General features: G+C 72.4%; 171 protein-coding genes (2 of these 171 running past the window's edge). 89 read left to right on the top strand and 82 right to left on the bottom strand.

Translation table 11 applies throughout. The features are described 5' to 3' along the window. From WME96_RS32285 to WME96_RS32270, 4 genes are all read right to left on the bottom strand, one after another. Positions 1-438 carry the 5' portion of a hypothetical protein gene (locus WME96_RS32285; RefSeq protein ID WP_437285428.1) on the bottom strand. The gene continues 579 nt to the left of window position 1, outside the view, so only the first 438 of its 1017 coding nucleotides appear in the window; the start codon lies at positions 436-438; its stop codon lies off the left edge, out of view. 183 nt (positions 439-621) lie between these two features. Beyond that, positions 622-2133 carry a serine/threonine-protein kinase gene (locus WME96_RS32280; RefSeq protein WP_437285427.1) on the bottom strand — a complete coding sequence of 504 codons (1512 nt, stop codon included), beginning with the start codon at positions 2131-2133 and terminating at the stop codon, positions 622-624. A gap of 120 nt (positions 2134-2253) precedes the next feature. After that, the gene (locus tag WME96_RS32275; protein WP_437285426.1) at positions 2254-2427 is read right to left on the bottom strand and encodes a hypothetical protein; all 174 of its coding nucleotides are present in this window, start codon (positions 2425-2427) and stop codon (positions 2254-2256) included. A 47-nt stretch (positions 2428-2474) separates the two neighbouring features. Continuing rightward, positions 2475-4553 carry a hypothetical protein gene (locus WME96_RS32270; RefSeq protein ID WP_437285425.1) on the bottom strand — a complete coding sequence of 693 codons (2079 nt, stop codon included), beginning with the start codon at positions 4551-4553 and terminating at the stop codon, positions 2475-2477. Positions 4554-4831: 278 nt separating this feature from the next. Here WME96_RS32270 and gndA point away from each other — a divergent pair, with 278 nt between their 5' ends. Beyond that, on the top strand, positions 4832-6364 hold the full coding sequence (gene gndA / locus WME96_RS32265) for an NADP-dependent phosphogluconate dehydrogenase (protein ID WP_437285424.1): 1533 nt from the start codon (positions 4832-4834) through the stop codon (positions 6362-6364). 75 nt (positions 6365-6439) lie between these two features. Here gndA and WME96_RS32260 read toward each other — a convergent pair whose 3' ends face one another. From WME96_RS32260 to WME96_RS32240, 5 genes are all read right to left on the bottom strand, one after another. Next, positions 6440-6928, bottom strand: coding sequence for a hypothetical protein (locus WME96_RS32260; RefSeq protein WP_061617241.1), 489 nt, complete (start codon positions 6926-6928; stop codon positions 6440-6442). Between the two features lie 339 nt (positions 6929-7267). Further along, positions 7268-8410 carry a hexokinase family protein gene (locus WME96_RS32255; protein ID WP_437285423.1) on the bottom strand — a complete coding sequence of 381 codons (1143 nt, stop codon included), beginning with the start codon at positions 8408-8410 and terminating at the stop codon, positions 7268-7270. Between the two features lie 130 nt (positions 8411-8540). Further along, positions 8541-9590: an AgmX/PglI C-terminal domain-containing protein gene (locus WME96_RS32250; protein WP_437285422.1), complete on the bottom strand. Its 1050-nt coding sequence runs from the start codon at positions 9588-9590 to the stop codon at positions 8541-8543. 159 nt (positions 9591-9749) lie between these two features. After that, positions 9750-10184, bottom strand: a complete 435-nt coding sequence (locus WME96_RS32245; protein WP_437285421.1) for a response regulator — start codon at positions 10182-10184, stop codon at positions 9750-9752. 341 nt (positions 10185-10525) lie between these two features. Then, positions 10526-14644 (bottom strand): chemotaxis protein CheB, encoded by a 4119-nt coding sequence (locus WME96_RS32240; RefSeq protein WP_437285420.1) that lies wholly within the window; start codon positions 14642-14644, stop codon positions 10526-10528. Positions 14645-14876: 232 nt separating this feature from the next. Here WME96_RS32240 and WME96_RS32235 point away from each other — a divergent pair, with 232 nt between their 5' ends. Further along, a complete protein-coding gene (locus tag WME96_RS32235; RefSeq protein ID WP_437285419.1) occupies positions 14877-15542 on the top strand; it encodes a hypothetical protein in 666 nt (221 codons plus the stop codon). A 280-nt stretch (positions 15543-15822) separates the two neighbouring features. On the opposite strand, the gene WME96_RS32230 is transcribed toward WME96_RS32235, so the two are convergent. Together WME96_RS32230 and WME96_RS32225 are read right to left on the bottom strand one after the other, a co-directional pair. Further along, positions 15823-16440 (bottom strand): hypothetical protein, encoded by a 618-nt coding sequence (locus tag WME96_RS32230; protein WP_437285418.1) that lies wholly within the window; start codon positions 16438-16440, stop codon positions 15823-15825. 88 nt (positions 16441-16528) lie between these two features. After that, on the bottom strand, positions 16529-19030 hold the full coding sequence (locus WME96_RS32225; protein ID WP_437285417.1) for a M1 family aminopeptidase: 2502 nt from the start codon (positions 19028-19030) through the stop codon (positions 16529-16531). 425 nt (positions 19031-19455) lie between these two features. Here WME96_RS32225 and WME96_RS32220 point away from each other — a divergent pair, with 425 nt between their 5' ends. From WME96_RS32220 to WME96_RS32175, 10 genes are all read left to right on the top strand, one after another. Continuing rightward, entirely contained in the window at positions 19456-20679 is a 1224-nt protein-coding gene (locus tag WME96_RS32220; protein WP_437285416.1) for a hypothetical protein, read from the top strand. 11 nt (positions 20680-20690) lie between these two features. Then, a complete protein-coding gene (locus WME96_RS32215) occupies positions 20691-22148 on the top strand; it encodes an OmpA family protein (protein WP_437285415.1) in 1458 nt (485 codons plus the stop codon). A gap of 376 nt (positions 22149-22524) precedes the next feature. After that, the gene (locus WME96_RS32210) at positions 22525-23529 is read left to right on the top strand and encodes a PAS domain-containing protein (protein ID WP_437285414.1); all 1005 of its coding nucleotides are present in this window, start codon (positions 22525-22527) and stop codon (positions 23527-23529) included. Positions 23530-24098: 569 nt separating this feature from the next. After that, positions 24099-31214, top strand: a complete 7116-nt coding sequence (locus WME96_RS32205) for an acyltransferase domain-containing protein (RefSeq protein WP_437285413.1) — start codon at positions 24099-24101, stop codon at positions 31212-31214. Next, complete coding sequence (locus WME96_RS32200) at positions 31211-36961, top strand: SDR family NAD(P)-dependent oxidoreductase (protein WP_437285412.1); 5751 nt, start codon at positions 31211-31213, stop codon at positions 36959-36961. The genes WME96_RS32205 and WME96_RS32200 overlap by 4 nt, the downstream gene beginning before the upstream one ends. After that, positions 36958-40230 (top strand): type I polyketide synthase, encoded by a 3273-nt coding sequence (locus WME96_RS32195; protein WP_437285411.1) that lies wholly within the window; start codon positions 36958-36960, stop codon positions 40228-40230. The genes WME96_RS32200 and WME96_RS32195 overlap by 4 nt, the downstream gene beginning before the upstream one ends. An 89-nt stretch (positions 40231-40319) precedes the next feature. Further along, positions 40320-40982, top strand: coding sequence for a glutathione S-transferase family protein (locus WME96_RS32190; RefSeq protein WP_437285410.1), 663 nt, complete (start codon positions 40320-40322; stop codon positions 40980-40982). A 101-nt stretch (positions 40983-41083) separates the two neighbouring features. After that, positions 41084-42490, top strand: coding sequence for an amidohydrolase family protein (locus tag WME96_RS32185; protein WP_437285409.1), 1407 nt, complete (start codon positions 41084-41086; stop codon positions 42488-42490). Between the two features lie 51 nt (positions 42491-42541). Next, positions 42542-43201, top strand: coding sequence for a hypothetical protein (locus WME96_RS32180; RefSeq protein WP_437285408.1), 660 nt, complete (start codon positions 42542-42544; stop codon positions 43199-43201). Positions 43202-43610: 409 nt separating this feature from the next. After that, a complete protein-coding gene (locus WME96_RS32175) occupies positions 43611-44756 on the top strand; it encodes a cytochrome P450 (RefSeq protein ID WP_437285407.1) in 1146 nt (381 codons plus the stop codon). Between the two features lie 18 nt (positions 44757-44774). Here WME96_RS32175 and WME96_RS32170 read toward each other — a convergent pair whose 3' ends face one another. From WME96_RS32170 to WME96_RS32150, 5 genes are all read right to left on the bottom strand, one after another. Further along, positions 44775-45824, bottom strand: a complete 1050-nt coding sequence (locus WME96_RS32170) for a hypothetical protein (RefSeq protein WP_437285406.1) — start codon at positions 45822-45824, stop codon at positions 44775-44777. Then, positions 45802-47373, bottom strand: coding sequence for a serine/threonine-protein kinase (locus tag WME96_RS32165; RefSeq protein WP_437285405.1), 1572 nt, complete (start codon positions 47371-47373; stop codon positions 45802-45804). The genes WME96_RS32170 and WME96_RS32165 overlap by 23 nt, the downstream gene beginning before the upstream one ends. A 72-nt stretch (positions 47374-47445) precedes the next feature. After that, on the bottom strand, positions 47446-48492 hold the full coding sequence (locus tag WME96_RS32160; protein ID WP_437285404.1) for a TOMM precursor leader peptide-binding protein: 1047 nt from the start codon (positions 48490-48492) through the stop codon (positions 47446-47448). Positions 48493-48514: 22 nt separating this feature from the next. Next, positions 48515-49297: a SagB/ThcOx family dehydrogenase gene (locus tag WME96_RS32155; protein WP_437285403.1), complete on the bottom strand. Its 783-nt coding sequence runs from the start codon at positions 49295-49297 to the stop codon at positions 48515-48517. 11 nt (positions 49298-49308) lie between these two features. Continuing rightward, positions 49309-51459, bottom strand: coding sequence for a TOMM precursor leader peptide-binding protein (locus tag WME96_RS32150; RefSeq protein WP_437285402.1), 2151 nt, complete (start codon positions 51457-51459; stop codon positions 49309-49311). Between the two features lie 1111 nt (positions 51460-52570). Between WME96_RS32150 and WME96_RS32145 the strand changes: the two genes are divergently transcribed. Then, the gene (locus tag WME96_RS32145; RefSeq protein ID WP_437285401.1) at positions 52571-54316 is read left to right on the top strand and encodes an amidohydrolase family protein; all 1746 of its coding nucleotides are present in this window, start codon (positions 52571-52573) and stop codon (positions 54314-54316) included. A gap of 42 nt (positions 54317-54358) precedes the next feature. On the opposite strand, the gene WME96_RS32140 is transcribed toward WME96_RS32145, so the two are convergent. After that, positions 54359-55447 (bottom strand): serine/threonine-protein kinase, encoded by a 1089-nt coding sequence (locus WME96_RS32140; protein ID WP_437285400.1) that lies wholly within the window; start codon positions 55445-55447, stop codon positions 54359-54361. Between the two features lie 623 nt (positions 55448-56070). Between WME96_RS32140 and WME96_RS32135 the strand changes: the two genes are divergently transcribed. From WME96_RS32135 to WME96_RS32125, 3 genes are all read left to right on the top strand, one after another. Next, positions 56071-57354, top strand: coding sequence for a hypothetical protein (locus WME96_RS32135; protein WP_437285399.1), 1284 nt, complete (start codon positions 56071-56073; stop codon positions 57352-57354). A 51-nt stretch (positions 57355-57405) separates the two neighbouring features. Beyond that, positions 57406-58041: an MBL fold metallo-hydrolase gene (locus WME96_RS32130; RefSeq protein WP_437285398.1), complete on the top strand. Its 636-nt coding sequence runs from the start codon at positions 57406-57408 to the stop codon at positions 58039-58041. 292 nt (positions 58042-58333) lie between these two features. Beyond that, the gene (locus WME96_RS32125) at positions 58334-59455 is read left to right on the top strand and encodes a branched-chain amino acid aminotransferase (protein ID WP_437285397.1); all 1122 of its coding nucleotides are present in this window, start codon (positions 58334-58336) and stop codon (positions 59453-59455) included. A 203-nt stretch (positions 59456-59658) separates the two neighbouring features. On the opposite strand, the gene WME96_RS32120 is transcribed toward WME96_RS32125, so the two are convergent. The 10 genes from WME96_RS32120 to WME96_RS32075 form a co-directional block, all read right to left on the bottom strand. Continuing rightward, the gene (locus tag WME96_RS32120) at positions 59659-61053 is read right to left on the bottom strand and encodes a sigma-54-dependent transcriptional regulator (protein ID WP_437285396.1); all 1395 of its coding nucleotides are present in this window, start codon (positions 61051-61053) and stop codon (positions 59659-59661) included. A gap of 182 nt (positions 61054-61235) precedes the next feature. Continuing rightward, positions 61236-61664: a CBS domain-containing protein gene (locus WME96_RS32115; protein WP_437285395.1), complete on the bottom strand. Its 429-nt coding sequence runs from the start codon at positions 61662-61664 to the stop codon at positions 61236-61238. Between the two features lie 228 nt (positions 61665-61892). Next, positions 61893-62336, bottom strand: coding sequence for a response regulator (locus tag WME96_RS32110; RefSeq protein ID WP_437285394.1), 444 nt, complete (start codon positions 62334-62336; stop codon positions 61893-61895). 74 nt (positions 62337-62410) lie between these two features. Next, entirely contained in the window at positions 62411-64030 is a 1620-nt protein-coding gene (locus WME96_RS32105; protein WP_437285393.1) for a protoglobin domain-containing protein, read from the bottom strand. Next, entirely contained in the window at positions 64024-64557 is a 534-nt protein-coding gene (locus WME96_RS32100; protein ID WP_437285392.1) for an adenylyl-sulfate kinase, read from the bottom strand. The genes WME96_RS32105 and WME96_RS32100 overlap by 7 nt, the downstream gene beginning before the upstream one ends. Further along, positions 64554-65678, bottom strand: a complete 1125-nt coding sequence (locus WME96_RS32095; RefSeq protein ID WP_437285391.1) for a phosphotransferase family protein — start codon at positions 65676-65678, stop codon at positions 64554-64556. The genes WME96_RS32100 and WME96_RS32095 overlap by 4 nt, the downstream gene beginning before the upstream one ends. 223 nt (positions 65679-65901) lie before the next feature. Further along, positions 65902-67860 (bottom strand): multicopper oxidase family protein, encoded by a 1959-nt coding sequence (locus tag WME96_RS32090; RefSeq protein ID WP_437285390.1) that lies wholly within the window; start codon positions 67858-67860, stop codon positions 65902-65904. 227 nt (positions 67861-68087) lie between these two features. After that, positions 68088-69974 (bottom strand): multicopper oxidase family protein, encoded by a 1887-nt coding sequence (locus tag WME96_RS32085; RefSeq protein WP_437285389.1) that lies wholly within the window; start codon positions 69972-69974, stop codon positions 68088-68090. 330 nt (positions 69975-70304) lie between these two features. Then, entirely contained in the window at positions 70305-71393 is a 1089-nt protein-coding gene (gene xylF / locus WME96_RS32080) for a D-xylose ABC transporter substrate-binding protein (protein WP_437292378.1), read from the bottom strand. A gap of 78 nt (positions 71394-71471) precedes the next feature. Further along, positions 71472-73121, bottom strand: coding sequence for a glycoside hydrolase 5 family protein (locus WME96_RS32075; protein ID WP_437285388.1), 1650 nt, complete (start codon positions 73119-73121; stop codon positions 71472-71474). 381 nt (positions 73122-73502) lie between these two features. Between WME96_RS32075 and WME96_RS32070 the strand changes: the two genes are divergently transcribed. After that, the gene (locus tag WME96_RS32070; RefSeq protein ID WP_437285387.1) at positions 73503-74594 is read left to right on the top strand and encodes a sterol desaturase family protein; all 1092 of its coding nucleotides are present in this window, start codon (positions 73503-73505) and stop codon (positions 74592-74594) included. Here the strand turns inward: WME96_RS32070 and WME96_RS32065 are convergent. Then, the gene (locus WME96_RS32065; RefSeq protein WP_437285386.1) at positions 74551-75453 is read right to left on the bottom strand and encodes a LysR family transcriptional regulator; all 903 of its coding nucleotides are present in this window, start codon (positions 75451-75453) and stop codon (positions 74551-74553) included. The two genes, WME96_RS32070 and WME96_RS32065, sit on opposite strands and share 44 nt — an antisense overlap. A gap of 327 nt (positions 75454-75780) precedes the next feature. Between WME96_RS32065 and WME96_RS32060 the strand changes: the two genes are divergently transcribed. From WME96_RS32060 to WME96_RS32050, 3 genes are all read left to right on the top strand, one after another. Next, a complete protein-coding gene (locus tag WME96_RS32060; protein ID WP_437285385.1) occupies positions 75781-76896 on the top strand; it encodes an ADP-ribosylglycohydrolase family protein in 1116 nt (371 codons plus the stop codon). 401 nt (positions 76897-77297) lie between these two features. Further along, entirely contained in the window at positions 77298-78713 is a 1416-nt protein-coding gene (locus WME96_RS32055; protein ID WP_437285384.1) for an AAA family ATPase, read from the top strand. Beyond that, positions 78673-79467: a hypothetical protein gene (locus WME96_RS32050; protein ID WP_437285383.1), complete on the top strand. Its 795-nt coding sequence runs from the start codon at positions 78673-78675 to the stop codon at positions 79465-79467. The genes WME96_RS32055 and WME96_RS32050 overlap by 41 nt, the downstream gene beginning before the upstream one ends. On the opposite strand, the gene WME96_RS32045 is transcribed toward WME96_RS32050, so the two are convergent. Further along, positions 79382-81820, bottom strand: a complete 2439-nt coding sequence (locus tag WME96_RS32045; protein WP_437285382.1) for an NACHT domain-containing protein — start codon at positions 81818-81820, stop codon at positions 79382-79384. The genes WME96_RS32050 and WME96_RS32045 overlap by 86 nt on opposite strands. Positions 81821-81987: 167 nt before the next feature. Here WME96_RS32045 and WME96_RS32040 point away from each other — a divergent pair, with 167 nt between their 5' ends. The 5 genes from WME96_RS32040 (at position 81988) to WME96_RS32020 (ending at position 86343) form a co-directional block, all read left to right on the top strand. Beyond that, the gene (locus tag WME96_RS32040; protein WP_437285381.1) at positions 81988-82872 is read left to right on the top strand and encodes a helix-turn-helix domain-containing protein; all 885 of its coding nucleotides are present in this window, start codon (positions 81988-81990) and stop codon (positions 82870-82872) included. Positions 82873-83009: 137 nt separating this feature from the next. Continuing rightward, the gene (locus WME96_RS32035; RefSeq protein WP_437285380.1) at positions 83010-83504 is read left to right on the top strand and encodes a VOC family protein; all 495 of its coding nucleotides are present in this window, start codon (positions 83010-83012) and stop codon (positions 83502-83504) included. A gap of 252 nt (positions 83505-83756) precedes the next feature. Next, positions 83757-84248 (top strand): DUF1360 domain-containing protein, encoded by a 492-nt coding sequence (locus tag WME96_RS32030; protein WP_437285379.1) that lies wholly within the window; start codon positions 83757-83759, stop codon positions 84246-84248. A 122-nt stretch (positions 84249-84370) separates the two neighbouring features. Next, complete coding sequence (locus WME96_RS32025; RefSeq protein WP_437285378.1) at positions 84371-85594, top strand: hypothetical protein; 1224 nt, start codon at positions 84371-84373, stop codon at positions 85592-85594. After that, positions 85591-86343: a ferritin-like domain-containing protein gene (locus tag WME96_RS32020; protein WP_433928119.1), complete on the top strand. Its 753-nt coding sequence runs from the start codon at positions 85591-85593 to the stop codon at positions 86341-86343. The genes WME96_RS32025 and WME96_RS32020 overlap by 4 nt, the downstream gene beginning before the upstream one ends. Before the next feature lie 157 nt (positions 86344-86500). Here the strand turns inward: WME96_RS32020 and WME96_RS32015 are convergent, their stop codons facing one another. Further along, positions 86501-87253, bottom strand: coding sequence for a dienelactone hydrolase family protein (locus WME96_RS32015; RefSeq protein ID WP_437285377.1), 753 nt, complete (start codon positions 87251-87253; stop codon positions 86501-86503). A gap of 301 nt (positions 87254-87554) precedes the next feature. Here WME96_RS32015 and WME96_RS32010 point away from each other — a divergent pair, with 301 nt between their 5' ends. Beyond that, complete coding sequence (locus tag WME96_RS32010) at positions 87555-90611, top strand: NAD(P)-binding protein (RefSeq protein WP_437285376.1); 3057 nt, start codon at positions 87555-87557, stop codon at positions 90609-90611. Positions 90612-91197: 586 nt separating this feature from the next. Here the strand turns inward: WME96_RS32010 and WME96_RS32005 are convergent. From WME96_RS32005 to WME96_RS31995, 3 genes are all read right to left on the bottom strand, one after another. After that, the gene (locus tag WME96_RS32005) at positions 91198-92574 is read right to left on the bottom strand and encodes a serine/threonine-protein kinase (RefSeq protein WP_437285375.1); all 1377 of its coding nucleotides are present in this window, start codon (positions 92572-92574) and stop codon (positions 91198-91200) included. Further along, a complete protein-coding gene (locus WME96_RS32000) occupies positions 92543-94084 on the bottom strand; it encodes a hypothetical protein (RefSeq protein ID WP_437285374.1) in 1542 nt (513 codons plus the stop codon). Before WME96_RS32000 ends, WME96_RS32005 begins: the two co-directional genes overlap by 32 nt. A gap of 449 nt (positions 94085-94533) precedes the next feature. After that, the gene (locus WME96_RS31995; protein ID WP_437285373.1) at positions 94534-95400 is read right to left on the bottom strand and encodes a hypothetical protein; all 867 of its coding nucleotides are present in this window, start codon (positions 95398-95400) and stop codon (positions 94534-94536) included. An 853-nt stretch (positions 95401-96253) separates the two neighbouring features. Between WME96_RS31995 and WME96_RS31990 the strand changes: the two genes are divergently transcribed. Beyond that, positions 96254-97288 (top strand): hypothetical protein, encoded by a 1035-nt coding sequence (locus WME96_RS31990; RefSeq protein ID WP_437285372.1) that lies wholly within the window; start codon positions 96254-96256, stop codon positions 97286-97288. Positions 97289-97397: 109 nt separating this feature from the next. Here WME96_RS31990 and WME96_RS31985 read toward each other — a convergent pair whose 3' ends face one another. After that, a complete protein-coding gene (locus WME96_RS31985) occupies positions 97398-97943 on the bottom strand; it encodes a hypothetical protein (protein ID WP_437285371.1) in 546 nt (181 codons plus the stop codon). A 1159-nt stretch (positions 97944-99102) separates the two neighbouring features. Here WME96_RS31985 and WME96_RS31980 point away from each other — a divergent pair. The 3 genes from WME96_RS31980 (at position 99103) to WME96_RS31970 (ending at position 102572) form a co-directional block, all read left to right on the top strand. Further along, the gene (locus tag WME96_RS31980) at positions 99103-100554 is read left to right on the top strand and encodes an RNA polymerase sigma factor (RefSeq protein WP_437285370.1); all 1452 of its coding nucleotides are present in this window, start codon (positions 99103-99105) and stop codon (positions 100552-100554) included. A gap of 443 nt (positions 100555-100997) precedes the next feature. Continuing rightward, entirely contained in the window at positions 100998-101570 is a 573-nt protein-coding gene (locus WME96_RS31975; protein ID WP_437285369.1) for an RNA polymerase sigma factor, read from the top strand. An 81-nt stretch (positions 101571-101651) separates the two neighbouring features. Beyond that, the gene (locus tag WME96_RS31970) at positions 101652-102572 is read left to right on the top strand and encodes an undecaprenyl-diphosphate phosphatase (protein WP_437285368.1); all 921 of its coding nucleotides are present in this window, start codon (positions 101652-101654) and stop codon (positions 102570-102572) included. Here the strand turns inward: WME96_RS31970 and WME96_RS31965 are convergent. Then, positions 102554-102838 carry a cupin domain-containing protein gene (locus tag WME96_RS31965; protein ID WP_437285367.1) on the bottom strand — a complete coding sequence of 95 codons (285 nt, stop codon included), beginning with the start codon at positions 102836-102838 and terminating at the stop codon, positions 102554-102556. The genes WME96_RS31970 and WME96_RS31965 overlap by 19 nt on opposite strands. A 397-nt stretch (positions 102839-103235) precedes the next feature. On the opposite strand from WME96_RS31965, the gene WME96_RS31960 reads away from it, so the two are divergent. From WME96_RS31960 to WME96_RS31950, 3 genes are all read left to right on the top strand, one after another. Next, entirely contained in the window at positions 103236-103622 is a 387-nt protein-coding gene (locus tag WME96_RS31960) for an RNA recognition motif domain-containing protein (protein WP_437285366.1), read from the top strand. A 108-nt stretch (positions 103623-103730) separates the two neighbouring features. Next, positions 103731-103913 carry a hypothetical protein gene (locus WME96_RS31955; RefSeq protein ID WP_433928112.1) on the top strand — a complete coding sequence of 61 codons (183 nt, stop codon included), beginning with the start codon at positions 103731-103733 and terminating at the stop codon, positions 103911-103913. Further along, entirely contained in the window at positions 103910-104272 is a 363-nt protein-coding gene (locus WME96_RS31950; RefSeq protein WP_437285365.1) for a hypothetical protein, read from the top strand. Before WME96_RS31955 ends, WME96_RS31950 begins: the two co-directional genes overlap by 4 nt. A gap of 290 nt (positions 104273-104562) precedes the next feature. Here the strand turns inward: WME96_RS31950 and WME96_RS31945 are convergent, their stop codons facing one another. Both WME96_RS31945 and WME96_RS31940 read right to left on the bottom strand, forming a co-directional pair. Further along, positions 104563-104967, bottom strand: a complete 405-nt coding sequence (locus tag WME96_RS31945; protein ID WP_437285364.1) for a hypothetical protein — start codon at positions 104965-104967, stop codon at positions 104563-104565. Between the two features lie 377 nt (positions 104968-105344). Further along, positions 105345-105563 (bottom strand): hypothetical protein, encoded by a 219-nt coding sequence (locus WME96_RS31940; protein WP_437285363.1) that lies wholly within the window; start codon positions 105561-105563, stop codon positions 105345-105347. Between the two features lie 558 nt (positions 105564-106121). Here WME96_RS31940 and WME96_RS31935 point away from each other — a divergent pair. From WME96_RS31935 to WME96_RS31920, 4 genes are all read left to right on the top strand, one after another. Next, the gene (locus WME96_RS31935) at positions 106122-107198 is read left to right on the top strand and encodes a DUF72 domain-containing protein (RefSeq protein WP_437285362.1); all 1077 of its coding nucleotides are present in this window, start codon (positions 106122-106124) and stop codon (positions 107196-107198) included. 128 nt (positions 107199-107326) lie between these two features. Then, the gene (locus WME96_RS31930; protein WP_437285361.1) at positions 107327-110611 is read left to right on the top strand and encodes a hypothetical protein; all 3285 of its coding nucleotides are present in this window, start codon (positions 107327-107329) and stop codon (positions 110609-110611) included. 69 nt (positions 110612-110680) lie between these two features. After that, positions 110681-111784, top strand: coding sequence for a deoxyhypusine synthase family protein (locus WME96_RS31925; RefSeq protein ID WP_433928102.1), 1104 nt, complete (start codon positions 110681-110683; stop codon positions 111782-111784). Further along, positions 111781-112347, top strand: a complete 567-nt coding sequence (locus tag WME96_RS31920) for a hypothetical protein (protein WP_437285360.1) — start codon at positions 111781-111783, stop codon at positions 112345-112347. Before WME96_RS31925 ends, WME96_RS31920 begins: the two co-directional genes overlap by 4 nt. Before the next feature lie 18 nt (positions 112348-112365). Here WME96_RS31920 and WME96_RS31915 read toward each other — a convergent pair whose 3' ends face one another. The 4 genes from WME96_RS31915 to WME96_RS31900 are packed head-to-tail and all read right to left on the bottom strand — an operon-like array spanning position 112366 to position 116365. Then, positions 112366-113526: a homogentisate 1,2-dioxygenase gene (locus tag WME96_RS31915; protein WP_437285359.1), complete on the bottom strand. Its 1161-nt coding sequence runs from the start codon at positions 113524-113526 to the stop codon at positions 112366-112368. After that, a complete protein-coding gene (locus WME96_RS31910; RefSeq protein WP_437285358.1) occupies positions 113526-114677 on the bottom strand; it encodes a 4-hydroxyphenylpyruvate dioxygenase family protein in 1152 nt (383 codons plus the stop codon). Before WME96_RS31910 ends, WME96_RS31915 begins: the two co-directional genes overlap by 1 nt. A gap of 39 nt (positions 114678-114716) precedes the next feature. Further along, positions 114717-115391 carry a maleylacetoacetate isomerase gene (gene maiA, locus WME96_RS31905; protein ID WP_061620132.1) on the bottom strand — a complete coding sequence of 225 codons (675 nt, stop codon included), beginning with the start codon at positions 115389-115391 and terminating at the stop codon, positions 114717-114719. Then, entirely contained in the window at positions 115388-116365 is a 978-nt protein-coding gene (locus WME96_RS31900) for a fumarylacetoacetate hydrolase family protein (protein ID WP_433928093.1), read from the bottom strand. Before WME96_RS31900 ends, maiA begins: the two co-directional genes overlap by 4 nt. A gap of 132 nt (positions 116366-116497) precedes the next feature. On the opposite strand from WME96_RS31900, the gene WME96_RS31895 reads away from it, so the two are divergent. Beyond that, positions 116498-118957: a substrate-binding domain-containing protein gene (locus WME96_RS31895; protein ID WP_437285357.1), complete on the top strand. Its 2460-nt coding sequence runs from the start codon at positions 116498-116500 to the stop codon at positions 118955-118957. Between the two features lie 52 nt (positions 118958-119009). On the opposite strand, the gene WME96_RS31890 is transcribed toward WME96_RS31895, so the two are convergent. Next, on the bottom strand, positions 119010-119363 hold the full coding sequence (locus tag WME96_RS31890; protein ID WP_437285356.1) for a DUF1801 domain-containing protein: 354 nt from the start codon (positions 119361-119363) through the stop codon (positions 119010-119012). 254 nt (positions 119364-119617) lie between these two features. Further along, the gene (locus tag WME96_RS31885; RefSeq protein ID WP_437285355.1) at positions 119618-121024 is read right to left on the bottom strand and encodes an NAD-dependent succinate-semialdehyde dehydrogenase; all 1407 of its coding nucleotides are present in this window, start codon (positions 121022-121024) and stop codon (positions 119618-119620) included. Between the two features lie 212 nt (positions 121025-121236). On the opposite strand from WME96_RS31885, the gene WME96_RS31880 reads away from it, so the two are divergent. From WME96_RS31880 to WME96_RS31870, 3 genes are read left to right on the top strand one after another with little or no spacing between them, the layout of a single operon-like run. After that, positions 121237-122211 carry a hypothetical protein gene (locus WME96_RS31880; protein WP_437285354.1) on the top strand — a complete coding sequence of 325 codons (975 nt, stop codon included), beginning with the start codon at positions 121237-121239 and terminating at the stop codon, positions 122209-122211. Then, entirely contained in the window at positions 122208-122954 is a 747-nt protein-coding gene (locus WME96_RS31875) for a metallophosphoesterase family protein (protein WP_061617733.1), read from the top strand. Before WME96_RS31880 ends, WME96_RS31875 begins: the two co-directional genes overlap by 4 nt. Before the next feature lie 36 nt (positions 122955-122990). Further along, a complete protein-coding gene (locus tag WME96_RS31870; protein WP_437285353.1) occupies positions 122991-123485 on the top strand; it encodes a metallophosphoesterase family protein in 495 nt (164 codons plus the stop codon). A 19-nt stretch (positions 123486-123504) separates the two neighbouring features. Here WME96_RS31870 and WME96_RS31865 read toward each other — a convergent pair whose 3' ends face one another. The 6 genes from WME96_RS31865 to WME96_RS31840 all read right to left on the bottom strand — a co-directional run bounded on the left by WME96_RS31865 (position 123505) and on the right by WME96_RS31840 (position 129205). Continuing rightward, positions 123505-124326 (bottom strand): alpha/beta hydrolase, encoded by an 822-nt coding sequence (locus WME96_RS31865; RefSeq protein WP_437285352.1) that lies wholly within the window; start codon positions 124324-124326, stop codon positions 123505-123507. A 96-nt stretch (positions 124327-124422) separates the two neighbouring features. Next, on the bottom strand, positions 124423-125082 hold the full coding sequence (locus tag WME96_RS31860) for a glutathione S-transferase family protein (RefSeq protein WP_437285351.1): 660 nt from the start codon (positions 125080-125082) through the stop codon (positions 124423-124425). A gap of 142 nt (positions 125083-125224) precedes the next feature. Continuing rightward, positions 125225-125770, bottom strand: coding sequence for a hypothetical protein (locus tag WME96_RS31855; RefSeq protein WP_437285350.1), 546 nt, complete (start codon positions 125768-125770; stop codon positions 125225-125227). A 115-nt stretch (positions 125771-125885) separates the two neighbouring features. Beyond that, the gene (locus WME96_RS31850; protein WP_437285349.1) at positions 125886-126353 is read right to left on the bottom strand and encodes a peroxiredoxin; all 468 of its coding nucleotides are present in this window, start codon (positions 126351-126353) and stop codon (positions 125886-125888) included. A gap of 104 nt (positions 126354-126457) precedes the next feature. Next, the gene (locus WME96_RS31845) at positions 126458-127666 is read right to left on the bottom strand and encodes a serine/threonine protein kinase (RefSeq protein WP_437285348.1); all 1209 of its coding nucleotides are present in this window, start codon (positions 127664-127666) and stop codon (positions 126458-126460) included. A gap of 105 nt (positions 127667-127771) precedes the next feature. After that, positions 127772-129205, bottom strand: coding sequence for a hypothetical protein (locus tag WME96_RS31840; RefSeq protein WP_437285347.1), 1434 nt, complete (start codon positions 129203-129205; stop codon positions 127772-127774). Positions 129206-129350: 145 nt separating this feature from the next. On the opposite strand from WME96_RS31840, the gene WME96_RS31835 reads away from it, so the two are divergent. Continuing rightward, the gene (locus WME96_RS31835; RefSeq protein ID WP_437285346.1) at positions 129351-130085 is read left to right on the top strand and encodes a hypothetical protein; all 735 of its coding nucleotides are present in this window, start codon (positions 129351-129353) and stop codon (positions 130083-130085) included. A 7-nt stretch (positions 130086-130092) separates the two neighbouring features. Here the strand turns inward: WME96_RS31835 and WME96_RS31830 are convergent, their stop codons facing one another. The 4 genes from WME96_RS31830 to recA all read right to left on the bottom strand — a co-directional run bounded on the left by WME96_RS31830 (position 130093) and on the right by recA (position 134082). Continuing rightward, positions 130093-131079 carry an HDIG domain-containing metalloprotein gene (locus WME96_RS31830; RefSeq protein ID WP_437285345.1) on the bottom strand — a complete coding sequence of 329 codons (987 nt, stop codon included), beginning with the start codon at positions 131077-131079 and terminating at the stop codon, positions 130093-130095. A gap of 146 nt (positions 131080-131225) precedes the next feature. Then, the gene (locus WME96_RS31825; protein WP_437285344.1) at positions 131226-131966 is read right to left on the bottom strand and encodes a hypothetical protein; all 741 of its coding nucleotides are present in this window, start codon (positions 131964-131966) and stop codon (positions 131226-131228) included. Positions 131967-132386: 420 nt separating this feature from the next. Continuing rightward, on the bottom strand, positions 132387-132890 hold the full coding sequence (gene sixA, locus WME96_RS31820) for a phosphohistidine phosphatase SixA (RefSeq protein ID WP_437285343.1): 504 nt from the start codon (positions 132888-132890) through the stop codon (positions 132387-132389). Positions 132891-132909: 19 nt separating this feature from the next. Continuing rightward, positions 132910-134082 (bottom strand): recombinase RecA, encoded by a 1173-nt coding sequence (recA, locus tag WME96_RS31815; protein WP_437285342.1) that lies wholly within the window; start codon positions 134080-134082, stop codon positions 132910-132912. 521 nt (positions 134083-134603) lie between these two features. On the opposite strand from recA, the gene WME96_RS31810 reads away from it, so the two are divergent. Next, positions 134604-135869 carry a serine/threonine-protein kinase gene (locus tag WME96_RS31810; RefSeq protein ID WP_437285341.1) on the top strand — a complete coding sequence of 422 codons (1266 nt, stop codon included), beginning with the start codon at positions 134604-134606 and terminating at the stop codon, positions 135867-135869. Here WME96_RS31810 and WME96_RS31805 read toward each other — a convergent pair. The 3 genes from WME96_RS31805 to WME96_RS31795 form a co-directional block, all read right to left on the bottom strand. Continuing rightward, positions 135820-137943, bottom strand: coding sequence for an ATP-binding domain-containing protein (locus WME96_RS31805; RefSeq protein ID WP_437285340.1), 2124 nt, complete (start codon positions 137941-137943; stop codon positions 135820-135822). The two genes, WME96_RS31810 and WME96_RS31805, sit on opposite strands and share 50 nt — an antisense overlap. Before the next feature lie 83 nt (positions 137944-138026). Further along, positions 138027-138641: a TetR/AcrR family transcriptional regulator gene (locus WME96_RS31800; RefSeq protein ID WP_437285339.1), complete on the bottom strand. Its 615-nt coding sequence runs from the start codon at positions 138639-138641 to the stop codon at positions 138027-138029. Positions 138642-138714: 73 nt separating this feature from the next. After that, the gene (locus WME96_RS31795; RefSeq protein ID WP_437285338.1) at positions 138715-139440 is read right to left on the bottom strand and encodes a tyrosine-protein phosphatase; all 726 of its coding nucleotides are present in this window, start codon (positions 139438-139440) and stop codon (positions 138715-138717) included. A gap of 69 nt (positions 139441-139509) precedes the next feature. Between WME96_RS31795 and WME96_RS31790 the strand changes: the two genes are divergently transcribed. Further along, complete coding sequence (locus tag WME96_RS31790) at positions 139510-140067, top strand: hypothetical protein (RefSeq protein ID WP_437285337.1); 558 nt, start codon at positions 139510-139512, stop codon at positions 140065-140067. Positions 140068-140217: 150 nt separating this feature from the next. Then, entirely contained in the window at positions 140218-141444 is a 1227-nt protein-coding gene (locus tag WME96_RS31785; RefSeq protein ID WP_437285336.1) for an ArsA family ATPase, read from the top strand. A gap of 33 nt (positions 141445-141477) precedes the next feature. Here WME96_RS31785 and WME96_RS31780 read toward each other — a convergent pair whose 3' ends face one another. From WME96_RS31780 to era, 3 genes are all read right to left on the bottom strand, one after another. After that, the gene (locus tag WME96_RS31780) at positions 141478-142632 is read right to left on the bottom strand and encodes an alkaline phosphatase PhoX (RefSeq protein ID WP_437285335.1); all 1155 of its coding nucleotides are present in this window, start codon (positions 142630-142632) and stop codon (positions 141478-141480) included. Between the two features lie 172 nt (positions 142633-142804). Continuing rightward, a complete protein-coding gene (gene der, locus WME96_RS31775; RefSeq protein WP_437285334.1) occupies positions 142805-144202 on the bottom strand; it encodes a ribosome biogenesis GTPase Der in 1398 nt (465 codons plus the stop codon). A 422-nt stretch (positions 144203-144624) separates the two neighbouring features. Further along, positions 144625-145578: a GTPase Era gene (era, locus tag WME96_RS31770; protein WP_437285333.1), complete on the bottom strand. Its 954-nt coding sequence runs from the start codon at positions 145576-145578 to the stop codon at positions 144625-144627. Between the two features lie 669 nt (positions 145579-146247). On the opposite strand from era, the gene WME96_RS31765 reads away from it, so the two are divergent. Together WME96_RS31765 and WME96_RS31760 are read left to right on the top strand one after the other, a co-directional pair. Continuing rightward, on the top strand, positions 146248-148971 hold the full coding sequence (locus tag WME96_RS31765) for a glycosyltransferase family 39 protein (RefSeq protein ID WP_437285332.1): 2724 nt from the start codon (positions 146248-146250) through the stop codon (positions 148969-148971). Between the two features lie 157 nt (positions 148972-149128). Then, entirely contained in the window at positions 149129-149629 is a 501-nt protein-coding gene (locus WME96_RS31760; protein WP_433928038.1) for a TIGR02266 family protein, read from the top strand. 27 nt (positions 149630-149656) lie between these two features. Here WME96_RS31760 and WME96_RS31755 read toward each other — a convergent pair whose 3' ends face one another. Further along, positions 149657-150649, bottom strand: coding sequence for a zf-HC2 domain-containing protein (locus WME96_RS31755; protein WP_437285331.1), 993 nt, complete (start codon positions 150647-150649; stop codon positions 149657-149659). Positions 150650-150668: 19 nt separating this feature from the next. Next, positions 150669-151289 carry an RNA polymerase sigma factor gene (locus WME96_RS31750; RefSeq protein ID WP_437285330.1) on the bottom strand — a complete coding sequence of 207 codons (621 nt, stop codon included), beginning with the start codon at positions 151287-151289 and terminating at the stop codon, positions 150669-150671. Between the two features lie 503 nt (positions 151290-151792). Between WME96_RS31750 and WME96_RS31745 the strand changes: the two genes are divergently transcribed. The 10 genes from WME96_RS31745 to WME96_RS31700 all read left to right on the top strand — a co-directional run bounded on the left by WME96_RS31745 (position 151793) and on the right by WME96_RS31700 (position 166276). Next, a complete protein-coding gene (locus tag WME96_RS31745) occupies positions 151793-152704 on the top strand; it encodes a hypothetical protein (protein WP_437285329.1) in 912 nt (303 codons plus the stop codon). Positions 152705-152730: 26 nt separating this feature from the next. Next, positions 152731-155139, top strand: a complete 2409-nt coding sequence (locus tag WME96_RS31740; protein ID WP_437285328.1) for a tetratricopeptide repeat protein — start codon at positions 152731-152733, stop codon at positions 155137-155139. Then, positions 155136-159542 (top strand): tetratricopeptide repeat protein, encoded by a 4407-nt coding sequence (locus WME96_RS31735; RefSeq protein ID WP_437285327.1) that lies wholly within the window; start codon positions 155136-155138, stop codon positions 159540-159542. Before WME96_RS31740 ends, WME96_RS31735 begins: the two co-directional genes overlap by 4 nt. Further along, complete coding sequence (locus WME96_RS31730; RefSeq protein ID WP_437285326.1) at positions 159539-160897, top strand: tetratricopeptide repeat protein; 1359 nt, start codon at positions 159539-159541, stop codon at positions 160895-160897. The genes WME96_RS31735 and WME96_RS31730 overlap by 4 nt, the downstream gene beginning before the upstream one ends. Before the next feature lie 14 nt (positions 160898-160911). Continuing rightward, positions 160912-161160: a hypothetical protein gene (locus WME96_RS31725; RefSeq protein WP_437285325.1), complete on the top strand. Its 249-nt coding sequence runs from the start codon at positions 160912-160914 to the stop codon at positions 161158-161160. Positions 161161-161238: 78 nt separating this feature from the next. Continuing rightward, positions 161239-161820 carry a hypothetical protein gene (locus WME96_RS31720; RefSeq protein WP_437285324.1) on the top strand — a complete coding sequence of 194 codons (582 nt, stop codon included), beginning with the start codon at positions 161239-161241 and terminating at the stop codon, positions 161818-161820. A 191-nt stretch (positions 161821-162011) separates the two neighbouring features. Beyond that, positions 162012-163460, top strand: coding sequence for an AgmX/PglI C-terminal domain-containing protein (locus tag WME96_RS31715; protein ID WP_437285323.1), 1449 nt, complete (start codon positions 162012-162014; stop codon positions 163458-163460). 208 nt (positions 163461-163668) lie between these two features. Continuing rightward, complete coding sequence (locus tag WME96_RS31710; protein ID WP_437285322.1) at positions 163669-164244, top strand: hypothetical protein; 576 nt, start codon at positions 163669-163671, stop codon at positions 164242-164244. 92 nt (positions 164245-164336) lie between these two features. Then, the gene (locus WME96_RS31705) at positions 164337-165683 is read left to right on the top strand and encodes a hypothetical protein (RefSeq protein WP_437285321.1); all 1347 of its coding nucleotides are present in this window, start codon (positions 164337-164339) and stop codon (positions 165681-165683) included. Then, complete coding sequence (locus WME96_RS31700; RefSeq protein WP_437285320.1) at positions 165683-166276, top strand: polysaccharide biosynthesis/export family protein; 594 nt, start codon at positions 165683-165685, stop codon at positions 166274-166276. The genes WME96_RS31705 and WME96_RS31700 overlap by 1 nt, the downstream gene beginning before the upstream one ends. A gap of 48 nt (positions 166277-166324) precedes the next feature. Here WME96_RS31700 and WME96_RS31695 read toward each other — a convergent pair whose 3' ends face one another. Both WME96_RS31695 and WME96_RS31690 read right to left on the bottom strand, forming a co-directional pair. Then, positions 166325-167266, bottom strand: a complete 942-nt coding sequence (locus WME96_RS31695; protein ID WP_437285319.1) for a PPC domain-containing DNA-binding protein — start codon at positions 167264-167266, stop codon at positions 166325-166327. Next, a complete protein-coding gene (locus WME96_RS31690) occupies positions 167263-169284 on the bottom strand; it encodes an OmpA family protein (protein WP_437285318.1) in 2022 nt (673 codons plus the stop codon). The genes WME96_RS31695 and WME96_RS31690 overlap by 4 nt, the downstream gene beginning before the upstream one ends. A 167-nt stretch (positions 169285-169451) precedes the next feature. Between WME96_RS31690 and WME96_RS31685 the strand changes: the two genes are divergently transcribed. The 3 genes from WME96_RS31685 to WME96_RS31675 all read left to right on the top strand — a co-directional run bounded on the left by WME96_RS31685 (position 169452) and on the right by WME96_RS31675 (position 172025). After that, entirely contained in the window at positions 169452-170111 is a 660-nt protein-coding gene (locus tag WME96_RS31685; protein WP_437285317.1) for a Maf family protein, read from the top strand. Then, positions 170108-171673, top strand: a complete 1566-nt coding sequence (locus WME96_RS31680; protein WP_437285316.1) for a hypothetical protein — start codon at positions 170108-170110, stop codon at positions 171671-171673. The genes WME96_RS31685 and WME96_RS31680 overlap by 4 nt, the downstream gene beginning before the upstream one ends. Before the next feature lie 88 nt (positions 171674-171761). Continuing rightward, positions 171762-172025 (top strand): hypothetical protein, encoded by a 264-nt coding sequence (locus tag WME96_RS31675; protein ID WP_012238561.1) that lies wholly within the window; start codon positions 171762-171764, stop codon positions 172023-172025. On the opposite strand, the gene WME96_RS31670 is transcribed toward WME96_RS31675, so the two are convergent. Further along, positions 172006-173028, bottom strand: a complete 1023-nt coding sequence (locus WME96_RS31670) for an RluA family pseudouridine synthase (protein WP_437285315.1) — start codon at positions 173026-173028, stop codon at positions 172006-172008. The genes WME96_RS31675 and WME96_RS31670 overlap by 20 nt on opposite strands. A 64-nt stretch (positions 173029-173092) precedes the next feature. Then, a complete protein-coding gene (locus WME96_RS31665; protein ID WP_437285314.1) occupies positions 173093-173653 on the bottom strand; it encodes an SMI1/KNR4 family protein in 561 nt (186 codons plus the stop codon). Between the two features lie 741 nt (positions 173654-174394). Between WME96_RS31665 and WME96_RS31660 the strand changes: the two genes are divergently transcribed. Together WME96_RS31660 and sixA (WME96_RS31655) are read left to right on the top strand one after the other, a co-directional pair. Then, complete coding sequence (locus WME96_RS31660) at positions 174395-176305, top strand: MopE-related protein (RefSeq protein WP_437285313.1); 1911 nt, start codon at positions 174395-174397, stop codon at positions 176303-176305. A 76-nt stretch (positions 176306-176381) separates the two neighbouring features. Further along, positions 176382-176903 carry a phosphohistidine phosphatase SixA gene (gene sixA, locus WME96_RS31655; RefSeq protein WP_437285312.1) on the top strand — a complete coding sequence of 174 codons (522 nt, stop codon included), beginning with the start codon at positions 176382-176384 and terminating at the stop codon, positions 176901-176903. A gap of 26 nt (positions 176904-176929) precedes the next feature. On the opposite strand, the gene WME96_RS31650 is transcribed toward sixA (WME96_RS31655), so the two are convergent. Continuing rightward, positions 176930-177964, bottom strand: coding sequence for an AAA family ATPase (locus WME96_RS31650; RefSeq protein ID WP_437285311.1), 1035 nt, complete (start codon positions 177962-177964; stop codon positions 176930-176932). Between the two features lie 131 nt (positions 177965-178095). Here WME96_RS31650 and WME96_RS31645 point away from each other — a divergent pair, with 131 nt between their 5' ends. Then, on the top strand, positions 178096-179640 hold the full coding sequence (locus WME96_RS31645) for a flavohemoglobin expression-modulating QEGLA motif protein (RefSeq protein WP_437285310.1): 1545 nt from the start codon (positions 178096-178098) through the stop codon (positions 179638-179640). A gap of 58 nt (positions 179641-179698) precedes the next feature. On the opposite strand, the gene WME96_RS31640 is transcribed toward WME96_RS31645, so the two are convergent. Beyond that, a complete protein-coding gene (locus WME96_RS31640; RefSeq protein WP_437285309.1) occupies positions 179699-180040 on the bottom strand; it encodes a sigma factor-like helix-turn-helix DNA-binding protein in 342 nt (113 codons plus the stop codon). Here WME96_RS31640 and WME96_RS31635 point away from each other — a divergent pair. Continuing rightward, a complete protein-coding gene (locus WME96_RS31635) occupies positions 180035-180475 on the top strand; it encodes a hypothetical protein (protein WP_437285308.1) in 441 nt (146 codons plus the stop codon). The two genes, WME96_RS31640 and WME96_RS31635, sit on opposite strands and share 6 nt — an antisense overlap. A gap of 244 nt (positions 180476-180719) precedes the next feature. On the opposite strand, the gene WME96_RS31630 is transcribed toward WME96_RS31635, so the two are convergent. Further along, a complete protein-coding gene (locus tag WME96_RS31630) occupies positions 180720-181511 on the bottom strand; it encodes an enoyl-CoA hydratase/isomerase family protein (RefSeq protein WP_437285307.1) in 792 nt (263 codons plus the stop codon). Positions 181512-181595: 84 nt separating this feature from the next. On the opposite strand from WME96_RS31630, the gene WME96_RS31625 reads away from it, so the two are divergent. The 5 genes from WME96_RS31625 (at position 181596) to WME96_RS31605 (ending at position 187644) form a co-directional block, all read left to right on the top strand. After that, positions 181596-181862, top strand: a complete 267-nt coding sequence (locus WME96_RS31625; protein ID WP_437285306.1) for a phosphopantetheine-binding protein — start codon at positions 181596-181598, stop codon at positions 181860-181862. Between the two features lie 25 nt (positions 181863-181887). Beyond that, positions 181888-184206, top strand: a complete 2319-nt coding sequence (locus tag WME96_RS31620; protein ID WP_437285305.1) for a beta-ketoacyl synthase N-terminal-like domain-containing protein — start codon at positions 181888-181890, stop codon at positions 184204-184206. Between the two features lie 29 nt (positions 184207-184235). Further along, positions 184236-185123: a hypothetical protein gene (locus WME96_RS31615; RefSeq protein WP_437285304.1), complete on the top strand. Its 888-nt coding sequence runs from the start codon at positions 184236-184238 to the stop codon at positions 185121-185123. Further along, entirely contained in the window at positions 185120-187033 is a 1914-nt protein-coding gene (locus WME96_RS31610) for a beta-ketoacyl synthase N-terminal-like domain-containing protein (protein WP_437285303.1), read from the top strand. Before WME96_RS31615 ends, WME96_RS31610 begins: the two co-directional genes overlap by 4 nt. Positions 187034-187314: 281 nt before the next feature. Further along, positions 187315-187644 carry a hypothetical protein gene (locus tag WME96_RS31605; RefSeq protein ID WP_433927986.1) on the top strand — a complete coding sequence of 110 codons (330 nt, stop codon included), beginning with the start codon at positions 187315-187317 and terminating at the stop codon, positions 187642-187644. Positions 187645-187659: 15 nt separating this feature from the next. On the opposite strand, the gene WME96_RS31600 is transcribed toward WME96_RS31605, so the two are convergent. The 4 genes from WME96_RS31600 to asnS form a co-directional block, all read right to left on the bottom strand. Beyond that, positions 187660-188574, bottom strand: coding sequence for a patatin-like phospholipase family protein (locus WME96_RS31600; RefSeq protein ID WP_437285302.1), 915 nt, complete (start codon positions 188572-188574; stop codon positions 187660-187662). A gap of 41 nt (positions 188575-188615) precedes the next feature. After that, a complete protein-coding gene (locus WME96_RS31595; RefSeq protein WP_437285301.1) occupies positions 188616-189368 on the bottom strand; it encodes a hypothetical protein in 753 nt (250 codons plus the stop codon). Next, positions 189343-190179 (bottom strand): class II glutamine amidotransferase, encoded by an 837-nt coding sequence (locus WME96_RS31590; protein ID WP_061615454.1) that lies wholly within the window; start codon positions 190177-190179, stop codon positions 189343-189345. Before WME96_RS31590 ends, WME96_RS31595 begins: the two co-directional genes overlap by 26 nt. A 454-nt stretch (positions 190180-190633) precedes the next feature. Continuing rightward, the gene (asnS, locus tag WME96_RS31585; protein ID WP_437285300.1) at positions 190634-191974 is read right to left on the bottom strand and encodes an asparagine--tRNA ligase; all 1341 of its coding nucleotides are present in this window, start codon (positions 191972-191974) and stop codon (positions 190634-190636) included. A 64-nt stretch (positions 191975-192038) separates the two neighbouring features. Here asnS and WME96_RS31580 point away from each other — a divergent pair, with 64 nt between their 5' ends. Further along, positions 192039-192878 (top strand): PDZ domain-containing protein, encoded by an 840-nt coding sequence (locus tag WME96_RS31580; protein ID WP_437285299.1) that lies wholly within the window; start codon positions 192039-192041, stop codon positions 192876-192878. 14 nt (positions 192879-192892) lie between these two features. Then, positions 192893-193420 carry a TrmH family RNA methyltransferase gene (locus tag WME96_RS31575; RefSeq protein ID WP_433927974.1) on the top strand — a complete coding sequence of 176 codons (528 nt, stop codon included), beginning with the start codon at positions 192893-192895 and terminating at the stop codon, positions 193418-193420. Between the two features lie 31 nt (positions 193421-193451). Here WME96_RS31575 and WME96_RS31570 read toward each other — a convergent pair whose 3' ends face one another. The 3 genes from WME96_RS31570 to groES form a co-directional block, all read right to left on the bottom strand. Next, positions 193452-193985: a GNAT family N-acetyltransferase gene (locus tag WME96_RS31570; protein WP_437285298.1), complete on the bottom strand. Its 534-nt coding sequence runs from the start codon at positions 193983-193985 to the stop codon at positions 193452-193454. Between the two features lie 121 nt (positions 193986-194106). Continuing rightward, the gene (groL, locus tag WME96_RS31565; protein WP_437285297.1) at positions 194107-195735 is read right to left on the bottom strand and encodes a chaperonin GroEL; all 1629 of its coding nucleotides are present in this window, start codon (positions 195733-195735) and stop codon (positions 194107-194109) included. Positions 195736-195768: 33 nt separating this feature from the next. Then, positions 195769-196059: a co-chaperone GroES gene (gene groES, locus WME96_RS31560; RefSeq protein ID WP_020738934.1), complete on the bottom strand. Its 291-nt coding sequence runs from the start codon at positions 196057-196059 to the stop codon at positions 195769-195771. Between the two features lie 452 nt (positions 196060-196511). On the opposite strand from groES, the gene WME96_RS31555 reads away from it, so the two are divergent. The 11 genes from WME96_RS31555 to WME96_RS31505 all read left to right on the top strand — a co-directional run bounded on the left by WME96_RS31555 (position 196512) and on the right by WME96_RS31505 (position 211820). Further along, positions 196512-197117, top strand: a complete 606-nt coding sequence (locus WME96_RS31555; RefSeq protein ID WP_433927966.1) for a hypothetical protein — start codon at positions 196512-196514, stop codon at positions 197115-197117. After that, on the top strand, positions 197117-197782 hold the full coding sequence (locus WME96_RS31550) for a hypothetical protein (RefSeq protein WP_437285296.1): 666 nt from the start codon (positions 197117-197119) through the stop codon (positions 197780-197782). The genes WME96_RS31555 and WME96_RS31550 overlap by 1 nt, the downstream gene beginning before the upstream one ends. A gap of 143 nt (positions 197783-197925) precedes the next feature. Beyond that, a complete protein-coding gene (locus WME96_RS31545; protein WP_437285295.1) occupies positions 197926-198780 on the top strand; it encodes a response regulator transcription factor in 855 nt (284 codons plus the stop codon). Between the two features lie 339 nt (positions 198781-199119). Further along, the gene (locus WME96_RS31540; protein ID WP_437285294.1) at positions 199120-201057 is read left to right on the top strand and encodes a hypothetical protein; all 1938 of its coding nucleotides are present in this window, start codon (positions 199120-199122) and stop codon (positions 201055-201057) included. 72 nt (positions 201058-201129) lie between these two features. Then, positions 201130-202134: an AAA family ATPase gene (locus WME96_RS31535; RefSeq protein WP_437285293.1), complete on the top strand. Its 1005-nt coding sequence runs from the start codon at positions 201130-201132 to the stop codon at positions 202132-202134. Positions 202135-202152: 18 nt separating this feature from the next. Further along, positions 202153-203115: a DUF58 domain-containing protein gene (locus tag WME96_RS31530; RefSeq protein ID WP_437285292.1), complete on the top strand. Its 963-nt coding sequence runs from the start codon at positions 202153-202155 to the stop codon at positions 203113-203115. A 2-nt stretch (positions 203116-203117) separates the two neighbouring features. Then, entirely contained in the window at positions 203118-205025 is a 1908-nt protein-coding gene (locus tag WME96_RS31525; RefSeq protein ID WP_437285291.1) for a vWA domain-containing protein, read from the top strand. Then, complete coding sequence (locus tag WME96_RS31520) at positions 205022-207844, top strand: VWA domain-containing protein (protein ID WP_437285290.1); 2823 nt, start codon at positions 205022-205024, stop codon at positions 207842-207844. Before WME96_RS31525 ends, WME96_RS31520 begins: the two co-directional genes overlap by 4 nt. 220 nt (positions 207845-208064) lie before the next feature. After that, the gene (locus WME96_RS31515) at positions 208065-209039 is read left to right on the top strand and encodes a homocysteine S-methyltransferase family protein (RefSeq protein WP_437285289.1); all 975 of its coding nucleotides are present in this window, start codon (positions 208065-208067) and stop codon (positions 209037-209039) included. 72 nt (positions 209040-209111) lie between these two features. Continuing rightward, positions 209112-210443 (top strand): glutamate--cysteine ligase, encoded by a 1332-nt coding sequence (locus WME96_RS31510; protein ID WP_437285288.1) that lies wholly within the window; start codon positions 209112-209114, stop codon positions 210441-210443. Positions 210444-210506: 63 nt separating this feature from the next. Continuing rightward, positions 210507-211820 (top strand): hemolysin family protein, encoded by a 1314-nt coding sequence (locus WME96_RS31505; protein ID WP_437285287.1) that lies wholly within the window; start codon positions 210507-210509, stop codon positions 211818-211820. 1697 nt (positions 211821-213517) lie between these two features. Here WME96_RS31505 and WME96_RS31500 read toward each other — a convergent pair. Further along, positions 213518-215440: a HEAT repeat domain-containing protein gene (locus tag WME96_RS31500; RefSeq protein ID WP_437285286.1), complete on the bottom strand. Its 1923-nt coding sequence runs from the start codon at positions 215438-215440 to the stop codon at positions 213518-213520. 185 nt (positions 215441-215625) lie between these two features. Between WME96_RS31500 and WME96_RS31495 the strand changes: the two genes are divergently transcribed. The 5 genes from WME96_RS31495 to WME96_RS31475 all read left to right on the top strand — a co-directional run bounded on the left by WME96_RS31495 (position 215626) and on the right by WME96_RS31475 (position 221046). After that, the gene (locus WME96_RS31495; RefSeq protein ID WP_437285285.1) at positions 215626-216570 is read left to right on the top strand and encodes an XdhC family protein; all 945 of its coding nucleotides are present in this window, start codon (positions 215626-215628) and stop codon (positions 216568-216570) included. Next, positions 216567-217211, top strand: a complete 645-nt coding sequence (locus WME96_RS31490; protein WP_437285284.1) for a nucleotidyltransferase family protein — start codon at positions 216567-216569, stop codon at positions 217209-217211. Before WME96_RS31495 ends, WME96_RS31490 begins: the two co-directional genes overlap by 4 nt. A 90-nt stretch (positions 217212-217301) precedes the next feature. Continuing rightward, on the top strand, positions 217302-219647 hold the full coding sequence (locus WME96_RS31485; RefSeq protein ID WP_437285283.1) for a xanthine dehydrogenase family protein molybdopterin-binding subunit: 2346 nt from the start codon (positions 217302-217304) through the stop codon (positions 219645-219647). Continuing rightward, positions 219644-220126 carry a (2Fe-2S)-binding protein gene (locus tag WME96_RS31480; protein ID WP_433927937.1) on the top strand — a complete coding sequence of 161 codons (483 nt, stop codon included), beginning with the start codon at positions 219644-219646 and terminating at the stop codon, positions 220124-220126. The genes WME96_RS31485 and WME96_RS31480 overlap by 4 nt, the downstream gene beginning before the upstream one ends. Continuing rightward, positions 220123-221046 carry an FAD binding domain-containing protein gene (locus WME96_RS31475; protein WP_437285282.1) on the top strand — a complete coding sequence of 308 codons (924 nt, stop codon included), beginning with the start codon at positions 220123-220125 and terminating at the stop codon, positions 221044-221046. Before WME96_RS31480 ends, WME96_RS31475 begins: the two co-directional genes overlap by 4 nt. On the opposite strand, the gene WME96_RS31470 is transcribed toward WME96_RS31475, so the two are convergent. After that, on the bottom strand, positions 221047-221244 hold the full coding sequence (locus WME96_RS31470) for a hypothetical protein (RefSeq protein ID WP_437285281.1): 198 nt from the start codon (positions 221242-221244) through the stop codon (positions 221047-221049). A 246-nt stretch (positions 221245-221490) separates the two neighbouring features. On the opposite strand from WME96_RS31470, the gene WME96_RS31465 reads away from it, so the two are divergent. Then, on the top strand, positions 221491-223953 hold the full coding sequence (locus WME96_RS31465; protein ID WP_437285280.1) for a TonB-dependent receptor domain-containing protein: 2463 nt from the start codon (positions 221491-221493) through the stop codon (positions 223951-223953). Positions 223954-223981: 28 nt separating this feature from the next. Here the strand turns inward: WME96_RS31465 and WME96_RS31460 are convergent, their stop codons facing one another. The 3 genes from WME96_RS31460 to WME96_RS31450 are packed head-to-tail and all read right to left on the bottom strand — an operon-like array spanning position 223982 to position 228533. After that, positions 223982-225421 (bottom strand): HTTM domain-containing protein, encoded by a 1440-nt coding sequence (locus WME96_RS31460; protein ID WP_437285279.1) that lies wholly within the window; start codon positions 225419-225421, stop codon positions 223982-223984. Then, complete coding sequence (locus WME96_RS31455; RefSeq protein ID WP_437285278.1) at positions 225408-226877, bottom strand: imelysin family protein; 1470 nt, start codon at positions 226875-226877, stop codon at positions 225408-225410. Before WME96_RS31455 ends, WME96_RS31460 begins: the two co-directional genes overlap by 14 nt. A 12-nt stretch (positions 226878-226889) precedes the next feature. After that, positions 226890-228533, bottom strand: a complete 1644-nt coding sequence (locus WME96_RS31450) for a delta-60 repeat domain-containing protein (protein ID WP_437285277.1) — start codon at positions 228531-228533, stop codon at positions 226890-226892. Between the two features lie 201 nt (positions 228534-228734). Here WME96_RS31450 and WME96_RS31445 point away from each other — a divergent pair, with 201 nt between their 5' ends. Continuing rightward, entirely contained in the window at positions 228735-228899 is a 165-nt protein-coding gene (locus WME96_RS31445) for a hypothetical protein (RefSeq protein ID WP_437285276.1), read from the top strand. Positions 228900-228965: 66 nt separating this feature from the next. On the opposite strand, the gene WME96_RS31440 is transcribed toward WME96_RS31445, so the two are convergent. Together WME96_RS31440 and WME96_RS31435 are read right to left on the bottom strand one after the other, a co-directional pair. Continuing rightward, positions 228966-229349 carry a TerB family tellurite resistance protein gene (locus WME96_RS31440; RefSeq protein ID WP_061617668.1) on the bottom strand — a complete coding sequence of 128 codons (384 nt, stop codon included), beginning with the start codon at positions 229347-229349 and terminating at the stop codon, positions 228966-228968. A 33-nt stretch (positions 229350-229382) separates the two neighbouring features. After that, positions 229383-230686: the 3' portion of a hypothetical protein gene (locus WME96_RS31435; protein WP_437285275.1), read on the bottom strand. It continues 1207 nt past the right edge of the window; the window shows 1304 of its 2511 coding nt (coding positions 1208-2511); its start codon lies beyond the right edge, outside the window — the gene reads right to left on this strand; it ends in the stop codon at positions 229383-229385.

Here is a 230686-nt window from a genome sequence, read left to right as displayed (position 1 = left end):
CGGGTTGACGGGGAGCGCGATGCCGAGGGACGGCTCCCCGAGGGTGATTCCGTCGCGCTGCACGACCGTGCCCTGGGGCGCGTCGCGCGGCAGCGACAGCGTGAGTTGGGGCACGAGCGGCGCGAGCGCGTCGCGCTGCTCGACCGCGACGTCGTAGCGCTCGCGCTGCTGCAGCTTCTCGGCCTCCGACATGCGGGAATACAGCGCCAGAAAATCGTTGTAGCGCGCGACCGCGGTGGCGATGCGCCCCCACAGCGCCTCGCACTCGGCGAGCGTGAACAGCCGCCCTGGGCGAGGATCGAGCCGATGACTCTCGCTGAGGGCAGGGCAGCCTGTCGCATACCGGCCCGCCAGCATGTCCGCGAGACCGCGGTTGAACAGCGACTCGGCCACCGCGACGGCGTCGGGTTGCGCGTTGGCGGGAGCGGCGATAGCCATGCTCAGCAAGCCGCCGAATAGGGGCCCAGACCAGACGAGGCGCATCGGTTGACGCATGAGATATCATCCCTGGTATCCCCCCAGGGAAGAAAGTCATCGCGCCGCTGCCGGTGCATCGCGCCGCCGCCGATGCGCCGGCCCGCCGCGCAGGCCGATGCATCGGCCCGCCGCCAGGCCGCGGGATCAGTCCGCCGAGTAGAGCGACTCCCGGGGCCTGGCCGACGAGGAGGCGGACGGCTGCGCGGACGGCGCGGGCCTGGCGCTGGCCGACGGCGCCGCGCTGGCCGACGGCGCCGCGCGGGGCGGCGGCGTCGAGGACCTCGCGCTGGCGGACGCTGCTGCGGGGGCGGGCCTCCGGTCGCCACCCTCGTGCGGCGCGGAGGCGCTCGCCGCAGGCGTCGCGGGCGCCACGAGCTCGAGCGCTCCGGCCGTCTCGGAGGCCGTCGGGAGCGCGGGGACCGGCGCGATGAAGGACGGCGTCGAGGTCGGCGGCGAGGGCGGCGGCGAGAGCGCCGGCCGGGCCGCCTGCGCGCGCTCCGCGCCGCCGGGGGCGGCGGGCGCGCCCCCGCGCAGCGACGCGACAGCGATGGCGCCTCCGCCGATCAGGGCGAGCGCCGCGAACGCGAGCGTGGAGCGGCTCCGCGGCTTCGCGGCCTGGACCCTGGTCTCCACGCCCGTGTTGGAGGACTGGGCGGCCACCGGCACCGAGGAGGACGCCGCCGCCGGCACCGAGGAGGGCGGGGCCCCCTGGCTCCCGCGCGGGAGCGGCGTGTCCACCGCGGAGAGGCGCGACGACCTCATCGGCGGGGACACGATGTCGAAGACATCGGCGAGCGCCTCGACCGCGGCCGATGCGGTCGAGAAGCGCGCCTCGGGGTCGCGCGCCGTGGCCTTCGCGAACCACGGATCGAAGGCCGGGGGCAGCTTCACCCCGTCGGCCTCCGCGCGCGCACACGCGGGCTCCTGCGGGCCGTGCATCGCGATCACCGCGAACGCGAGGCTGTTGCTGAACTCCCGCATATCGTTCAGCCAGTACGCCTTGCCGACCAGGAGCGTGTACGCGATCTGGCCGAACGCGAAGAGATCGACGGCCTTCGTGATCGACTCGCCGCTGAACTGCTCAGGCGCCATGTAGAGCGGCGTCCCGAGGGCCGCGGTCGTCGCCGAGTCGACCGCGGTCTCGGCGACGAGCTTGGCAATGCCGAAATCGAGCACCTTGATGCGGAGCTCGTCGTCGTCGTCGCTCGCCGCGAGGAAGAGGTTCGCCGGCTTGAGATCGCGGTGGACGACCCCGGCGGCGTGCGTCTTGTCGAGGGCGATCGCCGTCTGGCGCAGGTAGGTGACCGTCTCCTCCGGCGACAGGCGGCCGGCGCGGCGGACGCGCTTGCTGAGCTCCTCGCCGCGGAGCAGCTCCATGACGAGGAACGGCATGCCGGTCTCCCCGTCGATGCCGGCGTCGAACACCTCGACGATGTGCTCGGTCGCGATGCGCGCGGCGACGCGCGCCTCGAGCTTGAACCGGGCATGGAACTCGGGGTTCTCGGCGAGGTGCGGGTGCATCACCTTGAGCGCCCGCCGGCGCTCCGTCTCGACGTGGACGACCTCGTAGATCGCGCCCATCGCGCCGGTCGCGACGCTGCGCACGACGCGGTACCTGCCCGCGAACAGCCTCCCTTCGACGAAGCTCAGCGACATGGGTCCACCGCGTCGAACGAGCTTACACCATGAGGTCCCACGCCTGCACTCGGGAACTGGTTGTGGTCCGCCCCCCTACAGCGATCGCCAGGTAGGGCCCAGGGAACGACGGCGTGGTGATCATTTCGTCATGACGGTCTCGTTGACGCTTGCCGGCGGCATCTCGATGCCGCGATCCCGGATCTCGGGCTGACGTTCCCTGACAGGCTCGAGATCGGCGTCATCGAGATGTTCGCCATGCCGTTCAATCACGGTGAGCGGGAAGCGTCCACTATCTGGATCGACCCCGGCCATTCGCGCCGCTGGACGCGGCGCGCGCCGCGTCCAGCGGCGGGCCCTCGTCAGAGCACGAGCACCGCGAGCAGCCGGGGCCCGTGGAACAGGTCGAACCCGCCGATATCGATCTTGCGGCCGATCGTGTAGGTCGTCTCGTCGCCGCGCCTCGTCGCATGGATGCCGGACACGATCCCCTGGCCGACCGCCTCGACGTTGTAGGACAGCTCGGTGAGCAGCCGGAGCCGGCTGAGGTACGAGGTCAGCCGGAGCCGGAGGCCCACGGACAGGTTGCCGGAGAACGCGATCATCGTCGCCTCGTCGACCTCGCGCTCGCCGCCGGGGACCGAGGGGTCCCCCGAGAAGGCGTAGCGCACCGGGCCGGCGCCGCCGTACAGGCCGATGTCGCCGAACGGCGCGAGGCGCGGCCACTCGCCGTTGCCCATCCGCAGGCTGAAGCCGCCCTGGTAGAACCGCGACGTCACGCTCTGGGCTGGGCTCTGCCGCTCGAAGAGGTAGATATCGCCCTTGCCCGGCTCCCGCTCGCGGAGCTCGTAGAAGATGCGCGGGAGCTTGTAATCCATGTACCGGAAGCCGGCGAGCAGCTCCTCGAGATAGAGATCGTCCGCCGCCTCGGGGAAGAGCTTCGTCACGTCGAAGCCGACGTCGATCTGGCGGACGAGGAGCTGAAACGGCGCGCTGGCGACGACGCCGGCGTCGCGCCCGGTCGCCGGGTCGACGGCGATCTCGGCCACGTCGCCCGAGGTGAACCGCGCGACCTTGAGGCTCGTGCGGAGGCCGACGAGGTCGGCGCCGATGTCGAAGACGTCGCTCGCGAGGCCGTTCAGGCCGATCAGCTTGCCGAGCGAGCTGTCGTAGCGGATGTCGCCCCCCGACGAGAACAGCCGGTCGGTCTTGAACCCGGCGTTGAGGCGCGCGGCGTCGCGCACGTGCTCGAAGTCGTACGTGATCATCGCCCGGCCGCCGACCATGAACACGGGGTCGACGTCGTAGGCGAGCCGCCGCGTCCTGCCCCGGTAATCGTTGATGCCGCCGGACGAGTTCGGGCTCGCGATCTGGTGGAAGAAGAGGAGCTCGACGTCGCCCTTCAGCCGGAGGTGGACGGCGTCGAGGCTGATCGCCCTGCCCTGATCGAGCAGGCTCTCCTGCATCTCGAAGCCCGCGGTGTCCTCGAGCGGCGTCCGCGCCGGCACGGAGAGCGCCTCGGCGCAGGCGGAGAGCGCCTCGCGCTGCTCCTCGAGCACCCGGGAGAGCGCCTCGGCGCGCGCCACGGCGGCCGCGTAGCCGGGCTCGCCGCGCGCGACGCGCCGGGCCTGCTTCACCACGTAAGGCGCCACGGCGAGCGCCTCGACGTGCATGCGCAGGAGGAACGACACGGCGCGGAGCGCGTCGCGCGCGATCGTCGCGGCGGGCTCGTGCCCCGCGCTCGCCGCGCGGAGCGCGACCGCGGCCGCCGCGATGTCGCGCTGCGCTCCGGCGAGCGCCCGGCGCCGCGCGGCGGCCCGCGCGCGCGGCGCCGCAATCTCGGGCGTGTCCGGGGCGCCGAGGGGCCTGCCGGCCGAGAGCCGCGCGACGGTCCGCTCCTCGGCCGCGAGCGCCCTCGCGTGCTCCGCGAGCGCCTCCCACGCGGCGGGCAGGCCGCTCGCCGCGCTCGCGCCGGCCGCGCCGGCCGCGCCGCGAGCGTCCGACGCCGACGCCGGCGCCGCGAGCGCGGCGAGCGCGTCGAAGAGCCGCGCGAACGCGGGCGGCGACGGCCGGGGCGCCCTCGCGCGGGCGAGCGCCTCGTCGAGCTTCGCGCGGTAGAGCTTGGCGAGCGGGACCTCGTGCTCGCCGTCGTACGGGGGCGCCTCCTCGAAGCGCTCGCGGAGCCGCTCGCCCTCCTCGTCGTCGAGGCGGAGCGCGGCGATCCACGCGTCGCCCGAGGAGTAAGGGGTGTGCGCGAGGACCTCGTCGGCCAGGGCGGCCGCTCGCTCCAGATCGGCCGCGCGATCGTCGATGATCGCGCGGCGGGCGTCCTCGTTCGCGAAGGCGCGCGCGGCGCGGACGTTGTACGCGGGGGGGACGCAGGCCGAGGACGAGGCCGCGGCGAGGAGCAGGAGGCCTACGAGCGCCGGGCCCGGTCGCACGGGCGAGAGCGTACCATGGCGCCCGAGCGCGGCTCCACAGCGGCCGCGGCGGCGCGGCGGCGGGCGAGAGGCGCGCGGCGGCGGGCGGGACAGGCGCGCCGGCCGGTCGCGACGGCGCTGGACGCCGCGCCGCTGGCCTGCTCAGAATGCGCGGCCGTGGCTGCCAGCCGACCCAAAGATCGACGGCGCGCGGGACGATGCCTTGCTGAGCCGGCCGATCCGCACAACAGAGCGGTCGCTGACGGAGCATGAGCAATGTGTGAAGGAGAAGAACTGGGATGAATGATGCCACATCCAGCTGCGACATCGGCATGATCGGGCTGGCCGTCATGGGCGAGAACGTCGCGCTCAACATGGCCGACCACGGGTTCAAGGTGGCCGTGTTCAACCGCACGGTGCAGGTCGCGAAGGACTTCGTCGCCCGCAACCCGAGCACCCCCGGCGGCCTTGTCTACTGCGAGACGCTGAAGGACTTCGTCCGCGCCCTGAAGAAGCCGCGCAAGGCGGTGATCCTGGTCAAGGCCGGTCCGCCGGTGGACATGGTGGTCAAGCAGCTCCTCGAGGCGGGGATCGAGCCGGACGACATCGTCGTCGATCTGGGCAACTCGCTCTGGACCGACACCATCCGGCGCGAGAAGGAGTACGCGTCGCAGTGCAAGTTCTTCGGCTCCGGCGTCTCCGGCGGCGAGGTCGGGGCCCGCTTCGGCCCCTCGCTGATGCCCGGCGGCGACCCCGAGTCCTGGCAGCACCTGGAGCCGATCTGGCGCGCGATCGCCGCCAAGGTCGACCCCCAGACCGGCAGGCCGCTCGAGGGCGCGACCGCCGGCAAGCCGGTGGAGGGCGGCGTGCCCTGCACGGCGTACATCGGGCCGAACGGCGCGGGCCACTACGTGAAGATGGTCCACAACGGCATCGAGTACATCGACATGCAGCTCATCTGCGAGGCGTACACGCTCCTCGACGGGCTGCTCGGGATGTCGAAGGACGAGATGTCGCGCGTCTTCTCCGAGTGGAACAGCGGCGATCTCGACTCGTACCTCATCCAGATCACCGCCGACATCCTCCAGCAGAAGGACCCTGTCCAGAAGGACAAGCCGTTCGTCGATTTCGTCCTCGACACGGCGGGTCAGAAGGGCACCGGCAAGTGGACGAGCAGCAACGCCCTCGACATGGGCATTCCTGCGAACGCGATCGCCGAGGCGGTGTTCGCGCGCTGCCTGTCGGCGCTGAAGGACGAGCGCGTCGAGGCCTCGAAGCAGCTCACGGGCCCGACCCCGACCCCGGTCCAGGACCGCCAGGGCACGATCACCGCGATCCGCGACGCGCTGTATTGCTCGAAGATCTGCGCTTACGCGCAGGGGTTCCAGCTCATGGCCGCGGCGCAGGCCGAGTACGACTGGAAGCTCGATTTCGGCACGATCGCGAGCATCTGGCGCGGCGGCTGCATCATCCGCGCCCGGTTCCTCCAGAAGATCACCGAGGCGTACACGCGCAATCCCGGGCTGACGAACCTCCTGCTCGATCCGTACTTCAACGAGCAGATCAAGAACGGTCAGTCCAACTGGCGCAAGGTGGTCTCGATCGCCGCGCAGAACGGCGTCTGGGCGCCGGCGTTCATGTCCGCCCTCTCGTACTACGACGGCTACCGCGCCGCCCACCTGCCGGCGAACCTGCTGCAGGCGCAGCGCGACTACTTCGGCGCGCACACCTACGAGCGCACGGACCAGCCGCGCGGCAAGTTCTTCCACCTCGACTGGCCGCACCCCTCCCGTCCCCAGCTCGACATCAAGGGCACCGGCGGCGGGCACTGATCCTCGCCAGACTCCCCTCCTGAGCTCGCAGACCTGAGCAGGGCCACCCGGGCCGCACGGCCCCCGGAGCCCTGCTCAGGTCAGGCTGATCCGCGGCCGCAGGTTGCGCTCCCGCAGGAACGGCTCGAGGTCGTCCACGACGTCGAGCTGCACGCCCGCCAGGCTCATCGCCGCCGCGATCGTCTGGATGCCCATGCGCCCCAGCTTGTTCATCTCCGGGGGCGGCCGGACCACGATGTGCTCGATCCGCTCGCGCACGCTGAGCCCCCACTGGGTCAGGATCACGCGCGCCTCGGTCTCGTACCGCACCATGAGCGCCATGTCGTAGAGGAAGTAAGCCCGCTCCCCGGGGCGCATCACCCCCACGAGCTTCTGGTACGCGTCGACCGAGATGAACCGCGCGATGTCGCCCGTCGCCGCCGTCTCCCGCAGGAGCTGCACGAGCATCCCGGCCGGCTGCGTGATCCACACGCCGACGCTCCCGCTGTCATCGACCAGGTGCGGCTGCCTTCGGAACGCGAGCTTGCGGTTCGACGGGAGCATCTCTCTAACGACAATAGCCATTCTGGCTACCAGGGCCCGCCCGCGACAACCGGCGGCGCACGACCGGATCGGCCAGGCCGCAGCCCGCTGCTGTTTCGCACCTCACCGGCCAGCCCCTCCCATGTCGCCCACGCTGCGCCATCGTGGTCGCAAACGGCGGATACGGCCAGAAATGTGTGATCCCTCCGATCGCGAGGCGCCCGGGTCGTATCCCGGATCGCATCGAGCGGGCCCGAGTGGGCGCGCTGCGCGCCTCGACAGGGGCTCCGGGAGCGCGAGATCTCGGGAAGATCGCTGGGTCCTCGACGGCGCGCCCGCCGGGCGCCCTCCGCGCCGCGCGGGGGGGCGACGCGCCGGCGATCAGGCGAACAGCGCGGCGCAGGCCGAGCCGATCAGGTTGACGTGCTCGAGCCGCGCGATCCGGGGCTCGACGCGCGAGCCGACGAGGGCGCGGAGCGTCTCCTGCACCCGCGGCGCATAGCGCGGGTCGCCCCAGAAGAGGCTCCCCTCCGCGAGGATGCCGACCCCAGGGGGCGTGTCGAGCACGTCCACGACCGCCGCGAGCGCCGCCGCCACGAGGTCGGCGGAGCGCTGGAGGAGCTCGCCGGCGACCCGCCGCGCGTCGCCCGCGCCGTCGTCGCGGAGCCGCACGAGATCCGCAGAGCTCGCGAGGGGGGCGTGGTCCGGGCACAGCCGCGCGAAGAGCCGCGGCAGGTAGGCCCCGGACACCGCCTTCTCGAAGCGCTGGGCCCCGGGGTTCTCGGAGGCCGCGTCGACCTCCGCGTCGAACGGCTGGAGGTGCGGCGGGTTGAAGTTGCCGTTCTCGAGGTTGACCGCCATCGGGGCGACGAAGTGCCCGGTCTTGAGCTTCGGGATCCGGCCGGCAGGGAGGAACGTGGCCATGTTCGTGCCCGTCCCCACGATGAGCCCGATGAACGCCGCGGGCTGCGCCCCGCCGTGCGCGAAGGCACCCCCGAGCAGGCTCGCCACCGTGTCGTTCAGCACCCGGACCGGGCCGGGCCGGAGCTTCCGCGCGGCGAGCGCCCGGCCGAGCCGCTCGCCCACGTTGGTGCCCGCGACCCCCGCGACCTGGACACCCTTGGTCCAGCGGAGCAGCCGCGCGTCGAGCGACGGCAGCGTCTCCGACGGATACGAGAAGCAATAGCCCACCGGCAAGCCGTGCACGGGGCCGAGGCGCTCGACCAGCTCCGCCTGGACATCGAAGAAGGCGTCGCCCGTGATCTCCGGCCCGCCCGGGAACTTCGCCGGCTCGGGCCCGGCCACGAGGCGCGACACGCCGCCCGGCGCGAGCTCCACGATCGCAGCGCGGAGGTTCGTGCCGCCGGCGTCGACCACCACGGCGCGCCCGGTCATCCCGTCCGGCGGGGGCGCGAGGTAGGCAGGGAGCGCGGCGATCTCGGTGCCCGGCGTCGAGAGGCCGAAGACGGTGCGCGCCGCGAGGGTGCGGCGGATGTCCTGGAGCTCGGAGAGCGAGAGCTTCATCGGGGGAATGCTTACCCTCTGGCTTCAGAGAAGGAAATAACTTTGCACGTCGCGTCGCGAGCGTGCTTGATGAAGGCCCCGCTCGGACGGCAGCGCGCCAGCGCCTGGCCGCCGGCGGTTGCGCTCCGCGTCACCTCGAGGAGGTGGCCGAAGAGCGGTTGTCGTCCACACCGAAGACGACAGGATAGACAACGCTGGCGACGCCCTTGTTGTCCGCGGGGGAGGGGAATCGGAGGCCGCGGAAGACGTCGAGCACGCAGTCGACGACCTTGTCGTCGCGGAGCGGCGGGGCGGGCGAGGACGGCGCGGCCGCGCCGGGCGAGGGGAGCGCGATCAGCAGGGGCGCGTCCGCGGGCGGTCGGTCGGCGTCTCCCGCGTACGTCACCTTGCCCTGGCCGTCGACGACGAGGTGCACGGGTATGCGCCCTTCGAGCTTGGGATTCTTGCGAAGGCCCTTTTCGTAGCAGGCGCGCATGGCGCCGAAGTTCTCCTGGACGACGCGCCGCACGACGTGGGGCGGGATGTGGGCTTTGCCCTTGATCGGCTCATACGGGTTGCTCTTGCAACGGCCGACGATGCTCCGCACCACCTTCGCGTCCTTGTCGAGCTCCCGCTCCAGCCCGGCGCGCGCGGAGCCCGCCTTCTTCAGGTTGGGCTTGTTGAGGATGAGCGATGCCCGCAGCTTGCGGATCGCGGTGCTGGTCCGGGCGAAGCTCTCCCGGATGTGCCTGGCCTCGCGGGCGAGGTCGGGGTCGGCGAGGCGGACCGCGGGCGCGCCGGCCCAGAGGTCGAGCCGATCCGCGATCCGCAGCAGCACCTCGGGCGGCGTGCTCAGGTCGGACTCCCGGAGCACCTCGATCATCCGTGAGGCCTTCTGCACCTCGGGCCCGAGCGCCTTGCAATCGGCCTCGGTCGAGCGCCCGCCGCGCTTCTTCTCGGGCGAGGCGGCAGGGGCGCGCTCCTTCGAGGGGGCGGGGACCGGCGCGCGCGCCTTCGAGGGCTCGGGCGCGCCGTCGCGGGCGAGCCGGCTCCCGGGCGAGCGCAGCGCGGCCCGCTCCTTCTCTGCGAGCGACGGGAGGGCGAGCTCGTCGGGCGCGGGCAGCGCGAGCGCCTCGGGCGAGGGCAGGGTGAGCCCCAGCAAGGCATGAACTCCGACGAGGACGAGCAACGCGCTTCGCATCGGTTCCTCCGACGTGGGTCCGACGTACGGTCCGCCGATTTGATACAGTACACCGGTCCGGACAACGGCTGCAGGCGAAACCGGTGGAATCCTTCAGGAAGGTGGGACACCCGGGGCCGGGGGACGGCGACCCTGCGAGGCCGCCCCGGCATGCGCGGCTCAGTACGGCGAGGAGGGCGGCCGGTCCACCTGGTCCGCCTTGTCGGCGTCCGCCGCCGGGGACTTCGACGAGGTGGCGATGAGCTCCCGGATGCTCCGCTCGAGCTGCTCTATCCGGATCGGCTTGCTCAGGAACATCGAGTTCTCCACCTGACGGAGGCTCTCCCGGATGGCCGGATCCCGCGTCCCGGTGAGCAGGATGATCGGGAGGTCGGCGCGGATCTTCCGGACCATGGAGACGAGCGTCAAGCCATTGATGTCCGGCAAGTAATAGTCCGTGACCAGCACGTCGGCCTGCATGATGAGCGCGCGCTCCTCCAGGGCAGATCGGCCATTGAAGAAGCAGGTCACGTGATGCCCGTCGAGCGACAGGATGTCCTGCCACCCCTCGCACAGCTCCTCGCTGTCCTCGACGATGATGATGTTCAGGAGCATGCTGCCACCACCGCGTGAACCTGCGTGTTGACCTGCACGCCGGGCATTCGTGACGGATTAGCAGCTCACGCGACGGGCGTCGAGGGCTCCACTCCCCGCCGCCCGCCGTGCTCAGGCGTCAGCGGACTCCGAGATGCCCGCGCGGGAGGCGCCGCGCAGGGCAGAGCGCGGCTAGACGTGTATTTTGTGTAAAAATGTGGTGAAGATCGCTTCTTGGGCCGAGGGGGCGGGCCGGGGACCACCCCTCGGCGCCCCGAAGACCGATGATCGAGGACCGATGACCGCCGGCCGGATGCGACGACCGCGGCGGCGGGCGCCCGCGATCCGGCGGCCTCACGGCGTCACATGGGCTTCCGGGGCAGCTCCAGCTCGAAGCACGTATTCTTGTGATCCATCACGAGGCGCAGATCGCCGCCGTGGTGCTGCGCGATGTTGCGCGAGAGGCTGAGGCCGAGCCCGGTGCCATGCTCTTCCTTCTTGGTCGTGAAGAACGGCGTCATGATCTTCTCCGCGAGCGCGGGGTCGATCCCCTTGCCGCTGTCGATCACGCGCACGTAGACCAGGTCGTCCGACGCTCGCGCCTCGATCCGGATCCACCGCTCCCGGAGGGACGAGATGGCGTCCACCGCGTTGTTGAGCAGGTTGATGAGGATCTGCACGATCTGGACGGGATAGCAGTCGATGACGAGGTCCTCGCGCGGTAGATCGAAGCTGAGCTGGGCGCTCGCCTGCTGGAGACGGAAGCCGCTGACGCGGACGGCCTCGCGCACGAGCTCCTGGACGTTGTGAGGGCGGAGCTTCTCGGACTCCATCCTGGTGATGGACTTGAGTCCCGAGATCACGTTGGTGATGTTCTCGACCATCCCGTCGACCTCGACCGCGATCCGGGACAGGCGCTCCTTCTCGAGCTGCCCGCGCTCCGCCAGCCGCTTCAGCAGATCGGTCTTCGTCGTGATCACGTTGAGCGGCGTGTTGATCTCGTGGGAGATCCCGGCCGCGATCTCGCCGAGCGAGGCGAGCTTGCTGAACCGCGAGAGCTCCTCCTGCTGGGAGAGGATGAGCCGCTGCGCCTGGACCCGCTGGGTGACGTCGAAGATGAGGAGGATGAGGTAGCTCGGCTCCTCGCCGCCGAAGCTGATGGTCGCGGTCCTGAGCTCGATCCAGAGCTCGCCCCCCGCCTTCTCCGCCAGGTTGATGGTGAACGACGCGAGCGGGCTCTGGCGGGCGGCCTCCGAGAGCTCGCCGATGCGCGTCGACTCCGCGCCGCTCAGCACGACGTCGAGCAGCTCGTCGAGCGGCAGCCCGTGGAGATCGGGCGCGCCCCTGCCGACCTTGTCGGCGAACTCGTTCGAGGCGAAGGTCACCCGGTACTGCCCCTCGGCCGACTCGAGGATCGCGAGGCCCGCGTTCGAGGCGGAGACGACCTTCTTGAAGACCTTGAGGTGCTGCTCCTGGAGCACCCGCTCGGTGATGTCGAGCGCGATCGTGCAGACGGACTGGGCGTTGCGCCGCTCGTCGAGCAGGGGGAACTTCGACGACAGCCAGTACCGGAGCTTCCCGCCCACGTGCAGGCTCTCCTCGAGCCACATGGACGTTCGGGCCTTCAGCACCTCGAAGTCGCGCTCTCGCATGGCGCTGCCGGACTTCGGGCCGAACAGCTCCTCGTCCGTCCTCCCCAGCACCTCTTTCTCGGAGCGCCCGAGGACGTCGCAGAAGCGCTGGTTGACGTAGACGTAGGCGCCGATCGAGTCCTTCATGGTCACGAGCGCCGGCGTGTTGTCGAGGATGGCGGAGAGCCTCTCCTTGCTGACCCTGCTCTGGGTGAGCGCGTGCACGGGCTCGGTGTTGTCGACGAAGCTGAGCACGGCCCCGTCCACCTCGCCCTTCGACCCCTCGATGAGCTGGATGCACGCCTCGAAGTGCCGGTCGAGGACCTCGAGCTGGTGCCGCATCGGCCGCCGCTCCTGGAGGCTCGCGGCGACCATGTCGAGGACGGGCTCGACGCTGAGGTGGGAGAGGGCGGCGCGGATGTGCTGGCCGCGGTCGACCTCCGAGATGCGGAAGAGGTGGCGGGAGGCTGGGTTGTAGTCGGTCAGGCGGAGGTTCTTGTCGACGACGAGGAGGGGATAGGCGATCGCGTTCTGGATCGCGACGAGCCGCTGGTTGAGCGTCATCAGCTCGGACGACTTGACGTTGATCTCCTGGTTCAGCGTCGTGAGCTCCTCGTTCGCCGACTGGAGCTCCTCGTTCGTGGTCTCCAGCTCCTCGTTCGTGGACTGGAGCTCCTCGTTGGACGACTGGAGCTCCTCGTTGAGGGCCTGGAGCTCCTCGCTCGCGGTGTCGTGCTCCTCGATGACGGTCTGGACGTGCTCCCGCGCCGCCGCGAGCTCCTGCTCGAGCCGCCGGACCTGCTCCTCCGGCGCGAGGCGGGAGCTGCCCGCGGGCGTCTTGGGGGGGCGGGGCGGGTCGTACGGCGCGTGGTTGAAGCAGACGATGAACTCGCTCTGGCCGTCGGAGGAGAGCGGGACGACCGTGAGCTGGATCCTCCGCTCCTCGCGATCGACGACGAACGTGTGCCGCTGGTCCCCCCGCGCGGCGTGGCCCGACCGCTGGGCCCGCTGCAGCAGCGCGGTGACCTCGAGCGCCACGTCGGACGGGAGCAGCTTCTGGATCGTGACGGTGGGCTCGCCTTTCGGGAAGTGCAGGTACCGGTTGGCGCTCCCGAAGACGTGCCGCACCCGGTGGTCGTCGCCGATCAGGACCGAGTCCGGGGCGAAGCCGTTCACCATGGAGGTGAAGAGATCCTGGGCCGTGGTGGACTGGCGATCCTTCGTGATGAGCGCGCTCTCGCGGTTGAACTCCTGCCTCGAGTACGAGCGCGGGAGATCGCCCTTCTTCGCGGACCGGACGAAGATCTTCGCGTTCTTGTCCGTGAGCTCGAACAGGTCGCCCACCGTCGTCGCCGACTCGGACTTGCCGAGGAACAGGGCACCCTGGGTGTCCATCGCGAAGTGGAACGTCCTCAGCGTGTGCTCCTGCAGGTGGGAGTTGAAGTAGATGAGGACGTTGCGGCACGAGACGAGATCCAGCTTGAGGAACGGCGGATCCTGGGCGACGTCGTGGCGCGCGAAGACGATCGCGTCGCGGACGTAGTCCTTCACCTTGAACCACTGGTCCTGCTCGTCGAAGTACCTGGACCGGAGCCGCGGGGGGATGTCGGCGACCGACGCCTTCTGATAGAGCCCCTTGCGCGCGACGGACATGGCCTGTTCGTCGATGTCCGTCGCGAAGATCTGGACGTTGAGCTGCTTGTTCGCCTTCGCGAGCGCCTCGAAGATGAGGATGGCGATCGAATAGGCCTCCTCGCCCGTGGCGCAGCCGACGACCCAGGCGCGGAGGCTGTCGCCGGTTCGCTTCTGGTCGATGCGCTCCGCGACGGCGGCCGCCAGGGACTTGAACGACGGCTCATCGCGGAAGAAGGACGTGACCGAGATCAGGATGTCCTGAAAGAGGAGCCTGCCCTCCTCGGGGCGCACGCGGAGGTAGTCGGCGTAGGCCTCGATCGACTCGCAGCGCGTGGCGATGACGCGCCGCTCGATCCGCCGGCGGACGGTGGACTGCTTGTACTGGGCGAAGTTGACCCGGCTCGCCTTCTCCAGGAAGGAGAGGATGCTGTGGTACGGGTCCTGCTGGGTCAAGCTGAGCTGCCGGAGCGAGGCGTCCGGCTGATCGGGGCGTTTGGCGAGCTCGTTGAACTTGCTGAGCTGATTGGCCATCTCGTCGAGGCCGAGCTCGAGGTCGACGGCGCCTGTCTGCTTGGCGGCGCGCGGCATGCCGTCGTACTTGGCCGACTCGGGGGTCTGGCAGATGGTGACGCCGCCCGCGGTCTTGATGGCGCGGACGCCCTGCGCGCCGTCCGACCCCGTGCCAGAGAGGACGACGCCGATGGCGTTCTCGCCGTAGTGCTCGGCGATCGACTTGAAGAACAGGTCGACCGAGGGCTTCGGGCCGACCTTGGTCTCGGGGCGCCGCAGGAGGAGGGCGCGGCCGTCGGCGACCACATTCGCGTTGGGCGGGGTCACATAGACGGTGTTCGCGCAGAGGTCCTCGCCCTCGGAGACCTCTTTGACGTTCAGCGACGTGGAGTGGCTGATGATCTCGACCAGGCGGCTGCGGTGCTGCGGGGCGAGGTGCTGGACGATGACGAGGCTCATCCGGTCGGCGCTCTTGAGGCCGCCAATCAGGATCCGGAGCGCCTCGAGGCCACCCGCGGAGGAGCCGATCCCGACGACGTAGGAAGGGGGCGCCGGGGCGACCGGCGCGCGACGCGCAGGCGCACCGGCGCCCTCGGCGGCGGGGACGAGCGAGCGGGCATCCAGATCCGGTGCGACCTGCGCCGTCGCCGGTTTCTTCTTCCTGCTGGATGGCCGCCTGGCGCGGCTGCTGTTCTTCGTTCTCATGGACAACAGGGCGCGGGCGGAGGGGCCGAGAGAATAACGGACGCGCGCGTAGGGAGCCATCCGATACCACGCTGCGCGCGGCGGTGCAGGGGCTCCGTCGACGTGGGCGCCGCGGTGCGCCCGCCCAGGATCGCGGCGGCGGCGCGCAGGGGCTGCCGCGCGGGCCGGGGATCGTGCAGGATGCAGGGCGCCTTACGCGGAGGGACGCGAGAGGCGGTCGAGAGTGTGCAAGGTGAGCAAGCGCGAAAAGAACGGCCGCAGCGTGGGCGGGAAGGACGATCACGGCAAGGGCGGGGGCGAGCTCGCGGAGGCGGCGCGCGCGCTCGAGCGCGAGCTCCTCCGCTTCGAGGAGCTCGCGGAGTCGGCGCGGAAGATGTCGCTCGACACGCGCAAGGGCATCGAGCGCGCGGCGAAGTCGACGACCGAGGCCGCGGAGGCGCAGCAGCGCGTGAGCGTGGCGCTCGGGTCGCTGATCGCGGCGATCGCGGCGGCGCGGGATCGCCACGAGGCGACGGCGACGGCGCTGGCGGCGCGCGGCGAGGAGATCAAGCGGCGCGCAGAGCAGCTCGGGGGGCTGTTCCAGCGGTTCGCGGCGCTCGCCGAGGAGGGGCGGGGGATCAACCTGCTGGTGCAGGAGACCGCGACGCGCCAGCGCGACGCGACGACGCCGGAGCAGATCGGCGAGGTGGTGACGGCCATGGACGAGGTGGAAGTGCGCATGGGGCGGCTCGCGGACGAGGCGCGCGAGCTGGTTCAGGCGGCCACGGCGGCGGGGATCGCGGATCTGGCAGAGCAGGCGGAGGGGATGCGGCAGCAGGTGACCGCCATGCGGAACAAGGTGGGGCTCCTGCGAAAGGGGATGATCGCGCGGCTGTCCGGGGGGACGGGGGACAACTAGTTCCGCTCGCCAGGATTCCGGCCAGGAATGAGGAGAGATTTCAACGCAAAGGCGCCAAGGCGCAAAGACGCAAAAAGGCATGAAATGATTGATTTTTTGCGTCTTTGCGTCTTTGCGTCTTTGCGTTGAATCTCTCTTCTCGCGAGGCAGATCCCTGGCAGGATTTCTGCCCGGCGGACCTGGGGAGATCGCGGGACGGGACAGCCAGACCCCCGACGAAAGGGCCTACCGTGGTTTCGTGATGGGCCGAGAGGAGCTGTTTGAAGGCTCCCGGAGGGGGCTATCCGCCGGAGGGGGCGCGACAGAGGGTGAAGTAATGATCGAGGGACTTCTCGCCCTTGTACGCGGCGCCGATCGAGACGTGCTGCGAGACGCGGCGCATGAAGTCGCGCGTTCCGTCGTAAACGAAGGATTGGAGGCCCTTGCTGTTCGGGACGACCGGAGGCCAGCCGTCAGGCACGGGGCCGTCCGGGACCTGGAAGTAGTCGATCACGATCGCGCCGCGCTCCTGCCACGCAGGATTGCCGGCGGTCGGGAGCGCGACGAAGAACCCCGGGCCAACCCAGGAACGCGTGACACCCTCGTTGTAACCAAAGAGACGCGCGCTGCCGTCCTCGGGGAGAGCAAAACGCTTCTCGAAGAAACGGAAGGGAGAGGGGAGAGGAAGGCTGTTCCGACCCTTGTGATGGACGCCTACACGAGGCGGAGTGCCGTCCGGGACGAAGAAGTCGAGCGTGAGCGAGGGGGCCTGGCTCGCGGCGACGTAGAGCGCGCGCTGATCGGCGCGGCTCGTGGTCGAAAGGGCCTGGAGGCGCTCGTCGTGCGTCAACCCGTCGAGATGTTCGGCGAGGCGAGCGAGGGGGGCGCCCTGGCGAAGAAGGTGGATGAGCTCCGACATGGGGAGGCGAGCATAGCAGCGCTCGGGTCCGGCGCAGGTGGCCAGACGCGCCGCGAAGGGCCCGGCGAGGTGGGCTGTCGCGAGCGCCTCAGTAGCAGCCGTCGGGAGAGCGCAGCAGCGAGAGGGGGAGCTCGGTCAGGTCGGCGCCCTCGACGGCCGCGGCGAAGCGGTCGAACGCGCCCGCGTCACCGACGGTCAGCGCGAACGCGGCGCAGACGGCGGAGGGGTGGACGGAGCGGGCGGCGCGCGAGCGGAGCACCCGGATCAGGGCCTCGAGCGCCGCCTCGTTGCCAGCGGCCGTGGGCGCCGCAGAGGACAGCACGGCGCGGAGATCGGCGTTGAGGACGTCGGCGACGTCGGTCTCGCCGAGCACGCGGACGAAGAGGGCGCGCCACGCGGGGAGGGCGGCGGGGTCGAGGCCCTCCAGGTAGGCCGCGAGGTGCCGGATCGCGAGCACGCGCGCGCGCACCGAGCTGGCGGCGAGCGCGACCTGCCCCCACGCGCCGAGCGCCCGCTCGGGCGGCAGCCGGAACTTGGACAGGAACTGGAGCCGCGCGTCGGAGACCTCGCCCGACACGAGCCCGGCCTCGAGCGCGGTCCAGTCGTCGGCGAACAGCGCCTCGGGCGAGACGACCGCGCCGCACGCGGCGTAGCTGTCGACGTAGTCGAGCCCGTAACTGTAGGGCGCCGCGGCGAGCACGCCGGTGAGCACGCTCGTCCACGCGTCGCGGTCCTTTTCGTCCAGGCCCGGCGCGCAGGCGGCGTCGCACGCGGCCGCGATCGCCACGGCCCGGGCGGCGTCGGCGTCGAGGGCCTCCACGAAGGGCTCGAACTGCTCGGGGGTGAGCCCCTCGGGCAGGCCCCCCTGCAGCGCGGCGAGCTGGTGCGCGCCGCCGACATCGAGGAAGCGCTCGACACCCCCGGGATCCGACGGGACGCGGAGCGGGGCGATGGCCGCGGCGTAGGCCGCGAGATCGCTCTCGGTGCCGAGGAAAGCCCAGTCGGGGTGGCGATCCTGCGGGTCGACGAGGAGGAGCTCGGACGGGTGGCGGGGCGCCACCTCGACGCGCTGGCCGGGCAGGAGCGCCTGCGCGCGGGTGAGGCCGTCCGGGGCCACCCACGCGAGCTCCAGGGGCGCGACGAGCGCGCCGTCGGGGTCGCGCAGCGTCACGAACGCGCCGCCGGAGGGCGCGGCCTCGACCTCGAGCGACGGGAGCGCCCTGGCCGTGACAGCGCGGCGCGCCCGGGCCGTCGCCTCCGGGCCGAGCGCGGGCGCGAAGGCGTCGAGGAACTCGTCCGTGCCGATGCTGCCGAAGCGGCGCGCCTCGAGGACGCCGCGGAGCGTCGACCAGAAGGCGTCCTCGCCGGTGAGGCTGCGGATCTGGGTGAGCAGCCAGGCCGCGCGGCCATACGGGCCGCTCGTGTACTTCTCGTCGGGCGCGAGCGACGGGTCGCGCACCGCGTCGCCGTACTGGAGGTCGATCACGTCGCCGTTCAGCGTCCCCGCGCCGCTCTCGTCCGTGTAGGCGCGGACGGCTTCCTGTTCGAGCAGCGTCGCCATGCCCTCCTTGATCCAGAGGTCGTCCCACGTCGCCACCGTGACCAGATCGCCGAACCACTGGTGCGCGAGCTCGTGCGTCGTGAGCAGGAGATCGGAGGCGAGCGCGGGCTGCGTGCTCCGCTCCTCGCGCTGGAAGCTGATCCCCGCGTGCTCGACGCCCCCCGCGGAGAAGTCCGGCAGGAGCACGAGCGCGTACTTCTCGAACGGGTACGGCACGAGCAGCTCCTCGAAGCGGCCGATCGCGCGCGAGAGCTCGCCCAGCATCGCGCCGTGATCGCCGGGGAGCCCGCGGCGGCGCCAGACCGCGATGGGCAGGTCGCCCCTCGCGCCGCGCTCGACCTCGAAGTCGCCGACAGCGAACGCCATGAGGTACGTCGGCAGCGGGTAGGCGGTCTCGTAACGGACGAGGCGGCCGGCGGCGCCGAGATCCTCGTCGCCCACGAGATCGCCGTTCGCGATCAGCGACTCGCCGGCGTCGACGCGCAGGGCGACCGAGAACACGGCGCGATCCGAGGGGGCGTTGTGGCACGGCATCCACTGCGACGCGCCGAGCGGCTCCGAGACCGTGTAGACGGCGCGCACGGCGACGGGGTCGCCGAGGCGCGCCGGCACGGCGCGGAGCGCGTCGCCGGAGAGCGCCTCGTAGTCGATCTCGATCTCGACGGGACCGCCGGCCGTCGCCTCGGGCACGCTCGAGAGGTCGATCGCGAGCGCGCCGCGCGCGAGGTCGATCGTGTGCGGGAGCGCGCCGCCGCCCTTTTGCCGCACGTCCTTCACCTCGGCCACGGCGCTGTCGAGCACGACGCTCCGCGGACCCTCGCCGGTGAACGACATCGTGAGGCCGAGCGTCGCGACGAGGCGGCTCCGCTCCCAGTCGAACTCGCCCCGCAGGTCGTAGCGCTCGACGTCGAAGGCGTCCCCCTCGAGCGGCGCCGGGCCTTCGCCCGAGCACGCCGCGGCGAGGGATCCAAGCAGCAGGCACGCCCACCGGAACGCTCCGGGGCGGTGTTTCTGGACAGTGCAGTGCATCCGGTATCCTCGGTCGAAATCGGTCGAAGAAGACATCGTCTCGCGCGGCCAGGGCCCGACGCTCGGTGCGCCCGAGCGTCGGCCGCGCCGCGCCGCGACGCATAGACGCATAAATGACCGCGGGACAGTTACAGAAACCGGGCGCGCGGCCAAGCGCGGCGCGCGCGCCGGAGACCGCGGCGAGAGGCGCGGCTCCGACGAGAGAGCGCGCCCGGTCGCTTGCGTCGCGCGCGAGGAGTCGCTTGCGTCGCGCGCGAGGAGACGCGCGCGGCGACGGGTGCGTGTCCTTGCGACCCCTGCGCACTCCAGGCGCAAAACGCCTTTCATTTGCAAGGGTTGCGCGGACCTGTGCGAGGATGCTCCCCGCCATGGCACATCACAGAGATAGGTGCGTACGGGGGCGCTCATGCGTCGCGCCGCTGGCTGTGGGGGCGGCGCTCGCGGTCGCGCTCGGGTCGACGAGCTCGGCCGCTCAGACGTGGACCGGCGGGCGGACGACGCCGGTGCTCGACGAGATCGTCGCGATCGACAAGACAGGGGAGCCGCGCTGGCCCTACGGCGACGAGGACGTCGCCGGAGACGGCGAGGCGACCTTCGCGGAGCCGGAGCAGTCCATCGACTTCCGCACGGCCTACGCGGTCGCCGACGCCGGGCGGCTGTGGGCGCGCGCGTACGTGTCGGGGACGGCCGCGATCGGCGCCCAGGCCACGCTGTTCGTGTTCATCGACGCGGACAGGAACCGGGGGACCGGCGGCACGGCCGAGGCGACGGAGATCGACCCGCGGTTCACGGCCGACGAGTCGATGGGCGGCTACGAGTTCGTGCTCGGCGTGAAGGGCGACGGCACGCTCTCGGGCGTCTGGGCCTTCGGCGCCGCCGGGAGCTACGAGCCCGTCACGGTCACCGAGATGCAGGTCGCGACCGAGGCAGGGACCGACGTCGACCCGCTGCTGATCAACGAGGCGACGCGCGGGTACGCGCAGGGCTCGATCGACCTCGACGTCGTCGGCGTGAGCGCGGCGTGCGAGGCCAACCTCTACTTCCGCTCGGTGAACGACGCGGCGTCGGGGGGGCCGGGCGATCTCGACATCGGCCTCTCCGCCCCGTGCGTGGCCGACGACAGCGACGACGACCGCGTGCCCGACGTGATCAACCCGCCCACCGGCTGCACCCGCGACGCGGACTGCGCGGGCGCGGGCGTGTGCGTCGACGGGGACTGCGTGCTGCCCGTGTCGTGCGTCGACGCGCCCGACTGCGACCCGAGCGAGGTCTGCTCGCCCGATCACCGGTGCATCCCCGCGCCGTCGGGCACCTGCACGTCGAACGCGGAGTGCGGCGACCTCGTGTGCGTGGACGGGCAGTGCGGCCCGTGCTCGCTGGGCGGCGCCCAGTGCGGCGCGGACGCGCGCTGCGCGCCGACGGGGCGCTGCGTCGAGGGCGCCGCGTCGAGCGGCGCGGGCGGGCCGGGAGATCCGGGCGGGCCCGGGGAGCCGGACCTGCTCGAGGGCGACGCGGTCCAGGGCGGCGCCTGCGCCTGCACGGCGGGGCCCGCGCCGATCGGCGGGGGCGCGCTGTCGCTGCTCGCCGTCGGCGGGCTGGCGCTCGCGTGGCGGAGGCGCCCGCGCCGCGGAGCCGGGGGGGACCGATGAAGAGGAGACCCATGCGCGCACGGATCATCGCTGCCACCGCCTGCACCGTCCTCGCCGCCGCGACGAGCGCGTCGGCGCAGGAGACGGACATCGACATCGAGCGCTTCAAGCCCGCCGTCACGCACGACGCCTTCGTCGTCACCGAGGGCTCCGGCGTCCGCGAGCCCGCGGACCCGTGGGCGTTCGGGCTGTTCCTCAACTACGCGCGCAACCCGCTCATCGTCGCGACGGGCGCCGGCGACCTGCGGCGCCAGATCGTGAGCGGCCGCCTGGGCGCCGACCTCATGGCCTCGGTCACGATCGCGGAGCCGTTCGCGCTCGGCCTCGACGTGCCGTTCTTCCTCGCGCAGTCGGGGGAGGGCTCGCCGTCGTTCGCGGGGCTCGGCGACATCCGGCTCGTGCCGAAGCTGCGCCTGCTCGACGACCGCGACTCGATCGGCCTCGCCCTCGTGGCCGAGCTGCGCGTGCCCACGCACACCGGCGACTTCTCGGGCGGCGCGCGCAACGTCGTGTTCTGGCCGCGCATCGTGCTCGATCACCGCTTCGCGCCCGGCCTGCGGTTCGGCGTCAACGCGGGCGTCGCGATCCGCGAGGGCACGACGTACGCGAACGTCGAGGCGGCGAGCGAGCTGACGTACGCCGCGGCGCTCGGCTACCGCTTCGGGGGCATCGACGGCAAGGTCGAGATCGGCGCGGAGGCCAACGGCGGCATCGGCTTCGCCGCGGACGACCTGAAGGAGGAGGAGACGCCGCTCGAGGCGCTCGGGTACGTGAAGATCAACCCGAACGAGGAGTGGGAGATCACCGCGGGCCCGGGCATCGGCGCGCTGGCCGGCTACGGCGTGCCGATCTTCCGCGTGTTCGCGGGGGTGAAGTACACGCCGACCTCGCACGACAGCGACCACGACGGCGTCGACGACGAGCGCGACCAGTGCCCCGATGTCCCCGAGGATCGCGACGGCGATTACGACAGCGACGGCTGCCCCGAGGAGGACGCCGACGACGACCAGGACGGCGTGCCGAACTCGGACGACGAGTGCCCGGACGAGAAGGAGACGATCAACGGCGTCGAGGACGACGACGGTTGCCCGGACAAGGGCGATCCGCGCGTCTCGTACGAACAGGGCGAGTTCGTGATGCGCGACACGATCCGCTTCCGGAGCGGGTCGGCCGAGCTCGAGCCGGAGTCGTACAGGACGCTCGACCAGGTGGCGCTCGTGATGAAGGCGAACCCCGAGATCGAGCGTGTGCGGGTCGAGGGGCACACCGACGAGACCGGCACGCGCGAGCTGAACCTGCAGCTCAGCCAGGAGCGCGCGGACACGGTCCGGAAGTACCTCATCCAGAAGGGCGTCAGCCCCGGCCGGCTCACGGCGGAGGGCTTCGGTCCGGACAGGCCGCTCGCCGAGGGCGACGACCCGGCGAGCCTGGCGAAGAACCGGCGCGTGGAGTTCGTGATCGACGAGTGACGCGCCCGCCCCGGAGGGCGCGCCGCTGAATGCCTCGTGGTCCTTCACGAGCGCACGGCGCGCCACACCACAACCGAGCTGATCGCGGATTTTCCCTGCGGCGCCGCCGCCGAGATCGCCTGGGCTGCTCCGCCTGCGCGCCCCCGGGCGAGCTCCGCCTGCGAACCAGGAACGGAGTGTATCAGGGGCTGCGCCGAGGTAAGCGCCCTCGGACGCAGGGAGAGGCCTTGCTCACCGATAGCACTCCGCGCTACGTCTACGCATGGACGGACGGGAGAGCTCGCCGATGACAGAAGAGCCGTTGGGGCAGCGTGCGGAGTCAGCAGCGGGAGCCCCGGCTCCCTCCGGCGAGGAGGCGACCGCGGCGGAGTCGAGCGTGGACGAGCTCAAGGCCGAGATCGCGCGCCTCCGCGGCCGCATCGCTGAGCTGGAGTCGGCGCCGCGCGACGACTCGAGGGCTGGCGTCGAGGAGCGTGTCGTCTCCCCGAGCGTCGGGCAGCACGGCTATGACTACCTCGTCGCCCTCGTCAATCACGCCCCCAACATCTTCTTCATCAAGGACCTCGAGCATCGCTACGTGGCGATCAGCAGGCTCGCGGCGCAATACCAGCAGATGACGCCCGACCAGGCCCTCGGTCGCAGCGAGCGCGACATCTTCCCCCCGGAGATCGCCGAGAAGATGATCTCGGAGGAGGTGGAGGTCCTCGCCAGCGGCAAGCCCCTCGAATACGAGCAGGAGCTGCCGGACCCGTCCGGGACCCGCTACTTCTACACCATCAAGTTTCCCATTTACGATACGAAGGGCGCGCCGCTCGGGGTGGGCGCCTTCGTCACGGACCTCACCGACCTCAAACGTTCGGAGCTCGATCGCCTCTCGATGAAGGAGCAGGTGATCAGGGCGCAGCAGGCCGCGATCCGCGAGCTGTCGACGCCGCTCGTGCCGCTCGGGCCGGGGGTGCTCGCGATGCCGCTCGTGGGGACCATCGATAGCATGCGGGCCCGCGAGATCCTCGAGACGCTGCTCGATGGGATCTCCCAGCAGAGCGCCCACACCGCCATCCTCGACATCACCGGCGTTCGCTTCGTGGACACCCAGGTCGCCAATGCGCTCGTGAGCGCCGCTCGAGCGGCGCGGCTGCTCGGGGCTCGCGTGGTGCTCACCGGCATCACCCCGGCCGTGGCGCGAACGCTCGTGGGCCTGGAATCCAGCCTGGACGGTATTGTTACCCTGGGCACGCTGGCGAGCGGCATCAGTTATGCGATGAGGGCCGGCGACGGCAGCACGAACAAGATGCCAGCACGCCCGGGTAGCCCCGCGACCAGCAACGGCGTTCTCCAGGCGAACCCGGCCAACGGCGCTGCGCCGCTGGCTCCGCGGTAGTCCTATCTCTTCATCCTTCTGCGCCGCGGTCGCCCGGCGTCTTGATGACGCCCCGGCGCCGCGACCGCGGTAGCTCGACTTCTTTACCCTCCTGCGCCGCCGGACCGGCGCCGCGCCGCACGCGCCCGATCTCCCCTGTTGCGGCTGCACCGCGAAAATTCACGCATCCTGACGTCGAAATCGTGCGCCATCCGGCGCCGCGCCGCGAGCGAAGGGGCGGCGCGCGTCGTGGAGGCCCGCGTCTGGAGACCGCGAGTGACGACCCGTCAGGCAAGCGACACTCATGGTCGCTTCTGTTCGGCGCATTTCACCTACACGCCGACTCGCTTAGATAAAACGTCTTTACTCTGTACGCTGTTGCACTGCTTTGTTCGATAGTGAGTGGCCGAGCTCTGGATTGCGAGACAAGCTCTCTCGGCAAGCGAGCGGGGGCGGCCGTTGGGCGGCGCTGAGGGGATAGCGCTGTCCCAGGGATAGCGTTTGCCTTGCTCGCGCCTGACTTTGCGCTCGATTTCGAGCGTCTCGCGCCGAACATTCATCCACTTGCTGCCCGAAGCCGAGGCATCCACATGCAAGTACAAAGTGTGGCCCGCACAACGGAGCTCATCCGGGATTGGCTCGTCGATCGCATTGCGACGACGCGAGGCGTCGCCCCGCGGTTCGTGAATGCTCACGAACAATTCAGTCGTTATGGAATCGACTCGCAGGGCGCCGCTGTCCTGATCGACGAGCTCTCGCGGATGCTCGGTCGCCCTCTATCACCCCTCCTGATCTGGGAGCACTCGACCCCGGACGCCCTGGCGCGCCACCTCGCCTCGCCAGCGGGCGCGGCGCCCGCGGCCCCGCGCCGACCCGCGGGGATCGCCGCGGCAAACGAGGCAGAGCCGATTGCGATCGTCGGCATGGCCTGCCGCTTCCCCGGGGCCCCGAGCCCCGGCGCCTTCTGGCGGCTGCTCCGCGAGGGAGTGGACGCGATCACGGAGGCGCCGCGGTCGCGGTGGGATCCGGACGCGCTCTTCGACGCCGACGTCTCGGCGCCAGGCAAGATGAATACCCGCTCTGGCGGGTTCCTGGACCACGTCGACCAGTTCGATCCGCAGTTCTTCGGCATCTCCCCGAGAGAGGCAGTCCACATGGACCCCCAGCAAAGGCTGATGCTCGAGCTGTCCTGGGAGGCGCTCGAGGACGCGGGGATCGCCGCCGGGGAGCTCAAGGGGAGCCGGACCGGCGTGTTCTTCGGGGTGGCCTGGATGGACTATGGAATGCTGGTCCACCGCGCGGGGCCCGAGGCCCTGACCCAGCACTCGGCGATCGGCTTCCATCACAGCATCGTGGCCAACCGCGTCTCGTACGCGCTCGGCCTGGAGGGGCCGAGCCTCTCCGTGGACACGGCGTGCTCCGCCTCGCTCGTGGCGGTCCACCTCGCGTGCGAGAGCCTCCGTCGGGGCGAATCGACGCTGGCGCTCGCCGGCGGCGTGAACCTGAACCTCATCCCGGAGAGCACGATCGGCGTGTCCAAGTTCGGCGCGCTGTCGCCGGGCGGGCGGTGCTTCACCTTCGACGCGCGCGCGAGCGGGTACGTCCGGGGGGAGGGAGGCGGCGTTGTCGCGCTCAAGCCCCTCGCGCAGGCCATTCGCGACGGAGACCCCATCTATTGCGTGATCCGCGGCAGCGCGGTCAACAACGACGGCGCCAGCAACGGCCTGACAGCGCCCAACCCCGCCGCCCAGGAGGCGCTGCTCCGGGCGGCGTATGCGCGGGCCGGCGTCGAGCCCGCCGGGGTCCATTACGTGGAGGCGCACGGAACTGGGACCCTGCTCGGCGATCCGATCGAGGCCAGGGCGCTCGGCGCGGTGCTCGGCGCGGGCCGTCCGGCGGAGAGGCCGCTCCTCGTCGGATCGGTGAAGACCAACATCGGTCACCTCGAGTCCGCAGCGGGCGTGGCGGGGCTCATCAAGGTGGCGCTCTGCCTCAGACACAGGGAGCTGCCGCCGAGCCTCCATTTCGAGACGCCCAACCCTCATATTCCCTTCGACGATCTGCGCCTCGCGGTGCAGCGCGATCTCCGCGCCTGGCCCGAGCCGGAGAGGCCCGCGCTCGCGGGGGTCAGCTCGTTCGGCATCGGCGGGACGAACTGCCATGTCGTGCTCGAGGGGCCGTGGCCCTCCCAGGCAGAGCTGCTCCCGCTCTCCGCCGGGAGCCCCGGCGCCCTGCGCGCGCTCGCCGGTGAGGTCCTCGACGACCTCGCGGCGTCGGGAGACCTCGCGCCCCTCTCGAGGATGTGCCGCCGGGCGGCGGCGCGCTCGAGCGACGGGCCGCACCGCCTCGCGGCGGCGGCGCGCTCTCCTGGCGAGCTCCGGGGGCTGCTCGAAGGGTACCTCGCGGGCGAGGCGAGGCCCGGGCTGGCGGTGGGCCACGCGCCGTCCGATCAGCGCCCGAGGCCCGTCTTCGTGTTCCCCGGCCAGGGATCGCAATGGGCCGGGATGGGCCGATCGCTCCTGCACCGCGAGCCCGTGTTCCGGGCGGTCGTGGAGCGGTGCGACGCGATCATCCAGGAGCACCTGGGCTGGTCGCTGCTCGCGCTCCTCGCGGCAGGCCAGGGCGGGCCGTGGCTCGACGCGATCGACGTGTCCGTGCCCGCCATCGTCTCCGTCGAGGTCGCGCTCGCGGCGCTGTGGCGCTCGTGGGGCGTCGAGCCCGCCGCCGTGGTGGGGCACAGCGTCGGGGAGTGCGCGGCGGCGCACGTCGCCGGCGTGCTGAGCCTGGAGGACGCCATCCTGGTGACCTGCGAGCAGAGCCGGCTGATCGCGCGGCTCCGCGGCCGCGGCGCGATGGGGCTCGTGGCGCTGCCGTGGGAGGACGCCGGAAGGGCGCTCTCCGCCTATGAGGGGCGCCTGTGCCGCGCGGTGCGCGAGAGCCCGGCGTCGACGGTCGTGGCGGGGGACCCGGAGGCGCTCTCCGAGCTGCTCGCGGCGCTCTCCGGGCAGGGCGTCTTCTGCCGCCGCGTGCACATCGAGGTCGCGCCGCACACGGCGCAGATCGACGCCCTTCGGGAGGAGCTCTTCCAATGCCTGCGCGGGGTGAGGCCCGGCCCGGCGTCGGTGCCGATCGCCTCCGGCGTGACCGGCTCGCTCCTCGACGGCGCGCGGTTCGACGCCGAGCACTGGGTGCGGAACCTCGCCGATCCGGTGCTCTTCGCCGACGCGGCGTCGCAGCTCGCGCGGGAGGGGTACACCACCTTCCTCGAGGTCAGCCCCGCGCCGATGGCGAGCCGCGCGATCCAGGCGTGCGCCGAGCACGCCGGCCGGCAGGCGATCGTCCTGCCTTCCCTGCGCCGGGGCGAGGACGAGCGCGCCGCGCTGCTCGAGTCGCTCGGGGCGCTCCACGCCGCCGGCCAGCCGGTGCGCTGGGAGGCGCTCCATCCGGCCGGCGAGGAGCCGCCGCAGCTCGTGGCGCTGTCGGCGCACCGGCCCGAGGCGCTCGCGGCGCTGGCGGAGGCGTGGCGGGACCTCGTCCGAGAGACGCCGGCGGAGGAGGGCCCGAGCCTCCGCGATCTCGCCTACACCGCGGGCGTCCGGCGCAGCCACCACGACTGCCGCGCGTCGATCGTGGCCCGATCGCGGGAGGAGCTCGCCGAGCTGCTCGACGCCCTCGCGCGGGGCGAGCCGCGCGAGGGCGTCGCCCGCGGCGAGCGGAGCCCGGGGAGGCGGCCGAAGATCGCCTTCGTCTTCCCGGGCCAGGGCTCGCAGTGGGTCGGGATGGGGCGCGCGCTCGCGGAGGCCGAGCCGGTCTTCCGGGCGACGCTCGAGGCGTGGGACGGGGCGATCCGGCGCGAGCTCGGCTGGTCGCTCCTCGAGGAGCTCGGCGCCGACGAGGGACGCTCGCGGCTCGACCGGATCGACGTCGTGCAGCCCGCGCTCGTCGCGGTGGAGGTGGCCCTCGCGGCGCTGTGGCGGTCGTGGGGGGTCGAGCCCGACGCGGTGGTGGGCCACAGCATGGGCGAGGTCGCGGCGGCGCACGTCGCGGGGGCGCTCTCGCTGGAGGACGCGGCGCGCGTCATCTGCCGCCGCAGCCGGCTCCTCGGGCGGCTCCGCGCGGGCGGCGCCATGGCGCTCGTCGAGCTGCCGCTCGCCGAGGCGGCCAGCGCCCTCCGCGGCCACGAGGAGCGCGCCTCGGTGGCGGCGAGCAACAGCCCGAGGTCGACGGTGCTGTCCGGAGACCGGGGCGCGCTGGAGGACATCCTGGCCGGGATCGAGCGGCGCGGCGTCTTCTGGCGCTGGATCAAGGTGGACGTGGCCTCGCACAGCCAGCACGTCGATCCCCTGCTCGACGAGCTCCGGGAGGCGCTGGCGGAGGTGGCGCCGGCAGACGCGCTGGTGCCGATCGTCTCGACGGTGACGGGGGAGATCGGCCAGGGCGCCGAGCTCACCGCGGCGTACTGGGTCCGGAACCTGCGGGATCCGGTGCTGTTCTCGCCGGCGGTGTCGCGGCTCGCCCGCGACGGCCACGCGCTGTTCCTGGAGATGAGCCCGCACCCGATCCTCGTGCCCGCGATCGAGGAGGGGCTGCGGGACGGGGGGCACGAGGGCGTGGCCCTCGGGTCGTTGCGCCGTGGCCACGACGAGCGGCGGACGATCCTCGCGGCGCTCGGGGCCGTGTACGCGCACGGCCACCCGGTGGATTTCAGGCGGCTGTTCCCCGAGGGCGGCCGCGCGGTCCGGCTGCCGAGCTACCCGTGGCAGCGCGAGCGGTACTGGATCGACGACGGCGCGTCTCGCGCCCCGGCCCGCGCCGCGGCGACGGGCGGCGCGGAGCCCGGGCACCCGCTCCTCGGCCGCCGCCTCAGCTCGTCGATGCAGCCGGGGACCCATTTCTGGGAGCAGGAGATCGGCGTCGATCGGCTGCCCTACCTCGCGGATCACCGCCTCCAGCAGGACGTGGTGCTGCCGGGGGCCGCCTTCGTGGAGATGGCCCTGTCGGCGGCGGCCGAGCTGCGCGGCGCCGCCGAGGTGGCGATCGAGGCGGTCGTGTTCGAGCGGATGCTCGTGCTCCCGCCGGAGGGCGGGCGGAGAGCCCAGCTCGTCGTCACGGAGGACGGCGCCGGGGAGGCGGCGTTCGCCGTGTCGAGCCTCGACGGCGGAGCCTGGGCCCGGCACGCGGCCGGGAGGCTGCGGTGGCGCGAAGGGGCCGCGGGCGCGGCGCCGGTCGGCGAGGCGCCGCGGGCGATCCAGGCGCGGTGCCCGCGCGAGATCGGCGGGGCGGACCATTACGAGCGCCTCGGCGCGGCGGGGCTGTCGTTCGGCGAGAGCTTCCGGGGCCTGGAGCGGCTCTGGATCGGCGAGGGGGAGGTCCTCGGGCGCGTGCGCATGCCGGGAGCGCTGGGCGAGGAGGCGCCCGCCTACCGCGTGCACCCCGCGCTGCTCGACGCGTGCTTCCAGGCCGCGGCAGGGCTGCTCGACCTCGCCGCGGCGCCGGCCGGCGCCATGACGGTGCTTGTCGCGCTGGAGCGCCTGCGCGTGCTTCGGAGCCCGGGAGCGGCGCTCTGGGCGCACGGCCGGCTGCGCTCCGGAGACGGCGGCGAGGCCGGCGAGGTCACCCTGGATCTGCGCCTGCTCGACGACGCGGGGCAGACCGTGGCGGACGCCGAGGGGCTGCGCCTCCGGCGGCTCTCCCCGCGGGCGCCGGCGCGGCGTCACGCCGCCGACGCGTGGCTGTACGGCGTCGCGTGGCGGCGGAAGGACCTCGCGGCCGAGGCGCAGCGCGCGCCGCGCGCGCTGCCGCCCGGCGCCTGGGTGCTGCTCGGCGACAGCGGGGGGACGGCCGACGCGCTCGAGTCCCTGCTGCGCGAGCGCGGCCAGCGGTGCGTGCGGATCGCGGCGGGCGACCGGTACGCGCGCCTCGGGCCGGATCTCTACGCCGCCGACCCCTCGGACCCCGGCGCGATCCAGGCGGCGCTCCGCGACGCCTTCGCCGGCCAGCCCGCGCCGCGCGGCGCGCTGCACCTGTGGAGCCTCGACGCCGCGGCGCAGGAGGCGACGGCGGAGGCGCTCGCCGCGGATCAGGCGCTCGGCGCGCCGAGCGCGCTGCGCCTCGCGCAGGCGCTGCTGCGCATGGGGTGGCGCGACACGCCGAAGCTCTGGCTGGTGACGCGCGGCGCCCAGGCGGTGGGCGCGGGCTCTGCGGCCGTGTCGGTGGCGCAGGCGCCGCTGTGGGGGCTCGGCCGGACGCTGGCCGTCGAGCAGCCGGAGCTCGGGTGCGCGCGCGTCGACCTGAGGCCGGACGGCGGGGGCGCGGCCGCGCGGGAGGACGCGCTCGCGCTGCTGCGAGAGATCGAGGCGACGGACGGAGAGGGCGACGTCGCGCTCCGGTCGAGCGGCCGCCACGTGGCGCGCCTCGCGCGCGCCGCGCCGGAGCTGCTCGCGGAAGGGGGCGCGCGCCTCGACGGCGAGGGCTCGTACCTGATCGCCGGAGGCCTCGGGGGCGTGGCGATGTCGGCGGCCGCCTGGATGGTCGCGCAGGGGGCCCGCCACCTCGCGCTCGTCGCCGAGGACGACACCCCCACGGCGGCCTGGGCCAGCGCCAGGGCGGCGCTCGAGGCGGCGGGCGCCGCGGTGCGGGTCGTGCGCGCCGACGTGGCGCGGCCCGACGACGTGGCCAGGGTGCTGGCGGAGATCGATCGGAGCGCGCCCCCGCTCCGGGGGATCCTCCTCGCGCCCGAGGCGCTCGAGGACGGGGCCGCGCTGGACCTCGACGCGGCGCGCCTCCGCGACGGGCTGGTCCGGAGGGCGCTGGGCGCGTGGAACCTGCACGCCGCGACCCGCGCGCGCGGGCTCGACCTCTTCGTCCTGTACGCGTCCGGCGCGTCGCTGATCGGCCATCCCGGGCAGGCCGCCGACGCGGCGGCGAGCGCGCTCCTCGGCGCGCTCGCCCAGCACCGGCGCGCGAGCGGGCTCCCGGCGCTGAGCGTCCACTGGGGTGATCTCGCGGCGCGCGGCCCGGACGCGGCGCCGCAGCGCCCGGCGCCGCGGCCGTCGCACCGGGGGATCGGCAGCTTCACGCCCGCGCAGGGCGCCGAGGTGCTGGAGCGGGTGCTCGCCGCCGATCTGCCCGAGATCGGGGCGATCGACCTGAACTTGCGCCAGTGGGTCGAGTTCTATCCGAGCGCGGCGGGCGCGCCGCTCCTGTCGGAGCTCCTGAGCGCGGAGCGCGGCCCCGAGGAGGCGGCGCCAGCGCCGTCGCGCCTGAAGGCGGCGCTGGAGGGCGCTCGGCCCGAGCGTCGCGCGGCCGTCGTGGAGCAGCACGTGCGCGAGGAGCTCGGCAAGAGCCTGCGCCAGGACGCGTCCCGCATCCCGCGGCTCGCGCCGTTCAGGAGCCTCGGCCTCGACTCGCTCATGGCCATCGAGCTCCGGAACCGGCTGGAGTCGAGCACGGGGCTCAAGCTGTCGGCCGCGCTGCTGTTCACCTACGGCGACGTGGCGTCGCTCAGCGACCACCTGCTGCGCGAGCTCGGGCCCGCGCCGCGCCCGGCAGAGGCGGCGCAGCGCGCACCCGGGAGCGGAGGCGCCGCCGCGCCGGCCGATCTGCTGTCGGGCCTCGAGGAAGAGATCGCGGGCATGTCGGACGACAGGGCCGAGGAGCTGCTGCTCCAGAGCATCCTGTCCGTCGCGGGAGGGCCGGTCGGATGAGCAGCGAACAACTGCCTGTCGTCAAGCAGGCGCTCCTCACCATCAAGAAGCTGCAGGCGAAGCTCGACGCCGAGGTGCGCGCGAGGACCGAGCCGATCGCGATCGTCGGGATGGCGTGCCGCTTCCCCGGCGCCGCGACCCCGGAGGCGTTCTGGGAGCTGCTCGAGCAGAAGCGCGACGCGGTGACCGAGGTCCCGGCGGCGCGGTGGCCCGTCGACGCGCCGGAGCCCGGCGGGGCCGAGCAGCGCGCCGCGCGCTGGGGCGCGTTCGTGAAGGACGTGGACCTCTTCGACGCGCGCTTCTTCGGGATCACGCCGCGCGAGGCGAAGAGCATGGACCCGCAGCAGCGCCTGCTGCTCGAGGTGACCTGGGAGGCGCTGGAGCGCGCGGGGCAGCCGCCGGAGCGGCTCGCGGGGACGCGGGCCGGGGTGTTCGTGGGCGTCGTGATGACGGACTACGACCGGGTCTGCGCGGCGGCGGACGCGGCGCTGGACATGTACGCCATCACCGGCACCGGGCACTGCTTCCCGGCCGGGCGGCTGTCCTACGTGCTCGGGCTGCAGGGCCCGAGCATGGCCGTGGACACGGCGTGCTCGTCGTCGCTCGTCGCGATCCACCTCGCCTGCCAGAGCCTGCGCGCCGGGGAGAGCTCGCTCGCCGTGGCGGGCGGCGTGAACCTCATGCTCGCGCCGTGGCTGACGCAGGCGCTCGTCGCGTCGCAGGCGCTCTCCGTCGACGGGCGCTGCAAGACGTTCGACGCCCAGGCGAACGGCTTCGTGCGCGGCGAGGGCTGCGGGATGATCGTGCTGAAGCGGCTCTCGGACGCCCTCGCCGACGGCGACCCGGTGCTCGCGGTGATCCGCGGCTCGGCCGTGAACCAGGACGGCCGCTCCACGGGCCTGACGGCGCCGAGCGTCCTCGCGCAGAAGGCCCTCCTGCGGCAGGCGCTCGAGAGCGCCGGCGTCTCCGCCGCGGACCTCGGGTACATCGAGGCGCACGGGACCGGGACGCCGCTCGGCGATCCGGTCGAGATGGAGGCGCTGTCCGACGTGATCGGCGGGCCGCGCGAGGACGGCTCCACCTGCGTCCTCGGGGCGGTGAAGACGAACATCGGGCACCTCGAGGCGGCCGCCGGGGTCGCTGGCGTCATCAAGGCGGTGCTCGCGCTGCAGCGCGAGGCGATCCCGGCGAACCTGCACTTCAAGGCGCTCAACCCGCGGATATCGCTGGAGAAAACGCCGTTCGTCATCCCGACCGAGCCCGTCCCGTGGCGGCCGGGGGCGCGGCGCCGGCTGGCGGGGGTGAGCTCGTTCGGGATGAGCGGGACCAACGCCCACGCCGTGCTGGAGGAGGCGCCGCGCCCGCCGGCGGCCGCGGGCGACGGCGCCGCGCTCGATGAGGCGGACGCGCCCGCGGTCGTCGTCCCGCTGTCCGCGCGGAGCCCGGGGGCGCTCCTCGCGCTGGCGCGGTCGTACCGGGACTTCCTGGCCGACGGGGGCCGCGCGGGGGCGGTGTCGCTCCGGGACGTCGCCTACACCGCGGCGGTCCGGCGCGGGCACCACGAGCACCGCCTGGCGGCGGTGGCGCGCTCGCGCGAGGAGCTCTGCGCGCTGCTCGACGCGGCCGCGGGCGGGGAGGAGCGCGCGGGGCTCGCGCGCGGCCAGGCGAGCGCGGAGCAGCGGCCGAAGGTGGTGTTCGTGTTCCCGGGCCAGGGGTCGCAGTGGCCGGGCATGGGGCGCGATCTGCTCGCGAGCGAGCCTGTGTTCCGCGAGGCGATCGAGGCGTGCGACGCGGCGATCCGGCGGGAGACCGGGTGGTCGCTCCTCGACGAGCTGGGCGCGGACGAGGGCCGCTCGCGGCTCGGGCAGATCGACGTCGTCCAGCCGGCGCTGTTCGCGATGGAGGTCGCGCTCGCGGCGCTGTGGCGGTCGTGGGGCGTGGAGCCCGACGCGGTGGTCGGCCACAGCATGGGCGAGGCGGCGGCCGCGCACGTCGCCGGCGCGCTGAGCCTGGACGACGCGGCGCGGGTCATCTGCCGCCGGAGCAGGCTGCTGCGCCGGCTGAGCGGGCGCGGGGCGATGGCGGTCGTGGAGCTGCCGCTCGATGAAGCCGAGGCGGCGATCGCCGGCCACCGGGACAGGCTGTCGGTCGCGGCGAGCAACAGCCCGCGATCCACGGTGCTGGCCGGTGCGCCGGAGGCGCTGGAGGAGGTGCTCGCGGCGCTCTCGGGGCAGGGCGTCTTCTGCCGGCAGATCAAGGTGGACGTGGCGTCGCACAGCCCGCAGGTGGAGCCGCTCCGCGGCGAGCTGCTCGAGGCGCTCCGCGAGATCGCGCCGGGGCCGCCCCGCGTGGCGATGCGGTCGACGGTGACGGGCGGCTGGTGCGACGACGAGGCGCTCGACGCCGGCTACTGGGCGCGGAACCTGCGGGAGCCGGTGCTGTTCTGCCAGGCGGTGGAGGAGCTGCTCGAGGGCGGCCACGCGGTCTTCGTGGAGATGAGCCCGCACCCGGTGCTGCTCCCCGCCGTCGAGGAGGCGCTGCGCCACGGCGACCGCGGGGGGGCGGCGGTGCCGTCGCTGCGCCGGGACCAGGGGGCGCGGCGCGTGCTGCTGGAGTCGCTCGCGACGCTCTACGCGCGCGGCTACCCGGTGGCGTGGGCGCGTTTGTTTCCCGCGCGGGGCCGCTGCGTCCCGCTGCCGACCTACCCGTTCGAGCGCGAGCGGCACTGGATCGACGCGGGCGCGCGGCCGCCCGGCGCGCCCCGGACGCCGCGGCGGGCGCGCGGCGAGGCGGCGGCGCACCCGCTCCTCGGCGCGTCGTTCTCGGTCGCCACGCAGCCCAACGCGCGCTTCTGGGAGCGGGACCTGAGCCCCGACGGGGCGCTCGGCTACCTGGCGGACCACCGGGTCGAGGGCGAGATCGTCCTGCCCGGCGCGGCCTACCTCGAGATGGCGCTCGCCGCGGCGGCGGAGGTCCACGGCGAAGGGGCGCGCGCGGTCGAGGACGTGACGTTCGAGCGCATGCTGGCGTTCCCGGAGGCGGGCGCGCGGTCGGTCCACGTCGCGCTCGTCGACGACGGCGCGGGCCGCGCCTCGTTCCAGGTGTTCACGCGGGACGACGAGGGCGGCGGCTGGACGCGCCACGCCGCCGGCAGCGTGCTCGCGCAGCCGCCCGGCGGCGCCGAGGCGCGGCTGCGCGAGGCGGCGGGCGACGTCGGCGACATCGGCGACATCGGCGACATCAGGGCGCGCTGCCCAACGGCCGTCTCGGCCGCGGAGCACCACGAGCGGATGCGCGCGATCGCGATCCAGTACGGCGCGAGCTTCCAGGGCCTGGAGCAGCTCTGGCTCGGCGAGCGCGAGGCGCTCGGCCGGGTGCGCGCGCCGGACGGCGTGGCGTCGTCGGCGGCGGCGTACCGGCTCCACCCCGCCCTCCTGGACGCCTGCTTCCAGGTGCTGGCCCGGCTGTTCCTCGCCGACGACGCGCCGCGCGCGGGCGACGGCGCGCTGGTCCCGGTGGGGGTCGAGCTCGCGCGGGTCCACCAGCGCCCCACCCGGACGGCGTGGGTGCACGCGCGCCTGCGCCCGCGCGAGGCCGGAGAGGTCGGGCCGCCCGTGGGGGATCTGCGGATCCTCCAGGACGACGGGCAGGTCGTCGCCGAGGTCCGGGGGCTGCGCGCGCAGCGGATCGCTGCCGGCGCGCTCGCCGGGCGCCATCCCGCGGAGGAGTGGCTGATCGCGCTCGACTGGCGCCGGGCCGGCGATCTCCAGGAAGCGCCGGCGAGGGCCGCCGCGCCGTCCGCGGGCGCCTGGGTGATCTTCATGGATCGCGGCGGCACGGGGGAGGCCCTGGCGTCGCTGCTCGAGGGGCGAGGGGAGGCGTGCGTGCGGGTCGCCGCGGGCGCGCGCTACCGCCGCGTGGAGCCGGCGCTCTTCGAGGTGGATCCGGCCGATCCCGAGGGCTACCGCGCGCTGCTCCACGACGCGCTCGGCGGCGACGCGGCGTGCCGCGGGGTGGTGCACCTCTTCAGCCTGGACGCGACCGCGGCGGACGCCACGACCGCGGCGACGCTCGAGGCGGATCAGCGCCTCGGGAGCCTGAGCGCGCTCTACCTGGCGCAGGCGGTCCTCCAGCGCAGGTGGCGCGACCCGCCGCCGGCGTGGCTCGTCACGCGCGGGGCGCAGCCCGCGGGGGCCGGGGCCTCGCCGCTGTGCGTGGCGCAGGCACCGCTCTGGGGGCTCGGGCGCACCCTCGCCATGGAGCACCCGGAGATCGGCTGCGCGCGCGTGGACCTCGACCCGGTCTGGGCCGCCGACGAGGCCGCGCGCGCCCTGCTCGGCGCGATCTGCGCGAGCGACGGGGAGGACCAGATCGCGCTGCGCGCGGACGGGCGGTACGTGGCGCGCCTCGCGAGGAGCTCCTTCGCCGCGTGCGCGGCCGCGGCGCGGCGCGGGGCCGGCGGGGCGCCGGCCCGGCCGGGCGTGCGCGCGGACGGCACGTACCTGATCGTCGGCGGGCTCGGTGGCCTCGGGCTCGGCCTGGCCGGGTGGCTGATCGCGCAGGGCGCCCGCCACGTCGCGCTCGTCGGCCGGAGCGGCGCGCCGGAGGCGGCGCGGGCGGCGATCGACGCCATGCAGGCCCAGGGGGCCCGGGTGCTGGCACTCCGCGGCGACGTGTCGCGGCCCGACGACGTGGCCCGGGTGCTCTCCGAGATCGACGCGCAGATGCCGCCGCTCCGCGGGGTCGTGCACGCGGCCATGGTGCTCGAGGACGCCACGGCGCTCTCGCTCGACGCGGAGCGCTTCCGGCGGGTGATGGCGCCCAAGGTGCAGGGCGCGTGGAACCTGCACGAGGCGACGCGCGACCGCGGGCTGGACCTCTTCGTGATGTACTCGTCCGCTGCCTCGCTGCTCGGGCCCTCGGGGCAGGGCAGCTACGCCGCGGCCAACGCGTTCCTCGACGCGCTCGCGCACCACCGCCGCGCGCTCGGCCTCCCGGCGCTGTCCATCAACTGGGGCATGTTCTCCGAGGCGGGCGGCGTCGCGGCGCGGGGGCTCGGGGACCGCCTCACGCACCGCGGGGTCGGCGGCTTCACGCCGGCGCAGGGGCTCGAGGCGCTGGGGCGGCTGCTCGAGGGCGCGCCGGCGCAGATCGCGGTGCTCCGGCTGGATCTGCGCCAGTGGCTCGAGTTCTACCCGAGCGCGGCGGGCGCTCCCTTCCTGTCGGAGCTGCGGCAGGCGGAGCGGAGCAGGGCGCGCGAGGCGCGCGAGGCGTCCGACGCGGGCCGCGCGCCGCGCCTCGGCGAGGCGCTGATCGCGGCGGAGCCCGCGGAGCGCGCGCGGCTCCTCGAGGAGCACCTCAGGGAGCAGCTCGGGCGCGTCATCCACCTCGGCCCGTCCCTGGTCGACGCGACGGCGACGTTCCGCAGCCTGGGCGTCGACTCGCTCATGGGCCTCGAGCTGCGCAACCGCCTCGAGGCGAGCCTCGGGATCCGGCTCTCGGTCGCGCTGCTGTTCACCTACCCGACGGTGGCGTCGCTGGCGCAGCACCTGATCGACAGGATGGACCTGCCGGCGCCGGACGTGACGCGCGTCACGCCGATCGAGGCGAGCGCGGCGCTCGGCGACGCACAGCGCGCCGCGCCTCCGGCGCAGCTCAGCCGGGAGCAGATCCTCGCGTTCATCGATGAATCCCTGAACCGCGTGAACAACGGCCAGGACGAGATCCTGGGGAGCGAGAGACGATGAGCACCTCCGCCATATCCGAAGACGAGTACCTCTCACGCCTGCTGAAGGCGGCGACCGCCATCAAGGAGCTCGAGGCCAGGCTGCGCGCGGTCGAGCGCGAGAAGACCGAGCCGATCGCGATCATCGGCATGGGCTGCCGCTTCCCCGGCGGCGCGGACGATCCGGAGCGCTACTTCCGCCTGCTCGAGGCGGGCGTCGACGCCGTGTCCGAGGCGCCGCCCGGGCGCTTCGCGCTCGATCCACCCGGGTACGACGTCCTGCCCTGGGGCGCTTTCCTGAAGGAAGTCGACGGGTTCGACGCGCACTTCTTCGGGATCTCGCCGCGCGAGGCCGTGAAGATGGACCCGCAGCAGCGCCTGCTCCTCGAGGTGGCCTGGGAGGCGCTGGAGCACGCCGGCATCGCCGCCGATCGGCTGGCGGGGACGCGCACCGGCGTCTTCGTCGGCATCACAACGAACGACTACCAGCTGCTCAGCGCCGCGGGGGCGCCGGAGGAGCAGGACGCGTACGCCGCGACGGGCAACGGCCACTGCTTCCCGGCCGGGCGGCTGTCCTACGCGCTCGGCCTGGAGGGGCCGAGCATGGCCGTGGACACGGCGTGCTCGTCGTCGCTCGTCGCCGTCCACCTCGCCTGCCAGAGCCTGCGCGCGGGCGAGAGCACGCTGGCGCTGGCCGGCGGGGTCAACCTCATCCTGTCGCAGCTCATCACGCGGCTCATCGAGCAGCTGAAGGCGCTCTCGCCCGACGGGCGCTGCAAGACGTTCGACGCGCGCGCGAACGGCTTCGTCCGCGGCGAGGGGTGCGGCGTCGTGGTGCTCAAGCGCCTGTCCGACGCGCTGGCGGACGGCGACCGCGTCCTCGCGCTGATCCGCGGATCGGCGGTCAACCAGGACGGCCGCTCCTCCGGCCTCACCGCGCCGAACCTCCTCGCGCAGCAGGCGATGCTCCGGCAGGCGCTGCAGAGCGCCCGCGTCTCGCCCGCGGACGTCGGCTACGTCGAGACCCACGGGACCGGGACCTCGCTGGGCGATCCCATCGAGGTGGAGGCGCTCGCCGGCGTGCTCGGGCAGCCCCGGGACGACGGCTCCGTGTGCGCGCTCGGCGCGGTCAAATCGAACATCGGGCACCTGGAGGCCGCGGCCGGCGTCGCGGGGCTGATCAAGGCGGTGCTCGCGATGGAGCACGGGGTCATCCCGGCCAACCAGCACTACCGGACGCTGAACCCGAGGATCGATCTCGCCGGGACCCCGTTCGTCATCCCCACGCAGAACCTGCCCTGGGCGGCGGGGGGCAAGCCCCGCATCGCCGGCGTGAGCTCGTTCGGGCTGAGCGGCACCAACGCGCACGTCGTGCTGCAGGAGGCGCCCGCGCCCGCCGCGGCCGCTGTCGCGGGCGAGCGGCGATCCGCGGTCGTGGTGCCGCTCTCGGCCCGCAGCCCGGGCGCGCTCGTCGCGCTGGCGCAGGCCTACCACCGCCGCCTGACCGAGGCGCCGCGCGACGGCGCGGCGAGCGTGCACGACATCGCCGCCACGGCGGCCGTCCGGCGGAGCCACCACGAGCACCGCGCGGCGATCGTGGCCCGCTCCACGGAGGAGCTGGTCGACGCGCTCGCGGCGCTCGCCTCCGGCGCCTCGCGCCCCGGGATCGCGAAGGGCCGGGCCAACCCGGCGTCGCGGACCCGGCTCGCGTTCGTGTTCTCGGGGCAGGGGTCGCAGTGGGTGGGTATGGGGCGCGCGCTGCTCGCGACCGAGCCCGTCTTCCGGGCGGCGCTCGAGGCGGTCGACGCGGTCGTGAAGCAGCACGCCCCGTTCTCGCTCGCGGGCGAGCTCGCCGCGCCGGAGGCGAGCGCGCGCCTCGACGAGACCGAGGTGGCCCAGCCGGCGATCCTGGGCATCCAGGTCGCGCTGTCGGCGCTCCTCGGCGCGTGGGGCGTCGCGCCCGACGCGGTGATCGGGCACAGCGTGGGCGAGATCGCCGCCGCGTACGTGGCCGGCGTGCTGAGCCTGGAGGAGGCGGTGCGGCTCGCGGTGATCCGCGGGCGGATCATGCAGCGCGCGACCGGCGGCGGGAAGATGGCCTCCGTCTCGCTGAGCGCCGCGGACGCGGCGCGCGCGCTCGAGGGGTACGAGGACCGGGTCTGCGTGGCCGCGATCAACGATCCCGGCTCGGTGGTGCTGTCGGGCGAGGCGCCCGCGCTGGCGGAGCTCGTGGAGCGCCTCGGGCAGCGGGGCGTGGCGTGCCGCTCGCTGAACGTCGACTACGCGTTCCACTCGCCGCAGATGACGCCGCTCGCGGGCGAGCTCATCGCGGCGCTCGGCCCTGTCGCGCGGCGGCGCGCGTCGCTGCCGATGTACAGCACCGTGACCGGAGCGCGCGTCTCCGGCGGGGAGCTCGACGCGGTGTACTGGGCGCGGAACATGCGGGAGCCGGTGCAGCTCGCCCGCGCCGTCGAGGCCGCGATCGCCGAGCAGCACCGCGCCTTCCTGGAGGTGGCGCCGCAGCCGGTGCTCGCCGGCTACCTGGAGCGGTGCCTCGCCGCGTCGGCGACCGAGGGGCACGCGATCCCCACGCTGCGCCGGGGGAAGGACGAGCTCCGGTGCCTGATGCAGTCGGTCGGGGCGCTGTACGCCTGCGGCGCCGCGGTGGACTTCCGGCGGCTCACCCCGGAGGGGCGCTTCGTCCCGCTGCCGACGTATCCGTGGCAGCGGCAGCGGTACTGGCTCAACCCGCCGCCCGAGCCCCGGGCGCCGCGCCGCGAGGTCGCGCCGGCCCATCCGCGCCCGAGCGCGCTGCTCCTCGACGGCGTCCCGATGGCGCGCGACGGCGTCGCCGCGGCGGCCAACGTCATCGCCGCGACGGCGAGCCTCCTCGCGGCGGCGGGCGACGGCGCGGCGCTGGAGAGCGCGGGCGCGGCGCTGGACGGCGCCGCTCCGGCGGCGCGCGCGCCCGGGACGCCGACGCCGTGGGTCGAGCGGCTCCTGGCGCTCCCCGCCGAGGCGCGGACGGCGGAGGTCGAGGCCGCCGTGCGGGCCGACGTGGCGGCGATCCTGCTGCTGCCCGACGCGCGCGACATCCCCACGGATCTCCCGCTGCGCGAGCTCGGGATGGACTCGCTCATGGCGGTGGATCTGCGCCACGAGCTGTCCGCGCGCACCGGCCAGCCGGTGCCGTCGACGCTGGCGTACGAGTACCCGACGGTCCAGCTCCTCACGCGCTACCTGCTCGAGCACCTGCCGCCGGCGGAGCGCGCGGTCGACGGGCGTCGGTGACAGGCGCGCGGGCGCGCGGAGCGCCCGCGGAGACGTCGGGGGTGGCGCCGATCGAGGACGTGAACGGCGAAGACAACAAGGAGGTTTCCATGAAGGTCTATGGCATGCCGGAGAGCACGTGTACGCAGAAGGTCTTGACCGTCCTCGCCGAGAAGGAGCACGAGGCCGAGATCGTCGAGGTGAACGTGCTGATGGGCGAGGACAAGACCCTGCCCGAGCACCTGGCGCGGCACCCATTCGGGGAGATCCCCGTGCTCGAGGACGACGGGTTTCTTCTTTACGAGTCGAGGGCGATCATCCGCTACCTCGATCAGCGCCTCCCCGGCCGCTCGCTCACGCCGCGCGATCTCCGGGAGTGGGCGCGGATGGAGCAATGGATCAGCTGCGAGCAATCGTATTTCAGCGGGCCCGCCTATGACGTGATCCGGAGCGGGCCTGTCTACAACCTCGTCTGGAGCAGCCCTGGCGCTGTGTACTTCCCCCCGCCGCCCGACGAGCCGATGCTGAGGAAGGCCAAAAAGGACGTGGCCCTGGCGTTCGACGTCATGGACAGGACGCTCTCGACCCAGCCGTACCTCGCCGGCGGGACGTTCTCGCTCGCGGACATCACGCACATGCCGTACATCAATTACCTGATCGCCTCCGGCGGCGGCGACTTCGTGTCGAGCCGGCCCGGCGTGGCGGCCTGGTGGGAGCGCGTCACCTCGCGCCCGTCGTGGCGCAAGGTCGGGAGGGTGCTGGGACAGTCCTGAGCGATCGATCTCGCCCTCTTCCTTACTCCATCTCGCTTTGCCTGCTTCATGGACTCGGCGCCGGCGCCGGCGCGCCGTCGCAACCGGAAAGGAGCTCTCAGATGGAACATGCCGACACGCTCGTTGTGCACGCACACGCCTTGACCATGCGCGGAGACGGCGTGGGGTACATCGGCGATGGAGCGGTCGCGATCGAGGGCGGGCGCATCGCGGCGGTCGGCACGACCGCGGAGCTCTCGGCGCGGTTCACCGCGAAGGAGCGCATCGACGCGACAGGCCACGCCATGCTCCCGGGGTTCATCAACGCGCACCTGCACTCGACGGTCAACGTGATCCGCGGCGTGGCGCAGGACGTGGACCACTGGCTCGAGAAGGCCTACTGGATCTACTACAAGTATGTGAACGACGCGGACGTGCTCGCGCGCTCGCGCTTCACCCTCCTCGAGGGGATCAAGTCGGGGATAACCACCTTCCTCGACCACATCGCCCCTTTCCCCGGCTGGCCGCAGGCGTACGCGGCCGCGGGCGTCCGCGGTCGCCTCGCCGCCTCGATCAGCGCGCTCGGCATGGACGCGAAGCTCGACGGGCTCTACCCGCTCGATCCGGAGGTCGGCGACGACATCGACGCGGCGGTCGCGTTCGCGCGCGAGTGGAACGGCGCGGCGGAGGGGCGCATCACCGTGCTGCTCGGGCCTGTCGCGGCGGACGCCGTGCTCCGGGAGCATCTCCTGAAGATCAAGCGCGCCGCCGATCGCGAAGGCCTCATGATCCACATGCACGTGGCCCAGGGAGATCGGGAGATCGCGCAGGTGCTCGCGCGCCACGGCCAGCGGACCCCGGCGTACCTCGACGAGCTCGGCTACCTGGACGATCAGCTCATGGCCGTCCACCTCACCGAGGCGACGCAGGACGAGGTGCAGCTCATGGCCCGCCGCGGCGTCCGCATGATGCTCTGCTCCAGCGCCATCGGCCTCATCGACGGCATCGTGCCGCCGGCGCTCGCCTTCAAGCAGGCGGGCGGCACGGTGGCCCTCGGCTCGGACAACAGCGCGTGCTCGATGTTCAACGAGATGCGGCTCACCGCGCTGTTCAACAAGATCGCGCGGCGCGATCCGAAGGTGATGCCGCCCTGGGAGGTGCTGCGCATGGCGACCATCGACAGCGCGCGGGCGATCGGCCTCGGGGATCAGATCGGGTCGCTGGACGTGGGCAAGCAGGCCGACCTGATCCTCATCGATCTCCGCGAGCCGAGCCTCTCTCCGCTGCTCGACGCCCCGGTGCGGAACATCGTGCCGAACCTCGTGTACAACGCGCGCGGCACCGAGGTGAAGAGGGTGATTGTCGCGGGGCGGACGGTGATGCGCGACGGAGAGGTGCTCACGATGGACGAGCGCGCGGTGCTCGAGGAGGCGCAGGCCGCGGCGGACGCCATCGCCCGCCAGGTGGCGTCCGACCCGGGCCACGACGGGCTGGCGCTCGTCGCGGCGATGAGGAGCGGCAAGCTGTGAGGATGGATGGCGCGACGCCGGGGCGGCCGGGTCGCGCCGGGGAGGTCAGCCATGGTGAAGGCGCGTCAAGCCAGCGTCGCGGACATGGATGCGATCATGCGGGTCGAGGAGGACTGGCCCGAGTACCAGCGGGCGAGCCGGGAGACGATGCTCGTCCGGCTCGCGAAGTTCCCCCAGGGGTTCTGGGTCTTCGAGCAGGACGGCGAGATCATCGGCACGCTCACGAGCTGCCCGACGAGGTACGAGCGCAGCGGGCGCAAGGGGTTCAGGAGCTGGGATGAGGTGACCAACCACGGCAACCTGCCGGACATCGACATGGCCACCGCGAACGCCCTCTACCTCGTGTCGGGCACGCTCCGGCGGGAGGCGCGCGGGGCCCGCGGCTATGCGCTCCTCATCGAGACGCCGGTCAGGCTGGCCGAGGAGCTCGGCCTCGATTACGTCGTCGCCGGGGCGAAGATCCCCGGTTATGACGCCTACTGCAGGCGGCACGGCGAGGTGGACGCGCGCGACTACGCGTTCATGGAGCTGAACGGGTGCCTCATCGATCCGTTCCTCGAGGTGTACAGGGGCTACGGGTTCACCGTGCCCGACAGGGATCACATCGTCAGCGACTTCTACCCTGACCCCCCGAGCCGCAACCACGGAGCGATCGTCGTGCGGGAGCTCAAGCGCTCGGGCAGGGGCGATGGCGGACTCAGCCGTCGATGAACGGGGCGTGGGCTGCAACACGCTTGTGGGGCGTGGCCGCGACGTGCGGTGACGTATGGACTTTCCGGACTCCCCCTGCGAGCCGTGGGTTGCATGTCTGGTGTCGTGTCGAACCGTGCGATGACGGCTGAGCGCGTCATCGCGTCTCCGGCGAGCTGTCCTACATTTACAGCGGCCGGCGCGCAGGATCGCCGGGCAGAATACTCCGTTCCATCCTGGCACCTCTGTCTCCCTGATCCCGTTCGTCCAGGTGCTCGCTGATCGGGCCGGTTGCCCGCGGCAGTGCTACGATACACGGTACCCCGAATTCACCAGGAGCCGGTTCACGATGGGAGTCCGTGGCGCTGCGCCGAGATACGATCTTCTCGGTCCTGAATTCTCCGCCAATCCACACCCGACGTTCCAGCGCATGCGGACCGAGGACCCTGTCTACTGGGACCCTCAGCTCAACGTCTACTGTCTGACCCGCTACGAGGACGTACAGCTCATCCTGCGGGATCCGCGCTTCTCGGCGGAGCGCGTCGATTACTACATCAGCGGTGTCCCTGCGCTCTTGCGGCAGAAGCTGAAGCGGTACGACGAGTTCATCTCTCACTGGATGGTGCTCGCCGACCCTCCCAGGCACACGCGGCTGCGCAGCCTCGTGGCCCGGGCGTTCACGCCGCAGGTGGTCGAGGGGCTGCGCCCGCTGGTCCAGCGGGTCGCGGACGAGATGATCGACGCGGCGTCGGCCAGGGGGCGCATGGACCTCATCGGTGACCTCGCGTATCCGCTGCCCGGCGTCGTCATCGGGAGGCTGCTCCGGATCTCGCCGGCGGACACCGAGCGGCTCAAGGGGTGGTCCGACGCGCTCTTCCGGCTGCTCGGGGCGCCGGTGCCCGACGAGGAGACCATCGAGATCGGCCATCAGGGGGTCGTCGGGTTCGAGGAGTTCCTCCGCGACCTGATCGCGGAGCGGCGGGCGCACCCCGGCGACGACGTCCTCAGCCGGCTCCTGCTCGCGGAGGAGCAGGGCAGCATGCTCAGCGACGCCGAGCTGATCTCGACGTGCGCGCTGCTGCTCGCCAGCGGTCACGAGACGACAACGCACCTCATCGGCAACGGCGCGCTGGCCCTGATCAACAACCCTGACCAGATGCAGATGCTCCGGGAGGATCCGCGGCTCATCGACAGGGCGGTGGAGGAGATCCTGCGGTACTCCGGTGTCGGATATCAATCGTCCCGCCGCGCCCGCGAGGACGTCGAGATCCGCGGCGTGCGGATCGAGGCAGGTCAGATCGCGTTCGGCTTCCTCCTCGCGGCGAACCGCGATCCAGATCGCTTCCCGGACCCGGAGCGGATGGACATCCTGCGCAAGGACACCCGGCACGTCGGGTTCGGCGGCGGGATCCACTTCTGCCTGGGCGCCCAGCTGGCGCGCGTCCAGGCCCAGGTCGTGCTCAACACGATCGTCCAGCGGCTGCCGGACCTCGCGATCGCCGAGCCCCGCCTGGAGTGGATCCCGAGCTTCCTCGTCCGCGGCCTCCGCGCGCTCCCGGTGACCTTCTCCGCCTGAGCGCGCGCCGGCCGCCCGTCAGAAGCGGCCCTGGATCGCCAGCCCGCCGCCCGTCGTCCCGACCGCGGGCATCACCACGACCCGCGCCGCCGCGGGCTCCGCGTCGTCGAGCGACGTCACGAACAGCGCGACGCCGGCCGCGAGCCCGATCCCGCCGACGACGAAGCCGACGTTCGAGAGCGCCGCGGCGCTCCTGGCGTCGTCGACCAGCGCCACGCCCTTGTCGTCGCAGAGCGTCTCGGTCCGGCAGTGCTCGTCCTGGGCCCGGTTCCACCGCGCGCTCGCGATCAGCCCGAAGATCGAGCCCGTCACGACGCCGGCGACGCCGACGCCGCCGGCCACGAAGGAGAGCGCGCGGCGCGTGCTCGCGCCGCCGTCCCCGTCGCCGCCCCCGGCGGGCCGGGGCGGCGCGTCAGGCCGCGGATCGGCCGGTCCGGCGGGCTGCGGCGCCGCCACCGCCGCTGCCGCCGCCGCGGGGTCATCCTCGAGCGGCGGGATCTCGACCGTGACGGTGTTGCCGGGGCCCGCGGTCTGCGCTTCCGCGGAGAACGGCCTCTTGCCGGGCGCGGTCGCCTCGACGCGGTGCTTGCCCGGATCGACAGGGAGCGGCGCGCCCCACGCCCCCGCGTCGAGGACCGCGCCGTTGCGCCGCACGACGAGCCCGTCGGCCGGCGCGCGCACCGCGACGGTGAGGCGCTCGAGCTTCTTCTCCAGATCGGCCGCGCGGCGCGTCGCCTTCGCCTCGCGCTCGGCCTGGCCGGCGCGGCTCGCCATGTCCGCCGCCTCGCGGAACGCGGCCCAGGCGCTCGCGGTCCGGCCGACGCGCTCGAGGCAGTCCGCCAGGTTCCACTGGGTGCCGTAGCCCGGATCGAGCCGCTGGCTCGCCGCGAACTTGGGGCACGCCTCGGCGAGCTTGCCCTGGGCGACGAGCTCGCGCCCCTCGCGGAAGAGCGCCTCGGCCGCCGCCGCCTGCTCCGCCGAGGGCTCCGCGCGGGCGACGCCGGCGGAGAGCGACAGGAGCGCGGCGACACACCACGCGACGCGGCTATTTCCTCGATGTCTCGTCATCGTCGTTCCTCGGGGGCCTGGGGGTCGCCGGCGGCCTGGCGGACGGCCTGGGCGCCGGCGGGCGTGCGGCGGGCCTCGCGGACGCCAGCGCCGATGAAGCGGCGGGCGCGATCGACGTCGGCGGCGCCGCCGCGCTCGTCGTCGGCGAGGGCGGCGCCTCGGGCGCCGTCGAGGCCGCGGCGGGCGAGAGGCCGGGCGTCGGCGCCTCGGCGCGCGGCGGCTCGGGTTCGGCGCGCGGGGGCTCGGGTTCGGCGCGCGGGGGCGGCGGCTGTTCGGCCGAGGGCGCGGCCGGCGGCGACTCGCCGCGGAGCGCGATGTGGATGCCGGCGCCGACCGCGACCGCGGCGGCGAGCATGCCGCCGGCGAGCAGCGCGACGGGCGGGCGCGCCGCCGTGCGCTCCGGGCGGTTCGACAGCCGCACGCTCGTGGCGGGCGCCGTGCCCGACAGCGCGTGCGACCCCGCCGGCGGCTGCGACCCCGCCCGGGGCTGCGACCCCGCCGGCGGTTGCGGCCCCGCCGGCGGTTGCGGCCCCGAGGGCGTATGCGCCCACGCCGCCGGTTGCGGCCCCGAGGGCGTATGCGCCCACGCCGCCGGTTGCGGCCCAGCCGGCGGTTGCGGCCCGAGCGACCCCATCGACGGGCGCGACGCGCGCGCGTCGGCGCCGAGCGGCGCGAGCATCGCCTCGACGATCGCCTCGCCGTTCGGCAGAAACGCGCGCAGCGCGGCCGCGAGCTCGCCCGCGCTCGCGGTGCGGCCGGCCGGGTCGATGACCAGCGCCCGGTGCACCACGCGGGCGACCTCCGGCGGCACCCACGGCGCGATCTCCTGGATCCAGCGCACGGGCGTCGTGCAGATGGCCAGGACGAGCTCCCCGAGGCCGGTCAGGTGCTCGTTCGGCCGGTGCCCCGAGAGGGCGTGGTACAGGCTGACCCCGAGCGACCAGACGTCCGAGCGCGCGTCGACGGCGCCGCTGCCGCGCGCCTGCTCGGGCGACATGTAGAGGGGCGAGCCGAGGAGCGCGCCGCTCTTCGTCATCCCGCCGTTGCCGAGGCCCTGGTCCGACATCTTCGCGATGCCGAAGTCGAGCAGCTTGATCACGCGCTGCCCGCCGTGCTTCCGCGCGAGGAACAGGTTCGCCGGCTTGATGTCGCGGTGGACGACCCCGGCCTCGTGCGCGCGCTCGAGCCCGAGGCACGCCTGCAGGCCGATGCGGAGCGCGAGATCGACAGGCAGCGGGCCGAGCCGCTCGATGAGGGCCTGCACGTCCTCGCCCTCGAGGAACTCCATCGCGATGTACGGCGCGCCGGTCTCGCGGTCGCGCCCGGTGTCGAACACCTGCGCGATGTGCTCCGACTCGACCGCGCCGACCGCGCGCGCCTCGCGCTGGAAGCGGCGGAGCACGTCGTCGTCCGCGGCCTGCCCGAGGATGACCTTCACCGCGACGCGGCGCCCGGTGCCGGTGTGCCGCGCCTCGTAGACCGCGCCCATCCCGCCCTGGCCGATCAGCCGGAGGATCGCGTAGCGGTCGTCGAGGGTCCGGCCGATCATGGCGTCGGGCCGGCGGCGGCGTGGGGGCGAGCCCTCTTCACGGCCGCAGGTTAGAGCACCTCCGCGCCCGCGTCACCCCTCGCCGCACACGCCGCACCAGGGCAGCCTGACCAGCGCGTGGTACGACGTCCCGAGCGTCGAGAGGTCCTGGATCAGCACCCGGCCCCCGAGCCTCGACTGCGTGTACCCGGAGAGCACCTTGAGCGCCTCCATCGCCGCGAGGTGGCCGAGCATCTGCGCCATCGCGCCCGCGTGCGGCGGCGACCCGCGCTCGACGGCCGGGGCGCGCGCCGCGAGCGGCGGGTTGAGCGCCTCGGCCGCCGCGCAGACCCGGCACGCCGTCTTCCCCGGGATCACGAGGGGGCCGAGGACGGCCGTCGTCCCCGCGAGGTGCGCGAAGAGCGAGGCGACCTGCGCGCGGTGGCCGAACCGCGCGACGCGCGACAGGAGCTCCGCGTCGTCGCCGCGCGCCGCCGCGACGACGAGGTGAGGCCGCCCCTCCGGCGAGAGGAGGTCCCCCGCGTCGAGCGCCGCGGCGGGGCTCTCGTCCACGCGGCACCGCGGCGCGCGCTCGCGGATCAGCGCCGCCACGGCGCCGCGGCGGGGCGCGCCGAGCGCCGCCTGCCCGCGCTCCCGGAGCACCGCCGCGTCGCGCGGGCCGACCGCGCCGTCGTCGATCAGGCGCAGCGCGGCGATCCCCGCCGCGGCGAGCGCGAGGGCCGCCGCCGCGCCCCAGGGCTCGAGGCCCACGACGAGCACGCGCGCGCTCGCCAGCCGCTGCGCCGCCTGCTGCGGGGCCGACGACCACCTGCGGAGGAACTCGGCCTGCCCGCGGAGGCGCTCGCGGTCCGCGGGCTCCGCCGCGTCGGGCGCCGGCTCGACGAGGCCGCGCGCCTCGAGCAGATCGAGGAACGCGGTCACGCTCTCTCTCGAGTAGTCGGCGAGCGCCTCGACGATCGCCTCGCGATCGCGCGACCCGTCGAGCAGCGGCGCCATCCGATCGAGGAACGCGCTCACGTCCGCGCCGGTGATCTGGAAGGTGCCGAGATCGGATCGGAGGATGACCCCCGCGTCCGTGGGCGTGATGCTGGCCGAGCGGCTGAGTCGAATTCTGGACATGGTGCTCTCCGACGCTCCGTGTTCAACCGCGCGGCGGCCCTGCCGGGCCCTCTGCCGGCCCGGGCTGACCGATGCAGACGACGTACATGGCGTCCTCCTCGGCCGGGAGCGCCAGGAAGGCCTTGAGCTCATCGTCGTAGAAGCCGCCGATCGCCACCGGGCCGAGGCCCATCGCCGTCGCGACGAGGTAGAGGTTCTGGCCGACGTGCCCCGCGTCGAGCCACAGGAAGCGATAGCCGCGCTGGCCGTACTTCCACATGGTGCGGAACGGGACCGCCGTGATGATGACCACCACGTTGGTGCTCAGGACCATGGTCTGATCCAGCGTCAGATCCGTCAGCGCCGCGTGCGCGAGGCCTCCCCGGCGGAGCTCGAGCTCGTGCGCGCGCGCGTCGTAGTGGTAGAGGCCATCCGGGAGATCCTCGACGGCCTGCGTCGCCACGTAGATCTCGAGCGGGTACAGCCCGCCGGCCGAGGGCGTCGGGCGATCGCAGCCCCACTCTCCGTCGACCTTCCGCGCGCCGCGGACGCCGTAGCTCGCGTGAAGGAGCCGCCCGAGCGTCTCCAGGGGCATCGGCCTGAGGGCGAACTCGCGGATCGACCGGCGCCGCTCCAGCACCCCGCCGAGCGGGGCGTCGATCGCGAAATCGCGCCCGGGCAGCGGCGTCCGCGCCGCTCCGACGTAGGTGCGGAAGCCGAGCGGCTGGAGGTCCGCGCCGAACGCCGGCTCCGGCGTCCGCGACCTCACGTGGGACGACTGGAGGTGATAGAGCCGCGCGACGTTCGTCTCTTTGCTCCTTGCCATGGTCTCCTCGCTCAGGCCATCGGGTGAGGGTCCGGGTTGATCCCGCGGGGCGCCATGGACCGGAGGCGCGGATTGCCGAGCTGCGCCAGCTCGTGGCCGAAATGGATCTGCTGGAACTCGGGCCCCACGGCCCGCGCGACGCGGAACGGCGTCGCCGCGAGATCGGGCGACGTCACGTCGACGATGGCGATGCGCAGCCCCGCGGCCGTCACGCGCCGGGCGAGCTCGGACAGCGAGGTGTCCTCGGGCTCCTCGAGCTCGGCGGCGGTCACCGTGCCGCCCTGGCGTAGGAAGGCGAAGGCCGCGGCGCGGCTCCGGGGGACGTAGTACGTCGCGTGATCGTCGAGCGTGCGCACGTCCTCCGGCCGCTCCGGGACGGCGGGCATCTCGCCCGTCATGAGGCGGAACGCATAACTCCCGATCTGGCCCTGCTCCAGGATGGCTTTCTTGATCGCGGTGAGGGGGCTCAGGTGGGCGGCGATCGAGACCACCGCCCCGGGCCAGCGCTCTCCATCGCCGTACCCCACGCACATCACCACGGGGACCGCGACGCCCGCGTCGAGGAGATACAGCTCGATCCGGGCGCCGCGCTCCTCGATCTGCCGGGCGACCTCGTGCACCTCGGGCTCCACGGCGTCGTCGGGCAAGATCCGCCGCCCCGGCCGGCGGGCGAGCCATGAGATCATGTACGTGTCGCGCTCGATGAGCTCGAGCGCGGCCTTCATCGACGCCGCCTCGAGCGTCGGGCCGGCGGCGAGCCCGTTCGAGGTCACCTGGCAGAAGTGCGCATCGGGTCCGGCGCAGTAGCTGTAATAGGCCGCGAGCGCCGGGACGTACACGGGCGCGCGGGTGTCCAGCCAGCGACCGAGGACCCAGTCGATGGGCGTGGTCGGATCGATCCGGGTATAGGGGAAGTCGGGGCGCGCGTACTGCGCGTCGTCATAGAGACAGAGCCGCTCCGGAGCGATGAAGTCGCCCTTCATCTCGGCGACCGAGGCGCGAAGGAGCGCGCCGCGGTCGACGCGGCTGGATCCGTAGCGCTCGACCGCCTCGCCGGTCGCCCTGATCAGGGCCTCGACGACCGTGACGCCCTTACCGGTGCCGATCTCCGGCTCCTGGCAACGGTGGGGGCCGTGGCGCCCGCCCTCGGTGTAGTTGCTGAGCAGCGCGGTGGCGACGATCGGCGCCTCGGGCGCGAGCGCCGGGCTCAGCGCGGCCAGCCTGAGCTCGTGGACGATGCCGGTCCGCGGGTCGACGACGCCGGCCAGGAGCCGCCGGAGCTCCGCGGCGTCGCGCGCGGCGTTCAGCGGCGCGCTCGGACCCCGGCGCGCAGTCCCCGCGCGCAGGGCGGCGGCCGCGCCGCCGCAGACCGGGCACCAGGGCATCTGCAGGACGGCGTGGAACGATGTCTCCAGCCCGATCAGGTCCTGGATCACGAGGCGCCCCGCGAGCGGCGACGCGCTCCGGCGCACGAGCAGATCGACGGCCGCGAGCGCGACGGCGTGGCCGAGGAGCGCCGGCATCGGCGCGAGGTACGTGCGCGCGCGCGGGCCCGGGCGCTCGGCGAGGAGCGACGCCTGGAGCGCGTGATCGGCGTCGGGCTCCCGGCTCGTCGCGAGCCTCCGGAGACGGCAGCAGTTCCAGCACGCGGTCTCGCCGGGCACGACGGCCGGGCCGATCACCGCCTCGAGCCCGTCGAGGTGCGCGCTCAGGGAGAGGATCGACGCGGCGTGGGCGAACCGCGCGGCGCTCTGGAGGACGAGGAGATCGTCGCTCGAGACGCAGGTGAGGACGAGATCCCAGGCGGTGTCTTCCTGGACGAGGGGGCCGTCCGCGGCGGCGACGAGCGCCCCCGCGGTGACAGCGCACCGGGGAGCGAGCCGCGACAGCGCGAGGGAGAGGGAAATCGCGCGCTCTTTCCCGAGATCCGCCTCGGCGAAGGGGCCGAGATCGTCCGTCGTGACGCTCCTGTCGTCGAGGACGTGGAGCGCGCCGACGCCCGCCGACGCGAGCTCCACGGCCGCGACGGCCCCCCACGGCTCGAGCCCCACGACGAGGACGCGCGATCGCGCGAGCTTCTCGCGCTCCTCCTCCCGCGCAGGAAGGGCGGTCCCCTCGAGCTGTGAACTGGCGACCGGTGAGCTGGGCAGTTGGATGGCCACGCGAGATCTCCAGGGATGGGCGGGGCGGCGGCGTCTCCGCCTGTCCGCGCTCCTTGTTCGTCAAAGAGCTTCGATGCTGGCGCTCGAGGATCGATGCGCCGGGGAGCGAGGGGGAGAATCACGTCATGGTCGACCGCCACGCCTCCTCGCGCGATGAGGAGCGATCCCAGGAAGACGGGAAACCGTCGCGGAGATCCTCCGCGATCCTCGCCCTCCCGGGATCCCTCGTTCACCGCTGGTCCGGGCCTAGCGGCAGCCGCACCCGTGACAAGGACGGTGACAGCCGCAGCCGTGACAGCCGCAGCCGTGGCAAGGACGGTGACAGCCGCAGCCGTGACAGCCGCAGCCGTGACAGCCGCAGCCGTGGCAAGGACGGTGACAGCCGCAGCCGCCGCAGCCGCCGCAAATGCGGCTGGACCGATTCGCTATTTCTATTGCCTCCAGCCTGCCCGACAGCTCGTCGACCGCGCTGCGCAGCTCCTTCACGGAGAGATCCAGGACCTTCGGCGCATCATTCCCGTCATTTGAACCGCTCATGATAGAACCTCCCAGTGGTAAGTGGGGCTCGCAAAAGGCCTTGGCAACTCGACGGCCGATGAGGCGACGGCGAGAACATTGACGTCATTTCATGTCATCCACGGCGGTCCGGCCGCGGCGGCGCGAGCGCCCCGCGACGGCGCGCTCGCGCGCCTTCTCTCTCGCTCGTCCCGGCGATCGCGGCTCTCCTTTCGGCCCTGAAACACCCAGGGCGCCGCGAAGCAGGGGAGAAGTTCGATATCGCCCTCTCGCCCCGATCCGGGCCGGTGCGCCGTTTCTGCTCGACCCGAACAACCCTGGACAACGCGGCGCCATGCGCGCGCGCATCCATCGCGCCGTGAGCGCGGCCCCATTCAATTGCCTTTCGTCGCCCTCTCCGGTACCGGGCCCGCCTCCCTCGTGAGCGCTCATCGCTCATCAGCAAAGGAGTGTCATGCATCGTACTTCGCTCGGACTGGCGATAGGTGGTCTCCCTTTCTTTCTCCTTGCTTCGTCAACGTCGCTCGCAGGGTGCGGCGACCCCGAGCGCTCCTCGCCTCACGCCCTCGTCGAGGTGGGGTGTTCGGGCTGCACCGTGCTCAGGGGAGGTGCGGTCTTCGACGGCGCGCGCGCGGGCAGGGCGACGGTGGTGATCGAGGGGGACAGGGTGAAGCGGGTCGTCTTCGACGAGCGCGACGTCGAGGTCGTGGGCGGCGAGGTCGTGGACGTCTCCGGAAAGACGATGCTCCCCGGCCTCATCGACCTCCACGTCCACTCGCTGAGCGCCGCCGGGCCTTACGCCTATCACGACAGCGACCTCCACCTCGAGGACCACACGAAGGCGATGCTCCGGTCGGGCGTCACCTCGTACCTCGACCTCGGCTCGCCCCAGCGCGTCATCTTCGAGCAGCGCGCGCGCGCGCGCGCCGGCGAGGTCCTCGCGCCGCAGCTCTTCGCGGCCGGGCCGCTGCTCACCGCGACGGGCGGGCACCCCTGCTATCACGGCAGCCCGCCCGGCGATTTCTGCCTCTTCATCGACTCTCCCGCCGACGTCGCCGGGGCCTTCGAGGCGCTCCTCCCGGGCGCCCCGGACTTCATCAAGATCGTCCTCGAGTCCGGCGGATCGCGGCCGCTCCCGCGCCTCTCGCCCGACGCCGTCGCGTCGATCGCGCAGGCCGCCGGGGCCGCGGGCGTCCGCGTCATCGCTCACGTGGCGGAGGCCGAGGACATCGAGGTCGCGCTCGACGCCGGCGTGACGCTCTTCGCGCACCTGCCCGATCAGGACCTCATCTCGCCCGAGCTCGCGTCGCGGATGGCCGCCGCGGGGGCCGTCGTCGTCCCGACGCTCTCCGTGATGGACGGCCTGTACCGCGTCGCCCACGGCGCGGTCGACGGCCTCGACGACCCCGCCCTGCGCGACGACGTGCCGGCCGACGTCATCGCCGCCCTGCGCGACCCGTCGTTGCTCGCGGAGATGACGACAGCCCGGTACCGCGAGATCGTGAAGGGGTTGCGCGACAGGGCGATCGCGAACCTCGCCACCTTGCACCAGGCCGGGGTCACCGTCGCCACCGGCACCGACGCGGGCAACCCGGCGGTCTTCCACGGGCTCGCCCTGCCCCGCGAGGTCGCGCTCCTCGTCGAGGCCGGGATGCCGCCGATCGACGCGCTCGTCGCCGCCACGCGCGCGGCCGCGGACGTGCTCGGGCGGCCCGATCTCGGGCGCATCGAGGAGGGGGCGCTCGCGGACGTGCTCGTGGTCGACGGCGATCCGCTCGCCGATGTCCGCGCGCTCGAGCGGGTCTCGCGGGTTTACAGATCGGGCGTCCTCCTCGATCGCGACGCGCTCGCGCTGCCCCGCGGCGTGAGCCTCGCGCGGCAGCCGCGCACCGGCGCCGGCCCCGGCGAGACGTGCCTCGCCGCGCCCGAGTGCGGCGACGCGCTGTCGTGCAGCCCGGATCAGCGCTGCGCCGCGACGTGCGACGGCCCCTCGGCGTGCGGGCCGGGGAGCGCGTGCCTCTACGACGGCGGCTCGCCGACCGGGGGCTCCTGCGCCGCGGGCGACGGCTGCGACCTCTTCGCGCAGGACTGCGAGAACGGCGCCGCGTGCGTGTTCCTGGGCAACGGCGCGACGTCGTGCTGGTACGCGGGCGCGGGCTCGGGCGGGCAGCCGTGCGACGCCCTCTTCTCCTGCGCGCCCGGCAGCGTGTGCGACGAGCGCTCGGGCACATGCAAGGACCTCTGCGATCCGCGCGGCGATCGCGCCCACGCGTGCCCGGGCGGCAAGAAGTGCGTCGACCGCTCCTCGATCGCCGGGCTGCCCGTGGGCCTCTGCGACTAGGTCGCCGCGGCGCGGCGCGGCCCTCTCCTCATCGCGCCGCGCTCACCGCGACACGAGCAGCCAGGCGATCACGCTCCCCAGCGTGAAGAACAGGATGCCCGCGCCGGCGAGCACGGCGCGCGACGTCCGCCGCTCGAGGAAGCTCGCCGCGGCCTTGAGGCTGGCGGGCGCGGCGATGCTCAGCTGGTCCGGCCCGCTCATCCTCTGGAGCGCGGCGTCGAGCGCCACGACCACGGCGCGCGCGTGGGGGAAGCGGTCGTCCGGATCCTTCGCGAGCAGGCGCATCACGACCGCCTCGAGCGCGGGCGGGACGACGACGCCGGGGGTGCGCTCGGCGATCGGCGGCGGCGCGGCCGACCGGTGCTGCGCGAACAGCGCCGACGGCTCGACCGCCGTGAAGGGGTGCTTGCCCGCGAGCATCTCGTAGAGGATCACGCCGAGCGCGTAGAGGTCGGCGCGCCTGTCGACCGATCGCATGCCGAGCGCCGCCTCGGGCGCCATGTACGCCACCGTGCCGAGCAGCACCCCGGCGTTCGTCAGCGAGCGGCGCGAGCCGTCGTCGGTGCTGAACGAGAACTGCTCCACCGGCACCTTGGCGAGGCCGAAATCGATGAGCTGGACCCGCTCCTCCGGCCCGTCGAGCACCATGATGTTGAGCGGCTTCACGTCCCGGTGGATGATCCCGAAATCGTGCGCCGCGTTCAGCGCGGTCGCGAGCTGTCGCGCGATGTTCGCGGCGCGGACGGGCGGGACGGGCCCCTTGTCGATGAGCTTGCGCAGCGTGGTGCCGCGGATGAACTCCATCACCATGAACCACGCGCCGTCGTCGAGCTGGTTGATCTCGTAGACCGCCGCGACGTTCGGGTGGAAGATGTGACGGCCCGCGATGGCCTCGCGCTCGAAGCGCTCGATGAGCTCCGGCAGCTCCTCGGCGTCCGGGTGGAGCACCTTCACGGCCACGTCCTCGCCGGTCGCGAGCTTCTTGGCCCTGAAGACGGCGGCGATGCCGCCCATCGCCACGAGCTCCTCGATGCGGTACCGGTGCACGAGCGTGCGCCCGACGAGCGCCAGCGCCCGCTCCCGCGCCGCGTCGCTCGCCTGGCCCCCCGCGATGAACATGGGCCCGCTCATGCGATCACGCCTCCGGGCTCTGACGCGCGCGCGCGCGCTCGCGCGTCTCGCGCACCGGCGCGGCGCAGGGCGCGCAGCACCACGCCGTGCCCGCGACGCGCCTCGCGGCGGAGCGGCGATTCCACCCTGGCTGACAACGTGCGCTCAGACACCCGGCGCCCGAGGGTAGCGCCCCTCCGGGTCCAGCGCCATCGCCACCGTTGCGCCCCGGGACGGATGCGAGCTCGTGAGGAGCGCGAGCGAGCGTCCGCGAGCGCAGAGGCTGGAGCTCTCGGAGCGCGGGTGAGCCGCGCCGCGCGCGGCAGCGTGACGGAGAGGCGCTGTCCGGCGAGGTGCAGAGTCGCGCCCTCCGAGATGCGGAGTCGCGCCGTCGCACCGAGCGCGCGTCGTCCGCCGCCCGCCTCCAGCGCGCGCGACCACCTCTCGGCAGATCCCGCGACGTCGCCTCGATCCGGCGCCGGCGGACGCGCGCTGAGCGGCCCCGCCGATCCGCCAGGAACACCCCACATCCGCGCCTGTCGTGCGCGGACGAACGGCGCATGCGCGACTCGTCAAGTTCGCAGATGCGTTTTCTCGACGGGCTCGTGTAGCCTGTATCGGTGGAGGTTTCCATGCAGAGCACAATGCGTCGCACCGTTCTCCTCGCGCTCTTCTCCGGATTTGCCGTGGCAGCTTGCTCCGCCCCTGATGCGTCGAGCCTCTTTGCCAGCGGCGGGGCCGGGCCCGGCGGCGTGACGTCGGCAGGCGGGGGCGAGGGCGGCGCGCCGGGCGAGGGCGGTGGCGGGGGCGCGCCGGGCGAGGGCGGCGGGAACGGCGTGGGCGCAGGCACGGGCGGGGCCGGAGGCGAGGGTCCTGTCATCGTGGATCCTCCGGTCTGCGGCGACACCTACGTCGACTGCGACGCGGACGCCGAGAACGGCTGCGAGGTGAACGTGATGGGCGACGCCCTGCACTGCGGCACCTGTCCCGTCGCGTGCCGCGGGAGCTGCCAGGAGGGGACCTGCGTCTCCACGAGGACCCACGCCACGGGCCAGCGGGATCCGGTGTACATCGCCGTTGCCGGCGGCGACCTGTTCTGGACCAACGGCGATGAAGGCATGGTCATGCAGTGGTCGCACGAGACCGACGAGGTGAGCGTCATCGCGTCCGATGAGGTCGACCCGGCGGGCATCAAGGCCGACGACACGTACGTCTTCTGGGTCAGCCAGGGGCGGCGCGACCCGTACACCGGCGCGGTGATGCGGTGGCGGCGCGGGGGCGACGAGGCGCCGGCCGCCCTCGCCGCGGCGCAGACCGCGCCTTTCGGCATCGCGCTCGACGACGAGTTCGTCTACTGGACCAACCGCGAGGGCGACGGCGACGTGGTCCGCGCTCGAAAGGACGGGAACGGCAACGGCCCGTTCGTCAAGATCTGGAGCGGCGGGGGGGTGCCCCACGGGGTCGTCGTCGACGACACCCATGTTTACTGGACCGTCCTCCCCCAGGACGAGGAGCACCTCGACGGCCGCGTCATGGCCGCGCGCAAGGACTCCACGGGCGAGGGGCCGTTCACCACGATCGCGACCCTCCAGGGCGAGGTGCGCGAGATCGCCCTCGACGGGAGCCACGTCTACTGGACGACCAGCAGGACGGGCACCGTGATGCGCGCGCCCAAGGTCGGCGGGCAGGGGGAGGTCACGGCGCTCCTGACCGGGCTGCCGAACCCGCGGGGCATCGCCGCCGACAGGACCGGCGTTTACGTCACCGACCCCGAGTCGGTGAACATCATCAAGATATGGCCGAACGGCATCATCGGGGCGTTCGTCGCGCGCGAGGCGTCGCCTTACGGCATCGCGCTCGACGCGGAGCGCGTCTACTGGACGAACGGGCTCGGCTCGAACGGCACCATCGAGAGCGCCCCGAAATAGGCGCGCCCGCCGAATGCGGCCCCGGGCCGGGGCGTGCTACAAGCTCGCCCCGTGCTGCTCGAGACGTTTCCGGTCGGTCCGCTGGGGTGCAACTGCTCGATCCTCGTCGACCCTGCCAGCAAGGGCGCGGTGGTCATCGATCCCGGGGGCGACTTCGACGCGATCCGCGCCCGCCTCGAGCGGGCCGGGGCGAAGGTCGCGGCCATCGTCCACACGCACACCCATATCGATCACGTCGGCGCCACGGCGCCGCTCCAGCGCTGGTCGGGCGCCGCCGCGCGCATCCACGAGGCCGATCGCTTCCTGTACGACATGCTCCCGGAGCAGGCGGCGTTCCTCGGCATCGCGACGCCGGAGCGGTGCGAGATCGACGGCGACCTGAACGACGGCGCGGTGGTGAAGGCGGGCGGGCTCGATCTCCACGTGCTCCACACGCCGGGGCACACGCCCGGCAGCGTGTCGTTCCTGGTCGAGGCGCAGGCGGGCGCGGTGGCGTTCACGGGGGACACCCTGTTCCGGCGCGGCATCGGCAGGACCGACCTGTGGGGAGGCGACTCGCAGGCGATCTTCTCCTCGATCCGGGGCAAGCTGCTCACGCTCGACCCGTCGACCCGGGTCGTTACCGGACACGGCCCTTCCACGACGATCGGTGAGGAGCGCGACAGAAACCCTTATCTGAGGGGGTGACGACCGCTCGCCCTCGTGCGGTGAGCCGCCGGCGAGGCGAGCTCGTGCGGAGCCATCGTCCGCAATCGCTTCGATCGGTCGGAGCGCGCGGTCGGCGCGCCCAGTCGACGCCCGCAGATTGCACAATTTTCGCGAACGCGTTCCGGGTGGAACTGCCCCCGCGCCGGCGCGCCTCTTCTGCGAGAAAGTGCTTGCATCCCGCCAGGATTCTTCTGAAAAATGCCGCACGACGAGCGCAGCGTCGGCGCCCCCTGCGCCGGTAGGCCGCTGTCCGTCGCGGAAGTCGAGCACGATGAGCACCGATAGCGCGCCCGCCACGAAGGTCGATCTGGAGATCCTCCCCACGCAGCATCCTCTCGGCGACGCGGAGCGCGCGCAGCGCATGCAGAGCCCTGGCTTCGGGCGCGTGTTCACCGAGCACATGGTGGCGATCTCGTACTCCGCGGACAGGGGCGGCTGGCTCAGGGGCCAGCTCAAGCCGTACGCGCCGATCACGCTGGATCCGGCGGCGATGGTGCTGCACTACGGTCAGGCAATCTTCGAGGGGTTCAAGGCCTACCGCCAGCCGGACGGGCGCATCAAGACGTTCCGGCCGGAGGCGAACGCGCACCGCTTCAACAGCTCTGCCCGCCGGCTGGCGATGCCCGAGATGCCGGTCGGGCTCTTCGTGGGCTGTGTCGACGCCCTGATCCGCCAGGATCGCGCGTGGGTGCCCGCGGCGGTGGGTGAGAGCCTGTATATCCGACCGCTGATGTTCGCGACCGAGGTGGCGCTCGGCGTGCGGTCGTCACGCGACTACGATTTCCTGGTGATCGCGTCCCCTGCGGGCGCGTATTTCCCCCAGGGCGTGAAGCCGGTGACGGTCTGGATCTCCGAGGATTTCGTCAGGGCGGCGCCTGGCGGCACGGGCGCGGCCAAGTTCGCCGGCAACTACGCGGCGAGCCTGCTCGCGCAGATGAACGCCGCGGCGGAGGGCTGCGCGCAGGTGGTCTGGCTCGACGCCGTCCATCGCCGGTATGTCGAGGAGATGGGCGGAATGAACATCTTCTTCGTCTACCAGGAGGGTGGCCGCACGGTGGTGGTGACGCCCGAGCTGACAGGCACGCTCCTCCCTGGCATCACCCGTGACAGCATCATCCAGCTCGCCCGTGATTTCGGCTATGCCGCGGAGGAGCGCAAGGTCACCTTCGACGAGTGGCGCGCTGCGGTGCGCGAGGGCCGCATGACCGAGGCCTTCGCGTGCGGCACGGCCGCGGTGATCACGCCCATCGGCGCGGTGAAGTCCCGGGAGGGCACCTTCGCCATTCACAACAACGAGACCGGCCCCGTGGCCGCGCGCTTCCGCGAGGCGCTGCTCAACATCCAGCACGGCCTCGCCCCCGACACGCACGGCTGGATGCACGACGTGGTCTGACGAGCCAGAGGAATTCCCTCGGATTCTTGGGAGAATTCGCAGGGAGGCGGGGAGGCGGGGAGGAAGAACTTCAAAATTCTCTCTGTCCCTCTGTCTCTCTGCCTCTCCGCCTCCCTGTTCAATTTCTCCCCTGAAAAGGGCTGCCAAACGAGGAATTCGTCAGCTGACGAGCGCCATGGGGGCCGGGCCGCTCGGCGAGCACCTCAGTCCGCGGTAGGCGCCTTCTTCGACTTCGCCGACATCCCGTATTCGTGCAGCCGGTACTGGATGGTCCGTATGCTGATGTCGAGGAGCTCCGCCGCGCGCGTCGTCGACCCGTTCGTCGCCTCGAGCGTCGACAGGATCGCGTACCGCTCGATCTCCGCCATGGTCGCGCCCGGGATCCGCAGCGCCCCCTTGGCGACCGGCGCCGCGTCGATCGGGAGGTGGTCCGCGTCGATCCGCGTGTCGTCGCACAGCACGACGGCCCGCTCGATCGCGTTCTCGAGCTCGCGCACGTTCCCCGGCCACCGGTGCGCCACCAGCTTCGCCCGCGCCTGATCGGTGAACCCCTCGATCTTACGATGGTTTTCGGCGGCGAACCGCCGCAGGAAATGGTTCGCCAGGAGCAGCACGTCCGTGTCCCGCACGCGCAGCGGCGGCATGTCGATGTGGACCACGTTGAGCCGGTAGTAGAGGTCCTCCCGGAACTGCCCCTCCTGCACCGCCGCCGCCAGATCGCGGTTCGTCGCCGCGATGAGCCGCACGTCGACCGACACGGTCTCGTTCCCGCCGACGCGCTCGAACGCCCTCTCCTGGAGCACCCGGAGCAGCTTCACCTGCGTCGCGGGCGCGATCTCGCCGACCTCGTCGAGGAACAGCGTCCCCCCGTGCGCCTGCTCGAACCGCCCGACGCGCCGCCTGTCCGCGCCGGTGAACGCCCCGCGCTCGTGGCCGAACAGCTCGCTCTCCAGGAGCGACTCCGCGAGCGCCGCGCAGTGCAGCGTCACGAACGGCGCCTTCGCGCGCGGCCCCTTCGCGTGGATCGCGCGCGCGAGCTCGCCCTTGCCGGTGCCGCTCTCGCCGGTGATGAGCACCGTCGCCCGCGCGCCCGCCACCTGCCGGGCCATCCGGTAGACCTTCTGCATCGCCGGGCTCGCCCCGATGAGCCCCTCCACGCCCTCACCCTCGCGCTCCCGGAGCTGCCGGCGCAGGTTCTCCGCCTCGACCCGGAGCGCGCTCCGCTCCAGCGCCCGCTCGATCGAGAGCAGCAGCGCGTCGAAATCGACAGGCTTCGTCAGGTAGTCCTCGGCCCCCGCCCGCATCGCCTGCACCGCCGAGGTCACGTCCCCGAACGCCGTCACGACGATCACCGGCAGCGACGGATCCTGCTCGCGCAGCCTCCCGAGCAGCGCCATCCCGTCCATCTTCGGCATCTTCAGGTCGGTGACGACGACGTCCGGCGGCCGCTCCGCCGCGACCTCGAGCGCCTCGGCGCCGTCGGCCGCCGCGTCGACGGCATAGCCCTCCTGTCGCAAGAGCTTCTCCAGCCCCGAGCGCGCGCTCGCCTCGTCGTCCACGACGAGCACCCTCGAGCTCTGTCTCTTCTCGGCGTTCATGTCGTCCCTTCCGAAGACCGCCGGAGGATACCGCGCCTTTCTGGCGTCGCGACCCTCCTTTGACCGCAGCGCGTCAGGGCGACAGGCAAGCACCGCCCCGGGGGCGACGCAAGATCCTCGCTCCGTCGCGCGGCGCGCGCGTCTCGCGCGTCTCGTAGGCTTTCGGGGACGACGGCGCGCCGTCAGCGGCTCTCGGTGCTCTCGACGTTGTGGTGGATGCCGGCGCCCAGGTCGGCCAGCTCCTCGGCGAGCAGGACAGTGAGATCGTCCGCGGTGACGATGCCGGTCACCTTGCCGTCGTAACGGACGATCGGCAGCCGCCGGACGCCGCGCTCGCGCATCAGGCGCAGCGCCGTCTCGATGCTGTCGGTCTGCTGGAGCGTCGTCGGATCGTACGTCACGATCTCGGACACCAGCGTCGTCTCGGGCTCGCGCGCGTCGGCCATCACCCGCAGCACGAGATCGCGATCGGTGAGGATGCCAATGGCGCGCGCGCCCTGCGTGACGACGACGCACCCGACGCGGAACTCGCGCATCCGGCGCGCGACGGCGGTGGCGGTCTCGGTGAGCTCGGCGCTCACGGCGCCATGTTCGAAGCGGCTGAGGGACATGCCCTCATCCAGTGCACGACCCGCGCCACGCCAGGCAATCCGGCTGCTCCGCCCTGCGCCGCGCGCGCGGCGATCGCGCCCGCGGCCAGGGCCGGGATGCAACGCGGGAATCACGGAGGGGGTCGCCTGCGCGGCGGCGGGTCGGGCGGGGCCCGAGGGGGCGGCGCCTCGCAGCGGTTGCGCGCCGGCGCAAGCGGTTCGCCAGGGCCCGGCGCGCCCGCGGCCGGCTCAGGCGAGGGGAGGGGACGAGGAGGAGAGATGCGGCTGTGCGCGCGCCGCGCCGGAGAACACCTCCTCCACGCTGCAGCGGAGCTCGGCGCTGAGGGCGCCGTAGTCGACCGGCTTGGTGTGCACCATCGCCGCGGGCGCGAACCCCCGCCCGAGCCGCGCCACGAGCTCGGGATACCCGGTGAGCACGAAGAGCGGGAGATCGGGCCTCAGCGACCGCGCGAAGCGCGCGACCGCGACCCCGTCGGCGTGGGGCATCCGGAAGTCCGTCACCAGGATGTCGGGGAGCGGGGTCCGGGCGAGCCGCGCCATCGCGAGGGCGCCGTCGGTGGCGAGCTCCACCCGGAAGCCGTCGTCCTCGAGCAGGCGCGCGAGCAGACGGACCGTGCGGACGTCGTCGTCGACGAGCAGAATCAGCGGCTGTTCGATGCTGTGCGATTCCACGCCGGGCGATCCTCCAAGTTGCGTGCCAGCGCCGGGCGAGGACCGCCCCGGCGCGCCGCGAGGAGCGCGGAATGTCAGCCGGAGAGCCGGATCGGGAGCGTGACGCGGAACAGCGTCTTCCCCGGGCGGCTCTGGAACTCGATGCTCCCCTCGTGATCGGTGATGATGCGGTGCGCGATCGCCAGCCCCAGCCCGGTGCCGTTCGGCTTGGTCGAGTAGAACGGATCGAAGATCGGCGCGTCCGGGTTCGGGACGCCGGCGCCGTCGTCCTCCACCTCGATGACGGCCTGGCGCGGCTGGCGCCGCGCGCGGAGCACGACCGTCCCGTCCCTGGACGGCGCCACCGCCTCGATCGCGTTGCGGAGGAGGTTCAGGAGGACCTGCTCGATCTTGGCGGGATCGAGCTCGAGCACGATATCGGTCGACGGCAGATCGACCTTCACCTCGGCCTGCGCGCTGGCGCCGTCGCACGCGAGGGCGAGGCGGACCGCCCGCTCGCAGAGCGAGGCGACCGACGTCGGCGTCAAGACCAGCGGCTTCGGCCGCGCGAAGTCCAGGAACTCGCTCACCAGCACCGACAGCCGGCGGATCTCGTCGCGGACGACCTTGATCGCCTCCACCGTGTCCGGGTCCTTCATGCCGGCGCGCGCGAGCCCCCGCTCGAGGAAGGTCACGTGGAGCTGCGCGCCGTTCAGGGGGTTGCGGATCTCGTGCGCGAGGCCGGCCGCGAGCGTGCCCACCGCGGCGAGCTTCTCGCTCTGGCGCACCCGCGCGGCGAGCGCGTTCTCGTCGGTCGTGTCCTGCCCGATCGCGAACAGCACCACCTCGTCGTCCGCCGCGGAGGGCGCGTAGGCGAGCTGCCACCGCACGTCGCGGATCTTGCCGGCGCGCGTGCGCAGGCTGCTCTCCAGGAGATCGGCGTCGGCGCGGCGGCCCGCCGCGATCTCCTTCACGAGCGCGCCGTGATCGGCGTGCAGCTCCTCGGGCAGGAGCGTCTCGACGAACGGCATCCCGAGGATCTCCTCGCGCCCGAGCCCCGTCATCCGCTCGGCCTCCCGGTTGAACAGCCGCACGACCGCGTGCGCGTCGAGGCCCACCACGAGGACGCGGGCGAGCTCGACGGCGCTCTTGTACCGGTGCTCCGTGCGCGCGAGCGTGCGGCCGACCTCCTCCCGGTCCAGCCGCTCGGCGCGCTGCGCGCGCGCGAGGAAGTCGTCCCGGTACGTCTCCAGCATGATCGCGAGCTCGAGGTCGAGCACCTTGCTCACCGCCGCCCGGACCGGGATCATCTCGCCGCCGAGGGCGCTCCAGGCGATCTCCTCGAACGCGAGCCGGATGAGGTTCATCGCCGTGAACATGTAGTGCTGGGGCAGGCCGGCCCGGACGTGCACCCGCCCGATCTTCGCGGTCTCGTCGAAATACGCGTCGTCGTAGGGCCCGGTGCAGATGCGCGTCATCCAGCGGACGAGCGATCGCTTGAGCCGCTCCACCTGCTCTTCTCCGGTGAAGACCTCGTGGGCGCCCTCGTGCTCGCGGATGCGGTCGTAGAACTCGTCGGCGATGCGGCGGAAGTGGGGCTCCGCGTGCGCGCGGAACGCGGCGAGCCGGCCCGCGTCCTCCTCGGTGAAGCGAACGTAGCGCTTGATCTCGTCGAACAGCGTCTCCACCGCGGGCACGGCGTCGGAGCCTACCACGAGCACACTTTCGCGGCGGGGGACCAGGATCTCGCGCGCTCCACGATCGCCCCGAGCGCCGCGTCGTCCTCGCCGCCGCGCGCGACGAGCTCCGGCGAGCGCGGCGGCTCGTAGTCGAGGCCCGCGCCGGGGAGCTCGCCGATCTCACCGGCGCCCGCCGACCGGTAGAGCCCCTTCGGATCGCGCGCCTGGCAGACCTGGGGGGAGACCTCCATGTACACCTCGAGCAGCCGCGGCGCGAGCGCGCGGGCGCGCTCCCGGTAGGCGCGGCGGTGCGCCGTCGCCGCGACGATCGCGATGAGCCCCTGGCGCGCGATCAGCGCCGACAGGCGCGCGAGGGTCTCGTAGAAGTCGTCGCGGCCGCGCGGATCGTAGCCCGGCCGCGGCACGAGCGCGTCGCGCACCTCGTCGCCGTCGAGCAGGCAGCTCGCCAGGCCCTCGGCGAGCAGCGCGCGGTGCACCCGCGCGGCGAGCGTCGATTTGCCCGACGCGGGCAGCCCCGTGATCCAGACGACCCCGCCGCTCACGCGAACACCCGATCGGCGTCGTCCGGATCGAAGCGCTCGGCGTCGAGGGCGCGCTCCGCGAAGCCGAGCAGGGCGTCCCTCGCGCGCGGCGTGACCGCGGGGTACCAGGCCGGGTTGGCCAGCACGAGCGCGCGCCACGCCAGGAACGGCGCCGCCACCTCGAGCACGTCCGCGTCCCCGCTCTCGTCGAGGTACACCCGCCAGAACCGCTGCCACAGCGCGCGGAAGGCGCCCTGCCACGCGCCGGGCGCGTCCAGCGCGAAGAAGACGTAGTTGACGGCGAGGCACGCGACGTCATCCGCGGGATCGCCCTGGGATCCGCGGCTCGTGTCGAGCAGCGTGAGCTGCGACTTCTCGTTGAACACGACGTTGAACGGGTGGAAATCCCCGTGCGTGCGCGCGAGCCGCCGATCGCGGCCGCGCAGCTTCCATCGCCACGCCACGCAGCGCCGCTCGATGGCCTGGAGCCGCTCCGGCGGCGCGCCGGGCGCGTCGGCCGGGTAGCCGTCGATGATCCCGAAGATGCCCTCTCCGTGGCCCACGAGATCGCGCACCGCGCGGCGGTAGCTGCCCGGCTGCGCGCCGGGCGCCGCGTGGAGCGCGACGAGGTACCTGGCGAGCGCCTCGCAGCGCGCGAGATCCCGCGGCGTCGCGCGGCCCTCCGCCGCGATCCGGCGCAGATCCTCGGCGTAGATCCGCCCCTCCGCGTACGTCGTGAGCAGGTAGAACTCGCCCGCGTCGACGAGCGACAGGAACCGGCGATCGTGGGTCAGCGTGCCGATGTCCACCACCTGGACGTGCGCCGGGATCGAGCCGAACGTGTCGAACGCGAGCAGCACCTCCGCCGCGCGATCCGATCGCCTGTCGTGTCCGAACGCGTCCGCGGTCACGGTGTGCAGGACGAGCCGCTGCATCGAGCCGTCGCGCCGCTCCACCGTGATCCGCCGCGGGGCGCCGTACCCGGCGGCCTTCTCGGTCCCATCGCGGCTCGAGCCCCCGTCCGGCCCCATGGGGGTGACGTCGACCACCCGCGCATCGGGCAACACCGCTTCGATGAGCTGACGGACCGAGCCGAGCGGATCCAGCTCGGGTGAGAGGGACGATACGGGTGGAGCGCCCATGGTCTCTTCAAAGAGAGCGTGGTGACGTTCTGACGTGGCCATGTGATCCGCGGGAACGGCAAGAAGCAGGCCGGGCGCTGATGAGCCTGGCCCTGCCGCGACAGGGGCTGGCGGTGGGGGCTGGCGGCGGCCGGATGAGCGCGAGCCAGGGCGTCGGGCTGGGCCGGGCGCGCCGCAGGACGTGCGTCCCCGCGCGAGGCGTGCGTCCCCGCGCGAGGCGGGCTCAGCGCCTCGGGATGTCGGCGGGCGTGAGCCCGATCTGATAAGGCCGCATCATCTCGTTGTCCTCGTGTTCCAGGATGTGGCAGTGCCACACGAACCGGCCGGCTCTGTCGAACCTCAGCTTGACCCGCGTGATCTCGTCGGGATACGCGATCACGGTGTCCTTGAAGCCCTCCTCCCCGTCGTCCGGACCGCGCACGCTGCCGTCGGCCGACTCGCGATTGACCACCTGGAACTGGACCGCGTGGACGTGGATCGGGTGCGCATCCATGGTGAAGTTGTGGAGCTCCCAGATCTCGGTCGATCCCGTGGCCGGGTTCTCCGAGACGGGCTCATCCCAGTGCCGCGGCGTGGGCACGCCGGAGAACGTGCCCAGCAGGGCTGCTCTCGGGCCCACGTCGGGGTCGACCGCCGAGCTCTCCTCGTTCAGCGACAGCCGCTGCACGGCGCGCGCCTCTCCGAGCGGCTCGAACGACGGCAGCCTGAGCCGGTGAGGGGGCGTGCTCGTGTCCCGGCTCGTCGCCTTCACGACGCGGAACTGCATCACCTGCCCAGTCGTCGCCGGGTCGGCGGGCACCAGGTCGCCGGGGAAGGGCGCGTCCGGGCCGAGGTTGCGGAGGACGAACTCGGTGCCGGCGCGGACACGGCTGAAGTCGACGATCACGTCCGCGCGCTCGGCCGGAGCGAGCAGGAGCATGTCGCGCTCGACGGGGCGGGGCAGGAAGCCTCCGTCCGAGCCTATCTGCCAGAACCGGAGACCGTTCTCCATCTGCAGGATCAGGAACCGCGAGCCGCTGCCGTTCAGGATGCGGAAGCGATAACGTCGCTGCTCGACCTCGAGGTAGGGCCACGCCCGGCCGTTGACGACGATGACGTCGCCGAAGAACTCCGGGACCCAGTACGGCGAGATATCGCCGCGCGGGATGTACAGACCGGTGTCCTCGGCCGGGAGCCCGCGGCTCTTCGGGTAAAAGAGCGACCCGTCGTGGTTGAAGGAGCGGTCCTGGATCACGAGCGGGATCTCGTACACCCTCGCGTCAGCGCAGTCGCCGGGCGCCGGGGCCGGTCCGGGGAGCGTGCCGCGCGGAAGATCGTCCGGGCCGCCGCGCAGCAGGTAGAAGCCGGCCGGCCCCGCGTAGACGTTGAGGCGGGTCATGCCGAGCGTGTGATCGTGGTACCAGAGCGTCGTCGCCCGCTGGTCGTTCGGGTACTCGAACACGGCCGACCCGGGCTCCCACAGGTCCCCGAGCGGCGACGTGCGCTTGTAGTAGTCGTAGAACGTCCCGGCCTTCGCGTAGTCGCGCGGGATGCCCCTCGCCGCGGGGAGAAACCAGGCCTCCGGATAACCGTCGCTCTCCTGCCGGACCCCGACGGCGCCGTGCAGGTGCGTGACGATGGGCACGGGGCCACCGTACGGGTCCGGCGGGCACTCGCCCGCGAACGCGGGCCGCATGTCGCGGCCTTCCTCCCCGCCGTGCGGGTTGGCCCAGTGGAGGGTCGGGTCGACCGTGAGCAGGTGCGGCAGGAAGCGGCCTGTCACCCGGTGCTTGAGATCGTTGATCCACTTCACGCGCACCGGCCTCCGCCACGTCGCCTCGATGGTGAACGCCGGGTAGCTGAACGTCTCGGGATGATGGATCGAGCCGTATCCCCACACCGTGGTCGGGCGCCTGTGGAGCCCGGGCGGCAGGACGTGCTGTTCGAACTGCCGGACGGCGATCTCGTAGTAATCGACGCGCGAGCCGCGCTCATCGTGCCTGTCGGCCCTCGGCATGACAGGCGGTATGAGCAGCGGGAGGGTGTACCGGTGCTCGGCGACGCGGGCGCCGGGGAGGGTAGGTCCGGAGTCGTCGAGCGGTCGGCACGTATCGGAGAACGCCCTCGCCAGACCGCCGCGCCGGAGCACCAGCATCCCGCCCGTCGCGGCCAAACCATGCTTCAGGAGCCATCGTCGTTCCATGGCGGACATCGCATCTCCTTGCCCCACAGCCCGGCGCTGCGAGCGCGGGATATGATGACGGGCGCAGAGAACCGGGCAATCCAGGAAGCTCCGGATCCGGGAGGCTCCATGATCATGAACGATGGTCCGGGGCCGGAAGGTCCCCGGCGGGATCGGCGGTCCGGCCGCGCGACCGCGGTCGCCTCGGACGATGCGCCGGGCGCGGGTCGTCGTCGCGCGCGGCGCGGCTAACGTCTCGGGCTGTCGTCCGGGATCGGGCCGATGTGGTAAGGCCGCATCATCTCGTTGTCCTCGTGCTCGAGGATGTGGCAGTGCCACACGAACCGGCCCGGCCTCTCGAATCTCATCTTGATGCGCGTGATCTCGGAGGGCAGCGCGATCACGGTCTCCTTGAAGCCCTCCTCACCTGCGTCCGGCGGGCGCGGCGGCCCGTCGAACGGCTGTCGATCGACGATCCGGAAATGGACCTCGTGGACGTGGATCGGGTGCGCGTCCACGGTGAAATTGTAGATCTCCCAGACCTCGGTCGATCCGACGGCCGGGTTCTCCGTGATGGGATCGTCCCAGCAGAGCGGCCTTGGCGCGCTGGAGCCCGCAGGAGCCCCGACCGTCCCGAGCAGCGCTGTCCTCAGGATGCCGGCGTCCGGCTCCACCCCGGAGCTCACGTCGTTCAGGGACAGCCGCCGCACGACCTGCTCGTCCCCGAGGGAGGGCAGCGGCGGCAGGGTGAGCCGGTGAGGGGGCGTGCTCGTGTCCATGCTCGTCGCCGGCACGACGCGGAGCTGCATCACCTGCCCTGTCGTCGCCGGGTCGGCCGGGGCCGCCGTGTTGCCGGTGAAGGGCGCGTCCGGACCGAGGTTGAGGAGGACGATCTCGGTGCCGGCGCGGACCCGGCTGAAGTCGACGATCACGTCCGCGCGCTCGGCGGGAGCGAGCAGGAGCGTCGCGCGCTCCACGGGGGCGGGGAGGAACCCTCCGTCCGCGCCTATCTGCCAGAACGGCAGATCGTTCCCGAGCTTCAGGATCAGGAAGCGAGAGCCGCTGCCGTTCAGGATGCGGAAGCGATAACGTCGCTGCTCGACCTCGAGGTAAGGCCACGTCCGGCCGTTGACGACGATGACGTCGCCGAAGAACTCCGGGACCCAGATCGGCGAGATATCGCCCCTCGGGACGTAGAGGGCGTCGCGCGGCGGGGAGAGCCCGCGCGTGCCCGGATAGAAGAGCGAGCCGTCGTGGTGGAAGGAGCGGTCCTGGATGACGAGCGGGATCTCGTACACCCTGGCTCCCGGACCGTCCCCCGGCCGCGGGGCTGGTCCGGGGAGCACGTCGTGCGGGAGGTCGTCCGGTCCGCCGCGCAGCAGGTAGAAGCCGGCCGGTCCCGCGTAGACGTTGAGCCGGGTGATACCGAGCGTGTGGTCGTGGTACCAGAGCGTCGTTGGCCGCTGGTCGTTCGCGTACTCGAACACGGCCGCGCCCGGCGCCCACAGGTGCCCGAGCTGCGACGTGCGCTTGTAGTGGTCGTAGAACGTCCCGGTCTCCGCGTATCCCTCGGGGATGTCGGTCGCCGCCGGGAGGTACCAGGCTTCCGGATAACCGTCGCTCTCCGGCTGCACCCCTTCGGTTCCGTGGAGGTGCGTGACGAACGGCACCGGGCCCCGGTACGGTCCCGGCGGGCAGTCGCCTGCGAGCGTGGGCCGACCGTCGCGGCCTTGCGCCCCGCCGGGCGGGTTGGCCCAGTGGAGGGTCGGGTCGACCGGGAGCAGGTGAGGGAGGAAGCGACCCGTCGCGGGGTCCTTCAGATCGTTGATCCACGTCACGCGCACCGGCCTTCGCCACCGCGCCTCGATGGTGAACGAGGGATAGGCGAACGTCTCCGGGTGATGAACGGAACCGTAGCCCCACACTGTCGTCGGCGGCAGGCCCAGCTCGCTCGGCAGGACGTGCTGCTCGAGCTGCCTGACGGCGATCTCGTAGCGATCGAGGCAGGCGCCGTCCGCGTCGAGCCCCGGCGCCGCCGGCATGACGGGCGGGATGATCAGCGGGCGCGTGTACCTGGGGATCGCGGCGCCGGGGAGCGTCCCGGCCGAGCCCGGGACGGCGGGGCACGCCGTCATTGCCGCCCTCGTGACGCCGCCGCGCTGCAGCACCGGGAGCCCGTCGCGGCCGGACCGCGCCGCCCGAGCTGTCGTTGCTTCATCGAGGACATCGCATCTCCTTGCCTCGCGCTGCGCGCCGCGAGCGCGCAGCATCATGACCAGCGCGCGGGCCCGAGCCACTCGGGAAGCGCCGGATCCGAGGCGGAGAGCGCGCGCCCGCGCCCGCAGGGCGGGGACGGAAAGCGGCCGACGGTGGATGGCAGAGGAGGAGAGGAGGCGCTCGCCGTCAGATGTCAGCGATGGGCCGTCTGACGGCGAGCCAGGCGGTGAGCGCGTCCCGGGCAGGCGCTACTTGGCCGCGGGCCACTGGTCCTTCGGGACGTCCTTGTAGACCTCCTCGACCTTGTGGAACCCGTCGGCGATCACCGTGGAGGCGAGGTTGTCCTTGTCCACGGCGATCGGCGCGATGAGGACGCTCGGCACGTCCTTCTTCCCGTTGTTGACCGTCTGCGTCTTCTCGCCGAGCTGCTCCTTCTTCGCCATCTTGATGGCGAGCTCGGCGGCCTTCTCCGCGAGCAGCTTGAGCGGCTTGTAGACCGTCATGCTCTGGGTGCCGGCCGCGATGCGCTGGCACGCGGCGAGCTCGGCGTCCTGCCCCGAGACGACGACCTTGCCGGCGAGCTTCTGCTCCCCGAGCGCCTGGACGGCCGCGCCCGCGAGCCCGTCGTTCGAGGCCACGACCGCCGTGACGTTGTTGTTGTTCTTCGTGAGGGCGTTCTCGGTGATCTTGAGCCCCTCGACCGGCTGCCAGTCCTTGGCCCACTGGTCCGCCACGATCTTGATGTCGCCCTTGTCGATGAGCGGCTTCAGGATGTTCATCTGCCCGTCGCGGAAGAGCTTCGCGTTGTTGTCGGTCGGAGATCCGCCGATGAGCACGAAGTTCCCCTTCGGGTGCGCCTTGACGAGGTGCTCGGCCTGGAGCTCGCCCACGCGGACGTTGTCGAAGGACACGTAGAGGTCGAGGTCGGAGTCGAGGATGAGCCGGTCGTACGCCATGACGGGCACGCCCTGCTTGTGCGCCGACTCGACGATGGTGGCCGTCGTCTTGGCGTTGTGGGGCACGACGACGAGGACGTCGACGCCCTGCGTGAGCAGGTTCTCGGCCTGCGAGTTCTGGAGGGCGTCGTCGCTGTTCGCGGACTGCACGAGCACCTGGGCCCCGAGCGACTCGGCCTTCGCCTTGAACAGGTCACGGTCGCGCTGCCACCGCTCCTCCTTGAGGGTATCCATCGAGAAGCCGATCGTGATCTTCTTCTTGTCTGTACCCTTGGTGTCCGCGCCCTTCGCGGCTTTTTCCTCTGTCTTGCCCGCGCCCACCTCGTTGCTCGTCTCCGGCTTCGAGCAGCCGGCCGAGAACGCGAGCGAGAGCAGCGCCATGAGAAAGGCAGAACGACGAATCAAGGTGACCTCCGCGTGAGATGAAGGGATGTGGGGCTGTGATGGGGCCCGACGTGGTTATTCGATGGTGTTGATCTGGTCGGCGTAGCTCATGATGGTGTTCAGCGTCTCGGTGTCGCCGTCGTACACCGAGTACCAGCCCTGGAGCTCGTGGGGCGGATCGCCGATGTAATCCTCCCCGAGGTGCCAGTAGTCGTTGCCGTCGTCCGTCGGCCTCCCCGTCCCGGCCCAGGCCCAGAAGTTGACGCCGGCGAGCTCCTCGTTGGCGACGACGGCGTCGAAGAGCGTGGCGTAGTACTCGTTCCGCTTGGCGACGGACGACTCGACCGCCTCGGACTTGTCGTCCCGCGCGAGCCCGAACTCCTCGACGACGATCGGCTTGTTCAGCGCCTTCGCGTGCTCGATCTGCAGATCGATGTACTCGTTGCTCTTGGTGATGGCCGCGTTCAGCGACCTCGCCTCGTTGCTGTCGATCGGCAGCGACGGGTCGTACCACTCCCAGTTCTCGGGCCAGACGTGGAAGGTGAGGTAGTCGATGCCGGCGACGTCGTGGAAATCCCTGAAATCGCTGTTGGCGTAGTCGCCCCAGTTGTAGGACAGGTCGCCCTCCGACCCGATGGAGACGAGGTGGTTCGGGTCGATGTCCTTGATGAACTTCGCGTTCCGCTCGACCCAGAGCTTGAAGAGCGCGCCCCAGCCCTTGAAGGAGCGCGGCTCGTTGCCGAGCTGCCACGCCATGATGCCCGGATGGTCCTTGAGCTCCTGGATCAGGACCTTGGCCCGGCTGAAGTAGAACTCCTGGGCCTTCTTGTTGCAAAAGAACAGGCTCGAGAGGTCCATCTGGTCGGGCCACGGGTTCGTGCTCGGATCGAGGACGCCCGAGTGCGGGATCGCCCACGCGTCGATCGCCACGGCCTGGCAGTCCTCGCCGGTGCCCTCCTGGAACCGGATCGAGTCCGCGAACGGCACGTGGTGGTCTGCCGCGAGCAGCTCCGCGCCCGTCTCGGGGTGGGTCAGGCCGACCTGGTAGTCGCTGAAGTCCTCTCCGCAGGTGGTCTCCGGCTGGTCGTGCGCCCACTTCATGTACTGGGGCATCCCGCCGGACCAGTGCCAGAAGTCGTTCAGGGTCATCACCGCCTTCATCCCGCGGCTGTGCATCTCGTCGAGCACGTTCTTCAGGCGGGCCGCGTAGGCCACCAGCGCCCGATCGGCGCACGGCGCGTCGTTTGACGCCGGATAGATCCGCTGCGGTCCGAACTCCTCATCGTTCTGCTGGGCCTCCGGGATGTCGCCCTCGGCGAGCGCCATGATCCGGAGGTTCAGTACGCCGTGCGCCTGGAGGATGTCCAGCTCGGTGCGCAGGCGCTCGAGGCTCACGAAGGGAGCCGCCCAGAAGTTCGTGCCCATGTACTTGTACGGTTTCCCGTCGAGCGTGAGCTTACTCCCGTCGACGCGGACGTAGCACTTTTCGGCATCCTGGGCGCAGTCGATCGCCTCGCCCCCGCCGTTTCCGCCCCCGCCGTTTCCGTCCCCGCCGCTACCGGTCGCGCCGCCGCCGGCGTCCCCGCCGCCGCCGCCCGTGTCGCCGCCGCCGCCGAGGTTGTCGGAGCCGCCCGTGCCGCCGGAGGGCGACGGGTTGGCCGGATCCTCCGAGGAGCACGCGGCGAGGGTGAGCAGACCCAGAGCAAGCAAGAAGGTTCTGTTCATTGGTGGGTTCCTTACCTGGTTCGAGGTTCGTTTCTCAAAAGTGGCTGAGCGCCATCGCTCGACGCACCGGGCCGGTTCGCGGCGGTGCGCCGAGCGGTGGGGCCGCCGTCGTGGTGGTGGTCGTCGCGTCGCCGGCGATGCTCGCGAGCTCCCCCGAGTGTCACGCGCATACAATCCTCCGCCCGGGGTGGTCGCTCCCGCCGTCGCGGCCCGTGGCAGACCACTTAATCGGTTCAGCGTCAACAGGGAACGGAGCGCCGCCGGTCGCGGTCGGCCGGCGGCCGTGTCGCGGCGTGTTGTCAGGCGTGCCCGGCGCATCCGGGCTACGATGAGCGGGCGTGAGCCGGCGCGCAGCGCGGCGGCTCCGCGGAGGCGTGGGGCATGTCGCAAAGCCTGATCCTGCTCGCAGTACCGGCCTTCTTCGCGCTCATCGGCCTCGAGCTCTGGCTCTGTCGCCGCCGCGGGCGCCGCGATTACCGCTTCTCCGACGCGCTCGCCAACCTCTCGTGCGGGGTCGGGCAGCAGGTCCTCGTCTCGGTCGTGAGCGGCGGCCTGCTCGTCTATCTGTTCCTCTTCGAGCGCGCCGCGGCGGTCCGGCTGTCGCCGTCCGCTGCGTCGACCTGGCTCGCCTGCTTCGTGGCGGTCGACTTCTGCTACTACTGGGCCCACCGCGCGAGTCATCGGGTGAACTTCCTGTGGGCGGCGCACGCGGTCCACCATCAGAGCGAGGACTACAATCTCTCGGTGGCCCTGCGTCAGAGCTGGCTCCAGCGGGCGCTCTTCTGGCCGTTCTTCTGGCCGCTCGCCCTGCTCGGCTTCCCGCCGGCGGTGCTCGTCACGACCTACACGCTGAACATCCTTTATCAGTTCTGGATCCACACGCAGCTCGTCGGCCGCCTCGGTCCGCTGGAGTGGGTGCTCAACACGCCGTCTCACCACCGGGTGCACCACGGCGTCGACGCGCCCTACCTCGACCGGAACCACGGCGGCGTGTTCATCGTCTGGGATCGGCTGTTCGGCACGTTCTGCGCGGAGGCGTCGCCCCCGCGCTACGGCGTGGTCCAGCCGCTCGCGAGCTTCAGCGCGCTGCGCGCGAACCTCGACCCGTGGCGCAGGCTCGCGCGCATGGCGGCGGCGGAGCCGCGCCTCCCGGGCAAGCTGCTCGTCTTTCTCCGGCCGCCGGAGTGGCGGTCCGCGGCGGCCCCGCCCGAGGAGGGCCCGCTGCGCACCGACCCGGGTTATGTCCTTCACGACGTCGAGCGCCCCCCGCCGATCCGCGCGCTCGCGGGGGCGCTCTTCCTGGCGGCGCTGCTCGGCGCGATCGCCCTCCTCGGCGCGGCGCCGGGCCTCGCCGCGGGCCCGCTGTGGGCGGGGGCGGCCGTCCTCCTCGCGGCGCTCACCCTGGTCGGCGCGCTGCTCGACGGCCGGCTCAGGGAGGGCAGGGCGCGGCGTCGGCCTCGATGGGTCGGCTAGCCAGGAGGTCGTCCAGCAGGGTGCGCAGCGCCACCGACTGGCTGGCGGCCCGGGTATACAGGGCGGTCGCTTGCATCACCGGCAGCTCGAGGTCGGGGAGCAGGCGCACCAGCGATCCTCGTTCCATGTCACCCAGGACGAGGAACTCGGGCACGAAGGCGATGCCCAGCCCGGCCCTCGCGGCGTCTCGCGTGACGATCATGTTCCCGGTGCTCATGCGCCAGGGCACGCGCACCGTCTCCCCGCCGACCTTCCACTGGCTGAGCTCGGGCCGCGTGACGATGGCGGCGTGCCGTACGAGGTCGGCGGGTCTCCTGGGCGTGTCGTGCTGCTCCAGCCAGCTCGGCGAGGCGACGATGACCATCGTGACGGCGGCCAGCTTGTGGCTGATCAGCTCGCTGTCCTTGATCGTCCCCATGCGGATGGCCAGGTCGTAGCCGTCGCTGACCAGGTTGACGCGCCCATCGTGGAGGTGCAGGTCGATGCGAATCGACGGATAACGCTGCATGAACGAGAGCAGGCGGGGCGCGATCGCCGCCTGCCCATAGGCGACGGGCGCGGTGATGCGCAGCAGCCCCGAGGGCGCCGCGTGGTCGCTCTTGACCTCCGCGGTCGCCTGCTGCGCGTCTCGGACGATGGGCAGGACCCTGTCGAAGAAGCGCCGGCCCGTATCCGTCAGGCTGAGCGCGCGCGTGGAGCGGATGAGCAGCGGCGCGCCCAGCCGCTTCTCCAGCAGCGCGAGGTTGCGGCTGATGGTCGCCTTGGGCAGGCCGAGCGCCCGGCCGGCCGCGCTGAGCGAGCCTTCCTCGACGATGCGAACGAACATCGACAGACCGGACAGATCATCGGGCTCCTTCAATGCTCCGCTCCTCGAACGCGGTCGTTCCAGGACGACACCTGGCGCCGCTGCGGGCATCTTCGCACAGTCTGGACGTGATCCTAAGCGTGGCGGCGCCGGCGCGGCGTCCCTCGTCCCGGCGATCCGCGCTGGAGAGGAACAACGCTTCTTCGCGGCTCGACCCGGAGGCGCCGAGCGGGCCATGGGGAGATCCGCGGCGGCGCGACACGATGTCTACCGGCGCTGACGGAGCCTGCCAGGATGGCGAGCTGCGCCGGGGCGGGCGCGTCGGGCGGCGCGGATCTCCGCGGGCGCGCTGCGGGCACGGTCCGTGAATGGCGCGCTCGCATGTCCATCCAGACGACACCCATCGATCGCGAGGACCGGCTCACCGGTGTCCTTCTTGGCGTGGCGGTCGGCGACGCGCTCGGTCTTCCCCGAGAGGGCCTCTCGCGCCGCCGCGCCGCGCGCCTCTTCGGCTCGGCGCCGCTCGAGCATCGTTTCGTGCTCGGCCGCGGGATGATCAGCGACGACGCCGAGCACGCGTGCATGACGGCCCAGGCGCTGCTGGCCGCGCCCGGGGACGCCGCGCGGTTCGCGCGATCGCTCGGGTGGCGGCTCCGCGGCTGGCTCGCCGCGATGCCGGCGGGCGTCGGTTACGCCACGTTGCGCGCGATCGTCAAGCTATGGCTCGGCTTCTCTCCGGAGCGGAGCGGCGTCCGCTCGGCCGGCAACGGCCCCGCGATGCGCGCGCCGATCCTGGGCGCCGCGCTCGCGCTCTCGCCCTCGCGCATCGAGCCGATGGTGCGCGCGTCCACGCGCCTCACGCACACCGACCCGCGCGCCGAGGAGGGCGCGCGGATCATCGCCCTCGCCGCCGCGTATGCCGCCGTGCGCGCGCCGGAGCAGGTGAATCCGGCCGAGCTCCTGGCGCTGCTCCGCGAGCGCGTCTCGGACGGGGAGCTCCGCCGCCGGCTCGACCGCGCGGCGGAGCTGCTCGCCCGGCGCGCCTCGGCGGAGGACTTCGCCGCGGCGATCGGGCTTCACGACGGCGTGAGCGGCTTCATCGTGGACACCGTGCCAGCAGCCCTGTTCTGCTGGCTCGCGAACGTGGGTGATTTCCGGCGCGCGGTGGAGGACGTCATCCTGCTCGGGGGCGACGCCGACAGCACCGGCGCCATCGTCGGCGGCCTCGCCGGCGCGACGCTGGGGGCGCGCGCCATCCCGGAGGCGTGGCTCGGCGGGATCGCCGACACCCCGCGATCGGTCGGGTGGATGCGGCGGCTCGGCGCGCGGCTCGCGCGGGCGTTCCGCGGCGAGGAGGCGGGCGCCGCGCCGGGGGAGCGCGCTTCGGGTGGGGAGGGGCCACTCGGCCTCTTCTGGCCGGTATTGCCGGTGCGCAACCTCATCTTCCTGGTGCTGGCGCTGAAGCACGGATTCCGGAGGATGCTGCCGCCTTATTGAGTCGGGCCGACGACAGTTTGCCGAGGCCTCGTCGGGCGCGGGCAGGTCCAGCGTGTCCGCTGCGCCGCCGCCGGGGCGGAGCTCATCCTCGCGCCCGCCCGGCCGGGATCGGCGCGAGCTATGACGTGCTCGATGGAGACCATGCGGATGGACGGGAGTGAGCGCGATCTCGAGGAGTTCGCGGCCGGCGTCCTCCGGAGCGCCGCCCCGATCGAGGCGCCCACCCCGTTCGAGCGCCGGATGCGCTGGGACCTACGGGGAACACGGGCTCCATCAGCGCCCTCTCCCTGCGCTCCGGCATCTCCGTCTCCGCCACCCGGTGCCGGTGGGAACGGGCGTCCGTCGCCGGGCCGTCCTGATCGCGCGAGCGTCATCGCGACGATTCTGGCTATAGTCGGCGCGTGACGGCGCGCCGCAAGCAGAGCAAGTCGCCGCCCGTGCCCCCACCGGGGCCAGGCACAACCGGTGTTTCCCGGCTCGTCCTCGAGAACGTGCGCTGCTTCGCGCGCGGCGAGGTGCCGCTCGGGGCGCAGGTGACGGTCGTCATCGGGCAGAACGGCTCCGGCAAGACGAGCATCATCGAGGCGCTCGCCTCGCTTGCGCCCGGCGACGGCGAGGGGCTCGACCGCTTCCCGCTCCGCCGCGGGGCGTCCGGCGGCGCGATGGCGCTCCACGGGACCGGCGCCGAGCCGCTCGCGCGCTGGGCCGATGGCGAAGGGAGCGCCGAGCGCTCGCGGCTCTCGCGCGGCCAACACGTCTTCGCGTACGGCCAGTACCGCGCCCTGCGTCCGCCGGCGAGGAGGCGCCAGGCGACCGGCCCCGTGCTCCTCGGTCCGGAGTGGGAGCAGGCGCTGGCCCGGCCGCTCCCGTCGCACCTCGAGGACGCGCTGCGCCGCCCGGCCACGCGCACGCTGGTCGACTTCGACGAGTACCTCTTCCGGGATCTCTCGGCCTATGTCGCGCTCCTGGACGAGCGGGGCGAGTACGACCCGGCCGCGCGGGCGGTCTGGGAACGGCTCCGCGCGTGGCTGGTAGGGCTCGACAAGCGAATCGAGGGGGTGGTGATCGTCGAGCAGGAAGGCCGCCGCGTGGCGGCGTTCCGGCGCTCGGGCGTGGTGCTCTCGATCACGGAGCTCTCCGACGGGTACCGCGCGATGCTCTCGGTCGTGCTGGATCTCGCGATCCGCTACGCGCAGCTCTTCTCCGCGCTCGACGATCCGCTCGCGGGCGAGGCCATGGTGGCCATCGACGAGGTCGACCTGAACCTGCACCCTCGCTGGCAGCGGCGGATCATCGACCAGCTCACCGGCCTGTTCCCGCGCACGCGCTTCGTGCTGACCACGCACTCGCCCGCGGTGGTGCAGGCCGCCATCGACGACAGGGAGCGCGAGATCCAGGTCCTCGTGCTGGACGAGAAGCCTGGCGAGGGCACGACGGTGCGGCCGTTGACGAAGGGCGATCTGGAGCGGCTCGACGGCGCGGAGGTCGACTCGGTGATGGTGGACGACGCCGTCTTCGATGTGCCCTCGCGGCTCTCGCCGACGTACGAGGCGCTGGAGGTGAAGGCCGCCGAGCTCCGGCGGAAGGTCGAGGGCGGCACGGCGACGGCGCGCGACCGGCAGGCGTTGCTGGACACGCTGGATCAGCTTCAAGGCGTGCTCGCCCGGGAGGAGGAGCGGGAGGGCAAGGGGCCGCTGCTCTCCGAGATCGCGCGGACGCAGATCGCGCTGCTCAGGCGGCTGGATGCACAGCTTTCCGGGAAGGGAGGGGGACGGCGTGATCCGGCTCCGGCGAAGAGGCGTAAAGCCGCCCGCTGACTGGCAAGAGACGGTCGACGCGGCGCTCCCGGACGCGGCGGCGTTCTGGAAGAAGGCGCGGGCCTTCGAGAGGCTCGCCGAGCAAGGGGCGAAGCGGAAGAAGGGGTTCGCCAGCTACGCGCCGGAGGCGCTGCCGTGCGATGAGAAGGGGAAGCCGGAGTTCCCGCCGGTCTGGCGCGCCGATGAGCGGGTGCGGCAGGCGATCGCCGGCATGTCACACGGCTTCTGCGCGTACTGCCAGTCTGCGGTGAGCTCGAATCACCCCGGGACGAAGGGGGAAGAGAAGCCGCCGGGGCAGGTCGAGCACTTCCGGCCCAAGGCGCGCTTTCCCGCGCAGGCTTACGAGTGGAAGAACTACTTCCTGGCGTGCATGGCGTGCAACGGCGCGAAGCACGACAGGTGGCCAGCCGGAGGGTATGTTCGCCCCGACGAGGGCAGGCCGGGCAGCCGCTTCGTGTTCGCGGAGGACGGCGGGATCGAGGCTCGGGAGGGCGATGAGCAGGCGAGGCGAACGATCGAGGACTTCGGCCTGAAGCGTCACTGGCTCACGCAGCACCGGGGAACGGCGATCCAGTGCCATCTCGACTTCGTGAGGAGGCTGATGGGTCGTCCTGGCATCGAGCTTCAGGACATGCTGATCACGCGGCCGGTGGCGTTCTCCGAGGCGATCAACCAGAACGTGCGGCGCGTCTGGGCGAGCGGGCAGCGGAAGCGGAGGAGACCTTCGCGTGGGCGGCCTCGGCGCGGGCGATGAGCGCTTCGAGTCTATCGGGCCCTTGGGAGGGCCTTCCGAGCTCTTTGTCGATTTCCTTGGAGACTTTCAGCGTTAGAATGGCGCTTGGGTGAGCCGACGGAATGGCGTCAAGGAAGGCGGAAAATGCTGCCTCCGAAACCTCGATCAGGCGCACCATGGAAGAAGCGGCACACTCGGCCAGTGTCGTAGTCAAATTGCTCATTTTGGTGACGTTGGTGAGCGGATGAACTGTCTCGCTCGGATCCTTGAGTAGCTTCAGGATTGCCCTGGTCGCCGGTTCATATCGAATGAAGCCAAGCGCCATGATGATCGAAGCTTTATCTTCCGTGCTCGCCTTGTCGAGCAAGCGAAGGAGCACCGGTCCAGCCACTTCGCCGAGAACAATCAGCGTCCGGAGCTCCGTGAGGCTCGTCGGCGGGACCAGCCGTGCCACGCGTTTCTCGATCTCCTTCCTCAATGGCTGTCTCACCTCGATGGCAGTCTCGGTGCATTGCGCTGCTAGCATCGTGCCTTCAGCCACGTCATCGCCATCCCTGTCGAGCAGCCCACGGATGATCTTGTCGGCGTGCGCGCCTGGGAACCCGGCTGAAAGCACGATGACTTCGTGCCACCACTTGTCCTTGTAGCCACGTAGAAGCTCGTCGTACGCATGCGCGTTCACCAGCTCCATCGCAGCGAGGTACTCCTGGAATGTCAGGTGGGAGAACGCGAACGACCCTGGCGCCCGCTCCACGAGCACGCCGTTGCGGTCGCGGATCTCCGCTACGATCGCGGCCGCCTCGTTCTCCGGGCGACCGAGATCCGGCAGGTGCGCCGCGAGGCGCTTGACGACCTCCTCCGCGGGCAACTCCGCCACACGCGCCCTGTGCATCGAGAGCGCGAGCCGGGCGAGCAGGGCGCGCTTCGCGTGCGCGTCGAGCTTGCCGATGGTGGCGTCCTCGGCGAACTTGGCCCGGTCCCACTCGTAGAGCAGGACGTTGGTGATGGCTTCGTAGAGGGCGACGCGCCGCTCCGGGATCCGCTGTCCGAGGAAGCGGTGGACGACGCAGATGACCGAGCAGAGGAGGGGAGTCTCCGCGAGCCTCTCGATCGCCCGGCTCGCCCGCACCCTTTCTTTCAGGTCGTCCGCGGCGGCACGCGCGTCGATCTCGGCCTGTCCGCGCGGCTTGTTGAGGCTCAGCTCGGCGGCCAGACACCATCGGTCGATGAAGACGCCGACCTCCTCGCGTATCATCGGCAAGAGGCGTACGCGTGCAAAGCCCTTCGGGGCGATCTCATCCTTACCGGGACCGGCGGCCGGCCTCGTCGTGACGATCACCGAGGTCCCTGGATAGGCGTCGAGCGTCGCCGCGAGCGTTGGAAGCACCTTCCCTGCCACGTCGGATCGCGCCTCGTCGAGACCATCAACCAGGAGCAGCGCTCGACCGCGCTGGAGCGCTGCTTCCACGAACCAAGCATCCGCGCCAGCGACGCGAGCGATATGCTCCGGGTTCGCTGTGGGTTGTTGCAGTGCTCGAACCGGAACGAGGAAGGGAATTGACGCTGGATCACGGCCTGGAGTGGAAGTGGCCAGCTCGCCCCTGGCGGCGCGCGTGGCCAGGTATGCGAGGAGCGTAGATTTGCCGCTACCAGGCTCGCCCACGATCAGGAGCCGTGGGTGGTTCACGAGCGCCTCCGTCGCGAGCACCCGCGGCCGCTCCAGCTCACGCAGCATGGCGCTGGCCGCCTTGACTTCTGCTGTCGTCACTTCATCCTTTGGCCGCTTGCCAGCCGCTCTCCTGAGCTTTGCCGAGCGCACCGCGTCGGACGGCTCCTCGACGTGCAGCGGCACATAGGCGATCTCGAGATCCTGCCGCACGCGCGCGCTGAGCTGGAGCCCGCGGATCTCGATCTGCCCGTATCTCGCCTCGACCTCGCGCCGATAGGCCCGCTCCGCCGCCGCGAAGCGCGCTTCCTCATCACCCCGGGCCGCCGCGTCGAGCACGGCGCGTTCCTCGGCGCACCGGAGCTCGAACGCATCCGCCTCCGGAAACGCATCCTCGAAGCCCTTCTGTCCCCACCGCTCCACGAGCGCGCGCAGCTCGCCGCGCAGCCCCTCAGGGACCGGATAAGGCCCGCGCGCCGCGAGCGCGTCGAGCAGCCGCCGCCTTGCCCGCCCTCGCCGGTTCTTGCGGACCACCTCGGGCAGGCCGTCGCTCGCCTGAGGGTTATCCGGCAGCTCGGCGAAAATCCTGTCGAGCACCGCCTCCGGCGACTCCGCTGCCGCAGCTTTCACCTTGGCCTGGCGCTTCGCCCCGGCGGCGGCCTTACCTCGCCCCGTCCCAATCTTCGCCTGTCGCACGGCCGCGGTCACGAGCCGGCATCCTAGAGATCGCCCTCCCCACCGTCCAGCCGCCGAGCACCGGCGGTCCCGCTCGCCGCTCGACCGCAGCTCCGCGCGCCCGGAACCCCCTCGTCGCGGCCTCCCCGCGCCGCCCGCCTCCGCCCATGGCATGCTGCCTCCTCCCCCCGGGCCGCCCCATGCACTTCGTCACCCACACCCCGTCTCCCCCTCTCGCCCGCTTCGTCGGCCGGCTCTGGTACTACGCCGCCCCCGAGCTCCCCGATCTGCTCGAGCGCGTGCTCCCCACCGGATCCATGAGTCTCCTCATCAACCTCGCCGAGGACGAGCTCCGCTGGTACGACCCCGCCGCGGCGACCGCCGCCGCCGCCTTCGCCGCCGACCCCACCTCCTCGCCCGCCCGCTGCCAACGCCTCTCCGGCATCGCCGTCTGCGGCGCCCACGCCGAGCACTTCGTGATCGACACGGCCGAGCAGCGGGCGATCGTGGGCGCCGAGTTCACCCCGGGCGGCGCGTTCCCGTTCTTCGGCCCGGACGCCGAGGCCCTCGGCGGCACCCACGTCTCGCTCGACGCGCTCTGGGGCCGCGAGGCCGCCCTCGTCCGCGAGCGCGTCCTCGAGGCGAGCACCCCCGAGGCCAGGCTCCGCGCCCTCGAGGCCGCCCTCGCGGCGCGGCTCCTCCGCCCTCCCGCGCGCCTCTCTGCGCGCTCTCCCGCGCGCGACCCCGCGGTCGACTTCGCGCTCGCCGCCTTCGCCGACCCGTCCCGCGCGTACACCGTGTCCGACGTGATCGGCCAGCTCGGGATGAGCTCGCGGCGGTTCATCCGCAGCTTCACCGAGCAGGTCGGCCTCACCCCGAAGCGCTACTGCCGCGTGCGGCGCTTCCAGCAGGCCCTCTCGGCGATCGAGCGCGGCGAGCGCGTCTCGTGGGCCGGCGTGGCTGCCGCGTGCGGCTACTACGACCAGGCGCACTTCATCCACGACTTCCGCGCCTTCGCGGGCCTGACCCCGACCGAGTACGCCGCGAAGCGCCGCGAGCGCAACCACGTCCCCCTCGGCGGCTGAGCCGCCCCTGCAGCCGCCCTGCCACCTGAGCCGGCGCCCTCGGCTGCTCCAGCCCTGCCAGCTGCGCCGCGCGGGCGGCTGATCCGGCGGTCACGTTTTTACAATACCCGCTCTGCGCCCGTGGACATGCTCCGTCCATGACCAAGCGACAGCACCCCATCGCCCCGCCCCCGTACCACACCCTGGTGGCGCGCCTCGTCGTCGCCGGCGCGTCGGACGCCATCGCGTTCTACAAGAAGGCGTTCGGCGCGACAGAGAAGCTCCGCCTCGCCGACCCCAGGCTCGGCGGCGCCATTGTCTGCGCCGAGCTCGTGATCGGCGACTCCCTCTTCAGCGTCGCGGACGAGGCCCCTCAGTGGAACGCGCGCGGGCCGAGGGCGCTCGGCGGCACGCCGATCGCCCTCACGCTCAACGTCGAGGACCCCGACGCCGTCGCCGCGCGCGCCGTCGAGGCCGGGGCCAAGATCATCTATCCCATCGACGACCAGTTCTACGGCCGTCGCGAGGGGAGGATCGAGGACCCGTTCGGCCACCACTGGGTCCTCTCGGCCGTCATCGAGGACGTCTCGGTCGAGGAGATGCAGGTGCGCATGGCCAGGTGGTGGGAAGAGACGGGCCCGAGCAAGACCTGATCCGCAGGCAGCGGACATCGATCCTTCCTCCGAGCTTCGACAGCCCACCTCGGCCCGCCTCGACAGCTCACCTCGCTCGGGCGCTCCCTCGCGCCCGCGCCACACATCATTGCAGAGCCCGTTCACCGCGCGTCCCGTGTCCCGCGTCCATCGATTCCGTCTCACCCGCCACCACGCCTGTCGAGCCCGCCAATCCGCGCTCCGGCCCTCGCTGGAGCCCGCAGGGCATGCTGGTTGCGTGTGGCCGCGGTCATGCTGACGTTCGATGCGCTGCTGGGGCAGGGCCACGACGACGAGCCCCTTGCCCACTACGTGAAGCTGATGGGTACTTACCTGGCCCTGTCGGCTGGCGCCTTCGCGCTCATGGAACGTGCCGGGCGACCGCTTCCGTCGCGCATTCCGCTCCGCGACGCGGCGCTGCTCGGGCTCGCCACGAACCGCCTGAGCCGGCTGATCACGCGCGACAAGGTGGCCCGCGCGGTGCGCGCGCCGTTCACCGACGTGGAGCAGGACCCCGCGGGCGGTACGCGCGAGGAGCCGCGCGGCGAGGGCATGACGCGCGCCGTCGGAGAGCTCCTCACGTGTCCTCGGTGCGCCGCGATGTGGGCCTCGCTGGCGTTGACCATCGGTTATTTCGTGTCGCCCCGCGTCACGCGAGGAGCCTCTTTCCTGCTCGGCGCCGCGGCGATCTCTGACTTCGTCAACACGTGGTACGCGCACGTCATGAGCGCGGGAGGAAAGTAGCGCCCAGGCGATTTGCGACAGACGTGGCCAAGTGCCCCATCGCGGCGCTTGACCCTCGCGAACAGGGCGGGCGTTCCCGCGTGGAGCGCCCCTTGCACACACACCGGAGACTGGAGGTCAAGGTGGCACTTGATTTGTTGAACGAGCGGGGCACCCCGCTCGACAAGCAGCAGTTCGATTGGCGGGAGCTGGTCAGCATCCCGTCCAGCAAGCTGAACGATGACGCGTTCACCCGCGTCCGGATCATCTTGATGAACGGCATCGAGTCGGAGGCCGTGCGCTTCTCGCATGCTTGCGCCCGCATGAACGGCGCGCTCCAGCGGGAGCTCGCCCTCATCCGCCGGGTCGAGCACCACCAGCAGACGATGGTGAACTGGCTCCTGCCGGGCGATCTGTCCGTGCTCGAGACCACCATCGGCTTCGAGCAGGTGGCCATCGAGGTCACGGCGTCGGTCGCGATGCAGGAGCCCGACGAGTACATGGCGCAGGTCTACCGGTTCGGGATGCTCGAGGACTTCGACCATCTCTACCGCTACTCGGCGCTCATGGACCGGGTGCACGGCAAGGACTCGAACAACATCCTGCAGTGTTACACGGACGTCTGCCCCGGCAGGCCCACGAGCGTGGAGCATCGTCACCCCGACGACGACCTGCGGGCCCCCTACGACCGGAGGACGGCGGCGCCGCTCACCAAGCTGCACGCGCTCACGATCATGGCGTCCGAGCACCAGACGCACGACTATTACATGAACGTCGGGCCGACGTTCGCCGACCCCATGGCGCGGCAGCTCTACGCGGAGATCGCCTCCATCGAGGAGCAGCACGTCACGCAGTACGAGTCGATCATCGATCCCAGCGAGACCTGGCTCGAGAAGTGGCTCCTGCATGAGGCGACCGAGGTCTACAATTACTATAGCTGTGCGCGGTCCGAGTCGAACCCCCGGATCAAGGCCATCTGGGAGCGGTTCGTCGATTACGAGCTCGGGCAGCTCCAGCACGTGCGCCGCCTCTTCGAGAAGATCGAGGGGCGCGACGCCGCGGAGATCCTGCCGGCGGAGCTGCCGGATCCCATCGAGTTCAGGAGCCACCGCGAGTTCGTCCGCCGCGTGCTGCAGGGCGAGGTGCACCTGCGCGCGGTCGGGAAGAACATCGTGGATCCGCGCCAGGTGCCGGAGACGCCGCAGACGCTCGCCTACCGCGATCGGCTGAACATGGCGGGCTCGCCGTCGGAGACGGTGGCGGCGGGGTACGTGTACGTCCCCGGGACGGAGCTCGCGGTCCAGGCGGCGCAGGGCAAGCAGGCGAACGGTAACGGCGCGAAGGTTTACAAGATGAGGTCAGCATGAAGACCGAGACCACCGCGGGGATGAACCGCACCGGAATGGACATGTCGCCGATGGACTCGAAGGAGCTCGTCGTTGGCGCGCGGATCATGCCCCCGAGCAGCGCGGGCGACGATTCGGCGATCGCCAGCGTCATTGCCCATTACGCGCGGCGGGAGGAGCGGGTCGGCACGATGCCTCCTCCTGGCACGCTGAAGGGCGCCGTGAAGACGGCCCTCCAGGCGCTGAAGGGCGAGGCGCCGCTGGTCCTGCTCGACAAGCTGGGCGAGCGCCTCGCCTTCGAGCGGGCGGGCAGCCGGCTATGGAAGGGCGTGCTCGCGAAGTTCGACGCGCTCGGGTCGTTCGAGGGCGGGCCGACGCGCGAGGAGATCGAGCTGATCTACCGCGAGGAGTCGGAGCACTTCCTCCTGATCGCCTCGGTGATCCGGATGCTGGGCGCGGATCCCACGGCGGAGACGCCGCTGGCCGACGTCCACGGGGTCGCCTCGTGCGGCCTGATCAAGGTCGTCACGGATCCGAGGACGAACCTGGCGGACGCGCTGGAGGCGATGCTGATCGCCGAGCTGACGGACAACGACGCATGGGATGTGCTCATCGAGATTTCCCAGGGCCTCAACGACCAGGAGCTCATGAATCAGTTCATGGCCGCGCGCGCCGCCGAGGCGCGCCACCTCACGATGGTGCGGACCTGGATCAAGGCGTCGGTGATCGCCCGGGCGAACGGCGACCACGCGAACATGGTGGCGAGCTGATCGCGAGGCTCGTCGCGTAGATCGGCTCAGGACCGCGCGTCGCGGGCGCCGGGCGGCGGGGTTTCCCCGGCGCGCCCGGCGCCCGCGCGCCCGTTTTGTGGGCGGGCGGGGCGTGTTGTGTGGGCGGGCGTCGTGGCTCGGCGCGCCGCGCGGCGTTTCAGCCTGAGCGGTGATCGAGGATCTCCTCGAGGAAGCTCCGCATCGCGGCCCACGACCGCCTGGCGGCTGCGGCGTCGTACCGGATGCCCGCCTGCGGGAGGTTCGCGCCCGGGTAGGTGAAGGCGTGCATCGCGTGGCCGTAGGCGTGGATCTGCCAGTCGGCCTTGGCCTCGGTGAGCTCGCGCGCGAGGGCGAGCACGTCGGCGGGGGGCGCCATGGGGTCTTCCCAGCCGTGGAGCACGAGCACCTTGGCCGTGATGGGCGCCTGCGGTCCCAGGTTCGGCGGGTGCAGCAGGCCGTGGAAGCTCACCACGCCTTGCAGGCCCGGCGGGGCGCTCCGCGCCAGGTCGAGGACGCACAGCCCTCCAAAGCAGTATCCGATGGCCGCGATGCGGTCGGGGTCGGCCAGCGGGTGCTGTCTGGCCGCGGCGAGGCCCGCCAGGAGGCGCCTGCGGAGCAGTCCGCGGTCCTCCACGAGAGGCGCCATCAGCCGCGAGTTGTCGTCCATCTCGCCGCCGCGGACCCCCTTGCCGTACACGTCGATGGCGAAGCCGACGTAGCCCAGGCTGGCCAGCTCCGCGGCCTTCTCGTGCATGGCCTCGTTCTGCCCCGCCCAGGCGTGGGCGATGAGGACGCAGGGCCGCTTCGCGGCGCTGGAGGCGTCATGCGCGACGTATGCCTCGCAGATCGTCCCGCCCTCGGCGTAGTCGAGGCGTTCGGTGTGGATCGGAGGGGGTGTCTGGAGCGGCATGTCCTGTTCCTTTCGAGTGAGGGAGCATTCTGGCTCCGCCGCCAGAAGTCCGGCCAGGGATCCGAAGAGAGATTTCAACGCAAACCTGGGTCAGCAGTCGGGCCAGGGATCCGGACAGAGATCCAACGCAGGGGCGCAGCGCGGGATGCGCCGCCGATCGGGCCGCGGCCGGCCGGAGCGAGAGCTTGGCCGATGTCGCGGCTTTGCTGCTCGGCCGAGCGGTCTCGTTATCCTCGGCTCTATCATTTGTTCTCCTGGCCGTACCGTTCGTCCCCCTGGCCCGAAGAGAGGATGTGATCTCATGTTCTCATTCACCGACCCACCCCCCGGAGGCCCGACGATCGCCTCCGCGCCCCGGCGCGAGAGGATCGCCGTGCTCGGCGGCGGGATGGCATCGCTCACGGCGGCATTCGCCTTGACGGAGACGCCGGCGCTGCGCGATCGCTACGAGATCACCGTCTACCAGGACGGCTGGCTGCTCGGCGGCAAGGGCGCGAGCGTGCGCAACCGAGCCATGCACGGGCGAATCGAGGAGCACGGCCTGCATCTGTGGCTCGGGTACTACGAGAACGCGTTCACCCTGCTCCGCAAGTGCTACGAGGAGCTCGGCCGCCCCGCCGGCGCGGCGATGGCCACGCTGCGCGAGGCGTTCCTCAAGCACAGCGCGATCGTCGTCGAGGAGAAGACCCCGCGGGGCTGGGAGCACTGGAGCGTCTCGTTCCCGCAGACCGACGAGTGGCCGGGCGACGGGCGCCCCCTGCCGAGCTTCGCCGAGAGCCTGCGCGGCGGCGTGCGACAGGTGCTCATCTACGCGCGCGCCTTCTTCGGCGAGCTCGGCGGCCCCCGCCCCGAGGTCGACGACGCGGCGGCGCAGCTTCGAGGGCTCCTCGAGCCCGCGCTCGCCCCCGGCGCGCCGTTGCTCCTCGGCGCCGCCGCGCGCGCCCTCGCCGAGGGGCTGCGAGCGCTGATGGCGCGGCTCTGGACCGCGGCGCGCCCCGATGTCGAGCTCGATCCCGGCCTCCGGCGCCTGTGGGTCGTCTTCAACTTCCTCGGCGCCGTCCTCGTCGGCGCCCTGCGCGACGGCCTTGTCGGGCCGGACGCCGATTTCGAGGCGCTCGACGACATCGAGTTCTGCGACTGGCTCCGTCGACACGGCGCCTCCGAAGTGACGCTCTCGAGCGGCCTCGTGCGCGCGTTCTACCACCTCGCTTTCTGCGACGGAGACGGCGCCGGCGCGGGGCTCGCCCTCCTCGGGATGATGCGCATGTTCACGTGCTACCGCGGCGCCGTTTTCTACAAGATGCGCGCGGGGATGGGCGAGACGGTGTTCTCGCCGCTCTACGAGGTGCTGCGGCGGCGAGGCGTCCGCTTCGAGTTCTTCCACCGCGTGCGCGGCCTCGAGCTCTCCGCCGACCGGCGGGCCGTCGAGCGGGTGGTCATAGGCCGGCAGGCCACGCCGAGATCGGGCGAGTACCGCCCCCTCATCGACGTCGGCGGGCTCCCGTGCTGGCCGGAGGCGCCGCTCCACGATCAGCTCGTCGAAGGCGAAGCGCTCGCGCGCCGCGCGGAGAACCTCGCCTCGTTCTGGAGCGACTGGCCCGACGTCGAGCAGCGGATCCTGGAGCGCGGCGCCCACTTCGATCACGTGCTGCTCGGGATCTCGATCGGGGCGCTCCCGTCCATCGCGCCCGAGCTCATCGAGGCGAGCCCGAGATGGCGGCGCATGATCGAGCACGTCAAGACGGTGCGCACCGTCTCGCTGCAGCTCTGGGTGAATCAGCCCGTCGGCCGGCTCGGCACGAGCGCGCGCGCGCCCGTCGTCGGTGCCTACCGGATGCCGCTCGAGACGTGGGCCGATATGTCGCACCTCGCTCCGGTCGAGGGCTGGCGCGCCGGCGAGGGCGTGCAGGGGATCCTCTACGCGTGCGGGCAGCTCGGCCGCGGCGACGATCCGGTCGCGGCGCGCGATCCGCGCGTGGACGACCTCGCCGCGCTGGAGCGCACCGCGGTCGATTTCCTCGAGAAGGACCTCGGGCACATCTGGCCCGCCGGCAGGGCGGCCCCGGGCGGCGGCCTGCGCTGGGACACCCTGTTCGATCCGGAGGGACGCGCCGGCGCCGAGCGGCTGCGCGCGCAGTACCTGCGCGTCAACGCGAGTCCATCGGATCGCTACGTGCTGTCGGTGCCTGGCTCGCAGAAGCACCGCATCGCGCCTGACGACACGGGGTTCGAGGGCCTCGTGGTCGCGGGGGACTGGACCCGGACCGGCTACGATCTCGGCTGCATCGAGGCTGCCACGATGTCCGGCTTGCAAGCGGCGCGGGCGCTCGGCGCGCCCGTGGAGATCCTCGGCGAGGTCCGGCGCCGGCGGGCTGCGCCGCGCATCGAGCTCCCGCGCTACGTCGACCGCCCGGGCGAGATGGCGCTGAGGTCGCCTTACGTCCTGGAGGACGTGTGGATGACCGCGCTCGTCCTGCGGGCCGAGCAGCGCGCCCTGCGCGCGCTGCTCGACCGTTACCTCAACGTGCCTGCGCGCGGGCACGTCCGGTACGTGCCGGCCGCTCCCTTCGTCGTCCTCGCCGCGGCCTTCGCGGGGCGCGCGTTTTCGGGCGATCCCGGGCACCGGCGCATCGGCACCATGCCGGAGACGGACATCGCCTTCTGGGTGCCGGCCTGGGCCCTCGGGCGCGGTCGCGGCGGGCTGATCCCCGAGCGCCTTGTCTGGTTCCTCCCGCACGTCTTCGTCTCGACCGGCGCCGCTGCCGCCGCGGGGCGCGAGATCTACGGCTTCCCCAAGAGCGTGGTCGACGTCGAGGTGCGCCGCACCGGGTACGCGCTGGATCGGCTGTCGGTCGTGGGCGAGGTGATCGCGCGGCACGCGCCTGACGCGCGCGGCGGCCCCGGCCGGATCCTCGAGGTCACGCGGCGGGACGCCGGCCCGATCCCGCCGCGTGCGCGCTCCATCGACCGGCTGTTCTTCGATGCTCCGGGGCCGCTCGGCGGGCTAGCCCCGTGGCTCACGCCGATCTCGCGCCGCCTCGCCGCGAACGAGGTTACGCTCGCCTTCCTGAAGCAGTTCCGGGATGTCGAGCACACCGATCGCGCCTGCTACCAGGCGATCGTGGAGGCGAAGGCCAAGGTCAGGGCGCTGCGCGGCTTCGGTCCGCTCCCTGGCACGCTGCGTGTGGACTGGGATGATCACGACAGCCACCCATTCTCGGCCGAGCTCGGCCTGGTTCCCGGCGGCCAGGAGGCCCTCGCGGCCGCGTGGGTCGACTTCGACTTCGTGATGGAGTCGGGCCGCGAGGTGTTCAATGCGGCCCGCGACGGCAGCTCGGCGCGGCTCACTGCTCCCTGACACGGCAGGGCGAGCTCGGGGGTGGGCACGAGAGCCATGCCCACAACCCGGCACCTGTCTCCAGCCGCCGCTCCGGGAGCCTGGGTAGGTCAAGGAACGCGTACTGCACCTGCAAGAGGCCGTTCTGGCCGCGCTCCGCCGGATCTCAGGCCGGCGCGCCCAGTGATCCGCCGCCACGCGGCCTGCTCGACGCAGGCAGCGCGGATGCCAACAGGCGTACGGTCCACTCTGGAGTCCCGTTCGAATGCCGTGCGAAGCGCGTCCTCTCTGGTCAGCATGTTCCGAAACGTCCCTCCACGTGCAACTGCCCAACGTATCGGGCTTCAGCCGCGGTGCCGTGCGCTTCGCGCGCGGCACCGTCGGTCTGCAAGCCCTTGTTCGGCGGCCCCCTGTCGGGCACGGTGAGCCGCCTCCCGACGCCTCATCAAAGAACGCATCTAGACTAAAGGGTCCAACCCGCTCGCAGAAGGACGGCTCAGGATCCTTGGCAGGATCCTTGGAACGAGGGCCCGACACCATCAAACAACTTCGAGGACGAACGGGTGACTGGAGGTGTAGTGGGTGTCGGGCACGGCCCGCGACCCCGCTACTGGATGGCCCTCCCGATGGCCGACAACAGGCGGCCCACCGCGTTCGCGGCGACCAGGGTGCACGGGACGCTGTCGATGCGAAGCTCAGTGCCCTTCGACTTTGACAGCGCGCCTACCCGGTGCGTGCGGCTGTCGGGATACTCGCGCTGGAAATCCTGAAGACGCCCATCGATGAGCTTCTTGGCCCTCGTGCGAAACTCCTCGTGATTGACGTTCTCGAAGCGAGGGTCGCCGAGGAGTTCCAAGTGTGCCACAACGTTGATTTGGACCTTGTTTTGATCGATGATGATCCGCCAACGCAGGTTCCCCGACGGGCTCATGACGTATCCGCTCGATGGAGCGAGATCACCGTCGGTGAGTTTGTAGACAATCTGCTCGTAAAAAGCTTCGATGGAGATTGCTTGCTCATCGGACATGGCCGTCGCGAGAACCCCATTCATGACACGCACGACATCCTCCACTACGCCGATCCGCTGCCGCGGGTCGTACTGCGTCATTCTCTTGAGCAGCTCCATAAGCTTCCGGACGGCGACCGCCGGGAGATGATCAACGAGCCGTTGCTGAAAGACCTCCCAGTCCGACTCCTTCCAGCTTCCGTGGGGCGGGGGCGCCTGCCCGAGCATCAGATAATACGTCAGGGCGCCGAGCGCGTAGACGTCGACAGTGGGAGCACGGCGGAAGTGCGTCAGGCGCTCCGCGAACTGCTCGGGCGCGCCATAGTGCATGTTCGCGAACGCCTGCACGGTGTCCTGCGTTTGTCCTTCGATCCAGGCGAGATCGAAGTCGGTCAGGATGGGAACGAGCTTCGCACCTCGCCGCGTCAACAGGACATTCCCAGGTTTGATGTCCCGGTGGTGGATGTTCCGTTCGTGGGCGTCGGCGACCGTTTCCGCGATCTCGGTCGCGACCCGCAGCTGCTCGAAAACGCTGTGGAGCGTGCTCCGTCCTGCTTCGAGATCGGGACCGTCGATGAACGCCATATAGAAGCCGAGAGGCACCTCCGAGTAGTCCACCACATCGACCACGTTGGGGTGGTCCTGGAGGGCCCGCATGGCCTGGTAGCCGCGCCTGAAGAGTCGCCGCTTCTCGGCATTCTCGAGGGCGTCCTGATGATAGAGCTTGAAGGCGAGCGGACGGTGTTCTCCCTGCGGGTCGTCCGAGACGACGTGATACACGGCGCCGAAGCCACCTCCACCGATTCGGTAGCTGATCGTGCCGTGGGAGATCTCGCGTCCCTCTCGTACCATGGAGTGCGCAAGGACCTCCAAATCGGCGAGTCCGCTTCCGCTCAGTGCCTGTTCGACCGCATCTTGGTCGGTCCTGGTGAGCATCTTCTTCGCCTCATCCACCTGCCGATGGATCGACGTGAACACGCGGGACGTCCTCGCAATTGCGTTCGACGCCCCATCGATGAGCAGCCTCCTGCACTCGTTCGTACGCGTCGCGATCAGCCCGACTAAACGCTCGCGCTCCTTGTGTGATGCCTCGGCGCTGTTCACGGTGACGTAGTCCGCGACCGCAACGCTCGCGGCGCGGGAGAACCCGGGCCCCCCCCTCGAAGAGGGACGAGACGTCGCTTGCGTTCAGCCAGTCCGTGAAGAGGTTCTTCACGCGCGTGACCGAATCGGGGAGGTTGCGGATGTCGACCCGCAGCTTGCCGCCGACCCCCTGGAGAAGCATGTTCTTCGAGGCAACGCTCGGTCGATACTTGGACGCCTGACTCTGGGGGGAGAAATGATGGCGATCCCAGTCCTGGAGCGTGTCGACGATGGCAATGAAGAAGAGGTGTGCCTCGCTCTCTAGCCTCACCGTGGGGAAGGGGCCCTCCTCGGGCCACATCGACTTGATTGCGCTCCGGTTGAACTCCCTCCAGTTGATGTTATGGAAGGCGATCGCCTCGATGGCCAGCTCCGTCAGCTTGCCATTTTCGACGAAATCACCCCAGCCCGCCTCGGCGCGGACCCAGACGCTCTCCGGGAGCACGTCACGCTCAGCCTTGGGAGTCTCGACGAGTTTAGTGAGGAATCTCTCGGCCTCGTCGTACAGGAAGCCAAGTACCAGGCCGCCCATCAGCCCGTGATCGTGGTAGGGGGGCCGAGAGGCAGACGACGTAGTGGTAGCGCGCTCGATCTCCTGGGCGATCGAGGCGATCGTGGTATTGGCGCCAAGTCGGCGCCACAGGTCGGTGATAATGCGATCGCCTCGGTTGCTGAGCAGATCGCCAATCGACTCGAACTCGAAGGCGACATGGCTGCCGAGTCGGTATGCGTCGCGTCGCTGCTTGGACGTGAACGAATTGTCGGAACCGAGCGCCTCGATGTAGGCGCGCTCGTTGAGGAGCCTGGCGAGATTGCTCAGGATCTTTTGCTGCAGTCCGACGTCGGTGATGAAATGGGAGGCTTCGAAGGGATAGGCCATGTCGTGCCAGAGCGCCGTAATCGCCCACCACTCGACGAAGGTCTCCAATGTCTCCGCAGAAGTGGGTGTGACCGCGCCGAGCCTCCTCTCAAGGGCCTCTCGCAATGGGCCCACGGTTTCGAACAGGTAGAGTCCCAGTAAGAACGTCTGCAGGGAGTGGATAGTGTGATCGCGGTACGTGTGGTGGAACTCGCCAGCGAACTCGTGCGTCGGCAGGTCGTGATACCAGGGAATCCAGCGGGCGAGCCTGCGCTGGAGCTTCAGCTGCTTGATTATCGCGACGCTCGGCTCGACGCGCTCCTCAGCCGGCGTGGTGGTGTCGAGCGCCGCGACGAGCTTTTCCATGGCGATGACGTTGTTTGAAGCGGTGCGCCACGTGCTGGAGGTCTCAAGCACTGACAGGATTTCCGCCGTCGCTCCGTAGACCGTGAATGTACCTCTTTTGAAAGCGCCTTCCAGTTTCATGACGACGCATTGTGCCGAAAAGCGGTGAACTTTCCAAGCGCGATCGCTGGAGAAAAAATGCCGAGATCCTTCGCCACTTTGCCCGGCCATTCGTCGGCCGGAGCAAAGCCCGCGCATCGCGATGGCACCGCGGCATCAGGATAGAATGCGGCCCTACAACCGCCTTAGCCCTGCTTGGCACCGCGACCGCCCGCCGAACGTCGCAATCCGTTGCGTCGCGGGGCCTAGCGGCGGATTTTAGCATGTAGGCGGCGAGGCGCCGCGGCCAATCTCCGTATTCCCGCGAATAGGTCGCGAAGCTCCGCGGTATATCGGTGTATTCCCGTGGATAGGCAGCGACTTCCGCGACCTATCTGCGCATCTCCGAAGATAGGCCGCCGCTCCGCGTCCAGTATCGCCGACCCCGACGCGCGCCGCGAGGAGCCACGCCCATGGCGACCGATGGGCGGTTACCGGCCGCCCTCCGCGCCCGCCCCGGTGGCCGGCGCTGCCGGAGAGGCCGGCGCTGCCGGAGAGGCCGGCGCTGACGGAGAGGCCGGCGCTGCCGGGGAGGCCGGCGCTGCCGGTGCGCCGCTGGCCGCCTCGCCCTTGGTGGCGCCCTGCGCGCGCCGGGCGCCGGTCTCGCGGTGCGCGTCGAGCGGGCGGAGGGCCCTCCGGACGGCCTCGATCGTCGCGGGGTCGTCCTCGTCGACCATGCCGACCACCTTGGTCGCGTAGTTCACGATGGCGGACTGGATGGCGCGCACCACGGGGGTGAGGTTCGAAGTCGCGGCCTCCTTCTGGAGCCTGTCTTTCACCATCATGTCGTAGCGGGGCACGACGTTGCCGATCTGCTCGAGGAACTCGGGCCCTGCGAGCGCGTCGATCTCCGGCTGGAGCCCCGCCTCCTGGATGTGCTCGACGATGGAGGCCATCACCGTGTTCTGCACGGAGTACTCGGCGGCGAGGAACGACAGGCCGTCGTCGCCGAAGAGCTCGTTGACGAGCTCCCCCGCGCGCCGCGCCTTAGGGAAGCGCTCCTGGGGCAGCATCGAGTAGGCGACGAGGCGCATGCGCAGCCCCCCGAAGCTCCCGTCGGCCTCCCGGTCGAGGACGCGCCCGTCTTCCTCGGACAGGACGCCGTTCTCTCGGCGGCGCGCGGTGAGCGCCTTCTGGCCTGCCTCCCCGGCGGCCTTCAGCTTCGTGCACGCCTTGGCGACGTTCTCGGGCGCCGCCTCGGGACAGGCCGCGACAAGCGCGTTGGCGAGGGTCACGCCATTGGCGATGTTGATGATGGGAGCGCGAACATACACCGATGCATCGAACGTTTGGTCCATGGTGCCACGCTATGAACGCGGGTATATCGAGTCCAGCGCTCTGGGCGTCGCCAACGTGCTCCCGGTGCTGCGGCGACGCTCGAGAGCATGGATGCGACGCGGGCCGTGGAGCGCCGGAGGCAGAGGGCACGCGCGAGGAGGGGTGAAGGGAGGAGAAGTATTGACGTCTTTGTTGCTGTTCATCTCTCTCCCTGTGCGGCGGAAGCTCTCCGTGAACACGGGGGAGGGGAGGGCGGCGCGAGGCGAGCCCTGCCCGGGAGGCTTCCGGGGTTGCCGGAGCGGTCGGCGACCTGATGGCCCTGCCGGGAGGGGTGCCGGACGGGCCGGCGACCTGGTGGCGATACCCGGAGGGGTCCCCGGACGGGTCGACGACCTGGTGGCGATACCCGGAGGGGTCCCCGGGCAGGTCGACGACCTGGTGGCGATACCCGGAGGGGTCCCCGGGTAGGTCGACGACCCGGTGGCGATACCGGGAGGGTTCCACAGCACGATGCCGGCCTGCCCGCAGGTGCCCCCGGGCTTCCTGGAACGGGTCGCCGTCGTGCTGGCGCAGGCCGATCGAGCTCTTTTCGGAGGTCGTCGACCTGCTGGAAAGGCCGGTGGGTTTCCCGGAGAGGGTGATCGACTCATTCCGCAGACCTCGAGGGTTCCAGCGCCGGCCAGGGGGTGGGCGCGGCGGGTCGTCTCGGTGCGGAAAAATGCATTGTCGATTGCCGGTCGTGCTCCGTAATTCCACTCGGAGCAGGCCGCAGCCGGTCGTGGCCCCTCGGCCTTAACCTGGATCCGGTGCCTGACGCTCGAGCGGAGTCCCTTGCGCCATCCACGTCTGAACATTCTCGGGTGGAGTCTTGCCATGTCCCTGCTGCTGGTCGCCCCGCCGGCCCTCGGCCTGGCGCCGTCGGGCGGCGCGCGGCTGTCCTACGCGCGCGGCCCCGGCGCGGAGGGCTGTCCCGACGAGCAGGTGCTCCGGGACGTCGTCGCCGCGCAGCTCGGCGGGACCGACCCGTTCGTGGACGGCGGCGGTCGGCACGTCGAGGTGGTCGTCGTGCGCAGGGGGCGCCATTTCCTTGCGGAGATCGCACTGTACGACGGCGATGGCCGGCGGCTCGGCGGCCAGGAGCTCACGAACACAGCCTGCGGGGCGCTCGTGGAGGACGTCGGCACCGCCCTCGCCATCGTGCTGCGCCCTCCGCGCGCGGCGAGGGAGCCGGCGCCACGGCCCCCGGCTCCGTCGCCGCCCCGTTCTTCGTCAGAGCCCGCGGATCCGGCGCCGGAGGCGGCTTCCCTGCCGGCGCCGGAGGCCTCGCCGCGTGCGGCGGCCCCTGCGTCGGTGCCGCCGTGCCAGCCGTGCCAGCCCGCCGCGCCGGCGCGGCCCGTGCGACGCCCGGGCCCCTCGCTCGCCTGGCCGCGGCTTCAGGTCGGCCTGGGGGCGCTGATCGCTGGCGGCATCGCGCCAGCCCCGGCGGTCGGGATCTCGGCGTCCATGGGTGCCCGGTGGGAGGCGTTCTCGCTCTCGCTGGAGGGAGGTTGGCACCTGCCGGTCGCCGCCGAGCCGTATCGAGGCAGGGTCTTCGGGGTGTCCTGGCTCGGTGGCTCGGTCGTTCCCTGCGGGCACGCAACCTGGTTCTTCGGCTGTGGCCTTGTCACGGCGGGCCGCGTGCGGCACTTCGGTATGCTCAACGCTGTGGGGGAGGCGTTGTGGCCCTACGCGGGGCTCGGGCTGCGCGGCGGAGTGGAGGTGCCGGTCTCGTACTACCTTGCCGCTCGGCTCACTGGCGAGCTCGTGGCCAACCTCGTGCGTCCCACGTCTCATCTCCGTGGCGGAGAGAATTTGTCCGTGGCCGGCACCTCCAAGGCGGGAGTCATGCACCTCGTCGCTTCGTTCTGAGCGGGATGCGATCCGTCAACGAACGTGGCGCGCTCGCCGGGAGCGTCGCGCCTGCGAGGTGAACCAGGCGGCGCGTGGACGCAGCGGTGACGACCCAGGGCGGCCTACTTCAGGCGGGTACCGGCTCGGGTAGCGGCGCAGGGCGGCAGCAGAACGTCGCAGCGCCGAGCAACGCGACGCCGCCTGTCGGCTCGCCGCCCGTCGGCTCGCATGTGCCTGGCTCCAGGCTGACAACGCTCGCGGATTTGCTCCCGAGCGCCATGCCGGGGGAGATCGCGCCGCAGAAGGGGGCCTCGGAGCTCACCACCACGCCGACGACGAACTGCGAGCACGACGCATCGCTGAACGCCGACGCCAGGATGCTGCACGTGCCCCCGGTAGGCTCGGAGCAGCCGCAGGGGGCGCAGCCGCGCGTGTCCTCGACGCTCGCGTAGAAGACGTGCCGGTCCGGGTAGGTCGCCGGGCAGTCCCGCTCGCCTTCGTGTTGGATGCACGTCAGGAACCCCTCGGGCGGCGCGGCCTCGCCGGTCGGCGGCGCCGGGGTGCAGGTCATCCCGGGATCGCCGCACGGCGCGAACGCGGTACCGGTACACGCCCGGGCGAGGAGCGCGAAGCTCCCGCCGGGCCCGGGCTCTCCTGGTTCCTCCGGCGCCATGGCGCTCCTCGGCGCGCAGCTTCCGGGGAGCACGCGTGGTGCCGGGATCTCGAGCGACTGCGCGCACGGGGCGCCGTCGCACATCTCCCCGGCCGCGATAGCGTTCGTGGAGATGCACGCACCGGCCCATCCGTCCGGCGCCGCGAACGAGGTCTCGGCGGCGCCAGGCACACCGCACGGAAAGCTCGCGTGGGCGCGCCAAGCGGCCGGCATCTCGCACGAGGCGTCCGGCGGATCGCACAAGCAGGCCGGGCATGCGCGCGGCGCCGCCGCCGAGAAGTCAGCGCGGCCTTCGTAGGCGACGATGGGCGCGGTAGCGGGGCAATCCGGTGCCCGGTCCTGCGAGCCGATCCAGAGCAGCGCCGGTTCGGACCAGCCGAGCGGCTCCATGGGCACGCATTGTCCCGGACAGGCCGCCGGCGTGCCGGCGTCGAGCTCAGGGACCGTGGCACTGTCAAAATCGGCGCCAGCACCCCCATCCGCGCAGGCATCGCCTGCGTCAGGACCAGCATCGTCGCACGCGTCGGCGCCACCGTCCACTGGCTCCTCCATCACAAGGCAAGGATGGTCCTTGAAGCCAGGCTCAGGATCCCAGGGGCACTCCCAGGCCTCGGGCGCTGCGCAGCCACCAGCCCAGGTCCCCAGCACGACGGCCGTGGCGCCCGACGCTATCACCGCCCCGCTCTTCACCCGTCGAGCCCACCCTCTCATCCTCTCATCTCCCTCGTTCCGCGACGCCGCTGTCGAGCTCGCGGCGCTCACGGCGCTCGCACCGCCGCAGGGAACCACAAAAAGGACGACGCGAGAAGCCGCTCAGCCTCATGGCGGATCGAGACATTGCGTTCGGACAATCGTCGTCTGTTTCTCGGAGCCGTCTGCGCAAAAAGATCGCCTTCCGGCCGCCCCGGCTGAGTGAACCCCAGTCACCAGATGCCCTCATCATCGCCGAGAGCCCGCGGCTGGCTCGTCGGCGGTCGGTCCCCGATGCGCCTGGTTGATTTCACAGCGGAACACGGGGGCGTCACGTAAGACGGCAGGCGGACGGTGACGGGCGAGGAAGCTGCGGGCGCAGCCGGCGGGACCGCACGGCCTCCCGGGTTTTTTCTTTCCCACGGACGATTTCGCCACAATCCGGCCCGTCTCGCCGGAAGAAGAAGCGATGACGGAGTCCCCGCCCCGCCGGCCGTCGCCGGCCCTCGCCCACGACGCCGGCCCCGAGCCCGCGGCAGCGCCGCCGCCGCGGCCCTCGTTCGAGGAGGTTTACACCAGCCTGTTGCCCTATGTCCTTCGGGTGCTCTGGCGGATGGGGGTCCCGGCGCGGAATCTCCGCGATGTGGCGCAGGACGTGTTCCTGGTCGTCCACCGCCGCTTCGAGGAATACGACCCTTGCCTCCCGATCAAGGCGTGGGTGGCGGGCATCGCGTCGCACCTTGCGCTGCGGCACCAGCGGCTCGCCAGGAACCGGCGGGAGCTGCTCGCGCGCTCCGAGGCCGAGCGCGTCGACGTCGCGGACCCGGGGTGCGACGCGGAGGAGCTGTGCGCGCGGGCGGAGACGCAGCGGATCGTCCGGGCGCTCGTTCAGGGGATCGAGGGCGACCGGCGCGTCGTGTTCATCCTGTATGAGCTCGAGGGCGTCGACATGCGCAGCATCGCCGGGGCGCTTCACATCTCGGAGAACACCGCATGGGACCGGCTGCGGCGCGCACGCAAGGAGCTCGCGGCCGCGGTCAGGCGGCTCTGCGCGCGCGACCGCGACGCGCTCGGCGTACATGGCGCGCGCCTCGCGCTGGCGCCGCTCGCCCTGGCCGATGGGCGGCTGCTGCTCGATCTCGGCGACGTGCGGCTCGACGTGCCGGAAGACCTCGGCGCGCTGCTGTGGGCGCGGCTCCAGGGGCTGCTCGCCTCCGGGGAGGGCGAGGGGAGCGCGCCCGTCAGCGAGGCCGCGCAGGCCTCCCCGCCCGACCACGACGCGCTGGAGGCGGTCACTCGGGTGGAGGTGGTGGAGGCGAGCCGCGCCCCCGCGCGCATGGCGAGGGCGGGCGTCGAGGTCGTCGAGGCGGCGCGGGCGAAGCTCGTCGTGGCCGGCGCGGCGCTGTTCCTGGCCGGCGCCGGGGCTGGCTCCGGCGCGACCCACGCCCTCCGGTCGCGCGCCGCCCCGCCGGAGGTCGCCCTCGCGCGCGGCGGCGCGCTCGCGGCCGTCGCGGTCGGTTCGGGCGTCACGGCCGCGCGCGTCGACGTCACGATGTCCCCGGCGTCGACGGCCTCTGCGCCGCCGTCCTCGGCATCGGCGGCAGCCGTGCCGGCGCCGCCCGGCGCGATCGGCGCGAGGGCGGCCGTCCCGCCGCTGGACGCCGACCTGGCCCTGATCCAGCGCGCCATCGCCGCGCTCGGCGCGGGAAAGGCGGCCGAGGCGCTCGACGCGCTCGACCGCCACGCGCGGAGCTATCCCCGCAGCCCGAGAGCCCAGCAACGCGAGACCCTGGCGATCCAGGCCCTCGAGCAGAACGGCCGGCGCGCCGAGGCCGCGGCGCGAGCCGCCCGGTTCCGCGAGGCATTCTCGGGCAGCGCGTACCTGCCCGCCATCGAGGATGCGTTGAACGGCTCCCCGTGAAGTCGGGTCATCTCTCTTCTCCTTACGTCCTATAGATGGCTCGACGGACAGAACGTCCTCTCGATGGCTCGACGGACAGAGCAAACCGTCGAGGCACCCTGGGCGCCAGCAACTTCATTTCTTCCTGTCCTGGCGTCCTGGCCGTTCAAGTCTCTTGCTTTGATCGCTTCAGTCAGCCCTCGCGCTCCGGCGATCGCCGCGCCGTCGCGCGCATCTGTGAGATCGAGCGGCTGAAATGGAGTGCGCTGGATCGATCTCGCAACGAATTGAGAGCGCATCAGGGAACTCGCATGCATGGATGTGCCGTCCGAGAAGCTGCGCTGGCTTGCCGCAATTCATGATGTCGGCGTGCTCCGGCGTGCCGTCATGGCAATCCTCCTCGGCAACGACCTTCCCCCCAGCCACACGTCGTCCCGCCGAGCCGTCCTGCGCCGGAGATCCCGGTGACCCGTCGCCCGCGCGGCGCGCCGCCTGCTCCGCCGCCCTCCACGCCGCTCCGCCCCGCGGTCTCACCGCCCGCGGGCGCCCTCCTCGCGGAGCGGCGCCTGATCGAGGCCACGCTCGTGGCGTGCGGTGTCCCCGCGCGGGATCGCGAGGATCTGCTGCAGATCGTGCTCCTCGCGGCCTGGAATGCCGTCCAGGCCGGCAGGTACCGCCCTCACCCGCGGGCCCACCCGCGCCGCGCGCTCCAGGCGTGGTTGCAGGGCATCGCGTGGCGCCAGGCGGGCCACCACCTGGGGCGCGCTCACGTCCGCCGCGAGGTCCCGGTCGAAGAGCCGCGCGCGCTGGTCGACGAGGGCAGCGTCTCGCCGGAAGGCAGGCTCCTGGCCCGGGCCGCGCTCCGCGCGCTCGCCGAGCTCCCCGCGCCCGATCGCGAGCTCCTCCTCGCGGCGGCAGGTCCCCGGACCATCACCGCCCACGCCAGGGCGCACGGCCTGAGCCCGTCCACGACCGCCCGCAGGCTGCACCTCGCCAGGAAGGCGCTCGCACGCCGGATCGCGCGGCGGCTCTGGTAAAACCGGGCGCCCGGCGCACCGCCATCGCCCGCGCGCACGCGCCCGATCCCCGGCGACCCCGGTGCGGCTATCCTCCGCGCAATGTTCTGGTTCGATGCCGTCCTGCTCGGGGTCCTCGAGGGCCTGACCGAGTTCCTCCCCGTCTCGTCCACCGGTCACCTCATCCTGCTCGGCGCGTGGCTCGGCCACCAGAGCGAGGCGGCGAAGACGCTCGATATCGTGATCCAGCTCGGCGCCGTCCTCGCCGTCGTCGTCTATTTCCGCGAGCGCCTCGCCGTCACCGTGCGCGGCATCGTCCGGCGCGATCCGGACAGCCTCCGGCTCGCGCTCGCCCTCGCGGTCGCCTTCTTCCCCGCGGCCCTGGTCGGCCTGCTCTTTCACAAGGCCATCAAGGCCTACCTCTTCGGCCCGGGGCCCGTCGCTGTCGCGCTCATCGTCGGCGGCATCCTGATGGTCGCTGTCGAGGCCGTGCGCCGGCGCCGGCCCGACCAGGGCGCCCCCCGCCTCGAGGACGTCACCCTCCGGCGCTCCGTCGCGATCGGCTTCGCGCAGTGCTTCGCGCTCTGGCCTGGGGCGTCGCGCTCGATGACCACCATCGTCGGCGGGCAGCTCTCCGGCCTCAGCACCGCCGCGGCCGCCGAGTTCTCGTTCCTGCTCGCCATCCCGACCCTCGGCTCCGCGACGATCTTCGACCTCGCCAAGAACGGCCGCGCCCTCCTCGAGGCGCCCGGCGGCCCGGCCGCCCTCGGCGTCGGCCTCGCCGTCTCGTTCGCGGTCGCCCTGCTCGTGATCGCTGTCTTCCTGCGCTACCTCAAGCGCTACGGCCTCGCGCCGTTCGGCTGGTACCGCATCGCGCTCGGCGCCGTCGTCCTCTGGCTCTGGCTCGCCAGCCGCTCCGCCCCCGCCGAGGCCGGCGCCGCGGCCGAGCGACCCGCGGCGCCGAGGGACGTCGCCGCCGCCGAGGCCGGCAGCGCGCACGGCGATCACCCGAGTCGTCCGTAAGCATACAGCCAGCGAGCCGTCGTCCCCCCTCGGTTGCGGACGGTGTGCACCACGCCGGCCCGGATCTCGATCTCCTCGCCGATGCCGGGGGTGATCGTCCGTCCCCCGAGCTCCAGCTCGATCTCCCCTTCGAGCACCATCAAGAGCTCGTCCTCGTCGTGAACGTAGTCCTTCCAGACGCGGCCGGGCGGGTCGGTCCATAGCCCACCGTGAAAGCCGCGCGCGCGCCATCGCCTCAACACCTCATCGCGAATCGCCGTGTCCATGCCCTCATCTTGCCCGTTACGCAGGATTTGGCTCGGAGCGCGCGCCCTGGACGAACGACGAAGCCGTCGCGATCGCGAAGCTCGCGACGCCCTCGCTCGCTCAACATCCTCGACGGAAGGCTCGGCGACGGAAGACGGAACGGCTACTTGCGAAAGACGTCGCGTCGGGCTAGGATGCTCCTCCTCACGAACGTCCCTGGCCCTCGACACGACGCTTTCCCTCTTCCCTCATCTGCACGAGGGAGACTCAGCTCGCTCGGACGACTGGACGACGCACCGTGTGACTGCGCGGGAGTTCCGCGCGGCACGTCTCCGTTCGATCCGTCACGGCTTCGTCGGATGGCAGACCGAGAGCGCCACATGGCGCAACAGAAGGCCGTAAAAAGAGCAGGATCGCATGGGAAATCGTCTTTACGTCGGAAACCTTTCGTTCAGCACCACCCGCGAGACCCTCGAGTCCGCGTTCGCCGCGGCCGGCGAGGTCCGTGAGATCGCGATGCCGACCGACCGCGAGACGGGGCAGCCCCGCGGCTTCGCGTTCGTGACCATGGGCTCTGCCCAGGCCGCGACCAGCGCCATCTCGCAGATGAACGGCGCCGTCCTCGACGGCCGCGCGCTCAAGGTCAACGAGGCGCAGGAGCGCCCGGCGCGCGGCTTCGGCGGCGGCGGCGGTGGTGGCGGCGGCTTCGGCGGCGGTGGCTACGGCGGCGGCGGCGGTGGTGGCTACGGCGGCGGCGGCGGTGGCCGCGGTGGCCGTGGCGGCGGCGGTCGCGACCGGTACTGATCACCAGCGCGGCGCGGCGGCGCTCGTGCGCCGCCGCGTTTGCGCTTTCAGAACGCGCCACAGGGCGCCGATGAACGCGCCAGAGGGCGCCGAAAGGCCTGGTTCCGCATGCAGAAGCAGGGAGCATTGAAGCGGCAGAAGGAACGCGCACGGCAGGAAAAGCAGCGCGAGAAAGACGCGAACCGCGTCGCGCGCCGCAGGGAAAAGGGGCCTGGCGACAACGCTTCACCGGGAGAGGATCCGGACATCGCAGGGATCATCCCCGGGCCTCAGCCTCCGGTCGTCGAGTGAAGACCGCAGCGCCGAGCCAGGGCGCCGAGAGCGCCCCGTCCGAGCCAGCGAGCCATCTGGACAGCTCGGCGCAGACCACCGCGCGGCAACAGTTCATCGAGCAGAGCGCGACCCAGGTCGGCCAGGCATGGGCCAAGCGGTGGCGGCAAGACCTTCATCGCGAAGGACGCCCCGCCGCCGGCGGGTGGCCCGGGACGCTGCGTGAAGCGCGAACTCAGGTCGAGATCGCCCTCCCCACCGAGATGCTCCACCGCAAGATGGCCGCCATCACCGGCGTGGAGCGCGAGCTCGCGGCCCGAACCGCGTACGCGAGCGCCCGCAACGAATGGCGCAGGCATCTCGAGCCCGAGACGCCGTGATCCGGCCGTCTCGCCCGGCGATCTGAGCCGCCGGGCGAAACGAGAGCGCCTCGTCAGGCCCGGCCCCGCGGCCAGGCTGCTTCCTGCGACGCTTTCTCACGATCTGCTGTGCGGCCCGACCGGTCGGTCGACCTCGCCCGAAGTGATGCGGGATCCCGCTCCTTCCCCGGTGCGCTGGATGGCCTGACGGCTGGGTGAGCTGGCGGCTGGGTGAGCTCGGTCGTTCGCGACGTCCGATGGGGCCTCATCGCCCGTCGCCCGAGGTGCGCCTCGGGCGACGATCGGTCGTCCTAGGCGTCGGCGCCGGACCGGTACGTGGCCGTGGCGACGTAGCGGAGGACCCTGGAGCAGAACTCGCCACCACAGCTCCCCCGACAGGCGCATTCACCCTCGAAGCGCGCCGCGCCCGACTGGAGGGCGCTCAGGATCTCCCGCGTCACGTCGTAACCGCCGTTGTCGCAGGAGGAGTACGAGCACGGCATCTCGAACAGCGCGTGCGCGTGCTCGACGACGACCCGGCGGATGTATTGCGTGTCGTTGGTGAGCCCATTGGACCGGGTCTCGCGGATCTCCAGGTTCAAGCTCGCCAGCTCCGGGACCTTCTGAAGGAGCTTGCCCGCCGCCTGCTCTCGCTTGCCGCGGAGGAGCATGCGCTCTTCCCGCTCGACATTCCTGCGACGATTCGCTGAATACATCGACCACCTCTCGCTCGCAGGAATGCACCAAGCCCCTGCCCTCGCTCAGTATAGCGCAGGTGAGGGGGCCGCGCATGCACAATCTGGGCTCGCCAGGATGGCGTCGATCGACGACGAGCTGGTGTAACGGAAGAGCGCCTGCGTCGGATCCGGCGTCGCGCGGGACAGCCAATCACGGCGGCGCGCCGCGCTGGCCGGCGCGCGCGAGGAACCCTGTGCGGAAGACCTCGACGGGAATGAGGAACACAGGAGCGCGCGAGGCAAGCTGAACCATTTCACGCCATTCCGATCCCATTGCGCTCCGGGCCGTTCCGTCCCGTTCCGAGCGCGTGGCTCCGAGGTCGGCGCGGCCGCCGTTCTTCTCCGCCTCTGCGCGCTCAGTCCTCGTCGGCGAGGACGAGCCCCTCCAGCTCGGTGAGGTTCGTCCTGGCGGCCTTCAGCTTCGTGAACGCCTCCTTGACGACCTCGCTGACCGCCATCTTGTCCGCGCGCGGCGCGACCTGGATCTCCCCGAGCGCCTGCTCGAGGTTGCTCTCTGCATCGGCGATCTCCTGCTTCGCCGCCGTGACCTTTTCCAGGAGAGTCTTCTTGTGCATCGACTTGGCCTTTCGACGTGCTGCACGTCGCGAGGAGCACCTCACCCGCGAACCGCGGCGAGGTAGGGCGCGGGCGCCCTTCGGTCCGGGCAGCGAGGCAGCATAGGCCAGGTCCCGGCCAAAGGGGGCCGAAGCGAACACAGGCGGCGCCGGCCGGCGCGGGGCGCCTCGAGCCACCGCTCCGGCGCGGCGACCTGAGCCGGCCGCCGCCTCGGCGCGTCGGCGGCTCGGCGGCAGCGGCCGCTGGACGGACGGGGCGGTCCGGTCGGACGTGGCAACTGGGGGGACCCTCTCTCGAGGGGTCGCCTGTGGGGCACGTCGTCGCGGCGCGCTGGCGAGCCACGGCGGCCACCGACCTGCGCGACACCCGGCGTGATCGCCTGTCGGATGAGAATCGGTGGGTGTTGAGCGTAATGGGGTGAGTGCGTGGAGCGAGCGTGGGGTCAGAGCGGGGGTGGGCGTGAAGGAGAGAGGAGCTCCGAGAAATGTCGATCATCGCTCATCGCATCTCGGGAGAGCGCTTCCTTCGCCGGAGAACGGCCTTATGGTGTTCTCGATATGCGCGAAGCAGCCCTGTGCGACCCGCCGCGGTCGCCGTCAGAGGAGACTCCACACCAGCACGAGGAGCGGCTCGCGCGCGCCACCGCGCTCGCGGCCTGCGCGCCCGTGCCCGCCCGCCAGGGCCGCGTCCTCGCCGGGACCGCCGGCTGGACCGACCCCACCCTGGTGAAGAGCCAGCGGTTCTATCCGAAGGGCGCGTCGAGCCCCGAGCAGCGGCTCCGGTTCTATGCGTCCCAGTTCCCCGTCGTCGAGGTCAACTCGAGCTATTACGCGCTGCCCGGCCCGGCGATGGTCGAGCAGTGGGTCAGGCGGACAGCGCCCGACTTCGTGTTCAACATGAAGGCGTTCGCGCCGCTCACGCAGCACCCGGTGGAGCCCGCCCGCCTCCCCGCGGACCTCCAGCGCGCCTTGCCGGGAGCGCTCCTCGACAAGCCGCGCCTCTACCCGGGCGACCTGCCGGCCGAGGCCAGGGACGTCCTCTGGGAGCGCTTCAGGCAAGCGATCTCGCCGCTGCAGGAGGCGCGCAAGCTCGGGTACGTGCTCTTCCAGTTCCCCCCGTGGTTCACGGCGACGCGCGGCAACGTGAGGGTCATCGAGGACTGCCGCGCGCGCCTCGACGGGGTTCCGCTCGCCGTCGAGCTCCGGCACGCGTCGTGGGGCGAGCCCGACCGGATCGAGCGCGTCGTGGACTTCCTGCGAGACCTCGGCGCCTCCTACGTCGTCGTCGACGAGCCGCAGGGCAAGGCGAACAGCATGCCTCCCACGGCCCTCGTCGCCGATCCGCGCCTCGTCGTGGTGCGCTTCCACGGCCGGCGCGCGGAGACCTGGGACGCGTCCGTCAGCGTGAGCGAGAAGTTCAGGTACGTTTACGATCCCGCGGAGCTCGATCCCTGGGCGGAGACGGTCGAGCGGCTCGCCGGACAGGCGGAGCGGGTCCACGCGATCTTCAACAACTGCGTGTCCAACTACGCTGTGCTCGGGGCCAAGGGGCTCATGGCGATCCTCGCCCGCCGCCGGGCCGCCGATCGGGAGCTGGAGAGCCCGCCGGCCCCGGACGCGCCGACCGTCCACTGAGCCTCGCCCTCGACTCTCGGTGTCCGCGGACACCCTGGTTCGACTGAGTCTGGAGTCCGGGCGGGGATCGACGCCGCGAGCGGCCCGGGCGCCGCCCGAGCCCCGGATCCGGGGTAGTCTCCGCGGCGATGACGCAGCTCAGAGCGGCGGGCGCTCCCCGCCTCGCAGCGCCGCCGCGCCGGTCGCAGGGGGCCGCCGTGCTCCTCGCGGCGCTCGCGCTCGTCCGCTGCGGGGGGGCGCCGCCCCCGCCCGCGGCGGGGGAGCGCCGCGCGCCCGCAGCGACGCCCGCGCCGCCGTCGGCGGAGCCGCTGCGCGCCCGCTGGGTCGACGCGAGCGGCGCGACGGCGATCGGCCCCAGGGTCGCCGGCGGCACGGTCGCGCTGCTCGGCGGCAGGCGCTTTCTCGTGGGGGGCGACGGCGCCGCGCGGCTGGAGACAGCGGCTTGCCCCGAGCCGCTGGTCGAGCTCACGCTCGTGCCGTCCGCCGCCGGCGCGCGGCTCGTGGGGCGCGGGGTCCACGGCGTCTACCGCTTCGACGATCCGCTCGGCGCGCCGGCGCTCCTCGCCCGGTCCGAGACCGAGCTCCTGCGCATCGGCGGCGGGCCCGGCGTCGTCGCGGTCTGGGACGCGGCCTCCGACCTCCCGACCTTCCTCGACGTCGAGACGGGGCAGCCGCGCGCGCTGCCGGGCCTGCCCGCACTGCCGCTCCGCGCTGTCGCGTTCCGGGACCTCCAGCAGGGGGCCGGGCTCTTCGAGGCGGCAGGGCTCGCGGTCACGGCCGACGGCGGCGCGTCGTGGCGCCCCGTCGCGCCGGCGCCGGGCGGCGACGGGCAGGCGGGCGACCCCGCGGAGCTGCTCCGCTTCGACGGCCTGCGCCTGCGCGGCGACGACCTGCTCGCGCTCGCGCGGGGCTCGGCCCTGGCGGCCGAGCAGCGCGAGGCGCTGATCCACGTCGCCGAGGCGCGGCTCGCGCCCGCGCCGTCCGCGCCCCCGGCGCTCGACGGCCGCGCGACCGACCCCGGCGCGCCGCTGCTCCGCTGGATCCAGGCGACCGGGCGGCACCCGCTCGAGGCCGCCATCGCGAGCGGCGCCCGCGGGGCGGGGTTCGCGGTCGCGGCGAGCCACGGCCTCCTCGCCCGCGTGGACCTCGCCTCCGGCGTGCTGCTGGAGCTCGCGCCCTTCGGCCGCGGCGCCTGGGTCGACGCCTGCGGCGCGGGGCGCGCCGGGCGGTCGGCGTGGGTGGCCTGCGCGCTCGGCGACGAGGCGCCCGCGCGGCGCGACGTCCACGACCCCTTCGGCGTGCTCCAGGTCCCGCTCGCCGGCGGCCGCCTGGGCGGCGAGCCGCCCGTCGTCCTGCGGAGCGGCGAGGCCGAGCTCCGCGTGTCGCCGAGCGGCGGCGCCATGCTGCTCGCGCCGTGCGACGCGGACGAGGAGGGCAGCGCGTGCGTGCGCCAGCCGGGCGGGCAGTGGCTCACGGTCCGCCCGGGCACCGACATCCACTGGCGCGGCGCCGGCCCGCTCGTCGACGGCCGGATCGCGATCGTGCGCGGCCTCTGGGACAGCGACGTCGCCCCTCGCGAGGCGCCTGCGCCCCGCGAGGCGCCCGCGCCGCGCGGCGGCGACGCCCGCGCGGGCGCCGCGCCCGGCGCCCACGTGGCGGTCATCGACGCCCGCGGCAGGGAGCAGCCCCTGATCCCGCTCGGCTGGCTGCGCGACGGGGGCGGCGACGTCCACGTGGTCAGCCCCATCGAGGAGGGGCACGACGGCGCCCTGTCGTTCGTCGTGGCCGACGAGGCCGGCGCGCTCACCGCCGTCGTCGCGCCCCCCGGCGAGCAGGCCTCGCGCACCCGCCTGCCCGGCGCCGCGCACGCCCTGATCCACGCCGGCCACGGCGTCGCCGTCGGGGAGGGGCAGGTGCTCGCGTCGTCCGACGCCGGCCGCTCGTGGGCGCCCGTCGAGGTCCCGGCCAGCGCCGCGCGCGCGATCGCCGAGCTCGGCGACCTGCTCGCCGAGCCCGGGGTGCTGGCCGTCAACGACGTCGGCCTGAAGATCGACGCCCACCTCCGCGTCGGCTGGGGGCCGGCGCTGCTCGTGAACGGGAGCGCGCCCGCCGCCGGCCCGGCGCCCGGGGCGGCGCCGCTCCTGCCGCACCGCGCGCCGCCGGCGCCCGCGCTCCCGGAGCGCGCGCTCGCCTGCTCGACGCAGCCGGGGCCGCCGCAGGGCCCGCCGGGGGTGCCGCCGCCGGGCAGCGCGCAGGCGGCGCTCGCGCTGCTCGCGGGGGACGCGCGGCCGGGACCGGCCGGGCAGGGGCACGTCTCGTCGGCGAGCGACCGCCGCTGGGGCCTGCTCTCCACGGTCGCCGCGCTCGAGGTGCGCGCGCCCGACGGCGCCGCCGGGCGCGCCGCCGGTCAGCGCGGCGCCCAGGGCACGGGCGCCGCGGCGCGGCGGGCGACGTGGACGCTGCGCTGGCTCGACCCGACGGAGCTCCAGGGCAGGCTGCGCGCGTGGACGGGCCCCGCGCCCGAGGGCGTCGGCGGCGACGCGACCCTCGCGCGGTTCGCGGCGTCCGGCGACCGGGTCCTCTTCGGGGTGCGCGCCGCGGGCCGCGATCTCCTGGTCCGGGCGAGCCGCGGCGGCGGCGCCGAGATCGCCGAGGTGCCGCAGGAGCTGATGCCCGAGGCCGAGATCGCCTTCAGCGAGGCGCCGGGCGGGCCCATCGCGTGGATCCGCGACGCGTGGCTCGTCGTGTGGTCCTCGGGCGAGGCGCCGCGGCCGATCGCCGCGCTCGCGGGCCGCGGCGCGCGAGCGCTCGGGCAGCCGACGAGCGCCGGCGTCCCGCTGCTGCTCAGCTTTCGCGACCTGGCGCTCGCCCGCACGGTGCCGATCCCGCCCGTGGAGAAGGCCGCGCCGCGACTGCCCGCGAAGGCGGTGGCGGAGAGGGGCGCGCGCGAGGCGCCGGCGCAGGGGCCGCCGCCGGGCGCGCTCGCGAAGGCCCCGCCGCTCCTGCCGCTCGACGGCTGGGAGATCGCCCCGAATGTCCGCACCGAGCTCACCCGCCTGCCGGCGTGCGCTGCGCGCCCGAGCGGCGCGCGCTTCCTGCTCGATCGCGCGAGCGCCTTCGCGACCGTCGACGGCCACGGCGCGCCCGCGAGCGCGGCGGTCTATGACGTCCGTGTGTCAGGCCGTCACGCCTGCGTCGCGAAGATCGCCGCCCTGATCGATCCCGATCGCCGCGGCGAGGCGCGGCCCGGCGCGGGCCCGCCCGCGTTCGTGCGCGCCGATCTCGCGGCCCGGCGCGCCGAAGGCGGCGAGCTTGGGATCGGCGAAGGCGCTGGGAGACCCGGAGGAACCATGCGAGGAACGACGCCTCCAGCAGCGCGCCGCCTCGCGTGCTCCCTGCCTGTCCGGCCCTGAGCGCGCGCGCGCCGCGAGGAGCTTCGTGCTCGACGCCCCACCCCCCGCGCGGCTATATGTTCGCGCGCCATGTCCTCTTCGAAGCATCCGCGCTCCTCGCACCGCCATCTCGGCGATGGGGTTGAAGACAAGCTCGTCCCGCTCGAGGCGCTCGACCCGCTGAAGATCGGGTCGTTCGACGACCTGCTCCGCGCGATGAGCAAGACCGCGTTCAGCGGCCGCGCGCTCGGCGAGGCGTCCGACGTGCTCGAGGCGATGGTGCGCGACGAGGACTGCCTGGTCGTGGCGACCTTCTCGGGCGCGATGACCGTCGCCAAGATGGGCGTCGTCATCGTCCGGATGATCGAGGCGGGCATGATCGACTGCATCATCAGCACCGGGGCGCTCATGGCGCACGGGCTGAGCGAGGCGGTCGGCCTGACCCACTACAAGGCGAACCCGACCATCTCCGACGAGACGTACTTCGACAAGGGGTACAACCGCGTCTACGACACGCTCGAGATGGAGAAGAACCTCAACGCCATCGAGGTCTTCGTCCGCAAGGAGCTCGACAAGCTCGACCCCGGGTCGCCCTGGTCGAGCGAGATCATCTGCCGCCAGCTCGGCAAGGCGCTGGCCGACATGGGCGACTCGCCCGGCGTGCTCCGGAGCGCGTACCTCCGCAACGTGCCCGTCTACGTGCCCGCCTTCACCGACAGCGAGATGGGCCTCGACGTCGCGACGTGGATGCTGCGCAAGGTGAAGGCGCAGCACGGCGACAAGCCGGGCTTCGACGTGTGGCGCGAGGCCGTGCCGCCGCCGTACAACCCGTTCCTCGACCTCCTGAGCTACGCCCGCCTGGTCCGCACGAAGAAGCGGCTCGGCATCTTCACCATCGGCGGCGGCGTGCCGCGCAACTGGGCCCAGCAGGTCGCGCCGTTCTACGACATCGTCGGCGACCGCCTCGACATCGAGGTCGAGCACCCGCGGTTCCAGTACGGCGTCCGCATCTGCCCCGAGCCCGTGCACTGGGGCGGCCTCTCCGGCTGCACCTACTCCGAGGGCGTGAGCTGGGGGAAGTTCACCGCGCCGGGCGAGGGCGGCCGCTTCGCCGAGGTGTACGCGGACGCCACCGTCGCCTGGCCGCTGCTCGTGCGCGCGCTGCTCGAGCGGCTCGGCAAGATGCCGAAGTGAGGGAGCAGGCCCGCGTGCGCGCCGCCATGCCCCGCCCGTCGCGCCCCCTCCAGGCGCTCCTCTCCGCGGCCGTGGCCGGCGGCGCGCTCGTGGTCGCCGGCTGCCCCTCGCCGGACGAGCGCGCCTGCGACGCGGTCTGCGACTGCACCGGCTGCAGCGAGGCGAGGTACCTCGAGTGCCTCGACGAGGCCAAGGCCACGCGGAACACAGCGGAGGTGGCGAGCTGCGCCGGCGCCCTGGACGAGCTCCTCGTCTGCCTCGAGGAAGAGATCGAGTGCAAGGACGACACGTTCTCCTTCGACGGCTGCGAGGACCAGGAGGCGCGCCTCGGCGAGTGCGGCATATCCGTCTTCCGCAACGCGTGCGAGCTGGCCAATGATCGCCTCACGGAGTGCGGACAGGGCGCGCCCCTCGGGACCGACCCCGCGTCGTGCATCGGACAGACCGAGTGCAACGCGCGCTGCATCGCCGAGACGTCCTGCGCGGGGCTGAACGGGTTCGATCTCGAGGAGAACACGCGCTTCAGCGAGTGCACGAACCTCTGCTTCTTCCAGATGCCCTGAGCGCCCGCCCTCGCGCGATCAGGCGCCGGCGATGAAGCTGTCCTGGTAGGCCGGGTCCTCGACGGCGAGCGCGGCGGGCGTGGCCGTGAGCGGGCGGATCGTGTCGAGCATGACCGCGAGCTCGCTCGTCTCGCGGCTCCCGAGGCTCGCCTCGTAGGCGCCGGGGTGCGGCCCGTGCGGGACGCCGGCCGGGTGGTGGGAGATGCTGCCGGGGCCGACGCCGCGGCGCGAGGTGAAGTTGCCGCGGCAGTAGAAAAGGAACTCGTCGCAGTCGACGGACGAGTGAGGATAGGGGCAGGGGACCGCCTCCGGGTGGAAGTCGACCGGGCGCGGCACGAAGCTGCAGACGAGGGCGCCGCGCGCGGCGAACGTGCCGTGCCAGTCGGGCGGCAGGTGGACGAGCCCGACGCGCGGCTGGAAGCTCAGGATCGGGAACGCGAACGGGTACACCGTCCCGTCCCAGCCGACGACGTCGAGCGGCGAGCGCGCGCAGGCGAAGCCGTGGAACGCGCCGCCGCGCTTCACGACGAGCGCGCGGATGCCCTCGTCGAGGGGGCCGACGAACGTGGGCCGCCGGAAGTCGCGGTGCGAGTACGGCGCGTCCATCCGGAGCTGGCCGACCTGGTTGCGCCACTGGCGCGGCAGGTGGAGGCCCGCGGCCTCGATCGAGAGCCACCGCTGGGGCGCGGCGTCGGGGAGGAAGCGGTAGAAGAGCCCCTTCGGGACGACGACGTAATCGTCCTGCTCGAAGCGCAGGTCGCCGAGCATCGTGCGCAGGACGCCGCCGCCCTGAAAGACGAAGAACAGCTCGTCGGCGTCCGCGTTCGCGAAGTACACCGGATCGGGGGCGTCGGGCTCGGCGACCCCGATCACCACGTCGTCGTTGAAGAGCAGCGGCGCGCGGCAGTCGATCGCGGGCCCGCCCCGCCGCGGCAGGTCCTGCGACCGGTAGTGCCGCTTCGCGAGCGGGCGCGGCGGCGCGGCGACCGGCAGCGCGAAGCCGTGCTCGGCCGGCGCTGCCCGGTGCTCGTGCGGCCGGCGCTCGTGGTAGGCGATCGTGTAGGGGCCGTCGAAGCCCTCGCGCGTCAGGCACTCCTCGTAGCGCAGGTCCCCCGCCTCGCTCCGCAGGGCGATGTGGTGCTTGCGGGGGACGGTGCCCGCGACGACGCGGTCGAGCATCAGCCGTGCCCCTCCGCCTTCTGCTGCCGCTCGATGCTCTCGAACAGCGCGCGGAAGTTGCCGGCGCCGAAGCCGCGGTCGCCCTTGCGCTGGATGAGCTCGAAGAAGAACGGTCCGGCGTCGGGATCGCGGTGCGTGCCGGCCGACTCCTTGAGGAAGATCTGGAGCAGGTACGACCGCGCGCCGTCGCCGTCGACCAGCACCTCGAGCTCGCGCAGCGCCGCGACGTCCTCGTCGATCTGCTCGATGCCGAGCTGCCGCACGCGCTCGGGCAGCATGTCGTAGTAGGCGGGCGGGGTCGGCATGAACTCCACGCCCCGCGCGCGCATGCCGCGCACGCCCGTGAGGATGTCGTCCACGGCGAGCGCCACGTGCTGCACCCCGTCGCCGCGGTGCTCCTCGTTGAAGACGTTGATCTGCGAGCTCTTGAAGTGCGGGCGGTAAGGCTCGTTGTTGGCGAACTTCACGCCCGAGCCCGGGTCCCACATCACGGCCGAGCGCAGGCCCGAGCCGTGGCCTGTGTCCCTGGCGACGTCGTTCGTGTGAAACGCGATCTTCCAGAACGGCTCGAGCCCGAGCACGTGCTCCATCCAGAGCAGGGCGGGCGCCATGGTCTGGAAGTTCGAGGTGATGTGATCGAACCGGGCGATGCCGAACCGGTTCTCGCCGCCGCGCGGCGCGTCGTAGGCCACGCAGCCGGGGAACAGCGCGGTGTAGCCGCGCCGCTCGACGAAGCGGAAGGTGGTGTCCCCGAACGGCGTCGTGATCGAGAACGAGGCGAAGGTGCCGCCGCCGTCGGTCGCGCGGTGGATCTCGTCGATCGGCGTGCCGCCGCGGCCGTCGAGCAGCCGGAAGGCGCGGTCGATGTCCTCGACCTCGAAGACGATCGTGCCCACCCCGTCGGGGTGCTTGCGCAGGTAGCGCCACGCCCGCCCGCCCTCGCCGAGCGGCTGCGAGCAGACGATGGCGCACTCGCCGGCCTGGAAGACGACCGACCGCTGCGCCGCCGCCGCATTGAGCTCGGGCGAGCTCGCGGCGGTCTCCTGGAAGTCGAGCTTCTCCGTGTAGAACCTGCGGCTCCGCTCGAGGTCGCGCACGTAGTAGTGCAGCGACTCCACGCGCTTGATGCCTATCGACTCCACCTTGGCCATCCGGGTCCTCCGTCGCGAAGGGTCCACGCGCGCGTCGCGCTACGCGCCGTCCGGCACCGCGTCGGCCTGGCGGTCGGCGTGGGCGGCCTGGAAGGCGGGCAGCGCCATGCACGCCGCCTCGATCCGCGTGAGCGTCGAGAGCGGCGCGAGGTCGACCTCGTAGCGCCGCGCGTTGTAAAGCTGGGGCACGAGGAACACGTCCGCCACCGTGACCTCGTCGCCGACGCAGAACCGCCCGGCGTGCTCGCCCGCCGCCGCCTGGAACGCGGCGAGGCCCGACCCGATGAAGCGCCGGGCGAACGCCCTCTGGTCGCCGCCGAGCTCGTTCTGCACGTACTTCAGGGTGGCGGTGTTCTGCATCGGCTGGGTGCCGGAGTTGATCATCTCCGCGAGCTGCCGCGCCCTGGCGCGCAGGTACGGATCCGCCGGCAGGAGCGGCGGCGACGGGAACAGCTCCTCGAGCAGCTCGATGATGGCCACCGACTGCGACACGCGGCGGACGGCGCCGCCCTGCTCGAGCTCGAGCAGCGGCACCTGCGCCATCGGGTTCCTGGCCCGGTAGTCGTCGCGGAGCTGCTCACCGCCGTCCCGCACCAGGTTCACCGGCCGGTACGCGTGCTCGATCCCCTTGTGGGCGAGGGCGATGCGCACGCGCCAGCTGCACGAGCTGCGCCAGTAGCCATAGAGCGTGATCCCCTGGACCGCGGCGCTCATCCGGCCACCACCCGCTGCGCGATGCGCCCGAACAGGCTCTCTCCCGAGCGATTCAGCATCTCGATCATGATCGTGTCTCCTGGCTTCATGAACGGCGTCCTGGCCACCCCGCCCGAGAGGATCTCGAGCATGCGCTTCTCGGCGAGGCACGACACCCCGCGCGCCGGGTCCTGGTTCGACACGGTGCCGCTGCCGAGGATCGTCCCGGCGGTGAAGCTGCGGGTCCTCGCGACGTGCGCGATGAGGTCGAAGAACGAGAAGTGCATTTCCGGGCCGGCCTCGGGATCGCCGATGAGCGCGCCATTGTAGGTCGAGCGGAGCCGCAGGTGGACCCGCCCGTCGCGGAGCGCGTCGCCGAGCTCGTCCGGCGTGAGGGCGAACGGCGAGAACGCCGTGGCGGGCTTCGAGCTGAAGAAGCCGAACCCCTTCGCGAGCTCCGCGGGGACGAGGTTGCGCAGCGTCACGTCGTTGGCCAGCAGGAACAGGCGGATGTGCCGGTGGGCCTCGTCGCGGCGCGTGCCCTGCGGGGTGTCGCCGAGGACGACGCAGACCTCGGCTTCGAAGTCGAGGCCCCAGGACGCGTCGGCCAGGACGATGTCGTCGGTCGGCCCGAGCAGGACGCCGGAGCCGCCCTGGTACACCAGCGGATCGGTCGTGAGCGTCTCGGGCGGCTCGGCGCCGCGCGCCTTGCGCACGAGCACGATGTGATGGATGTACGCGGAGCCGTCGATCCACTCGTACGCGCGCGGCAGCGGCGCGGCGAGCTCCTCGACGACGAGCGGCGAGACCGCCGCGCCGCCGCGCTCGATCGCGTCGGCGAGGCGGCGGAGCGCCGGCTCGGCGCGGTCCCAGTCGTCGAGCGCGGCCTGCAACGTGGGGAAGTCCACCCCTGCGGGCGCGTAGGCGAGCCCGTCCCGGCGGACGACGATGAGCGTGCCGTCGCGGCCGGGGCCGCGGAGAGAGGCGAGCTTCATGCGGGTGCGAGCTCCTCGTCGCGCTACGGTGGTCTCATCGTCTCCGCTTGACAAGCACGAGTCGGGTCACGCCTGCTAGGGCGCGTTCTCCCTTGTGCCCTGCGCAACGAGTGACCGGCTGAACGGATCCGCATGAACACCGGACTGGATGTTTTCTCGACGCTCCATCACCTCGTGCAGCGCGCCATATCCAGCCTCCCCGGCGTACAGCGCGGCAGCCTGCTCGCGCGCGCCGGCCGGCGCCTCGTGTACAGGGCGGCCGTGGGGCTCGACGGCGTCCTCCCGGGCCGGCTGCACATGCCCTCGGAAGGCGGGCTCGTCGGCGCGTCGGCGCCGTTCGGCCCCGCCGCGGCGCCCGAGGCGGCGCGCGGCCCGTGCCTCGTCCCCGCGACCGCGTGGTACCGGGCGCACCTGCCCGAGGTCGCGGAGCGGCCCGGCTGGCCGCCCGAGGGCGCGCACGTGCTGGTCGTGCCGGTGCCGGTGTTCGGCGCGCCGGCCGCCTACCTCGCGCTGGAGCAGCCGGACGCGACGCCGCTCGCGGGCCCCTACCGCGCGCTGCTCGAGTCCGTCGTGGAGAGCGCGGGCGCCGCGCTCGAGCGGCGTGGGCTGTTCGAGGAGAAGGCCCAGGTCGCGCAGGAGCTGCGCCTGCTCGAGGACGTGCTGAGCGCGGTCGCCGAGTCGGTCGATCTCCTGGAGCTCATCGAGACGCTCGCGGACGGGATCAGGAGCGTGCAGACGGGCCCGCGCTGGAGCACCATCGACCTCGCCATCCTGGAGGACGCGGCGGGCGAGCGCCGCGCGGACGACGGCGGGCAGGGCGGCGCGCCAGGCCCGCACGACCGGCGGACGATCCGCCTCTACAGGGCGCCGCGCCGGCCCCTGACGGCGTACTGGAACAACGTGCGCGACGGCGCGCTGGCCGCGGGGCGCGACCTCCGGGTCGCGGTGGAGTTCAGGAGCGGCATGTCGTCCGGGCCCGCGGCCCAGGAGGCGTCCCTCGAGGACGGGATCCGCCGGCGGGTCAGCGGGATCGCGATCGCGCCCATCGACCCGGTGGCGCTGGAGCCATCCATCCGCCGCGCGGCCGAGGCGGGCATCCCGGTCGTCGCCATCGATTCACCGCCCGTCGAGGGCAGCGCCTGCTCGCTCTACATCGGCACCGACAACCGGGCCGCCGGGCGGATCGCGGGCGAGGCGATGCTGCGGCTCCTGCCGCAGGGGGGCGAGGTCGCCATCCAGGTGGCCTCCGCCGCCGTGGCGAACGCCCGCGGCCGCATCGAGGGCTTCTGCGGGGCGCTCGCCGGCTCCTCGGTCCGCGTGGACTCGCTCTCGGAGAACCTGTTCGACCCGGATCGCGCGACCGAGCTCGCCCTGGAGGTGGTGCGGTCGAAGCCCTACCTCGCCGGCGCCTTCGGGGTGTGCAGCGAGAACGGCCCGGGCCTCGGCCGGGCGTCGATGTCGCTCGGGCGGTCCGGCGACATCAAGCTCATCGCCTTCGATCTCATCACCGCCACGGTCGCGATGCTCCAGGAGGGCGTGATCCACGCCGCGGTCGTGCAGCGCGAGTACGACATGGGGTACCGCGGCGTGCAGGCGCTCCGCGACATGGCGGCGCGCGGCGTCGCGGCGGCGCTCGCGGACCTGCCCGCGTCGCGCTCCATCGACACGGGGGTCGACCTCGTGACCGTCGAGCGGACGCCCTTCTCGATCGCCCTCTCGGATCACCTGGCCATGAGCTCCGCCCGCCGGATCGCGAACCGCAGGCTGGGCGCGGCGACGGGCGCCAGGGCGCTCGAGTTCCTGGTGATCGGGATGGCCGAGCGCGAGTGCCTCGTCAACGACGAGCGCGCGCCGGTCACGGACGACTCCCTGGTGGGCCGGGTGATGAGCGCGTGCTGCTCGCTCGTCATCGACACCGCGTCGACCGAGTACCAGCGCTTCAGCGACGTCGCCGAGGCCCGCTTCAGCGGCGCGCGCACGATGGTCGGCGTGCCGCTGCTCTCGCGGGACGCTGTCCTCGGGGTCCTCGTGCTCGCTAGCCCGCAGCCCGACGCGTGCTCGCCGACCGATCTCGCGCTGCTCGAGCGCGTCGCCGCCGTGGCGGCCGTCGTGCTCGAGAACGCGCGGCTGCTCGCGCGGATCAAGGAGCGGACGAGGGAGCTCGAGTCGCTGAGCCGCCGCCAGGAGGCGCTGCTCGACACGATCGCCCGGATGGCGAGCCCGGTGGTGCCGATCGCGCCGGGCGTCCTGGTCATGCCGATCGTCGGCGCGCTGGACGCGCAGCGGTCCGGCCGCTTCCTCGAGGGGATGCTGCGGGAGATCACCGATCACCAGGCGCGCGTCGTGCTCATCGACGTCACCGGCATGGCGGTCGTCGACGCGGACGCGGCGAGCCACCTCGCGCAGGCGGCGCGCGCCGCCGGGATGCTCGGGTCCGAGGTGGTGCTCGTCGGGATCGCGCCGGAGGCGGCGCGGCTCATGGTCGAGCAGGGGATCGAGCTCGACGGCATCGTCACCCGCTCCACGCTGGAGCTCGGGTTCTCGTACGCGCTCGGCAAGGTGGGCGGGCGCGTCCTCTACCGGCGCGGCTGACCCGGGGCGGCGGCCCCGGCGCTCCTCGCGCCCGCGGCGCCCGGCGCTGCGATCAGCGGTCCCGGTGGAGCTCGATCGCGGCCGCGACGAGCGCGGCGATCTTCGGGACGTCCACGTCCTTGGCAGAGCGGATGTGGACGTTCCTGGCCTGCTTGGCGCTGCCGGTGAGCAGGCCGTTCGGATCGGGCAGCTCGGCGCCCTGCTCGAACCCGAGGTTCACGCCGAAGCGCTGCGGCGCGAGCCAGCAGATCTGGTGTTTGTGCCCGTCGCCCATGCGGAAGCTGATGATCCGCCAGCCCGGATACACCTGCTCATGCACGTCGGGGATGATGCGGAGGAGCAGCTTGCGCACGCGCAAGGTGAGCTGCTGCGCCGCGGGAGGGTACTCGCTCAGCAGCGCGGCCACGGCCGGATCGTCCGACACAATCGAAGACGGTAGGTCGCCGTGCACGAAGACGCAACCGGCTGCGCGCGCGATGCGACGTTCCGGTTCGGGCGCTTTCAATCCGTCAGGGCGGTGAGCGGTCACTCGCGATCACGCCGGATGAGCTGGCGTGACTCGGCGTGACTCGGCGTGACTCAGGGCGACTCGGGGTTACGCCGGATCACCCCGGGTTACCCCGGGCGACACGGGCACCTCGGTCGATCGGGTGACGCGGTTCACTCGGTCGCGGGCAGGCCTCTCGGCCGCTCGTCCTTGGCGATCCAGACGGTCTTGATGTTCACGAACTCGCGCAGGCCATACGACGAGAGCTCGCGGCCGTGGCCGGACATCTTGACCCCCCCGAACGGCAGCCGCGGATCGGACACGACCATGCCGTTGACGAACACCTGGCCGGCCTCGACCTCCTCGATGAGCCGCTCGCGCTCGGCGGGGTCGCGGGTCCAGACGCTCGCCCCGAGCCCGAAGCGGGTGGAGTTCGCCATGTAGATGGCCTCGTCGATGTCGGTGACGCGGAAGACCGCGGCGACCGGGCCGAACAGCTCGTCGTCGGCGGCGGGGGAGGGGCTCCGCACGTCGGTGAGCACGGTCGGCGGGAAGTAGTTGCCCGGCCCCTTCAGCCGCTTGCCCCCGGTCAAGAGGAGCGCGCCCGCGGCCACCGACGCGCGCACCTGCTCCTCGAGCTCCGCGGCGATCTGCGGCGTGGCGAGCGGCCCGACGTCGACGGACGGGTCCATCGGGTCGCCGACCCGGAGGCGCCGCATGGCGGCGACGAAGCGCTGCTCGAACTCCGGCACGATCGACTCGTGGACGATGAAGCGCTTCGCCGCGATGCACGACTGGCCGTTGTTGATGATGCGCGCCTTGATCGCGGTCCCGACCGCCGCGTTGAGGTCGGCGCTCGGCAGGACGATGAACGGATCGCTGCCGCCGAGCTCGAGCACGACCTTCTTCAGATGCTTGCCCGCGTGGGCGCCGACGCTGCGCCCCGCGTTCTCGCTGCCGGTGAGCGTCGCGGCCGCGACGCGCGGGTCGGCGAGGAGGCGCGGCACCGCCTCGGTCCCGACGAGCAGCGCCTGGAAGACCCCCTCCGGGAAGCCGGCGCGGCGGAGGACGTCCTCGATCGCGAGCGCGCAGCGCGGGACGTTCGAGGCGTGCTTGAGGAGGCCGACGTTGCCGGCGATGAGCGCGGGCGCGGCGAAGCGGAAGACCTGCCAGAACGGGAAGTTCCACGGCATGATGGCGAGCACCGGGCCGATCGGCTGGAACGCCACGTAGCTCTTGCCGGCGTCGGTCGCGACCTCCTCGGGGGCGAGCAGGCGCTCGGCGTTGTCGGCGTAGTAGCGGCACACGGTCGCGCACTTCTGGGCCTCTGCGACGGCGGAGCCGATGGTCTTGCCCATCTCGATCGTCATCAGCCGCCCGAGCTGCTCTTTCTCGGCCTCCAGGATCTCGGCGGCGCGGCGGAGCCTCTGGGCCCGCTCGGCGACCTCGGTCCGTCGGAAGCTGCGGAACGCGGCGTGCGCGCGCGCCACCTTCTGCTCCAGCGCCGCCGACGAGAGGGGCTCGAACGTCTCGAGCGTCTCTCCTGTCGCCGGGTTGATCGTCGCGATCGCGGTGTTCACGGATGTGCCTCCTCTTCGAGCGCCGGGGGCCGCGCCCCGTCGCCTGCCTGCGCAGAGCGCGCCGAGCGATCCCGGCAGGCGAGCTTGGTCCAGACCCGCCTCTCCTTGCAATGGTCAGCGACCGTGGGCCCGCGCATCTTCCCTCCTCGTCGCCGGCGCGTGAGGGCGCAGGGGGGTCGCCATCGCACGTCCTGTTCATTACGCAGAGGGGGATGGTCCGCAGCGGATCCCCTGCCGCGAGCGACGCCGAGCGCGCAGCTTCAGCCTGGGCGTCCCGCGCCGGCGAGCGCGCGGCGCTGTCGCCTCCGGCCGATGATGTCGCCGGCCTGCTCTGCTGTGCGGGCGAGCTGGAGGTGCGGGTAAGGGCGCTGGAGTCGCTGCTGTGCGCCGGTGTGCCGTTCATGGTGGCGGGCGCGTATGCCTTCTTTGCGTACACCGGCATCTTCCGGGACACGAAGGATCTCGACGTGATGCTGGAGGAGCGGGACGTGCCGGCGGCGTTCAGGGCGCTCGAGCGGGTCGGGTTCGAGACGGAGCTGCTCGATCCGCGGTGGATCGGCAAGGCGCACGCGGGCGAGCGCTTCATCGACCTCATCTTCTCGTCGAGCAACGGCCTGGCGGTGGTGGACGGCGGCTGGCTCGAGCACGCGCGTCCGGCCACGATCCTCGGCCACTCCTGCCTGATCGCGCCGGTCGAGGAGATCATCTTCACGAAGGCGTTCGTGGACGAGCGGGAGCGGTACGACGGGGCGGACGTGAACCACCTCATCTACGCGTGCGGCGACGAGATGGACTGGGAGCGGCTCCTCGCGCGCTTCGGCCCGCACTGGGAGGTGCTGCTCGCGCACCTCACGCTGTACCGCTTCGTCTATCCGGGCGCGCGGAGCCGGGTGCCCGGGTGGCTCATCGAGGAGCTCTGCCGGCGCACGCTGGAGCAGTCGCGGGCGGGCGACGCGCCGCTCCGGGTCTGCCGGGGGAACCTGATCAGCCGCCGGCAGTACCTCCACGATTACGAGAAGCTCGGTCTCGTGGCGGCGCCGCCCGAGCCCGAGACCATGCGGGCGCCGCTGTGCCGGAAGGGCCGGCGGCCCGGGGCGCGGCAGCGCCTCGGCAAGGCGGAGCCGGGCGGCCCGGAGCGCGCGGCCGTGGAGGTCGAGGCGTCGCGGCTTCGCAAGCCGGGGTCATGAGCGCCGGCGCGGCGGAGAACGGGGACCGCGGCAAGCGCCGCGTCGCGGCGGCCTCGGACCTGCATTGCCGGCCGGAGCACGGCGGCAGGATGCGCGAGCTCGTGCGGGCGGTGAACGCGGAGGCCGAGGTGCTCGTGCTCTGCGGCGATCTCACCGATCGCGGCCACCCCGAGGAGGCGAAGGTGCTGGCCGACGCGCTCTCCGGGCTGTCGGTGCCGTGCGCGGCCGTGCTCGGCAACCACGACCTCGATCGCGGCGCGAGCGCGGAGATCGCGAGGCTCCTCGGCGACGTGGGCGTCGAGGTGCTCGACGGAGATCACCTGATCTTGCGCGACGACATCGGGGTGGCCGGCGTGAAGGGCTTCATGGGCGGCTTCGGGAACGCGACGCTGCAGGCGTTCGGCGAGGGGCCGCTCAAGGCGTTCGTCCAGGAGGCCGTGACCGAGGCGCTGAAGCTCGAGGCGGCGCTGTCCCAGCTCGACACCGACAAGCGGATCGTGATCATGCATTACACGCCGGTGCTCGACACGACGGTCGGAGAGAACGTGGAGATCAGGCCCTTCCTTGGGACGAGCCGGCTTGTCGCGCCGATCGATCTGTACGGCGCGGACGTCGTCTTCCACGGCCACGCGCACCACGGGGCGCTCGAGGGGCGGACGCCGAAGGGGACCCCGGTCTACAACGTGGCGATGCCGCTGCTGAGGAAGCTGACCGGGAGGCCGTTCCTCCTCGTCGAGGTGTGACCGCGTGCGCCGGATGGAGCCCTCTGGGGAGCCCTCATGACGGATCGACGAGCGCGGCGGGAGCACCGGGTCGGCGTCATCTCGGACACGCACGGGCTGGTGCGCCCGGAGGCGCTCGCCGCGCTGGCTGGCTCGGAGCTGATCCTGCACGCGGGCGACGTCGGCGGCCCCGAGGTGCTCGCCGCGCTGGCGGCGATCGCGCCCGTGACGGCGGTGCGCGGCAACAACGACCGCGGGCGCTGGGCGGACGGCTTGCCGGAGCGGGCGACGGTGCAGGTGGCGGACGCGACCCTGTTCATGCTGCACGACATCAAGGAGCTCGAGCTCGACCTGGGCGCGGCGCGCCTGTCGGCGGTGGTGGCGGGGCACTCGCACCGGCCCGCGATCCGGGAGGAGGGCGGCGTGCTCTTCCTGAATCCCGGCAGCGCGGGGCCTCGCCGCTTCAAGCTGCCCCTGTCGGTCGCCCGGGTGGTCGTGCGGGGCGCCGCGGTGACGGCCGAGATCGTGGAGCTCGGGACCAAGGCGCCGTAGGGACGCGCGCGCCTCGGGCTCAGTGCTTCTGCAGGAAGCCGCGTATCGCCCCGAAGTAGGCCGACGCGAAGGAGAGGATATCGTTGTGGCCGGCGCCGTCGATCAGGCGCAGCTCCTTTCTGTCGTGCGGGACGGCCGCGTGGTTCTCGCGGGCGTGGAACGGCGGGAGCAGGCTGTCGTGCGCGCCGTGCAGGGAGAGGACCGGGATCTCGACGTGCCTCAGGAGCTCCGAGTTCGAGAGGCGGCGGTGCGCCTCGTCGCGCAGGTCGCCGAGGTCGATCTGGAAGAGGGCGAGGAGGTGCCGCACGTCGCTGAAGCCGCTCTCGAGGATCAGCGCGCGGTACGCGTCGCCGCGGTCCCTGGCGATGCGCGACGCGGGCGAGCTGCCGAGCGAGCGGCCGAAGAGCAGCGGCTTCGGCGGCCGGTCGAGGCCTGCCTCGCGGCTCTTCTCGGCGAGCTCCCGCTCGAAGAAGGCGGCTACATGCGCGGGGTCGTCGTGGAGCGAGCGCAGCGTCGGCCGCCCGCCGCTCCAGCCATAGCCGCGGTAATCGACGATGAAGAAATTCAGGCCGAGCTGCTGCCACGCCCCGGCGATGTCGTCGTAATCGGGGACGGTCTCGCCGTTGCCGTGGAAGGCGAGCACGGTCGGGCTCCGCGGGTCGGCCAGGTGCCAGCGCGCCCCGAGCGTCACGCCGGGGGCGACGGGAATGTCGTGGTCCGTCGCGCCGGCGGGCGGGGGCGTCTTCACCCGCCTGGGGTAGAAGACGCCGGCCGCGCGAGGGCTCGCGTCGAGCTCGCGAAAGAGCGCATCGAGGGAGCTGCTGGTCTCGTCGGTCGGCATGGCGTGATGGCTCTCCGTGGTACGGCAGGGGTGATGCAGATGCAGAGGACAGCGTATGTAGCGGATGCATTCGCGACCGGCGCAGGCCGTGCCACCTCACCCGTTGTTCGCCGCGACCTGCCCTGCCTTCCACCGGGTAATGAAGGCGCGGTAGGCCTCATCCATCTCGCCCCAGATCGTGCGGGTCAGCTCCTGAGCTCCGATGAACTCCACGTAGCGCGCGAGCTTGGGCCGGCGGGTCAGCGCGTCGTCGCCGTGCTTCGTCAGCATCGTGGCGTAGAACAGCCACGGAACCAGCGTACAGTCGGCCAGCGAGAGCGCCTTCGAGGCGGCGAATCCGTCCCCGGCCAGGAAGACCTCGAGCGCGTCGAGGCCCTTGTCGAGGCCGGCGCGCTCCGCCGCCGCGTCGATCTTTAAGCCCGGGTCGGAGGCCGCCCGCAGCAGCGACATGACGCCGCCGCAGTAGAGATCCACGGTGCGAACGACGAGGCGTACCCGGGCGCGGGCCTCCGGCGTGTCGCCGAGCAGCGACGGCGTGGGGAAGGCGTCCTCGAGGTACTCGCAGATAACGAGGCTCTCCGGCAGGACGAAGCCGTCGTGCTCCAGCACTGGGATCTTTCCGAGCGGGTTCATCTGCTGGAACTCGGGAGTGCGCTGCGCCGTGCGGCGGAGCTCGATCTCCAGCCCTTTGGCATAGGCCTGCATGCGGACGCGCGAGAAGAACGGAGAGCCGGCGGAGCCGTGAAGGATGATCATGGTGGTTCGTTTCCTCGTGTGGTGAGGAATCGCCATATCACCGCCGTACAGCGCGCACCAGGCCAGGGCGGCGGCCCCCCGGTCTCGCCCCTCTCGAGCGCGTCCGCGAGCGCGCACCTCGAGAGGCCCACCTTCCGTCTGTCTATTCCTCGACCCCCCCGTCCATCGCCGGCACCAGCTCGATATCGACCTTCTGCGGGATGAAGTCCTCGCACATCTCGCTCATGACGGGCGTGAGCGTCTGCTCGAAGTCCTCGTAGCCGGTCCCCGAGATCTCGACCCGCGTCACCCCTGCGGTCCACAGCTCGCAGACGAGCGCGTCCAGCGCCTCGGGAGGAGGCGCTGCGCGGTCGACGGCGCACACGATGTTGGCCTCGTCGAGCGTCTTCCAGGTGGTCGGGTCATCGAGGACGAAGGTCGGCTCTTCCGCCGCGCTCCACGCCACGTGAACGGTGGTGTCCCGCGGAACAGGGCCGCCCGGCGCGCGCACGGTGATCGTGAACATCGCCTCTCGCGGCCCCACCGGGCACCCGCCCGCGCCGCCCACGCCCGATCCGCCGGCCCCGCCGCCCCCCGCGCCGTCGCAGGCCCCCACGGCGGCGGCGGTCGCGAGCGCCGCCAGGGAGAGCGCCGCAAGCGCCGTGAGCGATAGGACTCGACCCGGCGCGAAGGAGGGGCGTGCAACCACGAAGACGGCAGGATAGGGGCCGAACTCCGGCAAATCCAGCGGGAGCAGGCTTTGTACAGGCCCGTCCCGCTGGCTCTCCGCGCTACCCCCTCACGCTTCCCTGCCGGTCTTCAGCTCAGGCCTGGGCCTTGAGCTCGGCGATGTCCTTGAGGAGCGCCTGCTCGTGCCCGTCCGGCTTCACCTTCAGGTACGTCTTCCGCAGGACGCCCTGCGGATCGATGACGAACGTCGTCCGGTCCCAGTACATGGTGCCTTTCCACTCGCTCTGCCCGACGCCCGCTGCCTTGAGCAGCTCGTGGTTCGTGTCGGCGAGCAGATCGATGGTGAACGAGAACTTGTTGCAGAAGCTCTTGTGCGACGCGACGTCGTCCTCGCTGACGCCGACCACGGCGATGTCGGCCTTGTCGAAGTCCTCCTTGGAGGCGGTGAACGACTTGCCCTGGATGGTGCACCCCGGCGTGTCGTCCTTCGGATAGAAATAGACGACGAGCCATTTGCCCGCGAAGTCCTCGAGCTTCACGGTCTTGCCGTCCTGGTTCGACAGGGCGAAGCGCGGGAACGGCTTTCCAATTTCGACGCTCATCTTCTCTTTGCCTCTTCTGTGGGCCGGAGGATGGCTCCTCCCGGCCGGTGACAGGTGATGGGGCGGCCGAGCGGCGCGGTCGTCGCGCCGCCGCCCGCGCTGGATCAGCGCGGGATGAGCCCCCGGAACCAGGCCGCGACCGACGAGGACGACTCGTCCTGGTGCATCGACTCCGGTCCTTCCAGCTCATCGGCCAGCCCCCCGAGAGGCCCCTCGCTGCGCGGCGGCGAGGAGCCCTCGCGCTCCTCCCCGTGCATCAGGCTCGTGGCCCCGTCCAGGGTGGGAAGCAGGCTGAGCCCGCTGCCGCCCGCGGTCGGCTCCTTCGTGAGCGACTTGAACTCGAGGAGCATCATGTCGATGAGCTCGGCGATCTTCTGCGTCCCGTCGACAGCCCGGGCCGGCCCGCCCTTGGCGCGCTCCACGAGCGCGGCGACGTCGTCCTCGCTCACCGGGCGGCCGTAGCGGTAGAGGAAGCGGGTGAGGTCGCGACCGAGGTCGCGCGCGGCGCGGTAGCGGGCGTCCGGGTCGCGGGCGAGCGCGCGGCGGATGATCTGCTCCAGGTCGCGCGGCACCTCGCTGTTGATCTGCTGGAGCGACGGGATCACCGCGTCGCGCACGAGCCGCACCGTGATGTAGTCCGAGTCGCCGAGGAAGAGCCGGCGCCCGGCGAGCATCTCCCAGAGGATGATCCCGAGCGCGAAGATGTCGACGCGCTGGTCGACGCCCTGCTCGAGCACCGTCTCCGGCGCCAGGTAGCCGAACTTGCCCTTGATGATGCCCGCGTCGCTCTCGGCGAGCTGGCTCGACGCCTTCGCGAGCCCGAAGTCCACGATCTTCACCTCGCCGTAGCGGGTGATGAGCACGTTCGCCGGGGTGATGTCGCGGTGGACGATCTGGAGCGGCTTACCGTCCGCGGTCGCCAGATCGTGCGCGTAGGCGAGGCCCTGGCACATCTTGGCGGCCATGAACGCGGCGACCTCGACGCTCATCGGGCGGCCGACCTTCTTCTGGTGCTCGAGGAGGGCCCGCAGGTCGGCGCCGTCCACGTACTCCATGACGATGAAGTAGGTGCCGTCGCCGACCCCGATGTCGAACACCGACACGACGTTCGAGTGCGAGAGGTGCGCCGAGAGGCGCGCCTCGTCGAGGAACATCGCGATGAACTGCTCCTTCTTGCTGAGCTGCGGCAAGACGCGCTTGATCGCGACCTGCTTCTTGAACCCCTCGATCCCCGCGCTCTCCGCGACGAAGACCTCCGCCATGCCGCCGGAGGCGAGGCGCTTGATGACCCGGTACCGCTGCTGCTCGGACATGCCCTGCTCGTCGTCCTCCCGCCCCGTCCCGTTGGGTCTGCCCAGTCTAGCGGCTCGGCGCGCGCCGCGGATGAAATCCATGCGGCGCCGCTCGCGCGCCCCGCGTCATCGGAACGTCGCGAGCGCCGCGACCGTCGCGAACGAGAGCCCCACGAGCGCCGCGAGCGCGAGCACCGACAGGAGCGGCTCCGCCCGCGCCGCGGCGAGCAGCCGGCCGCGATCTTCCCTGGACAGCGGCGCTCCGGCGGCCCCGTCCTCGCCTGCGCCTCCGGACGCCGCGGCGAGGTGCGCCTCCAGCCGGCGCCGCGCGGTCCGGGATCGCAGCGCGAGCAGCAGCATCTCCGCCGCCGCTGTCGCGCCGAGCACCGCGAGCCCCGCGCGCCGCGCCCGTGACACGCGGGCGTGCTCGCGCGCCTCCGCCGCCGGCAATCCGTCCGCGAGCAGCGTCACGCGCCGCGGCGAGGCCGCGCCTTGCGGCGAGGCCGGGCCTGTCGCCGCGGAGAGCGGCCAGGCCACGGTGCCTGCGCCCTGCTCGTACGGGTCGCTCGCGACCACCGCCCAGCCCGCCGCGAGGCGCGCCGGTCCGTCCGGGAGCGCCAGCGTCCCCGCGAAGAAGCCCGCGCCGTCCGGCGCGAGCGGCACGACCGCCCCGCGGAGGCGGCCGCGCGCGCCGCCGATCGACACGTACGCCCGCGGCCTCGGCGCCGGCGAGACAAGCCGGAGCGCCGGCTGTTCGCCCGCGAGCCCGCCCGGGTCGAGCCAGATCGCGCCCGGGATCACCGGCAGCCTCCCCTCCCACGAGCCGCCCGCGCCAGGCGGCCCGCCCGGCCGCGTCGCGCGCAACGTGAGCTCGACGGCGTGCGACAGCGGCTTGAGCGAGAGCTCCGCGGCGCCGCGCGCGTCGGCCACGACCTCTATCGGCCCGCTCCCTCGCCCCTCGAGGTCCGCCCCGACGGCGCTCGCCTCGACGCGCGCCCCCGCGATCGGCGCCCCGTCCTCGGTCTCGACCGCGACGCGCACCGGCTCCGGGAACGGCGCGGCCATGGCACCCCGCGCGGCCGTGACGCGGAGGCGGAGCTCCCCGTGCGCCGCGCCCGGCAGCGCGCTCGCGTGCGCCGCGCCCGGCAGCGCGCTCGTCTCCGCCGGGAGCGGCGGCGCGAGCGGCACCTGCTGTTCCAGGAGCACCTCGCCGCCCCGCGCGATCCGCACCGCCAACGGCGCCGTCAGCCCGTCCGGCGCCCGCAGCAGCGCCTCGCCGATGCCGTCCGTGTCGATCGGGCCGATCCATCGCTCGAGCGGCGCCCCTGCGGCCGCGGCGCTCACCTCGATCTCCGGGATGGCCGCCGGGTCCTCGGCCCCGTAGAGCCGGCGCACCCCTTCGATGCGGAGCGCCAGCGCCTCGCTTCCGGCGACGGGCGCTCCCCACACCCTCACGCCGGTGGTCATGCGCTGGGAGCCTGGCCCCAGGAGCACGCCGGCGGCGAGCCCGATGCCGAGCGCGGGCAGGACGTAGGTCGCCGCGTCGAACGTCGAGGCCATCGCCGTCCAGCATACAGCTCCGCCCCGCCGGGCGCGGTCGAGCAGTGCGTCCAGGCTGGCTGCTCGCGCCGAGCGCTGGCGATGCGGCCATGCTCGCGCCGAGCCCCTTTGCGTCCTGGCGTCTCCTCCGATAGGAAAGCCGCCGATGGCAGCCGACAGACCGGTGAAGCGCAAGCGCAGGGGTTCGGGGTCCACGGGGCAGGGCGGCGACGTCTTCCTGCGGCAGCGGACCGATCCGCGGAGCGAGCGACGTTACGAGCCGAAGGCGTCGGTCGCGCACGGCCTCACCTGGCTGGGCATGTCCGTCGCGGCGCTCCTCGCGGGCGCGGGCGTTTACGGCCAGTGGTTCCGTGGTGAGGAGGCGGGCGCGCACCCGTATGCGCCGTACCTGCTCCTCCTCGCGGCGCTCCTCGGCGCGGCGTCGGCGCTCTTCGGCCACTGGTCGATGAAGCCCATCCGTGTCGGCGATGCCGGCGTGGCGATCGAGAACGGGCCTGGCGAGATCGAGCGCATCGGCTGGAACGACGTCACCCGCCTGTTGCTCACCGAGGCCGCGCTCACGGTCCAGGGCAGCGGCACCGCGATCGCCATCCCGCTCCGGACGCACCTCCCGGCGGCCTCGCGCGCCCTGGCCGAGGCGAGGTCGCGCGTCCCCGCGCATGCGACCGAGATCAAGGAAGGCGCCTTGCCGCCGCCCGACGACGCCGCCGGCGAGGTGCGCTCTCTCGAGCCTCCCCAGGTCGCGGGCCTTCGTTGCAAGGTGACCGACAAGCTCATCGCCTTCGAGGCCGACGCCCGTCTCTGCGGCCGTTGCGGCGAGCTGTACCACAAGGACGGCGTCCCCCCCCGGTGCGCCACCTGCTCAGCCCCCCTCCGGTGAGAGGCTGTTAGATCCCGAAGCGCGCCGCGTTCTCCCGGAGGAAGGCGATGTAGACGTCCGACTCCTGGTGGGAAGGTACCTCCCCGGACTCGACCGCCTGCTCGAGCGCCCGCTTGATCTCGCCGACCTTCCGCGACGGCGGCAATCCGAACGCCTGCATGATGGCGTCCCCGATCCCGCTCGGCAGCGGCGGCACCACCGCGTCCTGGGCCTGAACCTGCAGCACCCGCTCGGCCAGGTCGCTGATCTGCTTGAGCCCCTTCCGCTTCTTCTCGGGCCGCTTCGTCGTGATGTCCGCCCGCGACAGGTCGAGCACGTCGTTCAGGCAGCCGCCCATCTCCTTCGCGAAGCGGCGCACCGCGCTGTCGGTCCACGACGGGTCGTACTGGCTCGCCCGGAGGTGGTGCAGGATCAGAAAGCGGATGCTCCCCTTCAGCGCCTCTTCCTTCGCGAAGAGCGGCAGCCGCCGGTCGATCTTGTCGAACATGCGCGCGCCGACCTCCGCGTGACCGAAGAAATGGACCTCGCCCGTCGGCGAGATCGATCGCGTCCTCGTCTTGCCGATGTCGTGGAGCAGCGCCGCCCACCGGACCTCGAGCCTCGGGACCGCCTGACGCACCACCTGCTTCGTGTGCTTCCAGACGTCCTTGTGGCGCCACTCCCCATCGCCGAACCCGACCATCGCCTCGACCTCGGGCAGCATCGCCGCGAGCGCGCCCGACTCGAGCAGCGCGTCGAGCCCGGCCTCGGCGTCCTTGCTCATCATGATCCGGTCGAGCTGCTTGCGGACGTCCGGCAGGTAGATCGCCGCCGCCGCCTTGAAGTCGGCGGGGCGCCCGGAGATCACCCGTGGCGAGGTGCGTGGCTCGGCGGACGCCTCGGGCTGCGCCGCGTCAGCCCTCTCTGCTCGCTCCGCGGCCCACTCGAGCGCCTCCATCGCCCGCTTCGGGCTCGCTTCCTGGGTGACGATCTCCTGCACGCTGGCCTTCCACACTTTCGAGGTTACGGGGTGGTTCGCCCGTGCGGCACCGGCTCACCCGGCCCGACGGGGGTCCGCCGGTTTAGAGCCAGCCGGTACGCCGCGCAATGGTTCGTCGCTCGGCCCCGCCCGATCGCGCGGGGCCGCCGTGCGGCGGCGCGTCAGGTGCGGAGGAGCCTGCCCACGTGGTCCTTTTCCCAGACGAGGGCGCGCTCGTAATCGCGGAACAGCCGCTCGCGGGCGAGGAACTGGGGCGGATGCAGCATCCGGCGCCCGTTGCCGTGGCTCGCCGGCATCACGTGGTGGAGCATCTCGTGGTAGATGACGTAAGAGATGAAGTAGCGGGGGACCCAGGGTCGGTCGAGCACCGGGTGGATGCGGATCAGCCGCTCGATCGCGGAGTAGCTCCCGAGCTTGATGGTGCGCCGCGGCTTCTTCGCCCTCGTCCGCTTGCCCCAGGTGATCAGCGAGTCGACCGCGCCGCCGAAGTACGCGTGGTTGAGCTTCTGGAACAGGCTCAGCAGGTCGTGCGTCTGCCCCTGCGTGCTGAGCGGCGTGCTCACCGGCCGGCTCGCCCGGATGCGATGGCCGTTCTCGTCGATGTACTGGCCGACCACGAGCGACGCGGCCCGGTCCTGGTTCACCACGTACCGGACGAGCGCCTCCTGAACGACCGCCGGCGCATCCAGGAACATGTGATGGACGCGCGCCTGCAGGATGCCTTCCCGCAGCGACGAGGAGATCATCTGCCGGAAGTTGTCGGTGACCGAGAGCAGGACAGGCCGCTTCTGGGCCAGCTCCAGGCGCCGGATGAGCGCCTGGCGCGCCCCTTCGTGCACGAAGATCTGCGGCTGACCCGAGGGCAGGTCGATGTCGATCGGGTGGTGCCGCGGATCGGGCACCCGGACGACGGCACGAGAGACGCGCGGCCAAAGGGAAGAGGACGCTGCGCCCTTCCCACCGCTGCGCGACAGACGGCCTGGAGGGGGTTGAGCGAAGGGGAAGGCCATCTGTCCCGCCATCTCAATCCTCCTTATTTGGGCGTATTCTCGGGTGGGATCCTTGTCAAGCGAGCGACCGAAATCATCGGAATCATTCAGCTTTATGAAACCGTAAGCAGAGGATCGGTCCCGCTGGAGGGGTAGGGTGGACGTCTCGGCCGTCGCCCGCTCGCGATCTGCATTTCCGCCGTAAATTCATGCACTTCCCCCCCGCACCGCGATCCGCCGCGGGGGATCGCCCCGGTCGAGCCACCTTCCGCCTGGGACGCGAGCCCGTTGCTTCATGACACGGCGCACCCGCCCCGCCACGCGCCCGCCTCGCTAGGCGAGCGCGCGGGGGTCGAGGATCCGCGCCACGCGCCATCGACCTTGAGACTGCGGGGTCGGCTCGGGCTCGAGGGCGACGATCAGGGCGGTGGTGAAGCTGGAGAGGAGCAGGCCGGTGGCGCCCCGGCCGGGCGGGTCGATGAGCGTACGGACGAGGTGCTCCACGTTCGGCTGGTGCCCGACCAGGAGCGCATCGGCGCCTCCTCGGGCGAGCGCGGCGACGAGCGCCAGCGGCAGGCCGGCGTCGAGCGCGAGCTGGTCCTCGATCTCGACCTCCGGCGCGCCGCAGATCGGCGCCGCGATCTCGGCGGTCTCGCGGGCGCGCGCGAGGGGGCTCGCGAGCACCCGCGCGAGCGGGGCGCCCCCGCGGATGCGGCGGAGCTCGTTCGCGACCTGCTGGACGCGCTCGCGGCCCTCGGGGCTGAGCCTCCGGTCGGCGTCGCGTCCGCTCCGCGCCCGATCCTCCGCCGGGCCGTGCCGCATCACGTAGAGGTGCATGGCGGTGCGTCGGCCGGCGTCAGTTCGTCTTGCCCGGGGCGCGCCGGGCGTCCTGACCGGACGGGGCCGGCTCGCCGCGCCCCTTCGCCGGCGCCGGGGCCTCGGCCGCCCCGCCCTTCGCGCCGGCGTTCGCGGCGCCGTTCGCCGCGGCGCCGCCGCCGGCGCGCGAGACGCCGTGCTTCGCGAGCACCATCTGCTCGATCTTCTCGAGCACCGCCGGGTGCTGCTCCAGGTAGGTGCGGGCGTTCTCGCGGCCCTGGCCGATGCGCTCGCCCTGGAACGAGAACCAGGACCCGCTCTTCTCGATGATGCTGGCCTCGGTCGCGAGGTCGATGACGTCGCCGCTGTGGCTGATGCCCTGGCCGTAGAGGATGTCGAACTCCACTTCGCGGAAGGGGGGAGCCATCTTGTTCTTCACGACCTTGACGCGGGTCCGGTTGCCGACGACCGCCGGCTCCTTGCCGCCCGCGGCGGCCTCCTTGATGGCGCCGATGCGGCGGATGTCGAGCCGGACGGAGGCGTAGAACTTGAGGGCGTTGCCGCCGCTCGTCGTCTCGGGGCTGCCGAACATGACGCCGATCTTCATCCGGATCTGGTTGATGAACATCAGCAGGCACTGCGAGCGCGAGGTCGTCCCGGTCAGCTTGCGGAGCGCCTGGCTCATCAGCCTGGCCTGGAGGCCGACGTGGCTGTCGCCCATGTCGCCCTCGATCTCCGCCTTGGGGACGAGCGCGGCCACGGAGTCGACGACGATGATGTCGACGGCGTTCGAGCGGACCAGCATGTCGGCGATCTCGAGCGCCTGCTCGCCGTAGTCGGGCTGGGAGATGAGCAGCTCCTCGGTCTTCACGCCGAGCTTCTTCGCGTAGTTCACGTCGAGGGCGTGCTCGGCATCGATGAACGCGGCCGTCCCGCCCGCCCGCTGGATCGCGGCGATGGCGTGGAGGGTGAGGGTCGTCTTGCCGCTCGACTCAGGCCCGTAGATCTCGACGATGCGGCCCCGCGGGTAGCCGCCGATGCCGAGGGCGATGTCGAGGCCGAGCGAGCCGCTCGGCACGGCCGCGACCTCGTCGTGCAGCGTCTGCCCGTCCTTGAGGCGCATGATCGCGCCCTTGCCGTACTCCTTCTCGACGCTGGCGATCGCGAGCTCCAGGGCGGCGGACTTCTGCTTGGTGTTCTTCTCGTCACTCATGCGTACCTCGGGGAGGGGGGCCGAAGGGGAGGGGAGGCCGACGGGGATCGTGGAGGCGGATCCCCGATGGGCGGGGCGACAGTTTCCGCCAGACCTTTACTGTCCAGTTGTTCAGGAAGCAAGACCCCCGCACCCCGGATAGGACCGACAACGTCCGCGCAACGCGCGCAGGGACCTTGCCGAGCACGGTCGGCGCCGGTCGTCTCGACGGCGTCCCGGGGCCGTGCGTCTGGAGCGTGGGTTCTCGGGTTCACGGGGTCACGGCCGCGCGTTCTGGATCGCGCGGACCAGGATGCACGCGGAACGCGCGCGGGCCAAGGACGGATGAGCGTCGTTGACGTCGCGGGCGGAGCCGTTGTTTCCCGGCTGCCGGGGAGTCTCACAATCCAGACAACAATCGTGATCGTCCCTCGGCGGGAACACTGGCGACCTCTTCACCTCTGGGCCACACCTCCCAGGTGGGGGGCGGGGGGCGTCTTTTCCCAGGGTTTTCCCTGGGTCGGTACGAGCTCGTCCTGCGGGTGGCCGCAGGCGAGATGGGGGAGGTCTGGGCGGCGCGGCTCAGGCGGGAGCACGGGTTTCAGAAGCTCTTTGCCATCAAGGCGCTTCGTCCCGAGCTCTCGCCCGATCCGGACGCCGTGCGGATGTTCCTCGACGAGGCCGCGCTGGCGGCGCGCATCAGGCACCCGAACGTGGTGCCCGTCGTCGACGTGGGCGAGAAGGAAGGCACGCTCTTCTACGTCATGGAGTGGGTGAGCGGCGAGCCGCTCTCGTCGGTGCTGCGCGCCGCGCGCGGGCGCCCGGCGCCGGTGCTCGCCGCGGCGCGGCTCGCCTACCAGATCTGCGCGGCGCTCGACGTGGCGCACGAGCTGCGGGACGAGCTCGGCAACCCGCGCGAGCTCCTTCACTACGACGTGTCGCCGGACAACGTGCTCATCACGTCCGAGGGGCTCGTCCGGCTGGTCGAGTTCGGCATCGCCAGGTTCGAGGAAGAGCGCCTGTCCGAGCGCTTTCCCCGGGCGCCGCGCGGCGCCGCGGCCGCGGGCGGCGAGGGGGGCGCGCTCCTGTTCAGGAGCAGCGCGCCGTACATGGCACCGGAGCACATCCGCGGGCAGCCGTGCGACCGGCGGTCCGATCTCTTCGGGGTGGGGGTGCTGCTCTACGAGCTCCTGTCGGGCGCGCATCCCTTCCAGGCCGACGACAGCGAGAGCACGATGACCCACATCGCGAGCGAGCGGCCCGCCGCGCCGCTGTCGTCGCGCGCCGCCCCGTCCCGGCGCGGGTTCGCGGAGCGGCTGAGCGCGCCGCCGCCGCCCGAGCCGATCCCGCCTGCGCTCGATCGGCTCGTCTCCGAGGCGCTCGCCAAGTCGCCCACGGCGCGCACGGCGACGGCCGCGCAGCTCATGCGCGCGCTCGAGGAGGCGGTCCCGGGCGCCGCGCACCCGGGCAACGACGCGCTGGTCGCGGGCTGGATCGGCCAGATCCTCGGGGGAGCGTCCCACCTCCGGACGCAGCAGCTCCGCGCGGCGCTCGAGTCGCTCGACCCGGGGGGCGACTCGGCCGTGGAGGCGGAGCTCCCGCCCGCGCCGCGGCGCTGGGTGCAGGCGGCGTGGGCCGTCGCGGCCGCCGTCCTCGGGGGCGCGCTCGCCGGGACCACGGCGGTGGGCGACTGCCCCCTCCCGCGGCCCGCGATCACGGCCCCGGCCGGGCCGCGCGCGACGAGCGCCGCGAAGATCGTCAGCGCTCCGCGTCCGCCAGGAGCGGAGACCACGCCGCGCCGGCGATGAGCCACAGCTGGTGCGACGCCCGCGTCACCGCGACGTGGAGCCGCCGGCGGGCCTCGTCGGTCATCGGGTACGCCGCCGCGGTCGCGTCGGGCACGACGACGTAGTCGAACTCGAGCCCCTTCGCGCTGTCCACGTCGGTGACGTCGATGCCCGGCTCGAACGAGAACTCCCCCTCGAGCACGAGCCTCGCCTCCGGCAGGTCCGCGACGAGCGCGTGGAGCTGCCGCGCGGCCTCGGCGTCCCGCGCGATGACGGCCACCGAGGCGCGGGGCTCCCGGCCGGCGAGGTCGCGGAGCGCGCCGGCGAGGAACAGGTGCGCCTGCGCCTCGCCCGGGAAGCGGAAGAGCCCGACCGGCGCGCCGTCCCGCGCCGCGCGCGCGGGCGCCTCGGGCGCGAGCCTGCCGAGGAGCCGCTGCGCGAGCTCCGTCACCGGCCGCGGGCACCGGTACGACACCGCGAGGCGGCAGGTCGCCGCGTCGCCCACGCCGAGCGTCGAGAGCGCCGCGTCCCACCCGGCGAAGCTCGACGAGGTCTGCTGCGCCTCGTCGCCGGCGAGCGTCACGCTGCGCGCCTCGCCGAGGAGCTTGCCCAGCACGAACAGCTCGAACAGCGAGACGTCCTCGGCCTCGTCGAGCACGAGGTGCGACCACCCCGCCCCGTCGAGCCCGCGGCGCGCGGCGCGCAGGAACAGCAGGATCGGCAGGTCGTCGACGTCGAGCGTCCCGGCGAGCTCGTCCGGCGTCCCCTCCGCGATGGGGCGGCCGTCGAGCGCCCGCTTCATCTCCGGCACGATGATCGCGGCGAGCTCCTTCTCGAGCGGCTCGGCGATCTGCAGCACGGTGTGGCGGACGGTCTCCTCGACGGCGGTCCGCGGCAGGTCCCCTCCCGAGTCGGCGACGACGCCCTCGAGGAACCCTCGATCCGTGAAGACGTCGGCGAGGCGGCGGCGCAGCCGCGGGAGCGTCGTGCTCGCCGCGGCGAGCTTCGCGAAGCGGCCGCTCGACAGGGCCCGGTAGAGCGCCGGGTGGCGCTTGAGGCTCGAGACGAGCGCCGGCGGGTCGGCGCACAGGGCGATCGGCCGGCCGAAGACCTCGCGCGCGGTCGCGGCCGACCAGGCGTCGAGCGTCTTCACCTGGGCCTCGCCCGCGCCGAGCGGCGCGAGCAGGCGGCGCGACAGCCGCGCGAGCCCCTCCTCGGGGACGACGACGCTCATGGCCGAGAGCGGGCACCGCGCCGGGTCGAGCGCCGCGATCCTGGCGAGGCGGTGCAGCGCGACGGTCGTCTTGCCGCTCCCGGCGCTGCCGAGCACGAGCAGCGGCTGCTGCGCGGGCGCGCACACAGCGGCGTATTGATCGGGGTCGAGCAGGGCGGTGACGTCCGCGGTCCTCGCCCGATCCAGGGCGCCGGCGCCGACGCCCAGGCTCCCGGGGCGCGCGGCCGTCCCCGCGCCGCCCGGCTGCATGGCGAGCGACGCGCGCTCCTCCACGATCCACCGCGTCCCCCGCCCCTCGCCCCGCTGCGTCAGGGCCAGGCCGTCGCCGACGATCCGGGTGAGCACGCCGCGCTCCACGACGACGATGCGGCGCGCCTTGACCACGCCCTCGGCGACGCGCCCCGGGAAGCTCTCCTCGTACTCGTCGCCCTCGCGGTACCGGTAGAAGATCTGCGCCACCGGCGCGACGCGCCAGTCGAGGATCCGCACGTCGGCCGACGGATCCAGGAACGTCACGTGGCCGAGCAGGTAGTCCCTCGCCCCCTTGCCCTCGTCGACCCGGAGGTGGGCGAGGTACGGGCAGCGCGGGTCGGGCAGCGCCTCCCGGGTCTCCTGCTCGATGAGGCGGTGTCGCACGCTCATCTCGAGGAGCACCGCCGGCAGATCGTCGGCGGACGCCGCGGCCGCCTCGTCGCGGAGCTCCCGGAGCGCGGCGATCGACCTGAGCTCGCGCGGCGCGGCCGGGCGAGCGCCGCGCTGTCGCGCCCTCTCCAGCGCGGCGCGGACGCGCTCGAGGAGCGCCTCCTCTTCCTCGAGGACGGCGCGCGCTTCGACCGGCAGATCAAGCCTGCTTTCCAGCATGGTGGCCTCCGTGCGCCCCCGCCGCGGCGGGGGCGAGCTCGCGATGAATGAACGGTGCGTTCACTTTTGAGACAAAGCGAACCTCATGCGAAGAAGCTCTTGAGCCCCGCGAGGTGGTACTTCGCGTAGCCGTCGACCGCCTCGCGGATGGCGGCGCCGTCGTCGAAGCGCGCGAGGGTGCTGACCATCGTGCCGACGAGGCTCCGGTAGATCTGGTCCAGGTTGAACCGCATCGCCTCGGTCACCCGGAGGCACGGGTCCAGGGCGCGGAAGTGCTCGATCGCCAGCTCGGCGAGGCGCCCCACGGTCTCCTCGGCGAACCGCTCGTACCTGGAGCCCTCCGCGCGCCCGAGGAGGATCACGACGCGCAGCCTGTTCTCGATGCAGAAGCGGAGGAGCTCCTCGGACGCGAGGTGGTACGTGGCCGTCGGCGGGAGCGTCCGGACGTCGTCCACGCCGTCGAGCGCCTTCACCCGGCGACGGAGGAGGAGCGCGAAGGCGCGGACGAAGCGGTCGTCCACGACCGCGTAGAAGAGCGCGTCCTTGTTTGCGTAGTACCGGTAGATGTTGCCCGTGGAGACGCCGGCCGCCCGGGCGATCTCGGCCATGGTGGCGCTCTCGTACCCCTTCCGCGCGAACACCGTCAGCGCGGCAGCGGCGATGCTGTCCTGCACGTCGTCTTTGAGGACCTGCGCCATGGCGAATAGTGAACGGAGCGTTCACTTATAGCCGGGCGCGCCGTCCCGTCAAGGGAGGGGGCCCCTCGTCGTCTCAGGGCTCGACGCGTCCTTCGAGGATCGCGCGCGGGCCGTCGGTCAGCAGGAACGTCGCTTCCTCGTCGCCGACCCTGGCGAAGAGGGCCTTGATGCCGTCGCGCACGTCGGAGACGTCCCTGGCTGCGTGGGCGTCGCTGCACGCGGCGTAGTAGTACCCTTCCTCGAGGAGCCGCTCTGCGACCCGGCGGGGGGTGCGCCCGTACTTGCCGGTGAGCGCCGCGACGTCGAGGAGGAGCACGGCGCCCGCGTCGAGCAGCGGATCCAGCGAGGCGCTGTCGTCGAAGACCGGCTCGTAGCGCTCGGGGTGGGCGATGACGGGGCGGAGCCTGCGGCGGCTGAGGTCGAAGATCCGGTCCGCGACCCGGACGGGGAAGCTCCGGGTCGGGAACTCGACGAGGACCGCGCGGCCGCCGGGATAGGGGAGGGCGCTGCCGTCGAGGAGGCGCTGGAAGACGATATCGTCGAAGAAATGCTCGGAGGAGAGGTCGAGCGCGGGCAGGTCGGGCGCCCCGGCGAGGGCGGCGCAGGTCGCGTCGTAGGCGGCGAGGAGGCTCTGCCGGGTGTTGTCGAACATGCCGGGGCGCATGTGCGGCGTGGCCACGACGGTGTCGAACCCGGCGCCGCGGAGCGCGGTGAGCAGGGCGAAGCTCTCCTCGACGGTGCGGGCGCCGTCGTCGATGCCGGCGACCCAGTGGCAGTGGAGATCGATGAAGCCGCGCATCGCGATCGAACTTAGCAAAGTTGGCCGCCCCCGTGCGCTGCGACCATCCTTCGCGCCGAGGAGGTGTTCGTGTCGTTGTCGTTATCGAACCAGCAGCTTGTGCCTCGGCGCGGGTCGGATGACTGCGCGGGCGGCCAGCGCGGCGACGGGCCGGAGGGCCACGCCCTGCGCGCGGTCGACCCGGGCGCGCTCTCGGCCGAGGGGGCGACCGAGAGGGGAGCGTCCGCCGCGACAAAGGAGGAGGGGGCCCCCGCCTCCGAACGGCGGCGCCGCCGCAGCGACGATCCGATCACCGCGCTGCATTACCAGCTCTCGACGACGCGCTCCGAGGCGAACCTCGACGTCGTGGTCCTGGTGGACGACAGCGGCTGCCTCGTCGCGGGGGCGGGCGCCTGGCCGGCGTGCGAGGAGCTCGCCGCCTACGCCCCGCTCCTCGCGAACCCGGACGCTGTCCAGAACGCGGCCGTCGGCTCGCGCATCGCCGCGCTCACCGCGGAGGTCGAGGTCCAGAGCCTCTCCGTGGCGGGCGGCGAGGTGCTGCTGTGCGGCCGCGGCGGCACGGCGGAGCGCGGCGCCTCCATCGCCCGCGCCGCCGCGGGCTGCCTGCGCATCCTCCGCGCCGCATGAACGCTCGCGCCTGAGCGCTCGCCGCGGCGCTGCGTGAGCGCTCGGTCGCTCGCGCTCGCCGCCGCCTGAGCGCGCTCGCCACGGCGCAGCCCGGGCGCTCGCGCCTCCCCGGTTCGTGCTACAAGGGGCCGCGACCTCAGGTCGCGCGCCATGCCCGGCCCGCTCGCACCCCCTCGACATCGCTCCCTCGCCGTCCCTGCGTCCCTCCGGGCCGACGACGCCGGCCTCGCCCCGCTGCTCGCCTCCCGCAGGGTGATCCTCTGCGTCGGCTGCGGCGGCGTCGGCAAGACGACCACGACCGCCGCGCTCGGCCTCGCCGCAGCCCGCCGCGGCAAGCGCGTCCTCTGCCTGACGATCGACCCGGCGCGCCGCCTCTCCCAGAGCCTCGGGCTCGAGGAGATGAAGACGGAGGCCCAGACGATCGAGCCCGTGCGGTTCGCCAGGGCCGGCATCGACGTGCCCGGCTCGATGACCGTCATGATGCTCGACACGAAGTCGACCTTCGACGGCCTCGTCGCGTCGCTCGCCCCGTCGCCGGAGCAGCGCGACCGGATCCTGGGCAACGTCCTCTACAAGTACATCTCCACGTCGCTCGCGGGCACGCAGGAGTACATGGCGATGGAGAAGCTCTACGCCGTGAGGAACGACCCGGGCTACGATCTCGTCCTGCTCGACACGCCGCCCACGGCGAACGCGCTCGATTTCCTCGACGCGCCGGAGCGGCTCGTCGGCGCCATCGACAGCGCGGCGACGCGCTGGTTCGTGCAGGCCTTCCAGAGCTCCGGCAGGCTCTCGCTCAACCTGCTGGCGCGCTCGACCGCCGCGGTGCTGCGGGGCATCGGCAAGCTGACCGGCAGCGGCTTCCTCGAGCAGATCGCGGCGTTCATCAGCGAGATGAACGCCGTCTTCGGCGGCTGGAAGCAGCGGGCGGACGCGGTGGCCTCGGCGCTCCGCGGCCCCGACGTGGCGTACGTGCTCGTCACGACGCCCGATCCGCTCTGCGTGCGCGAGGTGCTGTACTTCGCCGACCGCCTGCGCGAGCAGGCGATGCGCCGCGACGCGTTCGTCGTGAACCGCGTCCACCCGGAGTACGGCGCGCTCCCCGGCGCCGCCGAGATCGCCGCCGCGCTCGGCGGGAGCGGCCTCGAGCTCGGCCCCGACGCCGCGCCGCGCCTGCTCCAGGCCGCCCAGGACGAGAGCCGCATGGGCAAGCTCGATCAGCTCAACCTGATCGCCCTCGAGGCGGCGCTCGAGGATGAGCAGAGCGGCGGCAGCGTCCGCGTCGACGTCCCCGCCTTCCCGTACGACATCTACGACGTGGCCGGCCTGGCGAGGATCGCCGACGTGCTGGCGCCGCTGCCCGGCGCGGCGGGGTGACGGCTGGTGGCGAGCGCTCCTCGCTTGCCAGCGTCAGCCCCGGAACGGGCCGCTCACCTCGAAGGTCATCCCGATCCCGATCCCGTCCAGCCCGCGCTGGGAGCTGAAGTAGAGCCGATGGCCGGCAGGGCTGAACGCCGGGCCGGTGATCTCGGAGCCGGCGTGCCCCTCGATCTGGAGGAACGGGGCGACGACGCGATCCGGCGTGATGAGGCACATCTGCATGTCGTCTCCGTCCTCGGCCACGAAGAGGTCGCCGGAGCGCGAGACGACGAGGTTGTCCACGCCGCGCAGCGGGGACGCCGGGTGGAGATCCGCGGCGTAGATGCACTCCAGGCTTGAGCTCGCCGGCGTGTAGGCCCAGATCCGGTTGTCCCCCTTGGTCGTGAAGTACACGACTCCATCGTCGCACCAGCAGCCCTCGCCGCCGTCGAAGGCCGTGGTCCGGCTGGACGTGAAGGGGTTCAAGGCCGCCGAGATCCACGTCTCGACGCGGACCCAGCTCACCGTGCCGCTCAGGCCGTCCGCGCTCCAGGAGACCCGCGCCGCCTCGAGGCGCCCGTCGGCCAGCGACGGATAGCGATCCGGGGTGAAGCGGTAGAACCTGCCGTTCGGGCGATCCTCGGTCAGGTACAGGCGGCGCCCGGCGGGATCCACGGCGACGGCCTCGTGCGCGAACGTCCCGAGGTCGGAGCGCCGCGCCGCCTGTCGGCCGTCGAGGTAGCACTCGAACACGTTGCCCCCGTCCCATTCCTCGCACGAGAGCCACGTGCCCCAGGGCGTCGGGCCGCCCGCGCAGTTCGACGTCGTGCCGCTCAAGATGGTGCGCGCGCCGGCCACGCGCCCCGCGGCGTCGAACCGCACAACGGCCGCGCCGCCGATCAGGGGGACCTCGCTGTTCGAGGTGTAGGCCCAGCCCCCGTCGTCGAGTGGAAAGCAGGCGCCGCCGTCCGGGGCCGCGTGCCAGATGTGCGAGGTGCCGGAGACCGGCAGCCCCGTCACCGCGATGACGCGCGAGGTGAAGCCCGCCGGCAGCCGGAGCCCGTTCGCGTCCGGCGTGGCGGCGATGGGCCCGTAGGGGCTCGCGCCGGGGTGGGCGGGCGCGGCAACGGCGTGTCGCCAGAACCGCGAACCGAGTGCAAAGGCCGCGGTGGCGGCCGACGTACGCAGCAGATCTCGACGCTTCATGCGCGCGATGCTCGCCGTCGCCTGTGGGCGTCGCGTCACGCCTCGCTGTCACTTCGATGGCAAAGCGTGCAGGCGAGCAGGGGAGAACGCGCGGGCCAGCACGGCGGAGCGCGCGGGCCGGCACGGCGGAGCGCGCGGGCTGACCGGGGCGCCTCTGTGCGGGCGCCCTGGCCTACCCCCGCCGCCTGCGCTCCTTGTACTTCACCCGGACCGGCACGCCCTCGAGCCCGAACGCCTGCCGGAGCTGGTTCGCCACGTAGCGCCGGTAGCTGAAGTGGAGCTTCTCGGGATCGCTCGCGACGACGACGAACAGGGGCGGCGAGGTCTCGGCCTGCGTGACGAAGAACAGGCGGGGCGCGCGCCCGCCGTGCGTGGGCGGCGGGTGGGTGAGGAGGATCTGCTCGAAGAAGCGGTTGAGCTCTCCGGTAGGCACGCGCTTCCGGTACGCGTCGGCCACCTGGCCCACGGTCTCGAGGAGCTTCGCCACGCCGCGCCCGCTGCGCGCGCTCACCTGCACGATCGGCGCCCACGGCACGAACGCGAGCTTGTCACGGGCGTCCTCCTCCGCCTTCGCGAGCGCCTTCCGGTCGAGGAGATCGATCTTGTTGAGGCCGATCACGATGCCGCACCCCCGATCGACCGCCAGCCCGAGGATCTTCGCGTCCTGCTCGGCCACGCCCTCGGCCGCGTCGCTGAGCAGGAGCACGACATCGGCCCGCTCCATGGCGCGGATCGCGTGCATCACGCTGACCGCCTCGACGGCGCTGTCCTCCTTCGTCACCTTCGCCTTGCGGCGGATGCCGGCGGTGTCGATGAGCAAGAGCCGCTTGCCGTCGCGATCGACCAGCGTGTCGATGGGATCGCGCGTCGTGCCCGGCTGCGCGTCGACCAGCATCCGCTCCTCGCCCGAGATGCGGTTCACGAGCGACGATTTCCCGGCGTTCGGCCGCCCGACGATGGCGATGCGGAGCGCGCCCTCGGCCGACAGCTCGGTCGCCGCTGGCTCGGCGGGCAGCGCGGCCTCGATGGCCATCTCCAGGTCGGAGATGCCGCGGCCGTGGAGCGCGCTGATCGGGATGAGCCGCTCCATGCCGAGGCGGTACAGCTCCGCCGCCTCGGCCTCCGCGCGCGGCGAGTCCGCCTTGTTCGCGACGTAGATCACGGGCTTGCCGGCGCGGCGCAGGAGGCCGAGCTCGGCGTGCTCGGAGGGCGTGACCGGCGTCACGGCGTCGAGCACGCACACGATGACGTCGGCCTCGGTGATGGCGAGGTCGATCTGCCGCTTGATCCCCTGGCGCATGGGATCGTCGCTCTCGGGGTCGAACCCGCCGGTGTCGACGAGCGTGAACCGCCGCCCCCGCGACGTGACGTCGCCGTAGTGGCGGTCGCGCGTCACCCCGGGCTCGTCGTGGACGATCGCCACGCGCCTGCCGACCAGCCGGTTGAACAGCGTGCTCTTGCCGGTGTTGGGCCGCCCGACCAGCGCCACGATCCCGGCCGAGGGGATCGGCGCCGGCGCGTCGGCCGCGGCCTCTTCGGCCGCAGCGAGCGCCTCCTCGGCGAGCTCCACCGGGAGCTCGTCTCGGTCCTCCGCCCGCTCGAGGCGGCTCGGCTCGGCGGGAGCGCGCCCCTTGCCAGGGCCTGAACTGCTGCCTTTCCGGGATCCGGCGGGCGCCTTGGTGGATCCGGCCGGCGCCTTGCGGGGTGCGGCAGGTGCCTTGATCGGCGCGGCAGGTGCCTTGCCGGACCCAGCGGCGGCCTTGCCGCGCCCGCCAGCGATCTTTGCGGGGGTGCCAGCGCCCGTTCTCGAAGCACCGGCGCCTGTTTTCGAGGCGCCGGTGCCCGTTCTCGAGGCGCCAGCGCCCTTCCGGGGACCGACACCGCCCCTTGCGCCCCTGGCCTCGGGGGCGTCGCCCTTCTTCACCGCCCGGCCGCCTCCGGCGGCGCCCTGGCCACGCTTGGACAATCTGGAAAGAGCTGGTTTTGCCGCGCTCACGAGGCGTCTCCCTTGTTGTAGCCGAGCTCTTCCAGTCGCTGCAGCGACTCGCGCCACTCCGGCGTCACCCGTACCCAGAGCTTGAGGTTCACCTGCCGTCCCACGAGCTCCTCGATGCGCAGACGGGCCTCCGTGCCGATCCGCTTGAGCTGCTCCGCGCCGGCGCCGATCAAGATCTTCTTCTGCCCCGGCCGCTCCACGTGGATGGTCGCGTCGATGTGCAGCGCGCCGTCGCCCGTCGGCTCGACGTAGCGCTCGATCTGCACGGCGCTCGCGTGCGGCACCTCGGCCTTCGTCGCGCGGAGGATCTGCTCGCGGACGTACTCGGCGGCGAAGAAGCGCGTCGGCCTGTCGGTGAGCTCGTCGGGCGCGAAGCTCCAGTCCCTCTCGGGGCAAAGCTTCCCCACCTCGTCGAGCACGCGCCGGACGCCGTCCTCGCGCAGCGCGGAGATGGGCACGATCGCCGCGAAATCCCGGAGCTTGGCGAACGCGTCGAGGAGCGGCAGCAGCAGCGCCTTGTCCCGCATCCGGTCGACCTTGTTGAGCACGAACACCACCGGCGCCTCGCTCCCGAGGTCCGCGAGCAGCGTCAGGTCGCCCGGGTGCGGCGCGAGCGGCGGGCCTTCCTCGTCTTCCTTCACGCGCCGCGGGAGGCGCGCCGGATCCGGCGCTTCCGTCACGAACACGATGACGTCGGCGCTGCGCGCTGCCTCGCGCGCCGCCTGGTTCATGACCCGCCCGAGCTCTGTGCGCGGCCGGTGGAGCCCCGGCGTGTCGAGCAGCGCGATCTCCGCCGGGCCGTGGTGCACGACCCCGAGGATCGCGTCGCGCGTCGTCTGCGGCGTCGGCGAGACGATCGCGAGCGGATGGCCGAGCGCCGCGTTGAGCAGCGTCGACTTGCCCACGTTGGGCCGCCCGACCAGGGCCACGCGCCCGGATCGCCTCGGCAAGGAGGCGTCGGCCTGCTCCGTCGGCCTCGGTCCGTCGCCCTTCCTCCGCTGCGGCTGCGCGCCGCCCCGCGCGCCCGCCGCGTGCTCCCGGGGCGGTCGCCCCTTCGCGCCGCCGCCGGGGCGCGGCCCACGTCCGGTCGGGCTGCGGGCTGCGTCGGGTGAGCGGGCTGCGTCGGGTGAGCGCGCCGCGGAGCGCCGCTTCTGCGCCGTCCGCGCCGCGCCGCCCTGCTCCGCGCCGCCTCGCCTGGCCGCGCCTTCAGCGCCGCCGCGGGCGCCAGCGCGCTCCGCGCCGGGCCGCTCCGCGTCACCCCGCTTGCCAGCGCGCTCCGCGCCGCCCTGCTTGCCCGCGCGACGCGGCCCGCCTTCGGCGCGCGCCTCGCTGTCGCGCCGGGGCGCGCGCCCCGGCGGTATCGCCGCATCGCCGGCCCGAGGCTCCTGGCCGGAGGGCGCGCCGCGGCGGCTGCCTCGGCCATCGCTCTTGGCGGGGCGGGAGCCAGCGGCGGCCCGGGAGGGCTTCGGTGCCTGCGGGCGCGCTTTCGCGTCCTGGGGCGTGCTCTTGAGACGGCCTTTCACCACGCCGCGCGCGATAGCAGACGCCAAGGGGGGCCACAAACCATTCCCTGCGATCCGTGGTCAAGCGCGCGCGAAGGCGGTAAGGGGTTGCCTCGCATGTCGAGCGACCACCGAGGGGACCCACACAGCGGAGCCCCGCCCGCCGTCCCCGAGCCGCACGAGCGCGAAGCCCCGCCCCCTGCCGAGGCGCCGCCCCGCGCGGAGCGCTCGGCCGAGATCGGCGGTGCGCCGGCCACGGGCCGGTCCGGCGCGGTCGCTGGCGCCCGGCAAGGCGGCCCTGCGCGGCTCGTGGCCCTCGCGCTCGCGGCCCTCGGGCTGCTGCCCCTCCTCGGCAAGGGCGGCATCTGGGACCCGTACGAGCTCGACCGGGCCGACCTCGCCCGCCGCATCGCCATCCACGCCTTCGGCGCGCGCGGCCTGGATCTCGAGGGGTCCGCCGGGCAGATGCCGACCCTGACCGACCTCGGGATGGGCGAGCTCGGATTCACCTCGATGGCGCTCGGTTTCCGGCTGTTCGGCCTGCACGACTGGGCCGGGCGCCTCCCGCTCGCGCTGTGGGGGCTCGCCGGCGCGCTCGTCCTGTACGAGTTCCTCGCGCGCCTCGTCGACCGCAAGGCGGGCCTGTACGGCGTCGCGGTGCTCGTGACGATGCCGCTCTACGTGATGCAGGCCCGCACGATGCTCGGCGACATCGTCACCATGGCCGCGCTCACGATGGCGTTCTGCGGGCTGACCGGCGCGCTCATCGAGGGCGCGCGACCCGCGCCGCGGGCCGCCCCGATCGCGCCCGTCGCGTGGATCGCGGTCGGGCTCCTCGGGCTCGCCGCCGGATACCTCAGCCGCGGCCTGCTGATCGGCGTCGCCGTCCCCGCGCTCGGCGCGGGCCTCACCTGGCTCCTGCTCCGCACGTCCGGCGCGTGGTCCGCGCCGGAGGGCCCGCGCGCCGCGCTGGGCGACCTCGTGGGCGGCGCGGCGCTGCTGCTCGGCGTCGCCGCGATCGTGAAGGGCGTCGCCGTGCTCGCGAGCGCGAGCGCCGGCGAGCCGCTCCCGCGCGCCCTCGGCGTGGCGCTCCTGAAGAAGCCGCCGGTCGAGTCCACGTTCGATCTCACGCTGCGCCAGCTCGGACACGCCCTCTTTCCATGGAGCGCGTTCCTGCCGTTCGCCGTCGGCCGGATCTTCCGCGCCCCTGCCGCGGACCGAGCGGCCGCCGCGGCCGCGCCCGGCCTCGATCCGGAGGCGTGCGTCCGCGTCGCGCTCGTCGTCACGTCGGCGCTCGCCTACGGCGCCTTCGCGCTGCTCGCGCCGCACGCCGGGGCGCTCCCGTTCAGCGCCCCCGCGCTCCTCGCCGCGATCGCCGCGCTCGCCATCCGCGATCTCGAGCGCGGCGCGCCCTCGTCCCGGGCGCTCGCCGTCGGCTGCTCCGTGCTCGCCTTCGTCCTCTACCGGGACCTCGTCCTCTCGCCCGACAGGGCCCTCAGCGTCTTCTCCGTCGACAAGCCCGTCTTCCCGAAGAGCTTCGAGGACGAGGCGGCTTCGGCGATGCGCCTCGTTCTGCTCGTGTTCGCCGGCCTCGTGGCGCTCACCTGGTTCGAGGAGCAACCCCGCTCCCTCGATCGCGGCCTCAGGGCGTGGGCGCGGCGCCTCGCCGACGACGGCCACGCCGGAACCGCGGAGCTCGCCCGCATCTGGAACGGCAACCTGCTGTTCCTGCTGATCGTCCTCGAAGCGGCGCTCATCGGCGTCGGCGCGATGCTCTTCGTCGGCAAGCGCGTCGGGTGGGGGACCGTCGCGAGGATGCCGAACCACCTCGCCGCTGTCGGGATGAACGCCTGGTGGGCGCTGCCCCTGCTGCTCGGGGCGGGCCCCGTGGTGCTGATCGCGATCCGCGACGCGTTTCGCTTCGTCGTCGCGCGCACCTCCGTCCCCCGCGCCCTCGGCACGCCGCTCGCCGGCCTCATCGCCGGGTTCCTGCTGAGCTTCTGGTACTACCCGGCGCTCGCGGCCCAGCTCTCGCCGAAGGAGGTCTTCGAGTCGTACGAGACGCTGCGCAGGCCCGGCGAGCCGCTCGCGACGCTCGGCGTCCGGAGCCGCGCCGCGGCCTATTACCAGGGGGGCGAGATCACCTCGTTCAGCGATGCCCAGCAGGCGTTCACCTGGCTCACCGCCCCCGCGCCGACGGGCTCCGCGGACGGCGCCTCTGCTTCCGCTTCCGCCGCGCGTCGCTGGCTCGTCGTGAAATCCGACGAGCTACCGAGGCTGAACAGCCTCTTCCGCAAGCACCACAAGCGCAACCTGCCCGTGCTCGACGGGCGCTCGAGCCAGATCCTGCTCGCGTCCAACGAGCTCGGCGGCAGGCCGAACGAGAGCTGGCTCAGCCGCGTCGTGCTCGACGAGCCCGCCGCTCCCGCCAACCCGGTCGACGCGATGTTCGAGGACGAGCTCGAGGTGCTCGGCTGGGAGCTGACCGATGACGACGGCCGGGCGGTCTCGAGCGTGGTCCCCCAGAAGAGCTACCACCTGCGGACCTACTTTCGCGTCCACCAGCCGATCACCGGCAACTGGAAGATGTTCGTTCACATCGACGGGTTCCAGCGCCGCTACAACGGCGATCATCCGGTGCTCGAGGGCCGCTACCCGCTGAGCCTGTGGCAACCGGGCGACATCCTCGTGGACGACCACGAGCTCCAGCTCGAACCCAACTTCACCCCGGGCGATTACACGCTCTACTTCGGCTTCTTCGCCGGCGAGACGCGCTTCCAGGTGACGCGCGGGCCCGAGCATGAGAACCGCGTCCGCGGCGGCGTCATCCGCGTGCGGTGAGCCGCCGTTGTGGGATTCCCGACCCTGCCGCGTCGCGCGGCCTCTCGCCGCGAGCCGAGGAGGCGAGCGCGATCCCCGGTGTCGAGCGTCGTCGATGCGCGGGATCCGGTGTCGAGCGCCCTCGACGCGCGTGCGGAAAGCGGCTAGTCGCAGAAACATGACCGGGGGCCGTGGTGATTCCAACCATCCGCCCGAGGCGCCTGGCGGTTCATCGGGCTCCCGCGCGCAGGCCAGCGCCTATGGTGACGCGAATCATGCCGGCGAGGAGGCCGAGCGCGAGAGCCTCGCCCCGGACTCGCTCGACCGCCGCTCGTCCGAGCGCCTCGACGTCACGTGGCTCGTCGACTGCGAGACCGACGACACGTTCCTCTACGCATCGATCACGAACATCTCGGAGATGGGCATCTTCGTCCGCACGACGCAGCCCCTCTCGATCGGCACGCGGCTGACGCTCCGCTTCTCGCCGCCGGGGTCCGACGGCTCGTACGTGCTCGAGGGGACGGTGCAGTGGGTCAATGAGGTGCGCCCGCTCCACGACAACCCGAACCCGGGCATGGGGATCCGCTTCGTCGATCTCACGCCGGACGATCGCGAGCGCATCGTGGACACGATACGGACGATCGCCTACATCCGCGACGCACCGGTGCCCTCGAACTGACGCGGGCGTCCGTCCGGCGGCGTGCCGTCAGCGTGACATCGTGGCGGGAGGCTCTGCCTGCGCGGGCCGCGGGGCGCCCTGCTCGTCGCCTTCGGCCGCAGGCGGGGGCGCGGCGGGCGCCGCCGCCTTGGACGCGGCGCGCCGCGCCGCCGAGGCGCCCGCGGTGGCCGCCGGGGCCGCGTTCTGCACCTTCGCGCGCCCGGCGGTCTCGTCGAGGCCCGCGAGCATTTGCTCGGCGCGATCGCCATAGCCCTTGGCGGAGCGGAGCGCGAGCAGCAGCTCGCGCGCCTTCTCGGCGTCCCCGGAGGCCTGATAGCACCTGGCCGCCTCCCACATCGCCGCGTGCGCGGCCGACGTGCCCGGGTACTGCGCGCCGATCTCGTCGAGCTTGCCGAGGGCGGCCGCGCAGCCCGACTTGCGCTGCAGCGCCTGCGCATCCCGGAGCGCGACGCTCGCGCTGTCCTCGGGGGCGCCGGCCCCGCGCGCGCTCTTCTCTTTCGTCGCCTCCATCGCCCGGGGCGGCTCGCTCGCCTTGGCCTCGGCCAGGCGCCGGCCGTCCTCCTCTGCGGCGGGGGCCGCCGCGACGGGCGCGGCGACGCTGGGCGGCTCGTGCTGATCCGACGCAGGCTGGCCCCACTCGGTCACCCGCACGGGCGCCACGCCCGTCTTCGGCCGCAGCAGCAGCAGGCTCGATCCGATGACGAGCACGAACAGCGCCGCCATCGCGAGCTGCGGCCGCATCGCGTGGCTGCCCGCCCAGGCGAGCGCGCGGAGCGCCTTGCGCCGGAACGGCGTCTTCTTCTGCGCGACCTCGACCGCCTCGAGGATCCGCGCCTCGAGCTCCTCGCTCGGCTCCTCGAGCGGCAAGGAGCTGACGTCGCGGGCCGCGCGCAGCCCCGAGAACGCCGCGGCGCACCGGGCGCAGCCATCCATGTGCCGCTTCATGGCCGCATACGTCAGCTCGTCGAGCTCGTCGTAGAGCGCGTCCATCACGTGCTGATCGAACTTCTCGCAGTCCATAGGCAGCTCTTCCGGTGCGCTAGCGCAGCGCCCTCGCGTAATCCTCGTACTCGGAGAGGGCCTCCTGGAGCCGCTCGAGGGCGTAGCGCATGCGGCTCTTCACCGTGTTCTCGGGCACCCCCACGATCTGGGCGATGTCCTTGAAAGGCACGTGCCCGATCTCCCGGAGGAGGAAGACCTCCCGCTGCTCGTGCGGGAGCCCCTCGACCGCCCGGACGATGAGCTGCCCCATCTCGGTCCCGATCGCGGCCCGGTCCACCGCGGCCTGAGGCGCCGGGTCCGCGGTCCGCTCGCCGAGCGTGGGCCCGTCGCCGCCGTCGCCGGAGCCCTGGTCGAGCGACGGGTGGCGCCGGAGCGCCATCTTGCGCAGGTGATCGATGCAGACGTTGCGCGCGATCGCGTAGGCCCAGGTGGTGAACCTCGCCTCGTGCTTGAAATCGGAGGCGCTCTGCACGATCTTCACGAACACATCCTGCACCAGATCCTCGGCGACGGCAGGCCCGCGGACCTGCCGCAGGATGAAGTTGTAGATGGACGTCTTGTGCCGCCGGACGAGCCCGGCAAACGCGGCGCGGTCCCCACCCTGAAAGCGCATCATCAGCGCTTCGTCCGTGACCTCCTCTCGAGAAATCGGGACCATCCTAGCTCCCGGAGCGGCCGAGCCTCTGCGGCGCTCCTTCGGCGACCCGAGCGGCGGGGTGTTCGTGGCGACGACCGCGGCGTCGGATCGGACGCGCAGCGCGGCTCGAAGATCTGAGGCGCTCTCCTTCCCCTGACACAAGCGCACCTTAGCGGATCCGCCCCCGAGCGAGCGAGCCCCCTTCGCCCGTGAACAGGGCGGCTCGCGCGGAGGCGCTCGCCGGACGGGAGCCCCGGCGCGCGGCGTCCTCGGCAGCGCGTCGCTCGCTTGCCGGGGAGCTTGCCGGAAACGCCGTCCGCGCGCGGAGCGGAAAGAGGGCTCCGGCACGATTCCGGCTGCATCGTGTGGCGCCTCGTCGCGTCGCAGGCGACGGACGCCCCGCGGGACAGAGGAAGCTGTCCAGGTCGTTGCGCTCGGAAGCCTGCCGCCACTAGACTCGCCGGCACCGGGCGTGAGGTCGCCCCCCTCTGCTGACGAGGGTAAAACCACGAGGTTACCTTTCGATGCGACTTATCAGGATGCTGGCTGTGGGGGTGGGGGCCTCGTTCTTGATGGCCATGCCCGCCCTTGCCCAGAGCCCGGGCGGCGCGACGGGCCAGACCGCTGCTCCCGCCGCCTCTGTGGCGCCGGCCGCCTCGACACCGCCGGCTGCCTCGACGGCGCCGGCCGCCTCGACAGCGAAGGGAGCGCAGCCCGCCCCTGCGCCCGCCGCCACGGCGGGCGCGCCGTCCGCGGGCACGGCGGCGTCACCCGCCACGGCGGGCGCGCCGTCCGCGGGCACCGCGGCGTCGCCGGCCACCGCCGCCGCGCCGGCTGCCGGCGCCGCCGGCCCCGCCGCCGCGCCCGCGATGGATGGCCCGACGTACTCGGTGCGGCTTCGCGATCTGGAGCAGCGCATCGATGAGCTCAAGGAGCAGATCCGCCGCAGCCACACGCGGCTCTCGCTCCTCAGCGACACGATCCTCTCCGGGGGCGGCGCCGGCTCGCGCGCCTCGATCAAGTTCAACAACGAGCTCTCGACCGCGTTCCGCGTGACGCGCGTGCTGATCGTCCTGGATGGCGCCGTCCAGTACAACAAGACCGATCAGTCCGGAGCCCTCGCGGAGCAGTCCGAGATCCCGATCTTCAACGGCTCGGTCCCGCCGGGGGATCACACCCTCCAGGTGCTCGTGAACCTGCAAGGCAACGGGTACGGGGTGTTCTCCTACCTCCGCGGCTACCGCTTCGAGGTGCGATCGAGCCACTCCTTCACGGCCGTCGAGGGCAAGACGATCAACCTCCAGGCGGTCGCGTTCGAGAAGGGCGGGGTGACGACCCCGCTCGAAGAGCGGCCAGCGGTGCGTTTCGTCGAGAAGATCGTGAGCGGCCTCGCGGATGCCCCCGGGCAGCCGGCCGCCGCCGCGGGTGGCAAGTAGCATCGAGCTCGTTAGGACAAGTCGCCATGACCTGGGACTCCGGATCGCGGGTAATCCCTGCCTTGCTTGGCCTGCTCACGCTCGGCGCGGCGACCACCGCGGCCCCTTCCGCAGCGTGGGCCCTGGACTCCGAGCGCGCCTACTCGAGCGCGTCTCAGCAGATCAGCAGCGTCTCCTCCGGGCTGGGCGCCATCCAGGCGGCGATCCAGAAGTCTCGCGGCGAGGAGCGCACCCCGGCGCAGCGCATCGCGGACGCCGTCCTGCTGATGGGCTCCCGGGACTACGAGCGCGCGGCCAACGTGCTGAACCAGGTGGTCGAGAAGTACCCTGACCATCCGACGGCGTTCCCGGACGCGCTGACGCTGCTCGGCGAGACGTACTTCCGCTCGAAGCAGTACCTCTCGGCGCGCCGGGTCTTCCAGCGGATCGTCTCGAGCGGCGCCGAGCCGCGCTTCGCCGCCTACCAGGCGAAGGCGCTCGGCCGGCTCGTGGACATCTGCCTGCGGATCAAGGACTACGACGCCCTCGACGCCGTCTTCGCGTCGATGAACAACGTCCCGTCCGGCGCGGCGGGGAGCGCCCTCTCGTACGCCCGCGGCAAGGGCCTTTACGTGAAGAAGGACTTCGGCGGCGCGAAGGCAGCGCTCGGCGCGGTCGACCCGCAGAGCGAGTACTTCCACCAGGCGAGGTACCTGCTCGGCCTCATCGCCGTGAAGGAAGCGACGCCCCCGCCGGAGCCCCTCAAGGAGGACGAGGCGCCCGCGGCGGTGCCCAAGACCCGCTATGTCGCCGCGATCGACCTGTTCCAGCGGGTGACGCAGCTCCCCGCCGACACGCCGGAGCACCGGCGCGTCATCGACCTCGCGTGGCTCGCGATCGGGCGGCTCTTTTACGAGGCCGACCAGTGGGCGCAGGCCGTGCAGGCGTACGGCCACATCGATCGCGTCTCGCCCGAGTTCGGGACGATGCTCTACGAGCTCGCCTGGGTGTATGTGCGCCTCGGCGACGTCGACCGCGCCCAGCGGTCGCTCGAGATCCTCGCGATCGCCGAGCCGGACAGCCAGAACATCGCGGACGGCTCGCTGCTCCGCGGCGACCTGATGCTCCGCGCCGGTCGGTTCGAGAAGGCGCTGAAGGTGTACGAGGGGGTCCGCGCCACCTACGACCCGATGCGCGCGCGCGTGGACGCCTTCCTCGGCTCGACGAGCGATCCCGCGGTCTATTACGACAAGCTGAGCCAGGAGCAGCTCGAGGCGCTCGACACGAACTCCGCGCTCCCGCCGCTCGCGGTGCAGTGGGCGCGCGAGGCCGAGGACGGCCCGGCGGCGTTCGCGGTGATCGACGACATCAACCAGTGCCGCGAGCTGATCAAGCAGTCGAACGAGCTGATCGAGAAGCTGAACGCCGTGCTCAGCTCGCCCAACCGGGTGCGCGCGTTCCCGGAGCTCAGGGCCGGTGAGGAGAAGGCGCTCGGGCTGCTCAACCGGGTCGCGCTGGCGCGCCTCGCGCTCGGCCAGGGCATGGACGACGTGGAGGACGGCTCGCTCTCGGGCGAGATCGGCAGCGTGCGCGCGAGGCGCCGCGCGCTGGAGAAGCGCCTCTCGCGCGTGCCCGTCACCGACGCGGACTTCCAGGAGCGCGAGACGCAGGCGCTCCGCCAGTGGAACACCCAGTCGCAGCGCCTGCAGCAGCTCACGCTGCAGATGGACACGCTCCAGGCGACGATCAACGGGCTCCGGCGGGTGCTCCGCGAGGGCCCGCAGGCCGGGGTCGTCCGCGATCCTGCGAGCGTCGCGCGGTTCGAGGCAGAGCTCGCGCAGAACGAGCGCGACCTCGCGCTCTACCGCCAGCAGTCGGACGTGCTCCGCCGGCAGATCAGCGCGGGCCGGGTCCAGGTCGGCTTCGGCGATCAGCGCTTCGTCGAGGACGCGCAGGTGCGCAAGGCCCACCGCGACGCGTTGACGCGCGAGGTCGAGCTGGCGGCGGCGGGCGCCGGCGGCCAGGATCTCGCGGCGTACGCGCAGCGGATCACGCCGGTGCTCCGCTCCGGCGACGCGGCGGACGCCAGGATCGAGGCTGCCCTCCGCGAGATCGAGGGCGAGGTCGCCCAGAAGTCCGCGGGGCTCCGGCAGATCGTCGGCCGGGAGACGGCGAGCGTCGTGCACTACTCGGTGCAGCTCGAGGCGCTCGACCGCGAGGCGCGCCTCGTCGTCGGCGAGGTCGCGATGAGGAACTTCGGCCTCGTCCGCGACCGGCTGAAGAACATCATCCTTCGCGCCGACGTCGGCATCACCGAGGAGGCGTGGGAGGTCCGCGAGGAGCAGATGACGCGTGTCCGCAGCCTGCAGGTCGAGCGCGCCCGGGAGGATCGGGTCCTCAAGGAGGAGCTCAACGAGGTCCTCGACGACAGCGGCGATCCGGAGGATGAGAAGTGAGCAAGGAGCATGGCGGCGCGAGCGCGCCGCAGAACTCTGACCTGCCGCGCGCAGAAGCACGGGCGCAGATCCTCGGGCCCGGGGCCGCGGGCGTCCCGCTCGGCCGCGGCGCTGCGCGCGCGGGGCGCCGGCGCCCGCGCGGCGCGCTCGGGTTCGCCAGCCTCGCCCTGGTGCTGGCGGTCGCGCCGCTCGCGCTCTCCCAGCCGGGCGGCCAGCCCGCGCCTGCGACCTCCGCCGTCCCTGCGACGGCGCCGACGACGCCGGGCGCCCCTGCGCCCGCTGCGTCAGGCGCCCCCGCGCCCGCTGCGCAAGGCGCCACGCCGCCCGCCGCGCAGCCTGCGGCCGCCCCTGCGCCCGCTGCGCTTCCGCCGGTGCAGCCCTTCGCGCCCCCGATGTCCGCCGGGCGCAAGCAGGCGCCGCCGCCTCCTCCTCCGACGCCCGCCCAGCTCGCCGCGCTCGCCGCGCTCGAAAAGGAGGCGTCCGCCTACGAGAAGGCGGCCCGCGACTACCGGAGCGCCATCACGCGCATCGTGCAGCACCACTACGAGGACCGGCGCCGCCGCATCCTCTCGGCGCTCGACCGCGAGATCGAGACGGAGCGCAAAGGCCTCCGCGACGCCCGCGAAGAGGCGATCCGCCGGCTCGAGGTGTTCGTCCAGCGCTACAGCGGTCCGAACGCCCACCCGGAGAACACGCCCGACGCGATGTTCCGCCTGGCCGCGCTCTACGAGGAGCGCGCCCGCACGGACTCCGACGCGAGCGAGGACCTCAGCGCCGCGCTGCTCCCGGCCATCGCGCTCTACAAGCGCGTGATCAGCGAGTTCCCGCAGTACCGCGAGCTCGCCGGCATCTACTACTACCTCGGCCACGCGCTGAACGACTCCGTGCGATTCCCCGAGGCGCAGCAGGTGTGGCGCTCGCTCGTGTGCCACAACAAGTACCCGTACCCGGTCGCGCCCGATCCGAAGGATCCGACGCGCGACACCGTCGGCAGGCTCCCTCAGGACCACGACGACGACTACTGGACCGGCTGGGAGGCGCGCCACCCGACGCCCATCGGCTCGACGCCGGGCGGCCGGGCGGTCCAGCCCGCCCGCAGGGCCGGGAGGGGGCAGGCGCCCGTCGTCGAGGACGAGACGGCCTACACCAGCCCGTACCCGGACGATTGCCAGCCGATCCCGCAGAAGACGGCGCTCGGCGCCGAGCCCCGCTACATCGCCGAGGTCTGGTGGCAGATCGGCGACTACCACTTCAACGAGATCGACCGCGCTGGCGGGCCGTTCAACTACAACAGGGCCGAGTCCGCGTACCGGCAGTCCATCAAGTACAAGAAGCCGCCGGTCCACGGCGTCGCGATGTACAAGCTCGCCTGGACGTACTTCAAGCAGCAGCGCTACGAGACGTCGGTACGCCAGTTCATCGAGCTGCTCCGCTACACCGACGAGCAGGAGAAGCTGACCGGCGATCCTGGCGCGGATTTCCGGGCAGAGGCGTACACCTACATCGCCGGCTCGCTCACGTACCTCGACTTCGTCGGCCCCGGACCGGACGAGCCGTACATCCCGCGCAACGACGTCCTCGACGTCGAGACCGACCCGCGCATGGCCGAGCAGAAGATGCGGGTGGCCATCGAGCGCGTCCAGGATCCCAAGCTGATCCCGCAGGATCAGAAGTGGACGGTCGAGATCTACAAGGCGCTCGCGATGGAGTTCAAGGAGCTCAACCAGTATCGGAACACGATCGAGGTGAGCGAGATCATCCTCCAGAAGTGGCCGATGCACCGCGACGCGCCCGTCGTACAGAACCAGATCGCGGACATCTACGACACGCTCACGTCCCAGTCGCGCGAGGGCACGGCGGAGCGGGCGCTGAACTCGGCGAAGGCGCTCGAGGCGCGCACGAAGCTCGCCCAGTACGTGGGGACGACCCCGTGGGTCGAGGCCAACAAGGACGATCCCGAGGCGATCCAGACCGCCGAGCGGCTGGTGCGCGGCGGGCTCCGTCGGGCCGCCGCCGATCACACGAACGCCGGCAGCGCCCTCGTGCAGCAGGCGCTCACCGTGAGCGAGAAGGAGACGCGCGACCCGATCTTCGAGCGCGCGCTCAGCGAGTACCGCCTCGCCGCGCAGGGCTGGGCCGGCTACCTGGCCCAGGACGAGAACGCCCCCGACGCGTACGAGAGCCGGTACTGGCTGGCCGACGCGCACCACATGGTCGTCGTGATCACGGTGGCGATGGATCGCTCGCCCACGCGTCAGGAGGTCGAGCTGGCGCGGAGCTCCGCGGTCGGCGTGCGGGACTCGAACGAGGACGACAAGTACCTGCAGCCGGCGGCGTACATGGTCGTCGACACCGCCCACCAGGCGCTCCTGGACCGACACAAGCTCTTCCAGCGGACGAACGGCGCCGAGGGCCTCGAGCCGCGCGAGAAGCTCAAGATCGTCGGCGAGGGCGACGAGCAGCGCGTGATCGCCGAGCCGCTGCCCCCCGAGGTCCAGGCGGCCGTCACCGCGCGGGACGAGTACATCCAGCGCGTCCCCCCCGCGCTCGACGCCCCCAAGAACATCGACCTCTACGCGTTCCAGGCGGCCGACTACTACTTCCTGTACGGCCAGTTCGCCGAGGCGCGCAGGCGGCTCGAGCCCATCTACAACACGCAGTGCGGCAAGACGGAGTTCGGCTACAAGGCGTGGGAGCGGCTCACGACGATGTCGAACCTCGAGAACAACGTCGAGCAGAGCCGCAAGCTCGCCGAGGCGGCGCTCACGCGGAGCTGCGCGGTCAGCGAGGAGCAGAAGCTGAAGGAGGGCGACATCGCCCGCCCGACGATCTCCCGCGGCTACTACCTCGACGCCGCCCGGGCCTTCGAGAAGGCCGAGAAGATGCCGGACGGGCCGGCGCGCGTCGCCGCCTGGCGCGAGGCCGCCGCGCTCTACCGGGTCGCGCTCGAGAAGGCGCCGGCCCGCGACGAGGCGCCGGAGGCCGCCATGAACGGCGCCTATTGCTACAAGCAGGTCGGCGACTACGACCAGGCCATCGAGATGTACTCCCTGTTCATCAAGGAATACGGAAACGAGGCGAACCTGGCGAAGCTCGAGAAGGGCGACCCGGAGGCGAACCCTCCGAAGAACCCCGATCCGAAGCGCTACGCCGAGCGGGTGAAGTACCTGAAGCAGGCGTACGACGCGCTCTCCGCCGCGTACGTCCTCTTCTTCAACTACCGCAGCGCGGCCGAGACGTACGACACGATCGCGCGCAACACGCGGTTCGAGCAGGCGGCGCGCCGGGACGCGGCCCGGAACTCGGTGCTGCTCTACGCGAACATCGGCGAGCGCGACAAGATGACCGCCGCGCGCGCCACCTTCATGGGCCTGAACCCGCCCCCCGAGCAGAAGGCCGACATCGACTTCCTCGTCGCGTCGGCGGACCTGAAGGCGTGGGACGAGCAGGGGTCCGACGAGGGCCCGAACCGCGCCGCGCGCACCAAGGCGATGCAGTCGATGGAGGCCTACTACACGGCCAACAAGAACAACCCGGCCGCGAGCGCGTACGTCGTCCAGGCGGCGTACCACGCGTCGAAGATGCGCGCTGCCGCCGCCGACCCGCGGGCGCGAGAGTGGTGCAAGAACACCATGACGGCGTTCACGTCGTTCCGGAGCTCGGCGACCGGGGACAAGCCGAAGGCGCTCGGGTCGCTGCAGGCCGACATGGCGGCGGAGTGCGCCTACAAGGCCATCGACGACCGCATCAAGGCCGAGTTCGACTACGACACCGGGCACCACCGCTACGAGGGCGTCATCGACCAGGTGAAGCGCGCCTTCGAGGCCGACATCAAGAAGGCCAACGACAGGTACTGGAAGGAGCTCCAGGAGGTCATCACCGCGTACGAGTCGAGGCAGTGGTCCGCCGCCGCGCGCGCGCGGCAGGGCTCGCTCTACGACTCCTGCCGGACCGGCCTTTACAACGCCCGCCCGCCGGGCCTCCGGCTCTACACGGACAAGGAGGAGAAGCTCCTCAAGCTCGCCGAGACGAGCGATCGCGAGGACCTCCAGGAGACGGCTGACGCGCTCCGCCAGAACCGGCGCGAGCAATGGCGCGCCGCGCGCGAGCGGCTCCTCGCCGACGCCGACCAGGCGATGGTCAAGTTCTATGTCGAGTCCGTCGTCTGGGCGAAGGCGTGGAAGGTCCGGAATCCGGCCGTGGATCACGCGATCCAGCGGCTCGCGTTCTTCACGGACATCCTCGGCGACGCCAAGCTCCGCGAGTGGAGCCAGGGGGTCATCGATCCCGAGACGAAGCGCCCGTTCGAGTACAAGGATGGCCTCTTCCTCCGGACGCGACCCGGCATGACCCCGCCGCTCGCGCCCGACGGCCTCCCCCTGCCCCTGCCGGTCGTCCCATGAAGCGCCGCCTCCCTGTCACGCTCCTCGCTTGCCTGCTCGCGGCCCTGTCGCCGCTCGCCCTCGCGTCCTGCGGCGAGGAGGCGACGCCACCGCCGAAGGCGCCCACCCGCCCGGTGGGCCCTGCCGGCGCGACCCCGCCTGTCCAGGCGCCGTACGGCATGACCGACGCCCCGAGCTCGGCGCGGCCGTACGATCAGCCCGCGCAGACCGCGCACCCCGCGATGAACGCCCGCGCGGCGGCGGTCTATCAGAGCGGCCTGCAGGCGTTCGCGAACGGCGACCTCGCCAACGCGCGGGCGCTGTTCGCGCAGGCGACGCAGGCCGACCCGCGCGCCCACCAGGCGTTCTACTCGCTCGGCGTGGTGCAAGAGCGGCTGCGCGACGCGGGCGCGGGCGCGAGCTACCGCCAGGCGTTCACGCTGGTGCCCGACTACGAGCCCGCGATCATCGCGTACGCGATGCTGCTCGCCAGGAAGGACCAGCTCGGCGAGGCCGAGCGCCTGCTCAACGAGAAGCGCGGCCAGATGCCGAAGTCGGCGGCCGTCGCGGCCACGCTCGCGGAGATCAAGTCGCTCCAGAAGGACACCGGCTCGGCGCAGCGGCTCGCGCAGGAGGCGCTGAAGATCAACCCGGACTACCGGCCGGCGATGGTCACCATCGCCCGCGATCACTACAGGAACCGGCGCCTCGACCTCGCCCTGTACGCGCTCCAGGCGATCCTGGATGGGTTCGAGCCGGTCAGCGAGAATCCGCCGCGCGACCGGGACAACGCCGAGGCGCTGCTGCTCCGTGGCCTCATCTACCGGGAGCAGGGGCAACGCGCCGCGGCGCTGGAGGAGTTCCGCAAGGCGGTCACGCGCCGCCCCGATCTCGTGGAGGCGCGGGTGCAGCTCGCGACCTACCTGCTCGAGGCGGGCAACGCCCAGGAGGCGCTGCCGCTCCTGGAGGGCGCCGTCCGGTTCGACTCCGAACACATCGCCGCGCACCTCAACCTCGGGGACGCTTACCGCCTCCTCGAGCGCTACACGGACGCAAAGCGCGAGTTCGACTGGGTCCTCGCCCGCAACCCGAACCTGCCGCAGGTCCACTACGACCTCGGCCTGCTCTACCTGTTCGCCCCCAGCGTTCCCGGCATGACGCCGAAGCAGCAGGTGGCGGAGGCCATCAAATCGCTGACGAGGTTCCAGGAGCTGCGCAACAAGGGCCAGCGCGACGACTCGGAGGAGTTGCTGAACCGCGCCAAGCTCAAGGAGGGCGAGCTCAACGCGGCTGCCGCCGCAGCGCAGCCCGCGGCCCCGCCTCCTCCTGCTGCCCAGACCGACGGGGGCGTGGCCGACGCCGCGACCGACACGTGAGGGAGACCATGAGCATGTACAAGGCACTTGCGCTGGGTTCGGTCCTGCTCGCGACCGTCGGCCATGTCGAGCGCGCGGACGCGCAGGAGAAGGGCAAGCAGCGCGGGGTCATCACGCTCGCGGAGGTCACGATCACCGGCCGCATCCAGAAGCCGATCGCGGCCGTCGACGTGAGCCGGATCCAGCCGAAGCTCACGCTCGCCGAGCTGCGCCAGCCGTTCCTCGACCGCATCGAGCAGGCGATCTTCAAGGAGCCGTTCTAGCGCCGCGTGCCGGAGATCCTGCCCGATCTCCGGCTTCCGCCTCGCCCCGAGATCCCCGCGCGCGCTCGATCTGTCGCCGTGTCTGCCGTGCTCTTCATCGCGCTGTCGATCGCGGCGAGCGGCGCCTGCGCCGCGGTCTCGTGGCGCCACCCGGCGCAGGTCGCGGCGGCGACGGGCGCAGATCTGACGGCGCTCGCGCGCTCGCTCCGCGCGCTCCCCATCGACGCGCGGCTGGCCGAGCTGGCGCGCCGAGCGCCGCCGGAGAGCTGGGAGCGCCGGCTCGCCGACGAGCTCCTGTCCGCCGCCGGCCCGCGCGCGAGGGTCGCGACGGCGAACGATCTCCTCGTCGAGATCGAGCAGCGGCTCGACGTCGCCGCGGGGTGGCCGCGCGCGGCGGCGCGCCTGTCGGCGCTCGTCGCGCTGCTCCTCGCCACGCTCTCCTTCCTCGCGCAGGCCGGCCCGTCCGTCATCGTCCTCGTGCTCGGCGCGGGCGCCGCCGGCGCGATCGCATCCGCGGCGGCGGGGCGCGCGGGCCGCGCCGCCGCCGCGCGCAAGCGCGAGGCGATCGACGCGCTCGTCGACGTCGTCCTGGGACCGCTCGACGGAGCCGTCAGGAAACCTCCCGCACCATCGCGGCGTCCGCGCCGCGCGTGCCGCTGAGCGCGGGCTCGCTCTCCTGGACCGCCCGTGCGCCTGCGTGTACCCTCGCGGGCTGTGGTGTCCTTCGCCGCGCAGCGCTTCTCCCGCGGTCCGAGGCCCGGGGCCTGGCGGGCCCCGGAGCGCGGCTCCGGCCGCCGGGCGCGCGCGGCGTCGATCCCTGCTTCGTCCCCCCTCGCCCGGAGTCCCTTGGAATGACCCAGCAGCACCCGCTCCCCACCCCGTCGCGCCCCGGGCAACCCGGGCAGATGACCGCGGTCATGCGGGCGGTCGCACCGGTGACCGGCCCGAAGGTCCTCAGGATCGGCCTGGTTCAGGGAGGGAAGGTGATCGAGGAGCGCGTCATCAAGCAGCGCACCCACGTCACCATCGGCCCCAGCGAAAAGAGCATGTTCGTCATCCCGAGCAAGAGCATCCCGCCGAGCTTTCGGCTGTTCGAGCTCGTGGGGGGCGAGTACTTCCTCAATTTTCTCGACGGGATGACCGGCCGGGTCGCCTTCAAATCCGGCGTCTCGGAGCTCTCTGCGCTCAAGGGCTCCGCCAAGCGCGCGCCGGCGGGCAACGCGCAGGCCTATCAGATCCAGCTCAGCGAGGAGGCGCGTGGCAAGATCGTCGTCGGCGAGACGACGTTCCTCTTCCAGTTCGTCGCGCCGCCGCCGGTGCAGCCCAAGCCGCAGCTACCCGTCTCGGTGAGGACGGGGATCGCGAGCGACATCGACTGGACGACCACGATCATCGCGGCGTTCTCGTTCCTGTTCCACTTCGGCGCCGTGGGCTCGATCTACTCCGACTGGATGGACCCGGTGGTCGACGATGAAGTCGACGTCGCGCAGCTCCTCGAGTCCGTGAAGCAGCTCCCCCCGCCGCCGGTGATCGAGCAGCCGAAGGACAACGCCGAGGCGCCGGCCGCGACCGCGGCGCCCGCCGCGGAGGCGCCGAAGGCGGCGAGCGGCGGCGGGAACAAGGGCGCCGCTGCCGGCCCGGCGAAGGGCTCCGGCGGGATGAGCGACGCCCGCGCATCGGCGCTCACCAACGAGCTCGCGCAGCTCGACATGCAGATGCTGGGCGCGCTCAACTCGAGCGGGAACGCGACCTCCAGCGTCCTGAGCTCGGGCGACGTGCCGACCGGCCTCCTCGAGAACGCGGCCGCCTCCGGGTCCGGCGTCGGAAAGGGCGGGGTCGCCGGGCTGAACATGGGCGGCGCCGGCGGGGGCACGGTGCGCCCTGGCGCGGCCGGCGGCGGCGGGCTCGCGAGCATCGGCAACACGGGGACCAGCGGTCCTGCGACCGCCGGCTCGGCGCAGACGGTCAAGGGGCCGGTGGGCAACGCGCAGGTCGGCGGCGCCGCGGTCTCGGGCGGGAGCGTCTCCAATGCGCCCTCCGTCGTCGCCGGGATGACCGCCGGATTCCGTCGTTGCTACAACAAGGGGCTCCAGGAGGACCCGGGCATGAAGGGCTCGGTGAGGATCACGGCGAAGATCGGCCCGAACGGTGAGGTGATGTCAGCCACCCCGTCGGGGGGCTCCGGCCTCTCCGGGACGGTGATCTCCTGTGTGGTCGCGCGCGTCCAGAGCGCGCAGTTCGCGCCGCCCGAGGGCGGCGGTGCGACCGTCGTGATCCCTGTCACGTTCGTGAGCCAGTAGCTCCGATCGCACCTGAATCCTTGGACAAAGCGCAATCCCGTCTCCTCGCCCGAAGATGAATGGCGTGCCGACGTCGCGCATCCAATGGGGAAGAACGTCGTACGGGGTCACCTGACGGCGCGTTACGGCCTCTCGGCACGCTCATTGCGTTTTGACAATTACGTCTGCCCGCACTTATACTCCGCGGGCCTGACTTTCGGAGGCTTCGATGAAGCGCGAACAGATCCCCGGCTTTGCAGCAGTAGCGCTGATCTCGGTCGTCATCGGCCACGGCATCGCTGCTGCACAGGCGCAGACGGCGCCGCCGCCGGACGCGTCCGCGGGACTTGCGCGGCAGGTCACCCTCTCCCCGGCGGAGCAGCTCGCCCAGAGCGAGACCTTCCTCGGCCGGATGGACGGGGCCCGCACGTCGGTGCGTCGCCAGCTCGAGACGGCCCGGTCGCAGCGTGACGTCGTGAAGACGCTCTGCCTCAACGACAAGCTGAATCAGATCGACGTCGCCATCCGCTCCGCCCGCGAGCGGCGGCAGGGGTTGGAGCTCGCGGTGAACCGGCGTGACGCCGACCTCTCCAACCATGAGTTCACGATCCTGACGGTGCTGCGGCAGCGCACCGAGCAGTTGACGGCCGAGGCGAACCAGTGCATCGGCCAGGAAGCGGGATTCATCGGCGACAGCGCTGTCACGGCGACGATCGATCCGAACCTCCCCAAGGACGATCCCTCCGAGTATCCCGTCAGCCAGATCATCATCGAGCCGCCTGCGTGCAGTAGCTGTTTTCGGTAGGCGACCGCCTCTCTCGGATTGCCACTGCCCAATAGGCGATGAAACTTCGTGAAACCATAGCCGCCGTAATCACACTCACCCTGTCCCCGGCGTTGGCCCTGGCGCAAGACCAGCCCTGGCTCAAAGATCGCCGCTACACCGAGGGCATCGGGATCCGGGCCGGCGACCTCGAGTTGCACCCGGGGATCGCGGCGGAGTTCGGCTATGACTCCAACTTCTTCCGCAGGGCCGAGGAGGACAGGGCCGGCGGAGATGACATCGGTCCGGTGGGCTCGTTGCGGCTCCGGATCACGCCGTCGTTCTCGCTCTCGACGCTGAGCCAGCAGCGCCTGGAGGTGACGCCCGACGCGCCGCCGCCGGACGTCGAGTTCCGCGGCGGCATCTCCGCGACCTATGACGAGTTCTTCCCGGTCTCCGGCAGCGAGACGGGGCAGGAACGGCTGAGCGATCAACGGAATGTCGGCGGCCTGCTCGATGCCAGCCTGACGATCCTGCCCCGCCGCCCGTGGTCCGCGATCCTCGACGCGTCGCTCGGCCGGACCATCGCGTCCTCCGATCTGGGGATCTCCAACCAGAGCTTCCGGCGCATCCATGCCGACGCGGGCGCAGAGCTGGTATGGACGCCGGGAGGGGGTCTGTTCGACTGGCGGCTCGGTTACCGCTTCCTCGGCACGTTCTTCGAGGTCGACGAGTACGACGGCCTGACGAACTTGCAGCATGTGGTCCGGACGCGCGGCCGCTGGCGCTTCCTGCCGCGCACGGCGCTCATCTACGACGCGTCGCTCGGGTTCGTCGATTACCCGAACCCGAGCTCCCAGCACTCCTCGCATCCGCTGCGCGCGCAGCTCGGGATCAACGGTCTCGTGACATCGTCGTTCGGTCTCCTCGCGATGGCCGGCTGGGGCGCGAGCTTCTACACGCCGGAGAGCGACACGGCCGTGGTCCACGACTTCGACAGCGTCATCGGCCAGCTCGAGCTGAAGTGGTTCCTGACGCCGAACCCGGGGACCGATCCTGCGGCGGCGACGCTCGCGCTGTCCTCGCTGTCGGCGGGCTTCACGCGCGATTTCCACGACAGCTTTCTCGGGAGCTACTACGAGCGCAACCGCGGTTATCTCAAGCTGACCTACTTCTTCGGCGGACGTTTTCTGCTGATCGCCGACGGCGGCGTGGCGGCCCACGTGTATCCAGGGATCCCGGCGGACTCGGATGGCCTCCTCGCGCCCGAGGCTCCGTGGACCGACGTTCGTATCGACGCCTCGCTGTTCGGCGAGTACCGGATCGGGGACTCCTTGGGGATCAACTCGACCCTTCGGTACGGCAACAACGTCAGCAGCACCGCCGTGGCGCCTCGCGACGCGACTGGCGCGGACGCCGTGGAGAACTATCTGGGGTGGCAGCAGTTCGAGGCCTACCTGGGCGTGCGCTGGTTCATGTGATGCGGCGTCCTCGTCCGTGGATTGCCGCCTTGCTCGCGCTGGCGATCGCGGCGTGCTCATCGCGCCAGCCCGAGCCGGTGAACCTCCCCCCTCCCGTGGAGGCGACGACCATCGGGGTCGGGGACGTCTTCGAGCTCCGCATCGTGGGGGAAGACAAGCTGCCCTCGACGTTCACTGTCGCGCCGGACGGCACCGTCGACTTCCCCTACGTGAAGCGGCTCAAGGTCGCAGGCCTGGAGCCGCAGGAGGTCGCGGAGCTCGTGCGCGCCAAGCTCATGGAGGGGCAGGTCCTCACCGATCCCAGCGTGAGCGTGAGCATCCGGGAGTACAACTCGAAGCGGGTCGAGGTGCTCGGCGAGGTGCAGAAGCCCGGGTCCCTGCCGCTTCAGCCTGGCATGACGCTGCTCCGCGCCATCTCGATGGCGGGAGGCTTCAACAGCATCGCGGACAAGGATCGCGTCACGATCCGCAGGAAGTCCCAGGGCAAGACCGTGTTCGCCACGGTCTCGGTCGAGGACATCATCGACAACAAGATCCCCGATGTGCCGCTCCAGGCAGGGGACTCGATCAACGTCGCCCAGCGCGTCTTCTGAGCGGCCGCGCGCCGTCCGCCACCTCCGCCGAGGTGGCGCGCGGCGCGCTCAGTTCTTCCGCGCGAGGCGGAACTGCTTCTTGCCGGTGGCCGGATCCACGGTGGGGGGCTCGATGCGGAGCATCGTCAGCGAGACCTCGCGCACGCGGCCGTCGCGCTCCTGGCGCAGGCGGATCCGCTCGCCGTCCGAGCTGATCACGGTGCACTCGCCGAAGTGGAAGTGGGTCACGCTGTCGCCCACTTCCGGATAGGCCTCCTCCTCCTGGCGACGGCGGACCGGGCGCTGCGGCAGCGGTATTCCGGCGGGCTCAGCGGCGGACGCCGTCGGTGCCGCGCGCGGCGGCTCCGGGGCTGGCGCCTGCGGCGCCGCGCGGGGCGGCTCCGGGGTTGCCGCCGGCGGCGCGGTGCGGACCAGCTCCGGGGCTGACGCCTGCGGCGCCGCGCGGGCCGGCTCCGCGGCCTGCGCCTGCGGCGCCGCGCGGGCCGGCTCCGCCGCCTGCGCCTGCGGCGCCATGCGGGGAGCCTCGCCCGCGGTCGCGGGGAGGGTGGTCGCCTGGGCTGCGAGCTGCATGAGGCCCGTGCGCTCGTCGAAGGTCCGTACGAGCGGCAGGTCGTCGAACACCGTGACGCGGAGCTCGAGCCCGTAGACCCGCGCCCACACGAGCTCGCCGGCGGCGAGCTGGAGACCGACGCCGGATTCACGCGCGAGCGTGGCCGACAGGCGCAGCGACGTCTCGCCCTGCTGGAGCGCGATGCTCCCCGAGAGCGCCGCGACGTCGCAGGGCCCCTCGAGGACGCGCGTCTTCGCGTAGGCGCGGGAGGCTTGATCGAACAGCGCGATCTCCGCCTGCTCGAGCGAGCCTACCCCTTCGATCCAGCCGGCGCGCGCCTCGGCCTCGTCGAGGGCGCGCACCAGCGCGGCGGGGAGTTCTTCGCCTCGATCGAGGCGGATGATCAAATGACGGGCACGGCGTGCCTCGAGAACGTTCATCGCAGTTTCTTCTCTCCGGTCGTCGAGGAGGCTGCGCCCGGAGCACGGGGGTCCTGTTCCGAGCGCCGAGCACGGGTCGCCGTCACCTCGATCTGGGGCGCGCCAGGCGCGCGCTGAGCCGATGTGTCGCCAGCGGCGGCCGTGATCCGGTCCGCCGGGATGCCTGCGCTTGCGAGGAGCTCCTTGACCGCGCTCGCGCGCGCGCCGGCGAGCTCGATCCCGCGCGTCGACTGATCGCCCTGACGGTCGGGATACGCCTCCACGATGATGACGTCGAGCGGCATGCGCCCGCGCAGGAGCTGGGCGATCATGCCGAGCTGCGCCGCCAGCGCTGGCGGCACGCGCGCGCTCCCCGCAGGGAAGCGGGCCAGGCCATCGAGGACGACGCGATCGCCGGACCACCGCGGCAGGGACCTGCCGTTCGGCTCAGGGCAGCCGTCGGCGTCGTTCGTCCCGTCGATCGTCTCGGCGGTCACCGGGCACGCGTCGGCCGCGTCGGCCACGCCGTCCTCGTCGTTGTCGGGATCGGGGCAGCCGTCATCGTCCTGGAAGCCGTCGCGATCCTCGGCCTCGCCCGGACACCGGTCGCTGCTGTCGGGGACCTGATCGATGTCGTTGTCGGGATCGGGGCAGCCGTCGTCGTCCTTGAAGCCGTCGACGTCTTCTGCGCCGTTCGGGCACGTGTCGCGCGCGTCGGGGATCCCGTCGCCGTCGTTGTCGGGATCGGGGCAGCCGTCGCTGTCCTGGAAGCCGTCGCGATCCTCCGCGGCGTTCCGGCAGGTGTCGTCGTCGTCCGGCACGCCGTCGCCGTCGTCGTCGGCGTCGGGGCAGCCGTCGCCGTCCTGGAAGCCGTCGATCGTCTCGCCCTCGTCCCGGCACCTGTCGCGCGCGTCGGGGATCCGGTCGCCGTCGTTGTCGGGGTCGGGGCAGCCGTCGCCGTCCTGAAAGCCGTCGCGATCCTCGGGCACGAGCGGGCACTGGTCGTCGCGATCCTCGACCCCGTCCGCGTCCGCGTCGCGCCCCGTCGGCGCGTAGCGGAGCCCCAGGTTGAAACGGAAGCGCGGCGAGGTGAGCGCGGGCTCCGAAGCGAACGGGATGGATCCCCCGCCGCCCGCGGTCAGCGAGACGTCGCCGGCGAGCAGCGGGGCGCTCGTGGCCGAGAGGATCCACTCCGCCGGCACCAGCGCCGCGCCGCCGGCTGGCCGGTCGGCGAGCGTGTAGAGGGCGAACGCCTCCGCTGAGGCCGTGAGCCAGCGGTCCGGCAGCACGTCGACCGCGGCGCCGAGGGCGCCGAGGAGCTGCGAGCCGACCTCGGTGCGCACCAGCGTGCTCGATCCACGGAGCCGGGCCCCGATCTCGGCCGCGACCCTGAGCTTGCCGAGCTGGTACGCCGCGGCGACGCTCGGCGCGAACGTCGCGGTCCCGGCGCTGGCGAAGACGGTCTTGTCCCCGGTCGGGAGGCCGAGCTCCAGGCGCGCGGCGAGCGAGAAGCCGTCGAGCGGACCGCTCCGCGGCGGCGGTACGATCGCGAGCGCGGCGCCCACGCGCGCGTCGCGCAGGACGCTGCGCTGCAGCTCCGTGTCGGTGCCGAGGACATCGGAGAAGCCAGAGCCATCCTGGTAAAGGGTGACGGGCGCGGCGATCGTGACCTCGAGACGGTCCGTGAGCCCGAGCGACCACAGGAAGGTCGCATCGAGCATGTTGTCCAGCAGATGGACGATCGTCCCGTCGGGGTCGGGCGACGCGACGCGCAGGCCCACCGGCCGCGACAGGTAGCTCGCCACGACCCCGAACGACGCCCTCGCGCTCGGGGCCGTCGCCGTGCTGCCCACGGCGAAGAAGGGGCCGGCGCCCGCGTGAGGCCAGAGGTTGTCGGCGTCGATGCAGCCCGACAGCCCGTTCGCCGGCGCGCACTCGTCCGCGCGCGCCGTCGCCGGGAGGGAGATCGCCATGGAGACGCCAGCGGCCACCAGCAGCGGGAGGCTTGATCGTGCCGGCACCCTCCAGTTGGCGCGCATCGCGCCCGACCCTCTACTACTGCCGGGGTGAGAGTCAAAACAGCAATCGTCTCGGCACGATCCGGGAGGGGCCCGGTGCTCGGGCGCACTCCGCGTTCCGCGGTCGCTCCCGCGCCGTGCTAGGACCACGCCCGGCCGGGGCCGGCGCCGCCGGCGTCCGCACGATCATGATCGACGACTCGCATCCGCTCCTGCTCGGCTCCGGCTCGCCGCGCCGGCGAGAGATCCTGACCACGCTCGGCCTGCCTCTCCGCGTCGCGGCGGCCGAGGTCGACGAGGCGGGGCGCGCCGATGAAGGGCCCGCGGCCTACCTGGAGCGGGTCGCCCTGGCGAAGCTCGCGGCCGCGCGGCGCCTCGACCAGGCGGCCGGGGCCGGCGCGATCCTCGTCGCAGACACCTCGGTCATCCTCGGCGATGCCATCCTCGGCAAGCCGCGGGACGAGGCCGACGCGCGCGCCATGCTCCGCGCCCTCTCGGGTCGCGAGCACCAGGTCTGGACGCGGTTCGCGATCGCGGACGGCGGTCAGGCCGATCGCGCCTGCAACGCCGACCCGGGACGCGCCGAGGCGCTCCACGCCGAGACGGTCATGACCCGGGTGCGCTTCCGCGAGCTCGACGACCTCGAGGTCGCGTCGTACGCGGCGACCGGCGAGGGGCTCGACAAGGCCGGCGCCTACGCGATCCAGGGCATCGGCGCGTTCGCCGTCGCGCGCATCGACGGCTCTTACTCCAACGTCGTCGGCCTGCCCGCGTGCGAGGTCGTCGCAGCGCTGCGGGCCACCGGGCTGCTCGCGCGCTTTCCGCTGTCGCCAGCGCGCTCGTCATGAGCGCGGACGCACCGGCCGCCGCGCGTTGGCGCGACGGGGCCGCGATCTTTGCCCTCGCGCTCGCCGCGCGTGTCGCCGTCGTGGCCTGGGCGGCCGGGCGCTTCCCGCCCACCGCCGACGGCACTTACTACCACCGCATCGCCGAGCGGATCGCCGCGGGGCTCGGCTACACGTGGCTCTGGCCGGACGGCGTGGTCACGTACGCCGCGCACTATCCGGTCGGCTATCCGGGCGCGGTCGGCGCGCTGTACGCGCTGCTCGGCCCGCACGCCGCGGTCGCGATGCTGCTGAACGCCGTCCTCGGCGCGCTCGCCGTGCTCGCCGTCCACCGCCTCGCGTCCCGCGCTGCGCCGCGATCGCGCGTCGTGCCGGCGCTCGCGGGCGCGCTCGTCGCCGTCCACCCCGGGCTCGTCGCGTACACGCCGGCCCTCATGACCGAGGGCGTCACCGGCTCGCTCGTCGCCTGCGCCGCGTGGGCGTCCGCGTGGGCGCGCGATCGTCGCCCCGCGCTGGCCCCGTTCGCCGTCATCGGGCTGCTCGTCGGCGCCGCCACCCTCGTCCGCCCGCAGGCGCTCCTGCTCGCGCCCGTGTTCGCCGGCCTCGCCCTGTCGGGCACCGCGCCCGGCGGCAGCCCCCGTCCTTCTGCATCCTTCGCGGCGCGGGCGGCGCAGCGCGCGGCGCCCGTCCTGCTCACGGTCATCGTCGCGCTCCTCGTGTGCGCGCCCTGGACGGCGCGCAATTGCGCGCGGATGAACCAGTGCGCGCTGGTCAGCGTGAACGGCGGCTGGAACCTCCTCATCGGCGCGGACCCGGCCTCCACCGGCGCCTGGGCGCCCATCCAGGTGCCCGAGGCGTGCCGCGAGGTCTTCGACGAGGCCGGCAAGGACGCCTGCTTCGGCCGCGAGGCGCGCCGCTACATCGCGGAGCACCCCGGCGCGTGGCTCGGGCTCGTGCCCCGGAAGCTCGCGGCGACGTTCGACTACTGCGGCGCGGCCGGGTGGTACCTGCACGACGCGAACCCGGCGGCCTTCAACGAGGCCGACAAGATCGCGCTCGGCGCGGTCGAGACCGTCTTCGAGCGCGCCGTCCTCCTGCTCGCCCTCGCCTGGGCGGCGCGCGGTCCCGCGCGAGCGCCCGGCGCCCTGCACGGCCGCGCTCGCGGTCCCTCGCCCGCCCAGCGCGCGCTCGGGCTGGCTCGGCTGGCGCTGCTCGCGCTGGGGATCGTCGCCGCGCTGCACGTTCATGCGTGGGTCGGCTACATGGCCCTCCTCGGCCTCGCCTTGCTCCAGGGGCGCGCGCTCCTCCGGGGGCCGGTGCTCGCGGGCGCCGCGATCGCCGTCCTCGCCGCGACCGCGGCGACGCACGCCGTGTTCTTCGGCGCGGGGCGCTACGCGCTGGTCGCCTTCCCGCTCCTCACGGGGCTCGCCGCCCTCGCCGCGGCGCGGCAGGGCTCGGAGCTGCCTCGGCCCGGGGCGGCGCGCGGCGAGGCGAGCGGCGCCCCGGGCGAGGCGATCGGGGCGGTCTCCGCGCCCCCGCGCGGGTCAGACGACGAGCTACTTTGACAGCGCCGCCTGCGCTGCTGCATCCTAGGCGCCCCTCGGCTCGGGAGCGCGTGCCCCCGGCTGGCGACGAACCCTGGAGGAGAGACGGATGCCCTTGATTGAAACGGAAGAGGCGGCGCGCCGCCTCGCGCGCGCCATCGCAAGCGATCTCTCGCTCTACAACGAGGAGAAGATCGTGCAGGGCATCCAGCAGGATGACCTCTTCACGGTCCTGTCCGAGGAGATCGAGGAGGGGCGCGCCCTGTACAAGAGCCGCGTCTCGCCGGACCTCTACCAGAAGAATTTCTACGACCGCGCCCTCGTGGACATCCTCATCAAGTCCAAGGGCCACATCAAATCGAAGATCTGGTAGCGAGCCCCCGGAGCTGGTCGAGCGCCCTGCGCATGTCCGCCGGCAGCGCGCTCTCCCAGCGCATCGGCTTCTGCGTGGCGGGGTGGATGAACCCGAGCACGCGCGCGTGCAGGGCCTGCCGCCCGAGCTCCTCGGCGATCGCCCGCACGGCCGGCTTCTTCGGCGGCTTGCCGTAGAGGGGATCTCCGAGGACCGGCGTCGTGCCACGCTCGGCCAGGTGCACCCGGATCTGGTGGGTGCGCCCTGTCTCGAGCGAGCACGCGACGACGGTCGCCGCGTCGCCGAGCCTCTCGATCACGCGGACGTGCGTCACCGCGCGGCGCGGCGCCGCGGCGTGCGCGCCGGCGCCGCCGAGGACCCGCGACGTGAAGCGGAGCCTGTCGGTCGGGTGGCGGGCGTGGAGCGTGTCGTACGTGGCGTCTCGCGCCTCGCCCGCCACGATCGCGGTGTACTCGCGCTCGATCGCGTGGCTCGCGAACCGCTGCTTCAGCGCCTCGCGGGTGGCCTCGTCCTTGGCGACGACGAGCAGGCCGCTCGTACCTCGATCGAGCCTGTGCACGATCCCGGGGCGGACATGGCCCATCGGATCGCGCGGGTCGGCCGGCGCCAGGGCGAACCCGGGCAGGGCGAGCAGCCCGTTGACCAGCGTGCCCGACTCGTGCCCGCGCGCCGGGTGCACGACGAGCCCCGCGGGTTTGTCGATCACGAGCAGGTGCTCGTCCTCGTACACCACCGGGATGACGACGTCGGGCTCGGCGGCAGTGGAGGACGGCGGCGGCTGTTCCGGCCGGATCTCCAGGAGGGCGCCCGATCGCACGGCCACCGACGCGCGCGCGGGCTCCCCGTCGACGAGGACCCGGCCGGCGCCGATCCACCGCTGCACCGCCGCGCGCGAGGTCGCGCGGCCGGCGCGCTCGAGCAGGAGGACGACCAGCTTGTCGAGCCGGTCGCGGGGGTCGCCGTCGCCCACCTGGAAGTGGAGCGATTCCGCACCGGCAGCCATCGCGTTCGTCACGAGCCTCGTCCGCAGCCGAGCGGCGCCAGCGCACGGGCGTCGCTGCGCCCGATCAATACTCCGTGTCGCCCTCGTCGTCCTCTTCGGCGGTCCCGAGCTCGGGGTTGAGCGCGACGTGCGACTCGAGATCCTCGAGGCGCTGCGCTTCGGACAGCCGGGCGAAGCCGCACTGCTCGACGAGGTACAGGTCGAACGCGGTGTAGCGCGGGAAGACCCGGACGTTCGTGTCCTCGTTGTCGAGGCCGAGGATGACGAGCTCGCCGTCTCGCCTGGCCTCGCCGAGGTAGAGGGCGTTCCACGGCTTGCCGGGGAGGTTGGGCAGCCGCACGACCTTGTTCCGGAGCCGCGACTCGGTCCAGCCGAGGTCGGTCTTCGCTTCGGCGAGCTTGCGGACCGAGGTGAGCTTCGGTCGAGGCACCGAAGGGTCGCGCCCGAAGCGATGCCGCCCCTTGAACCGCGGGCCCAGGCTATCGAGCGTGAAATCGAACTCCAGAAACGCCCGCAGCGTGGGCGGCAGCTCGACCATCAGCTTCGACTCGAGCGCATCGAGCGCCGCCGGGCTCGCTCCCACGGCGGCATGGCTGGAAGGGCGCTTCTTCAGATGCGCGATCACGCGCTGTACAAGCTCAACGCCACGTTCGATCGGTGCCATGTATCCACGGGCCGCAGTTGCGCGGCGCTCTTCAGGGCCCGGATGGGCCTCACTGGGGCCGCATTCTGGCCCCGGTTGTCGCGCGCTCGGGCGGCACTCTACATCAGCCGACCGGGAGCGCGTCCCTCTATGGTGCCTACCGGTCCCGTCCGCTCGGTGTCAACCCGCGATCGCACCGAGGGTCGAGGATCCTCCGCCCAGGCTGCGCCACATCACCGGCGCGCCGACGATCGCGGCCCGCTTCGCGTTCGCACGCCGAGGGCGCGCCGCGCCCGCCAGATCAGGAAAGCGACGGCGCCGAGCACCACGGCGGCGCCGACCGCCAGGATGACCCATTGTGGCGCAGGGTAATGGCCGCGCTGTAAACCAGGAGGCGGCCGCTCGTACTCTATCTGGAGCTGCGCGGCCACCGAGCCTCGTTACACGCGCAAGCGCCGACCCGCAACCAATCAAGGCGCGGCCCGGCCGGATTGATGCTGCGCCGCCCGCTTGCCCGGCGTCTTCGCGCCCCGCTGCAGCGCTCGATTCAGCCCAGCGGGGCCGAGCAAGACGCCGCCGCGTCAAGGGCTCAAAACTTGCTTCCCTGGAAAGCCGGGTGTGTACAGTGGACCGACGCGTGGCCATGCGGCCGGGGCGAGAGGGTGAGAGATGAAGCCGGGCTCTTCAGCATGGGTCGGGGCAGCGCGTCCGCGGTCCCCAGGGATGCGACGGATCTTCTTCGCGCTGGCAGCGTGCGCGACCCTCGCCGCGTCGGCGGGCGCGTGTGGTCGGACGAGCCTCCTCGCGCTCTCTGACGCGGGCGTCGGGGGAGGCAGCGGCAGCGGCATCGGCGGTAGCGGTATCGGTGGCAGCGGCGGCAGCGGCGGCAGCGGCATCGGCGGCGCCGGCGGCTTCGAGGCGTGCCGCGGTCCTGCGGATTGCGACGACGGAGACGCATGCACGAGCGACGTCTGCGATGGCGGGCGCTGCGAGCACGCCCCCCGCGACGACGACGGCGACGGCCTTCGGCCGCTCGTGTGCGGCGGGATCGACTGCAACGACCTCAATCCGGCCGTCTTCCCGGGCATGCCTGAGCGTTGCACGGACGCGGCGGACAACGACTGCAACGGCGTCGCCGACTGCTTCGATCCCGCGTGCGCCACGGCGGAGACCTGCGGCTGCACCCCGAGGCCCGGCGGCGAGGACTGCCAGAACGGCGTCGACGACGACTGCGACACCATCGTCGACTGCTTCGACGCGGAGTGCGCGGGGACCGCGGCCTGCGGCTGCTCCGCCTCCGAGACAGGCCGCTGCGGCGACGGCTTCGACGACGACTGCGACGGCGCCTTCGACTGCGAGGACGTCGACTGCCGCGCCGACCCGCAGTGCGCCTGCAGCTCCCAGGTGGAGGCCTGCGACAACCGCGCGGACGACGACTGCGATCTCCTGGTCGACTGCGGCGATCCGGACTGCCGCGGCTTCTTCCCCTGCGCGTGCGAGCCGCCCGGCTCGCCGGAGCGGTGCGACGACGGCTTCGACAACGACTGCGACGGGCGCGTCGACTGCGCGGATCCCCAGTGCATCTCCGCGCCGTCCTGCGAGGTGTGCGTGCCCGAGGTCTGCGACGACGGCCTCGACAACAACTGCGACGAGCGCGTCGACTGCGCGGACAGCGCGTGCATCTTCGCGCCGAGCTGCGAGCCCACGCCGGAGCAGTGCAACAACCGCCTCGACGACGACCATGACGCCCTGGTCGACTGCAGGGATCCCGACTGCGCCAGCAACCCGCTCTGCGTGCTCGCGCAGGCCAACTGCCTGTCGCCGAAGCTCCTCCCCGGGACCGGCACCTACACGGGCGACACCACCGGCCACGTGAGCGAGACCCGGGGCGCGTGCGGCGGCGACGCCGGCGAGGCGGTCTTCTACTTCGTGCTCACCGAGCCGTCTCGCGTGCACCTCGACTCCCGCGGATCGAGCTTCGACTCCGTGCTCTACGTGCGCACCGGCGTCTGCAACTCCGGCCGCGAGATCGGGTGCGACGACGACAGCGGCGGCGAGTCGTGGTCGTCCCGGCTCGAGTTCAGCATCCTGTACCCGGGCACGTACTTCGTGTTCCTCGACGGCTACACGATCGATCCCGCGAGCGGGGCGAACCAGGGTCCCTTCACGCTCAACGTCGAGATCGTCCCGAACCCGAGCGAGGTCTGCGACGACGACATCGACAACGACGGCGACCGCTACGTCGACTGCGCCGATCCCGGCTGCGCCACCTTCGGTCCGTGCCGCAACTGCGCGCGCGGCGCCGCGCCGGGCCCCGAGTTCGGGACCGCGGCGTGCACGGACGGGATCGACAACGACTGCGACGGCACGCTCGACTGCGCCGACGAGGACTGCAGCGCAAGCGACTTTTACGTGACGGAGTGCTGCGACGGCCTTGATGAAAACGGCAACGGGATCCCTGACGATTTCAACTGCCGATGCGCCTCCGACGCGGATTGCGACGATGGGCAGATCTGCTACACGCACACGTCGTCCACGTGCGGCATTCCGTGCGGCGCCTTCTTCGGGAGCGTCTGTCCCTTCGTCGCGCCGGGGTCGCACTGCAACGCCGCGACGAACCAGTGCGAGTTCTGACGCGCCGCAGGTCGGCGCTCCGTCCTGCGGCGCGCGGCGCTCCCCTGCCAGCGGTCACCCGGGCTAAGGTCACGCCATGGAGATCCTCATCATTCGCCACGGACAGGCCGTGGACGACGCGCCCGACCTCGGCGACGCGGGCCGCTGGTTGACCGGCAAGGGCCGCAAGGTCACCCGGCGCGTCGCGAAGTGGCTCGCGAAGCAGAAGGACCGCCGTCCTGCGGTGATCTGGACGAGCCCACTCGTGCGCTCCGTGCAGACGGCGGAGATCATCGCCGAGGCCGCCGAGCTGACGGACGAGGTCTCGGTGGTCGCCGAGCTCTCTCCTTCACGCGACACCGCCGAGATCCTTCGCTTGCTGGCGCAGCATCAGGGAGCGCAGCCGCTGGCGCTCGTGGGGCACGAGCCCTCCTTGTCGGCGCTGGTGACGTCGCTGGTCGGCGACATCGGCTGGACAGGCCTGAAGAAGAGCGGCGTCGTCGCGGTGAGCTGGGACGGGCGCGGGCCCGGGGCCGTGCGCTTCGCCCTGGATCTGAAGGCCATGAAGGCGGTCAACCCGGTGAAGGAAGCGCAGCAACAGGCGCCTCGGTCCCGGTAGACGGCGCCCGCGTCCGGACGCCGCGCTCAGCGCACCGATCGCTCCACGGCGCTCAGCACATCGACGTCGCGGACGCCGTCCGCTTCGGCGCGGTACGAGAGCACGATCCGGTGCCGCAGCGCCGGGATCAGCAGCGCCCTCACGTCATCGACGTCTGCAGCGGCCTCGCCGCGGAGCGCCGCGCGCGCCTTGGCCGCGATCACGAGCGCCTGGCTCCCGCGCGGCCCGGCGCCGTAGCGCACGTAGTCTCGGACCTCCTGCGCGGCGCGCTCCGTTCCCGGCCGCGTTGCCCGGGTGAGGCGCACGGCGAGGTCCACGGCCTCGTCGGTCACCGGGATCCTCGGGACGAGGCGACCGATGGCCCGCACCTCGCTCGCCTTGAGCACCGCCGTGATCGCCGGCGGCCTCCCCGAGGTCGTCCGCCGCGCCACCTCGCGCTCCTCGGCCTCGCTCGGGTACGTGACGTGAATCTCGAGCAGGAACCGATCGAGCTGCGCCTCCGGCAGCGGGTACGTCCCTTCCTGCTCGATCGGGTTCCGCGTCGCGAAGACCTGGAAGGGGTCGGGGAGGGCGTGCGTGGTGGTCCCGACGGTCACCTTGCGCTCCTGCATCGCCTCGAGCAGCGCGGCCTGCGTCTTCGGCGGCGTCCGGTTCACCTCGTCCGCGAGGACGAGGTTGTGGAAGATGGGTCCGGGCTGGAAGCGCAGGCTCCGGGAGCCGTGCTGCTCGTGCAGCACGTCGGTCCCCGTGATGTCGGCGGGCAGCAGATCCGGCGTGAACTGGACGCGCCCGAAGCTGAGGTCGAGCGCTCTCGCGAGCGACGCCACGAGCAGCGTCTTGGCGAGCCCTGGGACGCCGACGAGCAGCGCGTGACCGCGCGCGGCGAGCGTGATCAGCATGGCCTCGACGACGTCGTCCTGCCCGACCACCGCTTCGGCGATCGCCGCGCGGAGCCGCCTGGCCCCATCCGCGGTGCGCTCGAGGAGCGCGGCGTCCGACAGGGAGCTCGACTCCTCGTCGGCGGTCATCGCGTCGTCATTCCTGTGCTCGGGATCGCTCATGGGGGCAGGGCTCGTACCCTGAGGTTGCGATGCCGACAAGGACCGGGCGCCGCCCGTCCTCATGGCGGCGGAGGTTCGGCTCCCGTGGAGGTTTGCTCGGACAGGCGCGCCGGTGTTAGCAATCGGTTGTCATGGCGCAGAGCTCTGAGGCCCGGGAGAGGAGGGGGGCGCGCGAACCGGACGGGGAGGCGCAGCGCGGGCTCGAAGCGAGCGATCCGGCGGACGAGCCCTACAGCAATGGCGCCGGCGCGGCCGACGGAGGCGTGGTCGCCTCCGCGACGGCGGGGGAGGACGGCGATGACGGCGGCGGTGGGGAGAGCGGGGAGGCGCCGTCGGCCCCGCTCGAATCGCTGAACCTGCGCGACGGGCCGATCCCGCACGCGCCGCTCCCGCCGGTCGCGGGGCCGTGGCGCTCTTACAAGGAGATCCTCGCCAATCTGGGCCAACGAGTCCTCGAGGCGCAGCGACCGCTCCGCATCCTTCAGGCGCTCCGGTGGGAAGCGGATGTCGAGGAGCAATTTCTCCGCTCGAAGCAGCGCGAACTGCCCAAGGTGACCTACTCGGACGACCTCGGGTTCGATCCCGCGGCCAAGCAGCGCGAGATCGAGGCGATCCTCCGCGACGCGGAGCGGGAGCTCGGCAAGCGCGATCGGCTCGGGCAGATCCTCCGCGCGACCGCGGACGAGTACAGGAAGGTCGTGAGCATGCTCATGGGGCGGGGAACGAAGGCGTTCTACACCCTATCCCGCGAGCTCTACGGCTCCCCGAAGGACAAGCTGCCGGACGGGAAGACGAGCGTGCGGGACATGGGCTTCGTGCTCTACGACCTCCTGACGGCGATCGGCGGCGAGCGGCTCGGCCCGCCGCAGCAGCGCGAGATCACGGCGGAGATGGCGGCGCTCGAGCTGAACGCCCGCTTCGATCGCTTCTTCGGCGGCGCGTCGATCCGCGTGCAGGTGGACGACTCGCTCCTCGCCGATGCCGCTGCCGGGAGCGACTACGTGAAGATCCGGAGCGGCGCGATGTTCTCCAAGAGCGATGTCGACATCCTCGAGGCGCACGAGGGGTGGGTGCACGTCGCGACCAGCTTGAACGGGCAGGCTCAGCCGGTGGCGCGTTGGCTGGCGAAGGGGCCGCCGCGCACCACGGCAGTTCAGGAGGGGCTCGCGGTCCTGGTCGAGATCCTCACCTTCCGGAGCACGCCGCGTCGGGCGAAGAAGCTGAACGACCGCATCCTTGCGGTGGACAAGGCGGAGGACGGGGCGTCATTCCTCGACGTGTTCGAGTGGTACCGCACCGAAGGGTACGAAGAGGACGAGTGTTTCCAGAACGCCCGGCGCGTGTTCCGCGGCGGCGTGCTTGCGGGGGGGGCGCCCTTCACCAAGGACGCCTGCTACTGCAAGGGGATCGTCCTCAACTACGCCTTCATGCGCGCCGCCATTCAGCATGATCGCGCGATGCTCATTCCCTTCCTGTTCGTCGGGAAGGTCGCGCACGAGGACGTCCCTATCCTCCATGCGCACGTGACCGATGGGATCGTCCGCCCGCCGCCGTATCTCCCGCCGATGTTCGACGACATGAACGGGCTGGCGATCTGGATCTGCTACTCCTCCTTCTTCTCCCGCCTCGGGGGGACGGCGATCGCCGAGCACTACGGCAGGATGCTGGAACACTGAGCGCCGCCGACCCTGCCTCGGGCGGCGAGGCTGCATCCAGCGCGTCGGGCGAGGCTGCTCAGAAGGGTGGTGCCGCGACGGGCAGCGCGTCGGCGCCGGCCGCCGGCGCGCTGGCGATCGCGCGTGTCACCGCGACCCAGATCCGGTGCCGGATGGCGACTGGCACCTCGGGGATCAGCCGGGCCGCGTTCATGAGCGACTCGTCCTCGATGGCTCGGGAGCGCTCGGCGACCGGGAGCCTCAGGGGGTCGCGCAGCGCGCGGCGCTCCTCGGCGTTCATGCGCTTCACGGCCACGCGGAAGTCCTCGCGGGCGAGCCTGAGGCGGTTGCGCACCGTGTTCTCGTTCACGTCCAGGTCGCGCGCGATGTCGGCGGTCGTGAGCTCGAGCAGGTCGTGCATGATCAAGACGATCCGCCGGTCAAGATCGATCGCTCCGAGCAGCCGGCCGACGAGCTGGCCGCTCTGCTCACGGGCGAGCATTTGCTCCGAGCTCAGCGCCGGGTCGGCGAGATCGAACGGCCAGCTCGTCCCAGCGCCGACCGCAACCTCTCGACGACGGTGGGCGCGCCCACGATAATGGCCAACCTGTCGCCAGGCGATGCCGAACAGCCAGCGCCTGAGGGGGTCGCGGAGCGGGTTCGCGGGGTGCGGAGCGCTGCGGCCCGGGCCCGGTCCATCGTCGCGCAGGGGATGTCCGGCGCGCGCCTCGTGGGGACTGCGCCCTGGATCGAAGCCGTCGAGCGCGTGGTACGCGGCGATCATGACGTCTTGCAGGACGTCGTCGACGTCGCGCTCAGCCACCCCGAGCCAGCGGAGCGCTTGCCGAAGGAATGACAGGCCTACAGCGTACACGGTCTCGAAGCTGGGCCGCTCTGGCAGCGGCACGTGCTCAAGAGGCTGTTGCATGCCTGAACTTACGTGCAGCAGCCCCCGCTGATTTGAAAATCGTCACGCCACCCGGACGAAGCGGTTTCGATCGTAATTCGTCCTACAGCATGGCGGCCTGCTCCAGGGAACAGGAGCAACCTGGACGCCGTCTCCGGGGTGGTTGAAGAAAGTTGGCCCGTGCGTGGTGCGCTCACTTGCCCTGGAACAACGGCTTCCGCTTCTCCATGTACGCGGCGAGCCCCTCGCGGGCATCCTCCGACGCGAACAGCTCGGCCTGGAGCTCGCGCTCGAGGGCGAGCCCCTGTTCAAGACCCACCTCGAAGCCTGTCTGCACGGCGCGCTTGATGCGTCCGACCGCCAGAGCCGCGCGGTCCGGGAGCGTGAATGTGTGACTGTACGCGAGGATCCGGTCCATGAACTCGTCATGGGAGGCCGTCTCCCAGACGTCGTTGACCAGGCCATACGCGAGCGCCGTATCGAAATCGAACGTCTGCCCCTCGCACATGAGCTGGATCGCTCGCGATTTACCGATGAGTCTGGCGAGGCGCTGGGTGCCGCCCGTGCCAGGAAGGACGCCGAGCGCGACCTCCGGGAGCCCGATCTTGCCGGCGCCCTTGCGCGCGATGCGGAGGTCGCAGGCCATCGCGATCTCGAGGCCGCCGCCTACAGTGTGGCCGTTCAGCGCCGCGATGCAGAGCTTTGGCGTGTGCTCGAGGCGGCTCAACGTCTCGTTCGCGTGCAGACAGAAGTAGTATTTGAACGTCGGGTCCGATTCGCGGAGCATGTTGATGTTCGCTCCGGCGCAGAAGAACTTTTCTCCATGCCCGGTGACGACGATGACATGTACATCGTTGTCGAAGCGGGCCTCGAGGATGGCCGCATCGAGGTCCTTCATCATCTCGTGCGTGTAGCCGTTGACGGGCGGATCATTGAGGGTAAGCAGCGCGACGCCGGCAGAGGTGGCGTAGTCGACGAGAGCCATGGCCGCTCTTTACCAAACCGACAGAAAAAGCGCTGCCCCCTGGTAGAAAGGCGCGGAATTGTGCTACCCCGCAGGGAAGTACTCATGAACGCGCAGGACGTGCGGCAGAAGTTAAAAGAGCTCATGGTCGAGGAGCTGAACCTCGAGGGGAAGACGCCGGCCGACATCGACGACGGCGCGCCGCTGTTCGGCGAGGGGCTGGGCCTCGACTCGCTGGATGCGCTCCAGCTCGCCATGAGCGTGGAGGAGCGCTTCGGCGTGCGCATTCCTGAGGGCGACGAGGCGCGGCCGATCTTCGCGTCGGTGGACGCGCTCGTGGCCCACATCCTCAAGTCGACCGCGGCGGCGTGATCGCGCCGCAGAGAGCCGTTCGAGCGTGCGAATCTGGGTGACGGGCGTCGGGATCGTCTCGCCGCTGGCGCGCGGGGCGAGGGCGACGATGGACCGGCTCGTCGCAGGAGAGCGGGCCTTCGCTCCGCTCTCCCTGTTCGAGGTCCCGGGGACACGCGCGCGGATCGCCGCGGAGGTCCGTGGTCTCTCCGCCGAGGAGGTCGCTCCTCTGGGCGAGGCGGAAGGGTGGTCACGCACCGACGCGATGGCCGTGCTCTCGGCGCGCGAGGCGCTCGCGCACGCGGGCATCGACCCCAGGGCGACGCCGGTCGACCTGGTGGTCGGCGGGACGACGGCCGGCATGTTCGAGACAGAGGAGCTGCTCGCCTGGCTGTCGCATGATCCCAGCGCGATCGCCCCGTTGAAGCGGATGCTCTCGCACCCGCTCTCGTCGACGGCCGATCACGTCCGCTCCGCGGTGGGGCCGTTCCGGCGGGCGAGGAGCGTCTGCAGCGCCTGCTCGAGCGGCGCGAACGCCATCCTGCTGGGCGCAGCCTGGCTCCGGGCCGGCCTGTCCACCCGCGTCCTCGCGGGCGGCGCCGACGGCCTGTGTCGGCTGACGTACACAGGCTTCGGCGCGCTCGCGGCCGTCGATCCCGAGCCGTGCCGCCCGTTCGACCGGCGGCGCGCAGGGCTGAACCTCGGCGAAGCCGCGGCGTTCCTGCTCCTCGAGTCGGAGGACGCCGCGCGTGCGCGCGGGGCAGAGCCGATCGTCGAGCTCCGCGGCTGGGCCACCGGCGCCGAGGCGCACCACATCACGAACCCCGAGCGCGAGGGGCGCACCGCCGCCCGCGTCATGCGCGACGCGCTCCGGTGCGCGGCGCTCGCGCCTTCGGATCTCGATTACGTCAACGCGCACGGCACGGCGACGCCGCTGAACGACGTCATGGAGAGCGCGGCCCTGCGCGCCTGCCTCGGCACCGAGGTGAGCCGCATCGCCGTCTCGTCGTCGAAGGGGCAGATCGGACACACGCTCGGCGCGGCCGGCGCGATCGAGGCGGCGATCACCGCCCTCGCCATCGCGCGCGGCGTGATGCCGCCGACCGGCGGCCTCGAGGAGGTCGATCCCGAGTGCCAGCTCCTGCACCTCAAGGAAGCGCGCGAGGCGCCGATCCGCTCGGCGATGTCGAACTCGTTCGGCTTCGGCGGCACGGACAGCGTGCTCGTGTTCGCGCAGCCCGATCGGTTCCCACCGCCGCCCGGCGCGGGCGGCGCGCCGCGGCGGCGCTCGGTCGTCGTCACCGCGGCCGCGACGATCGGCCCGCTCGGCGTCCTTTCATCCCGCGGCGGCGCCGCGTACCTCGATCCTGGCCCTCCGCCGGCCGAGGGGCCCATCGCGTTCAACACGGGCGCGCACCTCGACCTCGCGCGCGCGAGGCGGCTCGACCGCGCTGGCCGGCTGACGACGGCCGCGGTCCTCACGGCGATCGAGGACGCCGGGCTCGGGGGCGCGGCCCAGCTCGACGCCGGCGCGAGCGCGGGCGATCCGGCGGCCGACGCCGCGCCGAGCCGCACGCTGCCCGGCGCCATCGTCGGTGCCTCCTTCGGCAGCGTCGACGCCTCGACCGCGTACATGCGGCGCATCTACGACAAGGGGGCGAAGTACGCGAGCCCCGCCGATTTCCCGAACCTCGTTCCGTCGTCGCCGGTCGGGCACGCCTCCATCTATCTGGGCCTCCGCGGGCCGGTGTTCGCCATGGCCGATCTCGGCGCGACGGCGGAGTCGGCCATGGTCACGGCCATCGAGCTCATCACGGCCGGGGAGGGCGAGGCGCTCGCCGCCGGCAGCGTCGAGGAGGCGAGCCCCATGATCGAGCGATGCCTCGGCCCGATCTGCTCGGAGGTCGTCAACTGCGGCGTGCGGAGCGAGGGCGCCGCCGTGCTGCTCTTCGAGAGCGCCGCGCGCGTGCGCGAGCGCGGGGCACGCCCCCTCGCGACGGTGGCCTGGTGGAACTCCTGGCGCGGCGACGGCGTGGGGATGCTCGCGGGAGCACCAGCGCCGCTTCCCCTCGGCCCGTCGGCCGACGGCGCGCAGCGAGCGCAGCCCGGCGTCTCGACGCCGGCCGCGGTGTTCGTCGGGCGGCAGGAAGATCGCATCGTCGCCTGCCTGCGCGGCACGCCCTGGGCCGAGGTGCCGCGGTCCACGCTGGCGTCGCGCTCGGGTGATCACGAGGGCGCCGGCGGGTTCGCCGCGGCCGCGGCCGTCGCGGCGCTCGCGAGCGGCGCCCTCGCGAGCGTGCTCATCGTGGGCGGCGCACCCGACCGCGGATACGCGATCCTGCTGGTCGCTCCCGGCGACGCGTGACGACGCCGCTTCGTGGGGCCGACCGTCGTATGCGCCGCCCGGCGAGCGGCGCGTGCCTCCTGCTCTCGCTGGCGTGCGCTCCCGCGTGCGCCGCCCAGGGAGCGCGGCGAGGCGGAGCGCTCGACGCCGAGTTCGCGCAGCTCCTGCCTCGCCCTTCGCCTGACGCGCCCGCCGCGCGGCCCGATGCGTCCGCGTGGCGCGAGGGGCGACAGCGCCTCGCCGACCTCCGCCGCGCGGTCGAGGGGGCCGGCCCGCGCACGCTCCGCGTCCGCCTGGCGCTCCGGGAGCCGCGCACGGGTCAGGTGCTCGAGGCGCGCGGCGCGATCGCGATCGCCCCGCCCGCAGCCGCCGTCGACGGGCGCGCGCGCGGGGCGGGGAGCGCGGCCGTCGAGCCGGACGGCGCGCTCCGGATGATCCTCCTCGGCCCGGGCGGCACCACCGCGCTCGATCTGTGGACGCGCGGCGACCGCTTCCGCTTCGCCCTCCCCGCGCTCGATCTCCTGAAGCGCGGCGACGCGTCGACGCCGCGCGCGTCGCTCCGCGGCCTGCCGGTGGACTTCCTCCGCTGGTGGATGCTCCACCCCGCGGCGGGGACGCTGCTCTGGTACGAGCGCGCCGCGAGCGCGGACGCCTTCGTCCTGCGCGACGGCGACGCCGTGATCGAGCTGCGGATCGACGATCGCGGCTCGATCGGCGCGCGCCGCACGACGTGGTCGGCCGCCGGCGACGCGCGCCGGCGCCAGCTCGACGAGGAGGTCGTGATCGCCGAGCGCATGGGCTGCGGCAACGTCCGCTACGCGCAGGCCTCGACCGGGCTGCTCGTCACGGTGGTCTGCGAGGCCGAGGAGCGCGATCGCGCCCCGGATCCGCGCGCCTTCGTCGATCCCGACGCGATCCGGCCGGGGGACGGCTCATGAGCGACGCGTGCGTGATCGCCTCGGGCGCCGTCTCTGCGCTCGGCCTCGGCCCGCTCGCCTACCGGGTCCCTGACGCCGGCGAGCCCGCGCCCGTCGCCATCGCGCACGACGCGGAGCTCGCGCGCGCCGGCCTCCAGCGGCCCTTCGCCGCGCGCGCCCCCGCGGAGCTCGGCGTCCCCTCGGGCCCCGATCGCGCGACCGATCTCCTGAAGGCGGCGCTCTCTCAGGCGCTCGCGACCCTGGAGGCCGAGCGCCCGGGCTGGCGAGACGAGCGGATCGGCATCGCCCTCGGCACCTCCAGCGGCGGCATGCTCACGGCGGAGCGGTTCTTCGCCGCGCGCGCGGAGGGCGCGGACGCCGGCGCGCTCGCCGCGCTGGCCCCGGGCGCGACCTACTTCGCGCCGTTCAACGACGCGCTCGCCTCGTTCGGCCTGGAGCGGACCCCGTTGCGCACGCACCTGCTCGCGGCCTGCGCGGCGAGCACCCTGGCGATCGGCCTCGGCCTCCGCTGGCTCGATCGCGGCGCCTGCGATCTCGTGCTCGCCGGCGGCTACGACGCGCTCAGCGTCTTCGTCGCCGCCGGCTTCGAGGCGCTCCGCGCGACCACGGCGTCCAGAACGCGCCCCTTTCGAATCGGCCGCGACGGCATGGCGCTCGGCGAGGGCGCCGCCGTGATCGCCCTCGTTCGCGAGGATCGTCGCCGCGGCGCCCCGGTGACGGCGCGCGTCGCCGGCTTCGGCGCGTCGACGGACGCGGTGCACATCACCGCCCCGGATCGCACGGGCTCGGGGCTCATGCGCGCCGGCGCCGCGGCGCTCGCCGACGCCGGGTGGCCTGCCTCGCGCGTCGGCCTCGTCAGCGCCCACGCCACCGCGACGCCCTACAACGACGCGATGGAGTCGCGCGCGATCGCCGCGCTGCTCGCGGCGCCCCGCCCTGCCGACGGCGTGGACGGGCTGCCTGGCGGCGCTTCGGTCTCTCCGCCGGTGGTCCACCCGTTCAAGGCGCAGATCGGGCACACGCTCGGCGCAGCGGGCGCGCTCGAGTCGCTCGCGGCCGCCGCCGCCCTCTCCGCGCGCATCGCCCCTCCGGCGGCGTCGGAGGGCGAGCTCGACCCCGACGCCCCGGCGCTCCTGCTCGAGCGCGCCGAGCCTCGCCCGCTCTCTGCGGCCCTGAAGCTCTCGGCGGCCTTCGGCGGCGCCAACGCCGCGCTCCTGCTCACGTCTTCCCCGAGCGGGCGCACCCCGCGGCCCGCCCGCCCCGTCTACCTGCGCGCGCACGCGCGCGTGACCGGCTCCGATCTCGGGCACCTCGCCGAGGCGACGGGCATCGCGCGCGACCGCCTCGCGCGCCTCGACGCGCTCTGCCGGCTCGGGCTGTCCGCGGTGGCGGCCCTCGCCGCGGCCGTCGGCGCCGAGCGCCTGCGCGGCGCCGGCATCGTCGCGGGCCACGCGCTCGCGACGCTCGACACCAACGAGGTCTACGACGCCCGCCGCCGCGCGCGCGGCGCCCGCTTCGTCGAGCCGCGCCTCTTCCCCGCCACGTCGCCGAACGCCATCGCGGGCGAGTGCGCCATCGCGTACCAGCTCACCGGGCCCAGCTTCGCGGTCGGCGCCGGGCTCGGCGGCGCGCTGGAGGCGCTCCGCGCCGCGGCCGAGCTCGTCGCGTCGTCCGACGCCGATCGCATGGTCGTCCTCGCGGCCGACGACGCGGGTCCGGTCGCGCGCGAGCTCCTCGGCCTCATCGGCGCGCGGTCGCGGGCGTTCACCTGCGGCGCCGTCGCGCTCCTCCTCCAGGCGGACCCAGGCGACGCGGCGCGCCTGCGCGAGGTCGATCTCGACCTCCCGGTGGACCACGAGGGCCCGGTCGGCCACCTCGCCCTCCTTCGCTGGCTCGAAGACCGCGGATAGCGCCGGTACGCCCGTCCGCGCCATCCGTGGCGTTCTTGATCGCTTCGCTTGCCGATCTGCACCCCGATCTGGCAAGGTCCCGGGCCGGAATCAGCAGCTTCCCCTGAGCGTTGTCCTGCCCGCGTATGCTCTGCCGCAAAACAAACGCTGTCGCTTCACTACTCGTCGTCGCTTCGACCGTCCTCGCCGGCTGCGCGACCCACTACATCCCGAACACGGATGTCGAGGACAACGACGACAACCGCAAGATCATCTCGTTCTGCGAGAAGTACCGCAACGCGGTGGAGAGCAAGAACGTCGGCGCGCTCCTCCAGCTCGCCTCGCCCAAGTACTACGAGGACGGCGGCAACATCGATGCGGCGGACGACCTCGATTACGCCGGCCTGCGCGAGTACCTCAACGGCAAGTTCCAGGAAGCGCGCGCCATCCGTTACGAGATCCGTTACCGGCGGGTCCTCAGGGAGGACGACGTCATCTACGTCGACTACACCTACAGCGCCAGCTACCGCATCCCGGGTCGCAAGGGCGAAGAGTGGCGCCGCAAGGTGGAGGACAACCGCCTCGAGCTGGTCGAGCACCAGGACGAGTACCGCATCGTCGCGGGGATGTAGCGCTCGGCCGCGGCTCTAGTTGAGCGCGCTCTTCGAGGAGGGGGCATCGAAGACGCCCTTCTCCTTCGCGGCGGCGAGCACGCGGAGCGCCGTCCGGTAGCCGCGCAGGACGAGCGGCTTCGCGGCGAACCGGTTCATGTAGCTGTACCGGCCGATCGCGGGCGCCACGTCGAGGAAGGTGACGTTCGGGTAGAGCTTGGAGAGGAGCTCGACGCCGCGACGCTCCTTCTCGGCCAGCAGGATGCTGAGCGACTGCCGGACCACGCCGGGCGCGCCGCTCCTCGCGATCGAGCGCTGCGACCCGTCGCGCTCCTCGGGACGGTAGATGTTGGAGATGATCACGATGTTCGCGCCGGCGTTCACGGCCACATCGGCGGAGAGCGTCCGGATCACCTCGCCGCTCAGGTGATAGCGGCCGTTGATGCGGTAGGGCCGGAACAGGCCGGGCACGCAGCAGCTCGCGGCCACGGCCTGGCTGATCGGCGTCGCCTCGTCGTAGCCTGGGCCGAAGACGACGCGCTTGGCGCTGTCGACGTCGACCGCGGTCACGTAGACCGCGTGCGGGAGCTGCCGGAAATCGTTGATCGGCAGCGTCCGACGCACGTAGCGCTCGAGCCGATCGATCGAGAACACCCCCGAGCAGAGGTACCCCGGGTCGAGCAGATCGCGCAGGGCGGGCGCCCCGAAGAAGCTCGACACGTGGAGGCGAGGCCCGCGGTGCCGGCGCCGCCACGGCAAGCGGTAGGCGTCGAGCAGCACATCGAGCGGGATGTCCTGCCCGTACGTCGCGCTGACCAGCGCGCCTGCGCCGGCGCCCACGTAGATCTCTGGATGGATCCCCAGCTCTTCGCAGGCCTTCAGCACGCCGAGGTGCGCCAGGCCTCGCGCCGCCCCCCCGGAGCCAACGAACGCGATCTTGAGGCGGCTCATCGAACGCTGATGTTGCCGGAGATGCGGCATGAGCGCAAAGCCTACTGTAGCTGGAAGTCCTCGAGCAGCCGATAGATCCTGAATCGCGGTCCGTCTCGCCGTAACCAGACCACGATCTCGTCGCCGAGCAGCCGATCGGCCGCGATCCGGGCGGTCGTGATCGGCACCCGGATCACGACGTCCTGGTCGTCGAGCGTCTCCGGCTGGATCGCGGGGTGCTGCGGCGTCGCGAGCACGTCCTCCGCCCGGAAGATCTGGAGCTCCGACTCGCGATAGACCGGCTCGCCGGCGAGCTTGCCGTACTCGAGCCGCCGGAAGCGCTGCTCCCACCAGAGCCCAGCGCTCGGCGGCTGCCCTTGTCCGCCGGATCCGGTCTGGATCGCGAGGGCGTCGCGCGTCAGCAGCTCGCTCAGCGCCTCGCTGTCCTCGGCGGTCACCCGCTGGAAGAACTCGGCCACGACGTCCAGCGCCAGGCCGATGCCGAGCGGCGTCCGAAGGGTCACGACGCCGTCGCGGGCGTCGGCTTCGTTCACCGGTCGCGGAGGCGTGCTCGCCGGATCGATCGCCACGCCGTCGGGGCGGCGACGCTCCTCGGGCAGCTCGGAGGCCGCGGGGAACGACGCCGCTCCGCCCGGCCCGCACCCGAGGAGGGACGAGCCGAGGAGCGCGATGAGGATCAGCGAGGGAGGCGCCGGCGGCGCTTGCGCGGCGTCAGGGACGCCGGCCGGCGAGGGATGCGCCCGGCGCCCCGGCGGGACGTGGCGGCGTTCAGATCGGCTCGATCGCTGGCTCATCGGCGCGCGTGAACGTCACGATCGCACGCTCACCGACGGGGGTCCATCCCGCGGGGGCCTGGTCGTCGTCGAAGTCCGACGCGACGAGCGTCAGCCGGCTCGCCGCGTAGTCGGGCATGCGCATGCGACCCAGCCCGCCGTCGCTCAGCAGCCGCTCCATGTCCTCGTTGCCCTGGTAGATGCGGTACGCCATGGGCGTGCCGCCGTGGGCCACGAGCAGGTACTCCGGGTTCGTGACCACGATGTTCATCGCGCTCGGCCCGGCCCCTTCCTCTGCGCAGAGCCGATCGACGAGCGCGATGGAGGACCGGAGGGCTGCCCGCGCGCTCGCCGCGTCCACGGTGGGCCGATCGAGCTGGTTGCTGTCGTGGAGGAAGGACAGGAACAGGTGGAAGAGGATCTCGCTGTCCGTCTCGCCGCGGACGTCCCGCTGGAGAAACTGCGGCAGCGAGTCGCTGAGCTGGCTCCGCAGCCGGGCGAACCCTTCGACCGTGCCGGTATGGGCGAACAGCCACTGCCGGTAACGGAACGGGTGCGTGTTCTCGGTGCGCAGGCTGCCGACCGTCGCAGCCCGGACATGCGCCACGAGGATGTCGGCGCGCACGTCCCTGGTCATGTCGACCAGGCTGATCTCGGGCCGGTCGTCGATCGGTCGGCGCTTGAGGAGAATCTCTCCTCCCTGGTAGAAGCCGACACCCCAGCCAGGGATCACGCCCTCCCTTCGGCGGACGACGAGGGCACGATCTTCAAGCTCGATCGCACGCGCGCCGAGATCCGGACGGTTACCGATGAAGCCGACGAGACGAGCCATAGCTTTGTCCTCGCGAGTTGGGTCGGGGGGCGGGGGCAGTGTCCGGCTCGCCGGTAGAGCGCTCCCTCATCTGCAAGCAGGGGTGGCTCCGTCGGTCGGCCGCGTGAGCGTGGGTCGCGGGTTGCGCCCTATGCTTTCTTGATACGACAGAGTCGCCCTGCAAGCGGAGCAAAAACGGATCCCCCAGCGGCGAGGCTGGCCGCGGGCACGGCCTGACCACACTGCCCGCCGCGCGTCGCGCCGGTCGCGTGACCTCCACTCCTCGCGCTCACCGCTTCCCCTACGTTGTCACCCGCGCGGCGAGCTATCTCGCGCACGGGTGCGTGCGAGGCGCGGCTAACCTCGTCTGCTTTCACGCGTCAGCCCGTCGCGTCGACGTCGTGGCGCATCGCGCCGTGGGCCGAGCCGCTCGAAACAGCGCCAGAAATCCCGGCGGGATCTCTGACGCGCGGCACTACGGCGCGAGCCGGTTCAGCATGCGCGGGAACGGGATCGTCTCGCGCACGTGGGGCAGGCCGCAGATCCAGGCGACGCTCCGCTCGACGCCGAGCCCGAAGCCCGCATGCGGGAAGGTGCCATACCGGCGCAGATCCAGGTACCAGCCGAACGCCTCGGGGGGGAGCTTGTGCGCCTCAATTGCCCGCTCGAGCGTGCCGAGATCGTCCTCGCGCTGCCCGCCGCCGATCACCTCACCATAGCCCTCTGGCGCCAGGACATCGACGCAGAGGGCGAGCCGGGCGTCCGTCGGATCGCGCTTCATGTAGAAGGCTTTCACCTGGGCCGGATAGCGGTGGATCATGACGGGGCGATCGTACCGGCTGGAGATGATCGTCTCGTCCTCGCCCCCGAGGTCCTCGCCCCAGGGGAAGTCCGGAACTACAGCTTCTCCCGCTGTTTTGCGCTTCTCCGCGCGCGCCTCGTTCAGGATGGCGACGGCCTCGTCGTAACGGATGCGGGGGAACGGCTTCTTGACGGCCTCGAGCTTCGTCACGTCGCGCTCGAGCACGGCGAGCTCGGGGCGGCGCCGCTCGAGGACGCGCTCGACGATGAAACAGAGGAAATCCTCGGCCAGGTCCATGTCGCCGTCGAGGTCCATGAACGCCACCTCGGGCTCGACCATCCAGAACTCGGCCAGGTGGCGGCGCGTCTTCGACTTCTCCGCGCGGAACGTCGGCCCGAAGCAGTACGCCTTCCCGAACGCGGCCGCCGCCGCCTCCATGTAGAGCTGCCCCGACTGGGTGAGGTACGCCTTGTCGCCGTGGTAGTCGGTCTGGAACAGCGTGCTCGTCCCCTCGCACGCGTTCGGCGTGAAGATGGGCGCGTCGACGAGCGTGAACCCGCGCCCGTCGAAGAAGTCGCGGATCGCCTGGATGATGGTGTGACGCACGCGCAAGATCGCGTGCTGCCGCTTCGAGCGCAGCCAGAGGTGGCGGTGATCCATGAGGAAGTCGGTCCCGTGCTCCTTCGGGGAGATCGGGTACTCGCCCGTGGTCGGGCCGAGCAGGCGGAACCCGGACGCGACGACCTCGAAGACCCCGGCCCGCTTCGGGTGCGCCTTCACCTCGCCGGTGACCTCGATCACGCTCTCCTGCGTGACCTTGTCGGCGGCGGCGAAGACCTCGTCTCCGACGTCGCTCTTTGCCATCACGCACTGGACGGTGCCGGAGCCGTCGCGCAACTCGAGGAAGTGGAGCTTCCCGCTCGAGCGCTTGTTGTAGAGCCATCCGCGGAGCGCGACAGTGCGGCCGACGTGCGCGCTGAGGTCGCTGGTAGCGATGACGGGCAGGTCCTGCATGGGCGCCGGAAATAGCACGGTTTAGTTGCGGCTGACGCCGGGTCCGGCCAAAAATGGCGCCATCTTGCCCCGTCGAAAGCGTCGCGCGCTCTGCCTGCCTGTGTTCCTCAAGCTGCTCGCCGCGGCGGGCGTGCTGCTCGGCGCAGGCGGCTGCTCGGCCCTGTACCCGGAGCTCGAATCACGGCTCCACGCGCCGCCTCCGGGGCAGGAGCTCCATCCTCCGCCGCCCGAGGACGTCCGGTGGCTCCGGATCGTCGGGGCGCGCGTCCCGGAGCGCACTCGGGACGGTCGAGCCTGGGATCCCCCCGGTGACGGCAGCCTCCCGGACCCCTACGCCCGCATCCTGGTCAACGGCGCGGAGCTCTTCCGGACCGCCGTGCAGTCGGACACCGTGGAGCCGACCTGGCCTGATGGTCCCAGCGGAAACTTCCGCATCGCACCCGAGGACTGGCTCCGCGTCGAGGTCTGGGAGTCGGATCCGCTCGTCGACAAACCGATCGGCGTGCGCGACATCGGCCGCCCCACCGACGCGCAGCGCGCCGCCAGCGAGATCCAGGTCGATCTCGAGGGGGGCGGCTCGCTCACGCTGGCCTTCCAGCCGGCCCACGCCAGGATCGGCCTCGGCCTCTGGTACCAGCTCTACTCGGGCTCCGCGTTCATCTCGCGGACCGTCGAGGGGGGGCCCGCCGAGCGCGCCGGGCTCCGCAAGGGCGACGAGGTGCTCGAGATCGCGGGGCGGCCCGTGCGGAGCCTGACCGTCGCCCAGATCCGGGGCGCGCTCGACGCCGTGCCGCGCACCGGGCTCGTGCTCCTGGTCAAGCACGCCACGGGCGCGACCGAGCGGCTCCGGGTCCACGCCGGGCCCATCTACCCGCTGTTCGAGCGCTTCGGCGCGGTCGAGTGAGGAGCCGGCGCGCCGTGAAGATCCCGCCGTTCGGGCTCACGACCCGGGAGATCCGCGAAGAGCTCGCGCCCTTGCGGAACGACTTCTCGGTCGCGGTGTGCCGCGCGAAGAACCCGTTCAACATCGGCGCCATCATCCGGGTCGCCCACTCGTTTCTGGTGCGGGAGATCTTCCTGATCGGGACCGAGCCCTATTATGAGCGCGCCTCGATGGGCATGCAGAAGTACGAGACCCTCATCGAGTGCCCCGACGAGGCAGCCTTCCTGGAGGCGGCGCGCGGCCGACCGCTCATCGGCGTCGAGCGCGACCACGCGCGGCGGACCCTCTGGGAGGCGCCGCTGCCGCACGGGCTCGTCTTCCTCTTCGGCAGCGAGGACGACGGGCTGCCGCAGGTGCTGCTCGACGCCTGCGAGGACGTGATCGCGATCCCCATGTACGGGATCAACCACTCGTACCCGGTGGCGATCGCGGCGGGCATGACGATGTGCGAGTGGGCGCGGCGGCGCGACCCGCGCGGCGGCGTGATCCGCGCGGGCGGGTGACGCGCGCCGCCTGCCGGCGGACGCGGCGCCCCTACTCGCGGAAGCGCTCGAAGACGAGCAGCTCGCCGAGGAGATCGTGATCGAGCGTGCCGGCTGCGCGCATCCCGAGCTTCTCGATCACCCGGAGCGACGCGCGGTGCCATGCCGGCGTGGTGGCGATCACGCGCCTGACGGCGGCCTGCTGCAGCGCCCAGTGCAGGACGGCGCGCGACCCCTCGGTCGCGTAGCCCTGCCCCTGGGACCTGCCCTCGACGCCGTAGCCGATCTCCACGGTGCCCGTGGCGTCGGGCCGGCCGTTCAGCACCACGCTGCCGACGACGACGCGCTCCACCTGGCCGCGCGTCACCATCAGCCGCGTTCCCCACAGGAAGGCCTCGGGGTCGTCGCGCAGCCGGTCGAGCGGCGAGCTGAAGGCGCGCTCGACGAGCGCGCGTCCAGGCCACGCGTCGGGGAAGCGCGCGCCGGACAGGGCCTCGGCTTCCAGGCGATCTCCGCGGATGACCGCCTCGAGCAGGGGCAGCGAGACCGGGGTGAGATCGAGGCGCTCGGTAGTCAGGGTGCTCATCGCGGACCTGCGGCGGATCAGATCACGCGTCGCGGCCTGCCGGAAGTCGAAATGGCGAAGGGCCGACTTCCCCGGGGGGAAGCCGGCCCTCGCCGGCCAGGCTTATCTGCCTGAGCCGCGATCAGAAGTCGTGGCCGTGGCCCGCGTGGGCGCCGCCGGCCGCCGCCTTCTCCTCCTTCGGCCGCTCGGCGATGAGCGCCTCGGTGGTGAGCATCAGGCTGGCGACGCTGGCCGCGTTCTGGAGCGCCGACCGGACGACCTTGGCCGGATCGATGACGCCCATCTCGAGCAGGTTGCCGTACTCGCCCGACGCCGCGTTGTAGCCGAACGACTCCTTGCCTTCGCGCACCTTCTGCACGACGATCGAGCCCTCTTCCCCGGCGTTGGCCGAGATCTGGCGGAGGGGCTCCTCGATGGCGCGGCGGATGATGTTCACGCCAAACCGCTGCTCGTCGTTCACCTGGAGCTTCTCGAGCGAGCTCTGCGCGCGGATGAGCGCCACGCCGCCGCCCGGGACGATGCCCTCCTCGACGGCCGCGCGGGTCGCGTGGAGCGCGTCCTCGACGCGGGCCTTCTTCTCCTTCATCTCGGTCTCGGTCGCGGCGCCGACCTTGACCACCGCGACGCCGCCCACGAGCTTCGCGAGCCGCTCCTGGAGCTTCTCGCGGTCGTAGTCGCTCGTCGTGTTCTCGATCTGCGCGCGGATCTCCTGCTGCCGGGCCTTGATCTTGTCCTTCTTGCCCTGGCCGCCGACGATCGTGGTGTTGTCCTTGTCGATGATGACCGTCTTGGCGCGGCCGAGATCGCTGATCGTGACGTTCTCGAGCTTGAGGCCGAGCTCCTCCGCGATCACCTGGCCGTCCGTCAGGGTCGCGATGTCCTTCAGCATCTCCTTGCGGCGGTCACCGAAGCCCGGCGCCTTCACGGCCGCGCAGTGCAGCGTGCCGCGGAGCTTGTTCACGACGAGGGTCGCGAGCGCCTCGCCCTCGACGTCCTCGGCGATGATGAGGAGCTGCTTCTGGCTCTTGGCAATCGCCTCGAGCACCGGGAGCAGGTCCTTCATGTTGGAGATCTTCTTCTCCGAGATGAGGATGTACGCGTCCTCGAGGTTCGCCTTCATCGCCTCGGGATCGGTCACGAAGTACGGCGAGAGGTAGCCGCGGTCGAACTGCATGCCCTCGACCACGTCGAGCGTCGTGTCGGCGCTCTTCGCCTCCTCGACCGTGATCACGCCCTCCTTGCCGACCTTCTCCATCGCGTCGGCGAGGAGCTTGCCGATCGTCTCGTCGCCGTTCGCGCTGATCGTGCCGACCTGCGCGATCTCCCGCGCGTCCTTGGTCTGCTTGGCGGAGCCGCGGAGGTGCTCGACGATCGCCTCGACCGCCTTGTCGATGCCGCGCTTGATCTCCATCGGGTTGTGGCCCGCCGCGACGAGCTTGGAGCCCTCGCGGTAGATCGCCTGCGCGAGCACGGTCGCGGTGGTCGTCCCGTCGCCGGCGATGTCGCTCGTCTTCGAGGCGACCTCGCGGACCATCTGGGCGCCCATGTTCTCGAAGCGGTTCTCGAGCTCGATCTCCTTGGCGACGGTCACGCCGTCCTTGGTGACCGTCGGCGAGCCGAAGCTCTTCTCGATGACGACGTTGCGCCCCTTCGGGCCGAGCGTGACCTTGACCGCGTCGGCGAGGGCGTTGACGCCCGCGAGGATGCTGCTGCGGGCGGACTCGTTGTAGATGATTTCCTTGGCTGCCATGGTGTCTCTCCTAAATTCCTGCTGTCGCCCGCGTCACTTCTCGATCACGCCGAGGATGTCGTCCTCGCGGAGGATGAGGTGCTCCTCGCCGTCGATCTTGACCTCGGTGCCCGAGTACTTGCCGAAGAGGACGCGATCGCCCTCCTTGACGTCGAGCTTCCGCACGGTACCGTCCTCGCCGACCTTGCCGTTGCCGACGGCGATGACCGTGCCCTCGATCGGCTTCTCCTTGGCCGTGTCAGGGATGTAGAGACCCCCCTTGGTCTTCTCTTCTTCCTTCACGCGCTGAACGATCACGCGGTCCTGGAGCGGTCGAATCTTCATGTTTGCGAATCCTCCGGGGACGAGCGCCGCGTCCCACGAGACGGCAGGACCCCGGCGACCTGAACGAGCGGCCGCGAGGTCCCATACGTTTGCAGCCTGGGCACTTTGCTAGCACTCGCTTCCGACGAGTGCTAGCGGGCGGCGCGGAAGATAGCCACCCCCTGGAGGGTGTCAAGCGCGCCTCCGCCCGGTGCTTCGCGCGTTAGCAGCCAGGCGCTGGGGTGGCTGTAAGTCCTGGAGATCGCAAGAGAAGTGCGGGGCGTGATGCTGGGCCCGGCGCGGTCCGTCGGCTAAAGTGACCGTATGAGGGCGGAAATGCGGCAGCACAGCGGCGCGACGCCCTCACGGTCTCCGGCCCGATGGAGGCCGACAGGACGTGTCTGGTTGACCTGAGCGCGCGGTGGCCCGGGTTACGTCGGTATCCAGGGCACCCGCGCAAGTGAGGTGCCCCCGTGAGCCAAGCGATCTCTGTGTCCCCGAGCATGACCCGCTATTTCCAGGAGGTTGTGGACGAGGCGCTCCGAGTTCGGAACGTCGCCGCGACCGAGGCGGCATCGAGCTACCTCGTCGGTCTGCTCTGTGCCTTCGCTCACCCGGACGAGCACGCCGAGTCTGCCTTCAACCAGCCCCTGACCTTTCTGCTGCGCGACGCCCTGGAGGCCTCCGGGGCCGAGCGTTTCCGGCGGCTGCGCAACCTGGGAGACGGCGTGCTCTACGCGGTCGGCTTCTTCGGCGGCCATATCGAGCTCAAGGGCGTCGACCGCGGCTACGTGGTCGGGGTCGGCTCGACCGCCTACCACCATGCCGCCGCTATGCTGCGCCTCAACGCGCGCGTCGGCCAGGGCCCCGATGTTCTTTCGGAGATGGCGGAGAAGTTCGAGCGCTTCGCGGCCGTCCTGAACGACGTGGCCGACGGGACGCTCGCGTCCGGCGCCCGGGACGAGCGCTCGGTGCTCCGGCTGTACGAGCGCTGGGTCCGCACCGGCTCCAGCCGCCTCGCCGAGGAGCTCGGGGCGCGCGGGCTCGTGCCGAGCCGCGGGACTGGCGGGCTCAACTGATGCCGGGCGCGACCTTCACCGCCCGGATCCAGCAGCACCTCGCGCGCACCTACGCGCTCGATGACGCGCCCGCCGTCGACGACTTCATCCGGCCGACGGACGGCGGCGCCCGCGAGGCGCTGCTGATCCGGCACGCGGACGGGGACATCGAGGTGGCGCTGCACCTGCCCCGCCGCGCGATCTCGCGGGGGGGCGCGGGGACGTTCGACGAGATCTGCCAGATCGTCGAGGGGGTGAGCCACTTCCTCTATGTGGCCGAGCGGGCGCGCCGGGAGCTCCCGGCGACCCAGCTCGAGCTCGAGCTCCAGGCCGAGGTCGACAAGTACGTGCTGCTCGTCCACGGCGGTCTGGCCGAGGAGGTCGAGCTCCCGGGCCCGCCGCTCGGGCGCCGCGGCGAGGGCGCTCCGCCCGGGCCGCGGCGCTTCGAGCCCGAGCGCGCCGCGCGGATCCGCGCTCACCTCTTCGAGCGGGTGACCTTCATGGATCCCCCGGGCACGGAGACGGGTGACCGCTACCGGATCGCGAACGACCTGGCGGCGCGGTTCGCTGGCCGGCTCGAGGCCGAGTTTGCCCGCCGCGGTCGGCACGCCGAGCTGCTCGCGGCGCTGCGGCGCTTCTACGCGGCGGGGCAGACGGAGAAGATCGCCCTCGCGCGCGCCGCGTGACCGCGTCGGTGGCGCTCGGCGTCGCCGCCGGGGGGCGCGGGACGGCGCCGAGCTCGCGCCGCGGCCGCGCGGGCTCGACGCGCGGCGCGAGGATTGTTCTCTCTTGACCGGTTCGCGCGCACGTACTCTCATCCGCATCTACGATGCCTTCCGCGAGCATGAAGCCGCCCCGCGTGCTGGTGGCTGAAGACGAACCGGCGATGTTGAGCCTTGTTGCGCGTCACCTGAGGAACCTCGGCTTCGCCGTGATCGAGGCCTCCGAGGGCGACGCCGCCTGGGAGCTCGCGCGCGAGCACACGCCGGATCTGGTGATCCTGGACGTGATGATGCCCGGCATGAGCGGCTGGGAGATCTGCAAGCGGCTGAAGGGCGACACGTCCGACGGTCGGCCCTTCGCGAACACCGGCGTCATCATGCTCACCGGGATCGGCGAGAACCTGAACGAGATGACCTCGCCGCTCTTCGCGGCGGACGCCTGGCTGAACAAGCCGTTCGACTTCGCGGACCTCGACGCGCGCGTGCGCGAGACGCTCGCGCGTTACGCGAAGGCGGTGCCCGGGTCGAACGGCAGCAAGGCCCAGGCGAGCGGCGAAGGCGAGGAGCACGAGGAGCCCGTTTCAGAGCCGGCGCCGCGCGCGCAGCAAACGTCGGGGGCGAACGGCGCCGCGACCAACAAGGCGGCCCCGAAGAAGGCGGCGCTCAAGAAGGGCGCGGCGAAGAAGACGGTGGCGGCGAAGAAGCCGGCCGCGAAGAAGGCGGCGCCGAAGAAGGCCGCGGCGAAGAAGCCGGCTGCGGCGAAGAAGACGGCGGCGCCCAAGAAGGCTTCGGCGAAGAAGACGGCTGCGGCGAAGAAGACGGCAGCGCCCAAGAAGGCTGCGGCGACGAAGCCGGCTGCGGCGAAGAAGTCAGCCGCCTCGCAGAAGTCGTCTGCAAAGCCGGGCGCGGCGAGAAAGCCGGCTGCCAGCAAGGCGGCACCCAAGAAGAAGACGGCGAAGTGATCGTGCCCCGGGCCCGCGCTGCGCGCGGCGCCCGGTCACGTTGTTCCCACGCCATGCACGTGCTCGGCCGCCAGGCCGAGTCGAGGGACGCCGCCCGGACACAGACCTCGGGGCGAGGGCCATCACGCGTCGGTCGACATCGCGCATCGATGCCGTCTGTCCGCTGACGTCGAAGCTGCCCTGCGCGGGGAATTGTCAGGGTTTGCCGCGCGTCATGCCCTCGCGCGCCGCGCGCTGCGTCTCCAGGAACTTTCGGGCGCGTGACCCGTCAGCGGGTACAATGCTGCGACGTTTCCACTTCGAGGGCCCCCGCGGGGGGCGTCCGGAGCGCTGAGCACCGTGAGCGACTCTCGCACGAAGCACCTGGACCGCATCCGCAGCGCCGCGTTCGCTGTCGAGCTGAGGCTCCGGTTCGGACGCGCGCTCCGCGCCGCGCCGAGCGCGCTGACCGTCGCGCTGGCGATCGCCGCCGGCACGCTCGCGGTCCACAAGGCGCTTCCAGCGCACCTGGGCGAGCAGCGCGCGCGGCAGCTCCTCCTCGGCGCCGGGCTGCTCGTGCTGGCCACCCTCGTCGTGGCCATGCTGCGCCGGCTGCCTCCGCGCGCGGGGACGATGGCGCTCGATCGGCACCACGGCCTCCACGACCGGCTCACGAACGCCCTCGCCTTCGACGCGGTGCCCGCGGCGCAGCGGACCCCGCTCATGGAGGCGGCGATCGACGATGCCTGCGAGCACGCCGCAGGGCTGCGCCCCGCCGGCGCTGCGCCGCTGGCCGTCCCGCGCGAGCTCCTGGCGTCGGCCGCGGTCGGCCTCGGCGTGCTCGCGGTGGCGCTGCTCGAGGTGCGGACCCCGCGCAAGACGGCGCCCGTCGCGCAGACCATCGACGCGCTCGCCATGTCGCCCGACGACATCGAGCTCTTCAAGGACGCGGCGAAGGCGCTCGACCGGCCGGACCAGAGCCCGGAGATGAAGTCGGCGGTCGAGCGGTTCAACCAGCTCATCGAGGACATCGCCAACAAGCGCCTCGATCGGACCGAGGCGTTCCGCCGCATGGAGGCGCTCGAGCGCGAGCTCCTCAAGGGGGCCGAGGCCGATCTGAAGGCGCTCGAGGAAGCGCTGAAGGAGACCGGGCTCGACCTCAAGAAGAGCGATCTGGCGAAGGGCGTCGGCGAGTCTCTCGAGAAGAAGGACCTCGAGAAGGCGAAGAAGGACCTGAAGGAGCTCGCCGAGAAGCTCCGCGACAAGAAGCAGAAGTTCGACAAGGCCGAGATCGAGCGGCTGCGTAAGGCGCTCGCCGAGGCGGCCTCACGCCGCAAGGAGGCCCTCGCCGCGATCAACGAGAAGCGGGCCGAGGTGCGCGAGCAGCTGCTCAAGCAGAAGCAGAAGGCCTCCACGAGCGACCAGAAGAAGTCCGAGGAGGAGCGGCTGCTCAAGAAGAAGGAGCGCGAGCTGGAGCGGCTCGACCGCGACGCCGAGCAGAAGGAGCGGACCGGACGCCAGCTCGACCGGCTCGACCGGGAGCTCGCGAAGGCCGCCGAGGACCTGATGCGGGATCTCGGGATGTCGGCGGACGATCTCGAGCAGGCCGCCGAGGACATCAACCGGATGCAGCAAGAGGAGATGTCCGAGCAGGAGAAGGAAGAGCTGCGCCAGAGGCTCGAGGAGCTCCGGGAGCTCGTTCGCCAGCAGGGGCAGGGCGGCAAGCAGCGGATGGCCAGGATGCTCCGCTTCGGCAAGCGCGCCCGCGGCAACCAGGGCGGCGGCGAAGAGCAGCAGGGGCAGGGTCAGCAGGGCCAGGGCCAGGAGGGCCAGGGCGAGCAGCAAGGGCAGGACGGCCAGCAAGGCCAGGGCAAGGGCGGGCAGGGCCAGGGGCAAGAGCTGGTGATCGGGCCCGGCGGCAAGAAGATCCTGATGCCGGGCGGGCAAGGCCAGGGGCAGGACGGGCAGGGGAGCGGCCAGGGCAACAGCAACGGCGGCAACCAGCCGGGCGGCGACGGCGCTGGCTCCGGCCGCGGCGGCGAGGTCGCGGGCAAGCGCACGGACCCGAAGATGGGGACGCAGGACGTCCAGGCGCAGGGGCTCGATACGCAGGAGGGGCCCTCGAACAGCGAGGTCATCCTCAGCGCCGCCGAGCGGGGCTTCAAGGGGACCGGCTACAAGAAGGTCTTCACCGACTATCACACCGTCGCAGAGCAGCAGATCAACAAGGACCAGATCCCCGATGGATACCGGTTCTACGTGAACCGGTATTTCCAGCTGATCAGGCCGCGCGAGTGAGTCGAGCCGGCGGCTCGAACGCGACCGCGCCTCCACGGACGCTCCGCGACAGCGGGCTCGAAGCAGGAAGCTATGGCCGACAAGACGAAGGAAGCAGCGCGCGCCGAGGTGGACGAGTTCCGCGCGAGCATCGGAGGGCTCCGCGAGGAGGTGGGGAAGGTCATCGTCGGCAACCGCGAGGTGGTCGACGGCGTGCTCACGTGCATGCTCGCGGGCTCGCACGCGCTGCTCGAGGGGGTGCCGGGGCTCGGCAAGACGATGCTCGTTCGGACCATGGCCGAGGCGCTCGACCTCCAGTTCTCGCGCATCCAGTTCACGCCCGACATGATGCCGGCGGACATCATCGGCACCACGGTCATCGACGAGAGCGCGGGCGGACAGCGGTCGTTCTCGTTCCGCAAGGGGCCGATCTTCGCGAACATCGTCCTCGCCGACGAGATCAACCGCGCGACGCCGAAGACGCAGAGCGCGCTCCTCGAGGCCATGCAGGAGCACCGGGTCACGGTCTCGCGCCAGAGCTACACGCTCGAGGAGCCGTTCTTCGTCCTGGCGACGCAGAACCCCCTCGAGAGCGAGGGGACGTACCCGCTGCCGGAGGCGCAGCTCGACCGGTTCTTCTTCAAGCTTCACGTGCCGTTCCCGAGCCGCGACGAGCTGAACTCGATCCTGGAGCGGACCACCGGGACCGAGGCGATCGTGGTGCGGCCGGTCCTGAACAGGGAGCGGATCACGGCCATGCAGCGGCTCGTGCGCGAGGTGCCCGTGGCGAAGCACGTCCAGGACTACGCGGTGCGGCTCCTCCAGGCCACGCACCCGACCGAGGGGGAGAGCCTCGACGAGGTGAAGCGGTTCGTGAAGTTCGGCGCGTCGCCGCGCGGGGCGCAGGCGCTGCTGCTCGCCGCGAAGATCCGGGCGCTCTTCGAGGGTCGGTTCGCGGCGTCGGTCGACGACGTGCGGGCGTGCGCGCTCCCCGCGCTGCGCCACCGCGTGCTCCTCAACTTCGAGGGAGAGGCCGAGGGCGTGAAGACGGACGAGGTGCTGCAGGCGATCCTCAAGCACCTGCCGGAGAGCAAATGAGGGAACGTCGAAGGTAGCATGGGGCTCTTCGACGCGTTCAAGAGGGCCGCTGCGCCGCTCCGACGGCTCTCCGGGCTCTCGCCGCTCTCCGCGAGCGCCTCCGACGAGGATCTCTTCGACGACGAGTTCCAGCGCAAGCTCGACTACCTCGCGATGGTGAGCCGCCGCGTCTTCTCCGGCGCGATGCGCGCGGAGCGGCGGACCAAGAAGACCGGCTCCGGGGTCGAGTTCGCCGATCACCGCGACTACGCCCCCGGCGACGATTTCCGGTACCTCGACTGGGCCGCGTACCAGCGCTTCGACCGGCTCCTCATCCGGCTCTACGAGGAGGAGGAAGACCTCTCGATCTACTTCATCCTCGACACGTCGGCGTCGATGGCGTTCGGCGACGGCGCGAAGCTGCGTCACGCGAAGCGCCTCTGCGCGGCGCTGGCGTACGTGGGGCTCGCCAACCTCGACCGCATCGCGATCGTCACCGCGACCGACGAGATCAGCGGGCGCATGCAGTCGACCCGCGGCAAGGCGCGGATCTTCAGGATCTTCCGCTTCCTCGGGCAGGCGCGCGCCGACGGCGCGACCGACCTCGGGGAGGCGATGAAGACCTTCGTGGCGCAGCACAAGCGGCGCGGGCTCGCGGTCATCCTGAGCGATCTTTATGACCCGGTGGGCTTCGAGCGCGGCATCAACGTGCTCCGGTACAACCGCTTCGAGCCGTTCGTGCTCCACATCGCCGACGCGCGCGAGGCGCGGCCCGCGCTGCGCGGCGACGTGCGCGTCTACGACTGCGAGACCGGGGAGGAGCGCGAGGTCACGGTGACCGCGAAGGTGCTCGATCGCTACGCCGCGGCGCACGAGCAGTACCTCGACGAGATCCGCCGCTTCTGCACGTCGCGGCAGGTGAGCTACTTCCGCGCCGACGTGTCCGTCCCCTTCGACGAGCTGATCCTGCGCGTGTTCCGCAGAGGCGGCTTCCTCCGGTAGCCATGCTGCACTTCACCGGCGTCCCGCTGCAGACCCTGCTCCAGATCGGCGCCCTCGCCGGGGCCGTGGTCGTCGTCTTCTACATCCTCAAGCTGCGCCGGCGGCCCGTCGCCGTTCCCTTCTCGAAGATCTGGGAGCGCGTCCTCCGGGACAAGGAGGCGACGAGCCTGTTCTCGCAGCTCAAGCGGCTGCTCTCGCTGCTGCTGCAGCTCGCGCTGGTCGCGCTGCTGCTGCTCGCGCTCGGGGATCCGCGCCCCCAGGCGAACCTCGTCGAGGGGCGCAACATCGTCGTGCTCGTCGACGCCAGCGCGAGCATGCAGGCCATCGACGTCGCGCCCTCGCGCATCGAGCTCGCGAAGGAAGAGGTCAGGAAGATGGTCCGCGGCCTCTCCGGCAGCGACCGCATGCTGCTGGCCCAGATGGACGCGGCCGTCACGCCCCTGTCCACGCTCACCGGGGAGATCGCCGACCTCGAGGCGGCCGTCGCGGCGGTGAAGCCCACCGACGCGACCGCCGACTTCGCGCGCGCGCTCCGCTTCGCGGGCGACACCCTGAGCGGGCTGCCGTCGCCGGAGATCATCGTCGTGAGCGACGGCGCCCTGGGCGAGCCGGCCGACGCCGGCGGGCCGGTGCGCCTCGGCGACATCAAGCTGTCGTTCCTGCCCATCGGCAAGGGCTCGCGGAACGCCGCGATCACCGAGTTCTCGGTGCGGCGCTACCCGCTCGACAAGAGCCGCTACGAGGTGATGCTCGAGGTCACGAACACGAGCGACGAGCCGCTCGATCTCGAGCTGTCGCTGCTCGGCGACGGCCAGCTCACCGACCTGACGCGCATCCGGCTCCAGCCCAAGGAGAAGCTGCCCCGCTTCTACCCGAACCTCTCCGGCGCCTCGAAGACGCTCGAGGCGAAGCTCGCGCTGGCCGACGGCAGCTCCGACGACCTGCCCGCGGACAACCGGGCCTACGCGCTGCTCCCCGAGCGGCGCCGCGCGCGCGTCCAGGTCGTCACGGCGGGGAACATGTTCCTCGAGGCGGCGCTGCTCCTCGACGAGTACCTCGACGTGACGTTCATCGAGCCGCAGCGCTACCCGGCGGCCGCCTCGTTCGACGTCACCATCTTCGACGGCGTGGCGCCGACCGTCGCGGCGGGCAGCGGCAGCCTGCTCTACCTCAACCCGACCGGGACGGGCCTCCCGTTCGAGGTGGGCAAGGAGATCCTGGACGACGATCCGAACTACCGCCTGGGCTTCGACGAGCTCGACGCGAAGCACCCGCTCCTGCGCTACACGGCGCTCAGCGACGTGAACATCGCGCGCGCCCACACGCTCAAGGGCAGCAAGGAAGACCGGGTCGTCGGACGCAGCTACAAGGGGCCGCTGCTCATCGAGGGGCGGCGCGGCGGAGTGAAGTTCGTCGCGCTCGGGTTCGACGTCCGCGAGAGCGACTTTCCCCTGCGGATCGCCTGGCCGCTCTTCCTGCTCAACGCGATCAACAACTTCGTCGAGGAGGACACGAGCTACATCTCCTCGTTCCGCACGGGCGTCGTCTGGCACATCCCGGCGTCCTCGTCCGCGGAGACGGCGAGCCTGGAGCAGCCCGACGGGACGAAGCGCATGGTCCCGATCCAGGACGGGCGCGCCGTGTTCCTGGGGCAGCACGCCGGCTTCTACACGCTGCGCGTCGGCGGCGCTGGCGCGCAGGAGGAGAGCACGTTCGCCGCGAACCTCTCCGCGCCGCAGGAGAGCGCGATCGCCCCAGCCGCCGAGCTCAAGGTCGACGGCCGCGGCGCGGGCGCCGTGGGCGAGTTCAAGATCGGCGTTCGCCGCGAGCTCTGGGTCTACCTGCTCGCGGCGGTGCTCCTCGTGACCGCGATCGAGTGGTTCACGTACCACAGGAGGGTGACGGTGTGAGCGCGTTCCGTGGCCGCAAGCTCCGCGTCATCGCGTGGGCCATCACCTGCGTCGCCCTCGGCGGGATCCTGTTCTGGGCGTACCGGAAGTACGTCCTCCTCCATCCGGATCCGACGCTCACGTGGGTGCGCGAGGGGGTGAAATACGAGCTCCTCAACCCGAAGATGCTCGGCGCGCTCCTGCTCGCGCCCTGGTTCGTCGGAGTGCTCGCGGGGTCGCTCGCCGACCTTCCCCTCCCGCAGCGTGTGCTCTCCGTGCTGCTGCGCATCGCCTTCGTCGCGCTGATCGCGCTCGGGCTGTCGCGGCTCGCGAGGACCGCGACCACGGAGAAGGTCGCCACCATCTACCTCATCGACGTCTCGGAGTCCGTCACGGACGAGGCGCTCGACGACGCGCGCGCGACGCTCGACAAGGCCTTCGCCGAGAAGCCGGAGGACGGCGTCATCAAGGTGATCACGTTCGCGCGGCGCCCGAGGCTCGTCGAGCGCGCGGCCGGCGAGGCGGCAGGGGGCGACGCCGAGCGGCGCGCGCCGGCGATCGGCCGCCACCTCGACGAGAAGGGGCAGCGCGGCGATCTCGGCGCGGGATCGAACCTGCAGGCGGCGCTGCAGCTCGCCTACGGCCTGTATCCGCCCGGCCACCTGAAGCGCGCCGTGCTGATGTCGGACGGCGTCCAGACCGACGGCGACGTGCTCGCCGAGGCCAACCGGGCGCGCGACTTCGGGGTGCGGCTGTTCTCGATCCCGTACCGGCGGCCCGCGCCGCCCGAGGTCGCGGTGCGGGAGCTCAGGATGCCGGACCGGGTCAAGGTCGGCGAGACGTTCGAGATCCACGCCGACATCTACGCCAGCCGCGCCACGAAGGCGCGCGCGCGGTTGTTCCAGGGGGAGGCCCTCAACGGCCTCGAGGGCATCCGGGATCTCGAGCTCAAGGCGGGGCCGAACGACGTCATGTTCAAGAGCGTCGTGCGCATCGCGGGGCAGGTGACCTACGCGCTCGAGCTCGACCAGATCGCGGACGACAAGTTCAAGGAGAACAACCGGTACGCGACCACCATCGACGTGCCCGGACGCCCGTCCGTGCTCTACATCGAGGGGACGCCGCAGCACGCTGGTCCGCTCTCGAGCGCGCTCACCGCGCAGCAGCTCGACGTCGACGTCAGGCCGCCGGCCGGCTTCCCCGGCTCCCTCAAGGAGATGGAGCGCTACGACTTCCTGATCGTGTCGGACACCCCGAAGGAAGCGCTCAGCCTGCAGGGACAGGAGATCATCGAGAGCTACGTGCGCGATCTCGGCGGAGGGTTCCTCTTCGCCGGCGGCGAGTCGGGGTACGGCCTCGGCGGCTGGTACCGCACGACCATCGAGCGGATCTTGCCGGTACGGATGGACAACGAGCGGAAGAAGGACATGCCGAGCATCGCGATGGCGCTCGTCATGGATCGCTCGGGGTCGATGACCGGGCTGCCGCTCGAGATGGCCAAGGCCGCGGCCAAGGCGACGGCGGGGGTCCTGGGATCGGACGACCTGATCGAGGTCATCGCGTTCGACTCGGCGCCGACCCGCTACGTGAAGATGCAGCCCGCGCGCAACCGCTCGCGCATCGCCGGTGAGATCGCGCGCATCCAGCCAGGCGGCGGGACCGAGATCTTCGCCGCCCTCGACGCCGCCTACCAGGACATGACGGTGACGCAGGCGCGCAAGAAGCACGTCATCCTGCTCACCGACGGCAAGTCGTCGACGGGCGGCATCCGCGACCTCGTGTCCGCCATGATCGCCGAGTCGATCACCGTGACCACCGTGGGGCTGGGCAACGATCTGGACGAGCAGCTCCTCAAGATGATCGCCGACGTGGGCGGAGGGCGCTTCCACGCGGTGCCAGACCCGAACAACCTGCCGCGGATCTTCACCAAGGAGACCGAGATGGTCGCGCGCGCCGCGGCCGTCGAGGAGTGGTTCCCGGTCACCCAGGTCGGCGACGCTGCGTTCCTCCGCGGCATCGACGTCCGCACCGCGCCGAACCTGCACGGCTACGTTTCGACCAAGCTGAAGCCACCGCCGGCCCAGGAGCTGCTCACGAGCGACACCGAGGAGCCGATCCTCGCGCGGTGGCGGGTCGGCCTCGGGTGGACGCTGGCCTGGACGAGCGACGTGAAGGCGCGCTGGGCCGTGGAGTGGCTGAGGTGGCCGGGCTTCGAGAAGTTCTGGGGGCAGCTCATCCACGAGCACATGCGCCAGAAGCACCGGCGCGAGCTCGACATGAAGGCCGAGATCGTGGACGGAGAGCTGCGCGCGTCCGTCGATGCGTTCGGGGCCGACGACCGGTTCGAGAACAACCTGACCTCCCGGCTCAGCATCATCGGGCCCGAGCCGGGCGGCACGACGCGGGTCGTCGACATGCGGCAGACCGCGCCGGGGCGATACGAGACGGCGCTCCCGCTGGACCGGTACGGCTCCTTCCTGCTGCGGGCGGAGCACCTGCGCGAGGCCGAGGACGGCTCCCTGCGAGCTGTCGCGGTCAGCTACGGCCACGTCTCGAACCCGTACCCGCGGGAGTACGCGAGCTTCGAGCCCGAGCTCGCGACCCTCGAGAAGGCCGCGGTGTCGACCGGCGGCGCGGTCGATCCGAACGGCGTGGCGGCCATCTTCGACCCGGCAGGGGAGAAGGTGACGTTCCACGAGGAGCTCTGGCCGCGGTTCATCTACGCCGCCATGGCCGTCTTCCTGCTCGACCTGTTCGTCCGGCGGGTGCGGCTCTTCGACCGGAAGTTCGTCGCCCGCAAGGGCCGCGGACCGGGGGGACAGAGGCTCCCCGCTGTATGACATCGAGCCGGGCCTCCCCGCCGTGGGACGGCCCGGTAGCACAACCGAGCCCTCATGACCGCCGATCCCCCGTCCCGCCCCGAGTTCGCGCCCGGCGTGGGCGAGCTTTCGTCAGGTAGTCCCCGACTGCGCTGCATGGATCGCTGTGCCCCAGCCCGCCGGTCTGCACCATTTCGCGACGCGGAAGGGCCGTCTTGGGCTAGTTTCCCCTTATAGACCGGTGGTAGAGGAGCCCTGGAAAGCAGCGAAGGACGTGAACGCGCTCGAGGCCTCCACCTCTCGGCCTCCGGTAGGTCGCCCGCTCATCATCAGCGGCGATCCGCTCGCATCGCTCCGCTACCGGGGAGCTGCGGTCTCGTCCAATACCGCCCTCGGCCGGCTGCTCCGTGAGTCGCCCAAGGCGATCGCGGAGCTGCACGAGCAGGAGATCGCGCTCGGGATCGACGTGGTCCGGGCGCTCACGTCCGCGACGACGACGCGCGCGCTGGCGCCCATCGGCATGGCGTTCCGCGCCGCCGCGCTGACCGGGACCGCGGTCGAGCTCGCGAGCGAGGCGGCGGGCGCAGCCTCGCGCCGCGTGGCGGTGGCCGGTATCCTGGGCCACACTGCCGCCGCGCCCATGGCCGATCGGATTGCGGAAGATTACGCGGTCCATGCGGCCAGGCTCGCGGCGGCCGGCTGCGAGATCCTCGTCGCATGCGGCTTCGAGCCAGCCCAGGCGGCGTGCGTCGCCCCCGCGGTCGCGCGGCTCGCGCGCCGCGCCGCGGTGGTCAGCGCCAGCACGACGCAGCTCGCGACGTGGGCCCTCGTGGAGCTCGACGGCGCCGGGCGCACCGTCGACGGCGAGGGCTTCGAGGAGGTCGCCCGGGGAGCGCTCGACAGCGGCGCCGACGCGCTGCTCTTCGAGATCGCGTCGGTCGACCTCGGGCTCAACATCCTCCGGCGCCTCGAGGGCGTCGCCCACGAAGCCCAGGTCGGCGTGCTGCTCAGCGCCGACACGGCGCAGGCGGGCGGGGCTGAGCGCCCGGCGCCCGCCGAGGTATGCGACGCCTGGGCCGCATCCGCGATGCGGCTCATCGAGGCGGGCGCGCGGATGCTAGGGGGAGGAGCGGGGACAACGCTGGCGCACCTCGGTGCGCTCGCGAAGATGCTCCGCACGGCGCAGCGCGCGCCCCTGCTGAGGCGTGCGCTCTAGGCGAGAACGAAACAAACCGGAAACGTGATGATGGCCGACGCAAGCCACGCGAGTGAGTCGAAGTCTCAACCGTTGAAGACGTTCGACGATCTGCTGTTTCCCTTCCACGAGGCCGTGAAGCCCGAGGCGGTCCACCGGATCGGCGCCGAGGCGGAGAAGTTCGGGGTCGACGCCAGGACGGGCGCCGCCATCCCGTACGAGGGCCAGCGGAGCATCCTCTCCGTGCTCCAGGCGCTCGTCGAGCGGCACGGCTGGACGCCCGAGCACGAGACGCCCGACGGTCCGCTCATCGCGCTCGTCCGGGCCGGCGCCTCGGTGACGCTGGAGCCCGGAGGGCAGCTCGAGCTGTCCGGGGCGCCCCTCGAGACCATCCACCAGATCTGCTCGGAGATGTCCGGGCACCTCGCGGAGCTGCGCGACATCTCCAGCGAGCTCAACTTCGCCTGGCTCGGCATCGGGTTCCACCCGTTCGCGTCGCAGGCCGAGCTCTCCTGGGTGCCGAAGGCCCGCTATGCGATCATGCGGCGCTACCTGCCGACGCGCGGCGCGCACGGCCTCGACATGATGCGCCGCACCGCCACCGTGCAGGCGAACTTCGACTACGCCAGCGAGGAGGGCGCGATGCGCGCGCTCCGCGTGGCGCTCCGGCTGTCCCCGCTCGTGACGGCCATCTTCGCGAACTCCCCGTTCTACGAGGGCGCGCTGTTCGGCGGCCGGAGCTACCGCGCCAGGGTCTGGCTCGACGTCGACCCCTCGCGGCAAGGGCTCGTCCGCAGCGTGCTCGAGCGCGGCCGTCGCTTCTCGGACTACGTCGCGTGGGCGGTCGAGGCGCCGATGTTCCTCATCAAGCGCGACGGCGAGGTGATCGAGAACACCGGACAGACGTTCCGCGACTTCCTCGAGCACGGCTGCCAGGGGCACCGGGCCACCCGCGCCGACTGGGAGATGCACCTCAACACGCTGTTCCCCGAGGTCCGGCTGAAGCGCACCATCGAGGTCCGCGGCGCCGACTCGCTGCCGGCCAACCTGATCTGCGCGCTCCCGGCGCTGTGGGCAGGCATCCTGTACGACGCGCGCGCGCTCGACGAGGCCGACGCCCTCTCCGAGAGCTTCCGGTTCGACGAGCTCGAGGCCGCGCGCCCGATGATCGCCGAGCGCGCGCTCCGCGCCACGTTCCGTGGCAAGCCGCTCGCGGCGATGGCCGAGCAGCTCGTCTCGATCGCCTCGGGCGGCCTCGAGCGGCGCGCGCGCCTGAACAAGAACGGCAAGGATGAGCGCGTCCACCTCGAGCGGATCAGCGCGCTCATCGCCAGGGGGCAATCCCCGGCGGATGCCCTCGTGGATGGGCTCAGCAACGACGACCCGGATCTGCGGAGCAAGATCCTCGATCGTGCGAGGATCTGAGCGCGGCTCGCCGCCCGGGGGGCGCGGGGGGGCTGGCGCACCGGGCAGAGGACGTCGACCTGCATGACGGTTGTTTATCTCCTAGGCACCGCGCTTCTGGTGCTCCTGAACGCGTTCTTCGTCGCTTCCGAGTTCGCCATCGTCAAGATGCGGCCGACGCGCCTGGAGCAGCTCGTGCGCGAGGGCGACGCGCGCGCGCGGCTCGCGCTCCAGATGTCGCAGCGGCTCGACGCGTACCTCTCCGCCAACCAGCTCGGCATCACGCTCGCGTCCCTCGGGCTCGGCTGGATCGGCGAGCCGGCGATCGCTCACCTCATCGAGCCGTACCTCGCGCCGCTCGGCGCGTGGGCGGGGATCGGCGCGCACGCCATCGCCGTCGGCATCGCCTTCATCGTGATCACGTCGCTCCACACGGTGATCGGCGAGCTCGCGCCGAAGTCGCTCGCCATCCAGCGCACCGAGAAGGTCACGCTCTGGGCGGCGCGGCCGCTGCACGGGTTCTTCGTCCTGATGTGGCCGGTGATCTGGGCGCTGAACTCGATGGCGAACGGGTTCGTCCGGCTGTTCGGGCTCCGGCCGGCCGGCGAGGAGGAGATCGCGCACACCTCGGAGGAGCTCCGGCTGCTCTTGACCAGGAGCCCCGCCGGGCTCGACCCGGCGCTGCGCAGCATGCTCGTGCGCATCTTCGACCTGCGGCGGCGCACGGCGCGGCACGTGATGTCGCTGCGCTCCGACGCGGCGACCCTGCGCGCGAACATGACGATCGACGAGGCGGTGCGGACCGTCGCCGACGCCGGCTACTCCCGGTACCCGGTGCTCGACGAGCACGGCAAGAACGTGCTCGGCTACCTGCACCTGCGCGACCTGTTCGACGTCCTCAGCCAGCGCCGCCGCGCGACGCGCGTGGCCGAGCTGCTCCGCAAGCCGATCTTCGCGCGCGAGAACACGTCGGTCGAGCGCCTCCGCCTCGAGATGCAGGCGCGCCAGGTGCCGGTGGCGATCATCACCTCCGCGTCGGGCGAGTTCATCGGGCTCGTCACGATGGAGGACCTCATCGAGGAGATCGTCGGCGAGATCCGCGACGAGAACGACGAGGAGGTGCCGCCGATCCACCGGCGCGGCGGCGGCATCGTCGACGTCGACGGCCGCGTGCTGCTCGCGGACCTGGAGCGCGACGCGCACATCGTGCTGCTGCCCGAGGTGAAGACCGTCGAGACGGTCGGCGGCTACATGCTCGGCCGGCTCGAGCACCCGCCCGAGGCGGGCGAGCGGGTGGAGTGCGAGGGCTACACGCTCGTGGCGATGGACGTCGCTGGCCGGAGGGTGCGGCGCGTCCGCATCGTCCCGACCGAGGTCGCCGGGGGCGAGCGGTCGTGACGAGCACCGCCCCCCGCGCCGCGGATCGGCGAAACCGTGCCGTCCGTCGGGGGCGCCGCCCCGGGAGGTTCGCGGCGAGGCGCGTCCCCCGGAACCTGTCGTCCGGGGGGCGAGCTGCACACGGATCCAGGTACAAAGTTCGGCGGACCGGTACTACGCTGGCTTCGTAAGTGGAAACGCTTGCAACTCGGATCTTGCGCGATGGCCCGGTGAACGAGCTCGACGCCGTCGGCTGGGCCATCCGTCTCGCGAAGCGAATCGAGGCGCTGCACGCGCTCGGCGTCGCGCACGGCGCCATCTCGCCCGAGTGCGTGCTGACGGCCGCGGTCGATCGCACCTCGAAGGCGATCCTGGCCGATCTGCGCCAGACGCCGAGCCGCATCGCCTACCAGTCGCCCGAGCGCGCCGCGGGCGGGACGCTGTCGCCCGGCGACGACGTGTGGGCGATCGCGGCGACGCTCTACGAGGTGCTCACCGGGACGAGCGCCTTCGGAGGCGGGAGCGACGTCGAGACGCGGCAGCGGATCGCGAGCTCGTCGCCGGCGCCGCTCGCCGTCTTCGACGTCGGCGACGACGATCTCCAGCGGATCCTCGACGACGCGTTCCAGCGCGATCGCGCCGCCCGCACGACGAACGCCGCCGCCTTCCGGCGCGCCCTCGAGGAGTGGCACCCCGATCCCGCGGCGCGCACGCTGCTTCCGCTCGACGACGAGGACTCGACGAGCGACGAGGACGACGACGAGGTGCGCACGCTGATGCGCGTCGCGCCGCTGAGCTCCGCGCAGCTCGATCAGATCATCGCGCAGCGCGCGGCGGCCGCCTCGGCAGGCCAGCCTCCGCCGCCCCTCCCGCCCGAGCGCCCGCAGCCGTCGACGGCGCTCGCCGGCGCGTCACCCCCGAGGCCGGGCGCCGCCCCGATGCCGCGGGCAGCCGTGGACGCTCCCGCCGCGCGCGCCCGCGCGCCGGTCCCGTCAGGGCGCGTCCCGGGCATGGGGGCGGTCCCGCTGACGCAGTCGTTCGGGGAGGATCGCGACGAGGACGAGTTGACCGTCATGCGGGAGGGATCGGCCCTGGCAGCGCCGCGCTCCCGAGGGACGGCGTCCGTCGCGCACCGGGTGAGCGGCGTCGGGCGGCCTGCATCGGGCGCGGCGTCGCCGGCCAGCGGCCATCGAGAGCAGTCCGCCCTCGGCGTGCCAGCGCCGCCGTTCGCCGGGCGCGACCGCCCGGCCGCGGGGCGCGACGCGCTGGCGGGGCTGCACCCGCAGCAAGACTCCATGCCGTTCCTCGGCGATACCGACGACGACGGCATCCACGACGAGCCGACGCTGGACGCGCCCACGGTCGTCGACGACAGGGACGACGACGACGAGGACGACGTCCCCACGCGGAGCCGGGAGGCGCCGCCGTTGACGCCCGTCGTGCCGCGCCAGGTCGCGGCGGTGGCGCCGTTCAGCGCGCCGCAGGCGCTCGCCGAGGGCACGTCGAGAGGCCGCGCCCCCGCGGCGCCGCCCGATCGCGCGGCGGGCGCGCCTGCGGCCGCCGCGTCCGGGAGCACCGATGCGGGGAGCGGCAGGGTCCCCGGTCCGAGCGCCGCGGCCGCCGGCGCGCTCATCCCGCCGCAGCAAGCCTCGCCGCCCCCGCAGAGCGCCCTCGCCGCGCCGACGAACGCGGCCCCCGCGCAGCGGGCGGCGCAGGTCTCATCCGCCGCGCCGTCGCCCTCGCCCGTCGGGCGGACCGACGACGGGGGCTTTGACACCGAGGCGCCGCCCGACCGCTCGGGGCGGCTCGGGATGGTGATCGCGGTGATCGTGGCGCTCCTCCTGGCGGCGGGGGCGATGCTGTTCGCCGCGGAGCTCGGCCTGCTGGGGGCCGCGCCCACCGCGCCCGGCAGGGGGGTGGTCGATCCGGTCCCCGCGCCGGCGGTCGCCTCGATCGTGGATGGCCTGCGGTCGGAGCGCCGCCTTGTGGAAGGTCTGGATCTGGGCGTCGAAGCCGCCCATGTCCACGCGCTGCATCGCCTCGGGCCGCAGGCCTGAGCGGCGCGCGATCGCCTCGGTCCGCTCGGGGAACGGCGAGATCCACACCAGCCTGCCGCCGGGCGCGAGGGCGCGCGCGGCGCCCTCGACGAAGCGGTCGAGCATCGCGTCGAGATCCCCCGTGCGCTCCACGCGCCGCCCGAGGGGCGGGTTCGTCAGGATCAGCGTGGGCGCGTCGCCCGGGGGCGGCGCGCCGCACGCGTCGCGCTGGAGGAGCTCCGCGCCGCGCGCGCCCGCGGCGTCGAGGTTCTCGCGCGCGATCTCCAGGGCGCGGGGATCGCGATCCGAGCCCACGAGCCGCCGGTACGGCCCGAGCAAGGCGCGCTCGCAGAGCTCCAGGCCCGAGCCGACGAACGGATCCCAGATCACGTCGTCGCCGCGCACCCCGGCGATGCGCGCGAGCGCCGCCGCGATGGTCGGGTGCGACGCCGCGGGCACGTCGCCCCGGCGGTACGCGAACCGCGGGTCGGGCAGGCGCGGCGCGAGCTCGACCCGGACCCGGCCGGCGCCCTCATAGACGACCACGTCCCACGTGCTCTGGGTCGGATCGTTCACGAGCTCCGGGGCCTCGGCCTCCACCGCCGCGGCCACGCGGAACACCGCCGCCCGGCGCTTGCCGCCGCCGGCCCAGTCGATGCGGTAGCGGATCGCGCCGACGGTGAAGCGGCGCAGGATCTCGCGCGACTCCCGCGAGAGCAGCCGCTCGGCGACGGCCGCGGCGAGGTCGGCGCCCGCGTCGAGCTTCCGCAGCGGCAGCGGGAACGCGAACGACAGCATCGTGCGCGCCCCGAACAGGACGTCGAGCGGCCCGCTCAGCGTCGCCTCGACGCGCGTGCCGCCGCACGGGTCGCTCCGGAGCTCGGGGACGAGCCCCCCGCCGGGAGACCCCTTGTCGAGCGTCGCGAGCTCCTCGGCGAGGATCGCCTCGAGCCCGCGCCGGCACCGCACCGCCACGCGCGCGGGGCGCTCCGGCGCGCGATCGCCGGCGATCTCCGACAGCTCGCCGCGCGACAGGGTTCGCCGGGCCAGGAGCTCGGCGCGCGCGCGCACGCCGGCGACAGCGTCGTCGCCGCCGAGCTCGGCGAGCGCCTCGAGCGCGGCGCCGCCGCCCACCTTGCCGAGCGCGTCGATCAGCGCGCGGCGGACGTCGGGCGAGCCCTCGCCGCGCGCGGCCTCGGCGAGCGCCTCGGCGACCAGCGGCCGCCCGGGGTCCGCCGCGGGCAGCTTGCCGAGCGCCACCGCCGCCATGCGGCGCGTGCGGCGATCGTCGTCGCGCAGGCAGGCGAGCAGGTAGCCGCGCGCGCGCTCGGCGAGCTCGGCGTCGAGCGGCGCGGCGGCCATCAGCTTGCCGACGAGCCGGGTGAGCGGCGCGCGCAGCGACGGCGCCGCGCCAGCGGCGCGATCGAGCGCGGCGGGCAGCGCGGCCGCGCCGGCGCGGCGCAGCGCCCGCTCGGCCAGCTCGGACGGCTCGCCGGCGGTCTCGAGCAGATCCATCAGGGCGGCGAAGTGGCGGCGGCCCGGCGTGAAGCCCGGATCGGAGAGGGCGCGCTGGAGGTCGGGATCGGGCGTGGCGGTGGGGCTCATCGGGTCTGGGATCTCCGCGTTCTCATGGGGATCCCGGCAGGTCCAGCCGGCCGGCATCCAGGACTCCTGCGCCGCTCGCCGCGCGCGGCCGACTTTCGCGACAAGCGCGGCGCTCCGGCAAGCTCTTTCATCGCCGGGCCTCTCGGCGCTCTCGTTTTCGGCCTCCGGGTCGCTAGAGTTCCACCATGCCGGATCCGAGCCAGGTCATCCCGCGAACGGCGTTGCCGCACGACGTGCTGCGCGCGGCGCTCGGCGCGCTCGAGGCGGGGCGGCGCGTGGTGATCGCCTCCGTGGTGGCGCGGCACGGCTCGGCGCCGTCGACGCCCGGCCAGAAGCTCTGCCTCTGCGATGACCTCACCGCGATCGGCACGATCGGCGGCGGCGCCGTCGAGCGGGCGGCGCTCGGCATGATGGCGCGCGCGCTCGACGAGCTCGCCAGCACGCCCAGGCTCGAGACGTTCCGCCTGGGCCCGAGCCTGGGCATGTGCTGCGGCGGCTCGGTCGAGATCCTCATCGAGCCGATGATGCCCGCGGTGCACGCCCTCGTGATCGGCGCCGGGCACGTGGGCGCGTTCGCCGCGCCCCTGCTGGCGTCGCTCGGCTTCCGGGTCACCCTCTGCGACGCGCGCGTCGCCGCCGCCGACCCGGCCCGCGTGCCGTCGCCCTTGCCGCTCGCCGGCGCGTTGCCCGCGCACGACGGCGCGCCGCGCGAGGCGGGGACCGCGCCCGGGGAGCAGGTGCGGCTCGTGCTCGCCGATCACGACGACCCCGAGGTGATGGCGGGCATGCCGAGGGACCTCGGCGAGGCGGCCGCGCTCGTCATGACGCACGACCACGGCCTCGATCAGGCGGCGATCGAGTGGGCGCTCGCGCGCGGCTTCGGCTACGTGGGCGGGGTCGGGAGCCGGGCGAAGGCGGCGCGCACGCGGGCGCGGCTCGAGGCGAAGGGGGTGCCGGAGAGCGACGTCGCCCGGGTCAGGATGCCGGTCGGCGTCGACATCGGGGCGCGCACGCCGGCGGAGATCAGCGTCGCCCTCGCCGCGGAGCTGGTCGCCTGGCGCGCGGGGCGGCAGCGCGCTCGATGGTCGCCGGTCGTCGCGTCGCAGACGGGGGAGGAGCAGGCCGGATGAAGAGCGTGATCACGATCGTGCTCGCCGCGGGCGCGGGCAAGCGGCTCGGGGGGCCGAAGGCCCTCCTGGCCTGGCCCCCGGCGACGAAGGGAGGGATCGAGCGGCCGCTGGCGCTCGCGCACGCCGAGGCGCGCCTCGCGGCCGAGAGCGCGCGGGTGCTCGTGGTGGTGCGCAGCTCGGTCTTCCACGCGCTGCTGGCCCACGTGCGGCCGGGCGTCGACCTGGTCGCCTGGACGGCGCCGGACGACCTCGGCCCGGCGGGGTCGCTGGCCGTCGCCGCGCCGCGCATCGGCGACGCCGACGCCGTCATCGTCACGCCGGTCGACGTGCCCCCCGCGAGCGCCGCCACGGTGGCGCGGCTGCTCGCCCGGCTGGAGGCGGCCGCGACCTCCGCGAGCTCGGCGCCGCCGCTCGCGGTGCGACCGCGGCACAACGGCCGCGGCGGACATCCGGTGGTGCTGCGCGCCGAGGCGCTCCAGCGTTACCTCGAGGCTGACCCGCCGCCGCTCCGGGACCACCTGAGGGCGCTCGGCGACCGGTGCGTGGACGAGGAAGTGGACGATCCGGGGGTGCTGCACGACCTGAATGTCCCGGTCGACGTGATCCGCGTCCTCGGGGGCCCGCCGCGCTTCCTGTCCTGAAGGCGGCCTGGGCCGTCGGCGCCGCGCGGCGCGCCCGGTGTCGACGTGGCCCGGGGGACAGGGCTATCGTCAACAAGGAGGAGCACACGAATGGCGACGAGCCCTCCTGCTTCAGCGAGCGCCGTGGGGATCAGCGTGCCCCGGACCGACGGCCCTCCCAAGGTCACGGGCGCGTCTCGCTACGTCGACGACCTCCCGGCGATGCCGGGGGAGATCTTCGGCCGCACCGTGCGGAGCCCCGTGCCGCGCGGGATCCTCCGGGGGGTGCGGCTCGACCCCGCGTTCGACTGGAGCGACGTCACGGTGGTGCTCGCCGAGGACGTCCCGGTCAACGTGGTCGCGCTGATCCTGGACGATCAGCCGATCCTCGGCGCCGGCAAGGTGAACCACGCCTACGAGCCGATCGCCCTGCTCGGCTGCGCGGACCGGCTCAAGCTCGCGCGGGCGGTACAGGCCGTCACGCTCGACATCGATCCGCTGCCGCCGGTGCTCGACGCGCGCGCCGCGCTCGCGGGCGAGGAGATCATCTGGGGCGCCGACAACGTCCTCAAGCGGTACCTCATCACGAAGGGCCGCGCCGACGTCGAGCGGGAGCAGAGCGAGGCCGCCATCGACGCGGCGCTCGCGCGCTGCGACGTGGTCGTCTCCGGGACGTACGCCACGCACCACCAGGAGCAGCTCTACATCGAGCCGCAGGGGGTCGTGGCGTGGTGGGACGAGGCCGGCGCGCACGCGACCGGCTCGATCCAGTGCCCGTTCTACGTGCAGAAGGCGTTCCTGAAGGCGTTCGGGCTCCCGCCCGACCGGATCCACGTCACGCAGTCGGTGACCGGGGGCGGCTTCGGGGGCAAGGAGGAGTACCCGTCGATCATCGCGCTCCACGCGGCGCTCCTCGCGAAGAAGAGCGGCCGCCCGGTGCGGATGATCTACGACCGGACCGAGGACATCGAGGCGACGACGAAGCGCCACCCGGCCTCCTGCGAGATCACGAGCGGCTGCGATCGCGACGGGACGCTCCGCGCGCTGAAGATCCGGATCCTCATGGACGGCGGCGCGTACGCGACGCTGTCGCAGGTGGTCCTGTCGCGCGGCGCCCTCCACGCGTCGGGCGCCTACCGCTGGGACGACGTCTGGATCGAGGCGACCGCGGTGGCGACGAGCACGCCGCCGAACGGCGCCTTCCGCGGCTTCGGCGCGCCGCAGACCATCTGGGCGATCGAGCGGCACCTCGACCACCTCGCGCGGGAGCTCGGCTGCGATCCGCTCGACCTGAAGGCGAAGAACGTGCTGCGCCCCGGCGACTCGACCGCGACCGGGCAGGTGCTCCGCGCGAGCGTCGCGGGCGAGGAGTGCATCGCGAGGGCGATCGAGGCGAGCGGCTACCGGCAGAAGCGCGCGGCGGGGCCGGCCGTGCGCGGGCGCGTGGCGCGCGGGGTCGGGCTGTCCGTGTTCATGCACGGCGCGGGCTTCACCGGGTCTGGCGAGCGCTACTACAAGGGCAAGGTCGCGCTGGATCTCGCGCCCGGCGGCCGGCTCCGCATCCGCACGGCGTCCACGGACATCGGCCAGGGCACCGAGACGGTGTTCCGGCAGATCGCCGCGGACGCGGCGGGGCTGCCGATCGACCGCGTCGAGTTCGCGGTGCCGTGCACGACGACCGTGCCCGACTCGGGGCCCACCGTGGCGTCGCGCACGGTGATGGTGGTCGGCTCGATCCTCGAGGCCGCGGCGCGCGAGCTGGCGGGCCGCGTGCGCGAGGAGCAGGAGGCGGCGCGGGCGGCGTGGCAGCACGACGGGGAGGGCGGCGCGGCGGAGGCGCCGCCGGCGCTGACCTTCGAGGAGGCGGCCGATCGGCTGCTCGCCCGCGAGGGGCAGGTGACGTCGCTCAAGCAGTACGAGCCGCCGGGCTACGTGCGCTGGGACGACGAGGCGTACAAGGGAGACGCGTACCCGTGCTTCGGCTGGGCGTGCGACGTGGCCGAGGTCGAGGTCGACCTCGACACCTTCGAGGTGACGGTCGTCGACTTCTGGTCGGCCACCGACGTGGGCAAGGCGATCCACCCGGTCATGTGCAAGGGGCAGATCGAGGGCGGCAGCCTCCAGGCGATCGGCTGGGCGCTCTCCGAGGAGATCGTCTGGCAGGGCGGCAAGATCAGGAACCCGCGGATGACCAACTACATCATCCCGACGTCGCTCGACGCGCCGCCGTTCCACGTCGTCTTGGTCGAGGAGCCGTTCCCGTTCGGGCCGGGCGGCGGGGCCAAGGGCATCGGCGAGATGCCGATGGACGGCGGCGCGCCCGCGATCGCCGCGGCGGTGGAGCACGCGACGGGGATCGCCGCGCGCGCGCTGCCGCTCACGCCGGAGCGCCTGTTCGAGGCGGCGCGCGCCGCCGCAGCGCCGCGGCCGGCGGCGGGGAGGGGGGATCGCGCATGAAGGTATCGCTCGTCGTCAACGGCTCGCCGCGCGAGGTCGACCTGCCGCCGCTCTCGCGGCTGCTCGACGCGCTCCGGGGGCCGCTCGGGCTCACGGGCACGAAGGAGGGGTGCGCGGAGGGCGAGTGCGGCGCGTGCACGGTGCTGATCGACGGAGATCCCGTGAACGCGTGCCTCGTCGCGATCGGGCAGTGCGAGGGGCGGCGCGTGACCACGGTCGAGGGCCTCGCCGGCGCCGGGCACCTGTCGCCGCTCCAGCGCTGCTTCATCGAGGAGGGCGGCGCGCAGTGCGGCATCTGCACGCCCGGCATGCTCCTCGCCGCCGAGGCCCTGCTCGTGCGGAACCCGGATCCCTCGGAGCGCGACGTGCGCGAGGCGCTCGCGGGCAACCTGTGCCGCTGCACCGGCTACCAGCGCATCGTCGAGAGCGTCCGCGCCGCGGCGTCGCTGCGCCGGGGCGGGGGAGGGACGGCGCCGTGAGCATCACCGATCTCCGCCTGTTCGAGATGCGGCGCGTCGCCGGGCTCGGCCCGCTGTGCGAGCTCGTGGCGGAGCAGGCGGCGCTCGGCGCGCCGGTCGCGCTCCTGGCCGGCGGCACCGACTGGATCGTCGAGCGGGAGCTCGGGCCTCCGCTGAAAATTTCCACCGCGAGCCCGGCGGGCGCCGCGCCGGCCGCGCCGCCGCTCGTCGTGGACGTGTCGCGGCTCGCGGACCTGCGCGGCGTCTCGCTCTCCGGCGACACGCTCCGCGTGGGCGCCGCGACGACCTACCTCGAGATGCGCCGGAGCGAGGTGATCCTCGAGCGGGCGCCGCTGCTCGTCCGGATGAGCCGCGACGTCGGCGCGGTGCAGATCCAGGCGCGCGGCACGCTCGGCGGCAACCTGGCCACGGCGTCGCCCGCGGCGGACGGCGTCGCCGCGCTCGCCGCGTACGACGCGACGATCGTGGTGCAGAGCGTCCGGGGGGAGCGGCGCATCCCGATGAGCGCGCTGCAGACGGGCTACAAGCGCACGTCGCGCGCGCCCGACGAGGTGATCGTCGCCGTGGAGATCGCGCTGCCGGCGCCCGGATCGCCCTGGTACTGGCGGAAGGTCGGCGCGCGCCGGGCCCAGGCGATCTCGAAGGTCGCGCTCGCGGGCGTGGCCGAGGTGCGGTCCGGGCGGCTCGCGCGGCTCGGGCTGGGGATGGCGTCGGTCGCGCCCACGACGGCGCTCCTGCCGAGCGTGCGCGCCCTCTGCCTGTCGCGCCCGATCGCCGAGCTCACCCCGGACGAGGTGGACGCCGCGGTGGCGCAGGACATCTCGCCCATCGACGACGTGCGCTCGACGCGGGCCTACCGGGAGCACTGCGCGCGCAGCGTGGTGCGAGAGCTCCTCCGGCAGATCGGCGCGCCGGTCTGATCACTCCATCCAGTCGAGCTGCATGGCGACCGGTCGGCGCGCGCGCCCGCCCGGTCGCGTCGGCCGCTCGCGCGGCGGCAGCGCGGGCGGCAGATCCTCGTCGTGGCAGCGAGCGCACTGGCGCGGGGTGTCGGTCCCGGCCTGGAAGATGGTGATGCAGCCGCAGGCTGGGCAGATCATGCCGATGTCGTGGTTCATGAGCACTCCTCGACGACGAACGCTCCGGGATGGCCCGAGCGGCGGGAGGATGCGCTGGAAGGGCGACGCGAAGGCGACGGCGCTGCAACATCGCGTGGAAGCGTGGACGCGTCTCCACGGCCCGGCGCCTAATTGATTTTGACTTTCATATCAGGCAGGTACGTGATAGTCGCCGCCTGAAATGCCGCAGCCCGCCGAGCGCGCGGCGCGGTGATCGTCTGTTGTTGTAATATCCAATACATTTCAATGCTGCTCCGTACCCCCCTGCGTCGGCTCGGCCTGGCGGCGCCTGCGCTGCTGCTCACCCTCGCCCAGGCCCATGCGCAGTCTCCCGGACCGAGCTCGGAGCCCGCTGCGGATCCAGCCGCTCCGGAGGCCCCTCCTGCCGCCGGATCCGCGCCGGAGGGCCGGGACGCTCCTGCCGCGCCAGAGCAAGCGGCCCCCGGCGGCGAGGCGCCGGTCGCGGGCCAGGACGCCGCCGCGCCGGAGAGGACGGCCCCGGGGGGCGGGGCGCCGATCGCGGACCAGGACGCCGCCGCGCCGGAGCAGGCGGCCCCCGGCGGTGAGGCGCGGGCGGGCCAGGAGCCCGCCGCGCCGGAGCAGGCGGCGCCGGGCGCCGACGCGCCGGTGGAGGTCACGGTCGCGGGCACGCGCGTGACGAGGACCGCGGGCTCTGCCCATGTGATCAAGGGGCGCCAGCTCGAGCGCTTCGAGCACGACGACCCGCACGCCGTGCTGGGCAGCGTCCCGGGCGTGTACGTGCGAGGCGAGGACGGGCTGGGCCTGCGGCCGAACATCGGCGTGCGCGGCGTCAACCCCGATCGCAGCAAGAAGGTGACGCTCATGGAGGACGGCGTCCCCATCTCGCCCGCGCCGTACTCCGCGCCGGCGGCCTACTACTTCCCCCTGATCACGCGCATGTCGAGCGTGCGGGTGATCAAGGGGCCGGGCGCCATCGCCTACGGCCCGCAGACCGTGGGCGGCACGGTGGATCTCATCACCCGGTCCGCCCCGTCGCTCGCCTCGGGCGCGCTCGACCTCGCCTTCGGCGAGTACGGCTACGGCAAGGCGCACGGCCACGTCGGGACGAGCGACGGCCAGATGGACGTCCTCCTCGAGGGCGTGCACCTCCGGAGCGACGGCTTCAAGGAGCTCCCGAGCGGCGCCGACACCGGGTTCTACCGCAACGAGGTGATGCTCAAGGGCAGCTACGTCGTCGACCCGACCGCCCCGATCAAGAACGAGCTCCGCCTCAAGCTCACGTACTCGGAGGAGCTCTCCAACGAGACGTACCTCGGCATCACCGACCAGGACTTCGAGCAGAGCCCGCTCCGTCGCTACGGCGTGAGCGCGCTCGACCGCATGCGCAACCACCGCACCGCGGTCGCCCTGACCCACGTGATCGAGCCGTCCCGCGACCTGTCCGTGACGACGACGGTGTACCGGAACGACTTCTCGCGCGTGTGGCGCAAGGTGAACGGCTTCCGCGGGGCCAACCTGTTCGACGTGCTCACCGCCCCCGACTCGCCGCAGAACGCGGTGTACCACGCCGTGCTGACCGGGCAGCTCGACAGCTCGACGCCGGGGGAGACGCTGCTCATCGGCCCCAACGAGCGCGACTTCGCCGCCCACGGCGTGGAGACCCGCGTCCGCTGGAACACCGCCACGGGGCCTGTCTCGCACCGCGTCGAGTACGGCCTGCGCCTGCACTACGATCGGGTCGAGCGCCGTCACAGCGAGAACGGGTTCCTCGTGCTCGGGGGCGCGCTCGTGCCGGACGGCGGACCGACCGTCGTGACCCAGCTCAACGAGGCGTGGACCGAGGCGCTCGCGCTCCACGCGAGCGACGCGGTGACGTGGCGAGCGCTCACGGTGACCCCCGGCGTCCGGGTCGAGCTGATGCGCTCCGCGTTCGTGGATCGCGCGGCCGGCACCGAGCAGACGCGGGTCGCGCAGGCGCTCCTGCCCGGCGTCGGCGCCTACTACGCGATCACCGAGGCGCTCGGGATCCTGGCCGGCGTCTACCGCGGCTTCAGCCCCCCGGCGCCGGGGAGCGACGCGCACGTCAAGCCCGAGCTCAGCGTCAACTACGAGGGCGGCGCCCGCTTCGCCGACGGGCCGCTGCGCGCCGAGGTCATCGGTTACTACAACGATTACGCGAACATCACGGACGTGTGCACGCTGTCGAGCGGCTGCCTCGACGCGGACCTCGACCGCCAGTACGACGCGGGCGAGGCCCGGATCTACGGCCTCGAGGCCTACGCCGAGCACGAGATCCCGGTCGGTGAGCTCAAGCTGCCGATCAACGCGGCGTACACGCTCACCCGGACCGAGTTCCTCACGAGCTTCACCTCGGACGACCCCATCTTCGGCCGGGTGGCGAAGGGGGACGAGATGCCCTACGTCCCGCGGCACCAGGTGAGCCTCTCGGTCGGGGTCGAGCACGAGCGCGCCGGCCTCAACGTGGGCGCCAGCTACGTGTCGGCCATGCGCGAGAGGGCGGGCGGCGAGCCCATGTCGAGGGCGCTCGCGACCGACGAGCAGCTCCTGATCGACGCGAGCGCCAGGGTGCGCGTCGTCGGGCCGCTCGTGCTCTACGCGAACGCGCGCAACGTCCTCGGCTCGCAGTTCATCGTGTCGCGCCGCCCGTTCGGCGCCCGGCCGAACGCGCCGCGCTGGATCCAGGTCGGGGTGAAGGCGTCGTTCTGACGCGGCGCCCGGCGCGGCGCTGCGCCGGTCAGAGCGGCCGGATGTGGGGCGGAGGCTCCTTCGGGCCCGGGAGGATGTAGGACGCGGGGCCGATGCCGTCGCGCAGCGAGGCGAGATCGACGCCGGGATCGATGAGGCGCGCGATGCGGCGGCCGTTGAGCGAGACGAGGGCGTCGGCGCGCACCTCGACCGGCCCGCGGCCGCGGCGCTCGAAGTCGTCCCGGATGTGGCGAGAGAGCTGCAAGATGAGGTCGGGCTGGCCCGCCATCTCGCGCTCCTGGAGGCGCGTCAGGTACTCGCGCGGGCTCACGTGCCACGTCCGGCCGGTCTGCCGGTTGCGGACGAGGAAGGTGATGCTGCCGTTCTTCTCGCGGACCATCACGCGCCAGGAGAAGCGCATCCCCTGCTCGTGCCAGCGCACGTCGCCGCCGTAGGCGAGGAAGCGGAGCGGCAACGCGAGCTGGACCGCGCAGTACGCCGCGCCGATCGCGAGGCCGACAGCGCCGAGCCGCGGCGAGGACGGCGCGCCCGGCGCGAGGGCCGGCGCGGGCGGCGCGTCGGCGCCGCGGCGGCCGAGGAGCGCGCGCGCCCGGGCGAGGAGATCCCGGGGCCACGACGGGGGGAAGAACACGAGCGCGGACAGGACCATGATCACCGGGAACATGCCGATCGGAAACAGCGCGCGCGTGACGGCGTGGAACAGGATCACCGCGGCGTAGGCGAACGGGCGGAGCCGCGGGACGAGGAGCAGCCAGACGATGCTCGTGTCGAACAGGAACCCGGCCCAGCTCATGAGCGGCGCGGCCCACGGGTGCGTGAAGAGCGGGCCGAGGACGGGCATGTCCGTGCGCGATCCGAGCCAGATCCGGAGCGGCTGCGCGTGCAGGAGCCAGTCGGCGTGGGCCTTGGCGAGCCCAGCGAACGTGTAGACGACGCCGACCTGGAAGCGGAGCAGGTAGAGCCACGCGGCCGGGACAGCGCGCTCGTGGCGCCGCGCGAGCAGCGCGTCGATCGACCACGCGCGGTGCGCGGGCGACGCCGCGAGCAGGAGGCCGAGCAGGCTCGCGAGGTAGTAGTGGTTGAGGTACGTCGTGACGTCGATGACCTGGAGGTAGGTGAAGCCGACGACGAACAGGGGCGCCGCGACGCGGAACGCGAAGCCGAGGGCGATCGCCAGGGCGAGCCCCGCGAGCGCCCAGAACAGCGCGTGCATCCCGGCCGGCGGGAGCGGCTCGACCCAGGCGAGGCCCCAGTACTTGAAGTGAAAGCTCGGCTTGACGAAGAGCTCGTCGATCCAGCCGTAGGCGATGAAGCGCGCCATGCTCACGCACATCGTGAGCCCGAACAGGGCGCGGAACGCCGCGAGCCAGGCGATGTCGACCGGGCGAGACAGCGCCGCGGCGGCGCGCGACCACGCGGCCGCGAGCCCGCGGGGGCGCGCGCGGCCGGGGAGCTCAGTCGTTGTCACCTTCCGACGACCGGGGCAGCTCGAGGTTCAACGTGGTGACGAGCTCCGTCTTGAGCAGGTCCGTCAGGGCCTTCACGGCGTTGTAGACGGCCTCGACCCTCGCCCTGTCGGTCGCGAGGGCCTGCTCGATCGGCACGTCGAGCGCGTCGACGGCCACCTCGGCCCCCGACAGCGCGGCCAGCATGCGATCGGCGAGATCGGCCGAGCCGACCTCGCGCAGCCAGTCGTCGAACCCGACGCCCTCGCCGCCCTCGCCGCAGCCCTGGAACAGCCGCCGGAAGCCGCTCAGGTTGGCCCGGAGGTGCGCCGTCGAGGCCTGAGCGAAGCGCGACTCCAGCGCTTCCGGGCAGGTGGGCGTGGCGCAGTCCTCGGTGAAGCCGAGCGGCCGGCCGAGCTTCCAGTCCTTGAGCTCCTTCTCGATGTAGAACATCGCGTCGCTCACCGCGTTGAGCGCGTCCTGCTCGGTCGGGTAGACGGGGCTCCCGCGGCCGGCCTGGGTGAGCTTCTCCCGGAAGCTCCCCGCCTCGGGCGCCCAGGCGCGCGCGAGCGCGCCCGCGCGGGCGAGCACGTCTGCGGCCGCCGCGGCGGCGTAGTCGGCCTTGCGCCGCGCGAGATCGCCGGCGCCGAGCGCCGCCCAGGTGCCGCTCGCGTTGATGGGCGAGAACTGCGAGCACGCGTTGTCGGCGCCGCCGTAGAAGACCAGGTACTCGAACGCCGCGAGGCCGCGGGCGTTGATGAGCGACGAGGAGAAGCTCGGCTGCGCGTACGCCCGGCTCACGATCTGCTCCTCGATCTTGCACCGGCTGACGAGCGGCCAGGCGTAGATCTGATCCCGGAGGTCCTGCCCGCCGGGCTGCGTGGAGCTCGCCGCGGGGCCGAAGCGGAAGACCTCCGCCTCTTGCCACACCCGCATGGCCGCGAGCCAGGCGCCGCGCGCGGCGGCGGCGTTCGGCTCGCCCGGGTCGCGGGCGAGGGCCGACGCGCGGTCGTTCAGCGCGCGCGCCTGCGCCTCGAACTCGCAAGCGCGGTTCAGCGCGCAGTCGGCGGCCGCCGTGAGCAGCTTTGCCTTGCTGAAGGGGCCCCCGTCGACGGGGACCGGGGCGCACACGTCGCCGCCGACCGGCTCGCCGCCCCCCGCGCCGGTGGTCGCCGCGGTCGTCGACGCGACCGTCGCGTCGCCCGTGGCGCCGCTGCCGGTCGAGGTCGCGGGCGGCGCGCCGCCGCCGCCGCTGCTGCCCGACGGCTGCGGCCCGCCGGTGTCCGGCGGCAGCCCGCCGCTGCCCGGCGGCTGCGCGCCGCCGGGGCCCCGGCCCGTGTAGACCAGCTCGTCCGGGGGCGGCTTGCGGCACGCGACGGCCGTGGTGAGGCCGAGGAGCGACAGCACGAGCGCCGTCGGGAGGCGGCGGGCCCCCCGCTCGTTCCAGGCGCGGTTCATTCTCGGCCTCACGGTGCTCATGGATCGGTCGCGTCAGTCCCGCGAGGCAGGCACGGGCAGCAGGACCAGCGTCGCGTCGTCGTCCTCGGGCCCGTCGCCGTCGGACCGGTACCCGACGGCCGCGAGCCAGGCGCCGTCCGGCGACACCGCGACGCCGTAGAGCGAGTCGTCGGAGCGCTCGAAGCTGTAGAGCCGGTGTCCGCTCGGATCGAAGCGCGTGTCCGGGGCGCCGTTCCGATCGTACACGGCGATCAACGCGTCGACGTTCCCGGTCGCCGGGGCGGCGCTGCCGACCATCACGACGCGATCGTCGGGCAGGGCGAGGAGGTTGCGCCCGCGGTCGTTGTCGCCCGCCACGTCGAGCACGATGCCGCCGCCCACGCCCCAGGAGGCGTCGAACCCGCCCGTGGCCGTGACGCGGAAGGACACGAGGTCCACGGCGCCGCTCTCCTCGGCGCGCCCGTAGCCGGTGGTCACGTACTTCCCGTCGGACTGGCGGGCCGCGCCGTAGGCCTCGGCCATGCCGACCGGGAACGGCGAGAGCCTCACGACGCCGTCGGAGGAGAAGGTCGTGTCGGGGGTCCCGTCGGCGTTCAGCCGCAGCAGCACGATCTGGTTCCTGCCCGCGACGTTCGTGTAGCCGGAGGAGAAGATCTTGCCGTCGGCCTGCACGAAGCCGTTGCGCGGGTTGTCGCCCAGGTTCAGCCCGTCGACGTCGAGCGTGTGGACGCCCTCGGTCGCGAAGGTGGTGTCGAGATCGCCGTCCGCGGTGAGCCGCACGATCGCGCGGTCGCGGTCGGCGCGGTCCGCCGCCTTCTTGCTGGCGAACAGGATCAGGCCGTCGTCGGCGTCGCGGTCGACGCCCCAGAGCAGGTCGCCCGTGTTGCCCTCGCCGGCGCCGAGATCGACGACGGCGACGCCGTCGGTGCCGAAGGTCGTGTCGAGCGTGCCGTCGGCGTTGAACCGGACGACCGCGATGTCCGCGTCGGGCGGCGTGGCGCTCGGGTCGTGCTCGACGTTGCCCGCGAGCACGACCTTGCCGTCGGACTGCACGACGACGCCGCGCGCGGTCTCTGCGGTCCTGCCCGCGACCACGTTGACCTTCGCGATCCCGTTCGTGCCGAAGGTCGTGTCGATCGAGCCGTCGGTCTTGAAGCGCGCCACCGTCATGTGGGTGTCGCCCTCGACGGCCACGTGCCCTGCGGCGTAGGCCCTGGACTCGGCGTCGAACGCCACGGCCCAGAAGCGGTCGTCAGCGGCCTCATCGAGCGCCACGACGCCGGCGAAGCCGTTCGACCAGGGCTCCTCACCGGTGCCCCCGCCGCCTGCGCCGCCTGCGCCGCCGGTGCCCGCGCCGCCGGTGCCGCTGCCAGCGCCGCCTTCACCGCCTGCGCCGCCTGCGCCGCCGGTGCCGCCGCCAGCGCCGCCCGTACCGGCGCCAGCGCCGCCGTCGCCACCGCCAACGCCGCCTCCACCGCCAGTGCCGCCCTCGCCGCCGGTGCCCGCGCTGCTGCTCGTCGAGGTCGCGCCGGCTGCTCCCCCGGCGCCACCGGCGCCCGTCGTGTCGTTCGTGTCGTCACCGCATGCGGCCACTCCGCCGAGCAGCACGCACCAGGAGATTCCGAACGTGGCGAGCGCCGTCCGCGGTGCGGACAGCCAGGTTCTCTTCGCAGACATGATCGACGGCTCCCTCATGAAGTTGATAATGAAAGTCGTTTACGGAGGGGGCTGTTTTCTGCCATGGTGACCGTCCTGTCAAGACATTCCGCTACACCCGCCCACTCGAGGTCCGTTCCCGCAGGGATCCTGCTGGAACGGATCTCGGCGTCGCCTTCGTGTGGTCTGCGCTGAGCGGCGATCGCCCGTGCGCCCCACGGCGTGAATTTCTTCTACTGGGGCTGGTTCTGCGCGCCCGGGCTCGGCTCGGTGCTCCGGCGCATCGGCGCGCGCGTTCGCGAGCGCAACGCGGTGGTCATCCAGACCTACGCCCGGTGGCCCTCGGGCATCGGCAAGTCGCTCGGCAGGGGGCTGCGCGATCTATGAACGACCGCGCCGCAGGAGCGCCGGCGGCGGTGAGGCCGGCGGCGTGCGGGCCTCGATCCCGCCGGGTCAGAGCAAGGTGAGGAGGCGCCGGGCGCGCGCCTCGGCCGCCTGGATGAGCTGCTCGGACTCGTGCTCGGGCAGCTCGAGCCTCTTGCAGAGCGCGGCGATGTACTGCTTCTCCGCGTCGTGCTGCTCGCCGTCGACGAAGGTGAGCAGCACGGCGTGCTGGAGCAGCGCGCGGCGGTCGTCGCCGCCGAGCTCGGCGAGGGGCACGTCCTCGAGGGTCTTCTTGTCGGCGGCGTAGGCGCGGATCTCCTTCGCCTGCTCCTCGCTCGCCTCGAACGCCGCGATCAGCCCCTCCACCATCTCGCGCTCGGCGTCGTGGAACTCGCCGTCCGCCCACGCCACGCTCACGAGCGACTTCACGATCGCCATGTTCATCTCTTGCATGGCGACGAGTTTCGTCGTTCCCCCGGGGCAACGTCAATCGTGAGGGGGCGGCGTCCTCGCCTCCGCGCGCGGCACGGCGTGGAGCGCTCCGCGCGCGAGCGGCTCCGCCAGCGAGGCGAAGAGCTCCGGCCGCAGCGTCCCGACGAGCACGGCGCAGAGCAGGGCGAGCGCGACGAGCGCGAGCCACAAGGACAGACCCCTCCGGCGCGGGGCCACGACGGGCGCAGGCGGCCTGCTGCGCTCGTCGAGCGCGCCGGGCGCGGCACTCTCGGGCGGGACGGGAGGCCTCGCAGCGGCGAGCGGCGAGCGCTGCTTGAGCGCCGCCAGCGCGGAGATCGCGGTGACCGGAGGTGGCGTGAGGGTGGGGTCGAGGCCAGCGAGCGCCTTCATGCTGCGCGCGGCGCGGCGCTGCGCGCTGTGCTCCGACTGCGCGACGAAGCGCGCGACGAGCTCGTCGACCCGGGACGGGCCAGCGCCGTCCGCCGGCGGGCGCGCGCTCCGGGATCGGCGCGAGGCGCTCCACACGATCGCGTCGATGGGGTCGAGGCCCGCGGGGCACGGCTCCTCGACCGGCGCGGCGTCCGTGGGCGGCGCGTCGGCGCGCGCGGACGCCGGGGCCTCGGAGGTCGGCGGCGGCGCCGTCAGGGCCGCGGGGGCGGGCGCGCCCGGAGCGTCGTCGGCGCGGTACGCTGGGATCGGCCAGGGCAGCGTGTGCCGCGCGGCCGGCGTCTCCTCGAACGGCGCGACGCTCGCTCGCGGATGGGCGGACGCGGCGGCGACGTCGCTCCGCTGGACGAGGGGCCAGCCGCCGTAGGCCGGGGTGACCTGGAGCGCCGACGCTGCCTCGAGCAGGACATGGATGGCGGGGGCGCGCGCGGTCTCGACGGCGTCGGCCGGGACATCGGCGACGACGGCGGGAGCGTCGGCTGCATGGGCGACGTCGACGGGGGCGCCGACGGCTGCGTCGAAAGCATCGGCGACGTCGACGGGAGAGTCGGCTGCATCGGCGACGCCGACAGCCGCATCGGCGACGCCGACAGCCGCATCGGCGACGCCGGCAGCCGCATCGGTGACGTCGACGGGGGCGTCGGCTGCATCGGCGACGTCGACGGGGGCGTCGGCTGCATCGGCGACGTCGGCAGCCGCATCGGCGACGTCGACGGGGGCGTCGGCGGCTGCGCCGGGAGCGTCGGCGCCGCTGGCGACCGCGGCGTCCTCGGGCACCATCATCTCGGCCCAGACGGCGGTGGCCACAGTCGGCGTGGGCTCCTGCGAGAGCGGCGCGACGCCGGCGGGCTCCGGGGAGAACTCGACGAGGATCGACTGGGTCGGCGTCG

It is taken from the genome of Sorangium sp. So ce406 (assembly GCF_051474675.1).
GTDB lineage: Bacteria > Myxococcota_A > Polyangia > Polyangiales > Polyangiaceae > Sorangium > Sorangium cellulosum_G.
The sequence above is the reverse complement of the archived record's forward strand: the minus strand, read 5'-3'. Positions and strand labels throughout refer to the sequence as shown.

Excerpts from the sequence above, each read along its gene's own strand:
- WME96_RS31845 (WP_437285348.1), bottom strand. The coding sequence starts at position 127,666 with ATGTCCGAGCAGCAGCGGTACCGGGTCATCAAGCGCCTCGCCTCCGGC.
- WME96_RS31930 (WP_437285361.1), top strand. The coding sequence starts at position 107,327 with ATGACGCAGCTCAGAGCGGCGGGCGCTCCCCGCCTCGCAGCGCCGCCG.
- WME96_RS32170 (WP_437285406.1), bottom strand. The coding sequence starts at position 45,824 with ATGACGAGACATCGAGGAAATAGCCGCGTCGCGTGGTGTGTCGCCGCG.
- WME96_RS32250 (WP_437285422.1), bottom strand. The coding sequence starts at position 9,590 with ATGCGAAGCGCGTTGCTCGTCCTCGTCGGAGTTCATGCCTTGCTGGGG.
- WME96_RS31615 (WP_437285304.1), top strand. The coding sequence starts at position 184,236 with ATGCGCCGCCCGGCGAGCGGCGCGTGCCTCCTGCTCTCGCTGGCGTGC.
- WME96_RS31895 (WP_437285357.1), top strand. The coding sequence starts at position 116,498 with ATGAACACCGGACTGGATGTTTTCTCGACGCTCCATCACCTCGTGCAG.
- WME96_RS31495 (WP_437285285.1), top strand. The coding sequence starts at position 215,626 with ATGCCGGATCCGAGCCAGGTCATCCCGCGAACGGCGTTGCCGCACGAC.
- WME96_RS31590 (WP_061615454.1), bottom strand. The coding sequence starts at position 190,179 with ATGGCTCGTCTCGTCGGCTTCATCGGTAACCGTCCGGATCTCGGCGCG.
- WME96_RS31455 (WP_437285278.1), bottom strand. The coding sequence starts at position 226,877 with ATGAGCACCGTGAGGCCGAGAATGAACCGCGCCTGGAACGAGCGGGGG.
- WME96_RS31970 (WP_437285368.1), top strand. The coding sequence starts at position 101,652 with ATGTTCTGGTTCGATGCCGTCCTGCTCGGGGTCCTCGAGGGCCTGACC.
- WME96_RS32205 (WP_437285413.1), top strand. The coding sequence starts at position 24,099 with ATGCAAGTACAAAGTGTGGCCCGCACAACGGAGCTCATCCGGGATTGG.
- WME96_RS32090 (WP_437285390.1), bottom strand. The coding sequence starts at position 67,860 with ATGGAACGACGATGGCTCCTGAAGCATGGTTTGGCCGCGACGGGCGGG.
- sixA (WP_437285312.1), top strand. The coding sequence starts at position 176,382 with ATGGAGATCCTCATCATTCGCCACGGACAGGCCGTGGACGACGCGCCC.
- WME96_RS31670 (WP_437285315.1), bottom strand. The coding sequence starts at position 173,028 with ATGGCTGCCGGTGCGGAATCGCTCCACTTCCAGGTGGGCGACGGCGAC.
- WME96_RS31985 (WP_437285371.1), bottom strand. The coding sequence starts at position 97,943 with ATGGCGCCGGAGGAACCAGGAGAGCCCGGGCCCGGCGGGAGCTTCGCG.
- WME96_RS31640 (WP_437285309.1), bottom strand. The coding sequence starts at position 180,040 with ATGCACGACCTGCTCGAGCTCACGACCGCCGACATCGCGCGCGACCTG.
- WME96_RS31910 (WP_437285358.1), bottom strand. The coding sequence starts at position 114,677 with ATGGCCAAGGTGGAGTCGATAGGCATCAAGCGCGTGGAGTCGCTGCAC.
- WME96_RS31465 (WP_437285280.1), top strand. The coding sequence starts at position 221,491 with ATGCTGCTCCGTACCCCCCTGCGTCGGCTCGGCCTGGCGGCGCCTGCG.
- WME96_RS31450 (WP_437285277.1), bottom strand. The coding sequence starts at position 228,533 with ATGTCTGCGAAGAGAACCTGGCTGTCCGCACCGCGGACGGCGCTCGCC.
- WME96_RS32135 (WP_437285399.1), top strand. The coding sequence starts at position 56,071 with ATGCGTCGCACCGTTCTCCTCGCGCTCTTCTCCGGATTTGCCGTGGCA.
- WME96_RS31525 (WP_437285291.1), top strand. The coding sequence starts at position 203,118 with ATGCTGCACTTCACCGGCGTCCCGCTGCAGACCCTGCTCCAGATCGGC.
- WME96_RS32085 (WP_437285389.1), bottom strand. The coding sequence starts at position 69,974 with ATGACGGCGTGCCCCGCCGTCCCGGGCTCGGCCGGGACGCTCCCCGGC.
- WME96_RS32020 (WP_433928119.1), top strand. The coding sequence starts at position 85,591 with ATGAAGACCGAGACCACCGCGGGGATGAACCGCACCGGAATGGACATG.
- WME96_RS31530 (WP_437285292.1), top strand. The coding sequence starts at position 202,153 with ATGGGGCTCTTCGACGCGTTCAAGAGGGCCGCTGCGCCGCTCCGACGG.
- WME96_RS31485 (WP_437285283.1), top strand. The coding sequence starts at position 217,302 with ATGGCGACGAGCCCTCCTGCTTCAGCGAGCGCCGTGGGGATCAGCGTG.
- asnS (WP_437285300.1), bottom strand. The coding sequence starts at position 191,974 with ATGCAGGACCTGCCCGTCATCGCTACCAGCGACCTCAGCGCGCACGTC.
- WME96_RS31625 (WP_437285306.1), top strand. The coding sequence starts at position 181,596 with ATGAACGCGCAGGACGTGCGGCAGAAGTTAAAAGAGCTCATGGTCGAG.
- WME96_RS31470 (WP_437285281.1), bottom strand. The coding sequence starts at position 221,244 with ATGAACCACGACATCGGCATGATCTGCCCAGCCTGCGGCTGCATCACC.
- WME96_RS32230 (WP_437285418.1), bottom strand. The coding sequence starts at position 16,440 with ATGTCGGAGCTCATCCACCTTCTTCGCCAGGGCGCCCCCCTCGCTCGC.
- WME96_RS32175 (WP_437285407.1), top strand. The coding sequence starts at position 43,611 with ATGCGGACCGAGGACCCTGTCTACTGGGACCCTCAGCTCAACGTCTAC.
- WME96_RS31965 (WP_437285367.1), bottom strand. The coding sequence starts at position 102,838 with ATGGACACGGCGATTCGCGATGAGGTGTTGAGGCGATGGCGCGCGCGC.
- WME96_RS31650 (WP_437285311.1), bottom strand. The coding sequence starts at position 177,964 with ATGAGCGATCCCGAGCACAGGAATGACGACGCGATGACCGCCGACGAG.
- WME96_RS31610 (WP_437285303.1), top strand. The coding sequence starts at position 185,120 with ATGAGCGACGCGTGCGTGATCGCCTCGGGCGCCGTCTCTGCGCTCGGC.
- WME96_RS31675 (WP_012238561.1), top strand. The coding sequence starts at position 171,762 with ATGCCCTTGATTGAAACGGAAGAGGCGGCGCGCCGCCTCGCGCGCGCC.
- WME96_RS31715 (WP_437285323.1), top strand. The coding sequence starts at position 162,012 with ATGACCCAGCAGCACCCGCTCCCCACCCCGTCGCGCCCCGGGCAACCC.
- WME96_RS31480 (WP_433927937.1), top strand. The coding sequence starts at position 219,644 with ATGAAGGTATCGCTCGTCGTCAACGGCTCGCCGCGCGAGGTCGACCTG.
- WME96_RS32275 (WP_437285426.1), bottom strand. The coding sequence starts at position 2,427 with ATGGCCGGGGTCGATCCAGATAGTGGACGCTTCCCGCTCACCGTGATT.
- WME96_RS32120 (WP_437285396.1), bottom strand. The coding sequence starts at position 61,053 with ATGAACGCCGAGAAGAGACAGAGCTCGAGGGTGCTCGTCGTGGACGAC.
- WME96_RS32260 (WP_061617241.1), bottom strand. The coding sequence starts at position 6,928 with ATGGCTATTGTCGTTAGAGAGATGCTCCCGTCGAACCGCAAGCTCGCG.
- WME96_RS31835 (WP_437285346.1), top strand. The coding sequence starts at position 129,351 with ATGGCAGCCGACAGACCGGTGAAGCGCAAGCGCAGGGGTTCGGGGTCC.
- WME96_RS31500 (WP_437285286.1), bottom strand. The coding sequence starts at position 215,440 with ATGAGCCCCACCGCCACGCCCGATCCCGACCTCCAGCGCGCCCTCTCC.
- WME96_RS31945 (WP_437285364.1), bottom strand. The coding sequence starts at position 104,967 with ATGTATTCAGCGAATCGTCGCAGGAATGTCGAGCGGGAAGAGCGCATG.
- sixA (WP_437285343.1), bottom strand. The coding sequence starts at position 132,890 with ATGCACCTCTACGTGATGCGGCACGGCCCGGCGGAGGATCGGGCGCGG.
- WME96_RS31690 (WP_437285318.1), bottom strand. The coding sequence starts at position 169,284 with ATGCGCGCCAACTGGAGGGTGCCGGCACGATCAAGCCTCCCGCTGCTG.
- WME96_RS31880 (WP_437285354.1), top strand. The coding sequence starts at position 121,237 with ATGGTCCGCAGCGGATCCCCTGCCGCGAGCGACGCCGAGCGCGCAGCT.
- WME96_RS31740 (WP_437285328.1), top strand. The coding sequence starts at position 152,731 with ATGACCTGGGACTCCGGATCGCGGGTAATCCCTGCCTTGCTTGGCCTG.
- WME96_RS31505 (WP_437285287.1), top strand. The coding sequence starts at position 210,507 with ATGACGGTTGTTTATCTCCTAGGCACCGCGCTTCTGGTGCTCCTGAAC.
- WME96_RS32060 (WP_437285385.1), top strand. The coding sequence starts at position 75,781 with ATGTCCATCCAGACGACACCCATCGATCGCGAGGACCGGCTCACCGGT.
- WME96_RS32010 (WP_437285376.1), top strand. The coding sequence starts at position 87,555 with ATGTTCTCATTCACCGACCCACCCCCCGGAGGCCCGACGATCGCCTCC.
- WME96_RS32200 (WP_437285412.1), top strand. The coding sequence starts at position 31,211 with ATGAGCAGCGAACAACTGCCTGTCGTCAAGCAGGCGCTCCTCACCATC.
- WME96_RS31695 (WP_437285319.1), bottom strand. The coding sequence starts at position 167,266 with ATGAACGTTCTCGAGGCACGCCGTGCCCGTCATTTGATCATCCGCCTC.
- WME96_RS31860 (WP_437285351.1), bottom strand. The coding sequence starts at position 125,082 with ATGATCATCCTTCACGGCTCCGCCGGCTCTCCGTTCTTCTCGCGCGTC.
- maiA (WP_061620132.1), bottom strand. The coding sequence starts at position 115,391 with ATGAGCGCCGCGGTCCAGGGGATCACGCTCTATGGCTACTGGCGCAGC.
- WME96_RS31940 (WP_437285363.1), bottom strand. The coding sequence starts at position 105,563 with ATGCACAAGAAGACTCTCCTGGAAAAGGTCACGGCGGCGAAGCAGGAG.
- WME96_RS32155 (WP_437285403.1), bottom strand. The coding sequence starts at position 49,297 with ATGGCAAGGAGCAAAGAGACGAACGTCGCGCGGCTCTATCACCTCCAG.
- WME96_RS31875 (WP_061617733.1), top strand. The coding sequence starts at position 122,208 with ATGAGCGCCGGCGCGGCGGAGAACGGGGACCGCGGCAAGCGCCGCGTC.
- WME96_RS32165 (WP_437285405.1), bottom strand. The coding sequence starts at position 47,373 with ATGATCGGCCGGACCCTCGACGACCGCTACGCGATCCTCCGGCTGATC.
- WME96_RS31710 (WP_437285322.1), top strand. The coding sequence starts at position 163,669 with ATGAAGCGCGAACAGATCCCCGGCTTTGCAGCAGTAGCGCTGATCTCG.
- WME96_RS31685 (WP_437285317.1), top strand. The coding sequence starts at position 169,452 with ATGATCGACGACTCGCATCCGCTCCTGCTCGGCTCCGGCTCGCCGCGC.
- WME96_RS31980 (WP_437285370.1), top strand. The coding sequence starts at position 99,103 with ATGACGGAGTCCCCGCCCCGCCGGCCGTCGCCGGCCCTCGCCCACGAC.
- WME96_RS32035 (WP_437285380.1), top strand. The coding sequence starts at position 83,010 with ATGACCAAGCGACAGCACCCCATCGCCCCGCCCCCGTACCACACCCTG.
- WME96_RS31990 (WP_437285372.1), top strand. The coding sequence starts at position 96,254 with ATGTCCCTGCTGCTGGTCGCCCCGCCGGCCCTCGGCCTGGCGCCGTCG.
- WME96_RS31780 (WP_437285335.1), bottom strand. The coding sequence starts at position 142,632 with ATGAAGCGTCGAGATCTGCTGCGTACGTCGGCCGCCACCGCGGCCTTT.
- WME96_RS31960 (WP_437285366.1), top strand. The coding sequence starts at position 103,236 with ATGGGAAATCGTCTTTACGTCGGAAACCTTTCGTTCAGCACCACCCGC.
- WME96_RS31805 (WP_437285340.1), bottom strand. The coding sequence starts at position 137,943 with ATGCTGGAAAGCAGGCTTGATCTGCCGGTCGAAGCGCGCGCCGTCCTC.
- WME96_RS31535 (WP_437285293.1), top strand. The coding sequence starts at position 201,130 with ATGGCCGACAAGACGAAGGAAGCAGCGCGCGCCGAGGTGGACGAGTTC.
- WME96_RS32015 (WP_437285377.1), bottom strand. The coding sequence starts at position 87,253 with ATGCCGCTCCAGACACCCCCTCCGATCCACACCGAACGCCTCGACTAC.
- WME96_RS32070 (WP_437285387.1), top strand. The coding sequence starts at position 73,503 with ATGTCGCAAAGCCTGATCCTGCTCGCAGTACCGGCCTTCTTCGCGCTC.
- xylF (WP_437292378.1), bottom strand. The coding sequence starts at position 71,393 with ATGGCGCTGCTCTCGCTCGCGTTCTCGGCCGGCTGCTCGAAGCCGGAG.
- WME96_RS31630 (WP_437285307.1), bottom strand. The coding sequence starts at position 181,511 with ATGGCTCTCGTCGACTACGCCACCTCTGCCGGCGTCGCGCTGCTTACC.
- WME96_RS32225 (WP_437285417.1), bottom strand. The coding sequence starts at position 19,030 with ATGCACTGCACTGTCCAGAAACACCGCCCCGGAGCGTTCCGGTGGGCG.
- WME96_RS31545 (WP_437285295.1), top strand. The coding sequence starts at position 197,926 with ATGCCTTCCGCGAGCATGAAGCCGCCCCGCGTGCTGGTGGCTGAAGAC.
- WME96_RS31760 (WP_433928038.1), top strand. The coding sequence starts at position 149,129 with ATGACCGGGGGCCGTGGTGATTCCAACCATCCGCCCGAGGCGCCTGGC.
- WME96_RS32180 (WP_437285408.1), top strand. The coding sequence starts at position 42,542 with ATGGTGAAGGCGCGTCAAGCCAGCGTCGCGGACATGGATGCGATCATG.
- WME96_RS32095 (WP_437285391.1), bottom strand. The coding sequence starts at position 65,678 with ATGGGCGCTCCACCCGTATCGTCCCTCTCACCCGAGCTGGATCCGCTC.
- gndA (WP_437285424.1), top strand. The coding sequence starts at position 4,832 with ATGAATGATGCCACATCCAGCTGCGACATCGGCATGATCGGGCTGGCC.
- WME96_RS31925 (WP_433928102.1), top strand. The coding sequence starts at position 110,681 with ATGTCCTCTTCGAAGCATCCGCGCTCCTCGCACCGCCATCTCGGCGAT.
- WME96_RS31550 (WP_437285296.1), top strand. The coding sequence starts at position 197,117 with ATGCCGGGCGCGACCTTCACCGCCCGGATCCAGCAGCACCTCGCGCGC.
- WME96_RS32245 (WP_437285421.1), bottom strand. The coding sequence starts at position 10,184 with ATGCTCCTGAACATCATCATCGTCGAGGACAGCGAGGAGCTGTGCGAG.
- WME96_RS31440 (WP_061617668.1), bottom strand. The coding sequence starts at position 229,349 with ATGCAAGAGATGAACATGGCGATCGTGAAGTCGCTCGTGAGCGTGGCG.
- WME96_RS31900 (WP_433928093.1), bottom strand. The coding sequence starts at position 116,365 with ATGAAGCTCGCCTCTCTCCGCGGCCCCGGCCGCGACGGCACGCTCATC.
- WME96_RS31955 (WP_433928112.1), top strand. The coding sequence starts at position 103,731 with ATGCAGAAGCAGGGAGCATTGAAGCGGCAGAAGGAACGCGCACGGCAG.
- WME96_RS32160 (WP_437285404.1), bottom strand. The coding sequence starts at position 48,492 with ATGTCCAGAATTCGACTCAGCCGCTCGGCCAGCATCACGCCCACGGAC.
- WME96_RS31660 (WP_437285313.1), top strand. The coding sequence starts at position 174,395 with ATGCGACGGATCTTCTTCGCGCTGGCAGCGTGCGCGACCCTCGCCGCG.
- WME96_RS31795 (WP_437285338.1), bottom strand. The coding sequence starts at position 139,440 with ATGCGCGGCTTCATCGATCTCCACTGCCACTGGGTCGCCGGCATCGAC.
- WME96_RS31750 (WP_437285330.1), bottom strand. The coding sequence starts at position 151,289 with ATGGTCCCGATTTCTCGAGAGGAGGTCACGGACGAAGCGCTGATGATG.
- WME96_RS31570 (WP_437285298.1), bottom strand. The coding sequence starts at position 193,985 with ATGAGCACCCTGACTACCGAGCGCCTCGATCTCACCCCGGTCTCGCTG.
- WME96_RS32190 (WP_437285410.1), top strand. The coding sequence starts at position 40,320 with ATGAAGGTCTATGGCATGCCGGAGAGCACGTGTACGCAGAAGGTCTTG.
- WME96_RS31935 (WP_437285362.1), top strand. The coding sequence starts at position 106,122 with ATGCGCGAAGCAGCCCTGTGCGACCCGCCGCGGTCGCCGTCAGAGGAG.
- WME96_RS32000 (WP_437285374.1), bottom strand. The coding sequence starts at position 94,084 with ATGAAACTGGAAGGCGCTTTCAAAAGAGGTACATTCACGGTCTACGGA.
- WME96_RS31850 (WP_437285349.1), bottom strand. The coding sequence starts at position 126,353 with ATGAGCGTCGAAATTGGAAAGCCGTTCCCGCGCTTCGCCCTGTCGAAC.
- WME96_RS31745 (WP_437285329.1), top strand. The coding sequence starts at position 151,793 with ATGCGACTTATCAGGATGCTGGCTGTGGGGGTGGGGGCCTCGTTCTTG.
- WME96_RS31730 (WP_437285326.1), top strand. The coding sequence starts at position 159,539 with ATGAAGCGCCGCCTCCCTGTCACGCTCCTCGCTTGCCTGCTCGCGGCC.
- WME96_RS31680 (WP_437285316.1), top strand. The coding sequence starts at position 170,108 with ATGAGCGCGGACGCACCGGCCGCCGCGCGTTGGCGCGACGGGGCCGCG.
- WME96_RS32125 (WP_437285397.1), top strand. The coding sequence starts at position 58,334 with ATGAGCACCGATAGCGCGCCCGCCACGAAGGTCGATCTGGAGATCCTC.
- WME96_RS31915 (WP_437285359.1), bottom strand. The coding sequence starts at position 113,526 with ATGCTCGACCGCGTCGTCGCGGGCACCGTCCCCCGCAAGCACCACATC.
- WME96_RS31840 (WP_437285347.1), bottom strand. The coding sequence starts at position 129,205 with ATGGCCTCGACGTTCGACGCGGCGACCTACGTCCTGCCCGCGCTCGGC.
- WME96_RS32240 (WP_437285420.1), bottom strand. The coding sequence starts at position 14,644 with ATGAGAACGAAGAACAGCAGCCGCGCCAGGCGGCCATCCAGCAGGAAG.
- WME96_RS31995 (WP_437285373.1), bottom strand. The coding sequence starts at position 95,400 with ATGGACCAAACGTTCGATGCATCGGTGTATGTTCGCGCTCCCATCATC.
- recA (WP_437285342.1), bottom strand. The coding sequence starts at position 134,082 with ATGAGTGACGAGAAGAACACCAAGCAGAAGTCCGCCGCCCTGGAGCTC.
- WME96_RS31755 (WP_437285331.1), bottom strand. The coding sequence starts at position 150,649 with ATGGACTGCGAGAAGTTCGATCAGCACGTGATGGACGCGCTCTACGAC.
- WME96_RS32195 (WP_437285411.1), top strand. The coding sequence starts at position 36,958 with ATGAGCACCTCCGCCATATCCGAAGACGAGTACCTCTCACGCCTGCTG.
- WME96_RS31600 (WP_437285302.1), bottom strand. The coding sequence starts at position 188,574 with ATGAGCCGCCTCAAGATCGCGTTCGTTGGCTCCGGGGGGGCGGCGCGA.
- WME96_RS32040 (WP_437285381.1), top strand. The coding sequence starts at position 81,988 with ATGCACTTCGTCACCCACACCCCGTCTCCCCCTCTCGCCCGCTTCGTC.
- WME96_RS31725 (WP_437285325.1), top strand. The coding sequence starts at position 160,912 with ATGTACAAGGCACTTGCGCTGGGTTCGGTCCTGCTCGCGACCGTCGGC.
- WME96_RS31785 (WP_437285336.1), top strand. The coding sequence starts at position 140,218 with ATGCCCGGCCCGCTCGCACCCCCTCGACATCGCTCCCTCGCCGTCCCT.
- WME96_RS32030 (WP_437285379.1), top strand. The coding sequence starts at position 83,757 with ATGCTGACGTTCGATGCGCTGCTGGGGCAGGGCCACGACGACGAGCCC.
- groL (WP_437285297.1), bottom strand. The coding sequence starts at position 195,735 with ATGGCAGCCAAGGAAATCATCTACAACGAGTCCGCCCGCAGCAGCATC.
- WME96_RS32075 (WP_437285388.1), bottom strand. The coding sequence starts at position 73,121 with ATGAACAGAACCTTCTTGCTTGCTCTGGGTCTGCTCACCCTCGCCGCG.
- WME96_RS31700 (WP_437285320.1), top strand. The coding sequence starts at position 165,683 with ATGCGGCGTCCTCGTCCGTGGATTGCCGCCTTGCTCGCGCTGGCGATC.
- WME96_RS32115 (WP_437285395.1), bottom strand. The coding sequence starts at position 61,664 with ATGTCCCTCAGCCGCTTCGAACATGGCGCCGTGAGCGCCGAGCTCACC.
- WME96_RS31865 (WP_437285352.1), bottom strand. The coding sequence starts at position 124,326 with ATGCCGACCGACGAGACCAGCAGCTCCCTCGATGCGCTCTTTCGCGAG.
- WME96_RS32185 (WP_437285409.1), top strand. The coding sequence starts at position 41,084 with ATGGAACATGCCGACACGCTCGTTGTGCACGCACACGCCTTGACCATG.
- WME96_RS31490 (WP_437285284.1), top strand. The coding sequence starts at position 216,567 with ATGAAGAGCGTGATCACGATCGTGCTCGCCGCGGGCGCGGGCAAGCGG.
- WME96_RS32280 (WP_437285427.1), bottom strand. The coding sequence starts at position 2,133 with ATGTCGCTGAGCTTCGTCGAAGGGAGGCTGTTCGCGGGCAGGTACCGC.
- WME96_RS31765 (WP_437285332.1), top strand. The coding sequence starts at position 146,248 with ATGTCGAGCGACCACCGAGGGGACCCACACAGCGGAGCCCCGCCCGCC.
- WME96_RS31645 (WP_437285310.1), top strand. The coding sequence starts at position 178,096 with ATGGCGCAGAGCTCTGAGGCCCGGGAGAGGAGGGGGGCGCGCGAACCG.
- WME96_RS32215 (WP_437285415.1), top strand. The coding sequence starts at position 20,691 with ATGCGCGCACGGATCATCGCTGCCACCGCCTGCACCGTCCTCGCCGCC.
- WME96_RS31595 (WP_437285301.1), bottom strand. The coding sequence starts at position 189,368 with ATGAGCCAGCGATCGAGCCGATCTGAACGCCGCCACGTCCCGCCGGGG.
- WME96_RS31800 (WP_437285339.1), bottom strand. The coding sequence starts at position 138,641 with ATGGCGCAGGTCCTCAAAGACGACGTGCAGGACAGCATCGCCGCTGCC.
- groES (WP_020738934.1), bottom strand. The coding sequence starts at position 196,059 with ATGAAGATTCGACCGCTCCAGGACCGCGTGATCGTTCAGCGCGTGAAG.
- WME96_RS32255 (WP_437285423.1), bottom strand. The coding sequence starts at position 8,410 with ATGAAGCTCTCGCTCTCCGAGCTCCAGGACATCCGCCGCACCCTCGCG.
- WME96_RS32140 (WP_437285400.1), bottom strand. The coding sequence starts at position 55,447 with ATGAGCGGGCCCATGTTCATCGCGGGGGGCCAGGCGAGCGACGCGGCG.
- WME96_RS31870 (WP_437285353.1), top strand. The coding sequence starts at position 122,991 with ATGACGGATCGACGAGCGCGGCGGGAGCACCGGGTCGGCGTCATCTCG.